The organism is Paenibacillus sp. EKM301P (assembly GCF_011800295.1).
Lineage (GTDB): Bacteria > Bacillota > Bacilli > Paenibacillales > Paenibacillaceae > Paenibacillus > Paenibacillus polymyxa.
This window is the reverse complement of record NZ_JAALFM010000003.1, coordinates 57,672-288,357: the sequence shown is the minus strand read 5'-3', so window position 1 is coordinate 288,357 and position 230,686 is coordinate 57,672. Positions and strand designations below refer to the sequence as shown.

The window sequence follows — 230,686 nt, the reverse complement described above, 5'->3', positions numbered from 1 at the left end:
AAATCCGTTTGTATTGGTGATGCCCACAGTGTTTGCTCAATTTTTCCAGAACTCTTCGGATTATGAAGAGCGTTACGATATGGCGACTGTTGTTCGGCTCATTAGATATATCAGCTTCATTATTCTTATTCTAGGGCCTTCTCTCTACATTGCTTTAACAACATATCATTATGAAATGATACCGACTCCATTGCTGATTAGCATATTAGCTCAGCGGGAATCCGTTCCTTTTCCGGCATTTCTAGAGGCGTTAATTCTGGAGATCACCTTTGAGATTTTGCGTGAGGCAGGTATCCGAATGCCGCGTGCGGGTGGCCAAACGGTATCCGTTATAGGAGCGCTTGTGCTGGGTCAAGCGGCTGTGGAAGCCGGAATTGTCACCCCGCTGCTCACGATTGTAGTAGCCCTGACGGGGATAGCCAGTTTCGCAATCCCAGCCTACAACATGGCAGTAGCCGGGAGATTGTGCCGATTTATTTTCATGATCCTGTCTGCGTTCATGGGCCTATACGGCATTACATTGGGGCTGATTGCGCTAATTGCTCATATGAACAGTCTGAGTTCCTTCGGGGTGCCCTACATGGCGCCTTTTAGTCCTTTTGTGCTGGAGAGTCAAAAGGATGCCGTATTGCGACTCCCATTCTGGATGATGAAGAAACGTCCTAAAAGCATTACGTCTAAGAATCAGAATCGAATGAAGGATGGAAGCAGGATTTCCTCATCTGATAAAACCACACCGATGCAGGAGGGGGGCAATCAGGGTGTATCAGGGGAAGAGGAATGAACAAAGTGCTGTAACCTTTAAGGGGAGAATAGCAGGACTGTGTTTGGTCTTGCTTCTGTTCGCTCCATTGTTATCCGGTTGCTGGGATTCTGTGGAGTTAAACCAGCGAGCCGTAGTAGCGGGAATAGGAATTGATATGGCGGGGGAGTCAGAATATGAGGTCTCCCTGCAGGTGATCGTGGCAGATGAAATCGCTGGAGCCAAAGCGAGAGGAGATACCCCTGTCGTTTTGTATCGGGAAAAGGGCAAAAGTCTGTTTCAAGCGATTCGCAAAGCTTCACAGAGGATCCCACGGACTATTTCTCTGGCGCATGCCAGATTGGTCGTCATCGGAGAAAAACTGGCACGGCATGGAATTGGCGACACGCTGGATTTTCTGGAAAGGTATACGGAAACCCGTCTGACGATGAAAATGCTGATAGCGCGCGGTGAAACTGGAAAGGATGTACTGGCAACCATGACTGCGATCGGCCGCATTCCCGCTAATGATATTTCAGGAAAGCTGGAATTATCTCAAAATTTGTACGCTGGGGATTACGCGGTGAGTGTCGATGATGTCATTCGCAGCATGTCCAGTAAAGGGAGCGGTCCTGTGCTTACGGGCGTAGAGGTGAGCGGCAATTTGGAGCAGGCCTCACGGAAGGACAATGTGGACAATGTCTTACCGGAAGCAGTTGTTCACATTAATGGGATGGGAGTATTCCAAAAAGATCGCCTTGTCCGCTGGTTGGACGATGACCAAGCAGTTGGACTGTCTTTGATTAATAACAAAGTGAAAAGTGCGGAAACAACATTGAGTTGTGATAAGAAAGGGGAAACCGTTAGTATTGAAACCTTGTTCTCTAAAACCCATATAGACAGTCAGATGGAGCGAGGGGAGCCTGTTTTTGTAATTCATTTGAAGCAGACCGGAGCAATACAGGAAGCTGAATGTTCCATTAACCTGAAAAGTTCAGAGGTTATCAAACGATTGCAGGAGCAATGGGCAGAGGAAACGAAACGCGTCATTTTATCAACCGTCAAAGAGGTTCAGCGTACTGGCAGCGATGTGTTCGGCTTAGGTCTTGCACTTGAGAGGAGATACCCAAAACAATGGAAAAGGCTCTCTTCCGATTGGAGCCGTTATTTTGCAGAAAGCACCGTTCGTGTTCAGGTGACTTCGGTATTGAAGCATACACAGTCGCGAACCAACCCGTACTCAAGGGGAGAAGCCGACTAGTGAAATCAGGAAGGGGGGAAGGCGATGAAGAAGACACAGATAAGTTCAAAAGAAATGATCTCTCTCATGGTGCTGTTTGAATTGGGCACATCCATGATGTCTATTCCCGGAAGGGATGCGGGTAAGGATGCATGGATCGCCATCCTCATTTCCACGATTGTTGGGGCATTGCTTTTTGTATGCTATGGCAGCCTGCACCGACGTTTTCCTGATTTGCTTATGACACAATACTGCAGAGCTCTTTTGGGCAAGAAAGCAGGGAGCGCGCTTGCTTTTTTATATATCGTGTTTTTTCTCTACGGCGGAGCACGGGATCTTAGGGACACGGGGATCCTGATTGCTGACCGTACACTTCAGCATACGCCGTTGACAGTCATCTGTGGCTTAATGGTTGTACTTGTCATGTATGTGGTGTATTTGGGAATTGAGGTTGCAGGCCGGACGGCCATTATCATGTTGATTTTGCTACTGCTGCTGGGTCTCGCTACTAATATGTTGATTTTGTTGGCAGGCATTGTGGATGTGGGCAATATATTGCCCATAGCCGAGCATGGCTGGCAGCGGATATGGCAAGTAGTTTATTCGCAGGCCGTAATGCTACCGTACGGCGAGATGGTTACGTTTGCGATGATTCTTCCCACCTTAAAAAAAGGCTATCGTGCCAATGGGGTAGGGGTCTCTGCTATATTGTTTGGAGGGCTACTCCTGTCTGTTGTTACGCTGTCCAATGTACTTGTACTAGGAGAGGACGTGTTCAGACGGGCTACTTACCCTTTGCTCTCTATGATCAGCAAGGTCGAAATATCTGATTTTATCGACAGAGTCGATGTGATCGGCGTGATGAGCGTTATAATTTTTGATTTTTTCAAAATCTTCATCTTTTATTATGCCGCAGTTAAAGCGGCAGAGGATGTATTGAGAATATCCTACCATAAACTGATTCTGCCATTTGGGCTGATCATGTTAGTCTCTTGTGTATTAATGGCACTGGGTTATCAAGATCACCTTGAAACAGGCGAGTTTGTACTGAAATGGCTGTTTCCGATATTTGCCGTGTTTTTTCCACTCTTACTTCTAATTGTATCGTGGCTGAAAAAGACCCGGAATAAAAAAATAGAGGAGAATGCCCCATGAGTCATCGTCTTGCCAATAAAACATACATCAGTACCGGACAAATGCTCATTCTGATGTTCCATTTTATTCTAGGAAATGCAGTCATTATTAATATGGATAGTGAATATGAAAGGAATACTTGGATTGCTCAGACTATTGCTATGCTGGTCGGAATGGTATTGTTCCGGATGTACACCTACACGGCAGAGAGATTCCCCGGCCAAATGTTGACTACCTATGCTCGTCAATTGGTAGGGAATAAGGGTGGAACGGCAATAGGGGTACTGTACATTCTGTTTTTTTTGTATTTGACCAGTAGAAATTTACGTGATGAGACTGAACTGGTTCGTGTGTCTGTACTGGAAAAAACACCGAGCCTAGTCGTGGCTTTTCTGATGATTCTCTGTGCAATCTATGTCCTCTGGCTTGGCTTTGAAGTACTGGCCCGTACGGGACAGGTGTTTTTTGTAGTAATCCTCATCGTTATGCTTTTGGGAAATACATTATTGCTCTTATCGGGCAGTGTTCATCTTGAAGAACTGATGCCCGTCATGAGTAAGGGTTTTAAACCTGTACTCATGTCAGCCCTAAGGGATCGTTTGGCTTTTCCTTTTGGTGAGCTGATTTGTTTTATGATGTTTGTCCCTTCTGTAAAAAGGCCTTCACAGATCACCAAAGCTGGATATATAAGTATTTTAGCTGGAGGCACTATTTTAGTTGAAGTCGCAATATTAAATGTAACTGTGCTGGGGACCGATATAACAGAGCGTTCTATTTTTCCATTATTAAGTACATTCCAGAACGTGCAGCTTTCGGAATATGTGCAGCGTCCAGATGTTATTGTACTGATGTCCATTATTATCGGAGACTTTTTTAAAGTGGCCTTGTTTTCTTATGCAGCAGTGTTGGGGATATCGGATATATTTGGTTTACCGTACCGAAAAGTGCTCTTACCTTGCGGTATTATTGTTTTACTATGGTCACAGATAGGGGCAACAAACCTGAGTGAGCACTTTGAATTTGGACGACTGTCCCTCATCTATGTTCATCCATTATTTGTTTACGTTATTCCTTGTTTGTTCTTTCTGCTGGCTCTCTTGCGGAGAAGCAGAGGAAGAAGTTGAAACTTTGAGGAAACGTGACCATTGTGAGAACAGGAAGCGAAATGCATTTCCTATTGGCTTTTTGCCTACATTTATAAGGAGCACCATGAGCATTCCCACCAGCACAATATATTCTGATGGTCGCATCGTGCGAAAAGCCAATGAAACAGGCTCCCAAGGATGATGAACACCAAAAAGCCACTTTACCGACACACTTGTCCCAAGCATTAGTAGCATAAAAAGTATGAATATCCAAAGTGTTTTCATCAAACATCCCTCCATGAGCTGAATGTATATCATGTATACATTGTGTTGCAAAGCGGCACAATTTATCCGATCTCATTGACTTGAAATAAATTAAGATTTATACTTATTCTAAATTAATTTTTATTGTGATTATAAGTTTGTAATAAATATAATCTGCGTTGGTTAAGGGAGATGCGGTATGAGAACTTTAAATTTAACTTCGCAGCGCCAAGCGGTATATGATGTGGTCCGTGAGGCCCACGATCATCCTACCGCTGCCGATGTTATGAATCGGTTGATGGAGCGCGGATATAATCTGGCCTATGGAACGGTCTATAATTCATTGCGTTATTTAACGGATAAGGAATTAATCCGTGAGCTGAAACTAGGGGAAGCTGCTAGTCGTTATGATGGTCGGATGGACGATCATCAGCATATTATTTGTCAGGTATGCGGCCGAGTAGATGAAGTGATGAGTGAAGTCCCACACGATTGGATTGATACGGTTGCGCATGAAACGGGATATACGATTGCCCATGCCCATGTCGTATTCGGAGGAGTGTGTAAGGAATGTCAAAGCAAGCGAATCAAGTAACGAATCGTATTAAAGTAGCTGACATGCCTAGACGGGTGAAGGGCAGTTGGACATCGATGTTGTCTGCCCCGTCTACACCTGCGGTGCAGACCGTTCCTTCTAATGAACCTTTGTATTGTCCGACCACGCGTCGCATCATCCTGATCAGTTCCGTACCGGGTGTAGTCCACGGTGTGGTGCGTACGTTGTCAGATGCGTGTTTTGACGTAATGGTCTTCCATCGCTGGGAGCCTGAAGTGCAGCGTCATTTGGGGAGCGACCTCTTGATTTACGATTTGACCGCCACTGATCCACGGCGTGAATTGCTGAGTATCCGCAATGATCTTGAGCATGAATATATGAAAGACACACCAGTCATGTATGTGGTTCAGGATCGGATGTCTTTACGTGCGCATGAGCTGCTTCCTTCGGAAGAGGTACTGATATGGCCACTAGCATCCAACCAAATGGTGCATGACATTGAGCGGATGATTGTGCGTCATCCGGTGATTTCCCGCCAGGCAGCGCAAACCAGTCAGCGTACGGTGTTCAAGGATATCTGGATTGACCGTGATAAAATGTTGGTATATAAGGAAGAGAATCTATTGAATCTAACCAAAACGGAATACGATTTGCTATTGAAGCTGATAGATTCTCAAGGAAAAGTGATCTCGCGCGAGCAAATGATGCATGATATCTGGGAAACCGATTTTGTCGGCGGCAGCAATGTTGTAGATGTGCATGTCAAAAGTTTGCGCAAGAAGCTGGACGATCGACCTGCGGAGCCTGAATATATAGCAACCGTAAGAGGTGTAGGATACAGATTGGCAGATTAAACGGAAAGTTATGAATATCGATAAATTCCGCCGGATGGATACCATTCGGCGGTTTGTATACGGTGCCTGAAGCTGACACTAGGTGTGACAGTTGACTTTATCAGGATACATACACTACAATCGGTAGTGTGAGGTGCTTCTTATGAAACGACTGAATTTTAAAGCTGGCGAAACCGGACTTAACCGATTTTTCGGGCCTCTGGAAGCCAAAATCATGGATATTTTATGGTCCACTTCGGATCGTAGTATCAAAGAAGTGCAGACCGCATTGGAGGGGGATCGGGACTTTAACTTCAATACGGTAATGACCGTGATGAACCGTTTAGTGGAAAAGGGGATTTTGAGCAAAAGTATACGCGGGAGAACGTCCTTATACCGTCCTGTTTTAAGCAGAGAAGAGTTTATGGATGAGCAATCCAAAGAGCTGAGTCACGAACTGGTGGATGAATTTGGTCCGCTTGCTGTCAACCATATGATTGATGCTCTGGAAGTAGCTGATCCGATTTTAATTGAACGTTTGGAACAAAAAATTAAACAATGGAAAAAGGATATGTAGACGATGTGGAAAACACGTTCTAAATTACTGTTTACAGCAGGCGCCTTGATTTCGGGTTTTGCCCTTATGCAGATGGGGATGTACGCCGGGCAGCATGTTTTCGGCTGGAAATTGAATTTTAACGTGTTTCAAATTTGCAGAAGTTTGTTGCAGCACTACGGAATCGGCTACATGGTGGATGCGCTCAGTGGACTGGTTTTTGTAACCTTCGGTATCGCCGGAGGAGAAGCAGTCAGACAGTGCATGGCTACCAGGGCGGCTTTCCGCAGACTGCATCGAATGCGCGACCTGCCGTTGACCGAAGCACTGGGTGAGCGATATCGCGAACTCGGGACCGATCGAATTTGGGTCATTGATTATGCCAAGCCTGCTGCCTTCACCATGGGTTTATGGAAGCCGCGAATTGTATTGTCCTCTGCACTGTTGTCCGTACTGGACAAGCATGAGGAAGAAGCGGTTATATACCATGAAGCCTATCATATGAAGCATTATGATCCATTGAAGACCTGGTTCCTGCAAATGTGCGCTACACAGCTGTTTTACTTGCCGGTGCTACGTCACATTACCAACCATTACAAGACGGCCCGTGAAATCTTGGCGGACAACGAAGCGATTCATCGAGCCGGTTCACCGGTTGGAATTGGGAGCGCATTGCTCAAGCTTCTGAGTATGACACCCGCTAATGCCCGTCTGGTAAACTCCGCCGCTTGTTCCTCTTTTGCAGAGACGTCCATTAATTATCGTATCTCACGTATTCTAGACCCTCAACAAAAGCCGACCATTCAGATGCCTTGGCGTTCAATTATGTTTTCAGGCTATGTACTCGTCATGTTAACGCTTATGTTTACACTGGCGTTAATCTAGTTTGGCAATATGTATCATAGAAGGTGGCGCCTTGTGCGCTACCGGTTCTTGATATGTATAACACTACATTTTGTAGTGTTAATTATCTAATCGGTATACAACTTAAAGGAGATGAGCTTATGAATCAAACGCTTGCGAATATTGGATTGTTATTGGTACGAATTTTTACAGGAGTTATTTTTATCGTTCACGGTGCACAAAAGTTTCAGGGACTAGACGGAACCTCCGGATTCTTCCAGAGCCTCGGACTCCCTGGCTGGATGGCCCCTGTGGTCGCTACGGTTGAGTTGGTTGGAGGGATTGCACTGGTTCTGGGTATCGGAACACGACTGGCTGGAGCGGCATTGACCATCGTAATGATCGGTGTATTGCTGACTGCAAAAAAAGGACAGCCTTTTGGCTCGATTGAATTTGATCTCCTGATTTTGTTCACCAGTCTTCAGCAAGCCCTTGTCGGTGGGCGTTTTCTGGCGGTGGATCAGTTGTTTGGCCGTAAAAAGGCTGAAAATAGTAACGTGCAGGTCTAAATGTTCATATTACCGCATCCTTAGTCTCATAGGATGCGGTTTTTGTTTTGCTCTTTTATGAAAATTCTTTGTAAATGATTTGCTACTTTCTGCCGATATAACTTACATGAAATGTAATGAAATAATATCGCTTTTTGAGCAAAGGGGAAGAAAGATACATGGCAACAACGCGAAAAAGAAAGACCATATGGACACTCAGGAACAAGTTGATTTTAGGTTTTTTACTTGTTTTGCTGATTCCAAGTTTAAGTATTTCCATTGCAACCTATGAATCATCATATAATGCTATGGAAAAACAGCTTTACAGCAGTGCAAATCAGGGGGTAACGACGGCTAACTCCGTGATTGAATATGCAATCGCCAGTAAAATTGAAGATGTGCGATATTTGGCGGAACGCCTCGACGGTTCGATGATTGACGGACCAAATAGTCCCTTGATTCAGCCCAAGCTGATCCAATACATAGGCTTACACGAAGACGCGAAGGATATTTTTGTGGGAACACCGAAGGGGCTGATGATCCGGGGGGTGCCCAAAAAGGACGAAGGGACATTTGATCCTCGCAAACGACCGTGGTACATCGAAGCGATGAAGCAACCGGGCAAGGTAGCGATCACCCCGGTTATCATCAATTCTTCAGGTATTCCTGTAGTTATCGTATCTCAGACGCTTTCCGATCAGTCTGGCGTGATCGGAATCTCTCTGAATCTGGAAAGTGTACGTAAACTGGCCTCCATCAAAGTAGGCCAAGAGGGGTATATCATCATTTTGGATCATACGAAGAAATTCGTGGTCCATCCTACGGCTAAAGCGGGTTCATCTCCTCAGGAGAATTCGCTTGACAGGTTGTATACTGCGCCGAGCGGGAATTTTAAATATATGCATGAAGGCCGCGAGAAATATTTGACCTATGTAACGAATGAGGATACCGGCTGGAAAATCGCAGGTACCTTCTATCAATCCGAGATTAGCGATGCCACCGCTGCCATGCGTTATGTAACCATTTTTGTGCTGGCTGCCTCGTTGGTAATTGCGCTTATCGCGATTTTCCTGATTACCCGTTCTGTTCTGGTACCGATTCGTAAGCTGCAAAAATCAGCAGAACGAATCAGCGAAGGAGATTTGACGGGTGATTTGGAAACTGGAAAAACAGATGAGGTAGGCGAGCTATCTGCTCACTTTCAAACCATGGTGGATAGTTTGCGCACGATGATTCGAAGCGTACGCGAAACGACAGATCGGGTAAGTTCTTCAGCGGAAGAACTGGCTGCGGGTGCAGATCAGACGACCCAAGCTATTGAGCATGTTACTATTGCTATTCAGGAAGTAGCTGTAGGCAGCGAACGTCAGCTGCAAAGCGTCAAGCATGGCTCTGTGAGTATGGAGGGACTGGCTCAGCAAGCAGCGGATGTATCCGAGCGTATGGTGGGTGTATCTGAACATGTGAAGATGAACGCCGAGTCAGCACAGGAAGGTAGCAAGGCTGCTACGCAGGCTGTACAGAAAATGCATGATATCGACGAGACTGTTCATGATCTTGGACAAGCTATGGACTCCCTGAGTGAGCGCTCCGGTGAAATCGTGAATATTATCAGTGTTATATCTGGTATTGCCAAACAGACTAATTTGTTGGCATTGAATGCATCCATTGAGGCCGCACGCGCTGGGGATCATGGCAAAGGATTTGCCGTGGTTGCTACAGAGGTACGCAAGCTGGCTGAGGAATCTGCCAAATCGGCTACCTTGATTTCGGAGCGCATTGAAGCGATGCAGGTGGATATGAACCATGCTTTGGGCGCGATGCAACAAGCGCGGGTACGGGTGACGGAAGGTATTGATTCGGTAACCACATCCGAGCATTCCTTTGCGGAAATCAGTCAGGCTGTCGAACGCGCGATGGGGCATATCCATGATATTACCGGAGTGACTCAGGAAATGGCACGGGGGACTGTAGGCGTCGCAGATATTATGAGCGATATTTCCCACATCTCGGACGAGGCAGCGAGCAACACCGAGTCGATCTCAGCGGCGGCTGAGCAACAGCTGGCTTCCATCGAGGAAATTGCTTCATCCACAGCAGACCTGAGCCAAATGGCAGAGGAGCTGCGCGAACTGGTTGGACGTTTCCAGGTTGAAAAAAAATCCTGAAATGATAAAAAGCGCCCGGATACCGGAGGTTATATTCCGTATCCAGGCGCTTTTTTTGATGTTTTATCATAACTTTGGTTCGCAGGGTTAGAAGTCACCGTTGAACGACTTGCGGCGATTCAGACGGAAACGGGCACCCCGTGAGCTGTTGGACGGACGCAGAGAGCTTCTCTGAAACATATTGTTCAGAATCAGTGCGAAAATGACCAGTACAGTCCCGTACAGTTCAAAACGGCTAATGGCATAGCCTTGAAAATACATAAGTACCAGCGTGGTAATCGGTACAAAATTAATAAATAGAATACCGTTTAGCGGAGACAGCTTGCGGATTCCGGCATTCCAACTCAGCAAGGCCGCTAGCCCTGGAAGCAGGATCATAAAGCTCATTTCGTATTTGACTGACCATACGTGCTGCCAATCCGGCACTGCAATCCAGTTGAAAGCAGAGGCAAAGGTCACGACTACAAAAGAAACCAGAGTTCCAAGCAGGCAGGTCAAGGTTGAATATCGAAGAGTAGACCACCCTGCAAAATGACTGCCTCCCATGGAATATACGACCCAACCGACGACACCCACGAAAATAAGCAGCAGCGCCAATAGATGTTGTCCGGCAAGCGTGAAAAAGGTCCATTTGCCGTTCGTGATAACCAGTAATGCCCCAGCCAGCGCAATCAACATGCTGATTAATGTATATTTTGGAGGCATTTTACGGGTCATGATCCACACCATCGCAATGGAGATCATCGGCATTAGCACTTCCATAATAGCAGCTACAAGGGTACCTGCTGCCCCCATCGCGTGCTGTCCCTGGAAAACGGCCATATTATAAATGGTAAATCCCATAGTTCCGAAGAACAATAACACCTTGCCCTTGCCCTCAAAGCGAAATGCAGTCCGTCCCTCTTTGAGCCACAATAGCACTATTAATATGAGTGTAACCGATAAATAGCGCAAAAATGAAAAGTACAGTGGATTAATATGCTGTAATGCAATGTGCGAAACCGGAAACATCGCCCCCCAGGACATACTGGCGATCAGGCATAGTAAAGATCCGGTCATGATCTGTTTGTTCATGGTGTACAAAAGCTCCTCCTTGCCGGTCTCAGCGGACATATCTTATGGACACATCATAAAGGATAGGAAGCTGTTGGTAAAATGATTGAAAATAAACATTATGATCATTTAAAATGATGATAAGTGACAAGGCGCGTCAATTTTGGTGGTCCTTGCCCTTCACAATAAGGGGGAACAGTAGTGGATCTGAACGATTTAAACATTTTCCAGACGGTGGCTGCACATGGCAGTGTCAGCAAGGCTGCAGCCGAGCTTAGCTACGTCCAGTCCAATGTAACGGCCAGAATCAAGCTGCTGGAAAAGGAACTGCAGACGCCTTTATTTTATAGACATAAGCGGGGGATGATCCTCAATGCTGAGGGCAAGCGTCTGCTGCAATATACGAAAAGCATTTTATCGCAATTTGAGGAAATGAAGCATGCGTTTCAGAACACCTCTACACCTTCAGGGGTGCTGGAGATTGGTATCGTGGAGACTGTCATTGCCCTTCCAGCCATTTTACATGCTTACTACAGTAAGTACCCGGATGTCGAGTTGTCCCTCAAGGCCGGGGTTACGGAATCACTGGTGCAGGAGGTTGCAGAAATGCGACTGGATGGAGCCTTTGTAACCGGACCAGTCAAGCATCCGCTCATTGAACAGTTTGATGTATTTCAGGAAAAGCTGGTCCTCGTATCTCAAGGAAATGACTTTTCGGTTGACGATTTTACAACTCGTCCGCTCCTGGTATATAAAAAAGGCTGCGGATATCGGGGAAGACTGGAAACCTGGCTCAAAATGGAGGGGATTATCCCCAAGCGGATCATGGAGTTTGGGACATTTGAGACGATTATCGGCAGTGTAGCGGCAGGCATTGGAATGACCGTTTTCCCCGAATCCTCGATCAGCGGGCTGGTGGCTCAAGGTCTTGTGTGCGGTCATGCCATCCCTGAGCCTTACAATGAAGTGACAACGGTGTTTATCCGCCGTAAGGAGGCCTTCGTTACCAGTACCTTGCAGTCTTTTATAGATGAGATTACCACTCAGACAGAAGCGTAGCTTTATGGCTTGGGCTCGGGTACAATGAGAGGGATTTGATCTCATTGTTCATCCTTGAAGGAGGGCTATTATGTTTACAATATATCCGGCTGCTTCCCGATTCAGCTTCGATAAGGGATGGCTGCGGGGGAGCCACAGCTTTTCATTCGCGGAGTATCAGGATGAGAACAATACAGCGTTTGGTCCTATGCGTGTCTGTAATGACGATGTCATCGCACCAGGTCGGGGCTTTGGGGCGCATCCGCACAGCGATATGGAGATTGTCTCCATTGTGCTGTATGGGGAGCTGCGTCATGAAGACAACCGTGGACATGTGGCGGTGACCCGTTTTGGAGGCATTCAGCGAATGTCAGCGGGGCACGGCATCATTCATACGGAGCACAACGCTTCGCAAACCGAGGATGTCAGTCTGCTGCAATTGTGGTTTAGTCCGCACACAAGAGGATTGCAACCTTCCTATGAGACTACAACGTTCAATACGGAACGTCTGCAAGGTCAGCTCCTGCCTGTCGTTGCTGGAAAGCGTGTACCCGGCACGGAGGGTGAGATAGCTTCAATCAATCAGGATTTAACGATTTATTTAAGCAAGCTTCAGCCCGGGGAACAAGTAGAATTTACACAGGCCGAGGGTCGGCGCGTGTTCCTGTTCGTCATCGAGGGCTCACTGCGTGTCAACGGTGAACATCTTCTGCAAGGCCGAGACTCTGCTCGTATAGAGGAGGAGCCGAAGCTATCACTGAAGGCAGAGGATTCTGTTTTTTATATGTTGATTGATTTGCCCTAAAAGGAGGTGCGCACAATGGCGCAGCAGGAAACATGGCTGATCAAGCATGCCGTCACAGGGCGAAGCTTTGCTGACAGCCGCAAGCAGCGTTTCGATTGTCGTTTGGAATCGGCGGACGGCGTGTTTCGCTTCACGCTTCAAGAGTTGCCGAGTGAGGCAGCGGAGGCGATTGTGCGTTTCAGCGAGGAGCTGAACGTATTTCGTTTTGTAACGCCCGCAGATGGCGGATTCGTGGTAAAGCATTGGTATTACGTCACCCCGGAAAGTGTACAATATCATGCTCAGATCGGTGAGCTTACGTTCGAAGCCGGTTCTGAGATTGAATACCATCCCGAGGAGTATTGGGGAGATTAAATCTTCTTGATCATAAATGTTCGGATGTATAATTGATTTTCGAAGGCTCTGCATCATTGCAGGGTCTTTTTGTTATGAGTTCAAGATGGTGAGTTCATTGGATACATAATCCTTTGCAGGCTGGTACATCCTATATGTCATATTAACTGATCGGTTTATTCGTAAAGGGGGGACTAACGATGAAGAAAGGGCGCTTTCCCAAGCTGCCAAAGCTACCGTGGAGCCGGAGAGCGGTTCCAGCCGCTGAACGCAAAACACGAAATGCTCGTGTGCCCAAAGGGCTGCCTGAGTCTTCATGGCTGGAAGAGCCACTGCGCAGCAGTCTGGAAGACAATAGGGTCGCAATGCGTGATATTTTCAAGGAATGCTCTGATATCGTCTACCGAGAGCTCATGATTTCCCCTGAACGAAAAGGGTTGCTGGCATATTTCGAAGGTACGGTAAAATCAGAGGATTTGCAGGATCATATTCTGCGGCCTGTCATCTTGGGCATGATGCTCAAGGACCCTGAAGTGAACGGCAAATTGGAGCCGCTGGATGAGACTCGTATTTCCATGTCCCAGACCAAAACGATGGACGAATGGAAGCAGGTATCGGCAGCGATACTGGACGGCAATGCCGCTCTGTTCGTAGATGGAACGGCTCGTGCTTATATTTTCAGCGCCAAGGGAGGCGTCCGCCGTGGCGTGGAGGAGCCGCAGACCGAGGCTGTTATTCGCGGGCCACGTGAGGGCTTCACGGAGACGCTTCGCGTGAATACGGCACTGCTACGATTCAAGCTGAAGACCTCCAAGCTCAAGATGCACAGCATGACCCTCGGAACAGAAACTCAAACGAGCGTCGTCCTTACCTATGTTGAAGGGATCATAGATCCGAAGCTGGTGGAGGATGTTAAAAAGCGCCTCAGCGATATTAAAATTGATGGTGTTCTGGAGACTGGATATATTGAGGAACTGATTGAGGATCACCCATATTCACCGTTTCCGCAAATGGAATACACCGAACGTCCCGATACCGTCACCGCGCAATTACTGGAAGGACGGTTTGCCATTTTTGTGGACGGCACGCCTTTTGCCCTGATTGGACCAGTCACGATGTGGCAAATGATGCAAGCGAGCGAAGATTATTACGAGCGCTTCTTCATCAGTAATATGGTGCGCTGGATTCGTTTTCTTTTTCTCATCATGGCTCTCTTTCTGCCAGCATTATATGTAGCGGTGACGACCTATCATCATGATATGCTGCCAACGACACTCATATTGAGTATTGCGGCGGCTCGGGAATCCATCCCTTTTCCAGCCCTGGTGGAAGCATTGATGATGGAAATTTCCTTTGAGGCGCTGCGAGAAGCTGGGATTCGTCTCCCCAAAACGGTTGGTCAGGCTGTCAGTATCCTTGGGGCGCTCGTTATTGGTCAGGCCGCAGTACAGGCAGGAATCGTATCGGCGCCAATAGTTATTGTTGTGTCGCTCACAGGTATTGCCTCGTTTACCATACCGCGTTTTAATTTTGCGATTACGGTTCGTCTGCTGCGATTTCCAATCATGCTGATGGCTGGTTTATTTGGCTTGTTTGGCATCATTATTGCGACAACGCTAATTGCTACGCACCTAACCAAGCTAACATCGTTTGGTGTCCCTTATATGAGTGGATATAGCCCGTACAACCATATGGATCAAAAGGATATTATCGTCCGTGCACCTTGGTGGAAAATGACCAAACGTCCTTCATGGATTGGTAAGGACAACAACAAACGAGCGAAGAAAGAGATGAACGGATCGCCTAAAACCGAGGAGGGATGGTGATGAAGTCCACATCAAATACACAGCAAATACGTAAAGCAGCTGTACTTTGTTGTCTACTGCTTTGTTCTGTTCTTTTGGGAGGATGTTGGGATCGCCGTGAAGTGAATGATGTGGCCTTTGTGATGGGTACCGGACTGGATAAGGAAGGCGATCAATACCGGGTAACGATGCAAATTGCTCTGCCCGGACAGCTCGGATCTTCGGGTAGCACAGGAGGAGGGGGAGGTACCAGTGGTACGAAGTCCTACTACCTGGAGTCCAAAACAGGTCCAAGCTTCCGGGGAGCAAGTACTGAGGAACAGCGAGAGGTTTCGCGAACACTGAATTACTCTCATCGACGGGTGCTGCTGTTCGGGGAGACGCTGGCACGAGAAGGGATTAGCAAAATGATGGATGTCATTGCACGTATTCCGCAGAACCGCCTGTCTTCCCTTGTTGTTATTACAAAGGGGTCAGCGATGGAAATGCTTCAGGCAGATGCTCCGATTGAGCAATATCCAGCGGAAATGGTGCGTGAGCTCAACTTTTCCTATATGAAGAAACCTCGTTCCGTTAAATTGCTGATGAATTCCGTCCTGCTGGAAGGCATTGATCCGGTAGTGCCGGTAATGTCTCTGGTGAAGAATGGGCCTGATAGTCTTAAAGACAAGAAGACAAATATTCAGGTCGATGGACTGGCTGTCTTTCGACAAGACAGGTTAACAGGGGTTATTGATAATCACCTCAGTCGGTTTCTGCTGTTGGGTATGGAGCAAGCCAAGGAAACAGAAATTTTTATCCCCCCTCCCAAAGGTAGAGGTTACATATCTGTGCATCTCATCGAAAATAAAGTCCATATCGAGCCCTTTATTCGGGGGGACGAGATTCGAATGGCGGTTCATATGAACTGCAATGGGAATGTGAAGGAAAATGAGACGAGCTTCGATATTTCCAGAGAGGAGAATTTGAAGTGGCTGGAGCAGCAGACGGTCGAGGAGATCAAGAGGGAGCTGGGAGAGGCTGTCAAGGAAATTCAGCAAAAGTATCATTCAGACGTGCTTGGCCTGGGCCGGGCTATTATTACCAATCACCCGGATGAGTGGAAACGGATTAAACCTCAGTGGGCGCAATTGTATCCCAAGGTGGAGGTTACCATAGATCCGGTCGTGCATATTGAGAATATCGGTGCGGTCACCAAACCATTCGGGGTCAAAAAGGAGCAAATCCAGAATGAATAAAGTATTTCTATTACCTTTATTGCTGGCTATGCTCTTCATGTATCTGATTGACCGTAAACGTATTAGCAATGCACCTGCCGTCAATCGCTGGGTCTCCCGCGTACTGTATGTCATTAGCATTGGTATCTGGATTTACGGCACATCGACGAAGAGCACTGTTTATGTGGCTACTTGGCTGACCCGATTTATTGACATGTGGCTCCCCACCGCGTTGTAAATCGTGTAATGGATGCCTGCGGGCAAAAGGAGGATGTACCTGCATGAAACAGTTCACAACCAGACAAATTGTGCTGTTTAGTGTATTGATGGAGGTCGGTATTACCCTTATACATGCTCCGGCGCAGGCAGCAGATCACGCGAATCAGCATGCCTACTGGACCTGTATAATTGCAGCCATCGTGCTCTGCTTGCCGATCTGGGCGATGTTGAAACTCAAGCGGCGTTTCCCTGATCAGGATCTGATGGAGGCGATGGTAAGCTCTCACCCTGTGTCGGGGCGTGTGCTGCTTGCAATTTACTTTATTTTATTTCTGATCATTTTTGCGCGGGATTTGAGGATTATTACCGATTTGGTGGAGGTGGTTCTTTTGCCGCTGACTCCAATTGTGGTCGTATCTCTTATTGTGCTATTGACTATGGCATTTATGGTTAAAGGTGGAATAAGTACCCTTGTCAATATGACCGAGATTTTTGTGCCATTGTTGATTGTGACACTGTTGACTATGCCGCTTTTTTTTGGAGGTAATATGGATTTTTCGATGCTGAGACCCTATTTACATCCGGAGGTAGATGGAGTGATCAAGGGGAGCTGGCGCATGCTCGGATATATGGCCGATATCATGATCGTTCCCTTTGTGATTTCTGGGAAGAGCTATAATGGGCGTAGTGCGTGGTTGGGGCATTTACTCGGAACCGCTATTATAATCATGCTGGTGTTGCTGTCGGAGTTGGTGATTGGAGTTCCTATCTTGTCACGACTGTTTTATCCATCGTATGAACTGGTGCGTCAGTTGCAGCTAACGGACTTTCTGGATCGGTTCGACTTGTTCGTGTCGGCATTGACCGTACCAGCCTTTCTTACGAAGATTGGAGTTGATCTGTACGTTACCAGTTTGGCGGTAAAGCGTATGTTTGCCCATGTCTGGGGGAGCCTGATGGTTTGGCCCATAGGTTTGTTAGGTTATGTCTGTTCGTTTATGTTGTTCTCCAACATCGTACAAATTTATGATTTCAGCCGGGAATGGACTGCGGTGATGGTCATCTTTTTTGTATTCATGCCCTTCTTGCTGTGGATGTTGCTCCGACCCAAATTTAAAGGGAGAGGTGATGATGATTCATCATCTGGCAGGGAGAGGGATAGAAGTGATCAGAAAGAAGGTCAGCAGGAAAGCCAGCAGGAAAGCGAAACAGGACACGCCCACTTATAAGATTACTGTATTTATCGAAAAAGTAATTCTTATTTGTCTTTTGCCTCTCTGATTGTATACTTGGTAGAAAGAAATACGACATCTACAAGGGAGGCAACAGCATGGCACAACGCATGGCAGGTAAGAGAGTCGCTCTTGCCGGTCCCCGTAAAGCAGAAGAAATGGCGTTGCTAGTTATGAAGATGGGGGGCGAGCCAGTAGAACGCCCGGCCCAGGGGACTGTTTTTCTGGATGATATCGAGCTGCGCAACGCTGTTGTATCGTGGGTGAAGAACCCTCCGGACTGGTACATCTTCACGACAGGTATGGGACTGGATGCTCTGTTCGATATGGCAGAGGATATGGGCGTGGCCGAGCAGATTATAGAGTTGCTGCAATCCTCCAACGTTGCAGCACGGGGCTACAAGACGGTCAATGGACTCAAAAAGCGTGGCTTTACGCCAGCAGTACGGGACGAGGACGGAAGTTTGATCGGATTGACACGGGCTTTTGCCCCATATGATCTGAAGGGGAAGGAAGTACTGTTGCAACTGCATGGAGACCCGGCCCCCCGGTTGGTAGAGTGGCTGGATGAGCAAGGCGCAGTGACCCGCCAAGTACTTCCTTATAAGCATATCCCACCTGAAGAAGCAAAATTGCAGGCGCTACTAGATGATGTTATAAACCGTACGATTGATGCCGTTACGTTCACGAGTGGTCCGCAAATTCGATTTTTGGCCCAATATGCCAGAAAGCAAAATCGAATGGAGGATTTACTGGAAGCCTTTCGTGAAGATGTCATTGCTGTATCGGTAGGCAAGGTGACTGCACAATCCATTTTGGAAGAAGGGATTGAACGAGTCGTATTTCCAACTGAAGAGCGCATGGGTGCGATGATGGTGGAGCTGGGCAAATATTTCGAACATAGCGATTCGGTGCATGGCTGTGGTCTGAAGAGCGTGAACGGTCATTTGAAATGAGCTAGAACTGATAAATGCAGTAAGCTAAAAATGAACTTATATTTACTAATACAGAGTAAAATAGAGATAAGGGCCTACGAGGTCTTTATCTTTTTTTGTTGGACATGCATCGCAAAGTTTTTTGTTATAGCGAAAATATTTATCTAATATAATGAATAAGTTTCGATGCATGATATTGAGGACAGGAGCTGAGACATTTATGAATTCTATTTGTGTATTTGCAGGGTCCAGACCTGGACATTCATTGGTATATGTTGAGGCGGCAGGCAAGCTGGGTGAAGCTATGGCTCGCCAGCATATCCGTTTAATTTATGGTGGCTCCAGCAGAGGGCTGATGGGTAAGGTGGCGGATGGACTGTTGGCGGGTGACGGTCAGGTCACCGGCATTATGCCCACCCTGTTATTCGATGCAGAGATCATTCATCGGGGAGTTACCGAGTTTATTGAGGTAGCAAGCATGCATGAACGTAAAGCGGCGATGAGCGAGATGGCCGATGCGTTTATAGCCCTTCCGGGAGGCTTGGGAACCTTTGAGGAGCTGTTCGAGGTATTGTGCTGGGCGCAAATCGGTATACATCGCAAGCCCATTGGGCTGCTGAATGTGAATGGATATTTTGACCCGTTGGTAGAAATGGTACGTCATAGCGTGCAGGAAGGGTTTACCGGAGCTGATCATCCAGCGCTACTGAGTATATCTGCGGACCCGGATGAACTGCTGCATATGTTGAAAAATAAAGCAGATAACTTGAAATAAAGCTTTTTTCGTGCTTGCACAACTGATTGAGGCAAGGTTATGATAAGACCCATAATCAAATAGCGGACAGACAAGGTGCCTTTGCGGTTGAGCAAAGGGTAACAGGGAATCGGGTGCAAGTCCCGAGCGGTCCCGCCACTGTAAGGAAGAGGGTTCTTTTAAATGGTCACTCGTACAAAACGGGGAAGACGAGAGAATCCGTTGATGCCAAGCCAGGAGACCTACCTTGATCTGTATGCACCGTTAACCTTCGCGGAGAGGATGGGTGTACGAAATCAGGAAATCAGGCACACGTTGCTTTTTCCATGTTGGTTACAGGTTTGCGTGGATATGAACGTGCAGCAGCGTTTGAAGCGTAAACAAAACAGATGGAAAACAACGGCAGATAGGAGGAAGGCAAGAACTGTCTTCTTACGCTGTTTCGTCTGGTAAGAGAGATACGTACATAGGAACCCCATCCGGGCAGGATGGGTTTTTTTTGAGTTAAAGGATGCCACAAATTATTGAAATAGATAGTATAGCTGCCCTGAAAAGGATGATAGGAGGAGCACGATGAGCCCATTAGGAAAATTGCTGGTGATTGGATTTGGACCAGGAGATATGGAACATATCACAAAACGGGCGTTGGATGCGCTGGCCGAAAGTGAGGTCATTATCGGCTACAATACCTACGTTGATTTGATCCGTCCGTTGTTGAACGGACAGGAGATTGTACGCACAGGGATGACAGAAGAAGTGAGCCGTGCGCAGGAGGCGGTTCGCCAAGCAGAGATGGGTAAGAAGGTAGCCGTCATTTCTAGTGGAGATGCTGGGGTCTATGGCATGGCAGGGCTGGTGTACGAAGTGCTGATGCAAAAAGGCTGGCGTCGCGAGGACGGGGTTGAGGTAGAAGTTGTGCCGGGGATCTCGGCTATTCAATCCTGTGCTTCGTTGTTGGGAGCGCCGGTTATGCATGATGCTTGCACAATCAGTCTGAGTGATCATCTGACCCCGTGGGAAACGATCGTGAAGCGTGTAGAAGCTGCGGCTTCGGCTGATTTTGTGATTGCCTTATACAATCCGCGCAGTGGTCGACGTACCCGCCAGATTGTGGAGACGCAGTCCATTTTGCTCCGTTACCGTGATCCGCAAACTCCAGTTGGACTGGTGAAGAGTGCTTATCGTGAACGTCAGCAGGTTATTGTAACGACGCTGGAAGATATGCTTAACCATGATATCGGGATGCTGACGACCGTAATCATCGGCAATTCCTCGACGACAGTGTATGACGGGTTAATCGTGACTCCGCGCGGCTATCAGCGCAAATACACGCTGGACGCGACCGAGCAAGTGCTCAAACCGCATCAGCGGCTTCGCACGGAAGCGGAGCCGTGGTCGCTGGGCGCGCAAGAGGATCGCGCGCTGGATACACCGCAGGGAGGTGGAGCTCTGACTGCGTCTCCCGAGCCTTCCGCGAGCAGCGCTGCGGTTGCCACGCAGGCACGCCCGCAAGCGATGGCTACCGTGCAGGCTGCGCCCGCGAAGCCAACCGGAGCGGCTCCAGCATCGCTGGCAGCAGAGGCACTAAGCCGCCTAGCTGTCGGCGGCAAGCTGCCGGGCGAAGCCAATGCTCGCTGGAGCGGGCAAGCGCCTGCCGCCCAGAGCGCCGTCGGAACAGCAACGGTGGCTACGACTGGGAAGGCGTCAGGCGGCTTTGGCAAGCCTGCGCTGTTTGAGGTGGGGGTTTCCCCTGGCGTGGGAAACAAGAAGTTCACTGCTCGGCAGATGGCATTGCTCGCCGAGGTAGCGGGTGATGATGGCGAGCTGGAATACACGCCAGATCATCAGATCGTGCTGCGCGTGCCGTGCGCAGACCCCGAGGAACTGGTCGGACGGCTTCGGGATGAACGATTCATTGTCATGCCGATCGGCGATGTGTTTAAGGTGAAGGCCTGCGACTTCTGCAATATGGAGAAAGATGATGCGGTGCCTGTGGCTGAGCATCTACAGGTTGTACTTGGCGGATTACAGGCACCCAAGGAAACGAGTATTGCTTTGAATGGATGCGGCATGGCTTGCTATGGAGCGGTGCTGGAGGATATCGGCATCGTCTATCGCAAGGGAGGATACGATCTTTTCCTTGGTGGCAAAAAATTTGGCCGAAATGCTCATGCCGCTCAGCCCGTAGCGGAAGGGATTCCGGGTGATCAGATTACGGATATCGTGGAGAACATTATCGCTGAATATAAGGAAAAAGGGCATCCGAACGAGCGTTTTCATAAATTCTTCAAACGTGTAGGCATCGTTGCCGGTTTCCGGCATGAAGATGCACCAGCAACAGTAGAAGTGAACGCAGTTTGTGGTGATTAAGTGGGTTGGTAGGCTTGATGAACAGGATACAAGCACATATATAAAATAGGGCGTCATGTAGGCTATCCCTATCAATGAGGAGGAAAACACAGCAGTGGATGCAATATTGTTGGTTGGACATGGAAGTCGGGACCCAGAGGGTAATCAGGAACTACTGGAATTTGCGCAAGCGGTGGCAGATCGGGCGCCAGGTACGTGTGTAGAAACCTGTTTTCTGGAGTTGGCACGCCCAAGTATTGCCGAAGGAGTACAGGCGTGTATGGACAAAGGGGCGACACGTGTCGTTTTTATTCCGATTATTTTGTTCGCAGCAGTGCATGCCAAAATTGATATTCCGAAGGCAATCGACCGGGCAAAGGCAAAATACCCGCAGTTGGAATTTGTATACGGACGTCCGATTGGCGTTCACGAAAAAATCGTTAGTATATTGCTGGACCGCTTGAAGGAGGCTCGTCCAGTCGCAGTTCCAGCGGGAATGAATAGCGCTGTCGAGACATCTGCCCAGGTATCTGACGAAGAAACAGCGGTACTTGTATTAGGACGCGGAAGCAGCGATCCAGACGCGAACAGTGACTTTTTCAAAATCACTCGTATGCTGTGGGAGAAGCTTTCTTATACGTGGGTAGAAAGCAGCTTTATCGGTGTGACGCAGCCTTCTTTTCCCGATGGCCTAGAGCGTTGTGTGCGAATGGGGGCCAAAAAGATTATCGTGCTTCCGTATTTTCTGTTCACGGGTGTGCTGATTAAGCGCATCGAAGAAATGACTCAGGAATTTGCTGAGGCTCACCCGGCTTTACAAGTAGAAATGGGCGGATATTTTGGTTTCCATCCTCAATTGGTTGAGCTGGTGCTGGAGCGAGCTAACGAAGGCTTGTTCGGTAAGGTTACGGCTAATTGCGATAACTGCCAGTTCCGTCTGGAAGCGCAGGAGCATCACCATCATCACCACGACCATGATCACGACCATGACCACGATCACCATCACGACCATGATCATGACCATCACCATCACCACCATCATGCACATGAGCATGATCACCATCACGAGCACCATACACACAGCCACGCTCACGATCATGCGCATGTCCATGCTCACAGCCATAATGACCATGATCACGATCATTCACATGCGCCGTCTGTAGTGAACGTAACCGGGCAGGTGAATGGCTCATGATTTTTATGCTATGCGGAACGAGCGATGCAAGGGAATTGGCGCTGCAAATCCGTGACACCGGCTTTAACGTATTAACTTCGGTCGTAACCGAAAGCGCGGCGGCCAGCTTGTCCGAAGCAGGGCTGGACGTACGTACAGGCCGAATGACAGCCAATGAAATGGGTGCAATGATTCGGGAGAAGGGGATACAGGCCGTTGTTGATGCCAGTCATCCTTTTGCAGAAGAAGCACATGCGAATGCGATGACAGCTGCTCGCGAGTCTGGAGTTCCTTATATTCGCTACGAGCGGACGGGACTGGTGTATGACAATCATCCATTGCTCCATATTGTGTCTTCTTATGAAGAGGCCGCATTAATTGCTAAGCAACTCAAAGGCTCTGTCATGCTTACGACGGGCAGTAAGACGCTCGGCACATTCACCAAGCATCTACTCGGAGACCCGGAGATTCGTCTGGTTGCACGTATGTTGCCGCGCCTCGACAATATGGAGAAATGCGGCGAACTGGGGATGGAGCAAAAAAATATTATTGCCATGCAGGGGCCCTTTTCCCGTGAGATGAACGAAGCATTGTACAAGCACTTTGGTACAACCGTGATGGTCACCAAGGAAAGCGGACGCACGGGAGCAGTGGATGAGAAGGTTCAATCTGCTCTGGATCTGGGTATTCACGTCATTTTGATTTCCAGACCGGAAGTAGAGTTTGGTACGGTATTTGATCATTTCGACGGAGTAATTGATACATTGCGCACAGCAACAGGGAAGATTTCCATTTGAGTTGGTTCAAGTCCCTACGGGTTCAGTTAATCCATAACGACTGCTGGCATGTATCTAAAATATAGTCATCTTAAAATGCGTGTTTTAATAGAAATATCTGTTGTTTTAATACACGAGCAGTTATTTTTCCTAAACTAATTTTCCATAAGGGAGTGGGTCGATACCATGGACTTTAAAACAGACTTTAAACCGCTAACGGTACAGCCGCAGGAGATTGAGGGTAAAAGCTTCGCAATGATCACAGAAGAATTGGGAGAGCATCCATTTACAGCTGAACAATATCCTGTCGTACAGCGTGTCATTCATGCATCTGCTGATTTTGAGTTGGGCCGCAGCATGGTATTTCATCCAAAAGCCATTGAAGCCGGAATTGCAGCTATTCGCGCAGGACAGCCGGTGGTGGCAGATGTGCAGATGATTCAGGCGGGGTTGAGCAAGGATCGCATCCGTCAATTTGGCGGGGATGTTCATGTGTACATATCTGACCCGGACGTGATGGAAGAAGCCAAAAGGCTGAACACGACACGTGCCATTATTTCGATGCGCAAAGCGATTCAGGCGGGCGAAGGTGGAATCTATGCGATTGGTAATGCGCCGACAGCGTTGCTGGAGCTGATTCGTCTGGTGAAAGAAGGAGCGGCTAAGCCTGGACTAGTGATTGGTATGCCCGTAGGTTTTGTATCGGCGGCAGAATCCAAGGACGAGCTACGCAAGCTGGATATTCCGTTCATTACGAATATTGGACGCAAGGGCGGCAGCACGATTGTCGTAGCAGCATTGAATGCAATCTCCTTAATGGCTGTCCGCTAGATGCGGTTGTCCGTTTGCTGTATCATGAAATGAATTAGAGCATGATCAGCAGAAGAGGTTAAGGAGGAATTGGCATGGAAAAGGAAGCGGCGTCCGCCGACAGGCCCAAACGGATGAAAAGTGGTGAAGCTCCCGCGCCGGACAAGCCGATGCGGTCAGGCTTTACGACGGGGGCCTGTGCGGCTGCAGTAGCCAAAGGAGCGGTACAACTGCTCATTACGGGCATAGCGCCGAAGGAAGCGGTGATATCGCTGCCCGCGGGCTTCGATCATGCATTTGAACTGATCGAGCCTGTGTTGGATGCGGACGAAGCTTCCTGCACGACGATCAAGGACGGTGGCGATGACCCGGATGCCACGCATCAGGCGAGAATTAGCGCCTCTGTTAGCTGGCGTGAGGAGCCGGGTATTGAGCTGGACGGCGGCGTCGGCGTCGGGCGGGTAACGAAGCCCGGTCTGCCTGTGCCTGTCGGACAAGCCGCGATCAATCCGGTGCCGCGCCGGATGATTACGGAGGCCGTATCTGGCGTGCTTGAGGAGCACGGATCGGCCAAGGGTGTCCGTGTCGTCATCAGTGTGCCGGACGGCGAGGAAATCGCCAAGAAAACGCTGAACGGGCGACTTGGCATTCTTGGCGGTATTTCCATACTGGGCACACGCGGTGTAGTCGTTCCGTTCTCCACGTCTGCTTATAAAGCCAGCGTGGTGCAGGCTATATCGGTTGCACAAGCGATGAACTGCGAGGAAATTGTCCTGACCACAGGCGGCAGCAGTGAAAAATATGCAATGCAAATGTACGATCAGCTGACGGAAGAAGCCTTTATTCAGATGGGCGACTTTGTCGGCTTTGCAGTCAAGCATGGCAAACGATTGGGAATGAAGAAGATTATTCTCGTCGGTATGCCCGGCAAGCTGTCGAAGGTTGCTCAGGGTGTCATGATGGTTCACTCCAAGAGCGCTCCGGTGGATTTTGGATTTCTGGCCCAGGTTGCGCGTGAGGCAGGTGTGGACGAGTCGCTTGCAACGGCAGTAGCTGAGGCGAATACAGCTACGCAGGTGGCGGATATGATGACCGAAGCGAATGCGCTGAGCTTTTTTGAAAAGTTATGTACCTATGGGTGTCAGCATTGTCTGGAGCATGCAGGTGGTGGAATCACCGTGGAAATGGTACTGGTAACGCTGAAAGGGAACGTGCTGGGGAGGGCGAGAGTCGGTGAGTAGAGTAATTCGTGTCATTGGTATCGGTGAAAATGGAGCGGCAGGTCTGTCGCAGGAGACGCTGGAACAAATCGAGCGTGCCGACCTGCTGGTTGGTGGTGAGCGCCAGCTAGCCTTTTTCGAGGCAGCCGCAGGAGAAAAACGAACATTAAAGAGCGGCTTATCCGCCGTGGTGGAAGAATTGGGACGGTTGCGTGAGCACAAGGATATTGTCGTGCTTGCGTCAGGCGATCCGCTTTTTTTTGGAATTGCAGGTTATTTGTCTGCCAAGCTGGGGGCTGAACACTTGGATATTTTACCCCATCTCAGTTCGGTTCAACTGGCGTTTGCACGTCTCGGTGAAAGCTGGCAGGATGCGGTGCTGGAAAGTGTGCATGGTCGTCCGATGACCGGACTGGCGCAGCGGATCGATGGACAGAACAAGATCGCGCTGCTGACGGATGACCGCAATCATCCCGCCGCGGTTGCCGCTTATCTGCTGCATTTTGGCATGACGGAATATGATGCCTTTGTCGGCGAGCATTTGGGAGGACCAGATGAGACGTATCGGCATTATACGCTGGAAGAGATGGCGCAGGGAACCTTCCAACCCCTGAACGTGGTTGTTTTGCGCCGCCGTAAGGGAGAAGACATGCCAGCGATTCGCCGGGGATTTGGCTTCGAGGATGCGGAATTTCACCAGCGCAAGCCGGAAAAAGGGCTGATCACGAAGCGTGAAGTGCGCGTATTTAGCTTGTCCGAGCTGCGATTGACCGAGCGAAGCATCGTATGGGACATCGGCGCAGGCTCCGGTTCTGTTGCTGTGGAATGTGCGCGGCTGGCCAAGTACGGGCAAGTGTTTGCCATTGAGAAGAATGAAGGCGATCTGGCCAATGTGGAAGCGAACAAGGTCAAATTCCGCACTGATTTTCCAGTGATCCATGCCAAAGCACCTGCCGGATTGGACGAGCTGCCAGACCCGGATGCCGTGTTTATCGGAGGGAGTGGAGGAGAACTGGCAGAACTGATTCGTCTGTGCGCTTCCCGTCTGCGTAAGGATGGGCGAATTGTAGTGAATGCTGCAACCATTGAGACGCTACATGACGGTATGAAGGCGATGCAAGCCGCAGGACTCGAAACCTCGGTGACGTTACTGCAAACAGCGCGTAGCAAGCCGATTTTGAATATGACTCGTTTTGACGGACTCAATCCGATATATGTTATTACAGGACAGCCGCCGGTAGACGTGGCTGACGGAGCAGCAGAGGAGTAAGCTGGTAAATCAAGAGGGGGAGAGACAGCATGAATACGGCGGCAGTAGGAACACTTTACGGCGTAGGCGTGGGGCCGGGTGATCCCGAGCTGATCACGGTCAAGGCGTACCGAATGATTCAGGAATGTGAAGTTGTGGCATATCCGAAGAAGCGCCGGGGAGGCAAATCGTATGCTCACGAGATTGTGGAATTATACGTTAACCCGGAGGAAAAGGAGATGTTGGGACTCATTTTTCCAATGACCAAAGACCCGGTTGTACTGGAGCGGGAGTGGAACAAAACGGTAGTTGCTTGCTGGGAAGCTCTGAGTCAGGGCAAGGATGTAGCCTTTGTCACAGAGGGAGACCCTAATCTGTACAGTACCTTTATTCACTTGGCGCGTCTTATGAAGGATCTTCATCCCGAGGTGCCGATTGTATCTATTCCGGGCATCTCTTCTGTATTGGGAGCAGCGGCAGCGCTGGAATTGCCTTTGGCAGACGGAGACCAACAGGTAGGTATTATTCCGGCTACGGAGGATCGGGCAGCGATGAAGCGGGCCATTGAGAATCACGATACAGTCGTATTTATCAAGGTCGCCAAGGTACTGGATTTGATTTTGGATGTGCTGGACGAGCTCAATCTTGGCGATCGTGCCTCTGTCATTACCAAAGTTACGTCTCCTTATGAAATGGTATGGCACAACGCCCGTGAGCTGCGCGGACAGGAGCTTGAATATTTGAGTTTAATGGTGGTGAGCAAATGACGTTGGAGCCAAAGGTATATATCGTAGGAGCAGGCCCTGGTGACCCGGAGTTGATTACGGTCAAAGGCTCCCGGATTCTACGTACGGCAGATGTGGTGTTGTACACGGATTCACTAGTGAACAATGAGCTGATTGCTACGGCTAAGCCGGAGGCACAGGTACTGCAAAGCTCAGGCATGGATTTGGAGCGGCAGGTCGAGATTATGAGCGAGGCTGTGCAGGCTGGGCGCAGTGTAGCCCGTGTACATACAGGTGATCCGGCAGTATACGGTGCGATTTTGGAGCAAATGGTGCTGCTGAAGCAGCGCGGAGTAGCCTACGAAATCGTACCGGGCGTCAGCTCGGTCTTTGCTTCTGCGGCCGTGCTGGGTGCAGAGCTAACCGTGCCTGACTTGACGCAGACGGTCATTCTGACGCGTGCCGAAGGCCGTACACCTGTACCGGATCGTGAAAAGCTGCGTGATCTGGCATCCCATCACTGTACAGTGGCGCTGTTCCTCAGTGCAACGCTGGCGAAGAAGGTAGTCGTTGAATTTTTGGCGGCTGGCTGGAGCGAAGACACGCCTGTAGCCGTTGTGCAGCGCGCAACTTGGCCGGACCAAAAAATCGTGCGCACGACGCTTGCCCAATTACCAACCGATCTGCGCGCAGCGGGCATAACGATGCATGCCATGATTTTGGCAGGCTGGGCGCTCGACCCGGGGTTGGTGGACAAGGACGCACATCGTTCCAAGTTATATGACAAGTCGTTCACCCACGGCTACCGAAAGGGAGTGAAGCCTGGTGAGTAATCCATTTGCCGCTGTGGCGATCACGAAGCATGGAGTCGAGATGGTCCGCAATTTGGGAGCCAGCTTTCCGGGTACGGATGTGTATTACATGTCCAAGTTTGAGCGTGGAGACGAGCAGGAGCGTGGCATTCAATTGTTCGAAGGTTCGGTCAAACTGATTTTGCCGGATTTATTCAAACAATATAACGGTATTATTTTATTTATTTCCCTCGGTGCGGTGGTTCGTATGATTGCACCGATTTTGGTGGATAAAAAGGTAGACCCAGCCGTGGTCGTCATTGATGATCGCGGAGAACATGTCATTAGCGTACTGTCTGGGCATTTGGGCGGTGCAAATGAATTGACCCGTCATGTAGCCGCTGTACTGGGGGCACGTGCGGTAATCACGACTGCATCGGACGTGCAGGGCACGATTCCAGTGGATATGTTGGGGCGGGAATTGGGTTGGGTGGTCGATAGCTTCGATAAGGCCACGCCTGTGAGCGCCGCTGTTGTGAACGAGGAGCCCGTTGTACTCATACAAGAGACAGGCGAACGGAACTGGTGGCGTTATGACAAGCCAGTACCTGCACATATCAAGGTATATGCCTCAATGGCGGAAGCGGCACAAGAACCGTTCAACGCCGCGTTGGTCGTAAGTGACCGTTTGTTAGAGCCTGAGGAAGAGGAGAGGTTTCTTTCTAATGGCGTGCTGTATCGTCCTAAAAGCTTGGTGCTTGGCATTGGCTGCAATCGGGGAACTGCATTGGAGGAGCTGGAAGCTGGGGTGCTGAACACCTTGCAAGAGCTGCGTTTGTCTGTAAAAAGCGTACGGAATATTGCTACGATTGATCTGAAAAAGGATGAAGAGGGCTTGCTCGCCCTCTGCGCCAAATACGGCTGGGAGCTGGTGACGTACACTCCGTCAGAGCTGAACATGGTGCAGCTTCCCAATCCATCGGAAACTGTCTTCAAATACACTGGCGCCTATGGGGTCAGCGAACCATCAGCCCTGTTGTCTTCCGGTGCAGATCATTGGCTGCTGGAGAAGAAAAAAAGCGGAAATATGACGTTGTCTGTAGCGCGGGTTTCCTATGACTGACGATATGAATCAGGCTATACAGCTAGACTCGTCTGCCACGGCACGCAGAAGTCGTATCGTTGTCGCCGGTACGGGCAGCGGCGCGGGCAAAACGACTGTGACTCTCGGGCTGATGAAGGCGTTCGCCGACAGCGGCCTGCGAGTGCAGGGATTTAAGTGCGGTCCGGATTATATTGATCCGACCTATCATACGGCCGCGACCGGAACGCCTTCCCGTAATCTCGATTCCTGGATGACCTCGCCGGATACGGTGCGTGAAACCTTTATCCGCGCATCTGAAGGCGCAGATATCTCCGTGATTGAAGGCGTCATGGGGCTATATGACGGCAAGGACCCGCTCAGCAATATTGGCTCGACTGCCGAAATTGCCATGCTGACGGATAGCCCGGTATTGCTGGTCGTCGACGTGCGCAGCATGGCACGCAGCGCGGCCGCTATTGTGCTCGGCTTTCAGCGCTTGGAGCCCAAGCTGCGCATTGTAGGCGTAATCGTGAATCGCTGCGGTAGCCAGGGGCATTACGGCATTGTCAAAAAGGCGATCGAGCAGGAATGCGGCATTCCTGTGCTCGGTTGGTTAAAGCGCGATGACGGACTGGATATTCCCGAGCGTCATCTGGGGTTGGTGCCTGCTGTAGAACGCGGCGAGCTGGAGCCGCTCTTCCAACGGGCGGCAGAGCTGATTCGCGCGGGTACGGATCTGGATGCACTGCGGGCATTGGCGGATTCGGCTCCGCCGCTCAGCCTACCCGAGCACCCATTATTTCCTCCAGATCAGCCTCCCACAGCAGGACATGAAGTCGAGACTGGGGAACGTCCCATCATTGCTGTCGCCAGAGATGCGGCGTTCAATTTCTACTACCCCGAAAATATGGATTTGCTGCGCCAAGCGGGAGCAGAGATTGTCTATTTTAGTCCGCTGGCGGGAGAACGCGTCCCTGAGCACGCCAACGGCCTATATCTGGGCGGCGGCTTTCCCGAGGAGTTTGCGGCAGATATCGCTGCCAATACGGGCTTTCTGCAAGATATCCGCAACGCAGTGAGCCGGGATATGCCTGTATTCGCCGAGTGCGGTGGTTATATGATACTGGCCCGGACACTTACGGATCGGGCGGGTCACGCCCACCACATGGCCGGGGTGATCCCTTCGGACGTTCGCATGCAGGAGAAGCGGGCTGCATTGGGATACCGGGAAGCAACCGCATTGCAAGATTGCTTGCTGCTGGAGGCTGGAGAGACGATTCGGGGACATGAATTTCATTATTCGGTCATGAGCTATGATGAATCTGCCGCCCCCTATCCCTTTGCCTATCAAACCAAGGGGATGCGCGGACTCCAGAGTGAAGGTTATGCCAAAGGGAACCTCTTGGCAGCCTACACACACATTCATCTCGCTTCTCTACCCAAGGCAGCAGCACGCTGGGTTGAAAAATGCCGAGCTTACGACTAAAACACAAAAAAGCCGGGTCCCTATAAGGGTCCGGCTGTTCTAAATATAAAGAGAATTAAATCTTACATAACATGGAAGCGTATACATTGTTTTTTTGGGCGATTCGCCTACATGAGCTTTTTCAGTTGGGAAATCCTTCCCTGACTCACGCCAAGCATGGAAGCGAGTTGTTTTTGTGAAGATGCTGGATGTTCTTCCATAAGCTCTCTCATTTTCTCCAAAATAACATCCGTGCGCTGATAAATCTTTTTCATATGCATATTTTGCTTCAGTGGAGGTGACTGGGTTTCAGTCGCTGTGACCGGAAGTAAATCTTCCGTTTTCATCGAGGTGGCACATGCATCGCAGATAAACTGATCTTTAAAATAGGTGTTGGTATCAACCGAACCGCAAAATATACAATTAGTTGATTTGTACTTACGGAGCATGAGTGTTTGGTCTTCAATAAAAAACTCTAATGGATCGCCGATGTCAATCTCCATCGTCATGCGCAACTCTTTAGGAAGCACAATTCGTCCCAAGCTGTCCAAGGGCCGGGTCATTCCAGTCCTTTTCATTCATGCAACCTCCCCAGTGTTTTAAGATTTATAGAATGTATAAGCTTTGAGGCAATTCTTATCAATTCTATAACCGCAAGCATAGATTTCTTACGAAAAGCGGCCCTTCATTGCTATTCATGCATGGACGCACTTTTTTTCTTACGAGTATACCATAAACGGGCGGAATCGCCAGCGTTCATGTTTATAAATTTATAATTAGTTTATTCCGAGCGAACATATATGCTATAATCTTCTGCTAAAGGATTTAATAGGCCGTCTGTAGAATTATTTATATATGCCGTAGCTTGGACAACGATGGCGGTGTTATGGGAAATAGATGAGGGCCAAAGGATTTTTTCAGAGCGTTTTGACCCCACAAACAAGAGACCGTTGGTACGGGACCCGCCTTTAAAGTCCTTATATACAAGTCAGGCAAGGAGGATTTATGATGGAAAAAAGAAAAGCATTGCTGCTAGGAGATTATTCATATCCGGAGTTTCACCCGCTACAAGGGGTGGACGAAGAGATTAGTCATATTTTACAAGATTGGATGACGGTTCAATGCAGTGAGAATCGTAAAATGCTGCTCAAGGAAAATCTAGCTTCATTTGATCTATGCATCTCGTATTGTGATAGCCGTAAGGAGGTTCTGTCTCCTCAACAAACAGCAGGACTGCTGTCCTACGTCAGCGGCGGAGGTGGACTGCTTGTGCTGCATAACGGAATCACATTGCAAGGACGTTATGAAATTGCACAGCTCATGGGAGCGCGTTTCCTGCGGCATCCGTCAGCGGAGCAGCTTTCCTTCAAGGTAACAGAGCCGGATCATCCGATTATGGAAGGAATCGAGCCGTTCGAGATTCAAGAGGAGCCGTATCGTTTTGATTTTGATCCATTCACTGAAAAAACACTGTTAATGGAATACGAGTATGAAGGTCAGTGGTGGCCAGCTGCATGGTCATTGTCCTATGGCTTGGGCAGAGTCGTCTACCTGATGCCTGGACATAATCAGCCAAGTTTCCAGCACGAGGGATACCGTAAGCTACTGCTTCAGGCTGCTAAGTGGGCCGGACGCTTTCCAGGTTAAGTATAATCATTCATTCCAACCATTGTGGGGGGAGCTGCGAACTTTATGCGGCTCCCCTTTTCAGGTTATACTATAGGTAATCACAGGTAGGGGAGGATATATTATGAGCGATTTGTTCAAAAAAGCCATCTCATTGGGGTGGGGCCTCACCGTTGTCAGCAAAGAAAAGGTGGAGAAAGCCGTCGAGGATCTTGTAAACCGTGGAGAACTTGCGCCCTCGGAATCCAAAGCGCTGGTCGATCGTCTGATCGAACGGGGAGCAGAGGAGCAGGGACAATTCAAAACCATGATCCGTGAGCAGGTTAGCCGCATTTTGCAGGAGCTGGAAGTACCTACCGAAAATGATGTCACAAGTTTGGAGCAGCGTGTGGCATTGTTGGAAAAAAAGGTAGCGGAGCTGGAAAAAGAAAAGGCGGCGCTTACGGGTTCGAGTGACGCTGAAGAAGCGAACCGGTTGGATTAAAATGGCCGTTCGCATGAAGCACGCCGGTCGTTACCGGGAAATTGCCATGGCGCTGGCGCGTCATGGCTTTGGCTATATGGTGGAAGAAATGGGACTGTTCCAGCTGCTATCCCTGCCCCGCAAGTGGCTAACGAGAGAAACCCCCGAGTCCAAAACCTTAGGTGAACGGATTCGGCTTGTGCTGGAGGACCTGGGGCCTGCATTCATCAAGCTTGGACAGTTGGCAAGTACACGTGCTGACCTGCTGCCAGAGCCTATTATTCGCGAACTGGTTAAGCTCCAGGATCAGGTACCGCCTTTTTCGCCTGACACGGCGCGTGGCATTCTGGAACAGGAGCTGGATACGTCATTAGAGGACATACTGGTTCGTTTTGACGATGATCCGCTGGCGGCTGCTTCGATCGGGCAAGTGCATCTGGGCAAGCTGCACAGCGGCGAAATGGTCGCGATTAAAATCCAGCGTCCAGGCGTTAATCGCATCATCCGGCGGGATTTGGACATTTTACGGGAACTGACCGCAATGGCAGCCAAGCGCTGGGAATGGGTGGAGCGTTATCAGCTTCGCCAGATGGTGGAAGAGCTGGGGAGATCGCTCATTCAGGAGCTGGATTACAACCATGAAGCTCGTAACACGGAAAAGATTGCGCTCCAGTTTGAGCAGGACCCACATATCTATATTCCGAAAATATACTGGGACCATACTTCCTCACGTATATTGACCATGGAGTTTCTGGACGGAACTCACTTAGGGAGTCGTGAAGAGTTATTGCGCCGTGGTTATAACTTGAAAGAACTGGCGCAGCGGCTGGTCAACAGCATGCTGCATCAAATTTTTATAGAGGGCTTTTTTCATGCCGATCCCCATCCGGGGAATTTGCTCGTCCTGAATAATGGAAGCCTCGCTTATCTGGACTTTGGCATGGCGGGAAGGCTAAGCGAAGAAATGAAGAATCATCTCGCTTCTCTCATGATCGCCCTGATGCGCAAAAATACCGATGCTATGGTTCGCGCCATCGAACGACTAGGGCTGGTCGATCCGGATACTGACCTGAATGCACTGCGAGCCGATCTGGACAAAATACGCGAAGATTACGCGGACGTTCCTTTCTCACAGGTCAGCATTGGCGATGCCTTGAACGACCTGTTTGGCGCAGCACAGCGCCATCGGATTGGTTTGCCATCAGACGTCCTGCTGCTGGGCAAGGCGCTGCTGACACTGGAAGGGGTCGTAGAGCATCTGGACCCTGATCTCAGCATTATTGCTTTGGCCGAGCCTTTTGGCAATAAGCTGCTGAAGGAACGCTTCAGCGGTCGCCGTATTCGGGGCAAGCTGTTGGGGAGTGCAACCGAGCTGATGGAGACGCTGATGGAACTGCCGAGACAGACGAGGCATCTGGCCTCAATTATCAGCAAGGGTAAGCTTAAACTGGAAGTTACTGTACCAGAGCTGGAACAGCTTTTGCGCAAGCTGGATCAGATCAGCAATCGCCTGTCATTCAGTATTGTGCTGTTAGCATTCAGCATTATTATGGTCGGGCTGATTATCGGTTCATCGCTAAATCACCAGGCGACCATGCTGTGGAACGTACCTGCGATTGAAATTGGTTTTGTTGTAGCGCTCTTGATGGTTGCCTTTTTACTATATTCAATTTTTAAATCAGGAAGATTCTAGATATCGACAACAAAGGAGGCGTCATGGACACTCATAAGATGAACACTGTCTCAATGAATACTCTTCAAATTACAGATGTACCGTGGCACCGCCTGACTACTCCTTATGGTAGGGGCACGGACCTGCCGCATTTGATATCCAATAGGGAGTATGCAGCCATCGCTGATCTGATAGAGCATCAAGGTACATTGTGGCAGGTTACCCCATGGGCGCTACTATTCTTATTGCGGAATATGCATGCGAGAAGCCCCCAGGATATCGCACTGAGCGAGTTGGATTTGTACCATACGGTTGTTCAAGCATTGGACATGGAAAATCTACAAGCGGACTCACAGAAGTCTGTAGAATCCTTGACTATGCTGCTAGATGAAAAATATTTATGGCCGGTAGACAGCGCTCCAGAAGATGATGAAGTGGAGTGGGAAGAGGAAGAAGCACGTGGCTATGATCCGGTAGCTTTTTGGAGCTATTATGTCTATAGCTGTCGGTTACTAAAGCAAGCGCTGCCTGATTTTGAGAGTTTGCTCCAGCGCTATGCGGACTCAGAGATTGCTGAATCCCTATCAGAGCTTGTGCAGCAATTACGAAAATTTTAAATATAAGAAAACGAATTAGATAAAGAAAACGGGCGCTATTTCAAGTAAATAGACGTTTTCATTCTGTAAACAGCCTTTTAACTCATTCGTCTCTGCGAATCCCTTGCGTTATAATGATGGACTGGATGTAACGGAAGGGGTTCGTTTGAGAGAGACGAGCTGAATGATAGGAGAGCCTTAGCGTTTGACCGCTGGACGGATGCCCAAAGCAAGATCGGGTTGCGGGTCAAAATGCTGTTCTCTGTGAATATAGGAGGCTGGAACGAAACAGTATGAATCTTAGACAACAATGGTTCGGTAATATCCGGGCTGATATACTTGCGGGCATGACCGTGGCGCTGGCATTGATACCAGAGGCGATTGCCTTCTCCATCATTGCAGGTGTCAACCCTATGGTCGGACTGTATGCCTCCATCTCGATGGCGATTGTCATTTCTTTTGCAGGTGGACGTCCGGCGATGATCTCGGCAGCAACCGGGGCTGTAGCTGTAGTGGTTGTTGGTTTGGTCAAAGATTATGGCGTGGAGTATTTGTTTGCAGCTACTATTTTGGCTGGGATCATTCAGGTACTGCTGGGTGTTTTGAGAATTGGTCGCTTTATTAGCTTTATTTCACAGCCGGTCATGACCGGGTTTGTGAATGCGCTGGCGATCCTCGTCTTTATGGCACAGCTAACCCACTTTCATGGAGCCAATTGGATCATGTACGCGATGGTAGCGGGGACATTGCTCATTGTGTATATTTTACCGAGATTTGTGAAAAGCATTCCCGCCCCGTTGACAGCAATCATCATCATGACGATTATTACGTATGTTTTTGGATTGAATGTCAAAACGGTAGGGGATATCGGTACGCTGACCAGCTCGCTGCCTTCATTCCATTTGCCGCAAATTGAGTGGTCGTGGCACACGTTGCGGATATTGCTGCCATATTCCTTTACGATGGCGCTGGTTGGACTGCTGGAATCACTGCTGACAGCCAGTATTTTGGATGAAATGACCGAAACGAAAAGCAATAAAAACCGGGAAGCCCGTGGGCAAGGGATTGCCAACTTTGTAAATGGCTTTTTTGGGGGTATGGGTGGCTGTGCCATGATCGGACAATCCGTCATTAATGTAAGCTCAGGCGGAAGAGGACGACTGTCCACTTTCACGGCGGGGGTGTTCTTGGCTTTTCTGCTGCTTGTGCTTGGCGGTGTTGTAAAGGAAGTACCTATGGGCGCATTGGTGGGAGTCATGTTCATGGTGTGTATCGGAACCGTGGATTGGAAGTCGCTCCGAAACATCGCCAAGGTTCCCAAAGCAGATACGTTTATTATGGTGGTCACGGTCATCATCGTGGTGGCTACGCACGATTTGTCCAAGGGCGTGATCGTAGGCGTACTGTTGAGTGCCCTGCATTTTGGCTGGAAAATGGCTAAAATCCGTATCAGTGCGACTGAGGATCAGGAAGCAAAGGTGTACCATGTCAGAGGGCCGATGTTTTTCGCCTCAACGACTCATTTTGTCGATCATTTTGAACCTTCGGATGATCCGGAGCGCGTTGTAGTGGACTTTAGCCATTCACATGTGTGGGATCACTCGGCGGTTACTGCCATTGGCAAGGTGCTGCAAAAATACAGAAACGCAGGTAAATCTATTACCTTACAAGGGTTAAATGAGGAAAGTCGTTTAATTGTAGAAAAGCTCGGTGGTCCTGTAGTTACAGAGCCGATCGTGTGATGAATCGTATAGCATAAAGCAAAGCCTAAAATGGAATTCATCCATTTTGGGCTTTTTTTATTTATTTCTGAAATGAAATAACGGTTTTCTTTCTTAATCATAGATAAATATGACAAATTTTCAGCAAAGTATTGACGTAATAAATGGGCAGGAATACAATCATTGTTATTAAGCATAGCAAGTACATAGGAATAATTGAAAATTGAAAGGTATGTACATATGAACTTAGACTGGGAGTTTATTGTAGAAAGCTTGCCGCTATATGGAGAAGCCATGTGGCTGACGTTGAAGATTGCCTTTTTTGCTATTCTGTTTTCATTAGTCGTCGGTTTGCTGTGTAGCATAGTGCTGTATTACAGGGTGAGAGGAATTAGTGGAATTATTGTAGCCTATATCGAGCTTTCCCGAAATACGCCGCTGCTTGTACAGTTATATTTTCTGTACTACGGGTTTACCAAAATAGGTCTGCATATGAGCGAAATGACATGTGCCATTGTGGGCATGACCTTTTTGGGCGGGGGCTATATGGCTGAGGCGTTCCGTGGTGGAATCGAAGCCGTGAGTAAAACCCAAACGGAATCCGGGCTGAGTCTCGGACTGTCCAAGATACAACTGGCGAGATATGTTATTTTGCCGCAGGCATTTGCCATCAGTATTCCGTCTTTGGGAGCCAATGCAATTTTTCTTCTCAAGGAGACTTCCATTGTGGGTGCCATTGCTTTACTAGATCTGATGAATGTGGCAAAGGACCTGATCGGTATGTACTACAAAACGACAGAATCGTTGATTCTGCTGGTATTGGCATATCTCGTTCTGCTTTTACCTTTGTCGATGCTGCTGACTTGGGTGGAAAGGAAGGTGCGATATGCTGAGTTCGGGGATTAATGTGCTTTTTGAGGGTTCGAATTTTGAGCGTCTGTTAGGGGGATTGCTGGTTACGCTGGAAATTGCATTACTCTCCATTATTATCGGTACGCTGCTAGGCATTTTGATGGGACTGCTCCGCACTTTACAATCAAGACCGATTCGATTTGTGCTGAAATTATATTTGGAGACATTTCGCATTATTCCGATTTTAGTGTGGTTGTATGTCGTGTATTTTGGATTTACGCCTTTGCTGAATGTGAATATTAGCGGGGAACTAACGGCCGTTATCGTATTCAGTCTGTGGGGAGCAGCCGAGATTGGTGACATCGTACGTGGTGCGCTGGAATCACTGCCTAAGCATCAGGTGGAATCCGGGCAGGCATTAGGGCTAACCTATTGGCAATTATACCGTCATGTGCTCATTCCCCAAGCGGTGCGCCGAATGCTTCCGGGTTCTATTAATCTGGCGACACGGATGATCAAAACCACGTCACTCGTGGTACTGATCGGTGTAGTGGAAGTGGTCAAGGTTGGGCAGCAGATTATTGAGCTTGGTGTAATCAAAGCGCCTTCGGCATCCTTTTGGGTGTATGGCTTTATTTTTATATTGTATTTTCTTGTATGCTATCCGTTATCCAGACTTTCCAAAAGATTTGAACGCAGATGGCAAAATTAGCAGGATGGGGTGGTGTCATGGAAGAGGCTGTGGAGGTTTTATTGGAAATTCGAGGGCTGGACAAAAGCTTCGGCGACCGAAAAGTGCTGCAGCAGATTAGTCTGGACGTAAGGAAAGGGGAAGTCGTGGTCATTCTCGGTCCTTCGGGATGTGGAAAAAGCACGCTTCTTCGGTGCCTCAATGGTCTGGAGCCAGTCCAGGGCGGAGATATCCGTTATAGAGGACAGGATTTGACAGATAAAAAGGTGAATTGGCGTGAGGTGCGGCAGCATATCGGAATGGTGTTCCAAAACTATGAGCTGTTTCCGCATATGACCGTCTTGGAAAATATATTGCTTGGCCCGCTTAAAGTTCAGCGGCGAAACAAGCAGGAGGCGCTTGCGCAAGCGGAGCAGCTCTTGGAGCGAGTCGGTCTGCTGGATCGCAAGGATGCGTATCCGCGACAATTATCAGGCGGGCAAAAGCAACGGATTGCGATTGTGCGCGCCCTGTGTATGAATCCTGAAATTATGCTTTTTGATGAGGTCACCGCATCCTTGGACCCGGAAATGGTCAGAGAGGTGCTGGATGTCATGCGAGAGCTGGCCCAACAGGGGATGACGATGATAATCGTGACGCATGAGATGGGGTTTGCCAAGTCGGTAGGAGATCGTATCGTTTTTATGGATCAAGGACAGATATGTGAAATGACTACACCACAGCAATTTTTTACCCAACCGGAAACAGAGCGTGCCCAGCACTTTCTGGATATATTTCAATACGAAACGATATGAGCATTTTGCATCAATCCCATGAGCGACTTCCAATCACAATATAGAGATCGAAATGTTTCTATTGGTCTCTATATTGCACCCAGAAGCGAAAGAAACCGAATGATGCAAAATGCTGACAAATAAGGGGATGAATACAGATGAGAAAAGGAATGAAGTTCACAACGTTATTACTGGCTTTGAGCTTGCTGCTCGTCGGCTTGGCGGGATGTGCAGGAGGCGGGAATACCAATGGTAGTTCAAGCTCGGCTAAATTTGCTTCAATTGAGGACATTAAAAAGAATGGCAAGATTCGAATCGGTGTATTTGCGGATAAGCCGCCTTTTGGCTACGTAGATTCAGAAGGGAAAAATCAAGGCTTTGATGTGTATATTGCGAAACGGTTTGCCAAAGACCTCTTGGGCGACGAGTCGAAGGTGGAGTTCGTTCTGGTGGATGCCGCCAGCCGGGTTGCCTATTTGGAATCCAACAAGGTAGATATCATAATGGCTAACTTTACTGTGACCGATGAACGTAAAGAAAAAGTTGATTTTGCTAACCCGTATATGAAATTATCCTTTGGCATTGTGTCACCCGACAGTGCTCCCATCACCACGATTGACCAATTGAAGGGCTCGGATCAAAAGCTGATTGTTGCCAAGGGAACGACAGCAGAGACCTATTTTACAAAAAATTATCCTGACATCAAGCTGCTCAAATTCGATCAATACACCGAAATCTTCTCGGCTCTCAAAGACAAACGCGGTGCCGCCATTGCGAACGATAATACAGAGCTGATCGCTTGGGCCAAGGCCAATCCCGGCTTTACCGTAAGCATTCCAGCCTTCGGTGGTCAAGATACGATTGCCCCTGCAGTAGCGAAGGGAAATAAGGAACTGTTGGATTGGATCAACAACGAACTGGCTACGTTGGGTAAAGAAAATTTTGTCCATCAAGCCTATAAGGACACACTGACCTCCGTTTACGGAGAAGGCTTTACGGATCAATTGGTTGTGGAGGGCGGCAAGGTTAATTAATCATCGTATAAATTGCTATTAAGTATAAAAAAGCGTTGGGCTTGCTGTCCCGACGCTTCTTTCATATGGGCAAAGGGAGATTCGCAAGTTTTTAATCGAGATAATACTTCCCCAAAATCTCTTGCATGCTCGTAAATTTCATTATATAATTTTAAATGATTATGATTCTCATTATCATTTAAGTCTTTAGGCGCAGACTCCCAATATGAGCCTAAGTGAATAGGATGGTGCTTTACACATGGCTAAAACGGATGTGGCTACTGCCAGAAGACAGCTCAGCAGTCCGAACAAGGTAACGCGCAGACGGGCTTTAAGAACGATCAAAGCTGCGAAGCGCGCGAAGTAACAAGCTTCAAGTTAACTGCAAATGGCAATACCAGTGTCAAATTTTTTAGTCTCCTCATTTTGATATTGCACCTGCCTTCCTGATGGTGGTACACAGGAAGGCGGGTGTCTTTTTTTATTTCTTTTGTGCAAACAGCCATTCAATCATATCCTGATTTTGTAAAGCCGGAACCCAGGAGAAGTGTCCTGTAGGTTTGATAATCCCTGCTTCGTATTCAGTGAAGTGAATGAGGTTTCCGTTCTGTGCTTTGATAGCAGCAACCATTTCTTCTGAGTTCTTAGGACTTACTGTCGTATCGTCCGCCGCATGGAAGGCCCAAATAGGGACGTTCTTCAATATTTCAACGTGTGCAGGGTCAACAGGGGCATACATGTTAACAGCCTTTTCATAGTTGGTCAGTCCGGCAATCGGTACGCCAGCAGCGAACAGATCAAGATTTTTTTCTAACAATCTCCATGTCCCCATAGCTCCTTGAGAAATACCTACGATATAGATGCGGTTGGTGTCGATCGGATATTTCAAGGCCGTTTCACGTACCAAATCGGCAACAGCACTGTTGCGCGGTTCATCTGCCCAAATAAATTTATGCTCTAGGTCAATCGGGCTTTGAGGAGCGATGACGAAGGATGGGTGCTTGGCTTGCTGCTCAGGAGAAGCCCAAGTAACGGCCCCGGCATTCGCTAACAGGTTAACCCCGTTTCCGTCACCACGTTCGCCGTTTCCGTGCAGGAATACTACCAGCGGATAGGTTTTGCCAGGTTCTACTTTAGGCTCAAACGTAAAGTAGTTCAGTTTGAAGCCGTCTTTATTTTCAAAAGTGTTTTTTTGAAAATCGTCTACGATGGGTGTCACTTTATCGGTTGCTTTTACAGTCTGTGCAGTCGCTGGAACGACTGTTTTCTTCGAAGTTGCAATATCTTTCTTTTGGCTAATGTAATAGTTCAGCGGATTAATACGATTGACTGCGCTTGTCGAATCGTAAGTAAGGGTGCTTGCATTTTTATCCTGCGTGTCCAGCTCGATTACGACATATTTGCCATGAGTACTGCGGTTGGTGATGGCACCAGTATCATTGGTGTATACACCAGTCACAGTTCTGTCTGCGTATACATCATTAAGCACAGATTGAACCTGAAAACTGGAAGTGGACAGGGATGATCCGTCAATATTGGTGCTGTATTTCATTACAACGGCAGAAACAACCTCACCCAGAGGCTGTACCTTAGTAAGCACGGTTGCCTGTGGTGCTGGAACATCGGCTGCTGCGGCAGAGCTGGAGGATGGATAAAAGATCGTAAGCAGGAGCACGAAAGATAGTAGAACAAGGGCGAAACGTCTTTTTTGCATAAGATAATCTCCTTTGGCGTTTTTTTAAAGCGTTTACTATATGCTCAGGATGCTTGACTGTATGCTGTGGAACTCATACAAATCAAAAAAAGGCAAACTCCGGGTACACAAGTGTACTCGGGTTTTGCCTTTTCAGTAACAATCCCAATTGAAGGATAGCATCCTCATTGGAATCTGACAAGTGAAAGCGCTACAATTTTGGATGTTTTTATAAAAAATTTTCCTTCTCAACCGGGATGCGATGGTATATAATCTCCTTAACTTAACACTGTTAACTTATATAACGACGTTAATAAGGGGGATGAAATCATGAACCAATATGATGTTATTGTCATTGGTGCTGGGCTGGGTGGTTTGTCTTGTGCAGCCAGACTTTCTGCGTTGGGTTACCGGACAGCTGTGTTTGAAAGTCATACTTTGGCTGGCGGCTTTGCTACTGAATTCACACGAAAGGGATATACCTTTGATGTCTCCTTGCACGGCGTCGGCGGACTCGAAGAAGGCAGCTTCGGTCAGATGTTAAAGGACTGCCATGTGGACCAGCAAATCGTTCCTCTCCGTAAAAAGCACCCTTACTCCATTCGCTGGGAAGGGCAGATCATTGATATCCCATCTGATGTGCAGGAGTATGTGCAACTCCTCAAAGGCATGTTTCCTGCTGAGGTAGCAGCCATTGATAAGCTATTCGCGGGCATTCGCCGTTTTGAGACAGGCTTTACCGCTTTTTCTTCCCTTACTTCCTGGCGTAAGCTGGCGGGTCTGTTCAAAGCAGGCACCTTCTTCCGCTGGACGAAAATGACCACCTGGGAGGCTGTAAGTCAGTTTGGCTTGTCTGACCGATTCACGGAGTTCTTCACTGCACTCTGGCCCTATTATGGGCTGCCCCCGAAGCGGTTGGCGGCTTTGTACTTTTTTATTCCCTGGATCGGCTATCATCTGGAGGGGACGTACTACATTCAGGGAGGTGCACAGGCCTTGTCCAATACGCTGGTCGAAGCTATTCAATCAGCTGAAGGAGAAGTTCACCTGCGCAGTCAGGTATCTGAAATTATACTTGAACGCGGTAAAGCAGCTGGTGTACGTCTGAAAAAAGGGGATGTATATAAAGCCAACTGGGTTGTGTCTGGGATCAGTCCTCATCATACCTATGGCCGTCTGCTGGAGAGTCACAATGCCGCCCGTCGCGAGCTGGAGGCTGTAACCAGACTGGAAACTGGTACGTCTCTCACTCAGCTGTACCTAGGGCTATCATGCGAGCCTCATGAGCTTGGGATCACCGAAGAAGACTTAATCCTATATAACGAGCCGGATTCGGAGACGGATTATGAAGTCATGATGAGCGGCCAGTATATGAAAGGCAACTGGATGCTCACAAATTATAACGCCATGGACCCTACACTCAATGAAGCGGGAAAGGGTGTCATCGCTGTTACGTTTTTGGACAGATTGGAGAACTGGCCTAGCGCACGTCCCGAATATAAAGCCAAAAAGAAAGCAGTAACACAGCAGATACTGGAATGTCTTGAACAGCTATATCCTGGTTTTAGCAGCAAGGTCGTGGTGGCAGAGTTGGGTACACCACGCACCATGCAGCGGTATACTGCTAATCCCGGCGGAGCCGTTTATGGCTATGCACAAACGGTCCGGCAGTCCGGCATACACAGACTGAAGCGCAAATCAGCAGTGAACCGCCTGTCATTGGTAGGAGCCTGGACACAGCCTGGGGGCGGGTTTCAAGGAGCTATGAACTCGGGTATAATGGAAGCTGATCGTATCGCCGCCAAATTGAGATAGGCAGAAAGGGCAAGTATATCTACTCATGAAACATATCAAACGCCGAGAACGTGAAAGCAGTGAGATCCGCCGCAAAATCATTGAGGCCGCCCGATCGCTCTTCTTGAACCAAGGGTATGCTGAAGTCTCCATGCGTAAAATTGCGGATCAGATCGAATATTCACCAACGACTATTTATCATTATTTCTCCAATAAGGAAGCGGTTGTTCGTGAACTGCTGTTAGAAGGGAATGCTTTGTTCCTGAAGGCTCTCCAGCAGCGCGTGGATGAAGCACAGGCAGCCGGACTGAACGCTCTGGACACACTGAAAACAGTGTCCGATGCTTATGTCCGTTTTGGCATGGCTAATCCCGAATACTACAACATCCTGTTTATCAGCAACCTTGAATCTGTAAGCTCGGTTACCCTTATAGACAGTGGGAGTTTTAAAGGGTTTGAGTTGCTTGAGGGCGGACTCAAAGCCGCTATGGAGGAAGGCTGCATCATTCAAGGAGATGAGCGCCTGATGGCTAGATCCGTATGGAGTATGCTGCACGGATTGACTTCTTTGCTCCTGAATTTTGAACTTCCTATGGCAAAATCAAATGATGAATTGATTTCATTTACTATAGATACTTTTATTCGGGGAATAAGCCGCTGATGCAGCGGCTCATTTTTTATCCTCACACCCCATACATGCAAGTCTGCATACGTCGATTCCAGTGTTAACGAAGTTCCAAATGTGAAAGCTGCTGAAGCACGGCTTCAATGCGACGTTTATCTTTTTTGAGCACCACGAGCTGTAAAGAAGTATGAAGCAGATTTGAGATGCTAGCCCAAGCGTCTGCTTCTAGAGTGGGCAGAAGATCGCGCTGAATCATGATATCCAGCGCCTCGGTTGCAATTTTCTGATGAAGCTCGCTACCGGATAGCCATTCAATCACCTGCTCATCTGTAGGACGTGAGTAGGCGAAAAGTACTGCCCAGCCATCAACCGGATGATTGACCTTATCTCGCATCCAGTCAATGACCTGGGGGGAATGAAAATGCTGTAACTGACCGCTAACGGTGTATCCTTCTAATTTGTCATCCTTCGCCCTATGCTGTATCAGATCATTGTAAACTTTTGTAAGCCCTTCCTGCTCGGGCAGGCAGCGGGCGGATAGATAGGCACGTGTCGAGATAAATGCGGCCCTAGCATGTGTGTTATTTGAAGCGGGAGGTCTCCATGCTTGCGCGTTATCCGTGTCCGGCTCCCATAAGGAGCGAACCCAATCAGCAGCCCCAATACCTGCGGTCTCCCCAACGAAAAATGCCCATGTAGTGAATTGGGCCGGGTTACACTGAATGCGCTGCTCCCAGGCAAGAAAAATATCCTTTGGATCATAGGCCTGGAAAGCCTGCAGTACAGCAGGATGATCTACGCCATGCATGGTGGTGTAGTGGATCAGTGTATCCAACGACCGGGCATCCTCCAGTTTCATCGTGCAGAACATATCCAACCAGCGTTGCCACAGCTGCAGCGACGGGCTATTTAGATGAATACCATGCTCGTCTAACACGTTAGACCAGTCCCACAGCCATAGCCCGTGCAAGGTAAGCATGGTTTCTATATAGGTAGGTAGACTTTCTGCAAGCAGCGTGAACTGGTCCAACTCATGCTCATAACAGAACACTGCTGGCTCTGTTGCGGATGTCGCTCTATCAAGCAGGATCGGATCACCAGCACCGTTATAGTTCAAAATAAGATATCGTTGTTCGTCCGCTGCTGAGTCGTTATCTTCTTCATAGGGTGTAAAATAGCTAATATCCTCATAATTCCAGCCAAATTCTCCTGTAATATCTTCAAGGATAATGGGTGCTTGTTCAGGGTCATGGCTGCCTTCATATGAATACTCTGATTCATCGACTACAACACAGTGTTGAGGGAGGCACCATAGCAGATGTAAGCTGCCACACCGCTTTAATAATTCAGACAGGGAGGCAGGCAAAGTGACCTGGAGCCGTTCCTCCAGCTCAGTCAGTTCCTCTTCGGAAATCCCCTTCGTGCATTGGTATGCCACGTCAGGCATTCCACCTTGTCTCAGACGATCAGCGATTTCTCCCAGCTTTTCTAAGGTATATGCAAAATGTACTGTCATTCGTATTCGTCCTCCTCTTACTCTACAACTCGGCAATGCTCTTTTTGCAAGAATGATAGAATTTCATCATGAAGTGCTATCGCCTTGGGTTCATAAATGATCGCCACTTCGCGTCCATATGCATAGTTGAAGCGCACATATCCGCCAAGAAGCTGGAAAAAAGCCATGCAGGTATGCTCGTTTTCGATCCATAGGTTTGTGTCAAAATGCTGTTTAAACCGCTGAGCCAACACTTGTATAGATGCTGGAGCTATATTTGGGATTGGATCATTCGGATTGGCTGGATCGTAAGCTTTTACCGTATCCGGGGGATTAAATAGTAGGAATGTCGCGGTTCTGTCCAGACTGACAGGTTCGAAATAACGGGGGAATGGCTCTGTTTTTCCGAATTCATCCCGTAGTATATGCTCCAGCGTATCTGTAAATGGGGTTTGAACATCTAATGGCTTCATAGTAATGACTTCCGAATGTCGCGGTAGCCAAAGCAAGCCTTCGACCTGAGGATGCACCGCTAGAAAATCACCATCTATGGAGCTGCCGATGACCACGCACTCGCCCAGCTGTTGCGCGGTGATCGGACAGTTATCATCATGCGTCCACAGTTCGTAATCTGCATAGGATTGCAAAAGTTGAGGATCAGGCGGTTCAATCACCAGCAGGCCGCAATAGGTGCCTGGCCCGTATTGGGTGAGAAATGAAGCATAGGGAGTTGGTAAAGTTATGCCATGGGTATGTTCGAAATTTGCCATTTCATCGGCAGCCACTGGCGTGTGTTGTGTGGAAACCCAATACATGAAGAATACACCTGCTTTCCGGCACTCTATCTATAGGGATGGAGCCCAAATGTAAATGAGAGATATGCTATAATCAGGAAATAAAATAGTTAAATATTAGTCTATCTCAATTATGTAAGAACTACAATTTGTGAGGGTACGAAAGGGGAACACATCGTATGACATCGGGGGTACAGGCCTACATAGATCCAATTTTTGAAGAGATTGACCAGAGATACGCTTCTGAGCAAAAGCGCATCGCGGAATTCAAGAACAAAAGCGTCCTTCACGAAGGGATTCATGAATACTTAAAAGTTACCTGTAAGAGAGATGGGGTATGGGTGGATACCTACGAACCGTTTGATTGGGATCATCGTAGACCAGACACAAAAATTCCTGGTTTTACGGAGGAAGTGACGCTCCAGCAGGTGCAGGATGAATGGATGCCAGTGTTCAAAGAACGGATAGCGGCTCTGTATAATTCGGAAGAATTTGGTCCTATGTTTTTTCGTTATCGGCTGGAATTTCATCTGGAGGTGGTCTTGGAGAATAAGGCCAGTCATTTTACATTCTCGCTGCTGAACGAAGATAAGCGGCAGCACCTGTTAGCCTCTATTGAACAGTTTGTGGAGCAGAAGCTCAATCCTGCCAGTAGAGCTATGCCAAAGGAAGAGGACGATTTTTTCTTAGTAAGGCACTTGCTTGATCCTCATTTGTACCCTGTAGACGCCCAGCGGGTGAATGAACTGCTGAATCGAATGGATGCAAAAGTGCAGGTCAGCCGCAAGCGAGAAGAAGCATGGAGGCATCAGCTGAGCAGAGGCTTAATGCATTGGGCTGAAGATGAATTTTTGGCTAAGTATACAGATCAGGAAAAAAGGTACGGGCTTGATTATACGGTGAGGCCCGATATTCTTCCTTCAGATATTCCCGCCCCGGTTATGGAGATGTTCCTGCTGACCGCGATGCGAGTGGGTCTGACCGATGCCGATGCACGGCAGAAGTATTTGGAGATTGCTGCACAACTGGGCTCAGAGCAGGCTGTTCAGTGGCTTAAGAGCGGATCAGGCAGCATTCCAGCGTCATATACAAGCGAGCGTGTCACCTGCCAAGCGAATGATATTTTGCAAACACTAGAGGTTCAGATTCGTTCTGAGGAAGAAGAGAGCTACAGAGAAGCACTCGTATATCTATGTGATATATTACGGAAAGGCTTTACTAAGGAATATGGGATGAAGTTTAAAAGCAAAGTGAAAAACTATCTACCCGTACCCAAGTTGGCCAAATCTGCATTACATCGTTTCTTTGCCAATGCACTTGAATACCCTTCGCTGCTTCCGTTGCTGGCGGAATATGCCGAGACCGTGATGGAAGAATTCAAGTGGTACAACGATGTAGAGCCGGGGGAGAAGTCGGCGATGCCAGGAACCTATGCGGTGATGGGATTAGGACTTAAAGGAACGCAGTATTTTTCGCTGGTGAATCGTTATATGAAACTGGTAGACAGTGAGCATCAGTCGGTACAGGACGGTTACGCCGCTGTATTTGCTGAGGCGCATGGACTGACACCGGATACGATCCCCGTTTGGGCGAGGATTCTTTTGGCAGGTAATGATTCCGCCAAACCACTAAAATCGGCTGGCATTGAAAGTGTAGAGCAGGCACAGGCGTTAGTAGATGTGCTTCTACAACTGGAAGACTACGAACAAGAGATGCTCGTTTATCGTATATGGGGTGGCGCGAAGAAACTAAAAAACAGCCTGAAGCAGGCTGTCCCTGAGGTAAAAGAGTTACTGGAGCCGCTTATTCCATAAAAGCATCGTATTCTTGATCATATCGCAGTCCCTGCGCAATGTGTTGAATATCTGGCTCGCTTCCACTGCGGCGTAGCACTTCAATAACATCCTGTACAGTCGCTATTTCCAGCCAAGATTGCACGTGGTGGTCTGGGAAACGGCCTGGATCAGTGCTTCTAGGCTGTCAAAAGTTTGTATACTCATGTTTGGTAATGCTCTCCCTTAGACGCTTGTTTATGCTGTAGCTTTTGTAATATTTTTAAAATGGCCTGGCGATTTTTAGCATCCTTAATGTATTTGGGAATGGAATGGGAAGCCGTACGCATCATACCGGATGAGGGTTTTTCTCGCAACTCGGCAGAGATATAGGAGAGCAGGTAATTCAGGTGTATCCGGTTAAGAGCCCAGACTGGTTTCCCCCGATAGTAATCAAGGAAGTACAGCTGGAGCTGGAAAATAGGATCTTTTCCATTTTGGATCACGTCCGTATGCCATTCACGTGACTGCATACGATGCACCGGAACCTGATTACGTGTCTCGCAATGCGGACAGTGTATATTTGTATTTTTGTGAGTAACCGTTCGGTCATCATGAATTTCGATATTAAAATACCGCTCACAGTGGCTGCATACGCCGCGTGCATAGAATTTATACGATTCTGGCTGCTGAAATGTGTAGTAACAATGAGAGCAGCGAACAACGTAATAACAGTCTTCCTTTGATTTGGAAATAGAAGCTTGACTCTGACAGCGAGGGCAGTGGACAGCTACCTGTTCTCCCCTCCTGATCACGGCGGCAAAGTCATATTTATATCCATATTCATCTTTGAAGCGTTTTTGCTCCATGATCGTTCCTCCTTTTCGGAAAGAGCGTAAAAACGTACTTTTTATATATCATATGTTATAATATTCCTTAACAACAGAATGGCTTAGATGGGCGGTCGGCTAGTCTCCTGTGAAGGAGGTGAGGGTCCTGATTCTTTCCTTCCATAAAAAGAAATAGACCGCCCGTGGTAGGAACCGGTCTATTTCATGTACCGTAAACTTGCAGCCACCGCCCTTAAAAGCGGCTGTTTCCAAAGAGTGAGGATGTTGACGCATCTTCACTCTTTTTTAGAATATACATCTTATTCCCATTTTAACACTTGAAAAAGGCCTTTTCAATGTGCCGAAGGATGAAAAGGTGAATAGAGATGCGCGAAAGGAGAGGGCGAGCATGAGCATTTTTACAGGACTGCAGCGTCCGCAATTTCAGGCCTACTATGATGAGGAATTTCTTATAAAGCATCGTTTTGAAAATGACAGGGGCTTTCCGCCTTCCTATATAGATTACGTCAAAACTCTTGGCTACGGACGATTATGCAGCTTATGGAACATTCATATTCCTCTCGGTGATCACCCGGATTCATGGCTTCGTCGTTACCATGACTGGCGAGCCTGGTTTGATGATGTACTGGAATCGGAAGAGGTTTTACAAGAAGCGGCGCTGGAGCCAGATGGTTTCCCGGAACTATTGGAGCATGCAGTTCCCTTCGCTTCCAGTGAAGGAAATGACCTGCTGGTCTGGGATGTTCAATCGCCTGATGAACGGGGGGAATTCCCAATTTATGCTTTGAATCTGCGCACATGGGGCAACTTTCGGTATGCAGCCCCTGATTTGTATAGCTTCGTCGAAGCGCTGCTGGATGGGGAGCGTGTAAAGTCGGTTTTGGGAACACATCGTACACCATTCCCTTATACATTTGAACCCTTTTAGATCGTTAAAGAGCCACCCTAGTTTTCGAAGTCTAAGGTGGCTCTTTGCGTTGCTATTCTTCTAGCTTTTATGTTTGGGCTAAATATTGCTGTACTAGCTCATATCCAGCCACGCCCATTACAGTATATTGATTATATTCTTCCAGTTCCAGATTGCGTATATATTCATCCCCGCAATACAGATGGCCCGCACAATTAAAATACTTTAGCTGCTGTTGCTCCTCGGATAGAGGGCGATGATCGATAATGGGCCATACTCCCTTCGCCAGATTTTGGGTGGCTGTGAAAATAACTTCGAATCGGCCACGGTGATTGGTGAACGGAAGATATGTGGTTTCATCCTCGTACGTTTGATTCTGACCTATGGATAGCACCCCAAAGGAGAACGCCTTTTTGAATCGACCATACAGCGCGCAGATCACCTGACATACCGCTAATCGGCCGTCATGCATAGGGATAACAAAAATGTCGCCTTCCTGATGTTTGATTCTTTTCAATACCATCGTCAGGCCAGCTCTTCCTGAATGATCTCTGTTTTTAAGCCTTTAGCGCTGGTAATCGTAATGCTGATCGCATCAAATCCGTTTCGCTTTGCCTCTTCAAAATCGCACCGTTCGCCGCTGATCAGCTCCAGCTGCCCGTTCTCATCCACATCATCCGCAAACTCGTCATCCCAATCAACATTATAAAAAGCAGTCACGGTCACCTCAAAGGTATCTTCACCATCATCGTCCAGATAAGGTAGCAGGGGAGTGCGATTGTTCTGCTGTTCTTCCGTATACACTTCACACAGCAGTGCATCGTAACCATGGCGGGTTCCATCAAAAATCACGATCTGCTCACCTGTGACTGCATCTTCTGCAATAATGAGCTGGGGTGCAAACTCCGTTACAGCGATCAGCTCGTCCATGAACTCTCCATAATAAAAAATGTGGAATTTCGTATTTCCGGCCTGTGAACGGAGCTTACCTGTCCATTCCTGCTCGACCCATACCTCCGGGTTTTCGGGCACAACCCAACCATCCAAATAAGCGGGTCCTAATTTAACATGATGTGTTTCTGTCATCCGTAGCGCCTTCCTTTCTTTTCGTTCATTATGACATGGACAGGGTCACGATTTTGTTGTCCTCGTCAACATCTACCTTCACGTTCACTCCCAGCTTGTCCTTAAACAGCTTACTGATATTGATATAGTTATCCTTTACCGAACGGCTTGAATTACCAGTGGTGCGAGTCATCCCAGCGGTGATGATGGAGCGAACATAGGTTTTGTCGAGCTTGGCTTCAGGATTGTAAGTATAAATAACCTGCTCTTGTTGATTGTAATAATGGGTTAACTCCGTATAGTCGTTGGCGTTCTCATACTGTTTTTCCTCACGCACATAATCGGGATGGTCCATGGTGTAGTGGATTCCCCCGTCCAGAAAAGGATTATCCTTGGAGGGTCTGAGTTCATACTGTCCATATGCGAGTTGAAACAGGTATTCTATGCCTGAGCCCTCTGCTTGATAGTAGAGCTGACGATGATCCCCTTTTTTATCGATCGCGGTATAGCTGCTGATTAAAGGCCAGGCATCATACTTTTTACCCTTTACCTCAACGGCAACCTTATAATGTACGAGCACCTTTTCATTTTGGAATAACCCAAAGCTGCTCATAATGAAATACGCAGGCACACATATAATTCCGATAATCAATATGAATATAAATATTCTTACACGCATGAGTAGAGTAATTCTCCTTTAGTTGTCGGTTATGTGGACAGCTCTCGTTGGGCAGATGCGCCTAATTCCTCATGTTGCAATAATTGCTTCAGCGCATGTAGTGCAAAAGGGTTGGCTTTATGTGCGCGGAGCAGTGCAAAAGCGGCCCCCTTGACTAAGATATATGTATCACTGCAGATTATGTCCAAAGCTAAACGTAGCTCTGCTTCTGAACAAGGCATCCATGCCAAAGTTTGTAAAGCTGCGTTTTGCACATCATCATCTTCATCAGGCTTGGACAGCAGCTCGCGAATTCCTCGCATGATCATCGGCTGCTGGCTCTGATCTGCATATAGTCCGATGACCTTCAGCGCTTCTATACGAAGCAGATCCTCCTCGGATGATTGCTGCGCAAGCTGCAAAAGTAATGCGATGGTGTCCTCCACAGGCTGGGGGATCGCTGTTAATTCGCGTAGTGATACCAACCGATCTTCATACGATAGTGTAGGGAAAATAGATAAAAATGTCTTTCCCTCATCATCGGTTTGTATGGACATATACCCTCCTTATTTCTTAGCCAGATTACTTTTGGCATTGTGTATTACCTACTCTTATGTCTGTAGTTCGATAAAGCCTCTTCCGTTCCGCCCCCCTCCAGCAGCACCATAATCGCATAGGAGATTGTATCAATCCAATCGTCAAGGGTACTAATCTGCTCTGCGGTCAGCAGGTGATTCCGTTGCAGCATACTATCAGGATACAACGCCCATGCCCGTGTATATTGGCAAATTCCCCACAGAGCGGATATAAGCTCCCGTTCTACGGACGGTTTCTCCAGCTCATCTGCCAGAACTCCAATGATAGTCATGAGCTCATGAAAATTATCCTCGATCAGTTCGCCTTGAAAGGGACGAAGCATCCCTAGAAATCCGCTTTGCATTTTGGGATGCTCCAAATCATCATGAATAAAAGAATGACAGCGCAACAGCTCGCGAGCCTCTTGTTTATTCATGAAGTTCCGTAATCTCTGCTCGGATGCCTCTGCATAGAAAGCTACCTGACAGTCCCGACAAGGCATCGATGTCAACGACCATGTCTGCTTCTTCATAGCGGAAATCAAGCTGCAAGATGATATTTTCTGTTTCTACAGGGGTTAATACATGCTCTTTGGTTTCCAGAAATGTAAAAGTCACTGCATAGCGTGGAATGTCTTTCGCTGAAGCTTCAAGGATCACAGGTGCCTCAGCCGAAGGTTCCAGATCCGGTGATTTAGGAACCAGCACACTAGTGGGGGATAGCTCAATCGTCAGTGTAATCTGGTCTTTCGTCATATTGGCAGCTGTGACTCGGTCATAGTGGAAAGGTGGGAAATAGCCGAGCTTTTCGACAATGCTGTCTGCACCTTGAATAGAAACGGTTGGAGAGAAAGCCAGTTCCAGTCCGATAGACCCTGTCAGTTGGTCTTCATATTCTGGATTGATACGGATAAGGGCCTGTTCCGGCTCTACCTTCAAAATCGTACCTATAAAATACTGTTTGCCATGGATCAGGACAACATCATGCGGAACGAACGGCAGTGCTCCTCCGGCTTGATAATGAATGAGATATTCGTTTCCTTTTTTTTCAATGTTGTGAACTTGAATTTGCATAAATTGCAGCCTCCTAGGGTTAATGAGATGACGGATAGTTTAAGTGTGACGTAAAGGGTACGGAGTCCACGATTGAAAAACATACTTCATATCCGGGGTATTCTTTTCGAGCATAAATGGGAGAATATCCATAATAGCCCTTGCTTTACTGCCAGCATAAAAGTTGCGCGAGCTGTGTAACAACTTGTCTGCCTTCAACCACTGGCTCAGCTTCATCATAACGTCTTCCATGCTTGTTTGGTCGATATGTTCATAAACGTCCTGACGGATCGAAACGAGTATGCCGCAATTATTGGAGGATCGGGACATGGTGTCATTGGACAAAAGAATGTACACTTCCGGCGTGGTACCTTTGTTATAGGACGATTTGATACTAGGAGCCTCTATAACCAGCATCAAAGGAGTCATTTCATCATCGGTTACAATGCGGAGCAGCTCCTGCTTGTCCCAGCGGATCTTGCCGTGTTTGGCTTTCTTCGATTGATAGACAGACACACGGGTATTGCGGATTCCTGATATATTCAAGAGCGCTTCAAAACAATCGAACAGGTTAGTAAAGCAGTCTTCGGCAAACAAAGTGTGCTTCTCCGACAAGGAACCTGTCATTATGAAATTATAATGTAGGTTGTTAACCACAAGCATCCACCCTTTATTCATGAATTACCAATTATCCTACCATAATATATGACATGGTGATTGAATTCACCTTTTGAGGGATTCGTTAAAATCGTTTGGAAACCAGTTCAACTTCGCGTATACTAGGAAAGTCATATATGGAACGGCCTGAGCCGCCTTGCGGCCGTATGTTGAGTTACATGAACAGATTCAACGATAACGGATATGCTCCCTTCCTGAAAAGGGGAGAATGAGAACCGATACAAAAATGGGAATTCTGAACTATGGAACGATAGATGTCATATGGCACATGAACCTATTTTACGTGACACATATTGAATACAGATAAGGGAAGTGAATACAACTTGAAGAATTTTACAGCATTAGGCGTGGAGCAACATTGGGTAGAAGCCTTGAAAGAGCAAGGCATCTCAGCGCCAACACCTGTACAACAGGAGTCCATTCCACTGTTGATGGAAGGTCAGGATGTGATTGCCGAGGCACATACGGGCACGGGGAAGACGCTTGCGTTTTTACTGCCGATTCTACAAAAGCTGAATTTGGACAAGCGGCATCCGCAGGCGCTCGTGATTGCACCTACGCGTGAATTGGCGCTCCAGATTACAGAGGAAGCAAAATGCTTGGCTGCTGCGGAACCGAGTTTATCTCTGCTAGCTGTTTACGGAGGACAGGACGTGGAGCGTCAGCTTCGTAAACTAAAAGGTGGCGCACAACTGATTATTGGTACACCTGGGCGACTGTTGGATCATCTGAGACGTGGCACGCTTGATTTAGGCGGCATTAAAATGCTGGTCCTGGATGAGGCTGACCAAATGTTACACATGGGCTTCTTGAACGATGTGGAAACGATTCTTCAGGAGGTTCCTTACCGAAGACAAACCATGCTGTTTTCCGCTACGATGCCAGCTGGTATTCGCAAGCTGGCTCGTGTCTATATGAACGAACCCGTTGATGTCAAAGTGAAATCGGCTTCTTCCGTTCCCGTGAGCCAAATCCGTCAGGTCGTTGTGCAAACAACAGACCGTGGTAAGCAACAGGCATTGGTAGATATGCTGAATACGGATCGTCCGTATCTGGCTGTTATTTTCTGCCGTACCAAGCGCCGGGCTTCCAAACTGAATGAAGAACTCCAGGAGATGGGGTTCGAGAGCGGTGAGCTGCACGGGGACTTGTCCCAGAACAAGCGGGAGCAAGTGATGAAGGCGTTCCGTGAAGCGAAACTTCAATTGCTCGTAGCGACAGATGTAGCCGCACGCGGCCTCGATGTAGAAGGCGTCACGCATGTCTTCAACTATGACATGCCGCAGGATGCCGAAAGCTACATCCACCGCATCGGACGTACCGGTCGTGCCGGAGGCAAAGGCGTTGCGGTGACGCTCGCCACGCCAAGGGATGTTCCTGAGCTTCGGAACATCCAAAGAGTTGCTGGTGTCACATTCACCAGCAGTGAGGGCGGCGGGCAGCGTAGATCTGCTCCCGATACGCCTGAGCGGCAGGGTAGAAATGACCGCTCAGGCAGAAACGACCGCCGTTCCTTTGGCGGCAACGATGCTGGCGGCGGCCGCCGCAGCGGCCGCGAACAGGCGGGTCGTCGTGACGGTGCAAGCGGCGAGCGTCGCTCCAACCGCAGTAGCAGTGAACGTGGCGGATATGACCGCAGTAGCGGCCGTTCTGTACGCGAAGGTCAAGGCCGCTCGGCAGGCCAAAGCAGCGGACGTGGCGGATATGACCGCAGCAGCGGCGGATCTGCACGCGGAGGTCAAGGCCGCTCCGCAGAGCAAAGCAGCGGACGTGGCGGATATGACCGCAGCAGCGGCGGATCTGCACGCGGAGGTCAAGGTCGTTCGGCAGGCCAAAGCAGCGGACGTAGCGGATATGACCGTAGCAGCGGCGGTTCCGCACGCGGAGGCCAAGGTGGACGCGGTGGACAAGGTCAAGGAGGCCGACGCGGTCGGTCCAGGTAGATAAAATGGGGGTATTCTCATAGAATGCTCCACTATGGTTATCATAATAGCCCCGGGGAGGCTGATCTTCCGGGGCTATTGTAATCTTCATATATGCCGCTGTAAGAACAGCATCATAAGATAAAGAGCAACCAAAGATGCCCTGAGATAACCGAATAGCGGTCAGGACATTTTTTAAAAGATAATTTGGAGGGGTTATACATCATGCAGGAACAGGATATGGGCAAGCGTGCCATGGTCTCAGCATGGATCAGCCTGATCAGCAACATCCTCTTAACCGGCATCAAAATAATCGCAGGACTCATGTTCAACAGTAAGGTACTGGTGGCCGATGGTGTGCATAACGCCGGGGACGTCATTGCTTCTGCAACGGCACTGGGAGCGATGAGAATATCCAGCCAGCCGCCGGATGAGGATCATCCTTATGGTCATGGCAAGGCAGAAGTAATTGGTGCTAGTGTAGTGGCGGTCATACTGTTCGGGGCAGGCATATTTATCGGCTATCATTCCATTGCCGCACTGTTCGAACCGATGCCACAGGAGCATATACTGGCATTGGTGGCCGCCATTATTTCCTTGCTCTGGAAACAGTGGCTGTATATCTACACGATTCGTATTGGCAGAGCGGCCAATAGTCAGGGTCTCATTGCGACGGCAAAAGATCACCTGGCTGATGTGTATGCCTCGGGAGCGGCTGTCTTGGGGATCGGATTAGGACTGATCGGGGAACATTGGAATATTCCGATTTTATCTTACGGCGACCCCATTGCGGGGTTCGTAGTGGCGTTGCTGGTTCTGAAATTGGCGTGGGAAATGGGTCGCGAATCCATAGATGTGCTCATGGAGAAGGCCATTGCAACCGAGGAAATCGAAAGCTACGCAGCAGCGGCACTGAGTGTAGTCGAGGTTCAGCGTATTGATCGTATCCGTGCCCGTGAGCATGGTCATTATATTATCGTTGATATCCGAGCTTCAGTGGATGCCTCTTTGACGATTCAGCAGGGACACGATATTATCCGGCTGATCAAGAGGGCCGTCATGAAGCAGGAGCCGCGGGTTTATGAGGTGCTTGTCCATTTGAATCCGTGGTATGCAGACGACCTCCATGCTGTAAAATCAACACAAAAAGACTCTGAAGATAAGGTATAACCGATACGAATAACGCCCCTAGAACATACGACGCGAATTGACAGATAACTTGCCGGAAGGGTATGCTTTTAAAAGCCGAACGATGATGAATAAAAGCGAGGTTACCCGAAAATATGCGAAAATTTTTAAAATGGCTAGGTATTTCTGTGACTGCTGCAGTCCTTTTAGTGGGCGGATATTATGCTTATTCTATATATCATTTTACGAACCAAATTTCGGTTGCTTCCGGACAGGATTCGAAATTTAAACCGCAAACCCAAACTTCAACCAATGTACAACCTGTAGAGGTATCACTCCCACCGGAATGGGATGGAACAGAAAGAGTAAATATACTGCTGCTTGGCGGAGATTCCCGTGGAGAAGATTCAGGGCGTTCTGACTCGGTTATGGTTGCTTCTGTTGATCCGGTTACGAAAAAGGCCACACTTATGTCGATTCTTCGTGATACGTATGTCAAGATCCCGGGTCATGGGCAAAGTCGATTGAATGCTGCCTTTTCCTACGGTGGGCCGGATTTGACCAGACAGACTGTGAGCGACCTTCTGGGCATACCGATTCAATATTATGTATATACTGATTTTAATGGTTTCATTGCACTGGTTGACTCTGTAGGTGGTATTGACCTGGATGTCGAAAAAGATATGCATTACACTTCCAAGGCAGACAAACACCAGTTTGATATTGACTTGAAAAAGGGAATGCAGCACATGGACGGTAAAACAGCCTTGCAATATGTACGTTTCCGTCATGATGCGACTTCGGATTTTACACGTACGGAGCGACAGCGCAAATTCATTACCGAACTGGGCAGTAAAATACAATCGACCTCGTCGCTCATTAAACTGCCAAGTATTTTAAATAGCATTTCTCCTTATATTGAAACGAATCTGAGTACAACGGAAATGCTGCAGTTGGCTTCATTGGGTTTTAATATCGATGCTAAAACAGTAGCGAAGCAGCAAATCCCGCCAAATGAACTGGTGCGCGGGGAAACCATCAAGGGTGCACAGGTGTTGGGTGTGGATGAGCGGAAGCTCAAGCGGTTCATACAGAATCTTTTTGATCAAGAAAACAAACCTGTGACTACGACGGTGGAGGCTGCCACCACGACAAATGATACTCCATAACCATTCAAAGCAAGCGAAGTTCGTACAATAACGTACAACTTTGTTTGCTTTTGTGTTTATTTGGGTATAACCTTGTATATTTTGTTCCAAAAATATATCGTAATTATGAAGAACGTATACTCATCTGTCTAAAGAGAAGGGGAATGTCATGTGGAAATAACTCCGGCATGGAAAGACCGGTTTAAGAAGTTTTTTCTGAACAACAAGTTTGTGTTATTCCTGTTGGTACTGCTGCTGATCGGCTTGAATATCTTAGTGCTTACCAAAATTTCATACATATTTACCCCTGTCATCGTGCTGCTGAAAACGATTATTCTCCCTGTCATTTTGTCCGGTGTATTGTACTATCTGCTCAATCCGTTGGTAGATGTACTGGAGCGGAATAAGGTAAAGCGAGTATACTCCATTGTTGTTCTGTTTTTGCTCATTATAGGGATTATCGCTATTGTGGTTACGTCGGTGGTACCTGTGATCCGTGATCAGATACAGGGCCTTATCCAAAATGTCCCTGCTTATACCGAGCAAGTCAAACAACAGTTTGAGCGACTGATTGGCAGTAACTTTGTGAACCAGTTCCAGAACACCATTCAAATAGATCCATCTGAACTGGCCTCCAAAGCTTCTGAAAAGTTATCTGGCTTTATCAATAATGCATGGACGGGTGTGGGAAGCTTTTTGGGTGTGATTACGGAAACTGTGCTTGCGATCGCTACGGTTCCGTTCATTCTGTTCTATTTGCTGAAAGATGGACACAAGCTGCCGCAGTGGATTCTAAAAATGCTTCCACCTATGTTTCGTAAAGAGACAGATCGTATCATGACCGAAATGAATCATCAGGTCAGCTCGTACATTCGTGGACAAATTATTGTTAGCTTCTGTATTGGAGTGCTGCTATATATAGGTTATCTGATTATTGGATTGGACTACTCTTTGACGCTTGCGGTCATTGCGTCTTTTACGAGCGTGGTTCCCTACTTAGGTCCTGTAATTGCCATTACACCCGCGTTAATCGTAGCTATAGTTACCTCACCGATCATGCTGCTCAAAATGGTTATCGTATGGACAGTTGTCCAGCTTATTGAGGGTAAATTTATTTCACCACAAATTATGGGCAAATCGCTTCGAGTACATCCGATTACGATTATCTTTGTTATTTTGACAGCAGGCAATTTGTTTGGTGTGGTAGGGATTGTACTGGCTGTTCCAGGTTATGCCGTCTTGAAAGTCATCGTGACCCATCTGTTTAGTTTCTTTCAAAAGCGTTCACATCTTTATGAAGCAGATAAAGTAAAGTAAAAAGCAGTCTCTATGAAAAGTAAACATGACTAATGGGCGCGTTAAATCTACTATTTTGCCCCTCTTGGTTAACTGTGGCTTTACGTGCTATACTTAATGCCTATTCTTATTCCAAAATAGAAAGGTCAGACTTTTTATGATAAAACTCAGCATTCTTGACCAATCTCCGGTATCGGAAGGCATGACGCATGCACAAGCATTACAAAAGACTGCTGAGCTTGCTATAGAGGCGGAACGCTTGGGTTATCATCGCTTTTGGGTATCCGAGCATCATGCTGCCTCTAATCTTGCAGGGTCCAGCCCCGAGGTATTGATTTCACACCTGGCTGCTCGTACCCAGACGATTCGGGTAGGGTCGGGCGGTGTGATGCTGCCCCATTACAGCGCTTATAAAGTAGCGGAAAACTTCCGGGTACTGGAGGGATTGTATCCGGGGCGGCATTGATCTGTACCCCGAGCAGCTGGATGATCTGCTAGCCTACTTGCACGATAGCACAGGCAGCCAGCATCGCTTCGGTTCGCTACAGGCGATGCCGCTCGTAGAGACTGTGCCGGAAATGTGGCTGCTTGGCTCCAGCGGTGATAGCGCGGGTCTGGCCGCCGAGCGTGGCGTAGGCTTTGCGTTCGCGCAGTTTATTAATGGTGAAGGCGGCACAGGTGCTATGAAGGGATATCAGGAAAACTTCCAGCCTTCCCAGCATAGTGACCAACCGCGTTCGCTTGTCTCCGTATTTGCGATCTGTGCGGATACTGAAGAGGAGGCCAATCGTTTGGCATCCAGCATGGACTTGTCCCTGGTGCTTTTGGAACAGGGAACGCGTTCCGCAGGAACACCTTCCGTCGAAAAGGCGCTTGCGTATCCGTATACGCCATATGACCGGATGCGCATTCGTGAGAATCGCAAGCGTATGGTGGTTGGTTCACCCGCACAGGTCAAGCGTCAGCTTGAGCAATTATCCAAGGACTATAATGCACAGGAGATCATGGTTGCGAGCATTATTCACGACTTCGATGCCAAAATGAAATCTATACGTCTCATGGCTGAAGCATTTGGACTGTCCTCTGTACAGGCTTAATGCGAATGGCCAGAATTTTGTTGATGCTATACAGAATATTAGAAGTTTGGAGCGCAAAGAGGAGCCGATGCGATCAGCACGGCTCCTCTTTTATTCCGAAATATGCTTATTATAAAAATGATAAAGATTATCAACTTACAAGTTTGGAATATAGAGGTAAAATCTATTTATTCCTTCTCTTGACCAAAAACACCAAAAAATATAAAAACCCAAAAATAATACTTATTAGAAATGAGGTTGATAATGTACTAAAAATAAAATCAGACGCAGGTAAAGTGAAGAACTTAGTCGCTCCATTAACTGTAGATGAATGTGTTGGGCCTTTGATGAAGGAATAATATATACCTACCATAAATCCGTAAGACAAATACTTAATTAGTTTTTTTTCAAATTTACTCATAACGATAACCACCCTAAAATTATTTTTTTGGAAAAGGAGAATTTCAAAAAATGAAACCAATTAAGGTAATAACGAAAACCGCAATTTTGGCAGCAATGATGGCACTATTACTCCCATACGTCCCCCTTGCTTCTGCAAGTGAATCACCAAATCCGTTATCTTCCAGCATACAAGCAGAGGCAGGTAAATGGGAAAAAACCGATGAAATAACATCCGCACATGGACAAGTATACAAATATATAGATCCGACTAGCAGTGTTGGAGAGGATGTTTATTACTATTATGTCAATTATAATGACTTGACGCAAGAAAAAGGCAATAAAGGTGTTGTTAGTCCACAGTCTTGGGGAATTGGCCCAATTGTTAAAACTAATGAAAATAAAGGATATTGGGTTGATACTAACAATGCACTTCGTGTAAGTACCTATTATGGACCTGGCAGTGCAAAACTTACAGTATCATCTTCAATTACAGCCCAAGTAGAAGGATCGATTTCGGGTTCTGCGGAAGCTATTGAAGCGAGCATGGGATTTAGTTTAAGCCAGGGTTTTTCTCTATCTGATGAATACTCTGTGAATGTTCCTAAGGGAGAAAGATGGGTTGTTAGTGCTTTCCCACGATATGAAAAACATAGATTAGGAGTTTATGATCCATACCCATGGGGAGATTCCTTCTTAGGTTATGTTATGGTGTCTAAGCCTGTGGGGGTTGCCTTCAGAGTCGATAAGCATTAAACAGGTAAAATAAATATATCTAAAATTAAAACAGGAGCCGATGCGATCAGCACGGCTCCTATTTTGTTGCAGAATTTCTCAAAATAACAATATAGGGGTAGGAGAGCGCTGCTGAGAGCCATCAGACCGCATAAGTAAACTCATCATAGGTGAATCGTTATAGCATCCGATGCGGTCCAAGATTTAAAGGAATATGTGAGTTAACACTTGATAATGATTATCAATATCTTTATTATATAAAGATAGAATGAAGTTTTGATGAATGTCGTGCGTTAAGCCCGTGATTATATATATTGGATTAGGGAAAGGGATGATTCCAAATGTTTCGTCTGAAAACGGCAAATCTGGATATTGCTTATGAAGATCGATTGATAGTAGAAGATCTGAACGTAGAAATACCGCAAGGGAAAATTACAGCGTTGGTGGGTGCAAATGGCTCCGGTAAGTCGACCATTCTGAAAACGATGGCTCGCATCATGAATCCTAAAGGCGGTAGCGTTCTGTTGGATGGTAAATCCATTCATAAGCAATCCACCCGGGAGGTAGCCAAGCAGTTGGCTATTTTGCCGCAGAATCCGACGGCACCGGAAGGATTGACCGTGACGGAACTGGTATCATACGGACGTTTTCCCTATCAAAAAGGTTTTGGCTCCATGAAAGCGGACGATCGCAAAATGGTAGAGTGGGCCATCCAAGTAACAGGAATGAGCGAATTTCACGATCGTCCGATTGATCAGCTTTCTGGGGGGCAGCGTCAACGTGCCTGGATTGCTATGGCGCTTGCACAAGATACGGATATACTGTTTTTGGATGAGCCGACTACATTTTTGGATATGGCGCATCAACTGGAAGTGCTGCATCTGCTGGAGTATCTGAATACTTCGGCAGAACGCACCATTGTTATGGTCGTGCATGACTTGAACCATGCAGCCCGATATGCTCAGCATATGATTGCGATCAAAAAAGGGAAAGCGAAGGCGGTAGGAGCCCCGACGGAGGTTATGACGCCAGATGTGCTGCGTGAGGTGTTCGGAATTGAGGCGGATATTGTTACTGATCCTCGTACGGGGGTACCACTCTGTCTTCCGTATGCTTTGGCTGGTCAGCCTGCGGTAAGCCAAGCAGTAAAGGGAATGAATGTAGAAGAGAAACAAACGGTGGGTTCTGTTGCCGAGCGGCGTGATGCTAGACCACAAGTAGCAGCAAGAGGTTAGAGGGTGCGCCAAGTGGCAGCATCACGGTAAGGGTTTGTGAATATTGGCATGTCCGTCACGTTTTGGGTAAAATAGGTTGAGAACCTAAACCAAGCGACATGAAGGAGGATGCTATATGTCTGTCTATTCATATAATGCCGTAACACCAGCCAATCAGGAGGTTTCTCTGGAAACTTACACAGGTAAAGTGCTGGTTATTGCGAATACCGCTAGTAAGTGCGGACTTACCCCGCAATATGGGGATTTGCAAAAGCTTTATGACGAATATAAGGATCGGGGACTCGTTGTTTTAGGCTTCCCTTGCAACCAGTTTGGCGGTCAGGAGCCGGGCAGCAGCGAGGAAGCGGCTGAATTTTGTCAATTGAATTACGGGGTTAATTTCCCGGTATTCGCTAAAGTGGATGTGAACGGACCAGATACAGCCCCTCTGTTTGAATATCTGAAGAAGCAACAGCCTGGAGAACAGGAAGATGGTACAATTCAGTGGAATTTTACAAAATTCATTGTGAATCGTGAAGGTGTGCCTGTGGGACGCTTTGAGCCCAAGGAGTCACCGGAAGCGATGAAAACGGCCATTGAGCAGTTATTATAATAGCTTCGTGTAATTCCAAAGTATATGTGTAAACAAGGTCTGATTTCCGCTTGTCTTAGGGGAAACGGACCTTTTTTTATTCCCTACATACGCATTTGCCTAAAGATTGACGTATCGTGTGAAAGTCTGTTCCAGGAGCATAATCAAGAGGCAGGTAGGGAAAACTGAATGGAGCAAAAAAAGATTTCAGCAAACGGCTGAGTTCAGATATCCTTGCCTTTTAAAATGTGGACAAATTGTGAATATCATAAAAAGCTATTGTAATGTGAAAAATATCACACTATAATAAGCACATGAAGTGAAATAAATCACAAGAAGTAACGAGTTATATAAGTGAAAGTATTCACAATTATTATACATTTTATGCCCACACACCAAGGAGGAATTCAACATGAAAGTAGCAGTTATCGGATGTACACACGCAGGTACGGCAGCCATAGTCAACACAGCTAAATGTTATCCAGATGCCGAAATTACGGTCTATGAGCGTAATGACAATATTTCATTTTTATCTTGTGGTATTGCACTGTATGTAGGTGGTGTCGTCAAAGATCCGCACGGATTGTTTTATTCGTCCCCAGATCAACTGGCTGATATGGGTGTAGTGACCAAGATGCTTCATGAGGTAACGAGTGTAGATACAGCGGGCAAGACGCTGCATGCACGTAATCTCCAAACCGGTGAGGAATTTACGGATACATTTGATAAATTGATTGTGACTACTGGATCGTGGCCAATTATTCCGAAGCTGGAAGGCATTGAACTTGATCATATTTTGCTCTGCAAAAACTATAATCATTCGAATGAAATCATTGAGAAAGCCCAGCACGTACAGAACATTACTGTCGTGGGAGCTGGATACATTGGTGTTGAGCTTGTAGAAGCTTTTCAAATGAACGGTAAGAACGTAACGCTGATCGACAGTGCTGATCGTATATTGAATAAGTATTTAGACCATGAGTATACAGACCGGATTGAGAATTCCCTGAGAGAACATGGCATTAAGCTGGTACTTGGCGAGACAGTAAGTCGTTTTGAGGGGACTAACGGTAAAGTAAGTAAGGTCGTGACCTCCAAAGGAGAATATGAAACAGAGCTTGTTATACTCTGTATCGGTTTCCGACCTCAAACGGATCTGCTCAAAGGTCAGGTAGATATGTTGCCTAACGGTGCGATCATTGTGGACAATTATATGCAAAGTAGCTGCCCAGACGTGTTTGCAGCAGGCGACAGTTGTGCAATTCGTTATAATCCGACTGGCAAAACAGCTTATATCCCATTGGCGACCAATGCGGTTCGTATGGGTACGCTGGTGGCGCGTAATCTGGTACAACCTACCATTGCCTACATGGGAACACAAGGAACCTCGGGTATCAAAATTTACGAAGATAATATTGCGGGAACAGGAATGACGGAAGCCGCAGCAACGGACGAGGGGATGACTGTAGAAGCTGTAACCATTGAGGACAGCTACCGTCCTGAGTTTATGCCGACTTCTGAAAAGGTGTTGCTGAAGGTTGTATATGAGCAGGAGACACGGAGAATTGTTGGGGCACAAATTATGTCGAAGGTCGATTTGACGCAATCCATTAACACCCTGTCTGTAGCCATTCAAAATCATATGACCATTGATCAGTTGGCCTTTGTCGATTTCTTCTTCCAGCCGCACTATAACAAGCCTTGGAATTTCCTGAACGCGGCAGGTTTGCAGGCATTGCCTACAATATCCGAACGGAACCCAGTTACTGTATAATCCGATTTGTCTGTGACATTGTTCATAAGTTTGTCAACAATCTGAAAGCGTACGGATGAATCCTTATAGTACAATATAGAGAGCATAAGGATTAGGGGGAGAAGTAGATAATGGGTTTGTTTTATATCCTTTTTCTTGTAGTTGTCGCAGCCATCGGTCTGGGCGGAGTACTTTGGTTCTTGAAAGCCGTTGAAAAGGAAGAATATAATTAAATGTAAAGCGCATAGCACCGCAGTAGCAGTAGATGTAATAAAATAGAAAGACAGTCCTTTTTCGAGGGCTGTTTTTTTTATAGCTGAGAAAGTGATTTTTTTCACAAACAAAATCACTGATTTTAAATAAAATATGAAAGAAGAATATTTTGTTTAAAAGATATTAAAGGAGCGGGGGCAGATGGCAAGCTATAAACCGGGGCAAATTGCCGAAAAGACGGTGGAAACAGGAGTGGCCAAGGCGAACAACCCGTGGACTGTGGCGGTGGTATTGGGATTTTTGGCAGGTGCATTTATTGCACTCGGGTTTTTGCTGGATATACGCGTTATTGCAAGTGCACCTAAAGAATGGGGAAGCATTGCTACCTTTATTGGAGCTGCGGTGTTCCCTGTAGGTCTGGTGTTAGTTTTGATAGCTGGTGGGGAATTGCTGACCGGCAATATGATGGCAGTCCCTTTGGCGAGATGGGCAGGGCGAATTAAGACAGGGGCCATGCTTCGTAATTTGGCAATTATTACGCTCAGTAATTTTGCAGGTGCATTATTTGTTGCGTTTTTCTTTGGGCATGTTCTAGGCTTGACCGAAACGGGTCCTTACCTGGATAAAGTGGTGGATATGGCAGGACATAAGCTGCATGAAAGCTTTTTGCAGTCTTTTATATCAGGTATAGGATGTAACTGGCTCGTAGCACTGGCTGTATGGATGGCATATAGCACAGACTCTATCGGCGGCAAAATTATGGGAATTTGGTTCCCGACCATGGCCTTTGTTGCTATTGGATTCCAGCACGTTGTTGCCAATATGTTTCTCATTCCGGCGGCTATATTTGCAGGTCATTTTTCGTGGGCAGAGTATGTTATGAATTTCATTCCGGTCTGGTTGGGGAATTTGGTAGGAGGCAGTCTGTTTGTGGCTGGAGCCTACTGGCTGGCCTATCTGAAAAAAACTCAAGCCAACACACATTCCGTGAATGAACCTCAAACTACTTCTTCAGTTACATCCAAGCCGTTGAGTGATCATGCATAATCACGTTACTTTATGAAGCAATAAACAAAGCAAATCCGCCATGACAGGCCCGGGGGAACGAAACCTGTCATGGCGGATTTTTTTGGGAGTGGTCCATGATTTGGCATGGAGGATGAGTGTGCTCTCGTCCATAATGCCTTGATCTCTTTTACCCTGGGTATGTAATGATGAAACAGAATGATAAAAAAATAATTATACTTTTTAAAATTCCGTTTTGCTCTATGCAGCAGACGGATTTTTTTATATTTTGGAGAGCTACTGTGTGGTAAAATCCTTCTCTTGCCATAGGCCAAAGCTGTAGATATGATAAGAACAGTGTAATTTTTGGAAACGGTAACGGAAAGGAGCATTTAACCATGGATCATCGCAATAGCGCGCCTCTTGAGGCCACACTTCAACAAAATTTACAAAGAGGACAGCGGATGACGGAGCAGCAGAATGGTATTTTTCCGGCTGTATGCCCGTTGGATTGCCCGGATACGTGTGGGCTCCTGCTTCACAAGGAAGATGGAAAGATAGTCAAGGTGACTGGTAATCCGGATCATCCCATTACCAAAGGGGCTATATGCAACAAAGTCCGCAATATGACCGAGCGCGTATATGATCCGGATCGGGTGCTTTATCCGTTGAAGCGTGTAGGTGCCAAAGGGGAAGGGAAATTTGAACGAATTAGCTGGGAGGAAGCGGTCGATACCATTACAGGTCGGTTCAAGGAGCTGATACGTACGGATGGACCGGAATCCATACTCCCCTACAGCTTTTATGGCAATATGGGCGTATTGAGTGTGGATGGAATGGATCGTCGCTTTTTCAATGCACTGGGTTCAAGCCAGCTGGATCAGACAATTTGTAGCGTGGCTGGGAATGAAGGCTGGGCATCCGTTATGGGGTTTAAGGGCGGCACGAGCCCGGAGGATACAGAAGATGCAGATCTCATTATTGTATGGGGTGGAAATGTCATTAGCACCAACATGCATCAGGTCGTATTGGCTGAGAAAGCACGTAAAAAAGGTGCTAAGGTGGTCGTAATTGATGTTCATCGCAACCGGACGGCGCAATGGGCGGATTGGTTCATTCCATTATATCCGGGTACAGATACGGCGCTTGCGCTGGGGGTTATGCATGTACTGTTTGATCAGGGACTGACAGACGACGAATTTTTACATCGCTATACTGTAGGTCACGAGGAACTGCGCGAGCATGTTAAGACCTATACACCAGAGCGGGTTTCGCGGATTACCGGCGTGCCGAAAGAGGATATTATCCGTTTGGCGGAAATGTACGGAAAGGCGCGAGCGGCCTATATCAATATTGGAAATGGGCTTCAGCATCATGATAATGGCGGTATGAACGTACGCGCAGTTACATGCTTGCCTGCACTCACTGGACAATGGTTGAAGCACGGCGGAGGAGCGTCGCGCTCCAATGGCGCTTATGCCAAGATTAACAGCGCCCATCTGGAGCGTCCTGATCTGCGACAGAACCCGGATGCCCGGGTGATCAACATGAACCGGATTGGAGAAGCGCTGCTACAAAAGGAACAGCCGATTAAGGCGTTATTCGTATATTGTAGTAATCCAGTAGTTGTAGCACCCGATTCGCAACGGGTAACGGAGGGATTTGAACGAGAGGATCTGTTTACGGTTGTTCATGACCTGTTCCTTACTGATACGGCCTGCTATGCAGATATTGTGCTGCCTGCTGCGTCTTCTTTTGAAGGAACAGATCTATACAAATCGTACTGGCACCACTATATCCAGATGCAGAAGCCTGTTATTGATCCGCTAGGGGAAAGCAAAAGCAATTATGAGCTATTTAGCCTGCTCGGACAGGCAATGGGCTTTGATGAAGCTGTCTTTACGGAAAGTGAAGAGGATATGATCGCAGGCGCGCTTGATAATCCAACGAACCCTTATCTCAATGGTGTAACCTTGGATGCCTTAACAAAGTCGCCTTTTGTAAAGCTCGATATGACGCCAAAGGCTACTTATTTGGAGCGTTTAACTACGCCTTCAGGCAAGATAGAGTTGTATTCGGAAAAGATGAAACAAGCAGGTCTGCCTGCATTGCCCTCCTATGTACCGCTGGTCGAAGGGTATGACGGAGAGCATCGGCCGCAAGCGGATGATCGTTTTCCATTGATGTTTGTTTCACCGCCAAACCATAATTTTTTGAATTCTACATTTGCTAATTTGCCCAAACATCAGCGCTTGGAACGGGAGCCCTTGCTGCAAATTCACCCGGAGGATGCTCAGGCAAGAGACATCGCAGATGGTGATCCGGTTATCGTCTGGAATGACAGGGGAATGTATGAATTGAAAGCCAAGGTCACCGATCTGATGCTGCCCGGCACGGTGATTAGCCAAGGATTATGGTGGAAAGGCAAAGGACGCAGACAGCGCGCCAATGCGTTAACCTCTGACCGGCTGTCGGATATGGGGCAGGGGGCTACTTTTTTCTCAACGGTGGTGAATGTGAAGCGCCAATGAGAAACTGCCTTTCATGGCGCCAGGTGCAAAAGGAGAAGCAAAACATATGAAATGGTTGGAGTCTTATCCGAAAGAAGTAAAAGTATTTCTCATTGCCAGCCTGATTAATTCCGCCGGAAGTTCCCTCATGTGGCCGCTCGTTAGCATGTATGTATTTGACGAACTGAACCGTAGTATGGAAGACGCGGGGATTGCAATTTTAGTGCAGTCTTTAGGCGGAATTTTTGGTCAAGTGCTGGGCGGAGCCCTTTATCATCGTATTGGAGCCAAGCAACTGATTGTCGGCTCACTGGCCATGAATGCGTTGGGACTTCTCTCGCTTCCATTTACCAGTGGTCATTGGGTGGCTTTTGTCATCATGATGGGCTTTATCGGCTTTTTTAATGTGGTATCTGTGCCTGCGATTCAGGCCTTTGTAGGTTTTCGTTTTGCTGACCGGCGTGGAGAGCTGTTTAATATCATTTATGTCGCGAACAATATTGGGGTGGCACTCGGAACGGGACTGAGCGGCGTTCTGGCCGACCTTTCCTATCAGCTCAGCTTTGTGATGAACGGGGTGACTTCTGCGGTATTTGCTGGATTCTTCTGGTCTTATCTAAGCAGGGTAGATCGGGAAGAGGGAGAAGTCCAGCTCAGCAAGTCTGTGATGAAAAAAGAAGAAGTACCCGCTCGGTTGCTGTTTCGTGATACCAGGCTGTATCTCTTTGTGGGGTTAGGCTCGCTTTTTTTATGGTTCGGCAATTCGATCTGGAATACGGGAGTCTCTCCCCATATTATTGAACAGGGCTTGCCTAAAACGATGTATGGATTATTATGGACGTTGAATGGTATTCTCATTTTTGCCGCACAACCTATTATTTTCTGGATCAAACGACTGTACGCTCATCACGCTTCTGCGCAAATGACATGGGCTGGAGGATTTTATTTGGCAGCTTATATTGTCATACTGGGCACACAGAACTATACTGGGATGATATTCGCTATGGTACTGGCGACTCTGGGAGAAATGCTGATTGCACCTGCGGTTCCAGCATTCCTGTCTGATTATGGAGGTCGGGGCGCACCCTTTTACATTGGACTTGTGGGGGGCATTGGTGCAGCCGGACGGGTGATGGGACCTTATTTTATGGGGAAGTTGTATGATGGCGGTGGGTTACCTCCTACACTTTGGCTGGCAGCGGGCGTAGCGGTGTTGTCGATTCTATTTTTCGTCCTGCATAGCTGGTTGAATCGTTACCGTCACAATATGGGTGATTTTGATACTTCTTCCAAGGTGGACGTTCCCAGTTCTTAAGTCCTAATAAAAGTTCAGTAATGAGCTGCGATTATGGTACAATAAGTGACGAATGGTTGTAGTTATTGCTTCAGGAAAGCCTTCACAGGAAGGATTGAAAGGAATTGTTTACAAGTCAACCCTTGACGATACGTCATTCGGAGATGAAGGATGCTCCTGATCTGATTGCGCTGGATGAATTGGTATGGAATGAACGCACGGCTCCTGCTTCGCTGTCATGGAAGTCGCGCGGAGAGTTTCTGCGCAATACGCCTCCAGGCTCTCAACTGGTCGCCATCGAACAGGAAGTGCTCTGCGGGTATATTGGATTTCGTCCTCCAACGCTGTTGGCTAGTAATTGTCATGTACTCGAAATAAATATAGCTGTGCGTCCAGACTATCATCGCAAAGGTATTGGGACGGCGCTCATGAACTCCATGAAGGAGATTGCGGCTGCGGAGGGCATACGCAAGTTAAGTTTGCGTGTACTCTCCTGTAACACGGAAGCCCTTATGTTTTATGAAAAATGTGGTTTTGCAATTGAAGGGCGACTGCATGAGGAGTTTTATATCGCAGGTCAATTTGTGGATGATGTTCTAATGGCCTATTTCTTAAAATAGACCGGAGGATACAGACAGGCAGCAACATTCGGTTGTGATGTCCAGCTCATAATCAACAACGCCGCAGACCTGATCAGGCCTGCGGCGTTGTTGTGCAGTACAAGGCTATCGAAGTTGCTTCCATTCATTCTGGAGCATACCATACACTGCGTGGTTCATATAGCCATCTGGCAGCAACTCTGCTTCGCGTACAATGCCTTCGAGCACAAAGCCCAGGCGTTCTGGAATACCGCGGCTGCGGCGGTTTGTCGTTGCACAACGGATTTCGACCCGATGCAAGTCCAACTCCATCAACGCATATTCGACGAATACGCGGCAGGCACTGGTCATGAGACCCTGTCCTTCGTAACCGTGCCCAAGCCAGTATCCGATGCTAACCGAACGGTGAGCCCAATTGATCTCATGGTAGCTGATGATGCCAGCAAGCTCGTTGTCTATCCAAATTCCAGCGGTCAGGCTACCGTTCTCTGCGGCTTGTTTCAAGGCGCCTTGCACGAACTGCTCTGTATGGCTGATTTCCGTGGTGGAGTCTACCCATGGAAGCCATTGACGCAGACGGTCACGGGACATTTCGATCAGCTCAAACAGAGGCTGCACATGCTCCTTGGTGAGCGGCCGAAGGACTGTGCGTTCGTCCAACGCATATGTAAACATGATTAATCCCCTCTTTCACTCGGAAAATCGCTAAACCAGCCAGTCTAGCATTTAATCCCATGCTACCTTATTCTGCGAGAGTCGTCAAAAGGGAGAGGAAGCTTCAAATTTTATAGGTCCCACCCGGAACCGCCCCTGCTCGTATACATATTTCAGATCCAAATCCCCTACAAATTCGCTTGGCGATACGCTACCGGATACAGTGGCATGGAGTGGGAATTGTTCGGCGTCATACATTACAACAGAGCTAAAATCGAGATGCTTTGTAAACTGGGCTGGATCATCGTAAAATACAGACGCTTTGGGGTCCATCGTGTGTGTAGTACCGTCAATCATAACAGCGATATGTACCTGGCGGTTGTGGTCACGTAGCTCCACGGAGCTGTGTACTCGCTGGGATACAGCATTTTCCGCTGATTCAACGGCATATTCCTCCATTGTCTGTACGTTAACAATATGCAACTCCTGCAATTCCACACCCGTTCCCGAGGCACGCGTGAGAATAACAACGGCTTCACGGATCCCGTCTTCGTTTACATCTCTGTAAAATAACTGTGGTGCGGTGGAAATATCCGCCGAGCCCGACCACTGGAATGTGCGGCGCTGCTGGCCGATTTCCAGTACGGCTGAATGAAAGAGCCTCTGAGACGGGCTCACGGCATATAAGCGGACAGATGAGTCTTCTGGCGCGCTGGCCAGCGGATGAGATAATGCAGTTTCGGTCACCATGCTTGAAGAAGGATGATCGGTAGTCATAACGGAAGAGGATAGTAGCATAGACAGCAGGATGACGATCAACAGCTTAAACACGGGTGGGTCTCCTTTTCCGGTAAAATAAAAGATATATACACTATAACGAATTTATTTGCCGAAAATGTTAACTCTTTTTCATAACTTGCATCTTTTTTTGCTGAAGAGAGCATCCCGATTTTCATTTTATTGAGTTATGCGGTGTGAAAGGGTATATTTAAGGGAACAGGTTGTATACAGATTATACGGAAGAAAGGTTGATTAGTGTGGAGAAGCCGATTACTCCCCCCAATTTTATTAAAAATGTTATTGAAGAGGATTTACGTACGGGTAAGGTCAAGGAGGTTGTTACACGCTTTCCACCTGAACCCAACGGATATTTGCATATTGGACATGCTAAAGCCATCTGGATCAATTTCTCGTTGGGAGATGAATTCGGAGGACGCACGAACCTGCGTTTTGATGACACCAATCCGGCGAAGGAAGACACGGAATATGTGAACTCCATTCAGGAGGACGTGAAGTGGCTTGGTTATGAATGGGAAGAAAAACATTTTGCTTCCAATTACTTTGAAGAGATGTACAAGCGTGCTATCCTGCTGATCCAAAAGGGGAAAGCCTACGTAGATGACCAAAGTGCGGACCAAATCCGTGAAACGCGCGGAACACTGACAGAACCGGGACAAAACAGCCCCTATCGGGATCGCAGTGTGGAAGACAATCTGAAGCTGTTTGAAGAGATGCGTGCAGGCAAATACCAGAATGGTGAAAAGGTGCTGCGTGCCAAGATTGATATGGCTTCGCCAAACATCAATTTGCGTGACCCAGTTATTTACCGCATTTCACACACGGCCCATCACAATACAGGCGATACCTGGTGCATCTATCCGATGTATTCCTATGCTCATCCGCTGGAAGATGCAATTGAGGGCGTAACCCATTCGCTTTGTTCGCTGGAGTTCGAAGATCAACGCCCACTGTACGATTGGGTTGTAGCTGAATGCGAGATGGAAAACGTACCTCATCAATACGAATTTGGACGGCTAAATCTAGCTCAAACGGTAACCAGCAAACGTAAGCTCAAGCTTCTGGTTGATGAAAAACACGTAGACGGCTGGGATGACCCGCGGATGCCAACCATTTCCGGTTTGCGTCGTCGCGGCTATACGCCAGAGGCCATTCGCAGCTTCGTATATGAGACAGGCATTTCCAAAGCCTACGGAGTCATTGATTTGCAGGTGCTGGAGCATTTTGCACGTGAGGATTTGAAGCTTAAGGCTCCTCGTACGATGGCAGTTATAGATCCGTTGAAGGTGGTCATTACGAACTATCCTGAAGGACAAGTGGAAATGCTGGAGGCGGAGAACAATACAGAAAATCCGGAGCTTGGAACACGCCAAATTCCGTTTTCTCGTGAGATTTATATTGAGCGTGAGGATTTCATGGAGAATCCGCCGAGCAAATACTTCCGTTTGTTCCCTGGTAATGAGGTGCGTCTCAAACATGCTTACTTCATTAAATGCAACGATGTCATTAAGGATGCGGACGGTCATGTAACGGAGATTCACTGTACCTATGATATAGAAACCAAGAGTGGATCGGGCTTTACGGGACGTAAAGTGAAAGGTACAATCCATTGGGTTGAGGCTACTCAGGCTGTTCCGGCTGAATTCCGTTTGTATGAGCCATTGATTAACGCAGAGGAACCAGAGGTGCTGGAAGAGGATGGATCGGAAAAAACATTCCTTGATCAATTAAATCCGAACTCTTTGGAAATTGCTCATGGCTATGTGGAGCGGAATATGAAAGAAGCACAATCGCAGGACAAGTTCCAATTTTTCCGTCATGGTTATTTCAGTGTAGATCCCAAGCTTTCCAAACCGGGTGAGCCTGTATTTAACCGTGTGGTATCATTGAAAAGCTCTTTCCAATTGCCTAAGCAATAAGACGTTGGAAACAGTGGGACGGATGGTTGCTTCGTGCGACCAAGTGAAAAAGGAGTCTGCCAACGGCAGACTCCTTTATTTTACGCACAACCGTTCTTCAGAGCATGACCATTGACTTGGAGACACTCTATTGTCGTTGTGGTGCTTCTTCTATTGGTTTATGCTCGCCTGGTTTGTGCTCGCCGCCATGCCCTGGCTGGTAGCCGTTCTTGTACAGCATATACCACATGATAGCGAATCCCGCAGAGCCCAGCAGGGCGAAGAAGACACCTGCATGGTACATCATTTCACCGCCGAAGTTCTGGAATAGCCAACCGCCAGCAAAACCTGCTACGATACCGGATATACCACTCCAAGTCAAGGTATATACGGCCTGTCCGGATGATCGGTATGCTGCAGGAGTGAACAGGACGGTCAACTGGGTGCCTACATAGAAATATCCACCGAAGGTGACACAATGAAGTGCCTGAATGAACACAATCTGGATCGGGTCTGTAGCCAGCGCCATGAGTTCCCAACGTAAGGCAAACAGCAAACTGACGAGTGCCAAACAGCCGACCATCACGGTCATTTTTTTCCTCAAGAAGCGATCAAACAGTAAAAAGACAATAATTTCGAATACCGATGACATAAAAACGGCAAAACCAAGCATCAGCTTGGACCCACCCAGTTCGGTGATGTACAAGGACATAAAGGCGCCGTTGATTGAATTAGGAATTGATACAAGGATGCCTAACAAAATGAAGGATATGAAATATCCGTTTAATATAATACTGCCAAAGCCACGCAAATGAATGGTTGCCGTCTCCACAGTGCTTTTCAGTGGTGGAATTGCCAAAGTGCAGATCAATGCAGCCAGAAGAAGTATCGTAAAGATAGTCGATATACTGGATACTCCTGTGTGGTCAACAACGATGCCGGCAACTGCCGCAGTCACAGCCCAACCGAAGGAACCCCATATGCGAAATGAACCAAATTTCCGGTCCGTGCCCTCAATATAACTGAGAATCAGGGTATTGCTTTGGGCAAATAACGGGCTTTGAAAAAAGTAAAAGCCAATCATCGACACATAAATCATGACATACGTGTGAACATGAAATAAAGCTTGGAGCAGTAACAGTGTACCTATAATCATAAATAGTAGGATACGTCGGAGATTTCGGCTGCGGTCGCTTGTATATCCCCAGAAAGGATTCGCGAATACAGATACAAAAGGTCCGATGGCCATCAGACTCCCGATTTCCAGCTTGTCCATGCCGATATCTTGTAGATACAACGGAAAGAAGCTGGAGAAAATGACCATAGCTCCATATAGAAAAAAGTTATATAGCTTTAGGGAATATAGGGGAGTCTCTTGAATTTCTCTCTTTTGCAAGACAAGCCATTCCTTTCTTAGCCCGATAGAGAACTACGCACCGATGTCGATCTGTGGGAATGTTCTTTATTCCAATGTATCATGTGTTGAAAGGGTTAACAAACCAATAAAATTACAATTATGTAAATTTCAATTTTGTCCAAAATTCCATATGAATATTTGTGATTGTTTTTAGAAAAAAAGGAGGAGTTTTCCGTGGAAGTGACTGGTATTATCATCGCAGGAGGACGTTCCAGCCGAATGGGACAGGATAAGGCCCTGCTTGAGATTGAGGGAGCTACTATGCTTGAACGGACATTTATTACCTTACATCAGGCGGTCCAACGGGTGGTAGTAGTCACTCGTGACGATCAAGAATATGGACTGAGCGGTATTGAGACTATATCTGATATCTATCCGGGTATGGGACCCTTGAGTGGTATTCATGCAGGCTTATCTGCATCTACTACCGAATGGGGAATAGTCGTGGCCTGTGATATGCCTTTTGTACAGCTGGAAGTGCTGCAAGCCTTGCTCGTTTTAACTGAAAAGTGGGCGGCACCCAAAGAAGCAGCGGAATCACCACTGCAAGCGGTAATTGCTTCTGTGGCTGGACGTATGCATCCTTTGCTGGGAGTGTATCATCGGAGCATACTGCCATCTGCTGAGGAACGTTTGCGGAATAAACGGCTCCGTCTCACCGAATGGTTGGAAACGTTGAATGTTCGTTATGCCACTATAGAGGACATGCCGGGAGTGACAGAGAATATGTGGCACAATGCCGTGTTCAACATGAACAATCCTCAGGATTACAAGCTTGTGTTAGAGCAGTTCCGGAAGGATTAGAAGCATTTAGAGAATATTAAGCAATGAATTTGGGGGAGTACATAACATGCTGGAAGCTATTATTCATGCCGTTTTATTGGCATTGGGATTGATTTTGCCTTTAGGGGTACAAAATGTATTTGTGTTTAATCAGGGGGCGTCCCAGTCGCGGTTTCGCAATGCCTTGCCTGCGGTCATTACAGCGGGTATCTGTGACACCATTCTGATCACGCTTGCCGTTGGGGGTGTATCCCTTGTTTTGCAGCAATTTCTATGGCTCACGAATGTGCTTTATGCGGTGGGCTGTTTGTTTTTGCTGTATATGGCTTGGACTCTTTGGAGGTCCAAGGCTGCTTCCTCGGGAGAAAGCCAGCCGATGCTGCCGAAACGCCAGATGATCTTTGCCGCTTCGGTATCGCTACTGAATCCACATGCCATACTTGACACGGTTGGTGTAATTGGAACCAGCTCCCTTCAATATAACGGCGGGGAACGTTGGGCCTTCGGTCTGGCTGCCGTGTCAGTATCGTGGATATGGTTTGTGGGTCTGGCAACGGCGGGCCGGCTTGTAGGACGTATGGATTCAGAAGGAAAGTTTGGTACTATGCTCAACAAAATATCGGCACTGATTATTTTGGGTCTGGCCATTTATATGGCGATAACTTTTATGACTAGTATGTGACCCAAGCCTTGTTAGAAGAAAAATTTCAATAAAGCGAATACACCGCTCAAAGCAAAGGGGACACCGATCAAAAACAACATAAAGGCCAGACAGCCGGCACCATTTACACCACCGGCAATTCGGGCGTCCTGAGGGTTGGCCGGATTGTATAGTACCTTAATCTTGCTGCCAACCCGGTTGAGGCTGAGATTGGTACTATAAGGATTCCAGAATTCCACGACTTCACCTGAAGCGGTATAGAAGCGTACCTTTAATCGGCGGGTGTAGCTGGTATCTACCGGATCATCACGGTCAAAGGGAACGACATCTATGTCTACTTCGATATGCGCGTCAACGATTAGCCCTTTGGTACGGACCCAGTGGCGTTTACGATAACGGTGGCGACGGATCGTTCTGAATCCGAAATAGATGAGCAGCAGACCGATCAAGCTGAACAACGGCATGAGCAGATCGGAGCTAAAATGAAACCAGTACACATTGAAGTCAATTGAAATGATAATCTACTCCTTTAAACAAGCGATAAACAATATATCGGAAATACTTAGGAATAGTTTAATTTTTCCATAGAGAATAAGGTGGAGATGAAAGGAGTATAAAAAAAGATCCGCTTCCCCGGGAAGTGGATCTTTTTAATAGCTGTGGGGACTACTTCTTGCTCGATTGGGACATGTCAAAATCAACATCCTCGATAAATTCGATAACCTCACCATTAGGGCTGTGGACTAATGCATTGGTGACTACTAGAGGAGGTTCGCCAAGTGTAAGCTGATTGGGTTCGACAAAGGTTCTTGCTCCGTGGACAAGGGCTTTTTGGTATATTTCATCCACATTGTCTACGTAAAATGCGAGGTGTAATAAAGCCCCATGAGCAATATCCTCCTCGGATGCAGCCTTTTTCCCTTGGGCAGGAATGACGGCATCGTTATCAAAGATTTCGAGACAGGTTCTTTGGTCAGGTGAAATCAGCATGGAAGCTTCTTGAATCCGAAAGGATGGAAGACTCCAGTGATGTCCTCTTTTAAATCCCAGTACTTCGGTATAAAATGCAATGGTTGCTTGATAATCACGGGCTTGGATGGCCACATGAGCTAGTCCCTTCACACTCATTTCAGATCCTCCTTATATGTAAGTAAACCTTATTATATGAATAATTATGTGCTACATATATATTTAAAATAAGCTTTTTATACTATATTGGTTATGAAACCGAAGATATTTTAGATGAAAAACGTTACTTTTTAAATTCAAATCAGGAGGTACTTGATATGCAGCATCACATAGACGAGATAGACTACAAAATCATGAAATTGTTACAGCATGATGCGCGAATGACGATTTCCCAAATCAGCAAAGAAATTTCGATGTCACAACCGTCCGTTAAAGAAAGAATGACCAAGCTTGAAGAACGAGGGATTATTTCTGGATATAATGCTGTATTTAATTTACGGGAACTGAATCGGGGGATCACTACGTTTATTCTGATAAAGACAGAACATTGCCAAGAGCTGATTGATTTTTGTAAGGAGGCGAAGGAGGTTACCGATTTGTTTCGCATCAGCGGGGAATTTAATTATCTCATTAAGGTACAAAGCGCGTCTGTAGAGGAAATTGCAGAGTTTCAGGATTCACTAGTCAAGCTGGGGCCTTCCAAATCGCATATTTGTATGAAAAATATACTGGAAAACAGGGTTTTGTTGTAAGTCATCCGGCAACGCATATTTGGAACATAAATCATTCAGAAAGCTGTTATTCGTAACATTAAATTAAGCGAATAATTGGATGAAATAAAAAAAGTGACGCTGAATTACACCAGCGTCACCGTAATTCCTTGCTTCAGACGTTCCACGTCCTGAAGCTCGATCTTGCCGGCCATGGCGTGCAGAGCAGCCGCCGTGCCGCAGGCCGCTCCCTGTTGTAGCATGGCAGGGAGCTCCAGCCCCGCCACCGCGCCGCTAACTAGCCCGGCGACCATGGCGTCACCGCTGCCGAGCGCGCTGACAATGTCCGCGTCCGGCAGGCTTACGCGGTAGCGTGCATCGCGCGTTACCGCTAGCGCCCCGCGTGCGCCGAGCGAGATGACGACCAACTGAGCTCCGGCTTCCAGCAGCTGTGATGCCGCCGCTTCAGCGGCATCTGGGCGCGTGGCGTCGATCCCCGCGAAGCGGGCGGCCTCTTCCTCGTTAGGCTTTACGAGGTCGGGCTTCCCGCGCAGCCCCAAGCGCAGCACTTCGCCGCTCGCGTCCAGCGCCACGCGCGCGCCGCGTTCCTTTGCCAGCGTGCACAGCTCGGCATACAGATCGGACGGGCAGCCGGGTGGCAGGCTGCCGGAGAGAACGACCCAAGCCGAATCCTCGGCAAGGGTCGCGATTTTGCGCCGCAGTGCGGCTAGTTCAAGCGGCCCAACGGTCGGGCCGCTCTCAATCAGCTCGGTCTGCGTGCGGGCAGCCGGGTCGAGCACGGTTATGGCGAGACGGGTTTCCCCGTATGCCGTTTCGATGAAATCGGCGCTTACGCCCTCCGCGCTCAACCCGTCGATGAGCAGCCGTCCGGTATGTCCAGCTACAAACCCGGTCGCCCGTACAGGCTGACCTAGCGTGCGAATGACACGAGCGGCATTCACGCCCTTGCCGCCTGGTACCGTTAGTCCCCCTTCAAGGCGGTGGACGGCATTCAGTCCAAAGCCTGCAACCGTGTAGATTTTATCCACTGCTGCGTTAAGTGTTACGGTGGTAATCACAAGGCATCACTCCTTTAAGAAATCAGCTTTAATCCCAATGCTGCGGTAAGAATCATGGCGATGAATAAAACACGCAGTACGCTTTTTTGCTCACCATACAAGAACATGCCTGTAATCGTACTGCCGACGGTTCCAATGCCTGTCCATACGGCATAAGAAGTTCCCATCGGCAAACTTTTCATGGCGAAGCTGAGCAGAGAGAAGCTAAGAATAAAGGATAAAATCATAAGTGCTAAAGCCTTCCACCCTTTACCGACCGTAACTCCCTTCATGCCGATGACTCCAAGCACTTCCGAGCATCCCGCGATAACCAATGCAATCCAAGCCATTATGCACCACTCCCTTCCTGAGCATCACGATCGGTAACTAACTTCAAGCCGATCACACCTGCTAGCAAAAGGGCGATTAGCAGCGTTTTGGACCATTGAAACGGTTCCCCGAAAAGCAGCATTTCGCCTACGACGGTTCCCCCTGTCCCCAGTCCGGTAAATACAGCATACACCGTGCCTACAGGCAGACGCTTTGCAGCCTTCATGATTAAATAAAAGCTGGCCACCACAGCCAGCACAGTTACAGCCCAGGTGAATACAGAATCTGCATGCTTCAAACCCGATACCCATACGACCTCAATCAGGCCTCCAACAAAAACGTAAATCCAACTGCGATTCATGATGAATTTCTCCTCAATTCAGTATAATTTTCAATTACGACTGCTTCACCCTTCATGAGATGAAGTTAACGTAATCCCACGCCAAAAAATAGGCCATGCAGCGTTCAGCCTTCGGTGGTAGTTGGTGCTTCCACTGTACAGTAGCTCTACCATGATTCCATCCACCAGTGTCATGTAGGCTAAAGCCACATCTGCTGGTTCCATATGCCTAAAGAGTTCCCGATCCCGTACATTTCGGAGGCGACGAGTTAATTTTCGCTCCATTTGTTCCAGAAAAGGATTCACAATATTCAGTACCTCGTTATATAAAGATACAGGCGGAAAGAAGGAAAAGCGGAGCATAAACTTGGCTGAGTTGTTGCCCTCATATTCCTGTTCCATCCAGAACAGGAAATCATGCAGTGTGTGCTCCAGCGACTGTTCTTTGCGTTCCGTAAAGTATTCGAAAATACGTAAATTCTGCTCTTGAAACGCATAACGTGCCACCTGCAAAAACAGATCCTCCTTGCCCTGAAAATGCGCATATATAGACGGTTTTCGGATTCCAACCTCGGCGGCAATACTGCTCAAGGATGCTCCCTCATACCCATTGGCGGCAAATTGGAAAAGAGCGGCCTTTCGAATCTCTTCCATTCCCATTATCATCACCTACCTAACGTTCGTTAGTTTATTTTCACATGAAAAAAAGTAAGTGTCAACCCATCAACATTTCGTAATGTACTTTGGATTTTTTTATTCAACATTTAAATAAAAAAGTGGGAAGAAATAAGGGGCTCATGTACAATATAATGAGGAATACCTGTTTAAATGCAGTCCATTGGAAGTGAGGTTAGTTATGAGGCGAAGCTTACTGGCCGTATTGATCGCGGCTATGGTGTTTATTATTTATTATTTTGGCTTGTTTAATTACATCGGTAAAAATGAAGGAACTGTCATCAGTATTTTCTCCACGCTGACGGTTATTTCCATAAGTCTGATTATTTTTACGGAGAATCGTAATCCTTCCACCACCATGTCATGGATTTTGCTACTGGCGTTGCTGCCAGTCGTTGGACTTCCTCTTTATTTTTTGTTTGGGCAAAATGTATTCAAGCGCCGTAAGTATGACAAAAAGGCATTGCGTGACCAACAGGCTTATGAGCGTATCGAAAAGGATGCTTTGCGGGTCAAACGAGATTTGACCTGCTTTACAGATGAGCAGCAGCAGTTGATGCGTCTGGCGCGCAGACTGGCACGCTCCCCGATTTATTTTGCGACAGAAACCCAGATTCTGAATAATGGGGATGAAACCTTCTCCACGCTGCTGGAAGAACTGCGCAAGGCGCAGCATCATATCCATATGGAATATTACATTTTCCGCTCGGATGATATTGGTACCAGCATTCAGAAAATTTTGATCGAGAAGGCTAAAGCGGGTATTAAGGTTCGGTTTATGTACGATGCGGTCGGTAGTATACAATTATCGAAGGCATTTTTGAAGGAAATGAAAGATGCAGGAGTCGAGGTTGTTGCATACGGCGGCGCTCGGATTTTGTTCTTCTCCAGCCGGGTAAACTACCGTAATCACCGTAAAATTGTAGTTATCGACGGTAATATTGGATTAATCGGTGGCCTAAATGTGGGAGATGAGTATCTCAGCCGCAATAAAGCCTACGGCTTTTGGCGTGACACACATATGATTGTGAAAGGCGAAGCTGTGCGGACGCTGCAACTTATATTTTTACAGGATTGGCTTCATATGACGGGCGAATCGGTGCTGGATAGCGAATATCTGTCTCCCGATATTGAACCGATCACGGACGGCGGCGTACAGATTATTGCCAGCGGTCCAGATAACGAGCGGAGAGTGCTTAAAAATCTCTTTTTCTCCATGATTACATCCGCTCGAAAATCCGTCTGGATTGCCACTCCTTATTTTATCCCGGATGAAGATATCCTGACTGCTTTGCGGATGGCTGCTCTATCCGGGTTGGATGTGCGTATTCTGTTCCCCGCGAAACCGGATAAATGGCTGCCTTTTCTCGCATCCCATTCGTACTTCCAATCGTTGCTAGAGGTGGGAGTCAAGGTATATGAATATGAAAAAGGGTTCCTTCACTCCAAGCTTCTCATTATTGACGGGGAAGTTGCGACTATTGGGACAGCCAATATGGATATGCGCAGCTTCCATTTGAATTTTGAAGTGAACGCTCTGTTGATTCAAACACACAGTGTGCAGCAGATGGTGAACGACTATGAGCGAGATTTGCACAATGCCAGCTTGATCGTACGTGAGGAATTCATGAAAAAGCGTCTGTTCAAACGTTTGATGGAATCGCTCGCTCGGCTGCTTTCACCACTGCTGTAATGTACAAACGATGAGCTGTGGATATGGAAGCAGATCTTAGAGTCAAAATGTAGTAAAGCCCAAAATATCCTGGAGACGGTATACAATATCTTTCCAAAATGTTGAATGATCCTCGTAGGTTGCCAGCTCCAGGCTGTATTCAGCTCCCCGGTTATTCCACAGCTTATCAAAATAGGCCGCCACCTGTCGGGTCAGCTTGCTGTCCGCCGGAGCGGCCACCCACAGTTCATTCTCCAGATTCAAATCATCCAAATTACGGGGGGTCAAATTGGTAGAGCCACCCCAAATCAAATGCTCTCCTTGTGCCTTGGCAATATAAATCAGCTTCGTATGGAATTGCTCATGGGTAGTATGATACCAGCGAATTTGAATGTTTCCATCCGATTTATCGGATAACTCTTGGGCAACCGGACGATTAGGGATGCCTATTTTTTCCTGACCAAACGCGTTTTCATTGGGGTCCAGCAGCAATTGGATATTCACACCGCGCGCCGAGGCATCCAACAGGCTATTCAATACTTTGCGGTCAGCTAAATAAAACATGCCCATATGAATGCTGTCACCTTGCTTCGTATGCTTAATGCCATTCAAAATGGAGGTATACACTTTACCTTCAGTGAGATATTTGATCCGGTAGCTGTCCTTACCTGATGGGACTAGGGGCTCTGCTTGAGGTGTGTAGACAGGAAGTTGCCCTCCGCCCGAGAAGTCCAATACCGCCTGCTCTGTTTGTAAAATATCTCCGATGATCGGCCCCTTCACCTCTAGGGCAACATTGGAATGATAGGCACTTGCATCGTGAACATTGCCTGTAGAAATGAGAGCAGTTTGCTCGTTGGTAACCAATTTTCGGTGATTGGCTTTGACGTTTAACAGCTTTAAATAGGAGCGAGCCGTAACGTCAGGTCCGTCACTGGCCATCAGATTGGGAATCCAGCCTGTGCCTTGCTGCCCGAACCACTGGAAAAAGGTGCGCCACACCGCTGAATAGATGGGCGTGGAGTCCCGCAATGGATCTACATCGGTCTGCACGACCTGAATTCCTACTTGCTTCATATTCTCCAACAAAGGATTGGGAGCAGAATTATAGTTGGTATTGACTTCATCTGTAATGAAAAAGATAGGCATCTCAGGATGGGCTTTCTTTTTGGCGATAAGATGCTGGGTCATTTGCGCGCTGACTTCGGGGAAGTGCTGCCCTTTATGTTTATAATCGTTGAACAGAAACAGGTCAATGACGATAAATTGCTGGGCTTCATCAATGATTCCGAGCATACGATTCAAAATTTGCCCTTCATGTTGTACAGTGCTTCCATCCCCAGTAGGGTAGGTCAAATCCGTCCAAAAGTTTACCTCGTTCGTTGAATACTCCTGACTCTCATAAGAGACGAACGGAGGCAATGGTTTATGGGTTTGATACAGCATAACGGCAATCAGCCACAGGATAAGGACCAAAATGGCGATTTTAAGAGCACGGCCCTTGTACATGAATTTTCTTTGGGATTCCGGCGCAGAATGCAGCGGATTTTGTTTAGTCATACGACGATCAGCTCCTCCATTGAATGCTGCATTCCATTTTATCGTGACCGAACATGCAGATTATGATATAGATACTGTCTAATTATTACCGCAAGTCCACAGGATTGAAGCGGAATGCTGAACGGAATGAATGAAGAACGTTTTATTAATTGAGGACATATGTCCTTTATAGGCAGGCTGACCTATACTTAAATAGATACAAAAGTCATTTATATGGGGAGAATAACGATTTATGAGAGGAATCTTGTTTGCTTTTCTGGGAGGCGCTTGTATTACGTTACAGGGGGTAGCGAATACACGGATTAGCCAGGATATCGGGACGTGGCAGGCGGCTACCGTTACTCAGCTAATAGGTTTTATTTTGGCAGCATCAGTTTGGATGTTTACAAAGGATGGCCGTGTGTCTGAAATGAAACAGGTAAAGCCGATGTATCTTTGGGGTGGTGCTTTTGCGGCTATCATTATATTTAGTGAAGTCACAGCCATTCAACATATTGGGGTTACGTTCACAATCTCGGCGCTGTTGATTGCTCAGTTATGTTTAACCTTCCTGGTAGACATCAAAGGATGGTTCGGCATAGTGAAGCAGAAGATGAAGCTGCCACAATTTATAGGTATTGGTATGATGATCGCGGGTGTCATTATATTAAAACTCTAAAATAAAACTTTATTTATAGAAAAAGCTTAGAACGTAGAAAATGAAGGTGAGCTAAGCAATGAGAGAAATTCAGGATCAAGAGCAGCTAAAGTATTTTTTGCATCTGCATCAGTTAGAATCCATACTCTACGAGCCACTACATCCCTATTTGTCGCTGCATCGTTTGGAGCAAGGGGAAAAGCTCTGTTCGCAGGGGGACGCCATTGAGCATCTGTATATTCTGGTGCAGGGCAAGGTCAAAATTTTTACCAGCTCTACAGAAGGAAAGACTCTGATCCTTTGCTTCAAAACACCGATCGAGGTCATAGGAGATGTTGAATATATTCGTAATAGTCACGTCATCAATACAGTAGAGGCAGTGTCGCCGATCTATGTGATTGGTGTTCATCGTCAATGGATGAATAAGTACGGCAGAGATTATGCTCCTTTGCTGCAATTTCTATTGGATATTGTCACGCGGAAGTTTTGCCTGGACTCTGATTTCTCCAATTTCAACCTGATGTATCCGGTGGAAGTTAGGCTTGCGAGCTACCTGCTATCTGTTTCTTTTGACGAATCCAATTCTGCCTTTCATGAGGAACTACGGGCATCCAGTCTGGTGGATGTGGCGAATTTGATCGGAACCAGCTACAGACACCTCAACCGTGTCATTCGCAAGATGATCGAAGAGGGATTGGTTGAACGGGCAAAAGGCTATATTGTCATTAAGGACAGAAAAGGTTTGAGTGAACTGGCTGGCCATAATATTTATGAATCGTTGTAATCATAGTGCTTTGAATAAGTGCAGCACAATAAAGGGACTATCAAGGGAGAGTTAAATATGTTATTAGGGCTTATATTGGCAGTTATCGCAGGTGCTTTGGTCAGTCTGCAAACGATATTCAATAATAAGGTGAATGAGCGGACAGGTTCATGGGCCACAACGACATTGGTACTGGGAACAGGGTTCTTGGCTTCCTTGCTCGGGAGTCTTATTTTTGAAGGGAAAAATACATTTGCTTTACAGCATATGCAGCTGTGGTACTGGTTTAGTGGCATGATTGGTGTCGGCGTTGTGTTCTGTCTGGTGCAAGGAATGAAGCGACTTGGCCCTACCTATGCGATCTCCATCGTATTGACGGCACAATTAGGTACAGCCTTGTTGTGGGATTCATTAGGATGGCTTGGACTAGAGAAGATTCCGTTTACCTTCAATAAGTTGATTGGTGTATTGGTCATTATCGGTGGTATTCTCGTTTTCAAATTTGGACATGGGCGTACAAAGGAACCACAAGAAAATATTACAACTATACCTGATTCTATGAAGAGCTAAAGAAGGTTGTGATGACCTTAATCCTGCTTGATTGGGGTCCCACTTCCGGAGGGGTATTTTGCATTTTGCAGAGAAGCTGCATCTTAAGCAGGTGCTGCTTTTCGATCCCATAGGCAAAGAAAAATGTTCACGGTCATGTATATATTTTTCCATCCATGATACAATGGAAATAACTTAAAATAGTGCTTTAAGGGCCTAGATATTTGATATATGAGATGATAAATAGATCGGTTACCGTGTTCGGGAACGGTCTTATTTGTGCTTCACGAACCTGATGGAATGCACAGATTGACTTTGGATGAGGTGGAACATAGATGAGTAATACAGAAAATAAAAATGGATCACCTGACGGCTCAGACAGATCCGGCTCTTTGTTGCCTGCCACGCAGACAGGTGAACGGAAAATTGAGCATGTCCGCCTTTGTCTGCAGGAAGATGTGGCCGGACACGGCATTACCAGCGGACTGGAGCGATATAGTTTTAAGCACTGCGCTTTGCCGGAGCTACATTTTGACGAGGTGCGTCTAGATACAACTTTTATGGGGCGCACTGTACGGACACCGCTGCTCATCAGTTCGATGACAGGCGGTAGCGCCGAGACAGGAGCGATTAATGAGCGGTTGGCAGAGACAGCAGAGAGACGCGGCTGGGCGCTCGGTGTCGGCTCCGTACGAGCTGCGGTGGAAAAAGAAGAGTTGGCTTCAACCTTTGCAGTTCGCCGTCTAGCACCTAGCATCCCGATCCTTGCCAATCTGGGTGCAGTGCAGCTGAACTACGGGTTTGGTGTGGACGATTGCCAACGTGCAGTGGAAATTGCCGGAGCGGATATGTTGGTGCTGCATTTGAACGGCTTGCAGGAGATATTCCAACCTGAAGGGAATTTGGATTTTAGCGGGCTGCTTGAGCGCATTGAGGAGTTGTGTCGTCGTCTTTCGGTGCCTGTAGGCGTGAAGGAAGTAGGCTGGGGCATAGATGGTGAGACGGCATCGAGATTATATGATGCAGGCGCTGCTTTTATTGATGTCGCTGGTGCGGGCGGGACAAGCTGGAGCCAAGTGGAGAAATTTCGCAATCCTGATCCTGTGCGCCGTGCAGCGGCAGAGGCGTTCGCCGATTGGGGCAATTCGACCGCTGATTGTATCGTGGAGGTTAGAGCAGCCCAGCCTAATGGCGCTCTGATCGGTAGCGGTGGACTGAAAAACGGTGTCGATGCTGCGAAGGCACTTGCTTTGGGCGCTGACATGGCAGGCTTCGGTCGCTCTTTGCTTGGCTCGGCGGTCACCTCCAGTGAGGCATTGGAAGCGCGATTGGAGCAAGTAGAGCTGGAATTGCGTACAGTCATGTTTGGCATCGGAGTAGCTGGGATCGAAGGTCTTAAAGAAACGACCAGACTAAGAAAGAAGGCGAACGGATGAGTGGATTCATTAAATTGGTTCCGATGAACGCAGAGCAGTATGATCGCTTTGAGCAACGCTCGCTCGCAGATTACGCGGAAGAGAAAATCCAGGCAGGCGCGTGGACGGTGGAAGAGGCACCAGAACGGGCAAAGGAAAGCTTTGCAACATTTTTGCCACAAAGACTGGATACGCCCCATGCTCACCTGTACATGCTTGAGTATTCAGGTAGTGTGGGTCAAGGCTCCGAGGAAGCGGGATATATCTGGTTCAACATTACAGAAGGTACGCAAGGCAAAGAAGCTTTTTTGCTGGATATTCTCGTTTACGATTCATATCAGGGGCGAGGCCTGGGTACGTTGACGATGCAGGCGTTGGAACAAGAAGCTCGGAGGCTGGGTGCGGTTCGCATCGGTCTGCATGTATTTGGGCATAATGAGCGGGCTTTACATGTATATCGCAAGTCTGGTTATCGGGTTACGGATATCCAGATGAGCAAGGAAATTTAAATAAAGCTATCTAAATAGGGATGCAGCAAAATCCTAAATTCACAGCCGTATGCTTGCCGCATGTATAGGTTCTCCTATATAATGTGGGTTGGTAAACTAACAGAGGGTATAGCGCATATTTTATATAAACGGGAGTTGTTCTGATTATGGCTTTAAAAGCGGGGATCGTGGGTCTGCCGAACGTGGGCAAATCAACACTGTTTAACGCAATAACGCAGGCGGGGGCGGAATCCGCAAACTATCCATTTTGTACAATTGACCCTAATGTAGGGGTCGTTGAAGTACCGGACGAGCGACTGGATAAGCTGACTGAACTGGTAGTACCGAACAAAACGGTACCAACGGCTTTTGAATTTGTTGATATTGCAGGACTTGTACGAGGTGCCAGCAAAGGCGAGGGTTTGGGTAACAAGTTTTTGGCTCATATTCGTGAAGTAGATGCCATTGTTCATGTGGTACGCTGCTTTGAAGATGAGAATATTACTCATGTGGACGGCAAAATTGATCCAATCAGCGATATTCAGACGATTAATCTAGAATTGATTCTGGCGGATATCGAAAGTGTAGACAAGCGCATTGATCGTTCCCGTAAGAACATGAAGGGCGGCAACAAGCAGTATGCCCAAGAGGTTGAAGTACTGGAACGGATCAAGGAATCGCTGTATGCCGACAAACCTGCACGTAGCGTAGAATTGTCAGAAGACGAAAAGCTGATTATACGCGACCTTCATTTGCTCACGATGAAGCCTGTATTGTACGCGGCTAATGTCAGTGAAGATGGTGTAACGGAAGCTGACAGCAATCCATATGTGCAAAAGGTACGTGAATTTGCAGTAGCGGAAAATGCTGAAGTGGTACCGATCAGTGCCAAAGTAGAGGCTGAAATTGCTGAGCTGGAAGGCGAAGACAAGGCAATGTTCCTTGAGGAGCTGGGGCTGGCTGAATCTGGTCTGAACCGTCTGATCAAAGCAGCTTACCGCTTGCTGGGACTGTATACGTATTTCACAGCAGGTGTGCAGGAAGTACGCGCATGGACTATTCACAAAGGAACAAAAGCACCTGGCGCTGCGGGCGTAATCCACTCGGATTTTGAACGCGGATTTATTCGCGCTGAGGTTGTATCCTACGATGACTTGGTCGCTGCTGGATCTATGAACGGGGCCAAAGAACGTGGTCAGCTTCGTTTGGAAGGCAAGGAATATGTGGTGCAGGACGGAGACGTTATGCATTTCCGTTTTAATGTTTAGGATGCATCTCGGCGTATAGCAAACAGGGTTTATATACAAACATATTAGGTCATTGTATATGTGTTATCCGCATGTACTAACTTACTTAGTCGCTGCCTGTCCCGGGCGGCGACTTTTTATTTGATTCGTATTCCTTTTTCCTGATTGAGAGTTTGTTACCAAATCTTTAGCGGAATATTGTTTATTCGACTTCAATTGATTTGTTGATTTTTGCAAAATCCTAAATTAGCAAGTATTTTATGTAGCTAATTAATCGATTAGTTGTTATAATAAAGAGCTGTAGCCAGTGAATTTAAAGCTGGTTTCATATTAATTTAACTGAAGAGGTGAATCGCTTGTTGGACCGATTGCAATCATTGGCGGACCGCTACGATAAACTGAGCGAACTGCTCTGCGATCCGGATGTGGCGAACGATAGCAAAAAACTTAGAGATTATTCCAAAGAACAGTCTGATTTACAGCCTGCTTATGAAGCATATACCGAATATAAAACTGTCGTTGAGGAGCTGGACGCTGCTAAAGCCATGCAGGCTGAAAAGCTTGACGACGAGATGCGTGAAATGGTCAAAATGGAGATCGAAGAGCTGAGTGCCCGTAAGCGGGAACTGGACGAGAAAATCCGCATTTTGCTGCTGCCGAAGGACCCGAACGATGATAAGAACGTTATTATCGAAATTCGTGGTGCTGCCGGTGGGGACGAGGCTGCACTGTTTGCAGCGGACTTGTACCGGATGTACACTCGTTATGCAGATACACAAGGCTGGCGTGTAGAATTGATGGATGCGAACATGAATGACCTTGGAGGCTTTAAAGAGGTTATTTTCATGATTAATGGACGCGGTGCCTACAGCAAAATGAAATTCGAAAGCGGCGCACACCGTGTACAGCGGATTCCGACAACAGAATCTGGCGGACGTATTCATACGTCTACCTCCACGGTGTCCGTGATGCCTGAGGCAGAGGAAGTGGATATCGAAATTTTAGACAAGGATATCCGCGTGGATACTTTCTGCTCCAGCGGTGCGGGCGGTCAGTCCGTTAATACAACCAAGTCGGCGGTGCGTGTAACGCATATGCCAACAGGTATTGTGGCAACCTGCCAGGACGGCAAATCCCAGAACTCCAACAAGGAGAAGGCGCTCCAAGTTTTGCGTGCCCGTATTTCGGATATGATGCGTCAGGAAGAGGAAGCCAAATATGCAGGCGAGCGTAAGAGCAAAGTAGGTACCGGGGACCGCAGTGAGCGTATACGTACTTACAACTTCCCGCAAAGCCGTGTAACGGATCATCGCATTGGTTTAACCATGCACAAGCTGGACCAGGTGATGAACGGAGAGATCGAAGAAATCGTATCAGCGCTCACGATTGCAGAGCAGGCTGATTTGATGGAACAAGAGGTTTAAGTTTTGGGGAACGAACGCGATTGTGTGTATCGGATGCCGCCGGAACGGAACATGAGTGTCAGAGAAGCCTTAGTTGAGGCTTCTTCTTTTTTAGGAAGTTGCGGCGTGTTGGAGCCGCAGCATAATGCCCGCTTGCTGCTGGAACATGTGCTTGGACTGGAAGGTACGAGGTTTTACGCCGCTCTGGGCGATCCGTTCCCTTCCTCCGTTAAGGAGACGTGGGAACGGATCATCGCCCGCAAAGCTGCGGGTGAACCGGCGCAGTATATTATCGGACGGCAGGAATTTTATGGCCGCCCGTTCGCGGTTTCACCGTCGGTGCTGATTCCGCGCCCCGAGACAGAGCTGCTCGTCGAGGCGATACTCCAGCACGGCGACCGGCTGTGGCCGAGCGGTGCTCCGCATGCGCTCGATATCGGCACGGGTAGCGGCGCGATTGCCGTGACGCTGGCGGCTGAGCGGCCGCGCTGGCACGTAGCAGCGGGGGATATTTCTGCTGCTGCGCTTGAAATGGCGTCCCAGAACGCCGCCGCAAACGGCGCAGCCGTAGAATTCCGCGAGGGCGATCTACTGGTGCCGTTTGCGGGAACAGCGGTGGACATCCTCGTGTCCAACCCGCCATATATCCCGGCTGCTGACATCGCTGGCTTGCAGCCAGAGGTGCGCGACCATGAGCCGCGAATGGCGCTGGATGGCGGTCCTGACGGGCTTGGCCCGTATCGGGCAATGCTGGAGCAGCTTGGGCTCCTTCAGGCCCCACCCCGGCTAATCGGGTTTGAGCTGGGGATGGGACAGGCCAGAGACGTGGCTGACCTGCTGGAACAGGCAGGTCATTGGAAGAACATTCTAATCATTCCTGACCTTGCGGGGATCGAGCGACATGTCCTAGGCGTCTCGGAGTAATGCTGCATTTTCTTTTTGCGAGTCTTTCCTTTAGAATAAGAGGAGTATGACCGAGAAACGGCTCAGGGGGAAATCATGCTTCAGAAATTGAAAAAAATTGATGGTCCGGTTATTTTTATTCTGGTTTTGCTCATGGCGATTAGTATCATAACGGTATACAGTGCTGGTAGGGGTCCTACGAACTTGGCAGAGCACGGCAACGATTACCAGAAGATGATCGGGTATTATATATTGGGCTTTGTAGCGATCTTGGGTTTAGCGATAGTTGATTTTCGGATATTCATTAAAAAAGCCTTGTATGTATATGGAGGCGGGATATTTCTGCTGATTCTCGGCTTTTTTGGCGGGACGGTTAATAACTCTCAAGGCTTTTTGAAAATTGGTGGCTTAAATCTCCAGCCTGCTGAGGTATTCAAGCTGGTTCTTATCATTTTTTTGGCGTATATGCTGATTAAAAAGCGCAAGAGCAAGCTGTATTTTATTCAGGATGTCCTTCCAGTTGCTCTGGTGAGCTTTGTCCCATTCGCAATGGTCATGGCACAAAATGACTTGGGTAATGCGCTCGGTTACATTGTCATCGTCATTGGTATGCTATGGATTGGTAATGTGAAGGCGTCCCATGCGCTAATCGGATTTATCGTATTTGCAGTCGCCGTTGGTGGCGGGATCAAAGCGTATATTTCGTTTCATGATGAGATTGATTCCTTTATGAAAGGCATTGGACGTAGTCACTGGGTAGAGCGTTTAGACCCTTGGCTGGTACCAGAAGAAGCGACTGCGAAGGCATCTTATCATACGAAAAATGCCAAACTGGCCATAGCTTCTGGCGGTATGATGGGCAAGGGCTTTTTGCAAGGAACCTCGGTACAGTCCGGACGTGTTCCCTATACCTATGCGGATTCTATTTTTGTAGTTGTAGCAGAGGAGTTTGGGTTTGTAGGCTCATCCATTCTGCTGTTGCTATATTTTATTTTGATTCACCGAATGATCCTGATTTCGCTGGAATGCCGGGATCGAGCTGGACCATATATTATTGTCGGGATTGTGTCCATGTTGCTATATCAGATTTTTGAGAACATTGGTGCGTTTCTGGGCATTATGCCACTTACGGGGATTACGCTCCCGTTCATAAGCTATGGCGGTACCTCGTTGCTTATTAACATGGCTAGTATTGGCTTAGTTATGAGCATTAAGGTGCATGGTCAGGAGCTAGAGGATGACCTGCCGCAGCCTTCCAGAGTAAGCTTGACGAAGGCGAAAAAAGCCTAGTACAGGTGGGTTGTGGCTTAATATTAATAGTTATTTTTACGAGTTGAAACGGTGCAACAAAAGAGTCCAGATTGTGAAATCTGGGCTTTTTTATATTCCTAGGTGACGATCTAGCTTGCAATAGCCTGAATTATTTTGCGAGATTCATAGGTTTAGACTCTCCCAAACCGGACAGACTGATAGACATGATAGAGTTTGGGTTTGGGGGGACGAAGATGAGAAGTTGGATAAAGCAAGCTGCAATGATACTCTTTTGTATTTCAATATTAATGATGTCTTGGGAAGGTCAAAAAACAGATGCAGCTATGACCACGGGGGCAAGAGGAACTTTAGCATCTGGAGTGGCCACCACAGGGTTGAAAGTAATTCCGCACGATTCCATTCGACTGCGCATTTTGGCTAATTCAGATCGTCCGGAGGATCAGTTGGTTAAGCGCGAAATACGGGATGCCATCGTGCAGCAGATGAATGCGTGGGTGGGTGAGCTGGACAATCCACAAAGCCTAAATCAAGCCAGAGTGTTGATTGACGCACATTTACCTGAAATTGATCGCTTGGTAGGTGAAGAACTGGCTCTTCGCGGTATAGCGTATGATCATCAGGTGGAGCTGGCAAGTGTACCTTTTCCGACGAAAATGTACGGTGGTCTTGTCTACCCGGCAGGGAATTATGAGGCGCTTCGGGTTACACTGGGGCAAGGGAAAGGGCAAAATTGGTGGTGTGTGCTGTTCCCGCCGTTGTGCTTTATTGATGCAGGCAGTGGTGAAGCAGCAGCACAAACTGTATCGGCAAAAACAAGTCATGAAGACAATCGAACGAACGCCGCTGACAAGGAGCCGGAAGTACGTTTTTTCCTGTGGGATGCCCTTACGGGTCTGTGGAGCTGGGTGAGTGGCTTGTTTGCCTAAATGTTTCGTCAGTGCTATGGAAAAGAGAACAACGAGTGTAAGTTTCCCCATATGTTATAATGGAACTTACGATAGATATACAGAGGACAGAGCCAATTCGAACTGATTTGTTAAAGTAGGTTTTTTGGGGATCAGGGCCATGAAATGGCCTGTATGACAATAAGATATGGGATGATCTGATATGAGTGATAAAGTGAATCAAATGCATGACATGCACGTAGGTTTTGTGAAAAAAGAGAGCGTAGGGCAGGAGCAGGCGCCACAGTCTTCTCATACACACTGGTGGGATGTAAGATGTCTGGTTCCTGTAGAGAGCACGACTGTATCTGCTACCTCGTCTTTTGAGGTGGAAAAAGTGGATTCTGTTGGTTCTGTGAACAACACTGACGGGGATGGTTCTGACGAACTTTCAGCTGGACAGGCTCTGATCGCAGCGGAAAAGGGCATACGCGAGGCCGCCGTACTTCTCCAGGCTGGAGAGACGGTAGCCTTCCCTACGGAAACCGTGTACGGACTGGGGGCCGATGCACGCAGCACTAAAGCGGTGGAGGCGGTATTTGCTGCTAAAGGTCGTCCTTCCGATAACCCGCTCATTGTACATATTTCCGATGCTGCTCAATTAAAAGGCATGGTAGCGGAAATTAACGATACATCCCGAGCGCTGATGAATGCATTTTGGCCAGGACCGCTGACCCTCGTATTGCCGGTAGTGCCGCAGGCACTGTCATCGCGTGTGACAGCAGGTTTGGACACGGTCGGTGTGCGCATGCCGGATCATCCGATCGCGCTGCGCTTGATCACGGAAGCCGGTTGTCCGCTGGCTGCACCAAGCGCCAACCGCTCGGGAAGACCCAGTCCGACTCTAGCACAGCATGTGCTGGAGGACCTGGAGGGTCGCATCGACGGTATTTTGGACGGAGGTCCCACGGGGGTGGGACTGGAGTCCACGGTAGTGCAAGTGGGTGACGACGGAACCGTCACCATTCTGCGCCCCGGCGGCGTGACGGCTGAACAGCTCGTTGCGGTTGCTCGCGCCGTCGTATTGGACCCGGCGCTGGCTGACACGTCCGGGCAGGATGTCGACAGCCTGGCGCCACGCTCGCCGGGCATGAAGTATACGCACTACGCGCCGCGAGGCCGCTTGAGCGTGGTACAAGGCCCGTCGCCTGTTGAAGTGACGGGCTGGATTCGCGACGCGCTGGCGGAGGCTGCCGCGCGCGGGGAGCGCACGGCGGTGCTCGCGTTCGACGACCATGCCGCCGGCTACGCCGGAGAACGGGTCTACACGCTGGGCAAGCTGGACGCGCTCCATGAGGCGGCGCAGCGCCTGTACGGCGTGCTGCGCCGCTGCGATGAGGACGGCGTCACCTACATTTTGGCGGAAGCCTGTCCGCCGAAGGGATTGGGAGACGCCGTCATGAATCGACTGCTTAAAGCGGCAGGTCATCGAATTATCCGACTGTAGCTTCTGTAAAGAATGGAGTCTCTTATTTTAATTTCTCCTCTCTCCTCGTCTCTGTTTTGGGTATTTTCAGTACCTGCTTGTACTGATTTGCCCCTTGTCCGCATAACGTGTACAAGAACAGACGGATAATGGAGGGATGGAGTATGCTGGCAGCCTCTGCCGATGCTGGGCAGGTTGTAACGATTCTGATCATGGCGGTAGCGCTAGGGATGGATGCGCTGTCGCTGGGCGTAGGGATCGGTATGAAGGGGATACGCCTGCGAGACGTGCTGCGCATCAGCATTGTGATTGGTTTTTTTCACATCCTGATGCCGTTGCTGGGAATGTTCACAGGCCATTATATGAGTTCTTTATTAGGCCATGTGACGACCTATTTCGCAGGGGGATTACTCATCCTTTTGGGCGGGCATATGGTGTACAATTCCTTTAAGGGAGACGGCGTACACGTATTGGATCATCGGTCGCCTTTGGGTCTTTTGCTATTTGCACTTGGGGTGAGCATTGACTCATTTTCTGTGGGAGTGTCCCTGGGGATGTTCCAGAGTGACCTGGTGCTGACTGTTCTGGCCTTTGGTTTTTGCGGGGGAGCGATGGCGATGCTGGGGCTGTTACTGGGGCGCAAGGTCAGCCGCAATCTGGGGGATTATGGAGAAGCGGTGGGCGGTGCCGTTTTGCTGGCATTCGGCTTTATGTTTATATTTTGATTTTAACGTAGACAGTGTAAAATAAATACAGGATTTGAGTAATCCTCTGTTTATATATTTTTTCAACATACGGGGGGTGAAGACGTTGAAGAATATCTTATTTGTATGCACAGGGAACACCTGTCGCAGTCCAATGGCTGAGGGGATGCTGCGTAAGTTGGCTGCTGAGCATGGACTGGAACTGGAAGTGCGTTCCGCTGGAGTAGCTGCGATGGACGGGGCGTCGATATCCCGGCATGCAGAGGCGGTTCTACGTGATCACGATATATCCGATCAGATCACTTCAACCCCTTTAAGCGACGGACTTGCCGAGTGGGCACATCTGATCTTAACCTTGACGCAAGGACATAAACAGCATGTCATTCAACGGTTTCCACAAACGGCGGGCAAAGTATTTACGCTGAAGGAATATGTGGAGGACCGGGACGCAGTGCTGAATGACGTACAGGAGTTAGATGGTTTGTATGCATCACAGCAGTTGATGGCTTCACTCGGACAAGAGCTATCGGCTCAGGAACGTGAACGAATGATTGAATTACATCAACGGATTCCGGGCTTCGATATCTCAGATCCGTTTGGCGGTTCGCGGGAGGACTACGATGTCACAGCTGCGGAAATCCGTGTAGCTTTGCATAAGTTGCTGGACAAGCTAAAGGGATCTTCCGAATAAAGTCGGTACCATTCCTCTATTTTGTACGGAATCTGTTGATTTTCGACAGTTAATCCGTTAAGATAAGGTGGAAAAATGAGAATCCGATGTAACTGGCGACAAAAGTGGGATTAACCACGATGGAGCATCGGATATACGGCCGGTCGCCTGGGCAAAAGAGCAATTCCACATAGGTGTGGACTGCTCTTTTTTCGTATACGAGCTACAGCAGATCTTCTGTTGCCTTCTTGTTCTTCCATTTTTTCTGCTCGAAATCTGAAACATCGGCTATAATATAGTCAGATTGTGATCAGGAGAGAGTGTGTTGAACTTGGGGCATGGGACCATGCCTAGTCTCTGAGAGGCTGTTCAACCAAAGGAGGTTCCAATGGTAGAACAATTGGATCATGAGATTTCACTCGAAGCACAGACCGCTTCTGTCGTGCGGGAAATTGCAGAAGTGGCCAGTCTTAAAGCTGGTCGCCTGCTGGTTATTGGCGCAAGCACGAGTGAAGTGGCTGGAAATCGGATCGGCACAGCAGGAGCGCTGGATGTGGCTCAGCAAGTGTTGTCTGGAGTAGAATCCGTTCGCAGAGAGTATGGCTTTGATGTGGCGTTTCAATGCTGTGAGCACTTGAACCGAGCACTGGTCGTTGAACGTTCTCTACTGGAGCGATTAGGCCTGATGGAGGTTGCGGCTGTTCCTGTTCGTACAGCAGGGGGCTCTATGGCTACCGTTGCCTATCGCTCTATGGACGATGCGTGTCTGGCGGCGAACGTGCAGGCTCATGCCGGGATAGACATCGGCGAAACGCTGATTGGCATGCATTTGCGCCCAATTGCCGTTCCGTTTCGCCCAAGCCTTCGCTGGATTGGTGAAGCACGTGTGACGGCTGCGTTCACTCGTCCTCCACTTATTGGGGGACAACGGGCAGTGTACAGTCTGGAACAAGAAGCCGGCGGAAACTGCGATTAGCATTTGGCATGTCGGCATGTTTGTACTGATCTTTTTTGCATTGATGATGAGGTACCCAACAGAGGAGCAGGCATTTGCTTGTATACCCAACAATTTGACCATGGAGAGGGAGTAATCAATCATGATGGAACATCTGCGTAAAAGTGACCCGGCAGTGATGGAAGCAATGGGGCTTGAACTGAAACGGCAACGCCACAATATCGAGCTGATCGCATCTGAGAATATCGTCAGTGAAGCAGTAATGGAAGCCATGGGCTCCGTGCTTACCAATAAATATGCTGAAGGTTATCCGAACAAACGCTACTATGGTGGCTGTGAGCATGTAGATATCGTCGAAGATATTGCACGTGACCGTGCGAAAGAACTATTTGGCGCCGAGCATGCGAACGTGCAGCCTCACTCTGGAGCGCAGGCTAACATGGCGGTATATCTGGCAGCTCTTCAACCTGGAGATACTGTACTGGGTATGAATCTGGCGCATGGCGGCCACTTAACACATGGAAGCCCGGTTAATGCCTCCGGTTTGTTGTATAACTTTGCTGCTTACGGTGTACGTGAAGACAACTTCCGCATCGACTACGATGAAGTACGCAAAGCAGCCTTCAAGCACCGCCCTCGTCTGATCGTAGCTGGTGCAAGTGCATACCCGCGTACTATCGATTTTGAAGCCTTTGCTTCCATTGCTAATGATGTAGGTGCTTTATTCATGGTGGATATGGCACATATCGCAGGTCTCGTGGCAGCAGGGATTCACCCTAGTCCAGTTCCTCATGCCCAATTTGTGACAACAACGACACACAAAACGCTGCGTGGTCCGCGTGGGGGTCTAATTCTGACTCGCAAAGCGTGGGCGCAAGCGATTGATAAAGCTATCTTCCCTGGTACTCAAGGAGGACCACTGATGCACGTGATCGCGTCCAAAGCAGTTGCTTTGGGTGAAGCGCTCCAGCCATCATTCAAAACCTATGCGCAAAACGTAGTTCGCAACGCACAGGTGCTGGCTGAAACACTGCTGGCAGAGGGAATCAACATTGTATCCGGTGGTACGGATAATCACCTGATGCTGTTGGATACTCGCAATTTGAATATTACAGGTAAAGAAGCGGAGCATGTATTGGATTCCGTGGGTATCACGGTCAACAAAAATGCCATTCCTTTCGATCCAACGAGTCCGTTCGTTACCAGTGGCATTCGTATTGGTACACCTGCTGCAACTTCTCGTGGTATGGATGAAGAGGCTATGGTTAAAATCGGTAAAATCATTGCTGATACTCTTAAAAATCCAAAAGATGATACTGTATTGTCCAAAGCAAGCCAAGCGGTGGGCGAGTTGACAGACAAGTTCCCGATCTATCCAGGAACACAATACTAATTCATCGCCATTCCTTTTAATCTTTATATGATAAGGCTGTTTTCCTTTCGTTAGCGAAGGGAGAACAGCCTTTTTTTGATTCCAGACGACTCGAAACTTACGTTTTTGGGTAATAAGCGATTAAAGTAAGGATTTATGCGCATTTTCCTTCATGATCTACGACAAAGGAGTGATTGCATTGAGCCAAAGAAAATCCGCGCAATTATTGCAGCAGCTCATATTTGTAGGACCGATGGCGTTGTTTTTCGTCTTAATTATGGTCATTCCGTTCCTGTTGGGGCTGTATTATTCCATGACGAACTGGGATGGCGTATCTGAACATGTCCGATGGCTCGGACTAGGGAATTACATTCATATTTTTAAAGATGATCCCGATTTCCGTAATGCATTTTGGTTTACGGTCCGTTTTACCGTATGTGGTGTCATTCTAACAAACCTGGTGGGCTTTTTCCTGGCCTATGCGCTTACAAAGCCGTTGCGTACCCGCAATGCACTGCGAACTGTATTTTTTATGCCTAATATGATCGGCGGCTTGCTGCTCGGCTTCATCTGGCAATTTATATTTGTACGTGGTTTTTCAGCGGTGGGAGAAGCGACAGGGCTTTCCTTTTTCAAACTGCCGTGGTTGGGTGATGGGCCTACTGCATTTTGGGGAACTGTCATTGTGTTTGTTTGGCAATACGCAGGTTATCTCATGGTTATTTACATATCCTCTCTAAATAATGTCCCGCATGCTCTTATTGAATCAGCCCAAATTGATGGTGCGAACCGAAGACAGGTTTTGCGTCATATCGTGGTGCCGCTTATTATGCCAGCAGTGACCGTCTGCTTGTTCTTGGCGATATCCTGGTCCTTTAAAGTATTTGAGCTGAATTTGGCTTTGACAAAGGGTGGACCATTCAAGGCGACAGAGTCTGTAGCGTTGGACATATATAATGAAGCGTTTACAAATAATCGACTTGGATTGGGAACTGCTAAGGCTATGATTTTCTTCGTGGTCGTTGCGATCATTACCAGTATTCAGGTGCGCCTCACGAAGAAAAAGGAGGTCGAAATGTAATGGAAAAAAAATCGTACTATCGTTTAAGCACATGGGTAGCTGAAATATTGCTTATTGTGGTTGGGTTGATCTTTCTAGTTCCGTTCTATTTTTTGCTCGTGAACTCGGTTAAATCTTTTGGAGACATTTTGGCCCATTCCGCTTCGTGGCCGACAACCTTCCGTTTTGAAAACTATGCTAACGCCTGGAATAAAATAAACTTTCCCACAGCACTGGGGAATTCACTGATCGTCACCATCGTCAGCAATGCGCTTTTGCTGCTGATCAGCTCGATGGCCGCCTACCAAATGGTTCGGCATGATACTCTTTTTAATCGGTTCCTGTTCGGGCTGCTTGTGGCTGCGATGGTCGTACCTTTTCAATCGATTATGTTGCCGCTTATGGAAGTGTCCAACGTATTGAGCCTGAACAACAGCATACCAGGACTGATTTTGTGCTATCTGGGTTTTGGAGCGCCTTTATCAGTTTTTCTTTTTCATGGTTTTATTAAAACGGTGCCTATTGAGGTTGAGCAAGCGGCGAGAGTAGATGGTTCCTCTCGTTACGGGGTGTTCTTTCGCATCGTTTGTCCACTGTTGCTCCCTATGTTCGTGACCGTACTTATTTTGAATACGTTATGGATCTGGAATGATTATCTGCTGCCTTCGCTCATTTTAAATGATCCTGAGCTGCGTACGATTCCGATTGCGACCTATATGCTGTTTGGTCAATATACCAAGCAATGGGACTTGGCGTTGCCCGCACTGGTGCTCGGAATCACGCCAATTGTTGTGTTTTTTCTGGTGATGCAAAAATATATCGTTTCTGGCATTGCGGCCGGAGCGGTTAAAGGCTGATGGGAGGGTTATCGGATGAAAAAGACAGTGCTGCTTGTCATCTCCCTGATGTTGCTGCTTACGTGTATGCTTGCAGGTTGTGGTAATACAAAGGCTCAACAGAGTGGGACCAAAACGATACACATTTATCAATTCAAAGTGGAGATTTCGGAACCGTTGAACAAACTGAAGGCTGAGTATGAAAGAACGCACCCTGGTATCAAGCTGGATATTCAATCTGTCGGTGGGGGTACGGACTACGGTGCTTCGTTGAAGGCTAAATTCGCCTCAGGCGACCAGCCGGACATTTTCACGAATGAGGGTTACCAGGATCGCGATACGTGGTTTGAGTACCTGGAGGATTTGTCGGATCAGCCATGGGTGAAGGACCTGGACGATTTCGCCCGTAAGCCGATGACGGTTAACGGTAAGATTTATGGACAGCCTATGAACCTGGAGGGATTTGGTTTTATTTATAATAAGGATTTGTTCAAAAAAGCGGGTATAACCAAATTGCCTCAGACGTTAGATGAATTGGAGGAAGCAGCCAAGCGACTGAAAGCAGCAGGGATTATCCCTTTTGCTAACGGCTATGCAGAATGGTGGGTTCTGGGAAACCATTTTATCAATATCCCCTTTGCCAGACAGCCGAACCCGGAGAGCTACGTTGCGGATTTAAACCAAGGAACTGCTCGCATTCCTGGTAACCCCGTGTTCGATCAGTGGGTGAAGTTGCTTGACCTGACTTTAAAATATGGAAACCCCAATCCGCTCACGACGGACTACAATACACAAGTGACACTGTTTTCAACAGGCAAGGCCGCTATGATGCACCAGGGGAACTGGACGCAGCCGCAAATAGATGGAATTAATCCTAACTTGAATTTGGGTATTCTTCCTACGCCTATAGACAATAATTCTTCCACTGGAGACAAACTGGCTGTGGGAGTGGCCTCGAACTGGGTTGTCAACAAAAACTCGCCTGTGAAGCAGGAGGCAAAGGAATTTCTCAACTGGCTGGTCACATCAGAAACAGGCAAGCATTATATTACCAAGGAGTTTAAGTTCGTTCCTGCCTTCAAAAGTATCACGTCCAGTGACGAGACCACAGGTGATTTGGGTGCGGAAATATCTCGGCACGTGAAGGAAGGCAAGATATGGAGCTGGAACTTCCAGCGCTTTCCAAAGGGGCTAAATCAGGATTTAAGCAGTAGTATGCAAGCCTATATCGCAGGCGTTATTACGAAGGACGAAATGCTTCAGCAATTTCAGGGAGCGTGGGATAATCTTAAGTATAGATAAAGAATATATGCGTGGGATAGCAGAGGCTATATCTCAGGCAGGAAGTTTAGAACTGGTAGGCTTTGACGGTCAAGGACCGTCAGAGCCTTTTTAGTATGATTTCATATGACAAAAGTCACACGTAAATGGGCCTTGCCAAGTATTTTGCCTGTCATATCTTTCCCTTGACAAAAGGTTGCAGTGGCAGGTGTTAAATCAATCAAGGGAATGTTATAATAAACAGGATTTACAGGCACGCATTGCATCTGTGCTTATTTGGTTTGTACAAATAGGTTACATAGATCCTTTCGAATCAGGATGTTCGATATGCTGGTGCGGAAGAACGTGACGATAATACCGGAGGGAATATATTATGGCAAAACTGGTGGTTTGCGATCACCCTTTGATCCAACACAAACTTACATTTATCCGCGATGTGCGGACCAACACGAAAGATTTCCGTGAACTGGTTGATGAAGTAGCAACTTTGATGGCTTATGAAATTACAAGAGATATTCCGCTGGAGAGCATTACGGTACAGACTCCAGTTGCTGAAACTGAAGGTAAAGTGATTTCTGGTCGTATGTTGGGCCTTATCCCGATTTTGCGTGCAGGCCTGGGTATGCTGGATGGTGTCGTAAAGCTTTTGCCTGCTGCAAAAGTAGGACATGTGGGGTTGTTCCGTGATCCTGAGACATTGCAACCCGTAGAATATTATACGAAGCTGCCTACGGATGTAACTGAACGTGAATTGATCGTAATTGATCCGATGCTCGCAACGGGCGGGTCGGCGATCGCAGCGATTGATGTGTTGAAAAAAAGAGGCTGTACTCAAATTAAAATGATGAATCTGATTGCCGCTCCTGAAGGAGTGAAAGCTGTGCAGGATGCGCATCCTGATGTAGACATTTATGTCGCTGCACTGGACGAGCGTTTGGATGATCATGGTTACATCATTCCGGGTCTTGGGGATGCGGGAGACCGCTTGTACGGAACTAAGTAGACTGCTTTTAGCGGTTCGGCACAATCTATGGACGCTAAGACAGATCATCTATCTGAATCACGGAAGATCTGGGAAGCAGACGTTTATTATGAAAAGGGGTTCAACAGAAAATGTCTAAAATTAAAGTGATGACCATTTTCGGTGTGCGTCCGGAAGCGATTAAGATGGCACCTCTCATTTTGGAGCTTCAGCGCCATCCGGAGCATATCGAGTCCGTAGTATGCGTAACAGCTCAACATCGCCAGATGCTTGATCAGGTTCTGGAAGTTTTTAATATCCACCCTGACTATGATCTGGATGTAATGAAGGATCGCCAGACACTCAATGAAATCTCCATACGTGTACTTCAAGGTCTGGAACCCGTATTGCGTGAAGCCAAGCCTGATATCGTGTTGGTTCACGGCGATACGCTGACGACTTTCTTGGCTAGCTATGCAGCCTTTATGCAGCAAATTGAAGTAGGGCATGTGGAAGCAGGTTTGCGGACATGGAACAAGCTTTCTCCATATCCTGAGGAAATGAATCGTCAGCTCACAGGTGTGCTGTCCGATCTGCATTTTTCGCCTACTTCTTTATCAGCTGGAAATTTGCGGAAGGAAAATAAACCTGAATCGCGAATATATGTAACAGGCAATACAGTAACTGACGTGTTTCAGTATACAGTTCGCCAGGACTACGAGCATCCGGTACTGGACTGGGCTCAGGGCAAACGCCTGATTCTCATGACAGCACATCGCCGGGAGTCCCAAGGGGAACCGCATCGTCAGATTTTTAACGCGGTTAAGCGGATCGCAGACGAATTTGAGGATATTGCTATTGTGTACCCAGTTCACCCGAGCCCGGCTGTGAAGGAACCTGCATTTGAAATTTTGGGCAACCATCCGCGTATTAAGCTGATTGATCCGCTGGATGTAGTGGACCTGCACAATTTTTATCCACACACGCATCTGATTCTTACCGATTCCGGTGGTCTGCAGGAAGAAGCGCCTTCGTTCGGAGTACCTGTCCTAGTGCTGCGTGATACGACCGAAAGACCGGAAGGGATTGAAGCGGGTACCTTGGAACTGGTGGGTACAAGTGAAGAGAACGTGTACAATCGGACCAAGGCTCTTTTGACAGATTCCGCGTTGTATGAGTCTATGAGTCAGGCAGCGAATCCTTACGGTGATGGACAGGCATCTGTAAGAATTGTCAATGCGATTTTGCACCATTATGGTGTTCAAACAGAACGTCCTGAAGAATTTCACACAATGTTCACAAAAGGCGTCCGTTCGTAATAATTAATCTTTACAAGGTAAGCATACAGTTAAACTGTACGGTTACCAAGGGATACAGCATTTTTAGATGCTTTGTCGACTGATTTTTATACTTTAGGGCGCTAAAATATCTCAATTGACAAAGCATCTTATATTTAAGTAAAATGGACTGGAATTGCAGGGGTGACATGAGAAAAGTGGTCAAACCTTCCAAGCAAAACAACAACCGAAACAACACCGGAAATGCCTTTAAGGCTATAGGACTGGTGAGCGCGATCGGCATTGATTTGACGATATGCACACTGGGTGGTTTCTATGCCGGAAAATGGCTTGATACCAAACTTGGTGGCTCCGGAATTTGGATTGGCGTAAGCGTTCTCGCAGGCTTGGTTGTAGGCGCATTAAGTATTGCCCTTGTGATCGGAAAGGTATTGAGGGATAACCATGAATGAGATGACCCGTATGCAAAAAATGTTATGGATCGTGGCGCTTGGTATTATGGCTCTGTGTTTCCTGGTCTCCGCCTTCATGCCCCAACATCGTGACATTGCTCACGGAATCATTCTGGGAACGGGAGTAAGCTGTCTAAATGTGCTGTATATGGCCTACAAAATTCGACAGGTTGCGAGTGCGGCCGCCGGTGAAAGAAAGAAGAGAGTGTTTGGTATTGGCTTTGGCGTTCGATTAGGGACCTCAATTTTGGCAGTGGTGCTGGCTATAGAATTCCCGGCCTATTTCCATGAGATCGCTGTAATGGCAAGCTTGGTGACCGGACAATTCCTTCTGTTAATTATAGGCATCATATTCGCGCTTCAGGAAAAATGATAGCTCAACTGAGAAAGGGGTGAGAAAACATGTTGCATGAATCACCGATTATCCAATTGGGCGGGTTTAACATTGACTTGTCCGTCATTATTATGCTGGTTGTGACCTGCGCGATTGTATTTGGACTGGCATTTGCTGCAACGCGCAATTTGTCTGTGGACAATCCGAGCAAGTTGCAAAATTTTATGGAATGGGTCGTAGAATTCGTTCAAGGACTGATTTCCAGCACGATGGATTTGAAAAAAGGGAAGCCATTCCTCTCCTTGGGGATGACGCTGATCATGTTCATTTTCGTGGGCAATATGCTGGGTTTACCGTTCGGCATTGTGACTGAATTCGATAATGTGCAAAGTGCCCAAGTATTTGGACATGAAATCATTCCAGTCAAAGAAGCATTAGAACAAGCACAGGCGTCTCACCCGGGCGAAGCTGCCCATGTAGGTATCAGCTGGTGGAAATCACCTACCGCAGATGCAGGGGTATCCATTGGACTGGCATTGATGATCTTTGTCCTGGTTCATTTCCTGGGGATCTTCCGTAATACCAAAGCTTACTTCAAGCATTACGTTCAGCCATTTCCGTTCTTTTTGCCAATTAACTTAATTGAGCAGTTCTCAAAACTATTGACACACGGTATGCGTCTATTCGGTAATATTTTTGCCGGCGAAGTTTTGATTAGTGTTCTGCTGAAAATGACAGCACTTGGTGTGGGAGGTATGGTTGCTTCCGTATTGGGACTCGTAGTCTGGCAGGGATTCAGTATTTTTGTCGGCAGTATCCAAGCGTTCGTCTTTACGATTCTAACGTTTGTATATATTTCGCAGTCCATTGACACGCATGAAGAAGAGCATTAGACAAGCACGTTTTCCGGTTTTTAGTTAAGTTCAGGAGTACGCTTCGCGCTTAACTGCAAATACATGTAAAACACAAATACACATCACTAAGGAGGATTTTTTAAAATGGGAGTTTGGGCATATATCGCAGCTGCAATCGCAGTAGGTTTGGGCGCTTTGGGCGCAGGTATTGGTAACGGTCTGATCGTAAGTAAAACAGTTGAAGGTATTGCTCGTCAGCCTGAAGCTAAAGCAACATTGCAAACGGTAATGTTTATCGGTGTAGGTCTGGTCGAAGCCCTGCCAATCATCGGGGTCGTTCTGGCATTCATTTTCTACGCAGGTGCTTAATTGAATGGAAGCAAGGTTTGGCGGGGAAGGCACAGCCATCCGCGCCTTCTTTGTTCGTTTGAACATGAAAGACCCAGAACCGACGTTCACCGGAAAGGAGTGACTTCAATTGAGTTTAAATTGGACAAGTATCGTTTTCACTATCATTGCATTTTTGATCTTGTACTGGTTACTGACGCGCTATGCATTTGGCCCTCTCTTTTCCGTTATGGAAAAGCGGCGTCAACTCGTGTTACAGCAAATGAATGAGGCGGCACAAACACGTGAACAGGCTGTTGCTTATGTTGAGGAGCAAAAGCAGGCTCTCCAGCAGGCGCGTAAGGAAGCCTACGATATTATAGAGCAGTCAAAACAAACAGGTAACAAGCAAGCGGAACAAATTATTATTCAGGCCAAAGACGAAGCTGTCCGCCTGAAAGACGAAGCTGTTCGTGAAATCACAAGCGAGCGTAATAAGGCAGTTGCCGAATTGCGCAGCGAAGTGGGTAAAGCTTCGGTACAAATTGCTTCCAAACTGATTCAAAAGGAAATTAAGGAAGATCAAGTCCAGGGAGAGCTTGTCGACCAATACCTTAAAGAGGTAGGAGGCAAAGCATGAGCCGAGATACGGTAGTTGCCAAACGGTATGCGAAAGCTTTGTATGAAGTAGCAGAGCAGGAGCAAACCATTATGGAAACCGAACAGGAGCTACGTGCTTTTGTAGAAGCTGTATCGGGGGATGCTGAAATCCGTAAATTCATTAATTCTCCTAACATTACGGAAGCAGTCAAGCTTCAGGTTCTGGCTAGCAATTTTGAAGGCAAGTTGTCTGCGTCGCTGATTAACACGATTAAGCTGCTGATTCAGCGCAGTAGAGCAGATTTGTTCGAATCTCTCCTGGCCGGATATCTCGATATTCAGGAGTACAAGCTGGGAATTGCCCATGCTAAGGTGTATTCGACTTATGCTTTAAGTGATCAGGAAAAAACAGCGGTAGCCGAGGAATTCGGAACCCGTGAACATAAAACAATCCGTGTGGAAAATATAGTGGACCCGAGTCTGCTGGGCGGATTGAAAGTGGTTATCGGCGATACACTGTACGACGGCAGTCTGGCCGGCAAGCTGGATCGTCTCGAGAAATCCTTTAACAGACGAGTATAGAAGATAGGGGTGAACACACTTGAGTATCAAACCTGAGGAAATCAGTTCATTGATTAAAAGTCAGATTGAACAATATAAAAATGATATCGAGGTCGTTGAAGTCGGCACTGTTGTTGAAGTCGGCGACGGTATTGCCCGCGTCTACGGACTGGAAAAAGTTATGGCCGGTGAATTGGTCGAATTCGACACTGGCGTATTGGGCTTGGCGCTCAATGTGGAAGAGAGCAATGTCGGTGTTGTTATTTTGGGTCAATTCTCCGACATTCGCGAAGGTGGTCAAGTAAAACGTACAGGTCAGATCATGCAAGTCCCTGTAGGCGAAGCAATGATCGGACGTGTAGTTAACCCGCTGGGACAACCGGTAGACGGTAAAGGACCGATTGCTACAACAGAATTCCGTCCGGTTGAAAGTCAGGCTCCAGGCGTTATGGCCCGTAAATCGGTACATGAGCCTATGCAGACAGGGATTAAAGCTATTGATGCGATGGTTCCGATTGGTCGTGGCCAACGTGAGCTGATTATCGGTGACCGTCAAACAGGTAAAACTTCTATCGCAATCGATGCTATTTTGAACCAAAAAGGCAACGGCATGAAATGTATTTATGTTGCTATTGGTCAAAAACAATCCACGGTTGCTCAAGTTGTTGAAACATTGCGTCGTCATGGTGCGCTGGAATACACGATTGTCGTTACGGCATCTGCTTCCGAACCATCACCATTGCTGTACATTGCTCCTTACTCTGGCTGTGCCATGGGTGAGTACTTTATGTACAAAGGCGAGCACGTCCTCGTTGTTTATGATGACTTGACTAAACAAGCGTCTGCTTACCGGGAACTTTCCCTGTTGCTGCGTCGTCCACCGGGTCGTGAAGCATATCCGGGTGACGTTTTCTACCTGCACTCTCGCTTGCTGGAACGTGCAGCGAAGCTGAATGATGAGCTCGGTGGCGGATCACTTACCGCATTGCCGTTCATCGAGACACAGGCTTCCGACGTTTCTGCGTATATTCCAACTAACGTTATTTCCATCACGGATGGACAGATCTTCCTGGAAGCTGACTTGTTCTATGCAGGGCAACGTCCGGCGATCAACGTAGGTATTTCCGTATCTCGTGTAGGTGGCTCCGCTCAGATTAAAGCGATGAAAAAGGTTGCAGGTTCCCTGCGTCTGGATCTCGCTCAATATCGTGAGCTTCAAGCGTTCTCCCAATTCGGGTCCGACTTGGATAAATCCACCAAAGCCCGTCTCGATCGCGGTGCACGCATGATGGAAATTTTGAAACAAGGTGTTAACCAACCGCTTGCTGTAGAGCAACAAGTAGTGAGCTTGTATACTGCTGTAAAAGGCTTCCTCGATGATATTCCTGTAGCGGATGTAAAACGTTTTGAAAAAGACTTCCTGTCTTTCATGGAGTCCGATCATCAGGATGTGCTTCAATCTATCCGCGACACGAAAGACTTGGTTGCTGATAATGAAGCAGCTTTGAAGGCAGCTATCGAGAAATTCAAAAAATCATTCGCCACGTCGGTTTAATACATTGGAATTTGCCTGTTTATGATGAAAGATGTCCTAAGGAAGCGTACCCTCTGGGTTGTGGCTTCCTTGGCATGTTTTACCCTCACTAACAGGCCCTTTAACATATGTCCGGCTGGATTTGAATCTTACGAAGTTAGCTTTGGCTTTGTCAAAGCTTGAAGGTGGTGAAATCATGGCAAAAGGTATGCGCGAGATTAAACGTCAGATTAAAAGTGTGCAGAGTACGAAGCAGATCACGAAAGCAATGGAAATGGTCGCTGCATCCAAGCTGAGAAAAGCTCAGGAAAAAGCGGAATCGGCTCGTCCTTACTCGGAAAAGCTTAAAGAAGTTGTGAGTAGCATTGCTTCTGGAGCGAATAACATCAAGCATCCAATGCTAGAGACGCGTCCAGTTAAAAAGACGGCTTATCTCATCATTACATCTGATCGTGGTCTGGCTGGTGGTTATAACGCCAATATTTTGCGACAGGTTACGCAGACGATTGCTGAACGTCACCGTTCACAGGATGAATTTATGATTTTCATCATTGGGCGAAAAGGACGGGATTATTTCAGACGTCGTGAATTTCCTATCGCTGAATCGGTAACAGATCTGTCAGATACACCTGCATTTGCAGATATCAAAACGATTGCTAGCAAGGCAGTACAAGGCTTTGAACTTAAAGAATTTGATGAGCTTTATCTATGCTATAACCGCTTTGTCAACGCATTGACTCAAATTCCAACAGTTGATCGTTTGTTACCGATGGCAACACCGGATTCTGCTACGACTTCATCCTCAATTAACTATGAGTATGAACCTTCACCAGAAGGTGTGCTTGAAGTATTGCTACCGCGTTACGCGGAAACGCTCATTTACGGCGCTTTGCTGGATGGTAAAGCAAGTGAGCTGGGAGCGAAGATGACGGCAATGGGATCAGCTACGAAGAATGCTACCAAGTTGATTGGAGAGCTTTCCTTAACCTATAACCGTGCTCGTCAAGCGGCTATTACCCAGGAAATTACGGAAATTGTCGCAGGGGCTAACGCTCAGTCTTAATGCGACTTCTTGCGACTGTTTTATAACAGGGTCTACACTATTATGATAAATTGCGGGCGCAAAACCAATCAGAATGGTTCGGATTTGCGGCTGTGCAAGCTTGTAGGAGGGAAACCAAAAGATGAACAAAGGACGCGTAGTGAGCATCATGGGTCCGGTTGTCGACGTTGAGTTTGAACGTGGGCAGCTTCCGGAAATTCTGAATGCCATTCATATTGGGACTGTGCTGGAGAGCGGAGTCAAAATTGATCTGACGCTCGAAGCTTCAAAACATCTAGGTGACAACCGTGTGCGTTGTATTGCCATGTCTTCCACAGATGGTTTGGTTCGTGGAGCTGAAGCAATAGATCTGGGAGCGCCTATCTCGGTACCTGTCGGCGAAGCTACTCTTGGACGTGTATTTAACGTGCTTGGAACGCCAATTGATAATGGTGCTGATATGAGTGAAACGGCTAGAAATCCGATTCACCGTCAAGCACCTTCTTTCGAAGAACTGACAACTCAAGCAGAGATGCTCGAAACTGGTATTAAGGTTATCGACTTGCTGGCTCCTTATGCCAAAGGTGGTAAAGTCGGATTGTTTGGTGGTGCTGGTGTAGGTAAAACCGTAACCATTCAAGAATTGATTAACAATATCGCTCAGGAGCATGGTGGTATTTCTGTATTCGCAGGTGTAGGTGAACGTACACGTGAAGGAAATGACTTGTACCATGAAATGAGAGATTCCGGCGTTATCAACAAAACTGCGATGGTGTTTGGACAAATGAACGAGCCTCCGGGTGCGCGTTTGCGTGTTGCCCTCACAGGTCTGACGATGGCTGAGTATTTCCGTGATCAAGAAGGCCGTGACGTGTTGCTCTTTATTGATAACATTTTCCGCTTTACCCAAGCAGGTTCTGAGGTTTCTGCCCTGTTGGGACGTATGCCTTCCGCAGTAGGTTACCAGCCTACGCTGGCAACTGAGATGGGTCAATTGCAAGAACGGATTACTTCTACTAAAAAAGGTTCAGTTACTTCCATTCAGGCAATCTACGTGCCTGCGGATGACTACACTGACCCGGCTCCTGCTACGACGTTTGCCCATTTGGATGCTACAACAAACCTGGAACGTAAAATTTCCGAAATGGGTATTTACCCAGCGGTTGATCCACTCGCATCAAGCTCCCGTATTTTGGCTCCAGACGTTGTGGGTGAAGAGCATTATAATGTAGCGCAAGGGGTAAAACAAATTTTGGCCCGCTACAATGAGCTTCAGGATATTATTGCGATCCTGGGTATGGACGAGTTGAGTGAAGAAGATAAAATGCTGGTAGCACGTGCCCGTAAAATCCAGCGTTTCCTTTCACAACCTTTCCATGTTGCCGAAGCATTTAACGGCTTCCCGGGTAAATATGTGCCGGTTAAAGAAACTGTACGAAGCTTCAAAGAAATTTTGGAGGGCAAGTATGACCACCTTCCAGAAGCGGCCTTCCTTTTTGTAGGAGCCATCGAAGAAGCAGTTGAAAAAGCTAAAACGTTGTAAACATACAGGCAGAGAATAGCCGAGCCTTACGAAGTGAGCTGTCTGTGGACAGCTTCCAGGAGGGATTCAAGTGAGCACGTATTTACTAGAGATTGTGACGCCGGAGCGCCTGGTCTATACGGAACAGGTAAACAGCATCAGTGTTCGCGGCTCGGAAGGCGATCTTGGGATTTTACCAGGACACCTTCCCTTGGTCACTCCCTTGAAGATTGCACCGATACGAATTAAAATCGGTGGTCAAACTGAAGTGATCGCGGTCAATGGGGGCTTTGTTGAAGTCCGCAAAGATAAAGTGGTCATTTTGGCTGAGAGTGCGGAACGTTCCGAAGATATTGATGTGGAGCGTGCCCGTGCGGCAAGGGAGCGGGCAGAACTGCGGCTCCAGAGCAAGCAGGAACAGATAGATCATCATCGGGCAGAAGTCGCTCTGCAACGGGCGCTTAACCGATTGAATGCTACAAGTATCAGAACCAATAAGAATTAATATTGGATTTTGAGTGGAATTTTAAAAGGGTTCGGCATAGTATACGGATGGAATGACAAAGAGACCACTTCATAACTTCTGCCCAAGAATGCCTGCAGAAGGTAAGTGACGCCTTTGCTTCCTTCGATCACTGTGATCGAGCCCTTTTTTAGCTGTCTTTTCCAAAAATATAGTCCTATTTCTTGTTTGATGGCTAGGTATTTAGTACCTTTTAAATTCGCGAAACAGAAGTGATTATTCACATTTTGTCGAAATAAATGTACTGGAAACAGAAATAGCACTGGCATATTAGGCGCTCGCCGAGTATTATAAAGAAGTCTGTGACGCAGATGGGAGGAATTACGGATGAACGGGAAGCAGCAGTTGGCTGAACAGTTAAGTCAATCGGCGAGTATGACCGCGCTGATCTCCATGATCGTATCGCTCGTCTGTATAGCGTTAGCTTGGTGGGCTTTGCAAAGCTTAAAGCTGGATTTGTTAATCCGGCAACCCAAAGGACCGCAGGGCAGATTGCTGCACTTGTTTCTTGCTATAATTTTGGGACAGTTGGTTTCTGGTTTCTTGTTGAACTACATCTCTTGGAGCCAGATGCTCTAGAATTTGTTTTAACATGAAGTAGGCGGGTTATATGATTTTATGACTGTGGATGTTGCAGGAATTGTCGAATAACATCGTGCCATATTGTTAACAATGGTAAACAAAAGAACCATACATGTATAACTGGCTCAATCAGTTAGAACGCAATGGTCGTCAATGGTCGTCAAGTACAAAAAAACGCTTGTATACTTGTTTTAATCAGTGGTATGATGGCAGTTAGGGTATTAGTAAAATCTTGTTTTTTTATGTAATGAAAAAGCAAGGCATGAAAATAGCGGAATATGTTCTTTTTTTCAAAAATGGAAAAGAGAAATGACGCGCGGAGGGAACCATAGATGAGCAAATTTATCGTCCGCGGTGGCAACAGATTGACCGGGAGTGTCAAAGTCAGCGGAGCCAAAAACTCAGTTCTGCCGATCATCGCCGCTTCTCTGTTAGGAGAAGAAGGAGAAAGTGTTATTATGGATGCACCTCCTCTAGACGATGTGATGACCATTAACAAAGTGCTGGAGTCCTTAGGAGCAGGCGTTACATACCAAGACGAGGTCATTCGTGTTGACGCGCGGAAGATAATTTCCTGTGAAGCCCCTTACGAGTGGGTTAGGAAAATGCGCGCATCATTTTTGGTTATGGGGCCATTGCTTACACGTTTGGGACGTACAAGAATCTCGCTTCCAGGCGGATGCGCAATTGGAACAAGACCTATTGATCAGCATTTGAAGGGGTTCGAAGCGTTGGGCGCCGAGATAAGCTTGGGCCAGGGCTTTATTGAAGCTAAAAGTAACGGTCGTCTGCGCGGAGCTAAAGTTTATTTGGATGTAGCCAGCGTAGGAGCAACCGAGAATATTATGATGGCCGCTACTCTTGCTGAGGGCGTAACTACCATTGAGAATGCTGCTAAGGAACCTGAGATCGTTGATCTCGCCAACTTCCTGAATGGCATGGGAGCCAAAGTACGCGGTGCAGGCACAGGCGTAATTCGTATAGAAGGCGTCGAGAAGCTGCATGGTGTAAAACATACGGTCATTCCCGACCGGGTAGAAGCAGGTACTTATATGGTTGCTGCTGCGATCACAGGCGGGAACGTATATGTAGAAGGCGCGATATCCGATCATTTGGGACCGGTTATATCCAAGATGGAAGAAATGGGTGTAACGATTCAACCCGATGAAAATGGTATTCGTGTCATTGCGGATAAGCCGCTAAAGGCCGTTGATGTTAAAACGCTGCCTTATCCTGGGTTTCCAACTGATATGCAGTCTCAGATGATGGCACTTCAACTTGCCGCTGAAGGAACGAGCATCATTACGGAAACTGTGTTTGAAAATCGTTTCATGCATGTGGATGAATTTCATCTCATGAATGCGGAAATTAAGGTCGAAGGTCGTTCGGCGATTGTAACTGGCAATGCTAAGCTGACGGGCGCGAAAGTAACCTCGACAGATTTGCGTGCAGGTGCTGCGTTAATTCTGACTGGACTTATTGCAGAAGGTACAACGGAGGTATCTGGCGTTCATCACATCGATCGTGGTTACGTTCATTTGGCTGAAAAACTGACTGGATTGGGAGCGGATATTTACAGAGTGACTGTAGATGAATCCAAACTGGATCATTCGGCCAGCACAGAGCGCGTTGTGGCAGAAGAAACGTCAGGGAATCTGTTCAAGAAGATTCAACCTTCCCTCGCCTAACCTTTAACATATTGGCATAGGTATTAACTTGAACCATTAGAACCAAGTCCGAAAGGACTTGGTTTTTTTGTGTTTTTGCTGCCTGTCTTTTTCATTCTTTCAGTTCTCTCAAAACGGTTCTATCAAAGTGGACGACCTCATATGATTGAGAATATCTGCTGGAGTATATGTGTACTTTAGCCGGACACTTAACCCTTTGATGGAGGTTTCAGCTTATGAAAGATTCACAGGTTCGCATCCGTATACCAATACATCATCCTAAGGAACATCGCCAGGCCTCACTTGCGAAGGAAAGCTCTGGCTCTATAGCAACTTCGTTGCAGAAAAATAAGCTTATGCAGCAGCAACCAGGCACAACAGGCGCATTGCCGCCTATCGCCAAGACCCATCGGCGTACCACAGCGTTGACTTCCACTATACACACTGTCGGTGCGATGCTTCCTGACACTGGAACAGCTCCCGGTAACACATACGACGCAAGCAGGCGGCAGGGACCGCAGCCGCATCTGCGGCCTGTAGCCGGGCTAGCCCCGCGCTGGGGGAGCCGCCGCCCATGGCTGCCCTTTGCCGCCATGGCAGGGGTGCTGGTGCTTGCCATGGCGGTGCCCGCACTAATGGCATGGCCACGTCAGGCAGTGCAGCCTTTGCCGTCTGGGAGCCGCACAGCCGCACCCGCGCAGCCTAATACGGCGGCAAAGAGCGAGGCACCTGTTACGCGCCTGCCGGGTGTCCCGCCGATGCCAGCCGTACCGGCTGCTCCAGCGCGCAGCGTGCCGGCTGCGGCAGAGCCGGACGTGCGGGTGTACGTCACGTCTACTGGCCGGACGGAGACACTGCCTTCGGAGCAATACATTGTCGGCGTAGTAGCAGCTGAAATGCCGCCCAGCTTTGAGGAAGAGGCATTGAAAGCACAGGCCATTGCCGCGCGTACCTTCATTACCCGGCGTTTGTTGGCTGATGATACCAGTGGTGCCCCGGCGGGCGCAGATGTGACAGATACCGTTAAACACCAGGCTTACATCTCCAAAGCTAAACTTACTAGAGAATGGGAGCATTCTGGCAAATCCGCAGATCTGACTAAAATTCGTCAGGCTGTACGCGACACCAAGGATACAATCATGGTATATGATGGCAAACCCATTACAGCTTCTTTTTTTTCTACCAGCAACGGCTATACCGAAAATTCAGAGGATGTATGGGCGAAGGCCGTGCCCTATTTACGAAGTGTGTCCAGTCCATGGGACAAGCAGTTGGCTCCTCGTTTTACAGAAACCGTTACACTGAGTCGTCAGAGCGTGTTCGATAGATTAGGATTGAGTCGTGCTGCGGTCACTGCTTCTACTGGAGGGGGGAGTATGCCAGAGATTCGTATACTCTCCAAAACAGAAGGGCATCGCATCAAAAAGATTGAGGTGGGAGGTTCGGTCTTTACGGGACCGGAGATTCGTAACAAACTAGGGCTACGATCGGCTGAATTTACGTGGAAGACCGAAGGGGATCGGATTGCTATAACGACCTACGGTTATGGCCATGGCGTCGGTATGAGTCAGTGGGGAGCCAACGGAATGGCCAAGGAAGGCCATACGGCCACTCAGATTCTTCTTCACTATTATACTGGCATTTCTTTTGCGAATGCCTCTCGTATTCTAAGTTAGTAAATTTTTCGTAACTTTGAAGTATAAAAGAGTTGCGCCCGGTAACACTGGTTACTGAGGTGATGAGCAAATGAGTGAACAAAATAAAAACCAGAACCAAAATCATGAAGATACACCCAAAACCTTTCAGGGTGGAAGAGCTTCACGGCCGTCTTCGTGGAAAAAGCTGTTGTCCAAAAGGTGGGCATACCCGGCAGCCTACATTGCCGCAGCAGCCATTATACTAACCTTAGTGTGGGTCTATCAGGATGCTAGCCATAAGTCTTTCAAACCTGACCCAGCTAGTCCATCGGTACAAAGCACAAGCGCAGTGAGTACCGATGTCAACGAACAACAACCAGAAAGTGTGGAGGTTGTTGCTCAGTCGGAAAATATCGCATGGCCGGTGGCAGATGCTAGCGCAGTGCAGGTCGTTAAGCCTTTCTTTGACGAAAACGCGACGGCTGATGAGCAAGCGGCAGCTATGGTAGAGTACGATAAAACATTTACCGCTAACACCGGGATTGACCTTTCTCGGTCCGACGATCAAGCGTTTGAAGTGAGAGCTGCACTGAGTGGGAAAGTATCCCGTGTGGAACAACATCCGCTGGTAGGTAACGTCGTAGAAATCACGCATGATAATAATCTCAAAACAGTGTACCAAAGCTTGAGCGATCTGAAAGTAAAAGAAGGCGATCAAGTGAAACAAAATGATGTGATTGCTTCAGCAGGTCGCAATGAGCTCGAAAAGGATTTGAAAACACATCTGCATTTTGAAGTGTACCAGGATGACAAGCCGGTGAATCCAACAGGTCTGCTTCCTAAAAAATAAATGGGTCATAGCTTTGCATGCAAAGCGGGGAATTCATATTCCCTGCTTTTTTCTTGTGTAGTTTTAGCGCATAAGGTAAACATAAGCTACTTTTGCCAAATAAATAGGCCTTCCGAAGCATGTCTTACCACCAAACCGCGAATATATAGGCACGCTCCTCATATAATGTACCAAACTATCCACAGTAGGGAGGCGGGAGCGTGCACGATTACATCAAGGAACGGACCATCAAAATCGGTCGCTGTATCGTGGAAACAAGGAATACGGTCCGTACGATTGCCAAGGAATTTGGTGTCTCCAAGAGCACGGTGCATAAAGATCTGACCGAACGGCTGCCTGAAATTAACCCGGATCTTGCCGATCAGGTGAAGCACATTCTCGAATACCATAAATCCATCCGCCATCTGCGGGGGGGGGAAGCGACGAAAATTAAATACAAAAAAACGAGTGGGAAAAGAAGGGGAATTCTTGTTTCTGGCAAGTCCTAAAAATATATAGTGAATTGGCTGGCAAAGCCATTGAATCAACCCCCTGAAGTATGATATGTTAAAAGATGGTACAAGACGAAAAATGACATGTAACCGTAGGTTTATACATATATTTGCCGCTTCTTGTCGAATCTTAGCTTTTTAAAATATCACTTTGGGGGCCTTTTTAATATGTTCAGTAATGATATTGGTATCGACCTCGGTACGGCCAACGTGCTTATCCACGTCAAAGGTAAGGGGGTTGTTCTTGACGAACCTTCCGTTGTTGCGATAGAAAGCGATACAAAAAGAGTTCTGGCTGTCGGAGAAGAAGCACGCCGTATGGTAGGACGTACTCCTGGTAATATCATAGCCATCCGTCCATTGCGTGATGGTGTCATCGCCGATTTTGAAGTAACGGAAGCGATGTTAAAATATTTTATTAATCGGGTAGGGGGTAAAAGCTGGTACAGCCACCCTCGTATTTTGATTTGTGCGCCGACGAACATTACCTCAGTGGAGCAAAAAGCGATTCGTGAAGCGGCGGAGCGTAGCGGGGCGAAAGAAGTATTTTTGGAGGAAGAGCCAAAAGCGGCTGCCATCGGGGCCGGAATGGATATCTTTGAGCCTAGCGGCAACATGGTCGTAGATATTGGTGGCGGAACAACAGACGTTGCAGTCCTCTCTATGGGAGATGTTGTAACAGCTTCTTCTATTAAAATGGCAGGGGACAAATTTGATACAGCCATCATGAAATATGTGAAAACGAAGTACAAGCTTCTCATCGGGGAACGTACGGCTGAGGATATCAAGATTGCTATCGGAACCGTGCATCCGAGCGGACGACGTGCTGAGATGGACATCCGTGGACGGGATATGGTATCCGGATTGCCCAAAACGTTAAGTATTTCCGCGGAAGAAGTGCAGGACGCGCTGAGAGATCCCGTGTCAGCGATTGTAGCTGCAGCTAAGTTTGTACTGGAGCAGACCCCACCGGAGCTATCAGCCGATATTATTGACCGTGGTGTCATTTTGACTGGCGGTGGTGCGTTGCTTAGCGGTTTGGACGAGCTACTTGCTGAAGAATTGCGTGTTCCAGTGCTGGTTGCCGAAGATCCGATGCATTGTGTCGTTAAAGGTACAGGAATTATGCTGGATAATTTGGATCATGTGGTTAAGAAAAAGTTCTAATCTGCCGATAGTGACTATAAGAGACTCGTGTGCGGTCAGGCAGGTTGCCTAACATTTTGGCTTTAGTGCCTCCATGCGAGCATATAATTGATGAGCAGAGTATAGGATTGGGGTGCACGATACATGTTGAGAGGTTTATATACTGCGGCCGCCGGAATGATGACACAACAACGACGTCATGACACTGTGACGCAAAATATTGCTAATATGAATACCACGGGATATAAACAGGAGAATAGCGTTCAGCGCTCATTCCCCGAAATGCTTATTTCCATGACGGGGGGAAACCCTGATAACCCGGATCGCACGGTCGGCAAGCTTAATACTGGCGTTTTTGCTGAGGAAAGCCTCTCTCCTTACATTCAGGGAGCGTTGAAGGATAGTGGACAAACTACGGATTTTGCGATACAGTCCAATATTAATGTGAATGACCCGGCTACTGGTCGACCTATGGCTTTTGATCAGGCGGGAAAATTCATCAATGCTAACGGTGAAGTCACCTATCGTCCAGAAGCGTTTTTTACGGTACGGGACAATAATGGTAATGTCCGTTATACACGTGATGGACATTTTCAAGTAAATGGAACGGGAGCATTGCTTTCGTCGACTGGTTCAGCAGTGTTGGATACGAATGGAAACCCAATTCAATTGACGGGGCCTGTCTCAGCGCTTAAAGTAAATGAACGGGGTCAATTGGTGGACAGCCAATCTAACCAGTTGCTCGGAACGACGCTTGGAATTAGTGTTATTGATCGGCCATACCAGCTCGTTCGTGAGGGCAACGGTAATTTCCGTCTGAATGATACGGATGGTGCTACGGCTAGAATGATGACCGCTAACGATACTGTATCTGTTCGCCAGGGCTATCTGGAAGTATCTAATGTAGATGCTGCTCAGTCGATGGTGGATATGATGGCTGCGTTAAGAGCGTATGAAGCGAATCAGAAGGTTATTCAATTTTATGATAAAAGCTTGGACAAGGCCGTTAACGAAGTAGGCCGTGTATAACAGGGGGTAAGTGATGAACAACTCCATGATTGGCGCAATGGTGTCTATGGCCAGTGTGCAGCAGCGTTTGGATTTAATTGCCGATAATATCGCCAATGTCAATACAGTTGGTTATAAGAGTAAACAGGGTTCCTTTGAAGATGTATTGGCTAATGTGCAGCAACAGCCTTCGACGTATCTCCAAAATGGACGGGCGATGCCGCTCGGCTATAATTTGGGCTACGGAGTCAAAACGGCCGCAATTATGAAAAATATGGAGCAAGGTCCTCTCAAGGAGACGGGACTTCCTACCGATCTGGCGATCCAGGGGAATGCTTTGTTTGAAATCCAAGGAAATGGGCAAAAAGCTTGGACGCGTGATGGCAGCTTTCATTTTATTCCTGATCCGAATGATAATGAGACGATGATGTTGACCACTGCCGAAGGTTATTCTGTGCTGGATAATAACGATGTTCCTGTGACTGCACCAGCGGGTTCCAAAGTAGCTATTAACTCCGATGGCGAATTGCTGATTCGTGCTAATGGAACTGGCGCTCCGACAGTTGGTCAGCGAATTAAGCTAATGGATGTACAGCGTCCAGAAGGTTTGCAACAGCGGGATGATAACCTGTTTGTGTTAGCAAATGGCGTGACAGAAGCCGACGTATTCGGTGCAGCAGGGGTGGCAGGTGCTGTTCCAACGGACGTATCTGTGCGTTCCGGTTATCTTGAGGAGTCTAATGTGGATTTAGCGGGCGAAATGACGGATATGATGCAAGTCCAGCGGATGTATCAAATGGCGGCACGGGCATTAACCTCTAGCGATACCATGATGAACCTGGCTAACAATTTGAGGGCTTAAGGATTTGGTGATGAAGGAAGAACAATCTGATTCCCGTCCGGTGCCTGAAAAGACTAAATCCCGCTGGCGTACTGCTCGTTATTTCGTAGTTCCGTTGCTGCTCCTGTTCTCGCTGTTAGGCGGCTTAATTGCAGGATATGTAATTGTAGGTAAGCAAGGGCTGGCAGGCGTATTTGAATGGAAAACCTGGCAGCATGTCATTGATCTTATATTTGCGCCTTAGTTTACTTTAATGAGTGGGGGCGGGAAGTGAACGCTCGCGAATGATTTGATCTTACGATCGCTGTTGCAACGGAATTTTCTGATTTTTTAAGTTATTTAGATGTAAAAATCCCGCTGCAAAGGCGAACGCTCACGCTTCTACAGATTCAAATCCTTCGCTCCGCTGGCTACCCGCCATTAGGGCCACTCTTATTAAAATAAACTACCCGCGATTGTGTGGGGAGTATAGAAAACAAAACCCTGTGCCAGTGGCGCAGGGTTTTGTTATGTCGCCGACGGCAAGAGCCGCCAGCGTAGCACGCATGGATTGCGGCCAATGTAGGCCATTCGCAGAGCCCTCCGATTGTTTCTCTGCCCTTCACGACAAGCGAGTATTATTGAAGCGAGCTTTCTTTATGAGCCAAAAATAACTTGGCGGAGGGGATGGAATCGTTCTGAAGAAGCGATAGCGTTCGCCTTTATCCTCGGATTTTAACCCTTTCGGGTTTTATATAATGGAAAATCTGAGGATAACAGCGATCGGAAGAATGATCCATCCCCCGTAGCCTGCTCACCTTGACTCAATTGAAACTTCGCTTCACTCCATAATAGGAGCAACAAATATGGTACTTCCGCATAATTTTCTTTTTGCACCTGATGAATGTATAATGATGGGGAGTTTATAACACTGCGGGGTAAAACCAAGCACGAGCAAAAGGGCTTCTTCTCGCCTCTGGTTGCGTAATCGGCGGAAAAAGCCCCTTATCTCAACCTTCACTTCTGCAGTAGGTGAAGGATATCTAACATTGTTGCCGTGATGAGCTGTTTTTATACAGCGTTAGCGGGGTAATATTATGCTTGCAGTAACTCTGGCTGAACAGAGTGAAATCTGCAAGCGGGAGGAGTTATTAAGCTAAATGGACAAATTGCAATTGGATGTTAATCAAATTCAGGAGATTATTCCGCATCGACCGCCATTTTTGTTGGTGGACCGTATTATTGAACTGGAGGAAGGGAAGAGAGCAGTAGGCATTAAAAATGTAACGATGACTGAGCCTCATTTCATTGGACATTTTCCGGGTTATCCCGTTATGCCTGGTGTGTTGATCACTGAAGCGTTGGCTCAAGTCGGAGCAGTCGCATTACTGCACCTAGAGAGCAATCGCGGCAAAATCGGCTTTTTGGCAGGGTTGGACGGTTTCCGTTTCCGTGGACAGGTAGTCCCTGGGGATACGCTGACACTTGAAGTGGAAATTACTCGTTCCAAAGGCGCTTTTGGCAAAGGGAAAGCTACGGCGAAAGTGGGCGACACGGTAGTAGCTGAGGGCGAGATTATGTTTGCTTTATCAGACCCACCACAATAGACAAGCCCTGCCGACATAAGCACGACGTCTGAACCGAGTGCATGTGTACATAGAGATCCTGTTTTGACAACCCAAAAATGGAGAGGGGAAATTCCGTATGACGCAGTTGAGTAAAAAAGCATTAGAAGGCATTGAGAGCTGGCTGCAAGACCCTTATATTGATGAAGAAACCAAACAGGAGTTGCGCGCATTGCAAGGCAATGACCAGGAACTAGAGGATCGTTTTTACAAAGAACTGGAATTCGGTACAGGCGGTCTGCGTGGAGTGATCGGGGCAGGCAGTAACCGGATGAATCGTTATGTGATTGGACGTGCGACTCAAGGGCTCGCTCGCTATATCTTAGAGCAGCATGCTGGCAAAGAAGGAAAACCTTCAGTTGTCATTGCACATGATTCGCGCCATTTTTCGCCAGAGTTTGCTTTGGATGCAGCTTTGGTGTTGGCGGGCAATGGTATCGTAGCTAAGTTGTTCCCTTCCTTGCGTCCAACGCCACAGCTTTCGTTTAGTGTACGTCATTTGGGAGCCAGTGGAGGAATCGTTGTAACGGCGAGCCACAATCCTCCCGAGTATAATGGTTACAAGGTATACAATAATGAAGGTGGTCAGCTTGTTCCTGATCAGGCTGAAAAGGTGATTGGCTATATTCGTGAGGTTCCTTCTTTTGCTGACATCAAAAGTCTGACACGTGAAGAAGCAGAGGCGCAGGGATTGTTGGTTTGGCTTGGAGAAGAGGAAGATGAAGCGTTTGTAGATACGGTAGCCAGTGTGAGTGTGAACCGAGAACTGATTGCAGCTGGACCGGGCAAGAACTTCAAAGTTGTGTTTACACCTCTTCATGGCACTGGAAATATACCTGTTCGTCGTGTGCTGGAAAAAATCGGTTTTGAACAGGTGCATATTGTGCCTGAACAAGAGCAGCCAGATGCAGAATTTTCGACCGTTAAGTCGCCTAATCCGGAAGAACGTGATGCGTTCAAGCTGGCCATTGCGCTGGGTGAGAAAATTGGTGCAGATCTGTTGATCGGAACAGACCCTGATGCTGACCGTATGGGGGCAGTTGTGAAAAACCGTGATGGCGAATATGTGGTCTTGTCCGGTAATCAGTCCGGCGCCATTATGGTTTACTACTTGCTGAATCAACTGAAAGAAACCGGCAAGCTTCCAAATAATGGTGCAGTTATCAAAACCATCGTAACTAGCGAAATGGGTGCAGTTATTGCTGAGCATTTTGGAGCAACAGTGTTTAACACGCTAACTGGCTTCAAGTATATTGGCGAGAAAATGAACCAGTTTGACCAAACTGGCGAGTATACCTACCTGTTTGGCTATGAAGAGAGCTACGGCTATCTGGCAGGGAATTATGCTCGTGACAAGGATGCTGTTTTGGCGGCCATGCTGATCGCTGAAGCTGCTGCTTATTACAGCACGCAAGGCAAGACGCTCTATGATGTTTTACAAGAGCTGTACGAGCAGTTTGGCTACTTCCTTGAGAAGCTGGAGTCTCGTACACTCAAGGGTAAGGATGGAGTAGAGCAAATTCAGGGCAAAATGACGGATTGGCGCAGCAACGCACCACAAGAGATTGCAGGTGTGAAGGTAGACAAAGTACTGGACTACTCTCAAGGCCTGGACGGACTTCCGCAGGAAAACGTACTCAAGTTTTTATTGGAGGACGGTTCATGGTTCTGCCTGCGTCCTTCGGGCACAGAGCCTAAAATCAAGGTATATTTTGCAGTACGTGGTTCCTCGCTGTCAGACGCGGAGCAAAGAATCAGTCAGCTGGTCAATGCTGTTATGGCTCGCGTAGACGCTTGAGAAAATTCCCTTTATAATAGAATAGGTTAAGGTAATTAGATATGAAATGAGTAATCGGTGACCTCTCACGGCAAAGGGCAGTACGCCGTGGAGGTCATTTCTCTGTATTGCAGAATAACCTGGAAGAGGCTTTGGAAAAATAGGCTTATTCCGGCAACGGAGGATTTTGCAAAATTCAATGAGTGACCTACCTAAAGGGCAGAATGGCAAGTGGGCAGCATTGAATTTTGCAAAATCCCGAATATTAAGGAGGTTCTTTGGTGTATCAGAAATGGCAGTATTGGAATACGGCTTCTCGAAAATGGTTGTGGATTCTGGTCGCTGTTGGCTTGCTGGCTTCCATTCCAGTCATCGCCGATCGTGTAAAGACAGAATCCTCGAGTAAAAAAGTAGAGATTGTATTCGATTATCGGGATTTGACGGAGGCGGCTTCGTATCAGGCTCATCCGCAGGACTATCTGAATGAGCAGCTTGACCGCTTACAACAGGCTGGTGTGAACAGCATGGCGATGTATGAAAGTACGCTGGATGATTTCCGTAAAGCGGGCCGTATTGTAACATATACGACTCAGAATGTTGCGGATCTAGAAAAACGTCTTTCACCTGCAAATGAGAATTATACGTACGTTGTTTTCGCTGACAAAGAAAATGCTGAGGCACTAAAGCCGTTAATTTTACGTACGTTTACAAGTCTGGGCATCAACGTAAAGCCGTGGAGTTATCAGGGACAGGAGGGGCTTGTTGTGGAAACATCCCCCGAGGATGCGTATCTCAAGCCTATGCAGCCTGACCCGATTGCTATGAAGCAGCTTCGGAGCAAAGGATTTTTTATTGTTCCACGCATGAGTGACAGCCTTCCCTATAACCAGGAGTTGACGGAAGAGATGCTGGCTTCCTTTCAGCAAAATGGTGTAAAACGCATTTTGTTTGAAGGTGATTCAGTCAAAGGCTTTACTGATAATGAGAAAGAGCATAGCTTAGCGGCATTTGCTAAATTGCTGAACAAATACGATATTGGCCTAGCTGCTATTGAAAACTTAAAAAAACCGCAGGCAGGCTTCAATAAGCTCGCTTACGATATCCATTATAATGTTGTGCGTCTCTACTCACTAAGTGATAAAGATGCAACGCTCGATGTGGAAACGTTGGCCGATCGTTTTGCACTGGCCACCAAGGATCGGAATATTCGCATGTTGTATCTGAATACCGCGCCTAGTCGTAGTGTTGCTGAGGCCAAGGTGAAAGACTCGGTTGACAACCTGATTCACAGCTTAGACAAACCGGGCAACGCTGTACAACGAATGGAGAAAAAAGGGTTTGAACTTGGACAAGCTGAACCGTTCCAAGTGGTCGATTCCTCCATTCAGCGCTATCTCAAAATGATCGTCGTACTGGGTGCACTAGCTTTCTTCTCCATAATGGTGTCCTATTTCGTTCCGGCATTGACTCTGCTTGCATTTGCACTCGGTTTGGTAGGCTCTGCAGGGCTTTATGTTTTGAACTCCAGCTTAATGGAACAAGGTTTGGCGCTGCTCGCAGCGATTAGCGGACCTACGGTTGCAATGATCATTGCAGTGCGTACGATCAGAATTAAACGTGAACAGGGGCCTGAACTTTCTGTAGGTCAACGTTTGAGTCAAACGCTTTTACTATACGTACAGACATCGATCTTGTCGCTGGCTGCAGTGCCTTTTGTTATTGCACTGTTGAACAGCATTGCCTACAGTCTGGTGTTAAACCAATTTAGAGGTGTAAGCTTGCTTCACATTCTGCCGATCTTCTTGGCTGCGATTTATATTTTCTTTTATCGTGGCGTTTCTATACGGGAGGAAATCTCCAAACTGTTACGTACGCCGATTACTGTATTGTGGGTTATCGCATTGGCTGTTATCGCAGCGGCAGGCTACTACTATTTGACTCGTACTGGAAACGCAGGTACGGTGTCGAACACAGAACTGGTTTTCCGTAATTTCCTTGAGAATGCGTTTGGTGTACGCCCGCGTAATAAGGAATTTTTAATGGCTCACCCACTGTTTATTGCAGGGATATTCTTGGCTTTGAAATATCGCAAAGCAATCTATTTGCTGATCATAGCTGCTATTGGTCAAGCCTCGATGGTGGATACCTTCGCTCACATTCACTCTCCAGCTGCACTCTCGCTTAGTCGCGGGCTGTTGGGATTGGGATTGGGTCTGGTGCTGGGAATCATCGCAATTGTCGTGTGGCAAGTGCTGGAAGGATGTTGGAAGAAATGGTCACCACAGCTAAAACGATAATAATCTCGGGTTATTACGGGTTTCGCAATAGTGGGGATGAAGCGGTGCTCATGTCGATTCTGACTGCTTTAGAAGAGGAGAGTCGTCAGGCGGGGCTTACGGTCAAGCCTGTTGTTCTATCTTCTGACCCTGCTTGGACACAGAAAATGTACGGAGTAGAAGCTGTTCCGCGTATGAGCCTAGGAGAAGTGCGGAGAGCGATTAAAAACAGCGATGGGCTAATTAGTGGCGGCGGGAGTCTGCTCCAGGATGCTACAAGCCCTAAAAGCATTCCTTATTATCTAGCGATTCTGAAACTGGCTCAATGGGCTGGAAAGCCTACGTTTGTATACGCTCAGGGCATGGGCCCGGTACAGCGGAAGATATTTTATCCTATGATCCGATCTGTGTTTCAACGCTGTGAATATGTTTCCGTCAGAGATGAGCAATCTGCTGCTTTGCTGGGTACCATGAAACTGAAACGCCCGGTTGTTCATGTTGTTCCTGACCCTGTAATGGGGCTTCCTTTGCCCTCTGGTTCCGAGCTACATAATGCAGCAACTGAGACTGATGAGGATAAACTCCCGGTTGTTGGTGTGTCTGTACGCTACTGGGATAAGGAACAACGCGATTTAACGGCTATTGCAGATGGCTTAAAAAGATTAGCCGCGGAACGCCGTGTTCACTTGCGTTTCTTGCCATTCCATTTACCTGACGACGTACAGGCTTCAAGGATGGTAATGGATTTGTTGGGGGATATTAGGGGGACGGGAAGCCTTGTCAGCATGTGTGAACAAGTTACCGATCCGCAACAGATGCTTTTGGAAGTCAGCAGATGTAGTTTGATGATCGGGATGAGGCTGCACAGCTTAATTTATGCAGCGTCCCATCAGGTGCCCCCGTTGGGGATTTCTTACGATCCCAAAATTGATCATTTCCTCAGCCGTGTTGGTAGCCAGCCTGTAGGTACTACAGATGCACTGGATGGGCAAAAGTTGGCTAATGAGTCCATACGACTGCTGGATCAGCGCAGTCAATGGATTGAGAGCCAGGGGGCAGCAATTGCTTTGTTAAAAAGTGAGGCTCGCTTACCAGCACAATATATCGTTAATTACTTGTGTCGCAAAGGATGATGGATACAGTGACAGTTGATAAGGTTACGAGTGTGCCTACCGTCCCGATTTTCGGTGTTCAGGTATCAAGGCTTAATATGAAAGATACATTAAATGTATTAATTCAGGCGGTGAAGTCTCGCCGCCCCCATCAAGTGATCACTGCCAATCCGATTATGGTAATGGCTGCATTGGAAGATCCAGTGTATATGAATGTGATGAAACAGGCAGAGTTGATTGTTCCGGATGGAACTGGTGTGGTCTGGGCTGCAAACTATGTTGGGCATCCTGTACCCGAGAGGGTGGCGGGTTTTGACTTGTTACATGAATTGCTCGCAGCTGGAGAAAACTATCATTGGAAAGTTTACTTACTTGGATCGACGCCTGAAGTGATTCAGGCGACCGCTCAGCGGGTACATGAGCTTTATCCTGGAATTACGGTTTGTGGCAAGCGCGATGGTTTTTTTGGTCCTAACGAGGACGAAGCAGTGATTGCGGCTATTCGTGAAGCGAACCCTGATTTGTTGTTTGTAGCACGTGGAGCGGACACACAGGAACCTTGGATTGGTAAATACAAGGATAAACTTGGTGTGCCGGTGATGATGGGGGTCGGCGGTAGTTTTGATGTTATATCAGGCAAAACAAAACGCGCACCTAAACTGTTTCAAAAGCTACGAGCCGAGTGGTTATATAGACTCCTAAAAGAGCCCACTCGTTACAAAAGAATGCTTGCGTTGCCGAAATTCGCAGTGAAAGTGATGCGTGAAAAAGAAAACGTCACAAAAGTGTGATAAATAGCTTGAATCTGCCTTTAAAACCCGCTAATTTGCCAGAATATGAGGCTTGGTATTTATTTTTGATCAGAGTATAATTCAATGCGGTTACATCTGAAAAGGCATTGCTTTAAAATTGGGGGTCGAATGATCAAATGTTATTGATCTATATTATTGGTTTCATCATGGCACTGGGACTTGCGCTGTTACTGACACCGCTCGTCAAGAAATTCGCTGTGAAGGTTGGAGCCGTCGATGTGCCGAATGCCCGAAAAGTACATACCCGAATTATGCCGCGTCTTGGCGGTCTGGGGATTTTCTTGGCATTTCTGTTGTCCTTATTGGCGATGTTACCTTTTGTGCCTGACGGAATGCTGTCCTCGCGGGATATTAACTTTATTGCAGCCTTTCTGATTGGCGGTACGCTGATTACATTGATTGGTGCTCTCGATGATCGTCTTGATCTTAATGCAAAATTGAAATTTTTGGCTCAAATTGCCGTGGCGTGTATGGTCGTGTTTGCTTTTGATATTCGTGTGGATTTTGTAAATGTACCTTTTCAAGATGCATACTCTTCTTTAGAAAGCTGGATTTCCATTCCGCTTACGATTTTTTGGATCGTAGGTGTGACCAATGCAATCAATTTGATTGACGGTCTGGATGGACTGGCTGCAGGTGTCTCAGGAATTGCGATTGGAACGATCGCTGTGATGTCACTACTAATGGGCAATTACATGGTAGCCATGCTTTGCCTTGTACTGTTGGGCAGTATTATCGGATTTTTGTTTTTCAACTTTCATCCTGCAAAAATATTTATGGGTGATACAGGGTCCTTATTTTTAGGCTTTTCTTTGGCTATGCTTTCAATGCTTGGTTTCAAGCAAATTGCTATCGTATCATTTATTACGCCATTGATTATTATCGGTGTGCCTTTGTCAGATACATTCTTTGCTATTATTCGTCGCAAGTTGCAGAAAAAACCGATATTCTCACCGGATAAAGGTCATTTGCATCACTGCTTACGCGAACTAGGCTTCAGCCACAGACAGACGGTGTTGATTATCTACGGTATTGCTGTATTTTTCGGTATATTAGCCGTGATTCAATCGTCGGCTGCGCTTAATGAAGCCAACTGGGTCACCTTTGTCGTGATATGTATCATGATGTTCTTCCTACAGATCGGGGCAGAAGTTATTGGGCTCGTTGGCAAAACCAAACGTCCTGTTCTTAACACACTAATTCGGTTGTTGGCTAAGCCAGATTCCCAGACGCGATCGAAATTATAATTTTAATTTAAATGTAAGCCTTCAAGCTTAGCGGTATACCGCGGGTTTGAAGGCTTTTTTGATGTTTGCTGTAAAAAAACTCCCTCCTTTTTTGAGAATTTACTAATTTTTTGTATGTTTGCTACCGATAAAAAAAGTAATGAATGATTACGTACCCCAAGGTGCGACAGAATCAAAGGAGGACAATGATTTGAAACGATTGCTATCCATGTTGCTGACGGTTGGTCTCATCATTGGCTTGGTGCCGGCGGCCCTGGTAGGTACGGCTCATGCTGCGACAGGAACTTATTTCATTTTTCCAAATGAAAAATATGATGCGGATTCGGCTAGAATGGTAAACACCGACCGTGTTACAGTTAACGGTACGATTAACGGAGTGAATGGAAGTACTATATCTTATAGTGTATTCCAACTCTCCAAAAATGGAACAAACCTTACAGTAGTTAATAAAAATGAGAGTCAAAAGGGCGGAATTACGGTCAATGGCTCTGCAATTCAAATTTCAGATATTAAACTGTTCCCTGGTTTGAACCGAATTACATTCCAAAGCAGTCAAAATTCGGCTGAAATGAAGGATTCCATTTACATTGAGTATCAGGATGGACCTAAGCTGTATGATCTGTCTGCTACGCTGAATGGCCAAACCCAGCAGTTGCTAGAGAATCAGACGGCGGTGCTGACAGATGCAAAAAATAGCGGCACAGATGACGTGAAGGTAGTCATTCAAGGTACAGCTCCTAATGCTGACAGTGTAACGCTCACTTCTACAAAAAGTAGTAACACGTATAATGTTTCCTCTTATACTAGCTATAAATTAACAGGTAGTGTTGTACTCACTCCGGGTAAAAATATAGTGTCGATTAAAGTGAATAACGGAACTCAGGCTCTTACAGTTACGCGTGAAATTACGATATATACCGGTAAACCTGAATTTTCTGATTTGACCTTGAATAAGGACGGCAATGTGTCTGCTGATCTGACGACTTCGCCTGACTTTACCGTATCGTCTACAAGCGGTGTGGTTTTGAAAGGTAATGTTCTGGTTCCTTCCGGAGCAACTGATCCAGTAGTGAGCAAAATTAATGCCAGATTTACGGATGTAAGCAATAACGGTAGCGCCATTGGGGATACCAATGGAATTGATGCTACGATTGATACAGCCAATGTTGTTACATCCAGTGGTTACAAAGTATATCCGTTCCAGGTAACTGTGCCTGATGGTATCGTAACTGACCACTTGATTCGTGCATCCCTGAGTGTAGGGTTTGCAGATGGGACGAGTTCGAATGCATCTGCGGTTCAATTTACATTGCGCAGTAGCACTCAGCCTTATATTGACGACGTGAACTTTCTCCCTGATTTTAATAATCAGCTGTTAAGTAGAATTAACGGTAGCGGGTCTGATCAAGCTGCTGCCATAGATGAAGCTATGAAATTAACAGGAAGTTCTATGAAGAACAAGACTACAGATGCTCCATCTGTACCTGTAGGTATGGAGTTTATCATTGTTAATGGTACACCTAGTTCAATTAGCGAGCTTTCTGGGATATCCGTTCATACTGTGGGTTCACCCCAAGATGTGATTCGGACAATCAATGGTAAGTCAACACAAGTGAAGAAAGTTGTTGCTTATGTAGATACTTTGCCTAAAGAAGGACAAAACGTCCTGAATTTCTACCTGAATGGTGACTCAAGCAAATTGATTAAGGCAACTGTAAACTTATTGCAGGGTCCATTCATGAAATACGATACGATTTATGATGGTCAACAAATTCCGTTGAATACATCGAGTGCAAACTTAAACACCTATAAACTGAATCAATTGGGTTATTTTAAAGGTAAATTGCTGGATGTAAGTAATGCAGCGGATATTCACTATACTGGCAGTAACCGAAACGTATTCTTGTATGTGAACAACGTATTAGTTGACCTTGAAGGCTCAGGAGCGAACTTTAAGCTGGCTGCTTCCTCCGAAACAGCGGCTGCAAACGCACTGGCAAACGGAAATAATGAAATCAAGTTTGTGTTCAAGCCAGGTATCGAGTATAGCAATACGGTAAAAGTAAACTTTACACAAACGAATATTCCAGTAATTCCTGCTCCAAACACACAAGGAATTATTCCTTTTACACCCGTTAGCGGCCTGAGCAATACGCCGAAGTATAGCGAAATTGCACCGAAAGCAAAAGATGCAAATTTCACTAAAGTAGATGACACTAACTACAAAACATCTCTGAAAAATATCAATATCTTTGGTACCTTCAGTATTGCTGATTTGGGTAAAGCGGATCAGGTAAGTGGTTCATTAAGTGATATTGCCAATAAAGATCAATACATTTTAGAGATTAAGGGATCAGACGACAGTGAGGTTAACTGGACGCTGAATAACGAGTTCTTCTCAGCAGAAGATGCCAAAACGGCATACAACTCTGGTGCTACTACGGATAAGTTTACAAGCAAAGATTTGAAAGACCTGCTCGTATACTACCATCCGGACAAAAAGTATTTCAGCTTTGTATTGAAAAACCAAACTATTTCGCAAGATGGAACGCCAGTAGCTTATAACATTACCTTGTACAATAGTGGCAAGAGCGGACCGTTTGCTACTTTCCGGCTGCAAGTATCTGGTCAATCCACTTCGTTTGATATCTTGCGTCCGCTTCCTGAAAAACGGATCGTGAATCAAAACTTTGTGCAAGTTGTTGTAAACGCAGGTAATGCAGATAGTGTTACAGTAGGTAAGGAAACAGCAGTTCAAGAAGGATTCGACTCTGATTATGATGGTACTGTGGATTACCCATCAACTTACAAAGCCATCGTAACAGGTCTAAAAGCCAACAAAGATAATAAAATTGATGTAGTGGTTACAGTTGGCAAGGAAAAATTAAAACAGACCATTACTGTTAAATATGTGCCTACTAATATTCCTGGCGAGCAGTACATGGAAGCGATGAAAACATCGCACAAAGTGTTTGATGGTAATCTTACACTTGCTTTCGCGAAAGGAACGAGCCTGATACGTCGGGATTACGATCAACCACAGCAATTCAAAAACCAGGTTTTCTCTGGTCATACTTTGTACTTTGCGATCGCGAATAGCGAAGATGGTGTGGTAGACCGTCATGAATTTGAAACTGAAAAAGCATTGTCCGACATGCAGAGTTTGATTGCTGATGGAAGTAGATACTTCAACAGAGATTTCCCAAGTCGCTTTACCAAGTCCAGTCCAGTATTCTGGATTGACCCAGGTACAGCAGATGATATCAAAACAGATGCTTACGATCCCGTAACGTATGGTGCCGATCCATATCAATTGGCAAACAAATCGCAAAATGACAGTAGCAAGATCAAAAACTTCTACTGGCGTGACCCATCTAACGAGCTAGTACCTTCCAAGCGTGCTACATTGACGCTAACGTATGATAGCAGTATTGCTCAGGATGCAGGGAAACAAATGACAGTGTTCTTTTTTGATCCTGATTTGAAGGATTGGCAGAACATTGGTGGTGTGGTGGATCCGAAGAAACATACCATTAAAGTACCGTTTGATCGTTTCGGCTACTATGTAGTTGCTAAGGTTGGAGAAACATATAGTGATGTCATTAAGCACAAGTACGCCAGAGATTACATCGAAGCGATCTTGGCTAAAGGTGTTATGAACCCAATGGATCCAATTAATAGCTTTGGACCTGACAGCTACATTAAGAGAGGCGAATTCACGTCGATGATTGTCAAAGGTTTGCAAATTCCACTTAATTTCAGTGGAGCGAAGCACTTCGACGACGTGTCTATTCCAAATACGATATCCGCAGATGCGCTCTACGATTATCGTTATATTGAAACAGCTGCGCGTGCCGGTATTGTCAAAGGTTCGCAACCAAGAATCTTTATGCCGGAAGATGTAATCACACGTCAAGATGCAGCAGTCATTATCGCCAAGGCATTGAATTTGAAGCTGGAAACAGATCATGACAAGATCATGAAAAATCTGTCCAAGACCTTTAAAGATGCGGACAAGATCGATTACTACGCGCAAGCATCTGTATTGGCTATCGCCAAGAAAGGCTTTATCACAGGGTCTCCTGTAGATGCAAGTGATCCGAAAAAAGGTTATATGTTTAACCCTACATCCTTGACCTTGCGTGGAGATGCAGCGATTATTGTGGCTAAAGTTATGGCTGATAAAAAACTGCTTCCTAAAATTTAATCATTCAAAAACCTGAAATTATCAAACATCCCTCCATGAGAAATGGAAATTCCCTTTCATATACATGAGAGGGATGTTTTTTATAAATCAGCTATTTGACTGGAATTACGGGCCTATGCCATAATATCAATGAGATGAAAACTTTGGATAAGCATTACTGCATTTTTTATTTTAGCTTTGCCTTAAATGGGTGTATTAATTGCTTTTTTTTAAGAATTTATCTCAAAATGTGTTTATTATTTTTGTATATGTTTTTTTTGCGCATTTATCTGAAACTTTACGCCTATTTCATCGTAGTAGAGGATGTGTGTGCTTAAATATTACATAGAGAAGTGAGTGGGGAGTGATGAGATGTCTCAGTTTTCAATACGCCGTCCTGTAACAGTATTTATGTTAATTCTTGTTTTGCTAATCGGGGGCGGTATTTTTGCGTTAAGGCTTCCTGTCGAGTATATGCCAGATATGAAGCTGCCTTACGCTGCAGTGGTGACCAGTATTCCAAATGCGACACCTACTGAGGTTGAGGAATTGGTTACTAAACCTATTGAAAAGAGTCTGGCTTCTATCGAGAACGTGGATACAATCACGTCCGAGTCTTCAGAAGGATCATCTATGGTCATGATTCAATTTAACTGGGGAGTAGATATGAACCAGGCCACCCTCGACATGAGGGATAAAGTTGATACGATTAGAGGTTCTCTTCCAGATGCGGCAAATTCGCCGCGTGTCCTTAAAGTGGATCTCAATGCAACGCCAGTTATTACCCTGGCTTTCACAGGAGACCAGGATATTAACAAGCTGAAGCCTATTGCTGAAGATATTATCGAGCCGCGGCTTGAAAGAATTGCGGGAGTAGCTGCAGCCAACATGTCAGGTGGACAAGAACGGCTTGTGAAGATTACCGTAGATCAGGCCAAGCTTCAAAGCTATGGCATTACGCTGGATCAAATTCGCCAAGCTCTGTCGGCTAATAATGTTGCTGGCTCTGCTGGTTCTGTATATCGTGGTAATACACAAATCCAACTTCGCGTTCAAGGTGAATATAAAGCTGTTTCAGAAATGGGCGAAACACCAATCCCTGTAGGCAAGGGAAGTGTAAAATTAAAGGATATCGCGACGGTTGAAGACTCCGTAGAAGAAGTCACTACTATCTCTACCTTTAATGGAAAGCCGAGTATCAATATATCTGTAACGAAAGCAACAGGAGGAAATACTCTTTCAATCGCCGATTCGGTGAAGGAAAGTTTAGAGGCAATACGGAAGGATCTGCCTCCGGGAACTCAACTGGAGATGGTAACTGATGCATCCAAACCCATTAGCGATTCCGTACACTCACTAATAGAGCATGCTATATTAGGGCTTATTATCGCAGCCATTGTGTTGCTGTTATTTTTGAATAGTGTACGTTCTACTATTATCGCTACGATTGTTATCCCAATTTCTTTCGTAGCAACGTTTATGATGATGTATTTCACCGGACAAACTATTAATATTATATCACTGAGCGGTTTGCTTCTGGGACTAGGATCCTTTGTCGACTTTGCCGTTGTTATTATTGAAAATATATTTAGGCAACGACATGAAGGGAAAAGTATGCTACAAGGAGCTATTGATGGTTCCAAGCAAGTGGGCAATGCCGTTATGGCATCTGCACTTGCACAGATTGTAGTATTTTTACCAGTTGTTTTTGTTGACGGAATTGCAGGAGTTATGTTTAAACCGTTGGCATTAACTGTTATCTTTTCTCATATAGCAGCCTTGCTGGTATCCCTTATGATTGTGCCAATGCTCGGCTCGCGTTGGATGCCTACCGTACCGGATGAGTCCATATATTCTTCAGGTACTTATAAAGGTATTAACCCTATTGTGTGGTTTAATATCGGATTTGAGAAATTTAAGGGTGGCTATCGACGTATACTGAAATGGGGAATTAATCATAGAAAATCTGTTCTAATCATTACGTTATTAATGTTTGTGGCAGCTGGGGCTCTGATTCCTATGGTTAAGGCTGAATTTATTCCAGAATCCGATACTGGGGAATTCTCAGTTACAGTGAAACTTCCTAACGGAACAATTCTGGAGGAAACTGAAAGTGTTGTTCAAGGTATAGAAAAAGAAATTCTGAAAGTACCTGATCTGGACAAAATGACAGTGACTGTTGGTTCTGGTGGTCTTTCTGGTTATTCAGGGGCTGCTCCATCCAATTCGGCACAACTAAGTGTAACGCTGAAGGATGGGCATCAGCCAACAGATACTGTAGTTGAGGGCCTTCGTAAGAAATTCGATAGTATTCCGGATGCAGAGATTACACTGGCGTCTGCAACGGGTCTTTCGAGTGGATCGGCTGTGAACATTAATCTGAAAGGTGACGATATGGACGTCCTGAGGGAACTCTCAGACAATCTCGTTGCTGACGTAAAGAATATACCGGGAACGGTCAATGTAAAAAGTTCTTTGAATGCGGTTCGCGAAGAATATGAGATTACCGTTAATCGAGAACTTGCTAGTCAGTATGGTTTATCTGCAACCCAAATTCTATCTGCTGTGAACACTTCCTTTAATGGATCTGTTGCAACAAGCTATCGCACAGGTGATGACCAAATTGATGTGAAAATATCTTTGCCAGAGCAGGATCGCCATGACTGGTCCTATTTGAATGCATTACGTATCACCACTTCACAAGGGATTGATGTACCTTTATCTTCGGTAGCAAGTATTGATAAACGTGCTGTACCGGATAGTGTCACCCGTGAAGATCAGACGCGTCAAGTACAGATTACAGCTGACATTGATGGATCAGGGGATATTTTAACTGTCAATCAAAAAATTGATGCTCTTTTGAAGAGCACCCACTTCCCAGAAGGCTATAGTGCAGATACAGGGGGCGGGCAAAATGAACAAATGATGGAGTCCTTTATAAACTTGGCCATAGCTATTCTGCTATCTGTAGTTCTGATTTATATGGTTATGGCAGGACAGTTTGAATCGTTGCTCACACCGTTTGTTATTATGTTTTCGATTCCGCCTACGTTAATTGGTGTACTTATCGGTCTAGTTGTAACGGGAGCAAGCCTCAGTGTTTCGGCTTTTACAGGTTATATCATGCTCGTCGGTTTGGTCGTCAACAATGCTATTGTTATGATTGATTTCATTATTCAGCTTCGAAAAGAAGGCGAAGATCGAGATGAAGCTATTATTCATGGAGCATCTGAGCGGTTGCGTCCGATTTTGATGACAACACTCGCTACCGTACTTGCTTTGATTCCTATGGCATTTGCTACAGGTGATGGTAATGAGACACAAGCCCCAATGGCAGTTGTTGTTGTGTTCGGGTTGTCTTTCGCAGCATTGATTACACTGATTCTTATTCCGGTTGTTTACGTAATACTGGATAATATTATCCAGAAACGCAAAGATCGTAAACTGAAAAGACAAGCAAAGAGACAACTGAAAAAAGAAGCGAAACTACAAAAAAGTGTTCATATATAAGGTGAGGTGGAGAAACATAATGAATAAAAAAAGTGCTCTGGTTGTCACAACTTTGCTTTTATCAGTTGCATTAGCAGGCTGCGGTGGGGGGGAGGCCCCTGCTGCGCCAGCTTCAGTGCAGAAGGCAATCCCAGTCCAAGTGGCAAAAGTGACGAAAGGTAGTATTAAGGATTCAACAGGTATTATTGGAAGCTTTGCTCCCAAAGAGACGGCTCAAGTATCTCCAAAAATTAGTGGTAAGATTCAAAGTATTAACCTTACAGTGGGGCAAAAGGTAAGCAAAGGCGACACATTGTTTACTATAGATCAAAAGGATATACGGGACTCGATTAAGCAATCCCAGGAATCATATCAGGTTGCCTTGGCCAATTTAAAACAGGCTGAGTCAGGCGCAGAGCAATCTGTGCAACAGTCAGAGTCCAGTGTGGATCAAGCCAAAAGTGCGCTTGTACAGCAAGACAATTCCATTACTCAAGCTCAGACCAGCTTGGTTGATGCTCAAAATTCCGTACGTGATGCACAAAATACGCTTAATCGCAACCAACAGTTGTTTAGTGCGGGCGCTCTATCTCAATCCGAGTTAGAGCAGTCCCAAATAACGTATCGAAAGGCTCAAACTGCAGTGGAGAATGCACAGATCGCGCTGCACAATGCTCAAACATCCAAGGAAAGTGCGCAAACAACATATAATAATGCTCAGAAGTCATTACGTCTTGCTCAACAGAAAACGGGCATAGACGTAGCGCGTGCTTCTGTTAATCAAGCCAAAGCGAATTTAGACACAGCGCGTAGTCAACTGGTGGATGCTGTAGTCAAAGCCCCGATTTCCGGCACTATATCGGTAGTAACAGGAGTCCAAGGGCAAATGGTTAGTGCGCAATCTGCAGTTGTTACAATTGCGAATACCAATCCTATTATTGCTAAGGTCAACGTTTCTGAATCGGAGCTTCTGAAGATGCAGGTGGGTTCATCTGTAACTGTAGGTGTGGACTCGTTGGGTAAGCGCATTGAAGCTAGAGTATCGGCCGTCAATCCGGTAATGGATAATGATCTCAAGGCATATCCCGTCGAGATTTCGGTTCCAAATGGTTCTGGTGAATTAAAATCAGGGATGGTTGTAACTGTATATATGAAGTCAGAAGCTCCTAAAAACATTTTAGTATCGCAGGACGCCATTACAGAACAGGCAGGGAAGAAGTATGCATTTGTAGTGGAAGGAACTGCTGCAAAGCGGGTTGAAGTGCAAACAGGCCAAGAAAGTGCCAAACAGGTTGAGATAACCAAGGGGCTTACCGAGGGACAAAATGTCGTCGTTAAGGGCGTAAGTTTGCTTTCAGATGGCGCGAAGATTAATGTAGTAAAATAATTTGTTTTTTTATATTTACATTATATTCCTATCCTCCGTCATTTCTACTATTTAAAGTGTATTAGAGTATTAGATTTCTAAGGAATCATATTCTTTATGTACTTTATGTATTCTATGGATTATTCGTTAAGAATATACTCCATTAGAGACCTGATTAATGTACAGAAAATACCCTTGTACATTTAAGGTTGAGAAGGTAAAAGTTGTAGGATGACGGAGGAACAGGTTCAATAGTATAATTATGACTGTGGGAAGCGGAATACATAATCAAAAAAAATAATTTTTTTTTTTGAAACAGACGCAACTTTTTGGACCCATGCTACGTCTAATTGGGTGAGTATGAAACAAAGGGGTACAAAAGCGTAAAGACAAAATTCGCTAAAAAAAATCTTTACTGCATTGTTATCACATTGTATAATACTGGAGTACGTCATAAATGGACGCTTTCTTTCAACTAGATTCCAAGCTTCTGTGATATTGTCACAGATATCATTTTATAAGGGTTCTCATAAAGCTCGGAAAGGAGGTGTAACGACTGATGAGTGACAAGATCCGACAAAAAGACAAAAATAATATTTCTGTTTATATTCAAGGAGGAGAAAAAAAGGTTATGACAAAGTTTAACAAAAAAATGATCAACGTGCTGGCAACAGCAACATTGGTTGCTGGTGTTGCAGCTCCAATCGCAGCTTTGACTGCACCAACTGCAATTCATGCAGCTTCTAGCTTTACAACCCTGAATAATCCTAATATTGGTTCTGGTGCACAACCTAATGCTGAATTGGGTAGAGCAAAAATTAACATTAGCCAAGCTTCCATCAGACCTGGTGCATCGTTCACAGTAACATTGCCAAAAGGTTTTGAATTTTCTGGTGCTGGGAACGGTGTTAGTCGCGTAAAGACTGCTACTGACGCTACTTATGGTTTGGGCGTATATCTTGATCCAAAAGATAACGACGACGCTGAAAACCTTGAATCTACTGGTTATAAAGATGCAGATGCAGTTGTAGTTACTAAGTTGACTAACAAATCTGCAAAAGTTGAGTTGAATTTCAGTAACTCTGCTGATGCTGCTGATCTTTATCTGAACTTTGGTAAAGTTAATGTAACTGGACCAAGCAATGGACCAATCAAAGTTGCTATTGATGCTGCTTCCGCAAGCGGTTTGACTAGTGGTGAAGTAGTGATCGGTAACGTGGTTTCTTCTGGTCAAATTTCTTTGTCCGCTGCTGACACTGTTTCCAGTGAAGAAAACTTCACTGCAACTTTGAAAGTTAAAGAAGAGACAGCTGGCTCTTTGGGTAACAACAACATTAAGTTGAAATTGCCTAGCGGTTTCAAATGGGATTCTGCTCCTAAATCCGCTGCTACTATTCTGTTTGGATCTGATATCAAACCAGAAAACGTAAAATACTCTGCAGATGGCGACACATTGACTTTGTCTTTGGATAAAGTAAGTGGTCAACAAACATCTTTCCAATTGCCTGTTGGTTTCTACGTAGATGACGAAACTAACGTTAAAGAAGGCGACGTAACAGTTAGCATTTCTGGTAATGCAACAACTGACGTTAGCTCCTTGGTAGTAGGTAGCTATGGTCAAATCGGTGGTGGCGTATCCGTAGCTACTCCAACAACTATTCTTGCTGGTCATGACGAGCAAAAAATTGGCGATATCGTAATCAAAGAAACTGTTGCTAAATCTTTTGTTAATGGACGTACTGTAACATTGCGTCTGCCTGAAGGTGCTCGTTGGCAGGAAACTTTCAAGAGTAACAACCCAGGAAGCAGCTTTGCTGGTTCTATGGAAAACACTAACGGATTGGGTGGAGCAGATGTTTCCTACACTGACTCTGACAAACGTACTTTGAAACTGACTTTCAAAAACGTTAACAGCACAACTGACGCTGGTACTTTGAAACTGAAAAACGTTGAAGTTGCTACGCAACCAGGTTTCTCTGGCGATCTGAACGTTGAAGTTGCTGGTAGCCAAGGTCTGAGCGGTAATGTTAAGGTTGCAACTGTGAAACAAGCAGTTACTCTGGCTGCTGCTTCCAAACCAACCCTGACAATCGGTCTGGGCGATCAACAAGTTGGCGATATCACAATCACTGAAGCTGCTAAAGAAGCTTTCGTTAAGAAAGACGGTAGCCGTGAAGTAATCTTGGAATTGCCAACAGGCGTACGTTTTGCTTCTACTCCAGAAGTAAAAGTTACAGCTGGTGACGTTAAAGTGAAGAGCGTATCTACTGATACTTACGGCGAAAGTAACAAAGGCCGTCTGAGCTTCTACATCGACAGCGAATCTGCTACTCCAAGTACAATCACAATCTCTGCTCCTAAGCTGACTGTTGACCGTACTGTAGCTCAAGGCGACATCGTTGCTAAGCTGAAAGGTAGCGCAGTTTCTTACACTGCATACAAAGGCGCAACTGACAACACTCAAAACTGGAAAGACAACAACACTGCAGCTGCTGAAGTAGCAATCGCAACTGTTGGAACTCCAGCTCCAGGTGCTACTAAAACTAAAGCTGTCTTCACACTGGGAAGCACTTCCTACACTGTGAACGGCGAAACTAAAACAGCTGATGTAGCTGCTTATGCTGAAAACGGACGCACTTACTTGCCAGTACGTTATGCAGCTGAAGCTTTGGGTGTATCCCCACAAAACATCCTGTTTGACAAAGCAACTTCCACAGTTACCCTGATTAAAGGTGACCGCGTTGCTCAAATCAAACTGAACACTAACCTGTTGACTGTTAACGGTTCTGTGATTCGTATGGACGTTAAAGCTGTAACTAACAAAAACCGTACTGTACTGCCTATCTTCTGGGTGAGCAGAGCGCTGGATGCATCCATCAACTATGATGCAACTGCTAAAACAGTAACTGTTGAAAACAACAACTAATTTAAGAGAGACTCTTTTGAGTTAACTGAATTAGATGAGAAGAGGGTTCCTTTTGGAGCCCTTTTCTTTTATTAGTCTTATTGACAAAGGAGAGAAATTATGAAACGTTTTGGAGCGGCATTACTATCCACACTGGTTCTTACTTCTGCGTTTGCCAATCTTGCAGGAGCTCAGTCAGGTGATATAAAGGTTATTATTAACGGTGTAACTCAGCAATATACACAATCTCCAGTAGTTAGTCAAAATACAACCTTGGTGCCTCTTCGTGGTGTTTTTGAAAGCTTGGGAGCGCAAGTGGAGTGGGACAGCAAAGCCAAAAAAGTAACAGCATCTAAAAATGACGATACATTAACTTTAAATATTGGTTCTAAACTTGCTTATAAAAACAGCAATCCGGTACAGCTTGATGCAGCAACTCAAATTCAAAAGGGGCAAGTACTCGTTCCTTTACGTTTTGTGAGCCAATCATTAGGCGCCAAAGTAAATTGGGATCAGAGGACACGAACAGTTACTATTTCCAATCAAGCTAATGGTAGCACTACTGACGCAAATAGCTTGTCTAGTAAGCCACTCGCAGCTCCTGTGACCAAAGTTACTTATGATACCTACTATAATGACTCCTTGACCTATGTTGATGCAGTTAAACTGGCTATAGCCGATAGTACCTCAGTTAAAACAGCAGAAACGACTATTGACCAAACAGGTAAAATTATGAAAGAAGCTGGCAAGAATATTGACTTTGTTCCAGCTGAAGCAGGTGATGAAGGTCAAGATAAAGCTTTTAAAGGCTATGCTCAAACGAATCTAAATTATGAGGCTGCTAAGAAAAACTTAGATATGACCAAAGAGGGTATTGAATATAATGTGAAAGATCTTTATAACAAGCTCCTTCAAAAGCAAAATGCTGTTAAGCTGGCTGCATTGAATATTGAAGATGCTGAGCGCAAGCTTAAAGTTGCACAAATCAAGAGAGATAATCAAATGTCGAGTGATTATGAGGTTACTCAAGCAACTAATCAGGTGACCCAAAATCAAGCTGCTTTGGAAAAGGCAAAAAAAGATCTGGATAGTGCTTATGTGTCGTTGAACCAAGTGATTGGCTACAAGCCAGAACAACGTTACGAACTCAAGGATAAGCCTGTCTATTCTGAATTTAAAGATAATGTAGAGACAAAAGTAAGCCAAGTACTCACTAGTAGTACTGCTATTTGGTTGAGTGAGCAAAAAGTGGACTTGGCCGAACTGAGCTTGAAACTTTATAATTTCAATACTGCAGGAAATACCCCTTATGAAGCTGAACAACTTAATGTTGAAAAAGCTCAGTATGCTACAGAAGGTACAAAGAGACAGTTGGAAGAAGCTGTGAGAACAATTTATAACAATATCAAGGCATTGGAAAGCCAATACTCACAGATCCAAGCTGGTTTGGTGAGTGCAAGAAGCGCGGCCGACATGGCTAAAAAGCAATTTGATGTTGGATTGGCTACAGAGCTTCAGGTTTACGAGGCTAATTTGAAAGTGACTACTGCTGAACAACAAGCGGAAGATATTGTTTCAAGTATTGATACTTTGAAGCTGGCTTTCAATAAGCCATGGGCTATGCAAGGTTCCGCTGGAGCAAGTGCGCAATAATTTAAGCTTACCTATACTTGTTATAACTGCAGTAGGAGGTTTTCATGAAATCACGCTATAAAGTATCGTTGGCTGCTGTTTTACTTGGAGGAGGAATTGTGGCTGGCTCTTTGATGAACAATTCAGTTAATGGAGCCTCCAGTTCTGGACAACCTGGAACAGCTGATGATCCAGTCGTAACCAAAAGCTATGTTGACCAAAAAATTGCTCAGGCCATCAAAGGTGGGGGAACTGCAAGCAGCACTAGTAGTAAAACATCTAACTCGACTGCTCCAGCAACAAACACCACTGCTTCTAATACAACGTCTTCAGGAACCTCTAATGCAGCTAAAAGTTCAACGGTGGAGCAGACGACAGAGGCTTTGAAGGTTGTTGATGTAAAGCCTGGTCAGAAACTGATTGCCAAAGCTGGGGCAGAATTTATTTTACGTAATGGAAATGCTGTTGTGTACAGCATGGATGCCAGTGGTGCTATTGATATTACTTCTGGAACTGAAATTGTTCATAACCAGGCTGTCGAAAAAAATCATTTATTATCGTTTCCTAGAGAAGGAAGAGGTATTCAAGTAAAAGAAGGGCAGAAGTTTGGCCTAGTCGTTATGGTACGAGGCGGTTATACTGTTCAATAACTGGTGTCTATCTCTGTTTAAGGTACTCTTTTTCTTAAATACTGCTTGGGATAGCAAATTGTTCTTGGCTAAGTTGACTTTAAACACTGCACACTAACTTCATGAAAAATAATTCATTGAGTGGAGGGTGCAAACGATGGCGTCAAGAAGTCAAAGACGATTAATTCCCGAAAGCCGTGCCAGGTTAGATGATTTGAAGTATGAAATTGCTGCCGAGTTTGGGTTACCTATTTATAATCCTCAATATGCACATATACATCCGAATGCTGATAGTGAATTTGCTGCAGAATTGGGGGAGTTTACAAGGAATCAAAATGTAGAGTGGCGCGATTTAACTTCAAGACAAAATGGTTCCGTTGGTGGAGAAATTACTAAACGATTGATACAATCCGCTGAACGTAGCCTGTCTGAATTTGGTACATTATAAATTGTAATTATTGATATAGATTTTAAACAAATAGTAGGTATAAACTGGAGCTATTTACATGTGGATCATAATGGTTCGCATGTAAACTCACTTCATTTTCGAATTTTGTTATTTGGATGACATGAATTGACACCTTGTTTTAAATAGGATATCATGGCATTTGAGGCTTGTACGCAACCTTTTCCTACCGGAAAAGGTTCATTTTTTGTTAATCAGGTGTAAAAGATATCTTCCGTCATTTGTTGAGTTGAAGGTAACTGAATAATGCCATGCCATGTTAGGATTTATTAAAAATCCTCATGTATTTTAATTGTGGGAGGTTGAAATTCATGTCTGTAAAAGGTCGTCATTTGTTCACGTCCGAGTCTGTAACAGAAGGCCATCCGGATAAAATTTGTGATCAGATATCCGATGCTGTATTGGACGCCTTTTTGGCTAATGACCCTAATGCACGGGTAGCATGTGAAGTATCGGTAGCTACCGGTCTCGTTCTCGTCATTGGTGAAATCAGCTCCAAATCGGAATACGTGGATATTCCATCCATTGTTCGTAATACGATTAAGGAAATTGGTTATACACGTGCAAAATACGGTTTTGACTATAATACTTGCGCTGTATTGACTTCTTTGAATGAACAGTCGCCAGACATTGCTCAAGGGGTTAACGCCGCCCTGGAAAGCCGTGATCCTGCTGAAGTAGATAAGGAAACAGAAAACATTGGGGCTGGTGACCAAGGATTAATGTTCGGTTTTGCTACGAACGAAACACCTGAGCTAATGCCTCTTCCTATCGCTATGTCTCACCGTATTGCACGACGCTTGTCTGAAGTGCGTAAGGATGGAACGCTGAATTACCTTCGTCCAGATGGTAAAACTCAAGTAACGGTAGAATATGAAAATGGAAAACCTGTTCGTATTGATGCTATTGTGGTTTCTACGCAGCATGCAGAAGATACAACTTTGGAACAGATTCAAGCAGACATCAAGGAAAAGGTTATTTTGCCAGTTGTTCCTGCCGAATTGCTGGATGAGCAAACCAAGTACTACATTAATCCAACAGGGCGTTTCGTTATCGGTGGTCCTCAAGGGGATGCAGGTCTGACAGGCCGTAAAATTATTGTGGATACGTACGGTGGTTATGCACGTCATGGCGGGGGAGCATTTTCGGGTAAAGATCCAACCAAAGTGGACCGTTCTGCTGCTTATGCTGCTCGTTATGTAGCGAAAAACCTCGTGGCAGCTGGATTGGCTGACAAGGTGGAAATTCAGCTTGCTTATGCCATCGGTGTAGCTACGCCTGTTTCGATTAACGTCGATACATACGGCACAGGGAAAGTTAGTGATGAAAAACTCGTTGAACTGATCCGAAATAACTTCGATCTTCGCCCAGCAGGCATCATTCGCATGTTGGATCTGCGTCGTCCAATTTACAAGCAAACAGCTGCTTACGGCCACTTTGGACGTACAGATCTGGATGTACCGTGGGAGAGTGTAGATAAAGCGGAAATTCTGAGAGAGCAAGCGGGGTTATAATTCTCGTAAGTTATCAGAATAACGCATTAACCTAAAAAGACTGTTCATGCTATGCATGAGACAGTCTTTTTTTGATATGCTCTGCTATTAATTATGAACTTGCCATAGTGTACTTAATTTCACACCACTATTCGGATATCGGTGCGAGACCCAATAAATTTCTGAGTAAATGACACACCTTTTGTACTTCCTTATATTGCTCCAAATACGCAAAAAGAGCTTTTAAGAGACCTTTTTGAGGGTTCGATTTCAGAGCCTCTTCCTTTAATTGAGCGTAAATTTGCTGACACTCCTGTTTCTCCTCTGTGCTCCACGAAGAAAGCAGTATACTGTCTTCCAGGGAGTGGAGCAGGCCGTTAATTTGACGACCTTGGTCAAAGGGATTACTTAGTGCGCTCTCGGGTAACCAGCCTTTTTTGCTCCAGAACAAATGTGGAGCGGAATCAGCACTGCTCAGGCTGGTTGCCAAGGAACTGGATAAGAAGATGATAAACTGTGTTAGATGCTCAATCGTTTCATCATTCATCCGATCGGCAAAGAAGCGAATATATTCGAACACAATGCTTTTCAGTACAAAGGTTATATCCCATGCATGATCTTCAATGCCTGGTCCAAAAATATCAATTAGGCAGTCGTGAACCCATTTGTACAATTTGTATTCGTGCTGTTCAAACGCACCATTGAGTTGTTCATTCTGAAAAATAAGCATGGAAGGCTCAGGAAGATCCATCATGAGATACACTTTGTTTTCAACGAGATTTTTCAAATAAAGTACAATAAAACCGTGCAGTTTATCGTGCTTAGAAAGATCAGGTTTACTGTAGAGAGCCCGGATGTCTTGTTCAATGTTATTCTCCAGAATGATGCACATTTCCAAAGGCAGTTCTTCTTTCCCTTGAAAGTATTTATAGAAGGATGCCTTTGCCATTCCACTTTCTTTGGCGATTTCCTCAACAGATGTTGAATAATAGCCTTTTCTGGAGAACAGCCGAATGGCCGCCTGTAAAATATCATTTTTTTTACTTTCCATACATACTTCCCTCCAGGAACCAACTCGACAGCATGCGGATTTACCACTTCATACATTACAAAGGTTGGTCACGTGTAATAACTGTGTGCTGCTGTTTTTTGAGTTGTCGGTGCATCTTGTACTTGGCCATGATCATATACAAGGACGGCACCACAAACAAAGTTAACAAGGTCGAAAATAACAAACCGAAAATAACGGTGAACGCTAGTGGCTTAAAGAGCAGGCTTCCCAATAGTGCTAAGGGAATCATACCTACAATGGCAGCCAGGGAAGTCAATAAAATCGGTCTGAAACGAGCAGCGGCCGCTTGTATTACGGCTTCCTTTAATTCCATTCCTTCATGTCTTGCATCCTCGATAAATTCAATTAAGACAATCCCATTCCTCACAACAATGCCCGCAAGTGCGATAATTCCCATGATGCTCATAAAACCGATGGGCATACCAGTCAGAAAAATACCAATTATCCCGCCGGCTGCTGCTAGGTACACGGTTGTCATAATAATAATAGGAATGGAGAGTGAATAAAACTGCATCGTGATCAAGAGTAGAATGAGTAAGACTACAACGATCGCCAGCTTCCCTAAATCCGCGAATATGGTAGACTGATCGGATGTTTCACCGCCTACCTCCCATTTATAGCCTTCAGGGAACTTCATTTGTGCCAGTTTGCCTTCCACATCTACCATGGCTTCGCTTGCAGTTCGTCCGTTCAAGTCGGCTTCGACTGTAATCGTCCGCTCCATATTGTAATGCTTGATTTGCTGAATAGCAAATGACGGCTTAATCTGTACTAGCTGGTTTAATGGAATTTGCTTTCCGGCTGCATTCACTACACTTAGTTGTTGGAAAAGCTTACTTGGCTCCTCGTTACTGTGATTCAAATACATTTTGATATCTACCAGACTGCTTCCAGTATCGAATTGACTGACTTGAGCTCCTTCTTTTAACAGAAGAAGGGTACGAGTCAAATCTGTGTAGCTTACTAGATACTGATCCATGGCTTGTTTGTTGACCTCAAGCTCGAGGGCATATCGTTCAATTCCTATGTCATCTACGATGCCCGTTGTGCCCTCTACTGTCGCGATCTGCTCCTTTGCTTTTTGGGCAAGGGTTTGCAGTTCATTTAAATCCTGACCTGAGATACGAATAGAAACGGGTTTACCTACTGGAATCCCAAGACGGGGAACATACATAGTAACCGTGACGCCAGGGTAGGATTTCTTAACATGTTGTTCCCAGGCATCAACTGTCGAATTGAGATCGAAAACGTTCTCTTTTCCGACGACAGCAATCTGACCTACGGTTTCGTTATAAGTAATATTTCCACCCATGCTATTAATGTCACTAAACAGTTGGGGAGCAGTCCCTCCTGCGCTGTAAACGACCTTGGAAGTTTCAGGTTGCTTCTTGATCCAGCCTGCAAGATCTTTAACGACCTGGTCGGTTTCCGCAATGGAAGTGCCTACAGGCATTTTTACATTTAGTGCAACATGAGGGTCTTCCGATTCAGGGAAAAGCTCAACGGATGTAAAGGGAACTAATCCATAAGCAGCTGTTCCAAGCATGAGTCCAACCATAGCCGTCAGCAAGGGACGCTGAATGACTTTAGGCATCAGCTTTTGTGAATAAAGCTTGTTTAAAGAGTGAATCTGCTGACCGAGCAAGCCTACTGGTTTTGATTTCCCCTGAGGATGACGAGTCTGTCTGCGCTTTTCATACCATTCTCGAAAAATAGGGATGATCGTGAGGGACATGATCATAGAGGCTAACATGGTCAGAGAAACAATGGCGGGAATGGGTCTAATAAAGGCACCTACATTTCCGGGAAGAAACAACAGTGGAGCGAAAGCTGAGATGGTGGCCAATGTTGCAACCAAAATAGACAGCATGACCTCTTTGGTACCTTTTATAGCTGCAACGGAGGGTGATTCTCCTAATTCCGTAAGTCTGCGCTCAATATTATCGTTTACCACTACAGCATCATCCACGAGTATGCCGAGTACAATGATCAGACCGACAACGGAAATCTGATTTAAAGTAATGCCGAACATAGGTAGAAAGATAATGGCAATCGAAACCGAAATAGGGATTGCCAGCGCGACAAAAGCAGAGGTGAGCAAATTCAAGCCCAACATACAAACGAGAATAACAGCCGCAATTGCCAGAATCGTTTCACGCTTTAAGTCGTCAAAGATATGGTTTACCTGATCCTTTTGTGCAAAGAGAGTCTGTAAGTGAACACCTACGGGGAGTGTTTTCTCCAGCTCCTTGAGCTTGGTATTGACCTTTTCGCTCATAGAGGGGATGTCTGTGCCTGTTTCCGCTCCAATACTTAGCGTAATGGCCGGTTTACCCTCTACATAAGCGAAATATTCTGCCTCAGGATGTGCCAGCTCAGTTGTTCCAATATCTCTTAAATAAACAGGATTACCTTCCTTTGTACGTGTCAAAATGACCTGATTTAATTCGTCAGCTTTTTCGGTCTCACGAACAATGAGTTGATAGGTACGTCCGTTGTATTCAATATTACCGGTAGGAACTCGATCGATCTGAGATTGGATCGCTTGTGCCACTTGTCCCCACGACAACTGATATTGCTGGAGCTTCTGATTGTCGATATGGACACGTACTTCTTGGTCAGGAAGACCATTGAATTTGACACTGGATACGCCGGAAATCGTATTAAGTTGATCTTTCCAGTTGGTGGTCAAATCATTTAGTTTATACAGTGGTGCAGATGAGTCGGCGGTCAGAGCATAAGAGCCGATAAACGAGCTGGTCAGCTTGTCATTTACAACAGGCACCTCAGCACCTTGAGGAAGATCGGCTTGTGCATCTTGCACCTTTTTACGCATATTATCCCAAACTGTCTGAGGATCCACTCCATTTTTGGATTCGATTAGAATAGAGGAGAATCCGTTGCCAGAAGTCGAATTAATCGTTTTAACACCTTCAACCTCCTTGATGCGTTTCTCTAGCTCTTTAGTTACGGTTTGTTCTACCTTTTGTGGCGAAGCACCGGGGTAAACGGTTGTGACCATAGCATTCTGTATGGTCACGTCTGGCATTTCCTGCTGTGGTAACTGGAAAAAACCGAAAGCTCCAACTACAATCAGCATGACAAAAAACAGCAATGTTATTTTTCGCTTTTTTACGATGTACTCAATCATGGACGTCCGCCTTCCTCCGACTGAATCGCATTTCCATCAAACAGGGATTCTGCCCCTTTAATGACAATACGTTCTCCTTCACGAAGCCCGGATACAATTTGCAATTGATTATCTACAACCTGATTGCCAAGCTCCACAGGGGTTCTAACCGCTTTTCCTTGAATATCTTTGAAAATAAAAGGCTTGCTTCCCGTATTGATGACTGCTTCAGCAGGCACAAGAATACCATTCTTGTCTGTCACCTGATGCGCAGCTTTAATGACCTGGCCGGGTAACCAGTCTCGCTGTGGATTGGCAATGATAATCTCTACGTTAACCCGCCCCGTATCGGTGCTGGTTGAAGGATAGATGTTGGACACCATACCATGACGAGTCTCATCATAGAGTGCCACCTTCACCTGTTGTCCCTTTTTCCAATCCTTAATTTCACTGTCTGGTACGGGAAGGAGTACTTTAAGACGGTCGGTGGAGCCTATGCGATAGACGGCTTGGCCCGACGCGACCAAATCACCTGTATTCACGATTTTGTCTAAGATTACGCCGTTCACGGGAGAAGTTAAACGGGTGCGTGACAATGCCAGCTCCGCCTGGTCCTTGGCGACAAGGGCCTTTTCGTAGTTGGCACGTGCTTGTTTCTGGGAAGCCTCTGCTTGTTCGCTGGCTGCAAGAGCTTTAGTTTTACCTGCAATCGCATCCTGAAAGGAAGCTTGGACAGATTGATGCTCTTCGGCTGTGGCCCCTTCCAGCAAAAGAGATAAGGAAGCTTTTGCTTGCTCCAGATTTTGAAGAGCAGCAGTTGCATTCAGGCGGGCGTTCTCGTTATCCGACGCGGTAGCTGCACCTGCCTCAAACAGCTTTTGTGTCCGCTCGCTATCCGTCCTGGCCTTGTTATAGGCGCTTTGTGCCTTATCGACAGTGATTTGTGCTTGCTGTTTTTCCTGAGCGCGCGCACCCTTGTTGGCCCTGCTGACATTTGCACGAGCACTCGTAATACCTGCATCGGCGGATTGAATGGCAGAGGCAGCTGCCTGTAGGTTAGCCTGTGCGTTATCTATACCGGCTAAAGCTTCTTGGATAGAGGCCGTTGCCTGTGCAACCTGTAGCCTGTAGTCAGCATCATCTAGACGGGCAATGATTGCCCCTTTTTGGACTAGAGTGCCAGTAGTGACCTCTGCGCCGGCGACGATCCCTCCATTTTGAAAGGCCAGTGTACGTTCTTCATAAGCCTGAAGGGTGCCTGACAAGTCATAGGCGGTATGGAGTGGTGTATTTTTGACGATTGTAGTGCGCACAACGGTCGGCTGTGCGGATGAACCTGAAGCAGCATCTTTTTTTTCGGTAGAACATCCGGCAATTGCGAGGCTCATTGATAAGGTGAGCATGATGATGGCCCGTTGTTTATTCATGATTATCCTTCCTTCCGATAGGGTCATAAAATCGAGTTTAAACTAATTGGTTTAAAATGAACTCATTAGTTCATGTGTATTATAGTGCGCCTATATTGCATTCGTCAATTCACTGTTTTGGATTTTATGAATTAGTTGGCGGAATTTCGGAACTTTTGCCTTTATAATAAGTCTATTAACATAAGAGGATTTTTTTGTTTATTGGTAGAGTACATGCGCGGATTAATCCGTTTGAATACAAAGAAGATGGGAGCTATTATCCAAATGTTTTTAAGTAATAGAAAACAGAGCAAAGTGAAAGTAGATGGCAAAGGAATTGCTAAAAGATGGGCTGTTTTAACGCTGGCAGGAGTATTATGGGTCGGTCCGGTTGCCGGAACTGGGGTTCTAGTCCCGTTAAATAATTGGATATATGCGCCAATCGCGAGTGCTGCCTCCGGTTCAACGGTAAAATTGGGTGAGGAGATCATTACTTCGGGCGCAACATTATTGAAATATCGTTTTAAAGGGTCCAAGGGAACAGCGCTGGCTGATATCGTTCGAGTAGACCTGCAAAATCCGTACGTAAAGCTGGATGTCATGACTGGGAAGAACGGACAGTTTACGACCCGTCAGAGTACAGGCGGTATGGCAAAAGAGACCGGTGCGGTTGCTGGTGTGAACGGGGATTATTTTAATACCTCTAGCGAGGGAGCACCGATCGGTGGACAGGTGTCTAAAGGGGTGTTGATGTCTACTCCCTCTGATTTAACAGGGATGTATGCCTTTGCTGTAACGAAGGATGGCTCACCGATGGTTGAGCAATTTACTTTTGAAGGTACAGTAAAAGCTGGTGATGGGTCTTCCTTCTCTTTGGCAGGGATGAATAAGGCTTCATACTCGCCTGAGACGAGTGGGAGCAGCTATAGTCACTCCAATGCTATGTATATTTATACATCTGCTTGGAAAGCAATTGAGCGACCTAAAAACAGTTCGACAACGCCTACTGAAATATTGGTACAAAATGGCGTGGTTACGCAAGTCTCCGAAAATGCTACATTGAATATGACTGTTCCGCAGGATGGCTATATTTTGCGTACACACGGTAAAGCAGCGGATTATGCCAAAGCGCATCTGACTGTGGGACAGACTGTAGAAACGAACTATCACCTTCGCGTCAAATCGACAGGGAGTGAAGTAGATCCTTCCAACCTACAAATGATGATCGGTGGACATACCATATTAGTAAATGACGGACAGAAGACGTCGTTCTCCCGAAGTACGACAAGTATAGGCGGGACGCGTGCGCGTACGGCTCTGGGATATTCCCGTGACAAGCGATATGCCTATGTCATCGCCGTTGAGAAGAATGGGAACAGCGTTGGTGTATCCTTGAGCGAGCTGCAAACACTGATGAAAGATATTGGTGTCTGGAAGGGGATGAACCTCGATGGTGGCGGCTCTACCACCATGGTAACTCGTGATTTGGGAGATACGACAGCGGGGCTTACATTCAATACAGAATATGGTACAGAGCAACGTAGCATCGTAAATGGAGTGGGAGTATATACCACTGCTCCTAAAGGAACGCTCAAAGGCTTTACCATCAAGGGCAATAAAACGCTGCTGATTGGTCAGAGCGGAAGCTACTCCTTCAAAGGCTACGACAACTACTACAATCCATTTGATACCTCGAAAGTACAAGTGACGTGGAAGTCCAGCAACCCAGCTGTTGTGTCCGTGAGCGGCGGTGTTGTGAAGGGGGCCAAACCGGGAACTGCTACTTTAACTGCATCCAGTGGCTCAGCCAGTGCGACAACCAAGGTCACCGTGCTTGGAGCAGATGAAATTTCATCACTTACTGCTGGAAGTGGGACAGGCTCGCTTACTGCAGGAGCTAAAATCGCAGTACCGATAACGGCCAAGACGAAAGATGGACAGAGTGTCAGCATTACATCAGATGCGCTCAAATGGGAGTTCATCGGCTTTAAGGGAAACGTTAAGGATAATCAGCTTACGGTAAATACAGTGGATGCGGGTGTGAAAACAGGCTATGCCATTGGTCGCTACGATGGTTTCAGTGCGGTTGTCTTCCTGTCCGCTGGCGGGGCAAGTACAAATAACTGGGAAAACTTCGAAAATGTTTCGTATCCGGTTGATTTCACTTCAAATGTGGAAGGTGTTACCGGTACAGCGGCTGTTGTACAAGGGGATGGAGACCATGCCAATTCCAAAGTGCTGGAGCTAAGCTACGACATGACGAACGGCAGTGGCAAAATGTATGCTTACGCTCAATTAAATGGCACATCCGGGAAGACGTTGGAGCAGGCAGCTACATCCATCTCGATTGATGTCAAAGGGGATAAGAGTCTGAACTGGCTGCGTGCGGAACTGGAGGATGCTCAAGGCAAAACGGCATATATTGATCTTGCCAAAGTGATCGACTGGAACGGCTGGAAAACGATTAACGCAGATATGAGCGGTTTGAATATTTCTTATCCGGCGAAGCTGAAACGTCTCTATGTGGTCAATGTAGCCGAGGGTCAGGATGAGCGCGCTAAGACAGGTAAGGTTGCTTTTGATAATATCTCTTTTAATACACCGGGGACGGTCGGCACAGAAGGACTTAAAAAGGGAACAGCTCAGATGACGATCGGTCAAAAATCAATGACGGTAAATGGAACGCCAACAACGATTGATGCAGCTCCGATGACTCGCAATGGTTCGACATATGTTCCAATTAAGTATGTGCTGGACGCATTTGGCGGACAAGCCAAATGGAATGCGGGCGATCAGCGGATCACCATTATGCGCGGTGGTGTGCTGATGGATTTGACTGTAGGAAAAAAAGAAGTGATTCTAAACGGAAAGCGTCAGAGAACTGAAGTTGCACCTATTGTACTGGGAGGCAGGACTTTAGTCCCATTAAGACTGGTGTCTGAACAGTTAGGAATGACTGTAAAATGGGAACAAGAAACGAAGACCATCACCCTCCAGTCATGATATGGTATGATATATACTTGAAATGCTAGGATTGGAGTAGAACATTTGTGGACTTTCAAGCCGATATCATAGACCGAGTCATTAAAAATGCCATCCAGGTGATGGAGAACAGCAAATATCAGATGTTCGAAATATTGGACACGGCCCGGACCGAACTGGTTACGTTAAATCAAGAGCTTCAGAGCGTATTGAAGGAAACGGCAGAAACGATCGAAAAAGTGGACCAGCTGGAAATGAACTATCGGCGGTCCCGAATTCGGTTGACTGAGGTCAGCCGTGATTTCGTCCGTTACTCGGAAGAGGATATCAAACAGGCTTATGAGAAGGCGACACAGCTTCAACTCGATGTGATGATTTTTCGCGAGAAGGAAATGTATCTCAAAGCCAGAAGAGATGATCTTCAAAAGCGGGCCAAAAGTGTCGAGGCTTCTGTCGAGCGGGCCGAAACTATCGGTTCGCAGATGGGGGTCGTGCTGGAATATTTATCGGGTGAATTGGGACAAGTGACGCGGATCATTGAATCGGCCAAGAATCGGCAGTTTATTGGTCTGAAAATTATTTTGGCTCAGGAAGAGGAGCGTAAGCGCATATCCCGTGAAATTCACGATGGACCTGCGCAACTCCTTGCGCATCTAGTGCTTAGGACGGAAATTGTGGAAAGAATGATTGCCAAGCAGGAATTTAAGATGGTTCAGGACGAAATAGTAGACTTGAAGAAACAAGTTCGCTCCAGTCTTGAAGAAATGCGAAAGGTCATTTTCAACTTGCGTCCCATGGCCCTGGATGACCTGGGGCTTATTCCGACGCTCCGGAAATATGTGCAGGATTTTGAAGAAAAAACGAAGATTAGAGCGCTTTTTGAAACAAGGGGCAAGGAACACCGTCTCTCTTCCGCGATGGAAGCAGCCATTTACCGTCTGATCCAGGAAGCTTTGACTAACGCTGCCAAGCATGCTTACCCTACCTATGTGCTTGTGGAGATTACCTACCAGGCACAGCTTGTAAAAATTGTTGTGCAGGATAATGGTCTGGGCTTTAAGCCAGAGCTTTTTCAGCAAAAAAGCAAAGACCATGGGCATTTTGGTCTGATTGGTATGCGGGAAAGGGTTGAACTGCTCGAGGGGAGAATGGAGATCGAATCAGCTGAGAATCAAGGCACCAAGATAGTGATTCATATCCCAACCAACGTGGAAAAGGGAAAGGAGTAACAACATGGAAAATCAGGAAATGAGTAATGCACCCATTAAAGTTCTCTTAGCGGACGACCATCAGTTGTTTCGTGAAGGACTTAAACGTATTTTGAATATGGAGGACGACATTGAGGTCATCGGAGAATGTGGCGATGGCATTCAAGTGCTGGAATTCTGCAACGTAGAGAAACCGGATATTGTTCTGATGGACATTAATATGCCAATTGAAAATGGTGTAGAAGCAACTGAAAAACTACGGGAGATGTTCCCGGATGTCAAAGTGATCATTTTATCCATTCATGATGATGAAAGCTATGTATTCGAGACGTTGCGCAAGGGAGCCAATGGCTATCTGTTAAAAGATATGGAAGCCGAGTCCCTCATTAATGCTATTCGTTCAGTACATGAAGGATATGCATTTATTCATCCGAAGGTAACGGGCAAGCTTATTCAGCAGCTTCGTCGGATGACTTACCTGAATGAAACAGGGGCTATGGCGGAAGGTCATACTAAGGAAGCAGGCGTGAAGTTTGTTGCAGGTGAAAATAATCCGCTGACTCGTCGTGAAGCAGAAGTGTTACGTCTGATGGCCGAAGGCAAGAGCAATAAGATGATTGGTGAATATTTATTCATTAGCGAGAAAACGGTCAAAAACCATGTCAGCAGTATTCTGCAAAAAATGGAAGTGGATGACCGTACACAAGCAGTTATTAACTCCATCAAATATGGATGGGTTACGCTGTAAAGTGTAGTCTTTTCATGTATTAGACGATGCAGCTGCCTAGATATGAATGCTGTACCGCCTCTCTTTTAGAGCGAGATATCCGCTCGTATGGAAGTCCAGTACATAACCGTGACACCTCTTCCTGTTATACGGCATATATTGTCGCTATAGGAGGAGGTGGAACCCTCGTGACGGCTCACTTGGTTTGGATATTGCTTATATACGGTGTGGGAGCTGCAGTCGTGCATCTCATGTATATACGACAGGCGGTTCAGGCTTATCACAATGGCGAAGATGCACACACGACATCGCTGAATCGTCGTGCGACTCGCTACATTGTGATTACATCCAATGATGGAGATCGTGTGGAATGGGTGATGCGTTCATTGAGTATCCTTGCCTGGCTACACCGGAGGCCGCTACATGTAACGGTACTGGATGATGAATCTATAGACGATACGCTACCGATTCTGACCCGGCTGGTGCGCTATAGTCATATGGATGTTTCAGTCATCTCATGTCGTTTTTCACCGGGGAACCCGGTTTTGCCGAAGTCAGGCGGTGAAAAACAGGTTGTTATTGATCTTAGAACAGCAAACCCGTTGGCGGGCGTCCCACTTGTTCCTTAGTGACAGGGATCTGTGGACATCGTGGTTAAAATCAGATATAAATATTTATAGACAGTTGCATATGCAAGACAATAGGGATTTCGTTGAAATCTGTTTGATGTGAAGCACACTTCAGGCTAATAGCCATGGAAGTGTGCTTTTTTGCTGTTCTCTAGGGTGATAAGAACTAGGAACAATGATGAATGAGAGGAGAGAACAAAGATGAAAATTGCAGTATATGCAGTCAGATATAAAGGGAATTGGAATCTTCGATTATCTGTGGATATTCGAGTAGATATGACATGGTGGTGGTGTCAAGATAAGCACCAGGAGAATGCTGTCGAAAGGTGGGTGTTATTAGGAGACGAGCTTCCCTTGTCTTGGGGAGTAAGCCTGTGTGGAGGATTTAGGGAGTTAGCAGAGATGGAGCGGTGGGGGGATCGACAATGGTGGGCCTATACTCTTGCACAGCTAAAGAATGAGTTGGTTCTTGAATCTTCTAATGGAGAACGGATCTTATCTGGAGGAGTAGACAATATATACATTTGGGACCGGCACCAAGGATGGGTTTCACGCACTCAACATGGGAATGAGGGACAAGAAACAATAGGAACTGTACGTTCTATTCAAAACCGGAAGCTCGCCACGGGAGTAAATGGATTGGATATGGAATGTTTAACACGACAAGCGAACGAGCTGACTCATTTGTTGGCAGGACGCCAGTTGCTTGTTCCTGAAGCTGAAGCATTGCTAGCAGAGGCAGCCCCGGATTTGGAGCATACTTGGCGTTCAGCTGCGCAACTTGCATATCTGCAAGGCCGACTCAGCTTTGCTGCTGGTCTGGCTCCAGCACCACGTGCGCGCTGGTCTGCCGCGCGTAGACAGGAACTCCGCTGCAACCGTTGTGGCAGCGGAAAGGTGCACCGCACAAGCTGCGCATCGTGCGGTCGTAAGGCGTGCGCCTACTGCGAGACATGTCTGACGCTTGGCCGCAGTCGTGAGTGCTCGTTGCTGCTGCGCGGTACAGCGAAACTTGCCATGCCGCGCACGGCAGAGGCAACCCCGGCGACGAATCTCGACCGCTGGGGGCTGAGCCCTGCGCAACGTGCCGCCGCCGAAGCAGCGCTGTGCTTTTTGGCCGCACCACCCGAAGGGGGGCGAAAATGCTCTCGCCCGGTAGGCCAATGGCAACGAGCGCGCGAATTATTCCGGCGCAGCATGCGTGCGCGCCAGGAATTAGGTGCTGCCGCTGCGCATGGCAGCACTCTTGCTCTCAACGAGCAGTCATCGCCCAAATCTGGCGAGCGTGCTTGGGAGATTGCTGGCCGGCAAGTACCCGATTCTGCGGCCGAACGATTTCTGCTCTGGGCCGTGACTGGCGCGGGCAAGACGGAAATGATGTTTCCGCTTTTACAGCATGTGTTGGAGCGCGGAGGGACAGCGCTCGTAGCAACACCGCGCCGTGATGTGGTATTGGAATTGGCACCTCGCTTGGCAGTTGCGTTTCCCCAGGTTAGCATGGTGACGCTTTATGGAGGGAGTGCAGAACGGTGGCAAAGGGGACAACTGACACTGGCAACAACACATCAGCTGTTGCGTTATCGCCACTCTTTTGATTTGGTTGTAATTGACGAGATTGATGCATTTCCTTATCACAATGATCCAATGCTTGCCTTTGCTGCCCAAGCAGTATGTAAGCGGGAAGGAAAGTTTATTTATTTGTCTGCTACGCCACCGCGCCCCTTGCAGAAAGAGGCTGCACGTGGTCAACTGCCACATGCCAAGGTTCCCGTTCGTTTTCATCGTCATCCCCTACCTGTCCCAATTCGTTTGGGGACTCCTCCAGTGCATCAGTGGCTGCAAAAAGGTCAGCTTCCTGCTTCATTTATTCAGCGCCTAAACGTATCCATTCAACGGGGGGCGCAGGTCTTTCTATTTGTGACACGAATCTCACATATTCAAGGTCTTGTGGAGCTGCTGATTAGACAATTTCCTGATATACCTATCGCCGGCACCTCATCGCAGGATGAAGAACGAACCACTAAGGTGCGTTTATTTCGGGCTATTGAAATACGTGTGCTGGTTACAACCACTATTTTGGAGCGGGGAGTGACTGTTCCGCGGAGTGATGTGTATGTACTAGACGCGGACAGCAGTCTTTTTGATGAAGCATCCCTTGTCCAAATGGCTGGCCGCGCGGGAAGATCTAAGGATGACCCATGTGGTAGTGTTATTTTTATATCCCCTCAATGGACTAGCGGTCAAAAGAGAGCGATTAAACAGATTAAACGCATGAATGCACTGGCTCGTAAAAAAGGATATCTAAAATTAATGAAGCACTAAATGCATTAAATAAAAAAAGTTTTTTTGGAAATGTGAAACCTGAAACAATGTCGGTACGTAAACTACCAAGAAAGGTGCATTTTGGTATGGGGATGATTCCAAGAACCCGTTTGTTTTTGAATTGGTTATTCCATTGTCAGTCGCAAACATGTGTTGCTTGCGGCACTCTCACAGGTCATTTTTCCGAATTTACTGGGCTTTGTACTCATTGCTCGACCCAAATTCCTTGGGTTTACAACATTCGTTGTGCACATTGTGGACGTCCGACGTCTTGTCCAGATTGCGTCAGGCCCGACCGATTAGTGCGTTATTATGTATGTAATCGGAGTGCAACCAGTTATACGCCGATGATGAAAGAATGGATTGGACAGTTTAAATACCGCGGCAATGAAAAGTTTGGCCCCCTGCTGGGCGAAATCATGAACCGTGCCTATCAGGCGATGAGACATGAGTTTGCAGGTCATAAATGTAATCGTTTCAAGCAATCTTTGTGGGATGTAGATATAGTGACCTGTGTCCCGGTAAGTGAAAAGAGGCTGACAGAGCGTGGCTTTAATCAGGCTGAAATTTTGGCAGAAGAGATTGCAAAGCGAAATAAGCTCCCCTTTCTACCTTTACTTGTTCGCCCGCAAGATACAGGCAAGCAAAGCTTTAAATCAAAAAATGAACGCATGAATACAATGAATAATGCATTTTCTGTTCATCCCAATATGATGAATTTGATGAAATCTTTTATTTTAAAAGTTGAATCTCGACGTGCTACGGAGGAGTGCACGCACTCCGTTACAATTTTGCTTGTAGATGATATTTATACAACGGGGAGTACATTGCAGGCGTGTGCACGTGTTTTGAGAGAAAAGGCATTAGAACGAGGAGTACATTTGGCTATCTTTTGCCTGACTCTAGCGAGATCATGAGTCTGAATTTCTATTATATTCCATAATTTTATGCTTGAAACTATGAAAAAAAGGTTATAATTCTTTTGAAAGAAGGATTAAATGATAGAGTATAAGCCTTTTAATCCGTACAATCAGCAGAATTTGACAACAAGCTAGAGAGAGGTATATAATAAAAATATAGAGACGAACAAAAAGTTAGGAAGTGAGGGATGAAATCAGAATATTTCAATTTAGAGGTTGATTTTTTTGGAAAAGAGGAGTACAATTTCTATCTGTTGATAGCTAACATGATTGGTAATAAGTGATCAGCTAACGACAAAAGAGCGGACATTGGGAGTGTCTCGCTCAGTAGTAAAGCAGTTAATTAAAATTTAAAGCTAAAAAGAGGAGAGAACAAAATCATGAAAAACGTAATGAAAAAAGTAGCGGTTTCTAGCATGCTGGCTATTAGCTTAGGTGCAGTATCTTTGTTGAGTCCACTTGCAACAGGTCAAGTAATGGCTAAATCCAGCTCCGATGACGAAGTACAACAATTGGAAGACCAAATCATGAGAGAACAACAAGAAGCTGCACAAAAAGCATTTGAAGCTAAGTTCTTTAAAACTGAAACTACTGAGAACACAACAACTACAACACCTGTTCAATCGACAACAGAGAACAACAACCAAACAACAACCACAAAACCAGCAACAACTACAACTGAAGCACCAGCAACAACTGTAAAAACAATCATTGTAAATGTTCAAGAAGGTGACACACTGGCTTCTATTGCTGAAAAATACGGTGTAACTGTCGAAGAACTGGTTAAAATCAACAACCTGGTTAAAGTTGGCCAAGAACTGCAAGTGCCACAAACAAACACAAATAAATAATTAACATTATAAACTGTTTTATAAAATGTATTTATTAAACCAAGCGTTTGACTATAGTATACGGGAAGGCCTCTATTAAAACAATGCTTTTTTTGAATAATTATTTGTAAAATTGCTTGTTTTTTTGGGCTGCAAATTTCCAATGGTACGTCTAGCTTAATTTCAGATAGCTTATAAGTTGAAATGATGTTAGGTGTATGAGATTTATGAATACCCACACTCCATGTGCGGAGCATTCGTATGGACGCCGATCCCCCGGATTTATAGTATTTTCTTGATTGTGTTCGGGGCACAGGTGAACATGAATTCTTCTGAGGATTGTTTCGCCCGGTTTTTCCCTCATTTTATTTCTACATTTTAACCATATTCATATATAGCTGTTTAATGATAATGAAGCGCTATTCCCGAGAATAACTGGAATGGCGCTTATTTTATTTTTTTCTCTAAAGTAGGGAGTAATGTTTGACGATAAATACTCACATGTAATAGGCTGGATTATGAGTACTTATTTGCCTCTGCATTTTATGTTGTTGCATATTAATGTACATATAATGGGAGAATTTTTGTCCGTTGATTCCTCTCTTATACTTTTACTATGATAACGAACAAAATGTGGAATTGTGTTAAAACTAAAAAAGAGTTTTGAAATATTTGCTAGACGAGGCTCTTCACTATAAGTTAATGTAAGGATAATAGTAATTAAAGACCGGAACTTGGAAAGGGGCGCTACAGAGGATGAATTTAGATAACTGTCCTCGCTGTGGAAAGTTGTTTGTTAAGAATGTCAGAGGAATCTGCCAGAACTGTATTAAAGAAATTGAGGTTGAATACGAGCACTGTGTCAAACATATACGTGAAAATAAAGGTATTCATATGCATGAGCTTTCGGAAGCTACAGGTGTCTCCGTTAAACAAATCACGACATTTATACGTGAGGGACGTATTTCCATTGCTAATGCGCCTAATATGACGTATCCTTGCGAGGTATGCGGGATACCAATTCGTGAAGGGCATATGTGCGATTCTTGTCGAACGCGTCTGACTAAAGACCTGAATCAGGCCATACGCGAAAGTAGTAATCAGGATCAAAGTAATAATATGGGCTCAGGTACCTACAGCGCGATTGACAAACTTCGTGGAAACTAGTACAGGGGAATTAAATACGCATTCAGCTATTCAAAAAGTTTCAAATACCGCCGATAATCTTTATAGAGCTTATCGGTTTTTTTATTTTAGCAACCATGCCCAAAATAAAGAAGTAAGGCATAATACGAACCATGTTCGACGCTATGTCGTCTGATACATTCTGACCATATCAAATAACTAAGGAAGGTGGAAGTTATGAAAATTAACGAGACCAACCGCATCGGAGCTATTAATCCATATCAGCGAAATATTGAAACAGGACGCCAGGAGGAGCTTAAGAAGTCCCGCCGTAAGGACGAGGTTTCCATTTCTCCAGAAGCAATGGAAATGCTGAACCGCAGCAGTGATGCAGACCGCGTTAAGAAAATTCAGGAGCTTAAGCAACAAGTAGCTTCTGGAACCTATCGTGTGGATGCCGATAAAATTGCAGAGAAGCTGTTACCTTTCTTTAAGCAGTCTTCCGAAAGCTAGGTGAAGGATATGCCTTTAGAGCGTTTGATTGGTGTGCTGGAACAGCTAGATCAAAAGCATCTTATTTTATTAGAACTGGCGAAAAGTAAAAAAAAGATTGTCATGGAAAATGATATGGATAGCCTGGTACAGCATTTGAACCAGGAATCCAGACTCCTTAAACAAGTAGAACAGTTGGAAGAAGCTCGTATGGAGGTTTCGTATGAGCTTCTTCGTGAACGTGGTATTAAGTCTCAGCTTAATTTGACTATAACCGAGCTGGCGCGCCTTGTCTTTGATCTAGAAGATAAGAACAAACTCCTCAGTGTCCAGAGCCGCTTATCCCACACTCTTTCAGAATTAAAGGAAATTAATGAAATCAATCAAAAACTCATCGAGCAATCGTTGGTGTTTATTGATTACTCTTTAGATCTACTTGTAGGACGTCCTAATCAGGAGATGACTTATATGCATCCTGATCAGAAGAGTAATCAACACGCACGACCTGGATTGTTTGACACTAAGGCTTGAGCCGAGGAGGAAAATAGAGTGCCATCCACATTTCATTCCATAGAAACAGCTAAAAGAAGTCTTTTTACACAAACGGCAGCTTTAAATACAACAGGACACAACATAGCTAACGCTAACACGGAAGGCTACACACGGCAGACGGTCAAAATGAAGGCTTCCATCCCCATGGAGGCTTACGGTATTAACCGTTCTAATGTACCTGGTCAATTGGGAACAGGTGTTGAATTTGACGCTATTGAACGTATTCGTGAAAAGTTCTTGGATAGCCAGTATCGCGGAGAAAATACTGAATTGGGTAGTTGGACAATCCGTAGTAATACGCTTGATAAGCTACAACAGATTATGAATGAGCCGTCCGATACAGGGATTCGGAAGGTTCTAGATAACTTTTATAAATCTTGGTCTGACTTAAGTAAAGACCCAGAAAGTGTGACTGCACGAACTATTGTTAAAGAAAATGCACTTGCCTTGACTGATGCAATGAATCATATGAGTAAACAGTTGAATAATTTATCTGCGGATTTAACCTCTAATGTGGAGGCTAAGTCTAGTGAGCTACAAAGTTATGTAAACTCCATAGCTGATCTGAACCAGTCGATTACTAAAATTGAAGGCTTAGGGGATAACGCTAACGATCTACGTGACCAACGTGATTTGATTGTCGATAAAATTTCAAAAATCGTTAATATAACGGTGACTGATACCGATCAAGGCTACAACGTTAATATGGGTGGTCAAGCATTAGTAGCTGGATTTGAACCGACTACTGGAATTAACGGTGCTTTTTTACAAGCAGCTTTTGCCTCTAATGATTTACAAGGTGGCGAAGTGCATGGAATGATTTTCTCAAGGGACCGATTTGTAGCTGATTACACAGCTCAAATGGATAACCTCGCCAACACATTGGCGACAGGTAATATCACTGTAACACTACCTAAAGGCTCAGTTTTGCCAGAAGGTACAGTACTGAATGGAGTGACTTATACTGGGACCAGCCGAACACTCCAATCGGATTTAACAGTTACAGTTAAAGGTCTTAATGGTTTGCATCAACTGGGTTATACCCAAGAAGATAAAGATGCTAATGGTAATATGGTTGCGGGTAAGCCTTTTTTTGTAACTTCAAATAATGGTGGGACCATAACAGCAGGTAATATCACGTTAAACACTGCTATAGTAGATAATCCTAACGCTATTGCAGCATCCCTTCGGGTAACAGGCACTGCTCCTACTGAGGAATTGGTTAAGGGTAATAATACATTGGCATCCTTGATGTCCAATTTGAAATTAAGCAATTTCACTTCGGTTTCTACAGGGAATACAGCTACTATTGATAGCTTCTTCAGTTCTATGGTTGGTCAGTTGGGGATAGAGGCTCAAGAGGCTACAAGACAGACACAAAACTCGACAGCTCTCGTATCTCAGGTAGAAACTATGCGTCAATCTGTGAGCGGTGTTTCACTGGATGAAGAAATGTCCAATATGATCAAGTTTCAGCATGCCTATAGTGCCGCTGCTCGGTTTATGACCACATTCGATCAATTATTAGATAAATTAATTAACTCCACGGGTGTAGTGGGAAGATAAGAATGGGGATTAAATATCTGGTGTTTATATACATAGGATATTTAATTACGGAGGGATATAACTATGCGAGTTACTAACAATATGCTAAGCTCACAGCTTTTGCTTAATTTAAATCGAAATTCTGAACGTATGAATAATACGCAGAACCAGATGTCGACTGGACGTAAGTTGAACAAACCCTCTGATGATCCTGTAGGCATTACGTATTCCTTAAGGTACCGATCTGAGCTGTCTTCAAATGAACAATACCAGCGGAATGTGGACAGCGCAGTGTCTTGGCTTGATTTTAATGATACGGTCATGGATCAGGCTGGCCAAATTATGCAAAGAGTACGTGAACTTACAGTACAGGCCTCCACGGGGACTAATCCACAATCTGCGTTGGACAGCATTAATAAAGAAGTTGGTCAGCTTAAGGAACAAATGATTGATGTTTTGAACAGTCAATTAAACGGAAAATATATATTCAATGGTCAGACTTATGACAAGAAGCCTTATGACCTCCCTTTGAACGCTGATAATACGCATGATACGTCTGGAGCAGCATTAATAGTTACGGATACTGGGAATGTTAACTTTATAGTGGGCGAGAATGTAGCATTGCCAATTAATGTTACTGGTAACGAAGTCGTAGGAACAAGCACAGATACTGATAATTTATTCACTATTTTTAATCAGCTATCTTCAGCTTTGGCAAGTGGTGATATTAAAACGAGCGGGGATCAACTAGCTAATATTGATTCGCGTGTGGATAAAATGCTGAAAGTGCGGTCGGAAATGGGGGCTAAATCCAACCGTGTGGAGTTAATGCAGAATCGCTTGAGTGATTTGGAAGTAAACTTAACAGACTTGCAATCTAAAACGGAAGATGCGGATTATGCTGAGCTTTTAATGAATTCCAAGATTCAAGAGAATATTTACAATGCTTCTTTGTCAGCGGGAGCAAAAATCATATCTGCATCATTAGTTGATTTCTTAAGATAGTCTAAGGAGGGGGAGAGATGGCCATCATTCCTACACTTCAGATCCGGCAAACTCCGGCTATCCTGCATATTGATGCAGACCCTGGGCAGTATTCGATTCGACAGCCTTCGGCTGATATGGAATTAAAGACACGACGTGCTCAACTTGAAATTCACCAGTACCAGCCACAGCTGACCATAGATCAAAGTGCGGCCTTCTCTGCCTATAATGGTGGCAATTACCTTGAGATGAATAATCGGATTTATTCAGGATTGCCGCAGATTTTTTTGCAAGCTCTTGCGCATAAAGTGGAGCAAGGCAACCGAATGGCGGCGATTCACATTCCTGGCAATACTGTAGCCAATGTTTATGGAGAGGATATAGAAACGCATGTGCTTCCTGAATTTAGGGGCCCGGCATCTATGGATAATGTCGATATTCGTGTTGAAACACGTGCACCTGATATTACATATACACCTGCTGTATCGGAAATGCATGTGACCGTTAATCATCCAGAGATTGAGTATACTCGGGGGAAACTAGAGATTTATATGCAGCAGTATCCATCTGTGGCCTATATTCCGCCTGAAATTGATGTCATGATGTAAAATAAGTTAAGGTTATAGAGGTTATTCAAGCCATCTATAGCCTTTTTTTAATAAAACGTATAGATCTGATTAAATATTGGAGGAATATTAGTGATTATATCCACATCTATTTGGGGTGACCTTGAAGTTAATGAAAAAGAAATATATCGTTTTGAAAAAGGAATTCCGGGATTTGAGGAGACGACTGAATTTGTGTTGCTTGATCAAGATGAGGCACCCTTTTACTATCTCCAGTCCCTTCAGCAAAAAGAACTCTCTTTTGTTGTAGTGGATCCTTTTATTTTTTATCCTGAATATGAGTTTGAACTCCCTGATAGCGAAGCAGAAGAACTGAAGATTGAATCTAATTTGGTCGTTCGCAGCATACTAACATTACAGGAGCAGGTGGAAAACTCAACGATTAATCTATTGGCACCTCTAGTGTTCAATCCCGATAATAGGCAAGCCAAGCAAGTTGTTCTGCACCAGTCTCCCTATCAGACCAAGCATTCACTGCAACCCGTTAAGGAAGACAAAACCGTCCGCTCAAAGGAAGGTGAATAAGCATGCTGGTACTTTCGCGTAAGAAAGGCGAATCTATTATTATTCAGGATCACATTGAGGTCACGGTGCTCGGAGTAGAGGGAGATACTGTTCGTATAGGAATTTCAGCACCCAAACAGATGGACATTTTTCGCAAAGAAATCTATTTATGCATTCAAGAGTCCAATCGTGAATCTGCTGCCCATACGCAGACAAATTTAGATGCTTTGCGCAAGATGATAAATAAAAATAACGAAAAATAAAAAAAATCCTAAAATGCTATTAAAAGTTCGACGAGAATGTCGATATATATAGTACAAGCTATTGCGGAGGGGCGGCCGACTTCAACGGATAGCTGTAACAACAATAAACCACATGGATGTGGGACATTTACCTTCAGGGAGGAAATTTAAAATGATTATCAACCACAATATTGCTGCAATGAACACGCACCGTCAATTGAATGCAAACACTACTAACACGAACAAAGCAATTGAAAAATTGTCTTCTGGTCTTCGTATCAACCGTGCTGGTGACGATGCTGCTGGTTTGGCAATTTCCGAAAAAATGCGTGGTCAAATCCGCGGTTTGGATATGGCTTCCAAAAATGCTCAAGATGGCATTTCTTTGATCCAAACAGCTGAAGGCGCACTGAACGAAACACACAGCATCCTGCAACGTGTTCGTGAATTGGCTGTACAATCTGCGAATGATACGAATACAAACGATGACCGTGCTGAGCTCCAAAAAGAAGTAGCTGAATTGACTAAAGAAGTAAATCGTATCTCTACAGATACTGAGTTCAATACTAAAAAATTGCTGGATGGTGCTGGTATCAGTAGCGCAGTGTTCCACATTGGTGCTAACGCAGGCCAAGCAATTACATTGTCAATCGGAAACATGGGTGCTGCATCCCTGGCAATTGATGCGGTTGATATTTCTACTCAAACAGGTGCGAATGCTGCGATTTCATCTTTAGATGCGGCTATTAAAACAGTATCTTCCGAGCGCGCTAAACTGGGTGCAAACCAAAACCGTTTGGAGCACACAATCAACAACCTGGGAACTACTTCCGAGAACCTGTCTGCTGCTGAATCCCGTGTTCGTGACGTAGACATGGCTAAAGAAATGATGAACCAAACGAAAAACAATATCCTTGCTCAAGCTTCCCAAGCTATGTTGGCTCAAGCAAATCAACAACCGCAAGCAGTTCTTCAATTGCTTCGTTAAGTTTAATCGAATATCTTTATCGGGAACTCTCATCTTTTTTGATGAGAGTTTTCTTTTTTATGCCCTCTGAACTAATTACTCATCGAAATATGACCGATATAAGGAGTAACGATAATTATTCTTTTGGTGAGAGGAAATTCTGATATATGTACAAAACAATTGCATTATGTATGATTGTGAAAAATGAGGAACAGTATTTAAGAAGATGCCTAGATAGTGTAAAGGACAAAGTGGATCAAATTATAATTGTAGATACAGGTTCGACAGATGCAACGGTGGATATAGCGAAGGAATATACAGATGAGGTTTATAACTTTAAATGGGTTAATGACTTTTCTGCTGCGAGAAATGAAGCAATTAAATATGCGACATCAGATTATATTTTGATTATGGATGCAGATGAATATTTGGATGAGGGCTCAGACCTAAAAGCGGATGTAAGTTCAGAATGTGATTATTATTTCCTGAAAGTTCATAACCTGCTTTCTCAGGGTCAAAAAATAGAGAATACCTCTATACGACTTTTCGCTAATTTTAGGGGGCTATATTATCGCAATCGGCTGCATGAGCATTTAAATAATTTAGACGAGGATAAGAAGGCATTTACGAGCGGCTTTGGAAAATCCTATCTTTACCACACAGGGTACACAGATGAAATGATGCAAGATAGAGATAAACAAAAAAGAAATTTACCTTTAATGCTGCAGGAAGTAAAAGAAAATCCTAATGCCTATAATTTGTTTAACATGGGCAGAACCTATAAGTGGGTTGGGGAGCATGAAAAGGCAGTACACTATTTTAAAATGGCATATCCATTAAGTACGAATTTGATTATTGTATCTGATCTTATAACCAATTTAAGCCAATGCTTAATTTCTTTAAAACGAGAGTTTGATGCTTTACAAATACTTAATGATGCTACTGTTCTGTATCCTAATGAAACTGATTTACGTCACACCCAAGCGCTGGTGTTCTTGGAGGTTCATTATTATAAAGATGCAATAGCAGCATTAAAAACTTGTTTACAACTTGGTGATCAAGGAATAACAATAACAGAGGGCAATGGAACCTATATGGCATATTATAGGTTGGCTGAATTATATGAAAAAAATTATGGCTTTTCGAAAAGCTATGATTACATTGTGGAAGCGATAAAATTGAAGAAACATTTCATACCTTCGGTTGCGAAGTATTTTCAGATTGTTACTCTGGCAAATATTCCATTAGAAGATGTTTATCAAAATTTTAATCAGATTTATCGTATCTCTGATGTCAGTGAATTAAAGACTCTTCTAGAAGTGCTTTATTCATTGCGACACCCTCTATTAAATAGATATCTCAATGACTATCAGATTAACTCGGAAGCAAATGTTTCAACTGTGGCAACTCAGTACGATAAGCAATACGACAAAGCAAAATTAATGTGGTTAGGAATGGAGAATATTAATGCCGAGAATGGTGAAGATATTTTGCTACTTGCACTGATTCTCAAAGATTCTGAGCTATTCGAATTATCCAGATCTTATTTGAATTTAAGTGTAAAAGAAGCAAAGGTGCTTCGAAGCATTATTATGAACCACGAAATAGATACACCGAAATTTACAACATACTTGGAAAATAAACTGGAAAACCTAGTTGATCGCTTGTTGGTACTTCAAGAGTATGAAAGCTTCCAATGTATTTTAGAGTATATTTGGTTGGGTTCTTTAGAACTTAAATGTAATACTTTAGAAAAAATGATGAAGTATGGTTTTAATGAAGTAGCTATTGATCTTTTAGTCAAATTATTCGAGGTTCATCCTACTGATGCGAAAATAATAAGATTATTGGGAGATGCTTGTTTGAATTCCGGTTATCTGGAAGATGCGCAGATTCTTTATACAAAGTTATTAGATCTTTCCCCTGAATATAGCTCTTATGAAAGAAGCTATCGTTTGTACGAGCAATTAGAAGACAAGGAAATGATGAAAAGTATTGTTGAGAGTATTAAGAGTAAATTCCCACTTTGTTTGTGGGTTCATGAAATAGCTAACTAAGGAAGGTGAGGGAATGAAAGTTAGAGTTGCTGTCATTGGGACAGGTAATATGGGTCTTCATCATATACGGAATTTATACCATAATCCTAATGTGGACTTAGTTGGTGTGGTAGATATTGATGAAGAACGAATAAAGCAGGCGCAAAAATTGTTTAGTGTGGAAGGGTTTAAAGATTACAGAGAACTTGTAGGGAAAGTTGATGCAGTAAGTATTGTAACACCAACAAGTACGCATTATGAGATTGCTAAGTTTTTTCTTGCAAATCATATAAATGTTCTTTTGGAAAAGCCCATTACTCAAGAGATCCACGATGCTGAGATGCTTATTGAATTATCAGAGAGAACGGGAAGTCGACTGGCTATTGGGCATATAGAGCGTTTTAATCCTGTCATGACAGAATTGAAGCAGCTACTTAATGACAAAAAGCCAGTTTATATAGATATTCATCGAGAGAGCCCTTTTGATCCTCGGATCTTTGATACGGATGTGATATCTGATCTCATGATTCATGACATTGACTTAATATATTATTTGCTCAATGAACCTGTACAGGTTATATCTGCCCAGGCTGTATGTGTTCATTCTGATAGAAATGATTTAGTAAATGCACAACTTATAAGTCGAAGCGGTGTTCTTATTAGCATAACGACAAGCCGCGCTACTGAGCAAAAAATAAGGTCATGGAGAATCATTATGCCCGAGAAGTTAATTGAAGCAGATCTTTTAGAGCGTAAGCTTTATCTAACCCGTAGAACATCAGTAGGAGTGGACTTATTTCAAACAGGCTTTGATCACAAATATACACAGGAGCAGATTACTGCGAAAGTCTTAGTTGCTAATCATGAGCCATTGCACATGGAAATAAATGATTTTATTAAATCTATACAAACTGGGGTTGCCCCCCAAACTGGCGGAACTGAAGGGCTTCAAGCCTTGAAAATAGTAAAAGAAATTCAAAAAGCGACAACAGGAGTTTCAAAATCGTGGGAATCACAAGAACAGGAGCTGAATATAACGATATGAGACACATTTCCATAGCAAAGCCATCGATAGGAACAGAAGAAATTGAAGCCGTAACTCGAGTTTTGGAAAGTGGACAGTTAGCTCAGGGAGAGACGGTTTACCAATTTGAGAGAGAGTTTTCTGAGCATTTTGGTTATACAGGATCAGCAGCGGTTGCCAATGGTACTGCAGCTTTGCATGTTGCTCTATTGGCTGCAGGTGTAAAGCCAGGAGATAAGGTTCTAACTACTCCATTCACCTTTGTAGCAACTAGTAATGCTATATTATATTGCAATGCAGTCCCTGTTTTTGTTGATGTAGACGAGGCCAGTTTTAATATTTCACCGGAAGCTATACGTAAGGCAGCCAATGATTTTCCCGAGGCAAGATATCTTGTGCTTGTTCATTTGTTTGGACAATCTTGCGAAATGGACAAAATAGTTGAAATAGCTAATGAATTTAATCTAACCATTATTGAAGATTGTGCTCAAGCGCATGGTGCAACTTATCAATCCAAGCCAGTAGGTACATTTGGATGTGGTGGCACGTTTAGCTTTTATCCTACCAAGAACATGTCTACTGGGGAGGGGGGAATGATTGTTTCTCAGGATACACAGTTCTTGGATACTAGTAAATTGCTAATCAATCATGGTTCAAAACAAAGATACGTACATGAAGTACTTGGCTATAATTATAGAATGACTAATATTGCGGCAGCTATCGGTATTGAGCAACTCAAGAAAATTGATCAAATGAATTCTGCTCGAAGAAAAAATGCGGAATATTATTTCTCCAATATACACAACAATCTGGTTACGTTACCATTTGTTCATAAGTATTCACATCATGTGTTTCATCAATTCACAATAACGACTACCTATAGAGATCAACTCGTAAGCTATTTAACTGAAAAAGGAATTGGGACGGGTATTCATTATCAATTACCAGTCCATAAGCAATTGCATATAAAAGAGTACTTGGCATCTGTTAAACAAAAGCAGTATTCATGTCCTACAGCAGATAAACTATCAGAGCGGGTTCTGTCTATTCCTGTGAGCCCTGCGCTGTCCATGGAAGACCTTGAGTATGTGGTTCAGACAATTAATAACTTTTCTGTATAACTGAAATTTAGCATTGGTAGGGTGATTTTAAATGGAAATTGAATTATGTATGGACCCCATATTGTTATCTTCTATAGCGGAACAATTTAATTGCGAAGTTTTAGGAGAAGATATTCTTATTTCGAGATTTGGTAATTTATCCACTAGGACAAATATGCCTCAAATGCAGCTAAGTTATACTAATTCTGAAGTGTATACAGAACAATTTAATAAATCTAATATTGGGGCCTGTATTGTTCATAGCTCCTTTGTAAAGTTGAAATTATGTAGTTCAGCAAAAAGTTATTTAATAACTGATGAGAATCCTGAGCAGTTGTTCTATCGTATTTTCATGTATTTTGTTCATGAAAATACATTTCAAGTTGTAGAAGAACGAAGAGGAGCTAATATTGTTTTAGCGAAGACAGCGGTGATAGGAGAATCAGTTGCTATTGGGGATGATTGCGTAATAATGGATAACGTAATCATCATGCCTAACACTATTTTGGGTGATCGGGTCGTTATAAAACCGAATACAGTTATAGGTGGAAATGGATTTCAAGTGAAAGATATAGGTGGGAAGAGGAAAGTTATACCGCATGTAGGTGGTGTCTATATCTCTGATGATGTTGAAATTGGATCATGTGTTACGATTGATAAAGGTTTATTTGGTGAATTTACAAAAATTGAAAGTGAAGTAAAAATAGATAATCATGTAAATATAGCGCATTCTACTTGTATTGGTAAGAAAACTTTGATTGCTGGGGGAGTAATGGTAGCAGGAGGAGTTTCCATAGGTACAAGTGTATGGTTGGGTATACAGGCTTCAGTAAACCAACTTTTGACTATTGGGGATTATAGCTATGCAGGAGCTCATGCAGCTATAGTGAGGTCAGTGAGAGCACATCAGAAGATAGTTGGTGTCCCTGCAAGAGCAATCGGATGGCTATGTAGTTGTGGAAATGATTTATATCCAGCAAAAGAACCTTCAGTCTGGATTTGTCCCCAGTGTGAAAGTCACTATATGTTGAATGATAGTGGAAATATAAATAAACAATAGAACCTGCAAGTTAAAGAATGGGAAAGTCTTAAGGAGATGAAAGACTATTATTACAAAAACGGAATAGGTATAATCGATTACTATAGCGATATTGAGAAGCTAAATGTACTTAGAAATGAAATGGTTGGACTGAGCAGTGATGAAGAAATATTTAGTTGTATTAACATCCTGGTGGAATTCATTATTGGAAGCCAAAAATATCTAATGTACCAAGAGTTCGAACAACTAACAGAGAGGGTCACTACAGTTATTGAGTATTGTAATGGTGAGTATACACGAGAAGAAATGATTTCACTATATTAAGGAGTTATATTTAAGTGCAGTGAGTTTTATCAAGTTCTAGAAAATCAACGTCGAATCAATATTTATTTTTTAGGACAGGATGATCAAAATATTATAAGCGAATGTTTTCATGAAGAAAATACAGTATTTAAAGGGCACTTCTCAAATGATAAAAGTTCATTGACTTTTTTAAAGGAATTGGTTGAGAAGAGAGAGGTCAAATATCATGTTTTGATTGAAAATGTGGATGGTGTAGGTGAAGAACTAGCTGGTTTGCTAGCTAGTTTTGACGAAGTCATTAGTTATAAAAAATTAGTCCAGGAATTTATTAGTAATTTTGTGAGTCGGAAATATTATAGTAATTATGACTATTACTATTTATCTAAGAATATGAAGAAAAATACGGATTCAGAAATTTTAGCAGCAGGATCGTCTTATTCAATGTTTGGGCTTAGTGAAAGTGGTTTTAGTAAAAGTGTTCTGAATTTGTCTCTTGCTTCTCAGGATCTTTATTATAGTCATAAAATCGTAAAAGAGGCCTTAAAGTATAGTCGAAATATTAAATACTGTATTATAGGTATGTCCTACTACAGTTTTCACTTTGATTTATCCAGAAGTAAAAAAGAAGCTGAAAAAAGGATTAACAGGGTTTATTATCCTATTTTTAAGGATTCCCACCATTTCGAAGTAATTGATAGTGCCACCTCAACTGATATGAATTTTGATGATAACAACCTAAGCTTTTTATATCATATTATATTCAATAAAATAAAATTAGACCAAACTATTGTTGATGCAGTAATTGTACACGATTCATACTTTAATAATAATATTAACAGAGAATTGTTCAGCTTACTCGGAAATATTAGATTAGAGGACATGGAGCTGTTGCAAAAGATAGAAGTAGGTCAACAAAGAGCAGAACAACATAATCAATTATTAGTCCATAATGAAACTGTAAAAGAGAATACTAATGTTTTGGAAAATCTCATCAATTATTTAAGCGAAGAAAGGATAACTCCTATCGTTGTGGTGTTCCCTGCGACGGAATATTACCAAAACTTTTTTGATCCCGAATTTAAGGATGTTTTCTATGAAGTTATGAATAGTCTGGCTAATACACACAAGTTTAAGTTAGTCGATTTATTTGATTCAGATGACTTTGTTGAATCTGATTTTTTAGATATGGACCACCTTAATGAAAAGGGAGCTGTTAAAGTTACTAATATGCTGAATAGAGTATTAGATAGTCTTTAATATACTATTATAGTTTTATATTCTTCACAATATACTCTAAACAACCGATAAAATAATAAATAGGCCATCGGAGGTTGGAAGAATGAATCTACAATTTTCGGTTTCAACGAATCAGATGAGTGGACAGGCGAACGGTGTGTCTCAAAGTAGTGAAGGTTTCACTACTGGTAACAAAACAACTGAATCATTAGTAACTGCTATAAAAAGTGGGTCAGCTTTAACTAAATTGGAGCAGCAGGGGGTTGCTATTCCTCTTGGAGAAGAGCAGCTTATTCGTGCTATAGACCGCGCGGTCAAAGCTCTTCAGGGACCTACAACTACGTTGGAAATGAGTGTGCATGAAAAAACACACCAGATCTTGGTCAAAGTCCTCAATAAAGACACAGGAGAATTGATTCGGGAGATTCCTCCTGAAAAGACGCTTGATTTAGTAGCAAAGATGATGGAGATTGCAGGAATTCTCATAGATGAAAAAGTATAAGGAGGCAATTAGATGCGTATAAATGGTTTTTCAGGAATGGATATAGATAGCATGGTTACATCTTTAATGACTGCCAAGAAAACCCCGTTAAACAAGCTGAATCAGCAGAAGCAGACATTAGAGTGGACGCGTGATAGCTACCGTGAGTTAAATACTAAAATCGTACAATTTAGAGACAAACTATCCAGCATGAGTAAGTCAGAGGCAATGAACACTCAGAAGGCAACATTAACTGGTAATACAACGGCTATTAAAGCGGAAGCTAATGCTGACGCAAGCTCTACACCTATGTCTGTAGTTGTTAACAAGTTAGCAACAAAATCCAATATGCAAACCTCTACAGGCCTACGTACGGCTGGGAGCAGCACTGCAGATGCTACTAAGAATACAACATTGGAGCAAATTGCAGGTGGCAGTGCGTCAGATACTTATGAGTTAAATATTAATGACAAAACAATCACGTTTCTGAAAACTGATACAATATCTGCAGTGATGGGCCGCATCAATTCAGAAGGGGCGAATGTAACAGCGACTTTTGATGAAATCAGTGGTAAGTTCTCCATTACAGCTAAAGATTATGGGGATAAAAATAATATTAAATTAACTGGTGCTGATAAGCAGGTTAAAAGCAGTACGCTTATGGATTTATTCCAAATTAGTTCTACAGATGTAAAGGCGGCTGAAAAAGGGGAAGTTATAGTAACGAATACTGCAGATTCGAGTTCCAAAACTTATAATCCTGATAACAATTCCCTTGTCGTTAATGGAGTGTCGCTGACTCTGTTAGAGACTACTGGAACTACTGGACCAGCTAAAATCACAACCCAGTCAGATCCAACAAAAGCTATGGAGACCATTAAATCTTTTGTGGATACTTATAATGACCTACTAAGTACATTTAATACGAAACTAAGTGAACAAAAGTATCGCGATTTTCCTCCACTGACAGCCGATCAAAGGAAAGACATGAAGGAAGATGAAATTAAGCAGTGGGAAGAAAAGGCAAAAAGTGGTCTCCTCAAAAATGATTCAATTTTAAGTTCTGCTGTCTCTTCAATGCGTATGACTATTTCCAGTAAATTAGGCGGTTTGAGTGCGGTTGGTATTACAACAGGCCAATACTACGAGAATGGGAAATTACAAATTAATGAAGAGAAGCTGAAGGCAGCTTTGACAACAGATCCTGATAAGGTTATGAATATATTCAAAGGGTCCTCTGCTGATGTAGACAGCAAGCCCATCTTTAGCGAGTTGAGAAGTAAGCTTGATACTACGTTAGACATGTTTGTAAAAAAAGCAGGTACATCAAAATTCGATACAAATGCTAGTATGACCTTAAAGGCTGACAGTATAATGGGAAAGCAGCTTAAGAACTATAACAGCGATATTAAAGAGATGACCCAAAAACTCGCTGATGCTGAAACACGCTATTACAAGCAGTTTTCGGCTATGGAAAAGGCTATGAGCAAGTACCAGTCGCAGTCGTCCAGTTTGACAAGCTTTTTACAATAGTCTAGAAAAGGGTGATTCGTTTGACCTCATCTCCTTATGAAAAGTATAAACAGTCTTCGGTGCAGACCTCTACGCCAGGGCAGCTCATTATTATGTTATATGACGGTGCTATTCGCTTTGTAAAGGCAGGTCTGGAAGGGATATCATCTAATGATATTGCTAAAGCAAACATAAACCTGGGCAAAGCACAAAGTATTATTAGTGAGTTAATGTCTACTTTAAACTACTCGTATGATATTTCCAAAAATTTATATGCTTTATATGAGTATATGAATTATTTATTGATTCAAACGAATATCAAGAAAAAGATTGAGTCAGGTGAAGAAGTGCTGGGTTATCTGCAAGAATTACGTGAAACTTGGATTGCAGTGAACAAGCTAACGGCAGGTATGTCATTGTCAACGGAACAGTAAGCTATGATCAATGAAGTTTTATCCCAATTGGAGCAACTAACCCAACAATTCATACTTCGACTGAATGAGACAAATTACGAGGAAGTTGAGATTTTTGTCGAAGTTCGTCAAATGAAGGTGGATCAATTGGTAAATGCCTTGGAAAATTTACCGATGACAGAAGAACAAAAAATGAAGTTAGAGTCTATTCTAAGCTATGATGCGTTAATTGATCAGCGTATGCAATCGTTAAAACAGGAAGCCCAAAATTGGCTTGTTCAAAGAAATATAGCCAAATCGCAACGCAATGCTTATGAATCTAACTATACGCCTGATAGCTTTCTGATGGATCGTAGAAAATAAATTCTAGAAGCTCTCGTCTAACACGCTTTATTATGTGGACGAGAGCTTCTTTAACAATTAAATAGTTTCTAAATAAAGAAAAGAACCCTCAAAAGCAAAAAGATCTATCAATTTATCGTTTCAGACTCTAAAATGTAGTTTAAAACATGATTAGTAAGTCTGCTCTAGTTCAAGTTCTAAAGATCAAGGAACAAAGTTGTTGACTATTTACCCATTGTATTATATATGGAATAACTATACATGAAAACATTATCAATTCCAATTGACAATGGATAACTTTGGGTGGTATAGTCAAAAATGTGGGCGAGAGCTTCACTTCATTTGATGACGAAGGGAATGTTAGTGCATGCAAGGTAAAGTAAAATGGTTTAACGCAGAAAAAGGTTATGGTTTCATCGAAACGGCTGACGGCGGCGACGTATTTGTACATTTTTCCGCAATTCAAACAGAAGGCTTCAAAACACTTGAAGAAGGACAAGACGTGGAGTTCGACATCGTCGAAGGCGCACGTGGACCACAAGCCGCTAACGTAACCAAATTATAATCATCCCCGGCATAGCCGACCTACATAATTGGTAAGATGGTTAGCAATGGATAACGCGCTAGCAACTGCCCTGGAATATATTCCAGGGCTTTTTTATGTTTTCTACATACATAAAAGAGCCCCTTACACGGTGGTAAGGGGCTCAACATAACAGAACCTTTACTCTAGAGAACCGTCAAAGTCAGCCATCTCCACAAAAATGGTATTGGAGGAGGCAGATTGTTTCTCTACGCGTCCGTCTGGATAACGGAATTGATAGCGCAGGATGGCCTGGGCGATCAAGTACGCGCGGAGTGCAGATTCGATATCGAAGGAGAAGACGATGACGGCTTTATGGTCAGGATCAAGCTGGCCTAACGGGATACCTTGGAGCAGATTAGGATGCGGAATTGGCACAGAGTTCACGGTGACGGTTCTCAGTACAAGGAAATCTTCGGCTGAGAATGGTGCTGTGAGCAATAGCTCCTCCAGCGGAGTGTTGCCGATGTTTTCCACCTGGGCGGTGAAGGACAGGGTATCTTCTTGCCCGACACGCAGAGCGCTGGAGCTAAGTGTAAGTTTAGGAATGGCTGCAATGACGGCCACGCCTACAGTGTTGGTTTGAGCGGTTTCCTGCAGGGTCTCTCCACCACTACGACGCGAGGTATATTCGATGGTGGCCTGGTTGCTAAATGTACCATCTGCAGGTGCTTCACGGATTTGTGCCTGGAGCGTAAGGGTGAGCGTCTCTCCTGGTGCAATATCCGGGAGCGTAATACCAGTGCCAGGATTTGCGCCTGGCTGTGCTTTTTCTTGGATAGTCAGGCTGTTGGGTACATAAACAAGTCCATGCGGCAACGGGTCCGTGAACAACGGATACTGCGCCGAGATTCCCCCTTTATTTGTGATCTGAATGGTGAAGGTCAGTGTGTCTCCTACAGAGGCGTCATGGGTGTTCACCTGTTTCACTAATTCGAGCAGTGGGAATACCACTGGGATCGTCACGGTATTTGTAGTCAATGTGCCTGGTACGATTCTTCCTCCAGGCAATGTAAATGAGTAGGTAAAGGCAGCTTGATTTACGATGTAGCCAGATGGTGGTGTCTCGGATACGTTTACCTGATAAGTCAGGGTCAATGACTGACCGGGTTCCACAGAACCTAGACTAACTCCGACAGCAGGATCGGCTTCTGCCAACGATTGACCGTCCAGCTGGATGCTGCCAGGAATGTATAGGGTTCCGGCAGGAATAAAATTCTGCAGAATAACTTCTGAAGTAATGTTGCCAAAGTTATGGAGCAGTACCGTGTAGGTCAGGGTTTCTCCTGTTAGGGCCTCCTTATTTTCTGTGGAGATGTTTGCGGAAAGTTGCGGATCGAAAACAGCTACAGTCACGGTATTGCTGGTGACCTCGCTCGCACCGCCACTATCAGCATACTGAAGTCGCACATTATTATTTAGACGTCCTCCGACCGGCAGAGATTGAACATTTACGGTGAAGGATACGTTAATTGTCTGTCCCACCTGTAAGCTGCCGATAAAGAGTGGTTCACCCGGCTTGCTAGAGGCAGATGGAGAACCGTTAATTTTCAAGCTGTCCGGATTTATGATGGTGCCACTTGGTACGTAATCGGCTAACACGATGTCGGTAACGATGGAACCTCCATCATTAACAAGGGTCAGCTGATAAGGCACAGCATCACCCAATGCGACAGTAGATACCGTCGTGTGCAGCACAGCTGACAAGGCTCCTTGATCGGCAGCGACTACTTTAACCGAGACGGAAGGCGAAGTGCTCTCCTGATCTAGGCTCCGTCCATCTGGTAACTGGTAGGAGTAAGTCAGCGAAGCTTGATTCTCTAGTAAGCCCGACTCAGGGACACGAACGACAAGTGCGGAGAAGACAGTGGTCGTTTTTTCTCCTGGTGCAATAGCGCCTAGCGTAATACCTTGTTCTGGACTGGCACCATATTGAGCCACTCCATTAACCGAAACAGAGCCGGGAACAAAGGAGAGATCAGGTGGCAATAAGTCAACCAACAAGCCGAAGGCCCCAATATTTCCGGTGTTTTCCGCGATGATGGAATAGGTGACGCTTTGACCCGGATGTGCGATCTCTGTATTGGTTAATTTCGTAAGGTTCACTACAGGCTGGAGTATAGCAACCGTCACAGGATTGGACAAAATGGCACTCGATTCTTCACCATTTGTGAGCAACAAGCGGGCCTGGTTGGTACGCGGTCCCGGCTGTTCGGTAGCTGCGATACGGACTTCAAAGGATATAAGGGTCTTGGTATTCGCTTCTAATGAAGGCAACGGTATGCCATCACTAGGATCGATTCCAGCCACGGTAGACCCGTTAATCTGAACTGAGTCTGTAATAAACTCGATATCCTCTGGCAATGTATCCAGCAAACGGGCATTTTGCACGGTGTCCGCATCCTCGTTATGAATCACGAGTTCATACGTCAGGGTATCGCCAGTAGTGGCGAAAGGTGAGCTTACGCTTTTACTTAAGGTGATATCTAGCGGTGACACGGCAACCTCAACGATGTTGGATAAATGGAATCCGCCAGCCTCTCGGCCATCTGGAGCATTAAAGCGATAGCCTACCTCAGCCTGATCTACCAGTAGTACAGCTGTAGGGATGGAGGATACCAGCACTTGGAAAGTAACGGTTGCCGATTGTCCTGGTGCTATAGCTGGAGTCGGGATGCCGGAAACTGGGCTTGCACCAGGAGCAGCGATGCCGTTAATCGTCACTGTATTTGGAAGAAATACGGAGCCGTCTGGAATATTGTCACTTACCGTAGTTGAGGCAGCAATGTTTCCGGTGTTGGATACGACAATCGTGTAGGTGATGATGTCACCTATGGTGGCATTGTTGGTGCTGCTTGTTTTGACTGCTGTCAGGATCGGCTGGAAGACTGGAATAGTCACCACATTAGATGTTGAGCTGCCGGTAAATGCCCCGCTGGTAAAGCTAACTGATGCCTGATTGGTTAATTGTGCAGGTGCGGGTAAGAAATCAACTCGAACCTGGAATGTAACGGTAGTAACGGCTCCAGGAATGAGTGTACCGATGGCAATACCGAATCCCGGATTTCCATCAGGGAAGGAGGTTCCGTTTATAGTAACACTGCCATTCACAAAGGAGCTTCCCGCCGCAATGATATCTGAAACCACTATATTATTGGCAGTACTGATTCCATTGTTGGAGACAGCCAAGGTATAGGTGATGATATCGCCGACAATGGCGTCCGTAGCTGCTGTTCCTTTGACAATGCTCACATCTGGCGAAGATACAGAGATACTAACTGTGTTGGATACAACTGATCCTGATACGGTTCTGCCATCCGGCGGTTGGAAAGTGAATGAGCCTGATGCTTGATCGACCAGTACCTGTGGATTAGGCAGAGCATTGATAACGGTTTGGAAAGTTACGGATACCGTTCCGCCCGGCAGCACAGATCCAACCGGGACGCCCGTTTCGATGGACACACCAGGTTGTGGACTGCCAGCGATACTGACACTGTTGGCAAGGAATGATGATCCGGCAGGGATATTATCACTGATCGTAAGGGCAGCTGCAATATTACCGTTATTCACAGCTGTAATCGTATAGGTTAGTGTATCGCCGACGGAGGCGTTAACAGTGCTCGATGCTTTAGTAAGTGTAATTAACGGCTGGAACACAGGGACGATGAGTGGATCGGAAAAGGCAGTGCCGGTGAACGTTCCGCTGGTAAATGTGACGGATGCAATATCCGTGAGCAGTGGTGGTTGCGGCAAGCTTTGGACAGAAGTTTGGAAACTCACGATAAATGTATTTCCAGGTGCGACGTTTCCAATGACAATTCCAGCAATGGGCGAGGCGTTAGGGAAAGGTACCCCGTCGATAAGGACACTACCCGGAACGAATGAAGTACCTGCTGGGATTGTATCGGTTACAACGGTATCTGTGACGGAATCCACACCGCTATTCGTAATACTCAGTGTATATCTGATCGTATCTCCAACTACAGCGGCTGCCAGACTGGATGTTTTAGTCACCTGAATATTAGGTGCAGACACAGCGACATTAACTGTATTGGATGTGACAGTACCGCTCAGCACTCTACCATCCGGTGGTGAGTACGTAAAGTTCACTTGCCCTTGGTCGGTCAGTATAGACGGAGTTGGCAGAGACGAGACGATGGTTTGGAAACTTACTGTGATACTGCCTGAAGGGGCCAGTGATCCGAGTGTTATGCCTGTAACTGGCGAAGCTCCTGGCACCAGGATGCCGTTAACGACTACGCTGTTAGGTAATAGTTCAGAACCTACAGGAATGTTATCCGACAGAACAGGTAAAACGGCGATATTTCCAGTATTGGTTAACGTCAAGGTGTAGACCAATGTCGATCCGATCTGTGTGTTGATGGTATTAGCGGTTTTGGTCAGGCCGATGATCGGCTGATAAACGGGCAAGGTCACCGGATCGGATTGCGAAGACGAGGTCAACGCACCTGAAGTAAAGCTGACAGTCGCTTGGTTGGTTATTTGCGGCGGCTGAGGCAGACTGGCAACGGAGACCTGGAATGTAACGGCTGCTGAGCCACCTACTGCAATGGTGCCTACAGGGATACCTGAGATTGGTGACGCAGCAGGCACAGATGTGCTATTCACGGTCACACTGCCGGGGACAAAGCTGGTGCCTGGCGGCAGTGGATCAGATACGACGGCATTCACGACTGGGCTGATTCCGTTATTCGTAGCGACCACGGTATAAGTAATGGTATCTCCGACTACGGCAACTGTGGCAGAGGCTGTCTTGATAACGTCCACATCCGGCGAAGAGACGGAGACGGTCACGGCCGGAGATACTGCACTTCCGGTCAGGACACGGCCATCTGGTGGCTGATAGCTGAAAGCAGCGGTCGCCTGATTGACCAGTGTACCCGACGCGGGCAGTGAGGTAATAACTGCCTGGAAGGTCAGTGCGACGGTCGTAGCGGCGCCTATAATACCTAAGGGAATCCCGACGGTTGGATCTGAGCCAGGTGCGGCCGTGCCGTTGATCACTACACTATTAGGGATAAAGGCAGCCCCGGCTGGAATCGGATCAGTAAGGACGGTATCGGCGCCAATGTTCCCAGAGTTAGTAACAGAGAATGTGTAGGTCACAGTATCTCCAACCGTAGCTCTTCCCGTTCCTGCACTTTTTGATACAGTGACGATGGGTTGGTACACAGGGATGGTAACGGGATTGGATACAGAAAATCCATTAAATGCACCTGAAGTAAAACTGACGGTCGCTTCATTAGTAATGGACGCTGGTGACGGCAACGATTGTACGCTAAGCAAGAAGCGAATAGTGGCTCCGCCACCGGCTCCAAGCGTCCCGACAGGAATGCCATTTTGCGGGTTGGCTGTAGCAACAGGAGTGCCATTAATTGTAACGCTGCCCGGTACAAATGCGGTTCCGAAAGGAATGGTATCTGTGACGATTACGCCAGTAACAGGATCGAGTCCGTTATTGAACGCAGTTATGACGTAGGGAACCGAATCACCTACGACAGCGACTGCCACATCAGCAGCCTTCGTGACTGTAACATTCGGTGATGAGATCGGAATGGATACGGGCAAGGCTGCACCGCTGCCGGTCAATGTTCGTCCATCCGGCAGTTGGAACGTGTAGTTCACAGTGGCTTGGTTGGTTAGTATAGAGCCAGGTGGTACCGATATGACCACGGCGCTAAATGAGACGGTTACCGTCGCACCTGGGGCGACCGAACCAATATTAATGCCTGTAATCGGGTCTGCCCCGGGAATAGGCGCACCGTTGACCAACACGCTATTTTGATTCAGGCTAAGCGAGCTGGATAACAGATCAAGCACGACTGTCTCTGCGGGCGCATTGCCTGTATTCGTGACAGTGATGACAAAACCAAGCGTATTCCCTACGGTTGCACGATCTGCGCTCAGAGTATTGGTCACATTCAAAATCGGCTGAAATACAGGCAGGCTAACTTGATTCGAGACGGATTGGCCTGCGAAAGCCCCCGAATTAAAGGAGACCGTTGCCTGATCCGTTGACAAACCTGATGCTGGCAAGGAGGTTACTGTGGCCTGGAAAGTGACCGTTGCCGAGCTGGCAGAAGGGACAGTGCCCACGGACACGCCTGTGGCAATGTTGGCTCCTGGTATAGTGACACCGTTGACTTGTACGGAGTTAGGTACAAAAGTAGTGCCGTCGGCAATCGGGTCGATAAAGACCGTTCCTGTCACCGGTGTGATGCCATTGTTTGCTGCGGTAATGGTGTACGTTATGGTGTCTCCAAAGGCTACAGACGTCTGATTGACTGTTTTGGTCACGGTCACATCTGGATTGGATACAGGAATAAACACCGGATTGGATTGGACGCTTCCGTTTAATGTTCGACCGTCAGGCGGCTGGAAAGTGAATGTGGCCGAACCTTGATTTAACAGCCCCAAGCCTGTAGGGACAGCATTAATGACCACTTGAAAGGTTAAAGCGACAGAGGATCCTGCTGCAATATTTCCGACCACCACACCCGTTTGGGGGTTAGCCCCAGCAACAGGTAAACCATTTACGGTGACGCTGTTGGGTATAAAGGAGGAGCCTGATGGAATGGCATCGGTAAAGGTAGCTGTTGCTGCTAAATTACCTGTATTTTGGGCGGTCAGTGTATAGACAACGGTATCGCCTACGGTTGCTTGACTCATATTAGCAGTTTTAACGAGGTTGATAATAGGTTGGTAAACGGGAACGACAACGGTGTTGGAGAGTGAGGTGAAATTCAGTGTGCCGCTGGTAAAAGAAACCGTGGCCTGGTCACTCAGTTGGGGTGGATCAGGTAGACTGTTAACAGACACGGAAAAGGTGACCGTTGCTGACGCCCCGGCTGCGATAGAACCGACTGGAATCCCGGTCACGGGGCTGGCTGACGGCAGCGTTGTTCCATTTACGATAACGGAGCCAGGAACAAAAGAGGAGCCTGTCGGAATGGTATCAGTCACGCGGACATCTGTTACGATTGCGATCCCACTATTGGTAGCTGTAATCGTATAGGTTATCGTATCACCAGGAACGGCATCAGTTGCCGAGGTGCTTTTACTGACCTGCACATTGGGCGATGAAACAGGAATTGTGACGATATTGGACGAAACATTGCCGTTAACAATCCGGCCATCGGGCGGTTGAAAGGAAAAGCTGATATTCGCCTGGTCGGTGAGTTGGGGAGGTAAAGGCACGGAAGTAATCACCACCTGAAAAGTTGTTTGAGTTGTGGCTCCTGGTGCAATGGAGCCAATAGACAGACCTGTTGCGGGACTGGCACCCGGAGCAGGAGTACCGTTAACGACCACACTGTTCGGCACCAGTGCCGAGCCTGTGGGGATATTGTCTGTTAATGTGGCAGCAGCAGCAATGTTTCCATTGTTGGTCACTGCTACAGAATACGTAACGATATCGCCAACCGTTGCCTGTAGGGGGTCAGCAATTTTACTTACAGTTAGCACTGGAGCATTGACGGCTACTATCACCGGATTAGATACTGAAACACCTGAAAAAGCGCCGCTGGTATAGCTGACACGCGCTTGATTGGTGAGCTGCGGTGGGCTCGGCAATGGAGAGGATACCGTGACCCTGAACGTGATCGTCGCCCCTCCTCCTGGGGCAATGCTCCCAACCGGGATACCTAATGCCGGATCTCCGTTAGCCACTGCGATGCCATTCAGTGTTACGCTGCCCGCAGTGAATTGGGAGCCAGGCGGGATCGGATCGGAAACGACCACATTGTTCACTGCTTGGATACCGTTGTTGAGTACTGTCAGCGTGTATAACACTGAATCGCCTGGAATGGCAGTGGAACGGTCTGCGGTCTTTGAAATGGACACATTTGGCGCAGACACAGGAATGGATAACACGTTGGATGATGAGCTATCTGTTCGCACCCGCCCATCAGGCAGCGTAAAGGAAATGGCGGCGTTGGCCTGGTCTGTCAGCACAGATGGCGTTGGAAGAGAGGTCACTACAGTTTGAAATGTCAGTGTGATCGGGCTTTGCGGTGACACGGTTCCGATAAAAATACCTGCTGCTGGACTGGCTCCCGGCTGACTAACACCATTGATTACCACGCTGTTCTCTATAAAAGTAGACCCGGAAGGAATAGCATCAGTCAGCGTGACAGAAGCATTATAGTTGCCGCTATTTGTGACCGACAAGGTATACAAAATCGTGTCGCCAATCGTAGCTGCTGTTGTGCTTGCAGATTTGGCGACGCTGATACGCGGCTGATAAACGGGCACAGCAACCGTATTCGTCTGGGAGGTTCCGGTAAAGGTGCCACTGGTAAAACTGACACTGGCCGTGTTTTGCAGTGGCTGTACGGACGGGAAGGCATTGACCAGCACGGCATAGGACACTAGAACAGATGCGCCTGCGCTGATGTTGCCGACAGGAATACCGCTTCTGGGGTCAGCCGTGCTCACAGGTGAACCGCCAACGGTTACGCTCCCGGGTACAAATGACACACTACTAGGGAGCGGATCGGTAATCACGGCGTTGGTGATGGGATCAATTCCGTTATTAATGGCATTTACACTGTAGGTTAGCGTTTCGCCTACACTAACGGATGTGAATCCGGCAGACTTGGTTACTGCTACGTTGGGGAGCGATATGGATACGGAAACGATATTTGAAAGAAGTGTGCCCGACAGGGTTCTCCCGTCTTGCAATTGATAGGAATACTGGAGCTGTCCCTGATCGTTTAATCCACCTCCGGGTGGGAGAGAGTCTACTGTGGTGCGAAACGAGACTGTAATTTGTGCTCCAGGATTCACTGTGCCTACTGGAATTCCGGTATTGGGGTTGGCCCCCGGAACCGAAGATCCACCAACAATGACGCTCCCTGGAATAAAGGTGGAGCCTGCCGGTACAGTTTCCGTTAAGGTCGTATTTAACACGGCTGTACCGGTGTTGGCGATGAGAAATGAATAAGTAATCGTTCCACCGACGCTGGCACGGTTGGAGCTTGCGCTTTTAGTAATCGTTGGCGCTGCAATCACGACAGGTATAGCTACAAGATTGGACAACGATGATCCGGTAAAGGCACCGGAGGTAAAGCTGACAGTTGCGCGATTGTTGATTTGCGAGGGAGAAGGCAATGAATTAATGGCTGCTCGAAAAACAACTGTTACCGATGCGCCTGGAGCCAAAGTGCCAATTGGAATCCCGTTTACAGGCGAAGCTGTCGTAGCTGGTGTTCCGTTTACAGTGACGCTGCCGGGTACGAAGGCAACTCCGCTAGGTAGCGGATCAGTCACCACGACATTGGTCACATTTGCAATGCCGTTGTTTGTGGCGGTTATCGTAAACTGAATGGTTTCTCCAACAGCAGCAGCCGCTAAGGAAGAGGCTTTGGTCACGGTCACATTCGGCGAGGATACAGGAATGGTGAGCGTGTTGGATGTGCCGTTTCCATTCAATACACGTCCGTCAGGTGGCGTAAAGGTGTATGTGTAAGTCGCCTGATCTGTCAAGTTGCCAGAGGCAGGAACAGCATTGACGAGGGTCTGGAAGGTCACCGGTATAGTAGACCCCGTATTAATCGTTCCTACTGAAAAGCCAGCAGCAGGATTGGCAGCAGGCACGGAAGAACCGCCAATGGTCACACTGCCCGGAACAAAGGATGAGCCCGCCGGGATGCTCTCTGTAAAGTTGAGATTCGCAGCAATGCTACCCGTGTTGGATATTTGAAACGTGTACGTAATGGTGTCTCCTACTGTAGCAGCCGATGTATTGGCACTTTTAACAATCCCAATAACGGGTTGATAGATCGGTGTACTTGCAGTATTGGACGGAACGCTACCAGAGATGACAGGCCCGCCAGGCACGGTTTGAAAGGAAAAGGCTGCCGATGCTTGATTGCCCAGTTGCGTGTTGGCTGGCAATGAAGTGACTGTTGCTCGGAATGTAATGGTTACCGTCGAAGAAGGAGCTACGCTACCCACTGTAATACCTGTTGCAGGATTGGCTGTGGGCTGCGCAGTGCCCGCGACAATAACGCTGCCGGGTACAAAGGTAGCTCCGGCTGGGATGATATCGGTAAGTACTGTGTTAGACGCGCTGACAAGCCCCGTATTTGAAATGTTAACCGTGTAAGTAACTGTATCGCCAATAACCAACCCCGTAGAGCTAGCAGTTTTGGTTAGGGTCACCAGCGGAGCATTGATATCAATTTGAATGGCATTGGCATTGACGGTATAAATATCGCCATTAGTGGTTAGTTGGAGGACACCGCTGGTTTGGCTGTTTAGCAGTGTGGAGGAGATATCGACGTTGGTAATGTCCCAGCCTTGCCGTCCCCCCGTGACCTGCGTCCCAGGTGTCCCATTCACCGCATTAGTGGTACCGAAGCTCCCTGTCGTGACGAGTGTGCCATCATCCCCGTTAATTTGCGACGCAAAAAAATTAGTCGAAAAATTGTTGGGCCCAGACAGCGCAGTTAAGCTGGACGTGGTAGGTCCAAACAACGCACGATCCCCGGTGATATCCACGTCACCCTCTTGGGCGCTAATTAACGCCCTGCCGCGCAAAGTCCCCTGTACAGGCGTGGCAAACCCGCTCACTACCACGTTGACCGAGCCAGTAGCGCTGCTAACCCCTTCACCGCCTACACGCAGCGATAGGTTACGGAAGGGGAGAGACGGGTTATTGTATACCACTGCCAGTGTCCATCCAGCGTGGTTGGTGTTGGTAGAATCGGGGACCGTAATGGTGCCCGTCACATTTCCGACCGTATACGCTCCTGCGCCGCCTTGAATGACCAGATTTGTTACATTCGCGGTTCTTACATAGGTACTGAGGCTGGTGACGTTGACCGATGTTGCAGATTCAGGACTGACTGTAGTAGATAAAGCAGGGGTCTGAAATGTGACTGGGTTGCTGGTGCTGGACAATACATTGGTACTGCCGTTGGCATAGCTTCCTCCCCAAATAAGCTCAGCATACAGCACTGTACTGCCCGCAGGGAGCACGAGGAATGCTGTCGATGAGTTACTGGCAAAGGCAGAAGTCGTGCCGAATGGATACGTGCCGAAGCGTGAGGCTGTATTGGTTGTGATGAAAGCGCCGATGCTGGTCGCAGTACCCGGCACCCCTACCGAAGCAGAACGTGCCAGCCCGAGTGTATTCCCTATAAAGGTAATAGCCCCGGTCTGGTTCGTTGCATAACGCTGAATAAAAGCCATGGATTAACTTCCTACTTTCCATCTCTTCCCAATTAGTTGTCTTAGGGGGTTTCGTAGAGGAAGAGCCAGCTGGGCTGGGTGTAATGATCCTTTCGTATAAATTGCCTGCATGATAATCAGGTCTTGCATACGGCATAAGTTCCTATACCTGATTCAGCTTGATATGGCCCCCCCTCCTCCTTCGATAAAATAGATTAGCATGAGCTCCAAATAGTGGATCTGTCACGACACCAGCGGAGTAGCTATTTAAATATCTCTTCATTATTCACATATGTATGCGAGCTAAAATTAAACATGACCCTTTTCATAGAATGGCGTTATTGGAAGCGTTTTATCGAATCATGAGGGATTTTGTAAAAATCCGTCGAAATGTTGATAGGTTTTTTTACTTGGCGTTAACATATGTGTTATACTGAAGAGGCAAAGGAGGCGTGCCCTATGAACTTAACAGTACGAGGTCAACAGATCGAGGTTACCGACGCTTTGAAGGACTACGTTGAAAAGAAATTCAGCAGACTTGAGAAGTATTTCGATGCACCCCCGACGTCTGATGGAAGTGTAACGTTAAGCACAACCAGAGATTTGCACACTGTAGAAGTAACCATTCCTTTGCCGGGGCTTGTACTCCGTGCCGAAGACGAAAGCGATGACATGTATGCATCCATTGATGCCGTGGTAGACAAGCTAGAACGGCAAATTCGCAAGCACAAAACTAAGCTTAACCGGAAATTCCGGCAGGAAGGTAGTTTGAAAACTCTTTTTGTGGAAGATCCAGCGGGTAGCGTGGCTGTTGCCGAAGATGAGGATGCGGAAATGGATGAGCTGGAAGTCGTTCGTACCAAGCGTTTCTTGTTGAAACCTATGGATGTGGAAGAAGCTATTCTGCAAATGAACATGGTTGGACATAATTTCTTCGTATTTTCTAATATTGATAATGAGGAAGTTAACGTAGTTTACAAACGCAATGATGGTAAATACGGTCTGATCGAACGAGAATAGCCTGTGAAGCAGAAACTCATCACATTTTAAAGTGAATAGAATGTTTTCGATTGAAGCATGCTTCATGGATATTAGGAAAATGATCATAACACGAGCCTTATCCTTGCGAACCTGGCGGGATAGGGCTCTTTTATATGTTTATTGTAAACATGATTGAAAATTTCAGCTTGGACAGGTGTAACCAATTGTGTATTTCGTGCGTCAATTGTTTTGGTATCTTTAACCGGATGCAAATCTGGAGGCTGCTTGTGTTGCGGCATGTCCTACAAACTGTTACAATTTATGCAAAGAACATCGCACGATGGGCTGGTATAGCCGGGCCTGTCAAACATATCGGGAATCAATTTCATCATGGACCCTTTCTTATTGTGAAATTGATTCTATTAATTGTTTTGCGCGAAAGGGGTAAACCATGCTAGGAATTGTCAAAAAAATTTTTGGGGATACAAATGAACGTGACGTCAAACGTTTAATGAAGACGGTTGAACTGATCAATAAAATAGAGCCTGATTTTGAGAAGCTCTCGGACGAGGAACTGAAAGCCAAGACGGCGGAGTTTAGAGAGCGGATTGAACAAGGTGCTACGGCTGAAGAAGTGCTGCCGGAAGCTTTTGCAACGGTTCGTGAAGCGTCCAAGCGGGTGCTGGGCAAACGTCACTATGACGTACAGATGCTCGGCGGTATTGCGTTGCACGAAGGAAAAATCGCAGAAATGAAAACCGGTGAAGGTAAAACACTGGTGGGAACATTGCCGGTTTATTTGAACGCTCTGTTGGGCAAAGGTGTGCACGTGGTTACAGTCAATGACTATTTGGCACAACGCGACAGCGGAGAAATGGGACAAATTTATAATTTCTTGGGAATGAGCGTAGGTCTGAACCTGGCCAATATGGATCATGCTGCCAAACAGGAAGCTTATGCTTGTGATATTACGTATGGTACAAACAATGAGTTCGGGTTCGATTATCTGCGCGATAATATGGTGCTTTACAAAGAACAGATGGTACAGCGTCCGTTGTACTTCTGTATCATTGATGAAGTGGATTCCATTCTCGTCGATGAAGCTCGTACACCATTGATCATTTCAGGACAAGCTCAAAAATCGACCGAGCTATATTTTGCGGCTGATCGTTTTGTGAAGAGCCTGAATGTTGAAGAAGACTACACGCTGGATATTAAGGTGAAGTCAGTTGCTTTGACCGAAAACGGCGTATCCAAGGCTGAAAATTTCTTTGGTCTTGAAAACCTGTATGATCAGGAAAGTGTTACAATCAATCACCACATCGTACAAGCCTTGAAAGCTAACGCTATTATGCGTTTGGATGTGGACTATGTTGTGGCTGACGGTGAAGTCCTGATTGTCGATGAGTTTACAGGTCGTCTGATGGCTGGACGTCGTTACAGTGATGGTTTGCACCAAGCTATTGAAGCGAAGGAAAACATCATTGTCCAAAATGAAAGCATGACACTGGCGACAATTACATTCCAAAACTATTTCCGTATGTACCGCAAATTGGCGGGGATGACGGGTACAGCTAAAACAGAAGAAGAAGAATTCAAAAAAATCTACGGTCTGGAAGTGCTCCAAATTCCGACGAACAAGCCTAACCAGCGTGTAGATATGCCTGACGTAGTGTACAAGAGCGTGAAGGGCAAATTCCATGCTGTAGTAGACGAAATTCTGGAGCGTAACAAAAAGAACCAGCCGATATTGGTAGGTACGGTTTCTATTGAAAACTCGGAGCTTCTTTCTGAAATGTTGAAACGCAAAGGCGTTCGTCATAAAGTACTTAACGCCAAATATCATGCGGAAGAAGCTGAGATTATTTCCCGTGCAGGTGAAGCTGGCGCGGTTACCATCGCTACTAACATGGCTGGACGTGGTACTGACATCGTACTGGGCGAAGGCGTTGCAGAACTCGGTGGTTTGCACATCATCGGTACAGAACGTCATGAATCCCGTCGTATTGATAATCAGCTTCGCGGACGTGCAGGACGTCAGGGGGATCCGGGCTCCACGCAGTTTTACTTATCGCTGGGCGATGAGTTAATGAAGCGTTTTGGTGCAGATAACGTACTGAATATGATGGAGCGCTTGGGCTTCGAGGAAGATCAACCTATCGAGAGCCGTATGATTTCGCGTGCTATCGAATCAGCTCAAAAACGTGTCGAAGGGAATAACTTTGATCAGCGTAAAGTCGTTCTTCAATATGATGACGTGATGAATCAGCAGCGTGCTATTATTTACAAACAACGCCGTGAGGTGCTGGAATCAGAGAACATCAAGGAAATTGTGTTCGACATGATCAAGCCTGTCATTGAGCGTGTAGTGGATGCTCACTGTGGTGATGATATCCCTGAAAACTGGGAACTGGAAGAAGTTGCAGAGTATGTGAACAACAACCTGCTTGAGGAAAACACACTTTCGCGCGACGATCTGTGGGGTAAGGAAAAAGAAGAGATGGTCGATATGATCTTCGAAAAAGTTACCAACAGATACCACAGCCGTGAAGAGATGATCGGCGAAGAAATGGTACGTGAGTTCGAGAAGGTTATCGTATTGCGTGCAGTTGACAGCAAATGGATGGATCATATTGATGCAATGGATCAATTGCGTCAAGGTATTCACTTGCGTGCTTATGGTGGTACTGATCCATTGCGTGAATACCAATTTGAAGGCTTCGAAATGTTCCATGCTATGATCGCCAGCATCCAAGAGGAAGTTGCGACCTACATTATGAAAGCACAAATCGAATCCAACCAAGAGCGTCAGGCTGTCGTTGATGAAGATAAAATCTCGACGAGTGGAGAACCTGCGGCTCCCAAAAAGAAATCCGCTCCTTCGCGTCCGCGTAGAAAATAACGGATTGAAATTAAGGGATAGGTCTTGATATACACTATCCTCTGCAACGCATATAATGGCAGGCGGCAGTTCAACCACTGACCGTCGGCCATTTTGTGCCATCAGGGGACGACACTGATGTCTTCAACTTATAGCTTTTCTGTTGGAGGATCAGTCTGAACATTGATGAATGGCTAGATTGCTCTCAATTCTTTTTAAACAATTATGACAAATAAGCAAGTCTCTGCTTATTTGTCAGTCAATTCCGCAGTTGATCTGGCTCACATACCAGAGCCTGTTATGTAAAAGCAGTTTGACTTTACGGCGGTCGGGAGCAAACGGAGGATTTGAATCTAGAGAAGCGTCAGCGATCGTAAGATCAAATCATTCGCGCAGCGTCTCTTCACCCAGCCGTAACTCACAACGCTTTACTCCCCCTAACCCTATATTAAAAGGAGAATGACATCATGATTGATCCAAGTGTAAAACATGATTTACGAGAAATAGGCAAGAAACTAACAAACCTTAGGGGGTCTCTTTGACTTAGATCTCAAACAGGAAATGATCGCGAACTTTGAGGAAAAGATGGCAGCGCCTGATTTTTGGGATGATAACGAAAAGGCCCAAGGCGTAATTGCTGAAATGAATGCTGTGAAATCTTCTGTGGACAGCTATGAACAGCTGCGTCAGGAATATGAAGATGCAGGTATGATGGTTGAGCTGGCTGAAGAGGAAGGCGATGAAGCGCTGGCTGGAGAAGTTGAAAACAGTATCAAATCCCTGCTGAGCAAGCTGGAGGAATTTGAGCTGCAATTGCTTTTAAATCAGCCCTATGACAAGCTTAATGCTATTCTGGAGCTGCACCCGGGGGCAGGTGGTACCGAGTCGCAGGACTGGGGTCAAATGCTGCTGCGCATGTATACACGCTGGGGAGAAAAACGAGGCTTCAAGGTGGAGACCCTGGATTATTTGGCAGGTGATGAAGCGGGGATTAAGAGTGTAACCCTGTTGATCAAAGGCTACAATGCCTACGGTTATCTCAAGGCGGAGAAAGGTGTACATCGGCTTGTTCGTATCTCTCCATTTGACTCCTCCGGTCGTCGACATACATCGTTCGTGTCTTGTGATGTAGTACCGGAAATTGCGGATGATGTGGATATTGAGATCCGCACGGAAGATCTTAAAATTGATACGTACCGGGCCAGCGGTGCAGGTGGTCAGCATATTAATACGACCGACTCGGCTGTTCGGATTACGCATTTGCCTACCGGTATTGTCGTGACTTGCCAAAATGAACGTTCCCAGATCAAAAACCGTGAACGTGCGATGACGATGCTTCGCTCCAAGCTCTACGAGCGCAAGATTGAAGAACAACAGCAGCAATTGGACGAAATCCGTGGTGAACAGTCCGACATTGCATGGGGCAGCCAAATTCGCTCCTACGTGTTCCATCCATATAGCATGGTTAAGGATCACCGTACCAGCGTGGAAACTGGCAACGTCGGGGCAGTGATGGACGGCGATCTCGATCCATTCATCGATGGTTACCTGCGCAGCCAAATTAAGCTGGACGCAGAATAATTGTCTGTATGTTTTCCTACAGAACCGCAGTCTACGTGCCTGCGGCCTGTAGGAATTTTTGTGTGACGGTATTTTTATTAAAGGAGAACGTGAATGATGTCTCAATTGAACCCTCCCACTGCCCGCCGAAGAAGGCGTAAGCCTCTGATTGCCGCCAGTGGACCAGCGCGTAACGTGACCGATGTATTGCTAATTATACTCGGCTCCTTTATTACAGCGCTGACCTTTAACATGTTCTTGCTGCCCAACCGGATTGCATCCGGGGGTGTATCTGGCTTGTCTATCTTGGGCGAGGAGCTGTTTGGCCTGGAACCTGCCTATACGCAGTGGGGAATGAATATTCCGTTATTTATAGCAGGAGTACTGTTATTAGGGAAAAAGTATGGCTTGCGTTCCCTGCTAGGAAGCATCATGCTGCCACTATTCGTTTATGTGACGAAGGATTGGGCAGTCCCGACAACAAATCCGTTGCTGGCTTCGCTGTATGGTGGAATCGGAGTAGGATTGGGTTTGGGCACCGTGTTTCGTGGCAGAGGCTCGACGGGTGGACTGGCTATTTTGGCGCAGATTATTCAAAAGTATACCGGTTTTAGCCTTTCTCTTTGTGTCATGCTAATGGATGGCACAGTGATCACGCTAGCTGGTTTCGCCCTGTCGCCGGAGCGAGCTCTGTATGCATTGATTGGATTGTTTGTAACCGGCAAGGTTATTGATGCTGTAGAAATGGGACTGGGCTACTCCAAAGTGGCTTACATCATATCCAATCAAAAGGAAAAGATCACGCAAACTATTTTACAGGATTTGGATCGGGGTTTGACAGAGCTTGCAGGACGGGGGGGTTACACGAACGAAGAACGTCCTGTACTTATGGTTGTAGTCGCGCAAAACGAGGTAACCCGCCTCAAAACGCTCGTTCGCTTGGTAGACCCGGAAGCTTTTGTGATTATTAGTAATACACGTGAGGTATTGGGTGAAGGGTTCAAAAGGGAAGGCTAGCATAATGTGGTCTTTTGGACGCTTGCTCTTAACTGAATCAATGTAGGAGAGCCCACTGATGTAGTGGGCTTTTCTCTTTTCAGAACAGCTTTATCAAGCCTTTTTTGGTAACAGATCAAGCCAATCTGCTGCTTGTCCTTGATTAAAATATGAGGTCGGTACTCCTTTTACTCCGGTTTTGACCATAAATAAACCGCCTGCTAGTGGTTGGTCGGTATTATCGCCATCTTGAGCAGTTGTGATATACAACTCATCCAGATGTTCACCGCCAAAAGCACATGAAGTCACACAATTGACTGGAAGTGAAACCTCAGCAATTACTTCTCCCTGAGCAGGATGGATACGAGAAACACGTTTACCGCCCCAACGCGCGATCCACAACATGCCCTCTGCATCGATGGTCATGCCATCTGGATATCCTTCACTTTCATCCAATCTAGCTACCAGTTGCTTATTCTTAATGGTTCCCTGTGTCACATCGTAATCGAAGGAGACCACTTCCAAGGTCGGAGTATCGATATAATACATGGTACGATGATCTGAGCTCCAGGCTAAGCCATTAGATATGGAAGCTTTATCAACCAGTAAGGAGACGCTTCCTTTTGTGCTCAGACTATACAACGCTCCTTGTGCGCGTTCGCCATTTAAACTCATAGTTCCTGCCAAAAAACGTCCGGCAGGATCACATTTACCATCATTAAATCGATTTCCTGATCTACCTTCCTCAGGATCGTGGATCAATACTTTGGCTCCTGTTTCAATATCCAAACAGTATAGACCGCTGATCATAGCCACGATTACTTTATTTTTAAGATAAGGTACAACTGCACTAATATGTTCGCCCACATCTATGGTACGATCTGTGCCTGTAGATGGATCGTAAATGTGTAATTGAAAACCCTCAATATCGACCCAAAATAAACGTTGCGACTGATGATCCCAACTGGGACCCTCGCCTAACTTGGCTTTAGCATCTATCACTAAATTCGCTGTATATGTTTTGATGTGTAGCACCCCTAACGTATAGGTTTATTTTCGTACATACTCACTCTTTATACCCTATTCAATGTCCAACGAATACATAAGTGCAGCAAATGGATAAGCCAGATGAATACCAATATACAAGATAATATATAAAGGGAACGCTCCTTTTCTTATGCAAAATAGAAGACTAGATTCGCAAGGGGGTCTGTCTTTTTTGTTTTCCTTAATTGTAGCCTGTACAGCTTGGCGGCCAAAAGAATGGGCAAGAGTGCATATTTTAAATTTGGAGGAATAACATGACATGAGGTGTTGTATTTATATGAATAGAGTCGTATAATAATACATATTTCATAGGGACGGAATGGAGGAAGGTCTGTGAGCAGCAAGCTAAAGGTAGCAATTGTCGGTTCCACTGGATATGGCGGAGTGGAGCTGATTCGATTTTTGGTTCATCATCCGCAGGTGGAGATTGTATCTGTTATTTCTTCGTCCAGCGCGGGTGTCCCGATTAGTGATGGGTTTCCACATCTGACGGATATTGTGGTACAAAATTTGGACGGTGTTGATATCCATGAAATTGCTGCCAAGGCTGATCTGGTTTTCACAGCTACGCCATCAGGCGTTAGCACCAAATTAGTGCCACAGCTTCTGGATGTCGGACTGAAGGTGATTGACCTTTCCGGGGACTTTAGGCTCCGAAGCGGGGAAGCGTATGAAGCATGGTACAAAAAGCCTGCGGCTTCACCCGAGTATCTTAAGCGAGCGGTTTACGGACTCAGCGAAGTGTATGCAGAAAAGCTTGCTGGTGTTTCTTTTATTTCGAATCCAGGCTGCTATCCCACGGCAACACTATTGGGAATTATTCCTGCCTTAAAGGCGGATTGGATTGACCATCGGTCACTGATTGTGGATGCCAAATCCGGGGTATCCGGCTCCGGTCGGGGAACAAGTCTTGTTTCACATTATGCGGAGATGAATGAGAATTTTAAGGCTTATAAGGTGAATAAGCACCAACATATCCCTGAGATCGAACAGGTATTGGGTGATGTTGCGGGCGAGGACGTTACAATTACGTTTACGACACAGCTGGTGCCTATGACGCGAGGAATCATGAGTACAATTTATGTCACGTTGAAAGGTGATCATACGGATCAGGACCTTATCGGGTTATACCGGGATTATTATAAAGGCCATCCTTTTGTCCGTGTACGTGGCGAAGGTATATGGCCGGCAACAAAAGAAGTATTTGGTTCGAACTACTGCGACATCGGTTTTGCAGCAGATGCCCGTACTGGGCGTCTTACGATTATTTCTGTCATTGATAATGTTGTGAAGGGTGCCGCTGGGCAGGCGATTCAGAATTTAAATTTGATGATGGGATGGGAGGAGAACCTCGGACTGGGCTTCATACCGGTATATCCGTAAGTAGCACGTAAACGCAACAGGTACAGGAGAACGACAGCGGGCAGGTTTGAGAACGCAAGCGTCCGGCTGCCATTTATTCCTTATAATGCGGGCGAGGGCACATAATTATGGGCAAATTAGGGTTTACAGTAGTAAATGGGGGCAACATCGTAACTCCGCGTGGCTTTACAGCCGGGGGATTGCACTGTGGATTGAAAAATACGAACCGCAACGATATCGGCGCGATTCGCTGTGAGGTAGAGGCGACAGCTGCTGCTGTGTATACCACTAATGTGTTTCAGGCTGCACCGCTGAAGGTGACTCGCGAGAGCCTGACAAACGGTCGATTGCAGGCGATAGTAGTGAACAGCGGGAACGCCAATGCCTGTACAGGACAGCAAGGGGAGCAGGACGCTTACGCTATGCGTTCGGCCGCTGCTCGTGAACTGGGTGTGGCAGAGAGCGATGTAGCCGTTGCTTCGACGGGTGTAATTGGTGAGCATCTGAAAATGGATCGTGTGCTTGGCGGTATATCGTCATTACCTGAGCGGATGAGCGAGGCAAACGATGGAGCGGAGCAATTTAGCCAAGCCATTCTGACAACGGATTTGGTTAAAAAGGAAGCATGCGTGTCAGTTGAAGTGGACGGTGTGACCGTGCACATCGCTGGGGCGGCAAAAGGATCGGGTATGATTCACCCGAATATGGCAACCATGCTCGCTTTTATAACTTGTGATGCGGGCATCGGGCAGACGGCTCTTCATCAACTATTAAAGCAGGCCACGGATACTAGCTTTAATATGATTACGGTCGATGGGGATACCAGTACGAACGATATGCTAATCGCTATGGCAAGCGGACTGGCAGGCAACAGCGAGTTGAACGCAGAGCATCCTGATTGGGGGGCTTTTGCCGAGGCATTCACTTATATTTGCCGGGAGCTGGCGAAGGCGATTGCCCGTGACGGGGAAGGTGCTACGAAGCTGGTAGAGGTGTCCGTAAGCGGAGCGGTAAGCGATGCTTCTGCCCAGGCGATAGCCAAGACCGTAATTGGGTCCAGTCTGGTGAAGTCAGCCGTTTTTGGCGCAGACGCCAACTGGGGACGAATTATTGCAGCCGTCGGACGTGCTGGAGAACCGGTCAATCCAGATACGGTAGACATCCGTTTGGGCGATATTGTGGTGCTGAGTCAATCAAGTCCAGTCGCTTTTGATGAAGCCGAGGCGCTTTCCTATTTACGTGGAGATACGGTTCAAATTATCGTTGATTTGCATCACGGGAACGGGATGGCTACAGCATGGGGCTGTGACCTAACCTATGATTATGTCCGGATTAATGCGGCTTATCGGACATAGATACCAGATTTAAATACGGATGGATTTTTAATAGTTAATAGAAGAAGTGAGCGGATATAGTTTTTCGCATCATTTGAAAATCGCACAAAATTGTGCAGAGGAGAAAAGGAGAGATGATATGCAATCGGCAGTGGGACACGCGGATCAAGCGAAACAAGCGGGACTGGCACGTCGTAATTTTGTGATGAAATGCGGAGGAAGTACGCTGGCTGCGTTGCCTGATTCCTTTTTTGACGACTTGGCCCGTCTGCAGTCGGAAGGCCTTCAACCAGTCATTGTACATGGCGGCGGACCTGCGATCTCTGACAATTTGGCGAAGCTGGGAATCGAAACGGAGTTCATTCACGGGTTGCGTAAAACGACTGAACCCGTGTTGGATGTCGTGGAAATGGTGCTGGCAGGCAGCATTAACAAGCAGATTGTTCGCAGAATAGGGATGCACGGAGGGCGAGCGTTGGGTTTGTCGGGCAGTGATGGCTATTTAATTGAAGCAAAGCCTGTGCCGAATGCTGCCGAGGTCGGTTGGGTTGGAGAGGTAACATCTGTTCAAGCATCGATTATTACGGGTGTGCTGGACATGAGCTATATGCCAGTTATTGCGCCTATTGGCATTGATCGATCCGGTCAGCGTTATAACATTAATGCCGATACAGCGGCGGGCGCGGTTGCTTCTCATCTCGGCGTCAGTCGAATGATTGTTGTGACGGATGTACCCGGTATTTTGAAAAAGAATGGTGTAGAGAAGAAGGTTCTGGAGTCGATCACCATACAGGAAATTGAAGATATGATCAGCACGGGTGAAATCTACGGTGGTATGATCCCGAAAGTGAGAGCGGCTATTGCCTGCATTCACGGAAAAGTGAAGGAAGTCGTCATCGTTGACGGCAGCGAACCGCAGGTACTCAGCCGTGTGCTGAGCGGAGAATCAATTGGAACACGCATTGTGCGCATGCAGTAATTGCAATATATGCTCAACCTATATAACCAAACGATAAAGGGGCGTGAACGACATGAGTAAGGAACCGAATACGCTGGTGAGCGAGGAAATGCCAAGTACGAATGGAAGCGGAGCGCAAGCGCAAAAGGGGACGGCAAAAACGCAGGCAGATAGCTCTCTTTTTCCAAACTACGCAAGATACCCGCTTACACTGGTGAAAGGACAAGGAAGCTGGCTGTGGGATGATCAGGGCAAACGTTATCTGGATTTCATGTCAGGTATTGCTGTTACCAATCTAGGCCATGCGCCTCAAGCTGTAGCGGAGCGGTTGAAAAAGCAGATCGATGAACTGTGGCATGTATCCAATCTGTTTCATATTCCTGGGCAGGAGCGGGCCGCGGCCTTGCTGACAGCTAATAGTAGCGCAGATGCGGTGTTCTTCTGCAATAGCGGAGCTGAAGCGAACGAAGCTGCCATTAAGCTGGCGCGTCGTTACCACCAGAAGGTGAAGCAGACCGGTCGCTATGAAATCATTACGTTCACGCAATCCTTCCACGGACGGACGCTGGCAACCTTGACTGCTACGGGTCAGGACAAAGTAAAAGAAGGCTTTTTACCGCTTCCCGCCGGGTTCAAAAGCGTTCCGCTTCATGACCAGGCTGCGCTCGAAGCAGCGATCAATGAGAATACAGCGGCAATTATGCTGGAAATGGTGCAGGCCGAAGGTGGCATGTATCCGGTAGACCCTGCTTTCGTAGATGTAATTACCCAGCTGTGCCAGGAGCATGGATTGCTGCTGATCATTGACGAGGTGCAAACAGGTATGGGACGGACAGGTAAGCTGTTTTCCTTTGAGCATTATGGGATTGAGCCGGATATTTTTACATTGGCGAAAGGACTGGGCAGTGGCTTTTCGGTCGGTGCAATGCTAGGCAAAGAATATTTGCGTGAAGCGTTCACAGCGGGCAGTCATGGTTCTACGTTCGGGGGTACACCGCTTGCTATGGCAGCAGTTCAAGCGACCGTTGAAACGATTATTGATGACAAGCTGCCAGAACGCGCTGCCGAAATGGGAGATTATCTCTTCCAGAGTCTGCAAAAGCAGCTTGCAGATATTCCTTTTGTCCAGGATATCCGCGGAAAAGGTCTGATGGTCGGGATTGAGTGTGCGGAGCCGGTAGCAGAGCTTGTTTTGGCAGGACAGAAGAAGGGCATTCTGTTCATTACAGCAGGACCGAACGTGATTCGCCTGTTGCCTAACCTGTATGTAACGAAAGACGAAATAGATCAGGCTGTAGCATGGATTGCTGAATTGATTCGGGAGCACGTATCTTAGTTTAGAGCCAGAAGCATCCGAGATTAAAGTGTAAAAGGAGAGGATCGCATGAGCCAGGGCGGCGCACTGCAACAGGTGAATTTGAAAGGACGGGACTTTCTAGAGCTGGACGACTACTCGCCAGAGGAAATCCAGTATTTAATTGAGCTCGCCATTGAAATTAAGCGTAAGCACAAAAACGGAGAAGCTTATCAGCCGCTGAAGGGGAAAACGCTTGGGCTGATTTTCGAAAAATCCTCCACACGCACACGGGTATCCTTTGAAGTCGGTATGTATCAATTGGGCGGGCATGCTCTTTTCCTCAGCAAAAATGATATTCAACTGGGACGCGGTGAACCGATTAGCGACATGGCCCAAGTCATGTCACGTTATCTGGATGGCATTATGATTCGTACCTTTGGGCACGATAATGTCGTAGAGTTGGCGCGTTATGCATCCGTTCCTGTGATTAATGGTTTGAGCGATTTGGCGCATCCGTGTCAGGTGCTAGCTGATTATCAAACCTTATATGAACAAAAGGGTAAGCTGAAAGGACTCAAACTGGCTTACATCGGAGACGGCAACAATATGGCGCATTCCCTCTTAATTGGTGGAGCAAAGCTCGGAGTGCATGTCTCCATTGCAAGTCCAGCTGGATACGAGCCTGACCCGAGTGTGGTCGCGGTTTCTCGTGAGATTGCCAAACAGACAGGGAGTGAAATTGTTATCACGCAAAGTCCGCAGGAAGCAGTAAAAGATGCCGATGCGATCTACACAGACGTGTGGGCAAGCATGGGCTTTGAGGAAGAGCAGAAGGAGCGTGAGCTTGCTTTTGCCGACTTCCAGGTGAATGAGGAGTTGGTTAAGCTCGCGAAGCCAGATTATTTATTCCTGCACTGTCTACCTGCGCATCGTGGGGAAGAAGTGAGTGCAGGAGTAATCGACGGTCCCCATTCGGTCATTTTTGATGAAGCGGAAAACCGTCTACATGCACAAAAAGCGTTGCTAGTTGCTTTAATGGGATAAAGTTGATCGTAAAGAAGATAGAGGTATAAGCATTCGGGGAGGACTTCAATAATGGCAAAAGAAAAAATCGTACTCGCATATTCCGGCGGTCTGGATACGTCGGTCATTCTGAAATGGCTCAAGGAAACCTATGATGCTGAGATTATCGCATTTACCGCAGATATCGGACAAAAGGAAGAACTGGACGGTTTGGAGGAAAAAGCACTCGCTACGGGAGCTTCCAAAGTGTACATCGATGATCTGCGTGATGAATTCGCCAAGGATTTTATTTACCCGATGTTTCAGGCGGGTGCTTTATATGAAGGGCAATATTTGCTCGGAACGAGTATTGCACGTCCATTGATCGCTAAGCGGATGGTCGATATTGCGATTGCCGAGGGAGCAACAGCCATTGCCCACGGCGCAACAGGCAAAGGCAACGATCAGGTGCGCTTCGAGCTGAACGCGGCGGCGCTAACGCCGGACATCCAAGTCATTGCACCTTGGCGGCTGGAAGAGTTCCGCAACCAGTTCCCGGGCCGGGCAGAAATGATTGCCTATGCGGAAAAACACGGTATTCCGGTAACCGCTTCTGCAGCCAAGCCGTACTCCATGGACCGCAACCTGCTGCATATCAGCTATGAAAGCGGCGTGCTGGAGGACCCTTGGTTTGATCCGAGCGCTCCTGAAAATAAAGAAATGTTCTTGCTCAGCAACGCGCCTGAGGACGCCCCTGATGAAGCAGAATATTTGGAGCTGGAATTTAAAGCAGGCAACTGCGTCGCTTTGAATGGTGAACAGCTAACTCCGCTGCAAGTGATGGAAAAGCTGAATGAACTGGGCGGCAAGCATGGAATCGGACGTGTAGATATGGTGGAGAACCGTTTTGTGGGTATGAAGAGCCGCGGAGTCTATGAGACGCCAGGGGGTACAATCCTGTTCACAGCTCACCGCAAAATGGAGTCCATCACAATGGATCGAGAGGTTATGAATCTGCGTGATAGCCTGATTACCCGTTATGCTACCTTGGTGTACAATGGATTCTGGTTCGCGCCGGAACGTGTTGCTTTACAGGCACTGGTTCATGAGAGTCAGAAAAATGTCAGTGGTACGGTGCGCGTGAAGCTGTACAAGGGCAATATTATCGGTGCAGGCGTTAAAAGTCCGGTTAGCTTGTACAACCCAGACATTGCAACCATGGAAGCTGATCCGACGCAAGCCTACGACCAAGGCGATGCCACAGGCTTTATCCGCTTGAATGCTTTGCGTTTGAAGGTAAATGCGGGCGTAACACAAAATCATAAATAAGATGTAATCAAAAAAATGTACGGAATGCGGGCCGTTCTTGTCCAAACGACGAGGGCGGCTTGTTATTGCAGAGAGGGGATCATGCAATGAGTAAGCTATGGGGCGGACGGTTTACAAAGCAAACGAACAAGCTGGTAGAGGAATATACGGCTTCTATTGAGTTTGATCAGGCGTTGGCGGAAGAAGATATTCAAGGCAGTTTAGCTCATGTGGCCATGCTGGGCAAATGCGGTATTATTCCGCAGGAGGATGCAGACACGATCAAGGGAGGACTGCACACCGTTCTGGAGCGTATCCGCCGTGGGGAAATTGAATTTTCCGTTTCGGATGAGGATATTCACATGAATATTGAAAAAAACCTGATCGAGGCCATTGGTCCGGTCGGCGGTAAGCTGCACACTGGACGCAGTCGTAACGATCAGGTAGCAACGGATATGCACTTGTATTTGCGCGGACGTGTGGTATCGCTGGTAGGTATGCTGCATGATGTACAAGTTGCATTAATTGGGCAGGCCAAGGACAATCTGGACACAATAGTGCCTGGATACACACACTTGCAGCGTGCGCAGCCTATTTTGTTCGCGCATCACTTGCTGGCGTATGTGTCTATGCTAGAGCGTGATATTGACCGACTCAAGGACAGCTACAAGCGCATCAATGTGTTGCCGCTCGGGGCTGGGGCATTGGCTGGAACCACTTTCCCGATTGATCGTCATTTTGTAGCTGAGCAGCTCGGTTTTGATGGCGTCTATGAAAATAGCCTGGACGCTGTTAGTGATCGGGACTTTATCGTAGAGTTTTTGGCCGGGGCCTCGCTGATTATGACGCATTTGTCCCGTCTGAGTGAAGAACTGGTGCTATGGAGCAGCACGGAGTTTGGTTTTGTCGAGCTGGATGATGCTTTCTGCACAGGCAGCAGCATTATGCCACAGAAGAAAAACCCGGATGTACCGGAGTTAGTACGTGGCAAAACCGGGCGTGTCTATGGAAACCTCGTTGGTCTGCTGACAGTACTGAAGTCCTTGCCACTGGCATACAATAAGGATATGCAGGAGGACAAGGAAGGGATGTTCGATACGGTTGCTACGCTGGAGGGAGCCTTGCAATTGTTCGCTCCGATGATCGCTACGATGAAGGTGAACAAGGATCGCATGCGTCAAGCGGTCAACCAGGATTTCTCCAACGCAACGGATATTGCGGACTTCCTGGTCGGCAAGGGGCTTCCGTTCCGTCAGGCCCATGAGGTTATCGGCAAAACGGTGCTGTATTGCATCCAGCAGGGCAAGTATTTGCTTGATCTGAAACTGGATGAATTCCAGCAGTTTTCGGATCTGTTCGACGAGCGTATTTATGAGGTGCTTCAACCAGAAGCGGTAGTCAATGCTCGGAATGTGTATGGTGGAACCGCCACCGGTCAGGTGCAGGCAGCCATTGGACGTAGTGAACAGCTTCTAGTGAACACGTCAACATGGTTTGAAAATCATAAGCCAAAAAATTAATCTGTAAAGAAATAATTATTCTCTTGCACAGCAACGGGATGCTGTGTAAAATCAGATTTTAAGAATATTTGCCAGCTATGTTCTCAAAGGCACCGTTCGCGGTGTCTTTTGTGTTTTCCGAGAGGATTGAAAGATTTATGATCGGAATAATCATGAACTACATAGAATTATTGGAAGTATATCGTCTACGATGCTTGACTCTCGTAGTTCTATAGACCCATTCATACATTAGTGTGAAAGTTTCTAGAATTTACATTTTTGTATACTACGCCTACTAGGATTATGGTAGAATAGCACTAAGTTTTTCATTGAATTACCAATTTAGTAGAACGAGAAGCATATGCGATAAATCATTGTCAAGTGTTTAATGGCTTTTTCGACCAGGGAAATTTCATAAATGTGTAAATGAAGAGCTTAAATGAGAACACAGGTGTGTCCTGGTTTCGGGAGAACGGCTGGTAACAATATGGAAATAGCGACATAGCAAAAGACAGAGTCGGGACGATCCAGGGAGGTATTATGAGAATTAAACGAACGACGCGTCAGCTAAAGAGCGCTTGGATCGGTTATCGCGCTTCTGACGCCGATGGATTGGTATCCTCATTGCATGAGGAGCGAATCCAGGCAGAGAAGTTGCTACGTGAGGAGCGGGAGCTTTTCCACGCGGCGCTGGAGCGGAAAAAGCAGCGGGATACCGAGTTAAAGCAACTGCTTGCGGACGCGCTTGCGGAAGAGCGGCGCTGGATTGAAAGGGCGGGAATTCATGGGTGACAAGCTTAGGTGGCAGGTTGGAGGAGTTTCAATTCGCCAAACCAAGAGAAGAATAAAAGAAGAGCGTCAGCGAATCGAACAACTGCAACAACAGCTAGAGGCTCAGCGTGCAGAGCAGGCCCCGATACTGTACAAGCTTGATTTTCATATCGAAGAGTTGGAACGGCGACTGCAGGATACAGAACTTCGTATTCAGGCTTTACAGAATGCCAATGATACAGCAGCAGCTGTGGAACAATTGCTGGATGAAGGAATACAGGATGGACAGGTGCAGGAGGCGCAAGTCCAATATGCATCTGGGCAGGAACAAGCAGCGGCAGGAGCAGCTATAGGTCTTGCTTCCAGTATCCCTGGTGCAGAAGGCGGAGAGGCGGCAGCAGGAACGCAGACCGGACGAAACGGCAAGGCCCGTCTGGGAGATCAGCTGGTGGAGAACGGGATGATTACCCGGGATCAGCTGACAGATGCTATCCGCAACCAGAAGCGTTACGGTGGCAGACTGGGCGATATTCTTGTAGAGATGGGTTTCATTACAGCTGAGCAGCTACAAGAGCAAATTGATGGTGATGAGTCCAAGGAGAGACTGGGCGATATGCTGGTTCGTTCCGGCTATATTACACCGGAGCAGCTAGAGCGTGCGCTCGAGTTCCAGGCGAAGAGCGGCGGACTGCTCGGCGACATCTTGCTATCATTGCAAATGCTGGAGCCAGCAGATTTGTACCGCGCGATTGCTACACAGAACCGAATCGGGCGTATTGGTGAGGAGTTGGCGCTGGATGCGGCGTACAAGCTACCCGAGCAAGTGGCCATGGCTTATGGCGTGGTCGTCATCCACCAATATATGAACCGCTATATTGTAGCGGTCAGTGATCCACTGCCAGAGGAGCGACGCTTGAAGCTGGAAGAAATTCTGGGTATGCCGGTAGAGCAGGTACTTGCAACGAAGGAAGAGATGGAGCAGCTCTGGGGTAAAATCTACGGTGAGGAAATGATGCAAGAGAGCACGACCGGGCTATTGGAAAAAGAACCGCATAATTCGGCGCGGACCACCTTTACCAAGGGACAGCTCTGGGTGTTTGCAGCTATGGGAATGATCACACTGCTTGGCCTCCTCTGGAACAGTTGGAAAACGGTGCTGATCATTAATATGATGATTCAGCTGTTTTATTTTGCTATGACGCTATTCAAATTTGGTATTATCTATCTCGGTTCCCGGCGTGGGGCCCAGCTTCGCTTCACGAAGGAAGAGGTAGACGCCATGGATGAAAAAAGACTGCCGATCTATACGATTCTTGTTCCGATGTATAAGGAAGCGGGCGTGCTTCCAATGTTGTTGCGGAATTTGGAACAGCTGGATTATCCAAAGTCCAAGCTGGATGTACGGCTGCTGATCGAAGAGGACGACATTGAGACGATTGAGCTGCTACGGGAAATGAAGCTGCCAGCGTATTACACGACACTGGTCGTGCCCGACGGCTTGCCGAAAACTAAGCCGAAGGCATGTAATTATGGACTTATTCGGGCCCGCGGCGAATTTGTCGTCATTTACGATGCTGAGGATCGTCCCGATGCTGACCAACTTAAAAAGGTCATTGCAGCGTTCGATTCACTGCCTGAGAATTATGCGTGTATTCAAGCGAAGCTCAATTATTTTAACAGCACACAAAATTTGCTGACCCGCTGGTTCACACAAGAATACAGTATGTGGTTCGAATTGCTGCTGCCAGGAATTATGCAGTTAGACACCCCCATTCCGTTGGGCGGTACGTCCAATCATTTCCGGGTATCTGTATTGAAAGATATCAATGCGTGGGACCCCTATAATGTAACCGAGGATGCCGATCTGGGCATTCGTCTGTATAAAGGTGGTTATAAAACGGCCATTGTCGATTCCCGCACATGGGAGGAAGCGAACAGCCGCGTGGGCAACTGGATTCGTCAGCGTTCACGTTGGATCAAGGGATATATGCAGACATGGCTGGTTCATATGCGCAATCCGGTTAAGCTGGTGCGCGAAGTGGGCTGGAAAGGATTTTTCGGTTTTCAGGTGATGATTCTGGCGACTCCGATGTTGCCATTGCTAAACCCGATTTTTTGGGGCTTGCTTATTTTATGGTTTGGCTGGGAGTTGTCCTTTATTCCCAAGCTGTTCCCGGGTTATGTGTACTACTTGGCCAGCGCAGAATTTTATATCGGTAACTTTCTGTTCGTATTCAGTAATGTGGCCGGCATGTATTGGGTCATCGGTGAGCTGGAAGAACGCGGTGAACGGACATTTTCATACGCGATGGTCAAATATGGGCTACTCTCGCCGTTATATTGGGTACTTATGAGTATAGCTGCGATAAAAGCAGCTTGGCAGCTTATAACCAAGCCGTTCTATTGGGAAAAGACGACGCATGGTCTGACCGATATGCATGACTTGGATGATACCCCGGCACAGTCCTCCTGAATATGAAGAAAGAAGGAGCAAGAATGGAGACCAAAAATCCTTTTTTATCCGTCGTCATTCCCATGTACAATGAAGGCTCACACCTTGAGCGTTCACTTAAGGTGATTGATGGGGTGCTGTCTGTTGTCACCTCACGTTATGAGCTTATTATTGTAGATGATGGTTCCAAAGACGATACGTGGCTCAAGTTGTCCGAATTGTCCCGTCGTATGCCCTCTTTGCTCGCACTCCGGCTGAGTCGGAATTTTGGTAAGGAGTTGGCGTTGTGCGCAGGTTTGGAAAATGCATCTGGCGATGCGATCATTGTCATGGACGGTGATCTGCAGCATCCTCCTGAGATGATTGGGGAAATGGTGCGTTTATGGCAGAATGAAGGTTATGATTTAGTTGAATGTGTGAAAGAATTTCGGGGAGAAGAGTCTGTAGGCAAAAAGCTCGGAGCTTCTTTGTTCTATGCAACCTTGAATCGTTTGACGGGCTTTAATCTAAAGGATGCCTCCGATTATAAGCTGCTGGATCGAAGAGTGGTGGATGCCTGGATGGCGATGCCAGAGCGTATGCCGTTTTTTCGCGGGATGACCGCCTGGCTCGGTTTTCGTAAAACCCAGATTACATTCCGGGTGGCTCCACGAGAAGAGGGTCCAAGCCGCTGGAGTCCGTTAGGCCTATTTCGATTGGCTGCGGAAGCGATCGTTTCGTTTTCGACGGTACCTTTGCGGGTAGTGAGTTTAATGGGTCTCATTTTCATGCTGATTTCGGTCGTGTTGGGGATTCAAACCTTAATGCACAAAATAACGGGTGACGCTGTGACCGGGTTTACCACTGTCATTTTACTGCTTTTGATTATCGGTAGTGTACTTATGCTGTCGATTGGAGTGGTAGGAGAATATATTGCCGCCATATATCACGAAGTCAAAGCCAGACCCCGTTATCTAATTGCAGATAAACGGGCGAATGCTGACCGACTGTGGGTGGATAGGGAGTTTAATCAACATGATCAGACGTTCGTATCTAAAGTATCCAATCATTAAATACGGTATTGTCGGACTGCTGGGTACAGGCATTCATGTCGGTGTACTTGTGCTGCTGGTGGAGCTGTTTGCAATACCTGCAGTAACGGCTACTACCATAGGCTTTATCGTTACGTTGCTCGTTTCGTATGTGCTGAATCGTAACTGGACGTTCGAGCCTACCGGCGAAGGGAGCCGCACTCAATTTCTTAAATATTTATTGGTCTGCACCTGCGGCTTGCTCCTGAATGCCGCTCTGATGTACGTAACCATTCACTGGATTGGTTGGTCGTATCTGATCGGTGAAGTCTTAACTACCATCATCGTGCCAGTTCATAATTATATCTGGAACCGCTATTGGATCTTCTCCGTTCCGCAACAGCGTCAGAAAGAGGTTTCATGATCGTAAGGAAACATGGAAAGTTGTTGTCATTGTTTGCTTGTATTGCTGCTCTAGAATTAGCCGTGGGTGTTTATTTTGCATGGCATCTTGGCTATATGCATACCGATGCGCTCAGTCGAGTAGCAAATGCATTTTATGTACTGTATAGTCGTGACCCGCATTTGGGTGCTATTGGGTTTGTGTGGAATCCACTACCGAGTTTGATGGAACTCATTGTACTGTTGTTTTATCCATTGTTTCCCACACTCGCTTCCCACGGGCTGGCAGCAGTGATTGTGAGTAGCCTGTTTGCTGGGGCGAGTGCAGCATTATTGTACGGGACGGGAAAAGAACTAGGGCTTCACGGTGTAACTAGTTTGCTAATTACGCTGTTATTTTCACTGAATCCGTTTATGTTTCTGTTTGGCTTCAACGGCTTGAGTGACTCGCCCTATATCTTTTTTATCCTGTTGACAGTGAGTCGATTCTGTATGTGGCTTAAGGATCGCAAGGCGGCGAATTTGATCGTATCCGGTTTTGCGCTTGCATTGGCATTTTGGGTTCGCTACGAAGCAGTCCCACTGGGGGTTGCGCTGGCTTTGGGCGTATTACTGACGATTTTTTTTCTGCATCGGTGGCGTACAAACAGAGAGAACGTTAAAACGCAATTGTCTTTAAAAGAGCGCCTGTACAAGGTAGAAGCGACATGGCTTCTATTGTTGCTGCCGCTTGTCTTTTCCGGTTTGTTGTGGCTCTTTTTTAACTGGATTATCATGGGCGACCCGCTTTACTTTTTACGCTCGCAATATTCCAATTCCACACAATCAGCGGCTTTGCTGGAGGATCAACGCTTTGTAGAAATGTTTGCTCACCCTATGCTGATGCTAAAGTTTGTCGGGCAACGGACCTTATGGTATGCGGCTCCGTTGATTGCCGTTTTGCTTATACGCCTATTGGACAAACGTCTGTGGAGTTGGAGCACATTAACGCTGCTGGCTATTTTTTTATCAGTACCTGGGCTCCAGCTTTTACTGATGCTTAAGCATTCTTCGTTTGGCTGGTTCCGATATTTTATGTATGTATTCCCGATTACGGTTGCTTGGCTGCCGTATGAGCTTAGTCTGTTGAAGGGGAAAATGCGGGGGATCGGAATCTCACTGGTAACGGCAGGAATGTTGGCAACAGCAGGTTTGTTATCCTACGCACTGACGAATCCCGCGATTGCGGCGGATGAGCATAGCTATCTGACGCATAGTGGCAATGAAAGCTATACTCGACAAATTGTTGAACGGAAAATAGGGTCATGGCTGGATGAACATTATGGTTCATCTCTCATTTTGACAGATTCTTATACGGCCTATCCGATCATTTTGAGCAGTAAAATGCCGAAGAAGTTTATGATAACGAGTGATTATGATTTTGGGAAATCTTTAACGGATCTGCCCGCTTCCAAGGTGGATTATGTTTTGGTTACGCGCTTGGTAGAAGGGGTACCACTGGATCAGGTGAACCGGAAGTATCCTGATCTGTTTGAAAAGGGGGCGCCATGGGCCACGTTGGTGCATGATTTTGACGGGGAGTGGCGATTGTACAAAATAGAGCATGAAGAACTGCAATAATTTTATTGTATTTTAGTGCATCGTAGCGGAGGGAAGGATACAGCTGGAGGGCGTAAGCTCCCTACAGCTGCACCACCGCAAGAAGTTTGAGGGGGAACGAGAGGAATGTCCTTTCGCAAATGGTCTGCAAGCAGATGGATGGCTATAGGTCTGTTTGTGTTTATACTTGCATTGGAGCTATCTGCGGGCATCTATTTCAGCTATGTTCTGGGATATATGCACACAGACGCGCTCAGTCGGGTAGCTAACGCATTTTATGTGCTGTACAGCCGCGACCCGCATCTGGGCGCTATCGGATTTATTTGGAATCCACTACCCAGTCTTCTGGAAATGGTGATTCTATTGCTGTATCCAATCTTTCCGGCATTAGCCTCCTATGGATTGGCTGCTGTTATTCTGAGTGCTACCTTTTCTGCTTTGACCGCTATGCTGCTATATCGGGCGGGTGTCAGAACAGGGATTAGCTCTAGGATGAGCTTGCTGCTAGCTTTGTTGTATGCACTGAATCCGTTTATTTTACTATTTGGTGCCAACGGTCTAAGCGATTCGTTATACATATATTTCATTATGATGACGGTGATTGAATTTGCGCTGTGGCTCAAGGACCGCATGACGGCAAGTCTGATTGTTTCTGGGTTAGCACTTGCCATGGCGTTTTGGACTCGTTATGAAGCGGTGCCTCTGGGCGTGGCCATGGCTGTTGGCGTGGTCTTGGCGATTTTATTTCTTCATCGCAACTTGGGTAGACGTGAACTGGCCTTGCGGGAAAAGCTACATAAAGTCGAGGCAACCTGGTTGCTTCTTCTGCTCCCCGTGGTCTTTTCCGGACTGTTGTGGATTTTCTTTAACTATCTTATTATGGGGAACGCTTTTTATTTCCTGAATTCAGAGTACTCGAACACGGCCCAATCGGCAGAGCTGCTGAATGATGATAAATTTGTAGAGATTTTCTCCAATCCGCTGGTGGCTTTGAAGTTTATTGCATCCAAAACTATCTGGTATTCTGTACCGTTGTTTGCTATTTTGTTCATTCGTCTGTTGAGTGGACGCTTGTTCCGGTGGGGAACCTTGATTATTTTGTTATTGTTCCTGTCTGTACCAGGCTTGCAATTTTTACTTATGATGCGGCAATCCTCGTACGGTTGGTTCCGCTACTTTATGTATGTATTCCCAATTACCGTAGCCTGGTTGCCTTATGAGTTGAGCCAGCTTCAGGGACGTTGGCGGAGGGCGGCCTTTGGTCTAGTGTCCGTCAGTTTGCTACTTACCGCTGGATTACTCTCCTATGCGTTGACTCGCCCGGATATTGCACCGGATGAGAATAGCTTTCTCACACGCACGGGGAATGTAAACTATGTGAGACAAGAATCAGATCGTAAGATTGCCGTTTGGCTGGATGAGCATCTGCCGAAGTCCACCATTATGACAGATTCGGCTTCAGCCTACACGATGATCGTCTACAGCCAATATCCCAAACGTTTTCTGATCACCAGTGATTATGCGTTCAATAAAGCATTAAGTTATCCGCAGGACAATCATGTGGACTATATCCTTGTACCTAAGATTATGTCAGGCATGCCGCTGAGTAAGATTAATATGGTATATCCGAATTTATATGAGCATGGTGCCCCATGGGTTCAGCTTGAACGTGAGTTTAACGGCGAGTGGCGCCTGTATAAAGTGTTGCCTAAGGCACTAACTAATGGTTCTCCAACGACGGAGACAACGACTGATCCCTGATGATAGGCATAACAACAATCCCTGGAGCCTATTCCCTTCGCATGGTGCGAGGAGGAAGGATGCGGGGATTTTTTTGCCTGTTTAGTGCCCTTTAAGCGGTAGCCATGCCAGTACATCCTGAATTTTCGCGTCCCAGTATCCCCATTCATGAGTTCCAGGACCTTCTTCGTAGGTCAGCGGAACTCCAAGAGAGGTGCATGTTTCACGAAAAGTCTGATTTCCCTTATATAAGAAATCTTCCGTACCGCAGCATTGGTAGAGTCGGGGGAGTGAGCTCCCCGCGGTGGTATGACGTTGTAGCAGCTCCAGCAAATCGTGATCTGTTCCGCGTATTTCATCTGGCCCGAAAATGTTAAGCCATTCCGCTGGACTCATGGCATTTTGCATAGGATCGGTACGGGATGCGTGTAAATCCATAACCCCCGAAAGACTGGCAGCGGCTGCAAAGCGTTCTGGGTGCTGGAGTGCCAGTTTGAAGGCACCATACCCCCCCATAGAAAGACCAGCTACAAAATTGTCTTCACGTTTGTCCGACAGAGGAAAGAATGAACGTGCCAAAGCCGGCAATTCTTCACTAATAAAGGTCCAATAAGCCGCTCCTTGCTCCATATTCGTATAGAAACTCCGATGTACCTGGGGCATGACGACGGCTAGGCCCATAGAGGCGACGTAGCGTTCAATCGAGGTTCGACGCAGCCAGGTTGAATCATCGTCCGACAGGCCATGCAGTAAATACAGTGTCGGATGTGGCCCTGTTCCTTGCTTGCCCTTCATTCCAATCTGTGAGCGGGTTGCCTGCGGAAGAATAACATTCATGGATGTGCTTAGACCAAGAACTTCCGAATAAAACTGACATTGAATAAGAGCCATAAGAAAACCTCTTTTCCTAGGGGGTTGCAATCTCTTTGACCTGTCCCAGCCTACAACTGATTATTCATTCAGTATACTTTAACCTATCCAAATATACATATCCAAGTGAATGACTAGGCATTAAGTCCTGTTTCTTATTTATCCTACATTAGGAGGGGGCATGGTTATATGGGACGATTTTTTTAATTTAGGGGTTATTTGGGTTTGATTTCTGGTAAAGTGTTTAAAAAAGATTGATGAATCCAATCTGAGGGAGGAATTTATAGCATGGGGAAAAAGTTAAGAACCACAATTACAGGTGTACTGAGTACAGGTCTTATTCTTAGCGCATTCAGCGCAGCGGCAGCTGCTCCTCAAACTACAAGCGGCCATTGGGCGGGAGATCAGGTGCAACGCTGGTCAGCTACAGGGCAATTGGATGGGGCGGTAAAACCGGATGCGGCGATCACACGCGCAGAATTTATCGTTCTTCTGAACCGCAGCTTGGGAACGTTCACACAGGAACTTCCAGCAGTGACAGACGTAACATATGCAGGTGGTGTGAAAATCAACGGTAATGGAAGCAGAACGTTCACAGATGTTCCGGCATCCCACTGGGCATACAACGAACTGACAAGTGCCGTAAATGCAGGCTACATAAGCGGCTATGCAGATAACAAGCTCAAACCAAATGGTAAGGTAACACGTCAGGAAGCAGCTGCGATTATTGGCAAAGCTATTGGGCTGACTGCGGGTAACGCAGCAGATGTTACTAAATTCATTGACTCCGACAAAATCGGATCTTGGGCGAAGAAAAGTGTAGCGGCTGTTGCGGAGCAAAAAATCATCAACGGTTATCCGGATGGTAAATTCCAGCCACTGAAGCCGCTGACTCGTGCAGAGGCGGTTGCTATCCTGGATGCTGCATCCGGTTATAACCTGAGCCCTGTTGATAATCTGACGACGACTCCTGGTGGAACGGTAACGGATTCCACATACAGTAACGTGACAAATTCCACTTATGGTAATACGTCGACTACTTCTGGCAGTGAAACAGAAGATAGCAGCACAAGTACTAGCACAGATAGTACAACTACTACGGACAACTCTACAACAACAGAGACAAGCACAGAGACAACTACAAATACCGATACGACTACAGACACAGCTACTGACGCGGATGCTACTTCGAATGCACTGAAAGTCAACGATGTGTACGATGGTGAAGGTACAATTACAGGAACAGCAAAAGCGGGTTCCACAGTAACTGCCTATTCCAACGATCTGCCTATCGGCAGTGCAGTAGCCAAAGATGACGGCACATTTAGCATCAGTGTGCTTACTCAAAAAGCGACAGTTAGACTGGTGATCAAAGCTAAAGATACAGACGGCCATGAAAGTGAGCCTGTAGAAATCTCGGTTTTGAGTAAACGCAGCGAGTAATTTAGAAACAAAAAAACCCCCTTTCACTTTGTCTGGAACCAATCCAGCCAGTAGTGAAGGGGGATTTTTTCGTTTATTCGCTTATGCCATCTTCCACAATAGGTTTCTCCAGTTCGCGTGTTTGTGGCTCAGACGATGTGCTACCGCCATAACTAGCTATAATGCGCTGCTGCGCCCGGTACGTATCGCGGCTGATTCGGGTGCGCTCGACGGGTTTTCCATCTACCTTTTTTATTCGAAAGGTCTCTACCACATACCCTTCTTTCCCCTGCCGAATGACTTGATAGAAGCCTGAGGGGAGTGAGTCGTTACGTATTCTCTTTACGGGTATGGGGAGTACGCGAACGGTGTGAGATTCAAGCTCATACGAAATATTGGGTGGGAATGTACCAAAAATTTTGACGGTAAGCGTTCGATTTTGGACCGCGGCACGTAGGAGCAAATGTTTGCCGGTATTATTTCTAAAACGAAAATTAATGGATCCTGTAGCAAAGGTCGCATCCTGGCCTTTGGGCAGATAGCTGACTGGCAGGGAATGGTTGCGGCGTTCGACAATGTCCAAGCCGACTCGCAGCGCTGCATTATAGACCGTGCTGGATACCTGACAAATCCCACCGCCAATGCCGGACTCCAGCCGTCCGTTCACGATTACTGGAGCCTCACGAAAACCATGGGTGCGCTCAGCCTTGGCAATCACCTGGCCGTAGTCAAATATGTCACCTGGTTTGAGAATTAAACCATCAACGGTGCTTGCCGCCGAATTAACGTTATACACACGTCCTTCCGAGCTACTGCCGAGACTGGTGGAAAATTGGGTAATTTTACGCTCTATACCTTCGCTGCGCAGACTGTCGACCGTAATTTTCGGCTCCAACTGGTGGAACGGTAATTCCACTCGGATCGGCTCCTCGAAAGCCGTAAAATCCTTGGGGAGTGCCTGCTTCATTACGACGTCCAGTTTGGGCCAATCCAAGCGCCGGGCAGAGCGCCCCGGAATATAACGAACCTGATCGTTTGCATCAATCTGACGCACCGCATTGATAGGCATGCCGTATCGTTGTTCCTCCCAATCAGCTCCAAATTGGGATTTTAAGATCTTCTCTTGCTGGAAAGGTGTGATAGACCATTCCTTCTCGAAGCTAAAACGTGTCTGTACGCGAGTCCATAGATGCTTCGCGCTGAGTGCCTTTACCGCATTTCGGAATGCCTCCGCTTTATAACTGAACCCTGCTTCCCCGAGTGTTAGCTTTATATCCTGTGCACTGCTGTCACTGTCCGTGAAGAGCAGAGGGCGCTGCTTCAATGCATCCAGTTTTTTCTCCACCAGTCGAAGAGCGTCCGTTTTATCCATGCCGCCTACGTTGACTCCTCCGATCCGCACTCCCTCCGGTAGTGTTTGTCTATCGGCGTACAGATGAAGTCCTCCCCACAGCATAGCCAGCGCCAGAACACCAGACCATATCCAAATGACAGATAAATGAATTTTTTTCATAATGCAGATGTCTCCTGTCTGATAAGCTTGATAGCATTTCGTGTGCCATAATATTCATATATATGTGCCAAAAGCAGAAAACTTTCGGTACTATTTAGGTAACAAATTTGTTACAATGATAAACGGTATGATGAAATACAGAAGTTTTTAAAGGAAATGCATGGAATATGTCGAATGGATAATAGGTTATACGTAACATGATTAAGCAGCGGGAAGTGATCGAGTGATTGAAATGCAGGATGTGTGGAAGACCTATACGAACGGGACCCACGCACTTCAAGGAGTATCGGTCAGAATTGACCGTAATGAATTCGTATACGTAGTCGGCCCGTCTGGAGCGGGGAAATCGACTTTTATGAAGCTTATTTATAGAGAAGAAGTACCGACCAAGGGACAAATTTCAGTCAATGGTTTTAATATTGGGAAGCTCAAGCAGCGCAAAATTCCCTACGTTCGTCGTAACATCGGAGTCATTTTTCAGGATTTCCGGCTTTTGCCGCGTTTGACAGCCTATGAAAATGTGGCTTTTGCTATGGAAGTTATAGAGGCTCCCAAGAAGCTGATCCGCAAGCGGGTTCCAGAAGTGCTCGAATTGGTTGGCTTGAAAGAAAAAATGAATCGTGAGCCTGCCCAGCTTTCTGGTGGGGAGCAACAGCGTGTAGCGATTGCACGGGCCATCGTGAACAATCCCTCGGTCATCATTGCTGATGAACCGACGGGGAATCTGGACCCCGAAACATCGTGGGAGATCATGCAGTTGCTGGATGAAATTAATTTTCGGGGTACGACCATTGTGATGGCGACCCACAATAAGGACATCGTGAACTCCATGCGTAAACGCGTCATTGCCATCGAAAATGGCAATATCGTAAGAGACCAGGTAAGAGGGGAGTACGGATATGACTTTTAATACCTTCTTGCGTCATATGCGGGAAGGTTTCAAAAACATATTCCGCAATGGCTGGATGTCCGTAGCATCCGTCACCTCAATTATTGTGTCACTGCTCATACTGGGCGTGTTTATTATGCTGGTGCTTAACGTCAACTCCTTGGCTGATCAAGCAGATAGTCAGGTGGAAGTTAACGTATTTCTGGAGCTCAATGTTGATCAGAGCATGCGTGAAACGTTGCAAAAGGAAATCGCGGCAATGCCGGAAATCAGCAAAACGACCTTTGTGACGAAAGCTCAAGGTTTGGAGGAGCTTCGCAAAGATTTGGGAGACAGTGGCAAGGATCTGCTGGAGGGTTTTGACAAGGACAGCAATCCACTGCCGGACAAAATCGTGGTAGAGGTTATTGAACCAACGACGGTTCCATTTGTGGCCGAGAAGATTGAGAAGCTGAATACATTGCATCCCGAAAAACCGATCTTAAAGGTTCGTTACGGCAAAGGCACTGTAGAGACGCTCTTTACCATTACTAAGCTGATCCGCAATGTTGGTTTTATATTCGTCGCCGGACTGGCGATCATGTCTATGTTCTTGATCTCGAATACCATTCGAGTAACGATATTGGCACGACGCAGAGAAATCAGCATTATGAAGCTGGTCGGTGCGACCAACTTTTTCATACGATGGCCGTTTTTTATCGAAGGCGCGCTTATTGGTCTTATTGGTTCTCTTATTACTGTAGGAATTTTATTTACAGGCTATCAGCGTTTGCTGACAGCCGTTCAGGGAGATATCGCTCTCAATATGTTGAAGCTTATGCCGCTTGAAGGTATTTGGATTCAGCTGAGTGCGTTGCTGGTTATTTTGGGGATGCTGGTCGGAATTATTGGCAGTACCCTGTCCATGCGCAAGTTCTTGAAAGTCTAAGAAGCATTTGGTGGAACGTCGTAGTCATTCAATAGAACGGGGAAGCCCGGTGTTATTTTGCGATAAAGGATGGGGAGTGCAAGTTGAAAAAAATAGGATCTGTGTTGGCTGCTACGTTGGTAGCTGCATTGCTAATCCAGCCTTCTGACGGATATGCCAAAAGCGTGAGTGAGATCAATTCGCAACTGAACCAATTAGAAAAGCAAGCCAAATCTGCCAAGCAACAGCAGCAAAAGGCTGCTCAAGATAAACAGTATGCTCAACATTACAAAAATAAAACCGTACAAAACCTGAAAACGGTACTCGCTCAAATTAACAGCGTCAGTGATCAGCTGACTCGTGTAGCGGTTCAGATCGATCAAACGGAAGATAATCTGCGTGCGACTAAAAAAGATTTGGCCGAAGCAATTGATCGCATCCATTCGCGGGAAAAAATGCTGGAAACTCGTGTGCGTCTCATGTATACGGATGGAACGGTTTCCTATATGGACGTGCTTATGTCTTCGACCAGCTTTAGTGATTTTCTCAGTCGGGTAGATTCCCTGAAAACGATCGTGGAGCAGGACCAAATTCTGTTGGACGAGCATAAAAAGGACAAGGCTCTGGTCGTTAGCAAGAAGAAGCAGCTCGACACGGAATATAAAAATGCCAAGAAGCTGTATGCGCTCAAGCAGGACGCCAAAGCTCAATTGAATTCGAAGGAAAAAGAGAAGCAAAGACTGATTGCCAACTACGATCATGATATTGCTGAATCGGATGAAATTAGTGAAGAGCAAAACGATATGCTGGTAGCCCTCGCGAACAAACGTGTGGCGCTGGTGCAGGAGAAGAACAAGCTCAGAGCGGAGCAGGCTGCCAAAGCAGCACGCGCTAGAGCAGCTGCACGTGCAGCTGCAGCCAAGCGAATTGCATCTTCATCCTCAGGCGCCGCCTCGAATTCCAGCCATACGGCAGCCAGTACGTATACGGGCGGATCCGGTACTTTGGCTACGCCTGTAGCCCATTACCGACTCTCATCTACTTTTGGCATGCGGGTACATCCGATAACCGGCAAGCTTAAAGGCCATACAGGTATTGATCTGGCGGCTCCGCAGGGAACCGACATTCATGCAGCCGAGGACGGTGTTGTCATTGTTGCTGAATGGTGGAGCGGATATGGGAACACGGTTGTCATTGACCACGGAGACGGACTATGGACCCTATACGGACATATTCGCAACGGCGGTACGGTGGTTCATACGGGGCAAACCGTGAAACGCGGTCAAAAAATTGCGGAAGTGGGTTCGACGGGGAATTCCACAGGACCTCACTGTCATTTCGAAGTGCGCGAGAATAACAAACCTGTAAATCCGATGAACTATTTATAATAGATAAGGTAAGCCCTATTTGTAACCAATCCGGTTGTAGATAGGGTTTTGCTTTAATGGTTCATATCCAATGAAGAACATGTGCATTGAAACACGGAGTAGGATACAATTAACATATTCCGTACAAGCTAGACGTATACTTCGTGAATGGATGCGTTGTGAGGAAATAGGATACAAGATAAAGAGAAGGCGGTGGACGATTAGATGTTGAAGAAAAGTACAGCGGTACTCTTGATGGTGATCGGGCTGCTTGGCGGCAGTCTGCTCACTTTTGCTTATACTGGAACAACCACAGTAGGGAATAGCGCTCTGGGCGAAGGACTGCTGGCGAGTGTAACGGGGAGTAGTTCCTCCTCCAGAAGTGATATCCGCAAAATTGAGACAGCGATGGACCTAATCCAGGGACAATATTATCAGGATGTGGATCGCACCAAGCTGGTGGATGGCGCCATCAATGGAATGATGGAGTCGCTTGGCGATCCGTATTCCTCTTATATGGGTAAAGAAACTGCACAACAGTTCGAGCAATCCATAGAAGGCTCTTTTACCGGGATTGGAGCCGAAGTAGCGGCTGAAAATGGGAAAGTAGTCGTAGTCACACCAATTAAAGGATCTCCGGCTGAAAAGGCGGGTCTACGCGCTAAGGATATTATATTGTCTGTTAACGGTGAAACACTGGACGGTTTGGATCTGAACAAGGCCGTTTCCAAAATTCGTGGACCAAAGGGCAGTCAGGCAAAAGTCAAAATTCAGCGTAACGGTTCTCCTGATCCACTCGAATACACGATTACCCGTGACAACATTGATATGGAAACTGTAACGGCTCATATGGAAAGTGATGGAGTAGGCGTCATTACGATCACCCAGTTCTCCTTAAATACGGCAGAACGTTTCAAGGAAGAGTTAGCCAAGCTGGAAAAACAAGGGCTTAAGGGACTCGTCATTGACGTGCGTAATAACCCAGGTGGGGTACTTTCTGTTGTCATTGATATTGCACAGCAATTTGTACCTTCCGGTAAAACGATTGTACAAGTGGAAGACAAAAATCAGAAGCGTGAGGAAGAGAAGTCCAAAGGTTCACGCAAAAATTATCCGGTGACTTTGCTCATGAATAAAGGTAGCGCAAGTGCGTCCGAAATTCTGGCAGGTGCTCTCCAGCAATCCGCTGGCGCAGTGTTGATCGGAGAAAACTCCTTTGGTAAAGGTACTGTACAAACCAGCTATGACAAGCAAATGGGTGACGGTAGCCTGCTCAAAATCACGATTGCCAAATGGCTAACGCCAAATGGAACATGGATTCATAAAAAAGGGATTAAGCCGGACATCGCGGTGGACCAGCCTGAATACTTTACGGCAGCACCGCTGAACAAGGAAAAGTCCTTGAAATACAATATGAATAGCAGCGATGTGAAAAATGCACAAATCATTCTGCAAGGCTTGGGCTACAAACCAGGTCGCGAGGACGGCTATTTTGACAAAGTGACCGAAAGCTCTGTTATGGCTTTCCAAAAAGAGGCGAAGCTGACGGCTAACGGCATCATTGATGCCAAGACAGCATCAGCGATGGAAGCCAAGCTGATTGAAAAAATTCGTGATCCGAAAAATGATAATCAACTCAAGCAGGGGATTGAAGAGATTCGGAAGGAAATGAAGACAGGCGTAGCGAAATAATAGTGAGGCTACAACAAGGGGGCTGGAAACAGCCTCCTTTTTTATTGGGATTTATTTGCAGTCTGTCGGTTTGTCTTCCCTACATTGGCAATTTCATATAAAATAAATGGATATGAAATGTACGTGCTCCGCTATACAGCGGACCAGGGGCATAAGGAGTGTGAATGGACTTGGAATGGGCATTACAATGGGGATGGAGCGTCTTGAATGCTTGCTTGTACCTGCTTTTGCAGCCGTTTTATTATATCTCGATACTCATTGTCGCGCTTGGCTATCGTCGGCAAATGCTACTGGAGCGCAAGCTATTTCATACTAGAATGCATAGCTGGGCTGCAGAGACCTGGCGTGTCGTATGGAGTGGCTTGCTTGCCGGGATGGCACTATCCGCTCTAGGAATGTTCGTCAGCGTGCATCTGAACCCGACTTCCATCGTGTGCCTGTGGGTAGCCACATTACTGCTCATGCTGGTACGTGTCCGTTACCTGTGTCTTGCTTATTCGGTTGGTCTGCTAGGTGTAGTTCAATTTTTTCTGAACATAGCCAGTGGCTGGCAGCCTGGGGGAGTGCTCGGGACATCGGTAGTAGCTATCCGTGGATTGGATATTCCAGCACTCTTAGTGTTGGTTGCTGTGCTGCATGTGGCTGAAGCGCTGTTGGTTCGCTGGCAAGGAGGAAAGGCAGCTACTCCGCTGTTCGTCGAGGGCAAACGGGGGAGATTGGTTGGTGGCTATCGTATGGAAGATCTCTGGCCCATTCCATTACTGTTACTGGTACCCGCTCAGGGAGGATTCATGCTCCCCTGGACACCTTTGTTCGGCGGCGATGCTGGAACAGGGTATATGCTAGCAGCTCTGCCAGTCCTGATGGGCTTTAGCAGTGTGACGCTCGGCCAGCTACCCCGACAGAAGGCAGTACTTACTTCGAACCGATTGCTCCTGTACAGTGTGGCTTTGCTACTGCTAAGCCTGTTGGCGGCCTGGTGGGGTCCGCTAATCTTGCTGGCAGCGTTATTCTCCTTCTTGGCCCATGAAGCGCTGATTTGGTACGGCAATATAGAGGAAAGCCGTCTTAGCCCGATGTTTGTACATCCCGAGCAAGGGTTGCGTGTTCTTGCTGTGCTGCCAGATAGTCCGGCGACAGCTATGGGCATACTGCCGGGTGAGGCCATATACCGTGTGAATGGCATGGTTGTGAACAGCCGTGCCGAGCTGCATCAGGCCTTGCGGATCAACTCTGCTTTTTGTAAGCTGGAGGTACGCAATCTGCAAGGGGAGAGCAAGTTTGTACAGCGAGGCATGTACGATGGCGATCATCATCAGTTAGGGGTCGTGCTTGCACCTGATGCAGACGCAGGCTGGGCCGTATCCATACAGCCGGCCTCCATCTACCGAATTGTGGCCATGCACATAGGTGCACGACGACGCAAAGCAGGACAGGCATCCAAGGCAGAGGGTACGCATTTGGACACCATGGACCAATAGATATTACAACAAGAGGGTAGTCATTATTTGATTAGAATCGAATAAGGCTACCCTCTTTTGTATATGGCGACAGCAGCCTGCTTGAAATGAATATTCTCATCGGTATACAATGAATAATGTAATGGGAAACATTGATGAACCGAATGCCTATCATGTGTGTCAAGCAGGGAGAGGAAAAGATGAACGCGATTCACTTTATTCGAGAGTACATCAGGCACCCACGCAGCGTAGGCGCTGTAATACCCAGTTCAAGACAGCTGGCCAAACAAATTGCGACACCGATTTACTTTGACAAAGCCTCGTGCATTATTGAATATGGGGCAGGGACCGGTGTGTTTACGCAGGAGCTGATTTTGAACAAACGTCCAGATACACTACTGTTAGTGATTGAAGCTAATGAATCGTTTTATAAAAAATTACAAAGCAAATATGGTCACTTGGAGAGGGTACACATCATTCATGGATCGGCCGAGCATGTAGCGCGGTATATGGAACAGTACCAAGTCTCGAAGGTGGATTATATCGTATCGGGGCTTCCTTTCACCAGCTTACCCGCCGCGTTATCCAGCCTCATTTTGGGACAAACGGCCGAGGTGTTAGGCCAAGAAGGCAAGTTTATTACGTTCCAGTATAGCAAAGTTAAGCACAATTTCTTCCGTACTTTCTTTGCAGATATCCAGATTAAAAAGGTAAATTATAATGTGCCGCCAGCCTATGTGTTTACTTGCAGCCTGTGACCCTTCAGCTATGTAGGAGATTAGAATAAATACGAATATCCATACACGGATGATTATGAGAAGATTGGGTCAGCATCATTAAGATGTTGAAACGGTCTTTTTTGTTGTCCACTTTTATGGAAATATAAGATAAGGGATATGTTAAATGGCAAAATTCATTTAAGGAATCATATTTTAAAATGGGGCTTAACCTATATATTACATAAGTTGGAACCTGTTAGACTTTTGTAGGATTCATAATAAATCTGAACTTTTGTTAAAGGAGATTTATATATGGTAAAACCGCTGATGTTCATGCGCTGGTGTGAGTATTATGGGTTAAGCGACCGTGAGACAGATTTTGTATCCTTTTTTATGATGAATTTTTCGGCTGCACGATCAGGCAATCAACCCAAACTTAAGGATCAATTTGTTGAGATTCAAAAAAAAGCCTTTCCAGAATACCCCTTTGATATTAGCCCGGAAGAACTGGATTATAACAAATTTGAAGAGCTGATGAAACGAGTGTTGAACATTCATTTTGACACAGCCGAACTGCTGTATTCCTTCTATCTCCAAAAGCTGTGTGCACCTTTAGCAGAATACATTTTATCTACTGGAGATGCTGAGCCAGCACGGATCTACTATGAGCTTATTCAAAAGGACAAAGTACGGTAGAGATAAAAAAGCCCCTTGCTAAGGGGCTTTTTTTTATATTCAGGCTATAAAGTTATTTAATAAGTTAACTCTAGTCAATGTTCTGCTATATGAGCATTTGGAATAATCTAAGAATATGGACATTACGTCCCATAAATGGTTCGATATGAAGATTTGATCGGTAAAACGTATAGCAAAGCTGTATTACAACATTTGAAGATCCGAGCAATTCTGAATTTCGGACGGAGAGGAGAGTGTAATCAACCAGATACTTGGAGCTTCGATGGGTGGAATTTAAGCACGAATCTATAAAAAATGAATCTATGGATTAGAGTAAGGCGATGTTGTTCCGGAGCGGTAAACCCGTTTGGATTTAGGAGCCTTAAAACCTGCCGGAGCGGTACTTGTATGGGGCTGCTCTTTTCAAATGTAAAGGAGGAAAGTGGTATGAGAGCGAAAAATAGTAGTAGTATTCTGTTCAAACGTTCCAAATGGCTGCCTGTCGTCATGGCCTGCACGATGATAGTAGGGGGGGCTTTACCTGCTCCAGCTGTGGTTCACGGTCAAACGGCAAAGACTATTACTATTAAAGTAGATACATCCAAGGATCGTAAGCCTATTAGCCCTTATATATACGGTACAAATCAGGATTTGGCAGGCGATGAAAATATGGCTGCCAGACGACTTGGTGGCAACCGAATGACCGGATACAACTGGGAAAACAATATGTCCAATGCAGGAAGTGACTGGCAGCAATCTAGCGATAACTATTTATGCAGTAATGGTGGCCTGACACAAGCCGAATGTGAAAAGCCAGGAGCGGTGACGACTTCGTTTCATGACCAATCGCTGAAGCTTGGCACTTATTCTTTAGTTACGTTGCCGATGGCCGGTTATGTGGCTAAGGATGGAAACGGAAGTGTGCAGGAAAGCGAAAAGGCCCCTTCCGCTCGTTGGAATCAGGTCGTAAACGCCAAAAATGCACCGTTCCAACTACAGCCTGATCTGAATGACAATCGGGTCTATGTGGATGAGTTCGTCCATTTTTTAGTGAACAAGTACGGCACTGCTTCAACAAAGGCGGGTGTGAAAGGATATGCCCTCGACAATGAACCCGCTCTCTGGTCGCATACGCACCCACGCATTCATGGTGAAAAAGTCGGAGCGAAAGAGTTGGTAGACCGGTCAGTCAGTTTATCCAAAGCTGTGAAAGCGATTGACGCAGGTGCAGAAATTTTTGGGCCGGTTCTTTACGGATTTGGCGCCTATAAAGATCTTCAAACTGCACCTGATTGGGACTCTGTAAAAGGCAATTATAGCTGGTTCGTAGACTATTACCTGGATCAAATGCGCCTTAGCTCGCAAGCCGAAGGCAAGAGATTGCTGGATGTATTCGACGTACACTGGTATCCCGAAGCGATGGGCGGAGGCATACGAATTACGAATGAGGTAGGCAATGACGAAACGAAGAAAGCCAGAATGCAGGCACCTCGCACCTTGTGGGACCCGACCTATAAGGAAGATAGTTGGATCGCTCAATGGAACAGCGAGTTTTTGCCCATACTACCTCGATTGAAGCAGTCGGTGGATAAATATTATCCGGGAACCAAGCTGGCAATGACCGAGTATAGCTATGGCGGCGAAAATGATATTTCCGGCGGGATTGCGATGACCGATGTGCTGGGTATCTTGGGCAAAAATGATGTTTATATGGCAAACTACTGGAAGCTAAAGGATGGTGTCAACAACTACGTTAGTGCCGCTTACAAGCTTTATCGCAATTATGACGGAAAAAACTCTACTTTCGGTGATACCAGTGTTAGTGCGCAAACATCAGATATTGTCAATAGCTCGGTCCATGCTTCCGTAACGAATGCATCCGACAAAGAACTGCACCTCGTTGTCATGAATAAAAGCATGGACAGCGCATTCGACGCCCAATTTGATCTTTCCGGCGCGAAGACTTACAGTTCCGGTAAAGTATGGGGGTTCGATAAAAACAGCTCGCAAATTAAAGAAGCAGCGCCAATCACGCAAATTTCAGGCAACCGTTTTACTTATACCGTACCGCCTTTGACGGCATATCACATTGTGCTGACTACTGGCAATGACACGTCTCCAGTGGAAGGTCCTGAAAGCTTTAAGCTGAAAGCTGAGGCTGGTGATGGGAAAGTCCATTTGTCCTGGGACGCTTCCGGCGGAATTGTAGGTTACAGCGTACAGCGGGCAACAGATGAAAACGGCCCTTTCACTGCTGTAGCATCCAACTTGACCGAAACGTCTTATACGGATACTAACGTAACAAACGGTACTTCATACTATTACAAAGTAACCGCCAAAACCAATAAGGGATCGAGCGAATCCAATATTATGAAAGCGGTTCCGAAGACGACTGTAAACGGTCCCGCTCGCTATGAAGCCGAAGAAGGCACGCTGAAAGGAACCATTGTGGAATCCAGCGGGACCGGCTACTCCGGTACTGGTTATGTAACGAATTTCCACAATCCAGGGGATTCTCTGACGATGACGATTCAGGCTCCCACGGCAGGCTTGTACAATCTTACAATCGGCTACCGTTCTCCTCATGATGACAAACGCACCAATTTCTCATTAAACGGCAAAGCGTTTGGCGAACTGGTGCTTAAGAAAACGGCTGATTTTAAAGAAACTTCCGGAGGCAAGGTGCTGTTGAATGCAGGCGCGAATACGATCGGTTTTGAAACAGGCTGGGGCTGGTACGATATCGACTACGTCAGACTGGAGCCTGCCGCTGACCGCCCACCTCATGCGGTAACCAAAACGCTTACCAATCCGAATGCGATGGTAGAAGCAAAAGCATTGATGAACTATCTGGTTGATCAATACAGGAAGAATATGCTCTCTGGTCAAGAGGAAATAAACGAAATTGATTGGCTTCATGCCAATGTAGGTAAAAAGCCGGCGATTGCAGCGCTTGACCTGATCGACTATTCGCCAAGCAGAGCGGAACACGGTCTTAGTTCCACAGAGGCAGAAAAGGCGATTGCATGGGATAAGCAAGGGGGCATCGTTACCTTTGCATGGCACTGGAACGCACCGAAAGGTCTAATCGATACGCAGGGAAAAGAATGGTGGAGAGGCTTCTATGCCGATTCGACCACATTCGATATAGAATATGCGATGAATCATCCAGAGTCCGAAGATTATAAATTACTTATTCGCGACATCGATGTGATTGCAGGGCAATTGAAGAAGTTGCAGGATGCGAAGGTTCCTGTCCTATTCCGTCCTTTGCACGAGGCGGAGGGCAAATGGTTCTGGTGGGGCGCCAAAGGTCCTGAGCCTGTTAAAAAGCTGTATATTTTAATGCACGACCGTTTGACGAATGTGCACAAATTGAACAATCTGATTTGGGTATGGAATTCTGTTGCTCCGGATTGGTATCCGGGAGACGAGTATGTGGATATTTTGAGCTTTGACTCTTATCCGCAAGCAGGTGATTACAGCCCGCAAATTGCAAAATACGAAGACCTTGTTACATTGGGCAAGGACAAAAAGCTAGTTGCCATGAGCGAAAATGGACCTATTCCAGACCCTGATCTGATGAAGGCGTATCAAGCTCATTGGAGCTGGTTCGCTACATGGTATGGAGATTTTCTGAGAGACGGCAAACAAAACAGCCTTGAGCATCTGAAAAAAGTGTATAATCATCCGAACGTCATTACGCTGGATGAGCTCCCAACGAACTTAAAAACGTATGGCATTACTGAGCAGCCGTCCGTACCGGGCAGCTTCACGCTGAACGCTGCGGGTGAAACGGCGAAAGTATCGCTAAGCTGGACAGCATCGGCGAGTGCGAAAAGCTATGAAGTGAAGCGTTCGACGACTGAAAACGGCGCGTTCGCCACCGTAGCGAGCGATGTGTACGGAAGCAGCTACACCGACACAGCCGTAACGGCAGACACGACGTACTACTATCAGGTGGTAGCGAAGAACGATGCAGGACAGACGCTGTCGAACACGGCTAGCGCAATGCCGAAAGCGGATACTCAGCAGCCGACGACAGGACTGCTGCTCCAATATCGCACAGCAGATACTAAGGTGAACGATAATCACCTCAATCCGCAATTCCAAATTGTAAACAAAGGCACAACCTCCATACCGATCAACGAGTTGAAAATTCGCTACTACTACACAATCGACGGTGACCGTGAGCAGACTTTCAACTGCGACTATGCGACGCTGAGCTGCTCAAAGCTGAACGGTAAACTGGTTAAAATGGAGAAGGCTGCAACCGGTGCCGATTATTATTTGGAAGTCAGTTTCAATTCGGATGCAGGCGTGTTAGCACCTGGAGGAAGCACGGGCGATATCCAAACCCGTATTCATAAGACAGACTGGTCGAACTATAACGAAAGTGACGATTATTCGTATAAAGGCACGCAAACCTCATTTGCCGATCATCCTAAAGTTACCTTGTATCATAACGGCGTACTTGTTTGGGGAACCGAGCCGACAGCTAATTAAGATAAATGTTCGATCTAAAACATTGCTGAAATGAGCAGGGGAATTGTATCCTCTGCTCATTTTTTGTACAAAAAACCACTAGTTCGTTTATCGAGTTAAATTGCCTGAAAAAATTGATGTGTATTCTGTGTGAGGATTTTTATACACATTAAATTCCATAATATATTAAAATCGTGTAAAAAAAGGAGTTGACCACCATCCAATTTATTCATATAATTTCTAGTATATTGTAATTGATTGTCGAGGAGGGTGATTTTTTAAAATCATCTGAATACGCCGGGGGTGTTTTTATTGGAAAATGCAACCACGATCCGTTCGGAAATTGAGAAAGAATTAAAACTTGGTGGCTATACTTTTAATAGTTTTGGACAAGCTACAGGGCTTAACCGAGGCATATTTAGTGCTATGCTTAATGGGAATCCGCCTAAGCCTATCTCCGTACGACAAATGGACTTGATCACTAAAGCGCTTAATTATCCAGAGGGCTGGTTGTATGACCTGTATGTGGATGAATGTTTTTATGATGGAAGACCACATTGGAAAAGGGTTAAACCGTTCCTGATTCGTTGTGTTGAGATAGGAAACCTGCGATGCGTGGAGAAAGTACTTTCGCGTTTAATGGAAGATCTCAATCACATCCCCACAATCTTTGCTTTGGCAGAGGAACTTTATGAAGAAGGAAAACTCAGAGAAGCTGTTCCTTTCTATGAGTGTGTCATCGAAAATGAAAAGTATCAACATTCTGAGAGGTTGGCAATTAGTCATTATAGAATTTTTTCAATCTCTGTTAGTGAAACTATGAAAATAGATGTAGAAGCTGCGCTAAGATTTGTGCCCTTTAGAAATCGGGTACCTTTAGATTATCATTTAGATGGTCTGCTTAAACTGTCAAATCTTTATTACAATTTGCATCAATGGAAAGAAGCAGAGCGTTATGCAGATGAATTAAGGGATCTTGCAACTATTGTTTGTAAAAGCAGAAAAACTAATAAAAAGAATTCCACGTTGAAA

197 protein-coding genes, 1 pseudogene and 2 riboswitches (2 of these 200 only partly in view) are annotated in these 230,686 nt (G+C 46.3%); of the genes and pseudogenes, 168 read left to right on the top strand and 30 right to left on the bottom strand.

Annotation, left to right across the window (positions count from 1 at the left end; genetic code table 11):
* The 10 genes from HFD99_RS09520 to HFD99_RS09475 all read left to right on the top strand — a co-directional run.
* Positions 1–784: the end of a spore germination protein gene (locus HFD99_RS09520; protein ID WP_025366071.1), read on the top strand. The gene continues 851 nt to the left of window position 1, outside the view; only the last 784 of its 1,635 coding nucleotides appear in the window; its start codon lies beyond the left edge, outside the window; it ends in the stop codon at positions 782–784.
* Positions 762–2,003 (top strand): Ger(x)C family spore germination protein, encoded by a 1,242-nt coding sequence (locus HFD99_RS09515; RefSeq protein WP_225164818.1) that lies wholly within the window; start codon positions 762–764, stop codon positions 2,001–2,003. Before HFD99_RS09520 ends, HFD99_RS09515 begins: the two co-directional genes overlap by 23 nt.
* 24 nt (positions 2,004–2,027) lie before the next feature.
* A complete protein-coding gene (locus HFD99_RS09510) occupies positions 2,028–3,137 on the top strand; it encodes a GerAB/ArcD/ProY family transporter (protein ID WP_025366069.1) in 1,110 nt (369 codons plus the stop codon).
* Complete coding sequence (locus tag HFD99_RS09505; RefSeq protein ID WP_017428586.1) at positions 3,134–4,240, top strand: GerAB/ArcD/ProY family transporter; 1,107 nt, start codon at positions 3,134–3,136, stop codon at positions 4,238–4,240. The genes HFD99_RS09510 and HFD99_RS09505 overlap by 4 nt, the downstream gene beginning before the upstream one ends.
* A gap of 424 nt (positions 4,241–4,664) precedes the next feature.
* Positions 4,665–5,060: a Fur family transcriptional regulator gene (locus tag HFD99_RS09500; RefSeq protein WP_013373543.1), complete on the top strand. Its 396-nt coding sequence runs from the start codon at positions 4,665–4,667 to the stop codon at positions 5,058–5,060.
* Positions 5,036–5,875 carry a response regulator transcription factor gene (locus HFD99_RS09495; protein WP_017428587.1) on the top strand — a complete coding sequence of 280 codons (840 nt, stop codon included), beginning with the start codon at positions 5,036–5,038 and terminating at the stop codon, positions 5,873–5,875. The genes HFD99_RS09500 and HFD99_RS09495 overlap by 25 nt, the downstream gene beginning before the upstream one ends.
* Before the next feature lie 142 nt (positions 5,876–6,017).
* Positions 6,018–6,431, top strand: coding sequence for a BlaI/MecI/CopY family transcriptional regulator (locus tag HFD99_RS09490; RefSeq protein ID WP_016324858.1), 414 nt, complete (start codon positions 6,018–6,020; stop codon positions 6,429–6,431).
* Positions 6,432–6,434: 3 nt separating this feature from the next.
* The gene (locus tag HFD99_RS09485) at positions 6,435–7,295 is read left to right on the top strand and encodes a M56 family metallopeptidase (protein ID WP_016822783.1); all 861 of its coding nucleotides are present in this window, start codon (positions 6,435–6,437) and stop codon (positions 7,293–7,295) included.
* 119 nt (positions 7,296–7,414) lie between these two features.
* The gene (locus tag HFD99_RS09480) at positions 7,415–7,822 is read left to right on the top strand and encodes a DoxX family protein (RefSeq protein WP_013373539.1); all 408 of its coding nucleotides are present in this window, start codon (positions 7,415–7,417) and stop codon (positions 7,820–7,822) included.
* Positions 7,823–7,980: 158 nt separating this feature from the next.
* Positions 7,981–9,969 (top strand): methyl-accepting chemotaxis protein, encoded by a 1,989-nt coding sequence (locus HFD99_RS09475; protein WP_025366068.1) that lies wholly within the window; start codon positions 7,981–7,983, stop codon positions 9,967–9,969.
* A gap of 87 nt (positions 9,970–10,056) precedes the next feature.
* Here HFD99_RS09475 and HFD99_RS09470 read toward each other — a convergent pair whose 3' ends face one another.
* On the bottom strand, positions 10,057–11,043 hold the full coding sequence (locus HFD99_RS09470) for a DMT family transporter (protein ID WP_025366067.1): 987 nt from the start codon (positions 11,041–11,043) through the stop codon (positions 10,057–10,059).
* A 180-nt stretch (positions 11,044–11,223) separates the two neighbouring features.
* Here HFD99_RS09470 and HFD99_RS09465 point away from each other — a divergent pair, with 180 nt between their 5' ends.
* The 19 genes from HFD99_RS09465 (at position 11,224) to HFD99_RS09375 (ending at position 31,024) form a co-directional block, all read left to right on the top strand.
* Entirely contained in the window at positions 11,224–12,081 is an 858-nt protein-coding gene (locus tag HFD99_RS09465; RefSeq protein WP_016822786.1) for a LysR family transcriptional regulator, read from the top strand.
* Positions 12,082–12,151: 70 nt separating this feature from the next.
* Positions 12,152–12,865 (top strand): pirin family protein, encoded by a 714-nt coding sequence (locus HFD99_RS09460; protein WP_025366066.1) that lies wholly within the window; start codon positions 12,152–12,154, stop codon positions 12,863–12,865.
* 15 nt (positions 12,866–12,880) lie between these two features.
* A complete protein-coding gene (locus tag HFD99_RS09455; protein ID WP_019688877.1) occupies positions 12,881–13,219 on the top strand; it encodes a hypothetical protein in 339 nt (112 codons plus the stop codon).
* A 179-nt stretch (positions 13,220–13,398) separates the two neighbouring features.
* Complete coding sequence (locus HFD99_RS09450; protein WP_016822789.1) at positions 13,399–15,024, top strand: spore germination protein; 1,626 nt, start codon at positions 13,399–13,401, stop codon at positions 15,022–15,024.
* Positions 15,024–16,241 carry a Ger(x)C family spore germination protein gene (locus tag HFD99_RS09445; RefSeq protein WP_025366065.1) on the top strand — a complete coding sequence of 406 codons (1,218 nt, stop codon included), beginning with the start codon at positions 15,024–15,026 and terminating at the stop codon, positions 16,239–16,241. The genes HFD99_RS09450 and HFD99_RS09445 overlap by 1 nt, the downstream gene beginning before the upstream one ends.
* Positions 16,234–16,458 (top strand): hypothetical protein, encoded by a 225-nt coding sequence (locus HFD99_RS09440; protein WP_013373530.1) that lies wholly within the window; start codon positions 16,234–16,236, stop codon positions 16,456–16,458. The genes HFD99_RS09445 and HFD99_RS09440 overlap by 8 nt, the downstream gene beginning before the upstream one ends.
* A 43-nt stretch (positions 16,459–16,501) precedes the next feature.
* Entirely contained in the window at positions 16,502–17,668 is a 1,167-nt protein-coding gene (locus HFD99_RS09435; RefSeq protein ID WP_025366064.1) for a GerAB/ArcD/ProY family transporter, read from the top strand.
* Between the two features lie 101 nt (positions 17,669–17,769).
* Positions 17,770–18,627 carry a uroporphyrinogen-III synthase gene (locus tag HFD99_RS09430; RefSeq protein WP_025366063.1) on the top strand — a complete coding sequence of 286 codons (858 nt, stop codon included), beginning with the start codon at positions 17,770–17,772 and terminating at the stop codon, positions 18,625–18,627.
* 199 nt (positions 18,628–18,826) lie between these two features.
* Entirely contained in the window at positions 18,827–19,381 is a 555-nt protein-coding gene (locus tag HFD99_RS09425) for an LOG family protein (protein ID WP_025366062.1), read from the top strand.
* Between the two features lie 57 nt (positions 19,382–19,438).
* A riboswitch (cobalamin riboswitch) is annotated at positions 19,439–19,624 on the top strand.
* 309 nt (positions 19,625–19,933) lie between these two features.
* Entirely contained in the window at positions 19,934–21,730 is a 1,797-nt protein-coding gene (gene cobJ, locus HFD99_RS09420) for a precorrin-3B C(17)-methyltransferase (RefSeq protein ID WP_025366060.1), read from the top strand.
* A gap of 94 nt (positions 21,731–21,824) precedes the next feature.
* Positions 21,825–22,904: a sirohydrochlorin chelatase gene (locus tag HFD99_RS09415; RefSeq protein WP_025366059.1), complete on the top strand. Its 1,080-nt coding sequence runs from the start codon at positions 21,825–21,827 to the stop codon at positions 22,902–22,904.
* The gene (cobK, locus tag HFD99_RS09410) at positions 22,901–23,680 is read left to right on the top strand and encodes a precorrin-6A reductase (RefSeq protein ID WP_016822798.1); all 780 of its coding nucleotides are present in this window, start codon (positions 22,901–22,903) and stop codon (positions 23,678–23,680) included. The genes HFD99_RS09415 and cobK overlap by 4 nt, the downstream gene beginning before the upstream one ends.
* A gap of 165 nt (positions 23,681–23,845) precedes the next feature.
* The gene (locus HFD99_RS09405; RefSeq protein WP_013373522.1) at positions 23,846–24,490 is read left to right on the top strand and encodes a precorrin-8X methylmutase; all 645 of its coding nucleotides are present in this window, start codon (positions 23,846–23,848) and stop codon (positions 24,488–24,490) included.
* A 74-nt stretch (positions 24,491–24,564) separates the two neighbouring features.
* A complete protein-coding gene (locus HFD99_RS09400; protein WP_090888849.1) occupies positions 24,565–25,710 on the top strand; it encodes a cobalt-precorrin-5B (C(1))-methyltransferase in 1,146 nt (381 codons plus the stop codon).
* The gene (gene cbiE / locus HFD99_RS09395; protein WP_019688870.1) at positions 25,703–26,959 is read left to right on the top strand and encodes a precorrin-6y C5,15-methyltransferase (decarboxylating) subunit CbiE; all 1,257 of its coding nucleotides are present in this window, start codon (positions 25,703–25,705) and stop codon (positions 26,957–26,959) included. The genes HFD99_RS09400 and cbiE overlap by 8 nt, the downstream gene beginning before the upstream one ends.
* 29 nt (positions 26,960–26,988) lie before the next feature.
* Positions 26,989–27,705 (top strand): precorrin-2 C(20)-methyltransferase, encoded by a 717-nt coding sequence (gene cobI / locus HFD99_RS09390; RefSeq protein WP_019688869.1) that lies wholly within the window; start codon positions 26,989–26,991, stop codon positions 27,703–27,705.
* Positions 27,702–28,496, top strand: a complete 795-nt coding sequence (gene cobM, locus HFD99_RS09385) for a precorrin-4 C(11)-methyltransferase (RefSeq protein WP_019688868.1) — start codon at positions 27,702–27,704, stop codon at positions 28,494–28,496. The genes cobI and cobM overlap by 4 nt, the downstream gene beginning before the upstream one ends.
* Positions 28,489–29,577 (top strand): cobalt-precorrin 5A hydrolase, encoded by a 1,089-nt coding sequence (locus HFD99_RS09380; protein WP_045244685.1) that lies wholly within the window; start codon positions 28,489–28,491, stop codon positions 29,575–29,577. Before cobM ends, HFD99_RS09380 begins: the two co-directional genes overlap by 8 nt.
* Positions 29,570–31,024: a cobyrinate a,c-diamide synthase gene (locus HFD99_RS09375; RefSeq protein WP_016822805.1), complete on the top strand. Its 1,455-nt coding sequence runs from the start codon at positions 29,570–29,572 to the stop codon at positions 31,022–31,024. The genes HFD99_RS09380 and HFD99_RS09375 overlap by 8 nt, the downstream gene beginning before the upstream one ends.
* 107 nt (positions 31,025–31,131) lie before the next feature.
* On the opposite strand, the gene HFD99_RS09370 is transcribed toward HFD99_RS09375, so the two are convergent.
* A complete protein-coding gene (locus HFD99_RS09370; RefSeq protein WP_016822806.1) occupies positions 31,132–31,581 on the bottom strand; it encodes an AbrB/MazE/SpoVT family DNA-binding domain-containing protein in 450 nt (149 codons plus the stop codon).
* A 430-nt stretch (positions 31,582–32,011) separates the two neighbouring features.
* Here HFD99_RS09370 and HFD99_RS09365 point away from each other — a divergent pair, with 430 nt between their 5' ends.
* The 10 genes from HFD99_RS09365 to HFD99_RS09320 all read left to right on the top strand — a co-directional run bounded on the left by HFD99_RS09365 (position 32,012) and on the right by HFD99_RS09320 (position 40,777).
* Positions 32,012–32,650: a ThuA domain-containing protein gene (locus HFD99_RS09365; RefSeq protein ID WP_016822807.1), complete on the top strand. Its 639-nt coding sequence runs from the start codon at positions 32,012–32,014 to the stop codon at positions 32,648–32,650.
* Between the two features lie 103 nt (positions 32,651–32,753).
* On the top strand, positions 32,754–33,113 hold the full coding sequence (locus HFD99_RS09360) for a phasin family protein (RefSeq protein WP_016822808.1): 360 nt from the start codon (positions 32,754–32,756) through the stop codon (positions 33,111–33,113).
* Position 33,114: 1 nt separating this feature from the next.
* Positions 33,115–34,785 carry an ABC1 kinase family protein gene (locus HFD99_RS09355; RefSeq protein WP_025366054.1) on the top strand — a complete coding sequence of 557 codons (1,671 nt, stop codon included), beginning with the start codon at positions 33,115–33,117 and terminating at the stop codon, positions 34,783–34,785.
* A gap of 23 nt (positions 34,786–34,808) precedes the next feature.
* Complete coding sequence (locus tag HFD99_RS09350; RefSeq protein ID WP_016822810.1) at positions 34,809–35,381, top strand: hypothetical protein; 573 nt, start codon at positions 34,809–34,811, stop codon at positions 35,379–35,381.
* 272 nt (positions 35,382–35,653) lie between these two features.
* Entirely contained in the window at positions 35,654–37,102 is a 1,449-nt protein-coding gene (locus HFD99_RS09345; protein WP_019688861.1) for a SulP family inorganic anion transporter, read from the top strand.
* Between the two features lie 219 nt (positions 37,103–37,321).
* Entirely contained in the window at positions 37,322–37,987 is a 666-nt protein-coding gene (locus tag HFD99_RS09340; RefSeq protein ID WP_016822815.1) for an amino acid ABC transporter permease, read from the top strand.
* The gene (locus HFD99_RS09335) at positions 37,968–38,645 is read left to right on the top strand and encodes an amino acid ABC transporter permease (protein WP_025366053.1); all 678 of its coding nucleotides are present in this window, start codon (positions 37,968–37,970) and stop codon (positions 38,643–38,645) included. Before HFD99_RS09340 ends, HFD99_RS09335 begins: the two co-directional genes overlap by 20 nt.
* Positions 38,646–38,662: 17 nt before the next feature.
* Entirely contained in the window at positions 38,663–39,418 is a 756-nt protein-coding gene (locus tag HFD99_RS09330; RefSeq protein ID WP_019688858.1) for an amino acid ABC transporter ATP-binding protein, read from the top strand.
* A 137-nt stretch (positions 39,419–39,555) separates the two neighbouring features.
* Entirely contained in the window at positions 39,556–40,431 is an 876-nt protein-coding gene (locus tag HFD99_RS09325) for a cysteine ABC transporter substrate-binding protein (RefSeq protein ID WP_025366052.1), read from the top strand.
* 238 nt (positions 40,432–40,669) lie between these two features.
* Entirely contained in the window at positions 40,670–40,777 is a 108-nt protein-coding gene (locus HFD99_RS09320; protein WP_016822819.1) for a putative metal homeostasis protein, read from the top strand.
* Positions 40,778–40,891: 114 nt separating this feature from the next.
* Here the strand turns inward: HFD99_RS09320 and HFD99_RS09315 are convergent, their stop codons facing one another.
* Positions 40,892–42,124, bottom strand: a complete 1,233-nt coding sequence (locus HFD99_RS09315; protein ID WP_025366051.1) for a PHB depolymerase family esterase — start codon at positions 42,122–42,124, stop codon at positions 40,892–40,894.
* 309 nt (positions 42,125–42,433) lie between these two features.
* On the opposite strand from HFD99_RS09315, the gene HFD99_RS09310 reads away from it, so the two are divergent.
* Positions 42,434–43,918, top strand: coding sequence for a phytoene desaturase family protein (locus HFD99_RS09310; protein ID WP_025366050.1), 1,485 nt, complete (start codon positions 42,434–42,436; stop codon positions 43,916–43,918).
* 25 nt (positions 43,919–43,943) lie between these two features.
* Positions 43,944–44,558: a TetR/AcrR family transcriptional regulator gene (locus HFD99_RS09305; RefSeq protein WP_016822822.1), complete on the top strand. Its 615-nt coding sequence runs from the start codon at positions 43,944–43,946 to the stop codon at positions 44,556–44,558.
* Between the two features lie 64 nt (positions 44,559–44,622).
* Here HFD99_RS09305 and HFD99_RS09300 read toward each other — a convergent pair whose 3' ends face one another.
* Together HFD99_RS09300 and HFD99_RS09295 are read right to left on the bottom strand one after the other, a co-directional pair.
* Positions 44,623–46,038, bottom strand: a complete 1,416-nt coding sequence (locus tag HFD99_RS09300; RefSeq protein ID WP_025366049.1) for an SMI1/KNR4 family protein — start codon at positions 46,036–46,038, stop codon at positions 44,623–44,625.
* A gap of 17 nt (positions 46,039–46,055) precedes the next feature.
* A complete protein-coding gene (locus HFD99_RS09295) occupies positions 46,056–46,832 on the bottom strand; it encodes a hypothetical protein (protein ID WP_025366048.1) in 777 nt (258 codons plus the stop codon).
* Between the two features lie 158 nt (positions 46,833–46,990).
* Here HFD99_RS09295 and HFD99_RS09290 point away from each other — a divergent pair, with 158 nt between their 5' ends.
* Complete coding sequence (locus tag HFD99_RS09290; RefSeq protein WP_025366047.1) at positions 46,991–48,625, top strand: DUF6138 family protein; 1,635 nt, start codon at positions 46,991–46,993, stop codon at positions 48,623–48,625.
* Positions 48,626–48,807: 182 nt separating this feature from the next.
* Here the strand turns inward: HFD99_RS09290 and HFD99_RS09285 are convergent, their stop codons facing one another.
* A complete protein-coding gene (locus HFD99_RS09285) occupies positions 48,808–49,452 on the bottom strand; it encodes a hypothetical protein (protein ID WP_025366046.1) in 645 nt (214 codons plus the stop codon).
* A gap of 370 nt (positions 49,453–49,822) precedes the next feature.
* Here HFD99_RS09285 and HFD99_RS09280 point away from each other — a divergent pair, with 370 nt between their 5' ends.
* Positions 49,823–50,362 (top strand): hypothetical protein, encoded by a 540-nt coding sequence (locus HFD99_RS09280; RefSeq protein WP_025366045.1) that lies wholly within the window; start codon positions 49,823–49,825, stop codon positions 50,360–50,362.
* A 67-nt stretch (positions 50,363–50,429) separates the two neighbouring features.
* Here HFD99_RS09280 and HFD99_RS09275 read toward each other — a convergent pair whose 3' ends face one another.
* From HFD99_RS09275 to HFD99_RS09245, 7 genes are read right to left on the bottom strand one after another with little or no spacing between them, the layout of a single operon-like run.
* On the bottom strand, positions 50,430–50,864 hold the full coding sequence (locus HFD99_RS09275) for an immunity 26/phosphotriesterase HocA family protein (protein ID WP_025366044.1): 435 nt from the start codon (positions 50,862–50,864) through the stop codon (positions 50,430–50,432).
* Between the two features lie 2 nt (positions 50,865–50,866).
* Complete coding sequence (locus HFD99_RS09270; protein WP_025366043.1) at positions 50,867–51,427, bottom strand: hypothetical protein; 561 nt, start codon at positions 51,425–51,427, stop codon at positions 50,867–50,869.
* Between the two features lie 28 nt (positions 51,428–51,455).
* Complete coding sequence (locus HFD99_RS09265; RefSeq protein ID WP_167440873.1) at positions 51,456–52,085, bottom strand: hypothetical protein; 630 nt, start codon at positions 52,083–52,085, stop codon at positions 51,456–51,458.
* A gap of 29 nt (positions 52,086–52,114) precedes the next feature.
* Positions 52,115–52,621, bottom strand: coding sequence for a HEAT repeat domain-containing protein (locus HFD99_RS09260; RefSeq protein WP_025366041.1), 507 nt, complete (start codon positions 52,619–52,621; stop codon positions 52,115–52,117).
* A 44-nt stretch (positions 52,622–52,665) separates the two neighbouring features.
* Positions 52,666–53,076, bottom strand: a complete 411-nt coding sequence (locus HFD99_RS09255) for a hypothetical protein (RefSeq protein WP_123797754.1) — start codon at positions 53,074–53,076, stop codon at positions 52,666–52,668.
* Complete coding sequence (locus HFD99_RS09250) at positions 53,069–53,713, bottom strand: immunity 50 family protein (protein WP_016822834.1); 645 nt, start codon at positions 53,711–53,713, stop codon at positions 53,069–53,071. Before HFD99_RS09250 ends, HFD99_RS09255 begins: the two co-directional genes overlap by 8 nt.
* A gap of 39 nt (positions 53,714–53,752) precedes the next feature.
* On the bottom strand, positions 53,753–54,370 hold the full coding sequence (locus HFD99_RS09245) for a hypothetical protein (RefSeq protein ID WP_123797753.1): 618 nt from the start codon (positions 54,368–54,370) through the stop codon (positions 53,753–53,755).
* A gap of 323 nt (positions 54,371–54,693) precedes the next feature.
* Between HFD99_RS09245 and HFD99_RS09240 the strand changes: the two genes are divergently transcribed.
* From HFD99_RS09240 to HFD99_RS09175, 14 genes and pseudogenes are all read left to right on the top strand, one after another.
* Entirely contained in the window at positions 54,694–56,313 is a 1,620-nt protein-coding gene (locus tag HFD99_RS09240; protein WP_123797752.1) for a DEAD/DEAH box helicase, read from the top strand.
* Positions 56,314–56,517: 204 nt separating this feature from the next.
* Positions 56,518–57,462, top strand: coding sequence for a cation diffusion facilitator family transporter (locus HFD99_RS09235; protein WP_123797751.1), 945 nt, complete (start codon positions 56,518–56,520; stop codon positions 57,460–57,462).
* Between the two features lie 113 nt (positions 57,463–57,575).
* Positions 57,576–58,589 (top strand): LCP family protein, encoded by a 1,014-nt coding sequence (locus tag HFD99_RS09230; RefSeq protein WP_016822838.1) that lies wholly within the window; start codon positions 57,576–57,578, stop codon positions 58,587–58,589.
* 150 nt (positions 58,590–58,739) lie between these two features.
* On the top strand, positions 58,740–59,885 hold the full coding sequence (locus HFD99_RS09225) for an AI-2E family transporter (protein ID WP_016822839.1): 1,146 nt from the start codon (positions 58,740–58,742) through the stop codon (positions 59,883–59,885).
* Between the two features lie 136 nt (positions 59,886–60,021).
* Positions 60,022–60,961, top strand: a pseudogene (locus HFD99_RS09220) (LLM class flavin-dependent oxidoreductase).
* Between the two features lie 5 nt (positions 60,962–60,966).
* Positions 60,967–61,299, top strand: coding sequence for a hypothetical protein (locus HFD99_RS09215; RefSeq protein ID WP_123797750.1), 333 nt, complete (start codon positions 60,967–60,969; stop codon positions 61,297–61,299).
* Positions 61,300–61,411: 112 nt separating this feature from the next.
* On the top strand, positions 61,412–62,095 hold the full coding sequence (locus HFD99_RS09210; protein WP_123797749.1) for a hypothetical protein: 684 nt from the start codon (positions 61,412–61,414) through the stop codon (positions 62,093–62,095).
* Between the two features lie 320 nt (positions 62,096–62,415).
* Positions 62,416–63,309, top strand: a complete 894-nt coding sequence (locus tag HFD99_RS09205) for an ABC transporter ATP-binding protein (protein WP_016822843.1) — start codon at positions 62,416–62,418, stop codon at positions 63,307–63,309.
* A 115-nt stretch (positions 63,310–63,424) separates the two neighbouring features.
* Positions 63,425–63,901 (top strand): glutathione peroxidase, encoded by a 477-nt coding sequence (locus HFD99_RS09200; RefSeq protein WP_016822844.1) that lies wholly within the window; start codon positions 63,425–63,427, stop codon positions 63,899–63,901.
* 391 nt (positions 63,902–64,292) lie between these two features.
* Positions 64,293–65,654, top strand: coding sequence for an FAD-dependent oxidoreductase (locus HFD99_RS09195; RefSeq protein ID WP_016822845.1), 1,362 nt, complete (start codon positions 64,293–64,295; stop codon positions 65,652–65,654).
* Between the two features lie 393 nt (positions 65,655–66,047).
* Positions 66,048–66,893 carry a formate/nitrite transporter family protein gene (locus HFD99_RS09190; protein ID WP_016822847.1) on the top strand — a complete coding sequence of 282 codons (846 nt, stop codon included), beginning with the start codon at positions 66,048–66,050 and terminating at the stop codon, positions 66,891–66,893.
* 356 nt (positions 66,894–67,249) lie between these two features.
* Entirely contained in the window at positions 67,250–69,382 is a 2,133-nt protein-coding gene (locus HFD99_RS09185; protein WP_123797748.1) for a molybdopterin-containing oxidoreductase family protein, read from the top strand.
* Positions 69,383–69,428: 46 nt separating this feature from the next.
* Complete coding sequence (locus tag HFD99_RS09180) at positions 69,429–70,676, top strand: MFS transporter (protein ID WP_123797747.1); 1,248 nt, start codon at positions 69,429–69,431, stop codon at positions 70,674–70,676.
* 104 nt (positions 70,677–70,780) lie between these two features.
* Entirely contained in the window at positions 70,781–71,275 is a 495-nt protein-coding gene (locus HFD99_RS09175) for a GNAT family N-acetyltransferase (protein ID WP_016822850.1), read from the top strand.
* 105 nt (positions 71,276–71,380) lie between these two features.
* Here the strand turns inward: HFD99_RS09175 and HFD99_RS09170 are convergent, their stop codons facing one another.
* On the bottom strand, positions 71,381–71,929 hold the full coding sequence (locus tag HFD99_RS09170; RefSeq protein WP_013373475.1) for a GNAT family N-acetyltransferase: 549 nt from the start codon (positions 71,927–71,929) through the stop codon (positions 71,381–71,383).
* Positions 71,930–72,013: 84 nt separating this feature from the next.
* Positions 72,014–72,739 (bottom strand): copper amine oxidase, encoded by a 726-nt coding sequence (locus HFD99_RS09165; protein WP_123797746.1) that lies wholly within the window; start codon positions 72,737–72,739, stop codon positions 72,014–72,016.
* A gap of 206 nt (positions 72,740–72,945) precedes the next feature.
* Here HFD99_RS09165 and HFD99_RS09160 point away from each other — a divergent pair, with 206 nt between their 5' ends.
* Positions 72,946–74,625: a glutamine--tRNA ligase/YqeY domain fusion protein gene (locus HFD99_RS09160; RefSeq protein ID WP_025366028.1), complete on the top strand. Its 1,680-nt coding sequence runs from the start codon at positions 72,946–72,948 to the stop codon at positions 74,623–74,625.
* A 127-nt stretch (positions 74,626–74,752) separates the two neighbouring features.
* On the opposite strand, the gene HFD99_RS09155 is transcribed toward HFD99_RS09160, so the two are convergent.
* Positions 74,753–76,000: an MFS transporter gene (locus HFD99_RS09155; protein WP_016822853.1), complete on the bottom strand. Its 1,248-nt coding sequence runs from the start codon at positions 75,998–76,000 to the stop codon at positions 74,753–74,755.
* Between the two features lie 195 nt (positions 76,001–76,195).
* Here HFD99_RS09155 and mobA point away from each other — a divergent pair, with 195 nt between their 5' ends.
* Together mobA and HFD99_RS09145 are read left to right on the top strand one after the other, a co-directional pair.
* Complete coding sequence (gene mobA / locus HFD99_RS09150) at positions 76,196–76,825, top strand: molybdenum cofactor guanylyltransferase (protein ID WP_123797745.1); 630 nt, start codon at positions 76,196–76,198, stop codon at positions 76,823–76,825.
* A 46-nt stretch (positions 76,826–76,871) separates the two neighbouring features.
* Positions 76,872–77,486, top strand: coding sequence for a LysE/ArgO family amino acid transporter (locus tag HFD99_RS09145; protein WP_123797744.1), 615 nt, complete (start codon positions 76,872–76,874; stop codon positions 77,484–77,486).
* A gap of 11 nt (positions 77,487–77,497) precedes the next feature.
* On the opposite strand, the gene HFD99_RS09140 is transcribed toward HFD99_RS09145, so the two are convergent.
* Together HFD99_RS09140 and HFD99_RS09135 are read right to left on the bottom strand one after the other, a co-directional pair.
* Positions 77,498–77,962 carry a DUF3592 domain-containing protein gene (locus HFD99_RS09140; protein ID WP_123797743.1) on the bottom strand — a complete coding sequence of 155 codons (465 nt, stop codon included), beginning with the start codon at positions 77,960–77,962 and terminating at the stop codon, positions 77,498–77,500.
* 169 nt (positions 77,963–78,131) lie between these two features.
* Positions 78,132–78,593, bottom strand: a complete 462-nt coding sequence (locus tag HFD99_RS09135) for a VOC family protein (protein WP_123797742.1) — start codon at positions 78,591–78,593, stop codon at positions 78,132–78,134.
* A 158-nt stretch (positions 78,594–78,751) separates the two neighbouring features.
* On the opposite strand from HFD99_RS09135, the gene HFD99_RS09130 reads away from it, so the two are divergent.
* A complete protein-coding gene (locus HFD99_RS09130) occupies positions 78,752–79,186 on the top strand; it encodes an Lrp/AsnC family transcriptional regulator (protein WP_123797741.1) in 435 nt (144 codons plus the stop codon).
* 104 nt (positions 79,187–79,290) lie between these two features.
* Here HFD99_RS09130 and HFD99_RS09125 read toward each other — a convergent pair whose 3' ends face one another.
* The 4 genes from HFD99_RS09125 to HFD99_RS09110 are packed head-to-tail and all read right to left on the bottom strand — an operon-like array spanning position 79,291 to position 81,532.
* On the bottom strand, positions 79,291–80,223 hold the full coding sequence (locus HFD99_RS09125) for a 1-phosphofructokinase family hexose kinase (RefSeq protein WP_167440872.1): 933 nt from the start codon (positions 80,221–80,223) through the stop codon (positions 79,291–79,293).
* A 14-nt stretch (positions 80,224–80,237) separates the two neighbouring features.
* On the bottom strand, positions 80,238–80,552 hold the full coding sequence (locus tag HFD99_RS09120) for a DMT family transporter (protein ID WP_167440871.1): 315 nt from the start codon (positions 80,550–80,552) through the stop codon (positions 80,238–80,240).
* Positions 80,552–80,893, bottom strand: a complete 342-nt coding sequence (locus tag HFD99_RS09115; RefSeq protein ID WP_025366022.1) for a DMT family transporter — start codon at positions 80,891–80,893, stop codon at positions 80,552–80,554. The genes HFD99_RS09120 and HFD99_RS09115 overlap by 1 nt, the downstream gene beginning before the upstream one ends.
* A gap of 45 nt (positions 80,894–80,938) precedes the next feature.
* The gene (locus HFD99_RS09110; RefSeq protein WP_045244661.1) at positions 80,939–81,532 is read right to left on the bottom strand and encodes a TetR/AcrR family transcriptional regulator; all 594 of its coding nucleotides are present in this window, start codon (positions 81,530–81,532) and stop codon (positions 80,939–80,941) included.
* A 196-nt stretch (positions 81,533–81,728) separates the two neighbouring features.
* On the opposite strand from HFD99_RS09110, the gene cls reads away from it, so the two are divergent.
* Positions 81,729–83,240, top strand: a complete 1,512-nt coding sequence (cls, locus tag HFD99_RS09105) for a cardiolipin synthase (RefSeq protein WP_102997517.1) — start codon at positions 81,729–81,731, stop codon at positions 83,238–83,240.
* A 42-nt stretch (positions 83,241–83,282) separates the two neighbouring features.
* On the opposite strand, the gene HFD99_RS09100 is transcribed toward cls, so the two are convergent.
* Positions 83,283–84,779, bottom strand: a complete 1,497-nt coding sequence (locus tag HFD99_RS09100; protein ID WP_167440870.1) for a phospholipase D family protein — start codon at positions 84,777–84,779, stop codon at positions 83,283–83,285.
* A 232-nt stretch (positions 84,780–85,011) separates the two neighbouring features.
* Between HFD99_RS09100 and HFD99_RS09095 the strand changes: the two genes are divergently transcribed.
* The 53 genes from HFD99_RS09095 (at position 85,012) to metK (ending at position 145,949) form a co-directional block, all read left to right on the top strand.
* Positions 85,012–85,437 carry a DMT family transporter gene (locus tag HFD99_RS09095; protein ID WP_016822864.1) on the top strand — a complete coding sequence of 142 codons (426 nt, stop codon included), beginning with the start codon at positions 85,012–85,014 and terminating at the stop codon, positions 85,435–85,437.
* 58 nt (positions 85,438–85,495) lie between these two features.
* Entirely contained in the window at positions 85,496–86,200 is a 705-nt protein-coding gene (locus HFD99_RS09090; RefSeq protein ID WP_123797737.1) for a Crp/Fnr family transcriptional regulator, read from the top strand.
* Between the two features lie 57 nt (positions 86,201–86,257).
* Positions 86,258–86,749, top strand: a complete 492-nt coding sequence (locus HFD99_RS09085) for a DMT family transporter (RefSeq protein ID WP_016822866.1) — start codon at positions 86,258–86,260, stop codon at positions 86,747–86,749.
* 314 nt (positions 86,750–87,063) lie between these two features.
* Positions 87,064–88,164 carry a type 2 isopentenyl-diphosphate Delta-isomerase gene (gene fni, locus HFD99_RS09080; RefSeq protein ID WP_123797736.1) on the top strand — a complete coding sequence of 367 codons (1,101 nt, stop codon included), beginning with the start codon at positions 87,064–87,066 and terminating at the stop codon, positions 88,162–88,164.
* Positions 88,161–88,652 (top strand): GNAT family N-acetyltransferase, encoded by a 492-nt coding sequence (locus HFD99_RS09075; RefSeq protein WP_025366017.1) that lies wholly within the window; start codon positions 88,161–88,163, stop codon positions 88,650–88,652. The genes fni and HFD99_RS09075 overlap by 4 nt, the downstream gene beginning before the upstream one ends.
* Before the next feature lie 146 nt (positions 88,653–88,798).
* Entirely contained in the window at positions 88,799–89,899 is a 1,101-nt protein-coding gene (ychF, locus tag HFD99_RS09070; protein ID WP_016822869.1) for a redox-regulated ATPase YchF, read from the top strand.
* Positions 89,900–90,234: 335 nt separating this feature from the next.
* A complete protein-coding gene (gene prfA, locus HFD99_RS09065; protein WP_013373454.1) occupies positions 90,235–91,302 on the top strand; it encodes a peptide chain release factor 1 in 1,068 nt (355 codons plus the stop codon).
* A gap of 3 nt (positions 91,303–91,305) precedes the next feature.
* A complete protein-coding gene (gene prmC, locus HFD99_RS09060; protein WP_031462355.1) occupies positions 91,306–92,205 on the top strand; it encodes a peptide chain release factor N(5)-glutamine methyltransferase in 900 nt (299 codons plus the stop codon).
* A gap of 75 nt (positions 92,206–92,280) precedes the next feature.
* Positions 92,281–93,474, top strand: a complete 1,194-nt coding sequence (locus HFD99_RS09055; RefSeq protein ID WP_013373452.1) for an FtsW/RodA/SpoVE family cell cycle protein — start codon at positions 92,281–92,283, stop codon at positions 93,472–93,474.
* A gap of 215 nt (positions 93,475–93,689) precedes the next feature.
* Positions 93,690–94,382, top strand: a complete 693-nt coding sequence (gene spoIIR, locus HFD99_RS09050) for a stage II sporulation protein R (RefSeq protein ID WP_016822871.1) — start codon at positions 93,690–93,692, stop codon at positions 94,380–94,382.
* A 181-nt stretch (positions 94,383–94,563) separates the two neighbouring features.
* Positions 94,564–95,847, top strand: coding sequence for an L-threonylcarbamoyladenylate synthase (locus HFD99_RS09045; RefSeq protein WP_167440869.1), 1,284 nt, complete (start codon positions 94,564–94,566; stop codon positions 95,845–95,847).
* Positions 95,848–95,990: 143 nt separating this feature from the next.
* Positions 95,991–96,551 carry a manganese efflux pump MntP gene (locus HFD99_RS09040; protein ID WP_167440868.1) on the top strand — a complete coding sequence of 187 codons (561 nt, stop codon included), beginning with the start codon at positions 95,991–95,993 and terminating at the stop codon, positions 96,549–96,551.
* An 85-nt stretch (positions 96,552–96,636) separates the two neighbouring features.
* Complete coding sequence (locus tag HFD99_RS09035; RefSeq protein WP_019688822.1) at positions 96,637–97,221, top strand: low molecular weight protein arginine phosphatase; 585 nt, start codon at positions 96,637–96,639, stop codon at positions 97,219–97,221.
* A 78-nt stretch (positions 97,222–97,299) separates the two neighbouring features.
* A riboswitch (ZMP/ZTP riboswitch) is annotated at positions 97,300–97,381 on the top strand.
* Between the two features lie 207 nt (positions 97,382–97,588).
* Positions 97,589–98,176: a TIGR01440 family protein gene (locus HFD99_RS09030; RefSeq protein ID WP_167440867.1), complete on the top strand. Its 588-nt coding sequence runs from the start codon at positions 97,589–97,591 to the stop codon at positions 98,174–98,176.
* A gap of 121 nt (positions 98,177–98,297) precedes the next feature.
* On the top strand, positions 98,298–99,548 hold the full coding sequence (locus HFD99_RS09025; RefSeq protein WP_016324828.1) for a serine hydroxymethyltransferase: 1,251 nt from the start codon (positions 98,298–98,300) through the stop codon (positions 99,546–99,548).
* Between the two features lie 178 nt (positions 99,549–99,726).
* The gene (locus HFD99_RS09020; RefSeq protein ID WP_167440866.1) at positions 99,727–100,608 is read left to right on the top strand and encodes a carbohydrate ABC transporter permease; all 882 of its coding nucleotides are present in this window, start codon (positions 99,727–99,729) and stop codon (positions 100,606–100,608) included.
* Positions 100,608–101,444 (top strand): carbohydrate ABC transporter permease, encoded by an 837-nt coding sequence (locus HFD99_RS09015; protein WP_167440865.1) that lies wholly within the window; start codon positions 100,608–100,610, stop codon positions 101,442–101,444. Before HFD99_RS09020 ends, HFD99_RS09015 begins: the two co-directional genes overlap by 1 nt.
* Positions 101,445–101,459: 15 nt before the next feature.
* Positions 101,460–102,725: an ABC transporter substrate-binding protein gene (locus tag HFD99_RS09010; RefSeq protein WP_167440864.1), complete on the top strand. Its 1,266-nt coding sequence runs from the start codon at positions 101,460–101,462 to the stop codon at positions 102,723–102,725.
* Positions 102,726–103,077: 352 nt separating this feature from the next.
* On the top strand, positions 103,078–103,707 hold the full coding sequence (gene upp, locus HFD99_RS09005; protein WP_013312332.1) for a uracil phosphoribosyltransferase: 630 nt from the start codon (positions 103,078–103,080) through the stop codon (positions 103,705–103,707).
* A gap of 110 nt (positions 103,708–103,817) precedes the next feature.
* The gene (wecB, locus tag HFD99_RS09000) at positions 103,818–104,984 is read left to right on the top strand and encodes a non-hydrolyzing UDP-N-acetylglucosamine 2-epimerase (protein ID WP_016822881.1); all 1,167 of its coding nucleotides are present in this window, start codon (positions 103,818–103,820) and stop codon (positions 104,982–104,984) included.
* Positions 104,985–105,151: 167 nt separating this feature from the next.
* On the top strand, positions 105,152–105,415 hold the full coding sequence (locus HFD99_RS08995; protein ID WP_016822882.1) for an AtpZ/AtpI family protein: 264 nt from the start codon (positions 105,152–105,154) through the stop codon (positions 105,413–105,415).
* Complete coding sequence (locus HFD99_RS08990; protein ID WP_013312329.1) at positions 105,408–105,788, top strand: ATP synthase subunit I; 381 nt, start codon at positions 105,408–105,410, stop codon at positions 105,786–105,788. The genes HFD99_RS08995 and HFD99_RS08990 overlap by 8 nt, the downstream gene beginning before the upstream one ends.
* 29 nt (positions 105,789–105,817) lie before the next feature.
* Positions 105,818–106,642, top strand: a complete 825-nt coding sequence (gene atpB / locus HFD99_RS08985) for a F0F1 ATP synthase subunit A (protein WP_016822883.1) — start codon at positions 105,818–105,820, stop codon at positions 106,640–106,642.
* Between the two features lie 105 nt (positions 106,643–106,747).
* Positions 106,748–106,972 (top strand): F0F1 ATP synthase subunit C, encoded by a 225-nt coding sequence (atpE, locus tag HFD99_RS08980; RefSeq protein ID WP_007432750.1) that lies wholly within the window; start codon positions 106,748–106,750, stop codon positions 106,970–106,972.
* Positions 106,973–107,081: 109 nt separating this feature from the next.
* On the top strand, positions 107,082–107,570 hold the full coding sequence (gene atpF, locus HFD99_RS08975; RefSeq protein WP_013373436.1) for a F0F1 ATP synthase subunit B: 489 nt from the start codon (positions 107,082–107,084) through the stop codon (positions 107,568–107,570).
* Complete coding sequence (locus tag HFD99_RS08970) at positions 107,567–108,112, top strand: F0F1 ATP synthase subunit delta (protein WP_016822885.1); 546 nt, start codon at positions 107,567–107,569, stop codon at positions 108,110–108,112. Before atpF ends, HFD99_RS08970 begins: the two co-directional genes overlap by 4 nt.
* 19 nt (positions 108,113–108,131) lie before the next feature.
* Entirely contained in the window at positions 108,132–109,646 is a 1,515-nt protein-coding gene (gene atpA / locus HFD99_RS08965) for a F0F1 ATP synthase subunit alpha (protein WP_016822886.1), read from the top strand.
* A gap of 175 nt (positions 109,647–109,821) precedes the next feature.
* The gene (gene atpG, locus HFD99_RS08960; RefSeq protein WP_025366011.1) at positions 109,822–110,688 is read left to right on the top strand and encodes an ATP synthase F1 subunit gamma; all 867 of its coding nucleotides are present in this window, start codon (positions 109,822–109,824) and stop codon (positions 110,686–110,688) included.
* Between the two features lie 121 nt (positions 110,689–110,809).
* Entirely contained in the window at positions 110,810–112,210 is a 1,401-nt protein-coding gene (gene atpD, locus HFD99_RS08955; RefSeq protein WP_016822888.1) for a F0F1 ATP synthase subunit beta, read from the top strand.
* A gap of 70 nt (positions 112,211–112,280) precedes the next feature.
* Positions 112,281–112,694, top strand: a complete 414-nt coding sequence (locus tag HFD99_RS08950) for a F0F1 ATP synthase subunit epsilon (RefSeq protein WP_016822889.1) — start codon at positions 112,281–112,283, stop codon at positions 112,692–112,694.
* Positions 112,695–113,039: 345 nt separating this feature from the next.
* Positions 113,040–113,291, top strand: coding sequence for a DUF1146 family protein (locus HFD99_RS08940; RefSeq protein WP_016822891.1), 252 nt, complete (start codon positions 113,040–113,042; stop codon positions 113,289–113,291).
* Between the two features lie 335 nt (positions 113,292–113,626).
* Positions 113,627–114,982: a UDP-N-acetylglucosamine 1-carboxyvinyltransferase gene (murA, locus tag HFD99_RS08935; RefSeq protein WP_017427134.1), complete on the top strand. Its 1,356-nt coding sequence runs from the start codon at positions 113,627–113,629 to the stop codon at positions 114,980–114,982.
* Between the two features lie 215 nt (positions 114,983–115,197).
* Positions 115,198–116,637, top strand: a complete 1,440-nt coding sequence (gene spoIID / locus HFD99_RS08930; protein WP_123797731.1) for a stage II sporulation protein D — start codon at positions 115,198–115,200, stop codon at positions 116,635–116,637.
* A gap of 70 nt (positions 116,638–116,707) precedes the next feature.
* Positions 116,708–117,448 carry a M23 family metallopeptidase gene (locus tag HFD99_RS08925; protein WP_016822893.1) on the top strand — a complete coding sequence of 247 codons (741 nt, stop codon included), beginning with the start codon at positions 116,708–116,710 and terminating at the stop codon, positions 117,446–117,448.
* 200 nt (positions 117,449–117,648) lie between these two features.
* Positions 117,649–117,936, top strand: coding sequence for a sporulation transcriptional regulator SpoIIID (gene spoIIID / locus HFD99_RS08920; protein ID WP_013373425.1), 288 nt, complete (start codon positions 117,649–117,651; stop codon positions 117,934–117,936).
* A gap of 171 nt (positions 117,937–118,107) precedes the next feature.
* Positions 118,108–119,106 (top strand): rod shape-determining protein, encoded by a 999-nt coding sequence (gene mreB, locus HFD99_RS08915; RefSeq protein WP_016324820.1) that lies wholly within the window; start codon positions 118,108–118,110, stop codon positions 119,104–119,106.
* A gap of 123 nt (positions 119,107–119,229) precedes the next feature.
* The gene (locus HFD99_RS08910) at positions 119,230–120,114 is read left to right on the top strand and encodes a flagellar hook-basal body protein (protein WP_016822894.1); all 885 of its coding nucleotides are present in this window, start codon (positions 119,230–119,232) and stop codon (positions 120,112–120,114) included.
* A gap of 13 nt (positions 120,115–120,127) precedes the next feature.
* Positions 120,128–120,955 carry a flagellar hook-basal body protein gene (locus HFD99_RS08905; protein ID WP_025366008.1) on the top strand — a complete coding sequence of 276 codons (828 nt, stop codon included), beginning with the start codon at positions 120,128–120,130 and terminating at the stop codon, positions 120,953–120,955.
* Positions 120,956–120,965: 10 nt separating this feature from the next.
* Positions 120,966–121,178 (top strand): DNA-directed RNA polymerase subunit beta, encoded by a 213-nt coding sequence (locus HFD99_RS08900; protein WP_007432733.1) that lies wholly within the window; start codon positions 120,966–120,968, stop codon positions 121,176–121,178.
* Between the two features lie 895 nt (positions 121,179–122,073).
* Positions 122,074–122,520 (top strand): 3-hydroxyacyl-ACP dehydratase FabZ, encoded by a 447-nt coding sequence (gene fabZ / locus HFD99_RS08895; RefSeq protein WP_013373420.1) that lies wholly within the window; start codon positions 122,074–122,076, stop codon positions 122,518–122,520.
* 97 nt (positions 122,521–122,617) lie between these two features.
* Complete coding sequence (locus tag HFD99_RS08890; RefSeq protein ID WP_025366007.1) at positions 122,618–124,336, top strand: phospho-sugar mutase; 1,719 nt, start codon at positions 122,618–122,620, stop codon at positions 124,334–124,336.
* A 260-nt stretch (positions 124,337–124,596) separates the two neighbouring features.
* Positions 124,597–126,612 carry a DUF5693 family protein gene (locus HFD99_RS08885; protein ID WP_123797730.1) on the top strand — a complete coding sequence of 672 codons (2,016 nt, stop codon included), beginning with the start codon at positions 124,597–124,599 and terminating at the stop codon, positions 126,610–126,612.
* A complete protein-coding gene (gene csaB, locus HFD99_RS08880) occupies positions 126,588–127,724 on the top strand; it encodes a polysaccharide pyruvyl transferase CsaB (RefSeq protein ID WP_123797729.1) in 1,137 nt (378 codons plus the stop codon). Before HFD99_RS08885 ends, csaB begins: the two co-directional genes overlap by 25 nt.
* 8 nt (positions 127,725–127,732) lie before the next feature.
* On the top strand, positions 127,733–128,494 hold the full coding sequence (locus HFD99_RS08875) for a WecB/TagA/CpsF family glycosyltransferase (RefSeq protein ID WP_016822899.1): 762 nt from the start codon (positions 127,733–127,735) through the stop codon (positions 128,492–128,494).
* Between the two features lie 137 nt (positions 128,495–128,631).
* Complete coding sequence (locus HFD99_RS08870) at positions 128,632–129,762, top strand: glycosyltransferase family 4 protein (protein ID WP_019688811.1); 1,131 nt, start codon at positions 128,632–128,634, stop codon at positions 129,760–129,762.
* Positions 129,763–129,952: 190 nt separating this feature from the next.
* Positions 129,953–133,969 (top strand): S-layer homology domain-containing protein, encoded by a 4,017-nt coding sequence (locus HFD99_RS08865; protein WP_044786146.1) that lies wholly within the window; start codon positions 129,953–129,955, stop codon positions 133,967–133,969.
* A 351-nt stretch (positions 133,970–134,320) separates the two neighbouring features.
* The gene (locus tag HFD99_RS08860) at positions 134,321–137,458 is read left to right on the top strand and encodes an efflux RND transporter permease subunit (RefSeq protein WP_123797728.1); all 3,138 of its coding nucleotides are present in this window, start codon (positions 134,321–134,323) and stop codon (positions 137,456–137,458) included.
* Between the two features lie 19 nt (positions 137,459–137,477).
* Positions 137,478–138,824, top strand: a complete 1,347-nt coding sequence (locus HFD99_RS08855) for an efflux RND transporter periplasmic adaptor subunit (RefSeq protein ID WP_123797727.1) — start codon at positions 137,478–137,480, stop codon at positions 138,822–138,824.
* 538 nt (positions 138,825–139,362) lie between these two features.
* Positions 139,363–141,729, top strand: a complete 2,367-nt coding sequence (locus HFD99_RS08850) for a copper amine oxidase N-terminal domain-containing protein (RefSeq protein WP_123797726.1) — start codon at positions 139,363–139,365, stop codon at positions 141,727–141,729.
* A gap of 99 nt (positions 141,730–141,828) precedes the next feature.
* Positions 141,829–143,361, top strand: a complete 1,533-nt coding sequence (locus HFD99_RS08845) for a stalk domain-containing protein (RefSeq protein WP_090888733.1) — start codon at positions 141,829–141,831, stop codon at positions 143,359–143,361.
* A gap of 44 nt (positions 143,362–143,405) precedes the next feature.
* Positions 143,406–143,990 (top strand): hypothetical protein, encoded by a 585-nt coding sequence (locus HFD99_RS08840; protein WP_045244648.1) that lies wholly within the window; start codon positions 143,406–143,408, stop codon positions 143,988–143,990.
* Between the two features lie 136 nt (positions 143,991–144,126).
* Positions 144,127–144,417 (top strand): alpha/beta-type small acid-soluble spore protein, encoded by a 291-nt coding sequence (locus HFD99_RS08835; RefSeq protein WP_025366000.1) that lies wholly within the window; start codon positions 144,127–144,129, stop codon positions 144,415–144,417.
* Between the two features lie 329 nt (positions 144,418–144,746).
* Positions 144,747–145,949, top strand: a complete 1,203-nt coding sequence (gene metK / locus HFD99_RS08830) for a methionine adenosyltransferase (protein ID WP_013373407.1) — start codon at positions 144,747–144,749, stop codon at positions 145,947–145,949.
* A gap of 127 nt (positions 145,950–146,076) precedes the next feature.
* Here metK and HFD99_RS08825 read toward each other — a convergent pair whose 3' ends face one another.
* From HFD99_RS08825 to HFD99_RS08815, 3 genes are read right to left on the bottom strand one after another with little or no spacing between them, the layout of a single operon-like run.
* Entirely contained in the window at positions 146,077–146,979 is a 903-nt protein-coding gene (locus tag HFD99_RS08825) for a TetR/AcrR family transcriptional regulator (protein ID WP_016822908.1), read from the bottom strand.
* 55 nt (positions 146,980–147,034) lie between these two features.
* Positions 147,035–150,151 carry an efflux RND transporter permease subunit gene (locus tag HFD99_RS08820; RefSeq protein WP_025365999.1) on the bottom strand — a complete coding sequence of 1,039 codons (3,117 nt, stop codon included), beginning with the start codon at positions 150,149–150,151 and terminating at the stop codon, positions 147,035–147,037.
* On the bottom strand, positions 150,148–151,557 hold the full coding sequence (locus HFD99_RS08815) for an efflux RND transporter periplasmic adaptor subunit (protein ID WP_045244647.1): 1,410 nt from the start codon (positions 151,555–151,557) through the stop codon (positions 150,148–150,150). Before HFD99_RS08815 ends, HFD99_RS08820 begins: the two co-directional genes overlap by 4 nt.
* A gap of 264 nt (positions 151,558–151,821) precedes the next feature.
* On the opposite strand from HFD99_RS08815, the gene HFD99_RS08810 reads away from it, so the two are divergent.
* The 26 genes from HFD99_RS08810 to HFD99_RS08685 all read left to right on the top strand — a co-directional run bounded on the left by HFD99_RS08810 (position 151,822) and on the right by HFD99_RS08685 (position 178,242).
* Positions 151,822–154,539, top strand: a complete 2,718-nt coding sequence (locus HFD99_RS08810) for a stalk domain-containing protein (RefSeq protein WP_123797724.1) — start codon at positions 151,822–151,824, stop codon at positions 154,537–154,539.
* Positions 154,540–154,586: 47 nt separating this feature from the next.
* Positions 154,587–155,747, top strand: a complete 1,161-nt coding sequence (locus tag HFD99_RS08805; protein ID WP_013373402.1) for a sensor histidine kinase — start codon at positions 154,587–154,589, stop codon at positions 155,745–155,747.
* A gap of 4 nt (positions 155,748–155,751) precedes the next feature.
* Positions 155,752–156,474 (top strand): response regulator, encoded by a 723-nt coding sequence (locus HFD99_RS08800; RefSeq protein ID WP_013373401.1) that lies wholly within the window; start codon positions 155,752–155,754, stop codon positions 156,472–156,474.
* A gap of 167 nt (positions 156,475–156,641) precedes the next feature.
* On the top strand, positions 156,642–157,082 hold the full coding sequence (locus HFD99_RS08795; RefSeq protein ID WP_017427118.1) for a hypothetical protein: 441 nt from the start codon (positions 156,642–156,644) through the stop codon (positions 157,080–157,082).
* Between the two features lie 201 nt (positions 157,083–157,283).
* Positions 157,284–159,404 carry a DEAD/DEAH box helicase gene (locus HFD99_RS08790; RefSeq protein ID WP_123797723.1) on the top strand — a complete coding sequence of 707 codons (2,121 nt, stop codon included), beginning with the start codon at positions 157,284–157,286 and terminating at the stop codon, positions 159,402–159,404.
* A gap of 347 nt (positions 159,405–159,751) precedes the next feature.
* Positions 159,752–160,321 (top strand): ComF family protein, encoded by a 570-nt coding sequence (locus HFD99_RS08785; RefSeq protein ID WP_090888717.1) that lies wholly within the window; start codon positions 159,752–159,754, stop codon positions 160,319–160,321.
* Positions 160,322–160,704: 383 nt separating this feature from the next.
* Positions 160,705–161,175, top strand: a complete 471-nt coding sequence (locus tag HFD99_RS08780; RefSeq protein WP_123797722.1) for a LysM peptidoglycan-binding domain-containing protein — start codon at positions 160,705–160,707, stop codon at positions 161,173–161,175.
* Positions 161,176–161,910: 735 nt separating this feature from the next.
* The gene (locus HFD99_RS08775; RefSeq protein WP_016822916.1) at positions 161,911–162,321 is read left to right on the top strand and encodes a TIGR03826 family flagellar region protein; all 411 of its coding nucleotides are present in this window, start codon (positions 161,911–161,913) and stop codon (positions 162,319–162,321) included.
* Positions 162,322–162,516: 195 nt separating this feature from the next.
* The gene (gene flgM / locus HFD99_RS08770) at positions 162,517–162,792 is read left to right on the top strand and encodes a flagellar biosynthesis anti-sigma factor FlgM (protein WP_016822917.1); all 276 of its coding nucleotides are present in this window, start codon (positions 162,517–162,519) and stop codon (positions 162,790–162,792) included.
* 9 nt (positions 162,793–162,801) lie between these two features.
* Positions 162,802–163,302 carry a flagellar protein FlgN gene (locus HFD99_RS08765; RefSeq protein WP_025365993.1) on the top strand — a complete coding sequence of 167 codons (501 nt, stop codon included), beginning with the start codon at positions 162,802–162,804 and terminating at the stop codon, positions 163,300–163,302.
* 18 nt (positions 163,303–163,320) lie between these two features.
* The gene (flgK, locus tag HFD99_RS08760) at positions 163,321–164,889 is read left to right on the top strand and encodes a flagellar hook-associated protein FlgK (RefSeq protein WP_044786133.1); all 1,569 of its coding nucleotides are present in this window, start codon (positions 163,321–163,323) and stop codon (positions 164,887–164,889) included.
* Positions 164,890–164,952: 63 nt separating this feature from the next.
* Positions 164,953–165,873: a flagellar hook-associated protein FlgL gene (gene flgL / locus HFD99_RS08755; protein ID WP_123797721.1), complete on the top strand. Its 921-nt coding sequence runs from the start codon at positions 164,953–164,955 to the stop codon at positions 165,871–165,873.
* Between the two features lie 17 nt (positions 165,874–165,890).
* Positions 165,891–166,460 carry a DUF6470 family protein gene (locus HFD99_RS08750; RefSeq protein WP_123797720.1) on the top strand — a complete coding sequence of 190 codons (570 nt, stop codon included), beginning with the start codon at positions 165,891–165,893 and terminating at the stop codon, positions 166,458–166,460.
* Positions 166,461–166,550: 90 nt separating this feature from the next.
* Positions 166,551–167,003, top strand: coding sequence for a flagellar assembly protein FliW (gene fliW, locus HFD99_RS08745; RefSeq protein ID WP_016822921.1), 453 nt, complete (start codon positions 166,551–166,553; stop codon positions 167,001–167,003).
* A gap of 2 nt (positions 167,004–167,005) precedes the next feature.
* A complete protein-coding gene (csrA, locus tag HFD99_RS08740; protein WP_123797719.1) occupies positions 167,006–167,245 on the top strand; it encodes a carbon storage regulator CsrA in 240 nt (79 codons plus the stop codon).
* 151 nt (positions 167,246–167,396) lie between these two features.
* Positions 167,397–168,212 (top strand): flagellin N-terminal helical domain-containing protein, encoded by an 816-nt coding sequence (locus HFD99_RS08735; RefSeq protein ID WP_040102729.1) that lies wholly within the window; start codon positions 167,397–167,399, stop codon positions 168,210–168,212.
* Between the two features lie 146 nt (positions 168,213–168,358).
* Positions 168,359–170,248 (top strand): glycosyltransferase family 2 protein, encoded by a 1,890-nt coding sequence (locus tag HFD99_RS08730; RefSeq protein ID WP_102998464.1) that lies wholly within the window; start codon positions 168,359–168,361, stop codon positions 170,246–170,248.
* 13 nt (positions 170,249–170,261) lie between these two features.
* Entirely contained in the window at positions 170,262–171,272 is a 1,011-nt protein-coding gene (locus HFD99_RS08725; protein WP_102998465.1) for a Gfo/Idh/MocA family protein, read from the top strand.
* Positions 171,233–172,372: a DegT/DnrJ/EryC1/StrS family aminotransferase gene (locus HFD99_RS08720; protein ID WP_202984355.1), complete on the top strand. Its 1,140-nt coding sequence runs from the start codon at positions 171,233–171,235 to the stop codon at positions 172,370–172,372. The genes HFD99_RS08725 and HFD99_RS08720 overlap by 40 nt, the downstream gene beginning before the upstream one ends.
* 31 nt (positions 172,373–172,403) lie before the next feature.
* The gene (locus HFD99_RS08715) at positions 172,404–173,411 is read left to right on the top strand and encodes a hypothetical protein (protein ID WP_123797718.1); all 1,008 of its coding nucleotides are present in this window, start codon (positions 172,404–172,406) and stop codon (positions 173,409–173,411) included.
* 513 nt (positions 173,412–173,924) lie between these two features.
* Positions 173,925–174,950, top strand: a complete 1,026-nt coding sequence (locus HFD99_RS08710) for a hypothetical protein (protein ID WP_167440863.1) — start codon at positions 173,925–173,927, stop codon at positions 174,948–174,950.
* Positions 174,951–175,032: 82 nt separating this feature from the next.
* On the top strand, positions 175,033–175,431 hold the full coding sequence (locus HFD99_RS08705; protein ID WP_123797716.1) for a flagellar protein FlaG: 399 nt from the start codon (positions 175,033–175,035) through the stop codon (positions 175,429–175,431).
* Between the two features lie 12 nt (positions 175,432–175,443).
* Positions 175,444–176,943: a flagellar filament capping protein FliD gene (gene fliD, locus HFD99_RS08700; protein ID WP_123797715.1), complete on the top strand. Its 1,500-nt coding sequence runs from the start codon at positions 175,444–175,446 to the stop codon at positions 176,941–176,943.
* 20 nt (positions 176,944–176,963) lie between these two features.
* Positions 176,964–177,356, top strand: coding sequence for a flagellar export chaperone FliS (gene fliS / locus HFD99_RS08695; RefSeq protein WP_123797714.1), 393 nt, complete (start codon positions 176,964–176,966; stop codon positions 177,354–177,356).
* 3 nt (positions 177,357–177,359) lie between these two features.
* A complete protein-coding gene (locus HFD99_RS08690; RefSeq protein WP_123797713.1) occupies positions 177,360–177,698 on the top strand; it encodes a hypothetical protein in 339 nt (112 codons plus the stop codon).
* A 346-nt stretch (positions 177,699–178,044) separates the two neighbouring features.
* Positions 178,045–178,242, top strand: a complete 198-nt coding sequence (locus tag HFD99_RS08685; protein WP_013373372.1) for a cold shock domain-containing protein — start codon at positions 178,045–178,047, stop codon at positions 178,240–178,242.
* Between the two features lie 159 nt (positions 178,243–178,401).
* Here the strand turns inward: HFD99_RS08685 and HFD99_RS08680 are convergent, their stop codons facing one another.
* Positions 178,402–189,477, bottom strand: a complete 11,076-nt coding sequence (locus tag HFD99_RS08680; protein ID WP_123797712.1) for a DUF7507 domain-containing protein — start codon at positions 189,475–189,477, stop codon at positions 178,402–178,404.
* Between the two features lie 438 nt (positions 189,478–189,915).
* Here HFD99_RS08680 and hpf point away from each other — a divergent pair, with 438 nt between their 5' ends.
* From hpf to HFD99_RS08660, 4 genes are all read left to right on the top strand, one after another.
* On the top strand, positions 189,916–190,476 hold the full coding sequence (hpf, locus tag HFD99_RS08675; protein ID WP_016822933.1) for a ribosome hibernation-promoting factor, HPF/YfiA family: 561 nt from the start codon (positions 189,916–189,918) through the stop codon (positions 190,474–190,476).
* A gap of 412 nt (positions 190,477–190,888) precedes the next feature.
* Positions 190,889–193,339 (top strand): preprotein translocase subunit SecA, encoded by a 2,451-nt coding sequence (gene secA / locus HFD99_RS08670; protein WP_123797711.1) that lies wholly within the window; start codon positions 190,889–190,891, stop codon positions 193,337–193,339.
* 446 nt (positions 193,340–193,785) lie between these two features.
* Positions 193,786–194,899 (top strand): peptide chain release factor 2 gene (gene prfB / locus HFD99_RS08665; protein ID WP_100212693.1). Its coding sequence is split into 2 segments (ribosomal slippage): positions 193,786–193,857 and positions 193,859–194,899, totalling 1,113 coding nucleotides; the frame shifts between segments, so codons are not numbered across the junction.
* 96 nt (positions 194,900–194,995) lie between these two features.
* Positions 194,996–195,895, top strand: a complete 900-nt coding sequence (locus HFD99_RS08660) for a YitT family protein (RefSeq protein ID WP_039276388.1) — start codon at positions 194,996–194,998, stop codon at positions 195,893–195,895.
* Positions 195,896–195,988: 93 nt separating this feature from the next.
* Here HFD99_RS08660 and HFD99_RS08655 read toward each other — a convergent pair whose 3' ends face one another.
* The gene (locus tag HFD99_RS08655; RefSeq protein WP_052132625.1) at positions 195,989–196,876 is read right to left on the bottom strand and encodes an SMP-30/gluconolactonase/LRE family protein; all 888 of its coding nucleotides are present in this window, start codon (positions 196,874–196,876) and stop codon (positions 195,989–195,991) included.
* Between the two features lie 378 nt (positions 196,877–197,254).
* Between HFD99_RS08655 and argC the strand changes: the two genes are divergently transcribed.
* The 13 genes from argC to HFD99_RS08590 all read left to right on the top strand — a co-directional run bounded on the left by argC (position 197,255) and on the right by HFD99_RS08590 (position 213,676).
* Positions 197,255–198,304, top strand: coding sequence for an N-acetyl-gamma-glutamyl-phosphate reductase (gene argC / locus HFD99_RS08650; protein ID WP_039276383.1), 1,050 nt, complete (start codon positions 197,255–197,257; stop codon positions 198,302–198,304).
* A 107-nt stretch (positions 198,305–198,411) separates the two neighbouring features.
* Positions 198,412–199,638: a bifunctional glutamate N-acetyltransferase/amino-acid acetyltransferase ArgJ gene (argJ, locus tag HFD99_RS08645; protein ID WP_039276380.1), complete on the top strand. Its 1,227-nt coding sequence runs from the start codon at positions 198,412–198,414 to the stop codon at positions 199,636–199,638.
* 118 nt (positions 199,639–199,756) lie between these two features.
* A complete protein-coding gene (argB, locus tag HFD99_RS08640; protein ID WP_016822940.1) occupies positions 199,757–200,596 on the top strand; it encodes an acetylglutamate kinase in 840 nt (279 codons plus the stop codon).
* A gap of 52 nt (positions 200,597–200,648) precedes the next feature.
* Positions 200,649–201,911, top strand: a complete 1,263-nt coding sequence (locus HFD99_RS08635; protein ID WP_123797710.1) for an acetylornithine transaminase — start codon at positions 200,649–200,651, stop codon at positions 201,909–201,911.
* 48 nt (positions 201,912–201,959) lie between these two features.
* A complete protein-coding gene (argF, locus tag HFD99_RS08630) occupies positions 201,960–202,916 on the top strand; it encodes an ornithine carbamoyltransferase (RefSeq protein ID WP_123797709.1) in 957 nt (318 codons plus the stop codon).
* 51 nt (positions 202,917–202,967) lie between these two features.
* Positions 202,968–204,203: an argininosuccinate synthase gene (locus HFD99_RS08625; protein ID WP_013373358.1), complete on the top strand. Its 1,236-nt coding sequence runs from the start codon at positions 202,968–202,970 to the stop codon at positions 204,201–204,203.
* An 86-nt stretch (positions 204,204–204,289) separates the two neighbouring features.
* Complete coding sequence (gene argH / locus HFD99_RS08620; protein WP_016822943.1) at positions 204,290–205,702, top strand: argininosuccinate lyase; 1,413 nt, start codon at positions 204,290–204,292, stop codon at positions 205,700–205,702.
* Between the two features lie 519 nt (positions 205,703–206,221).
* Positions 206,222–206,473, top strand: a complete 252-nt coding sequence (locus HFD99_RS08615) for a hypothetical protein (RefSeq protein ID WP_123797708.1) — start codon at positions 206,222–206,224, stop codon at positions 206,471–206,473.
* Positions 206,466–208,925 carry a glycosyltransferase family 2 protein gene (locus HFD99_RS08610; RefSeq protein WP_016822945.1) on the top strand — a complete coding sequence of 820 codons (2,460 nt, stop codon included), beginning with the start codon at positions 206,466–206,468 and terminating at the stop codon, positions 208,923–208,925. Before HFD99_RS08615 ends, HFD99_RS08610 begins: the two co-directional genes overlap by 8 nt.
* 23 nt (positions 208,926–208,948) lie before the next feature.
* Positions 208,949–209,956, top strand: a complete 1,008-nt coding sequence (locus HFD99_RS08605) for a glycosyltransferase family 2 protein (protein WP_017427078.1) — start codon at positions 208,949–208,951, stop codon at positions 209,954–209,956.
* Complete coding sequence (locus tag HFD99_RS08600; RefSeq protein ID WP_013373353.1) at positions 209,919–210,338, top strand: GtrA family protein; 420 nt, start codon at positions 209,919–209,921, stop codon at positions 210,336–210,338. The genes HFD99_RS08605 and HFD99_RS08600 overlap by 38 nt, the downstream gene beginning before the upstream one ends.
* Complete coding sequence (locus tag HFD99_RS08595) at positions 210,335–211,936, top strand: glycosyltransferase family 39 protein (protein ID WP_025365965.1); 1,602 nt, start codon at positions 210,335–210,337, stop codon at positions 211,934–211,936. The genes HFD99_RS08600 and HFD99_RS08595 overlap by 4 nt, the downstream gene beginning before the upstream one ends.
* 105 nt (positions 211,937–212,041) lie before the next feature.
* Entirely contained in the window at positions 212,042–213,676 is a 1,635-nt protein-coding gene (locus HFD99_RS08590; RefSeq protein ID WP_025365964.1) for a glycosyltransferase family 39 protein, read from the top strand.
* Positions 213,677–213,757: 81 nt separating this feature from the next.
* Here HFD99_RS08590 and HFD99_RS08585 read toward each other — a convergent pair whose 3' ends face one another.
* A complete protein-coding gene (locus HFD99_RS08585; protein ID WP_025365963.1) occupies positions 213,758–214,546 on the bottom strand; it encodes an alpha/beta hydrolase in 789 nt (262 codons plus the stop codon).
* A gap of 267 nt (positions 214,547–214,813) precedes the next feature.
* Here HFD99_RS08585 and HFD99_RS08580 point away from each other — a divergent pair, with 267 nt between their 5' ends.
* Complete coding sequence (locus HFD99_RS08580; protein WP_025365962.1) at positions 214,814–215,968, top strand: S-layer homology domain-containing protein; 1,155 nt, start codon at positions 214,814–214,816, stop codon at positions 215,966–215,968.
* A 73-nt stretch (positions 215,969–216,041) separates the two neighbouring features.
* On the opposite strand, the gene HFD99_RS08575 is transcribed toward HFD99_RS08580, so the two are convergent.
* Complete coding sequence (locus HFD99_RS08575; protein ID WP_025365961.1) at positions 216,042–217,460, bottom strand: VanW family protein; 1,419 nt, start codon at positions 217,458–217,460, stop codon at positions 216,042–216,044.
* Positions 217,461–217,683: 223 nt separating this feature from the next.
* Here HFD99_RS08575 and ftsE point away from each other — a divergent pair, with 223 nt between their 5' ends.
* From ftsE to HFD99_RS08530, 9 genes are all read left to right on the top strand, one after another.
* The gene (gene ftsE, locus HFD99_RS08570) at positions 217,684–218,370 is read left to right on the top strand and encodes a cell division ATP-binding protein FtsE (protein WP_007432660.1); all 687 of its coding nucleotides are present in this window, start codon (positions 217,684–217,686) and stop codon (positions 218,368–218,370) included.
* Positions 218,360–219,277 carry a permease-like cell division protein FtsX gene (ftsX, locus tag HFD99_RS08565; RefSeq protein ID WP_016822951.1) on the top strand — a complete coding sequence of 306 codons (918 nt, stop codon included), beginning with the start codon at positions 218,360–218,362 and terminating at the stop codon, positions 219,275–219,277. Before ftsE ends, ftsX begins: the two co-directional genes overlap by 11 nt.
* A gap of 83 nt (positions 219,278–219,360) precedes the next feature.
* On the top strand, positions 219,361–220,644 hold the full coding sequence (locus HFD99_RS08560) for a murein hydrolase activator EnvC family protein (RefSeq protein WP_025365960.1): 1,284 nt from the start codon (positions 219,361–219,363) through the stop codon (positions 220,642–220,644).
* A 204-nt stretch (positions 220,645–220,848) separates the two neighbouring features.
* Positions 220,849–222,315 carry a S41 family peptidase gene (locus HFD99_RS08555; RefSeq protein ID WP_016822953.1) on the top strand — a complete coding sequence of 489 codons (1,467 nt, stop codon included), beginning with the start codon at positions 220,849–220,851 and terminating at the stop codon, positions 222,313–222,315.
* Between the two features lie 164 nt (positions 222,316–222,479).
* A complete protein-coding gene (locus HFD99_RS08550) occupies positions 222,480–223,796 on the top strand; it encodes a PDZ domain-containing protein (RefSeq protein WP_025365959.1) in 1,317 nt (438 codons plus the stop codon).
* 179 nt (positions 223,797–223,975) lie between these two features.
* Positions 223,976–224,533 carry a class I SAM-dependent methyltransferase gene (locus HFD99_RS08545; protein ID WP_016822955.1) on the top strand — a complete coding sequence of 186 codons (558 nt, stop codon included), beginning with the start codon at positions 223,976–223,978 and terminating at the stop codon, positions 224,531–224,533.
* Positions 224,534–224,806: 273 nt separating this feature from the next.
* Positions 224,807–225,190 (top strand): hypothetical protein, encoded by a 384-nt coding sequence (locus tag HFD99_RS08540; protein ID WP_016822956.1) that lies wholly within the window; start codon positions 224,807–224,809, stop codon positions 225,188–225,190.
* 426 nt (positions 225,191–225,616) lie between these two features.
* Entirely contained in the window at positions 225,617–229,675 is a 4,059-nt protein-coding gene (locus tag HFD99_RS08535) for a glycosyl hydrolase (RefSeq protein WP_167440862.1), read from the top strand.
* 291 nt (positions 229,676–229,966) lie between these two features.
* Positions 229,967–230,686, top strand: the 5' portion of a protein-coding gene (locus tag HFD99_RS08530; RefSeq protein ID WP_025365957.1) for a DNA-binding protein. 654 nt of this gene lie beyond the right edge of the window; the window shows 720 of its 1,374 coding nt (coding positions 1–720); its start codon is at positions 229,967–229,969; its stop codon lies off the right edge, out of view.

What these genes read in the sequence shown, in the direction of transcription:
- HFD99_RS09345 (WP_019688861.1), top strand. Translation starts at nt 35,654, where the DNA reads ATGAATCTTAGACAACAATGGTTCGGTAATATCCGGGCTGATATACTT.
- HFD99_RS09325 (WP_025366052.1), top strand. Translation starts at nt 39,556, where the DNA reads ATGAGAAAAGGAATGAAGTTCACAACGTTATTACTGGCTTTGAGCTTG.
- HFD99_RS09460 (WP_025366066.1), top strand. Translation starts at nt 12,152, where the DNA reads ATGTTTACAATATATCCGGCTGCTTCCCGATTCAGCTTCGATAAGGGA.
- HFD99_RS09230 (WP_016822838.1), top strand. Translation starts at nt 57,576, where the DNA reads ATGCGAAAATTTTTAAAATGGCTAGGTATTTCTGTGACTGCTGCAGTC.
- HFD99_RS09480 (WP_013373539.1), top strand. Translation starts at nt 7,415, where the DNA reads ATGAATCAAACGCTTGCGAATATTGGATTGTTATTGGTACGAATTTTT.
- HFD99_RS08750 (WP_123797720.1), top strand. Translation starts at nt 165,891, where the DNA reads ATGGCCATCATTCCTACACTTCAGATCCGGCAAACTCCGGCTATCCTG.
- HFD99_RS09215 (WP_123797750.1), top strand. Translation starts at nt 60,967, where the DNA reads ATGGCCAGAATTTTGTTGATGCTATACAGAATATTAGAAGTTTGGAGC.
- HFD99_RS08925 (WP_016822893.1), top strand. Translation starts at nt 116,708, where the DNA reads ATGAGTGAACAAAATAAAAACCAGAACCAAAATCATGAAGATACACCC.
- HFD99_RS08550 (WP_025365959.1), top strand. Translation starts at nt 222,480, where the DNA reads ATGGACTTGGAATGGGCATTACAATGGGGATGGAGCGTCTTGAATGCT.
- HFD99_RS09200 (WP_016822844.1), top strand. Translation starts at nt 63,425, where the DNA reads ATGTCTGTCTATTCATATAATGCCGTAACACCAGCCAATCAGGAGGTT.
- HFD99_RS09495 (WP_017428587.1), top strand. Translation starts at nt 5,036, where the DNA reads ATGTCAAAGCAAGCGAATCAAGTAACGAATCGTATTAAAGTAGCTGAC.
- mreB (WP_016324820.1), top strand. Translation starts at nt 118,108, where the DNA reads ATGTTCAGTAATGATATTGGTATCGACCTCGGTACGGCCAACGTGCTT.
- argB (WP_016822940.1), top strand. Translation starts at nt 199,757, where the DNA reads ATGCAATCGGCAGTGGGACACGCGGATCAAGCGAAACAAGCGGGACTG.
- HFD99_RS09510 (WP_025366069.1), top strand. Translation starts at nt 2,028, where the DNA reads ATGAAGAAGACACAGATAAGTTCAAAAGAAATGATCTCTCTCATGGTG.
- HFD99_RS08730 (WP_102998464.1), top strand. Translation starts at nt 168,359, where the DNA reads ATGTACAAAACAATTGCATTATGTATGATTGTGAAAAATGAGGAACAG.
- csrA (WP_123797719.1), top strand. Translation starts at nt 167,006, where the DNA reads ATGCTGGTACTTTCGCGTAAGAAAGGCGAATCTATTATTATTCAGGAT.
- HFD99_RS09185 (WP_123797748.1), top strand. Translation starts at nt 67,250, where the DNA reads ATGGATCATCGCAATAGCGCGCCTCTTGAGGCCACACTTCAACAAAAT.
- HFD99_RS09145 (WP_123797744.1), top strand. Translation starts at nt 76,872, where the DNA reads ATGCTGGAAGCTATTATTCATGCCGTTTTATTGGCATTGGGATTGATT.
- HFD99_RS09295 (WP_025366048.1), bottom strand. Translation starts at nt 46,832, where the DNA reads ATGTATTGGGTTTCCACACAACACACGCCAGTGGCTGCCGATGAAATG.
- HFD99_RS09505 (WP_017428586.1), top strand. Translation starts at nt 3,134, where the DNA reads ATGAGTCATCGTCTTGCCAATAAAACATACATCAGTACCGGACAAATG.
- HFD99_RS09330 (WP_019688858.1), top strand. Translation starts at nt 38,663, where the DNA reads ATGGAAGAGGCTGTGGAGGTTTTATTGGAAATTCGAGGGCTGGACAAA.
- HFD99_RS08610 (WP_016822945.1), top strand. Translation starts at nt 206,466, where the DNA reads ATGGGTGACAAGCTTAGGTGGCAGGTTGGAGGAGTTTCAATTCGCCAA.
- HFD99_RS09335 (WP_025366053.1), top strand. Translation starts at nt 37,968, where the DNA reads ATGCTGAGTTCGGGGATTAATGTGCTTTTTGAGGGTTCGAATTTTGAG.
- HFD99_RS08845 (WP_090888733.1), top strand. Translation starts at nt 141,829, where the DNA reads ATGAAACGTTTTGGAGCGGCATTACTATCCACACTGGTTCTTACTTCT.
- HFD99_RS09340 (WP_016822815.1), top strand. Translation starts at nt 37,322, where the DNA reads ATGAACTTAGACTGGGAGTTTATTGTAGAAAGCTTGCCGCTATATGGA.
- argF (WP_123797709.1), top strand. Translation starts at nt 201,960, where the DNA reads ATGAGCCAGGGCGGCGCACTGCAACAGGTGAATTTGAAAGGACGGGAC.
- HFD99_RS08810 (WP_123797724.1), top strand. Translation starts at nt 151,822, where the DNA reads ATGTTTTTAAGTAATAGAAAACAGAGCAAAGTGAAAGTAGATGGCAAA.
- HFD99_RS08800 (WP_013373401.1), top strand. Translation starts at nt 155,752, where the DNA reads ATGGAAAATCAGGAAATGAGTAATGCACCCATTAAAGTTCTCTTAGCG.
- HFD99_RS09255 (WP_123797754.1), bottom strand. Translation starts at nt 53,076, where the DNA reads ATGAATAAACAAGAGGCTCGCGAGCTGTTGCGCTGTCATTCTTTTATT.
- HFD99_RS09400 (WP_090888849.1), top strand. Translation starts at nt 24,565, where the DNA reads ATGGAAAAGGAAGCGGCGTCCGCCGACAGGCCCAAACGGATGAAAAGT.
- HFD99_RS09425 (WP_025366062.1), top strand. Translation starts at nt 18,827, where the DNA reads ATGAATTCTATTTGTGTATTTGCAGGGTCCAGACCTGGACATTCATTG.
- cls (WP_102997517.1), top strand. Translation starts at nt 81,729, where the DNA reads ATGAGGCGAAGCTTACTGGCCGTATTGATCGCGGCTATGGTGTTTATT.
- HFD99_RS09085 (WP_016822866.1), top strand. Translation starts at nt 86,258, where the DNA reads ATGTTATTAGGGCTTATATTGGCAGTTATCGCAGGTGCTTTGGTCAGT.
- murA (WP_017427134.1), top strand. Translation starts at nt 113,627, where the DNA reads ATGAGCAAATTTATCGTCCGCGGTGGCAACAGATTGACCGGGAGTGTC.
- spoIID (WP_123797731.1), top strand. Translation starts at nt 115,198, where the DNA reads ATGAAAGATTCACAGGTTCGCATCCGTATACCAATACATCATCCTAAG.
- HFD99_RS08545 (WP_016822955.1), top strand. Translation starts at nt 223,976, where the DNA reads ATGAACGCGATTCACTTTATTCGAGAGTACATCAGGCACCCACGCAGC.
- flgL (WP_123797721.1), top strand. Translation starts at nt 164,953, where the DNA reads ATGCGAGTTACTAACAATATGCTAAGCTCACAGCTTTTGCTTAATTTA.
- HFD99_RS09130 (WP_123797741.1), top strand. Translation starts at nt 78,752, where the DNA reads ATGCAGCATCACATAGACGAGATAGACTACAAAATCATGAAATTGTTA.
- HFD99_RS08860 (WP_123797728.1), top strand. Translation starts at nt 134,321, where the DNA reads ATGTCTCAGTTTTCAATACGCCGTCCTGTAACAGTATTTATGTTAATT.
- HFD99_RS09280 (WP_025366045.1), top strand. Translation starts at nt 49,823, where the DNA reads ATGAGCATTTTTACAGGACTGCAGCGTCCGCAATTTCAGGCCTACTAT.
- HFD99_RS08990 (WP_013312329.1), top strand. Translation starts at nt 105,408, where the DNA reads ATGAATGAGATGACCCGTATGCAAAAAATGTTATGGATCGTGGCGCTT.
- HFD99_RS09355 (WP_025366054.1), top strand. Translation starts at nt 33,115, where the DNA reads ATGGCCGTTCGCATGAAGCACGCCGGTCGTTACCGGGAAATTGCCATG.
- HFD99_RS08535 (WP_167440862.1), top strand. Translation starts at nt 225,617, where the DNA reads ATGAGAGCGAAAAATAGTAGTAGTATTCTGTTCAAACGTTCCAAATGG.
- cobM (WP_019688868.1), top strand. Translation starts at nt 27,702, where the DNA reads ATGACGTTGGAGCCAAAGGTATATATCGTAGGAGCAGGCCCTGGTGAC.
- HFD99_RS08825 (WP_016822908.1), bottom strand. Translation starts at nt 146,979, where the DNA reads ATGGAAAGTAAAAAAAATGATATTTTACAGGCGGCCATTCGGCTGTTC.
- HFD99_RS08820 (WP_025365999.1), bottom strand. Translation starts at nt 150,151, where the DNA reads ATGATTGAGTACATCGTAAAAAAGCGAAAAATAACATTGCTGTTTTTT.
- HFD99_RS09120 (WP_167440871.1), bottom strand. Translation starts at nt 80,552, where the DNA reads ATGGCTTGGATTGCATTGGTTATCGCGGGATGCTCGGAAGTGCTTGGA.
- HFD99_RS09375 (WP_016822805.1), top strand. Translation starts at nt 29,570, where the DNA reads ATGACTGACGATATGAATCAGGCTATACAGCTAGACTCGTCTGCCACG.
- HFD99_RS08680 (WP_123797712.1), bottom strand. Translation starts at nt 189,477, where the DNA reads ATGGCTTTTATTCAGCGTTATGCAACGAACCAGACCGGGGCTATTACC.
- HFD99_RS09300 (WP_025366049.1), bottom strand. Translation starts at nt 46,038, where the DNA reads ATGACAGTACATTTTGCATATACCTTAGAAAAGCTGGGAGAAATCGCT.
- HFD99_RS09055 (WP_013373452.1), top strand. Translation starts at nt 92,281, where the DNA reads ATGCTTCAGAAATTGAAAAAAATTGATGGTCCGGTTATTTTTATTCTG.
- HFD99_RS08715 (WP_123797718.1), top strand. Translation starts at nt 172,404, where the DNA reads ATGGAAATTGAATTATGTATGGACCCCATATTGTTATCTTCTATAGCG.
- HFD99_RS09430 (WP_025366063.1), top strand. Translation starts at nt 17,770, where the DNA reads ATGGCACAACGCATGGCAGGTAAGAGAGTCGCTCTTGCCGGTCCCCGT.
- ychF (WP_016822869.1), top strand. Translation starts at nt 88,799, where the DNA reads ATGGCTTTAAAAGCGGGGATCGTGGGTCTGCCGAACGTGGGCAAATCA.
- HFD99_RS09470 (WP_025366067.1), bottom strand. Translation starts at nt 11,043, where the DNA reads ATGAACAAACAGATCATGACCGGATCTTTACTATGCCTGATCGCCAGT.
- spoIIR (WP_016822871.1), top strand. Translation starts at nt 93,690, where the DNA reads ATGAGAAGTTGGATAAAGCAAGCTGCAATGATACTCTTTTGTATTTCA.
- HFD99_RS09270 (WP_025366043.1), bottom strand. Translation starts at nt 51,427, where the DNA reads ATGACAGAAACACATCATGTTAAATTAGGACCCGCTTATTTGGATGGT.
- wecB (WP_016822881.1), top strand. Translation starts at nt 103,818, where the DNA reads ATGTCTAAAATTAAAGTGATGACCATTTTCGGTGTGCGTCCGGAAGCG.
- fabZ (WP_013373420.1), top strand. Translation starts at nt 122,074, where the DNA reads ATGGACAAATTGCAATTGGATGTTAATCAAATTCAGGAGATTATTCCG.
- HFD99_RS09290 (WP_025366047.1), top strand. Translation starts at nt 46,991, where the DNA reads ATGACATCGGGGGTACAGGCCTACATAGATCCAATTTTTGAAGAGATT.
- HFD99_RS08765 (WP_025365993.1), top strand. Translation starts at nt 162,802, where the DNA reads ATGCCTTTAGAGCGTTTGATTGGTGTGCTGGAACAGCTAGATCAAAAG.
- HFD99_RS08605 (WP_017427078.1), top strand. Translation starts at nt 208,949, where the DNA reads ATGGAGACCAAAAATCCTTTTTTATCCGTCGTCATTCCCATGTACAAT.
- HFD99_RS09450 (WP_016822789.1), top strand. Translation starts at nt 13,399, where the DNA reads ATGAAGAAAGGGCGCTTTCCCAAGCTGCCAAAGCTACCGTGGAGCCGG.
- cobI (WP_019688869.1), top strand. Translation starts at nt 26,989, where the DNA reads ATGAATACGGCGGCAGTAGGAACACTTTACGGCGTAGGCGTGGGGCCG.
- hpf (WP_016822933.1), top strand. Translation starts at nt 189,916, where the DNA reads ATGAACTTAACAGTACGAGGTCAACAGATCGAGGTTACCGACGCTTTG.
- HFD99_RS09305 (WP_016822822.1), top strand. Translation starts at nt 43,944, where the DNA reads ATGAAACATATCAAACGCCGAGAACGTGAAAGCAGTGAGATCCGCCGC.
- HFD99_RS09110 (WP_045244661.1), bottom strand. Translation starts at nt 81,532, where the DNA reads ATGGGAATGGAAGAGATTCGAAAGGCCGCTCTTTTCCAATTTGCCGCC.
- HFD99_RS08660 (WP_039276388.1), top strand. Translation starts at nt 194,996, where the DNA reads ATGTCTCAATTGAACCCTCCCACTGCCCGCCGAAGAAGGCGTAAGCCT.
- HFD99_RS08910 (WP_016822894.1), top strand. Translation starts at nt 119,230, where the DNA reads ATGTTGAGAGGTTTATATACTGCGGCCGCCGGAATGATGACACAACAA.
- HFD99_RS09250 (WP_016822834.1), bottom strand. Translation starts at nt 53,713, where the DNA reads ATGCAAATTCAAGTTCACAACATTGAAAAAAAAGGAAACGAATATCTC.
- HFD99_RS09405 (WP_013373522.1), top strand. Translation starts at nt 23,846, where the DNA reads ATGGACTTTAAAACAGACTTTAAACCGCTAACGGTACAGCCGCAGGAG.
- ftsX (WP_016822951.1), top strand. Translation starts at nt 218,360, where the DNA reads ATGACTTTTAATACCTTCTTGCGTCATATGCGGGAAGGTTTCAAAAAC.
- HFD99_RS09045 (WP_167440869.1), top strand. Translation starts at nt 94,564, where the DNA reads ATGAGTGATAAAGTGAATCAAATGCATGACATGCACGTAGGTTTTGTG.
- HFD99_RS08890 (WP_025366007.1), top strand. Translation starts at nt 122,618, where the DNA reads ATGACGCAGTTGAGTAAAAAAGCATTAGAAGGCATTGAGAGCTGGCTG.
- HFD99_RS08580 (WP_025365962.1), top strand. Translation starts at nt 214,814, where the DNA reads ATGGGGAAAAAGTTAAGAACCACAATTACAGGTGTACTGAGTACAGGT.
- HFD99_RS08635 (WP_123797710.1), top strand. Translation starts at nt 200,649, where the DNA reads ATGAGTAAGGAACCGAATACGCTGGTGAGCGAGGAAATGCCAAGTACG.
- HFD99_RS08705 (WP_123797716.1), top strand. Translation starts at nt 175,033, where the DNA reads ATGAATCTACAATTTTCGGTTTCAACGAATCAGATGAGTGGACAGGCG.
- HFD99_RS08690 (WP_123797713.1), top strand. Translation starts at nt 177,360, where the DNA reads ATGATCAATGAAGTTTTATCCCAATTGGAGCAACTAACCCAACAATTC.
- HFD99_RS08625 (WP_013373358.1), top strand. Translation starts at nt 202,968, where the DNA reads ATGGCAAAAGAAAAAATCGTACTCGCATATTCCGGCGGTCTGGATACG.
- HFD99_RS09260 (WP_025366041.1), bottom strand. Translation starts at nt 52,621, where the DNA reads ATGTCCATACAAACCGATGATGAGGGAAAGACATTTTTATCTATTTTC.
- HFD99_RS09015 (WP_167440865.1), top strand. Translation starts at nt 100,608, where the DNA reads ATGGAAAAAAAATCGTACTATCGTTTAAGCACATGGGTAGCTGAAATA.
- HFD99_RS09010 (WP_167440864.1), top strand. Translation starts at nt 101,460, where the DNA reads ATGAAAAAGACAGTGCTGCTTGTCATCTCCCTGATGTTGCTGCTTACG.
- HFD99_RS09170 (WP_013373475.1), bottom strand. Translation starts at nt 71,929, where the DNA reads ATGTTTACATATGCGTTGGACGAACGCACAGTCCTTCGGCCGCTCACC.
- HFD99_RS08555 (WP_016822953.1), top strand. Translation starts at nt 220,849, where the DNA reads ATGTTGAAGAAAAGTACAGCGGTACTCTTGATGGTGATCGGGCTGCTT.
- HFD99_RS08785 (WP_090888717.1), top strand. Translation starts at nt 159,752, where the DNA reads ATGATGAAAGAATGGATTGGACAGTTTAAATACCGCGGCAATGAAAAG.
- HFD99_RS08870 (WP_019688811.1), top strand. Translation starts at nt 128,632, where the DNA reads ATGTTATTGATCTATATTATTGGTTTCATCATGGCACTGGGACTTGCG.
- metK (WP_013373407.1), top strand. Translation starts at nt 144,747, where the DNA reads ATGTCTGTAAAAGGTCGTCATTTGTTCACGTCCGAGTCTGTAACAGAA.
- atpD (WP_016822888.1), top strand. Translation starts at nt 110,810, where the DNA reads ATGAACAAAGGACGCGTAGTGAGCATCATGGGTCCGGTTGTCGACGTT.
- HFD99_RS09455 (WP_019688877.1), top strand. Translation starts at nt 12,881, where the DNA reads ATGGCGCAGCAGGAAACATGGCTGATCAAGCATGCCGTCACAGGGCGA.
- HFD99_RS09485 (WP_016822783.1), top strand. Translation starts at nt 6,435, where the DNA reads ATGTGGAAAACACGTTCTAAATTACTGTTTACAGCAGGCGCCTTGATT.
- HFD99_RS08835 (WP_025366000.1), top strand. Translation starts at nt 144,127, where the DNA reads ATGGCGTCAAGAAGTCAAAGACGATTAATTCCCGAAAGCCGTGCCAGG.
- HFD99_RS08595 (WP_025365965.1), top strand. Translation starts at nt 210,335, where the DNA reads ATGATCGTAAGGAAACATGGAAAGTTGTTGTCATTGTTTGCTTGTATT.
- HFD99_RS09310 (WP_025366050.1), top strand. Translation starts at nt 42,434, where the DNA reads ATGAACCAATATGATGTTATTGTCATTGGTGCTGGGCTGGGTGGTTTG.
- HFD99_RS08900 (WP_007432733.1), top strand. Translation starts at nt 120,966, where the DNA reads ATGAAGGAAGAACAATCTGATTCCCGTCCGGTGCCTGAAAAGACTAAA.
- cobJ (WP_025366060.1), top strand. Translation starts at nt 19,934, where the DNA reads ATGAGCCCATTAGGAAAATTGCTGGTGATTGGATTTGGACCAGGAGAT.
- HFD99_RS09095 (WP_016822864.1), top strand. Translation starts at nt 85,012, where the DNA reads ATGAGAGGAATCTTGTTTGCTTTTCTGGGAGGCGCTTGTATTACGTTA.
- HFD99_RS08775 (WP_016822916.1), top strand. Translation starts at nt 161,911, where the DNA reads ATGAATTTAGATAACTGTCCTCGCTGTGGAAAGTTGTTTGTTAAGAAT.
- fni (WP_123797736.1), top strand. Translation starts at nt 87,064, where the DNA reads ATGAGTAATACAGAAAATAAAAATGGATCACCTGACGGCTCAGACAGA.
- secA (WP_123797711.1), top strand. Translation starts at nt 190,889, where the DNA reads ATGCTAGGAATTGTCAAAAAAATTTTTGGGGATACAAATGAACGTGAC.
- HFD99_RS08970 (WP_016822885.1), top strand. Translation starts at nt 107,567, where the DNA reads ATGAGCCGAGATACGGTAGTTGCCAAACGGTATGCGAAAGCTTTGTAT.
- HFD99_RS09100 (WP_167440870.1), bottom strand. Translation starts at nt 84,779, where the DNA reads ATGACTAAACAAAATCCGCTGCATTCTGCGCCGGAATCCCAAAGAAAA.
- HFD99_RS09265 (WP_167440873.1), bottom strand. Translation starts at nt 52,085, where the DNA reads ATGCGTGTAAGAATATTTATATTCATATTGATTATCGGAATTATATGT.
- HFD99_RS09350 (WP_016822810.1), top strand. Translation starts at nt 34,809, where the DNA reads ATGGACACTCATAAGATGAACACTGTCTCAATGAATACTCTTCAAATT.
- HFD99_RS08815 (WP_045244647.1), bottom strand. Translation starts at nt 151,557, where the DNA reads ATGAATAAACAACGGGCCATCATCATGCTCACCTTATCAATGAGCCTC.
- HFD99_RS09320 (WP_016822819.1), top strand. Translation starts at nt 40,670, where the DNA reads ATGGCTAAAACGGATGTGGCTACTGCCAGAAGACAGCTCAGCAGTCCG.
- HFD99_RS08725 (WP_102998465.1), top strand. Translation starts at nt 170,262, where the DNA reads ATGAAAGTTAGAGTTGCTGTCATTGGGACAGGTAATATGGGTCTTCAT.
- HFD99_RS08540 (WP_016822956.1), top strand. Translation starts at nt 224,807, where the DNA reads ATGGTAAAACCGCTGATGTTCATGCGCTGGTGTGAGTATTATGGGTTA.
- HFD99_RS08905 (WP_025366008.1), top strand. Translation starts at nt 120,128, where the DNA reads ATGAACAACTCCATGATTGGCGCAATGGTGTCTATGGCCAGTGTGCAG.
- HFD99_RS09490 (WP_016324858.1), top strand. Translation starts at nt 6,018, where the DNA reads ATGAAACGACTGAATTTTAAAGCTGGCGAAACCGGACTTAACCGATTT.
- upp (WP_013312332.1), top strand. Translation starts at nt 103,078, where the DNA reads ATGGCAAAACTGGTGGTTTGCGATCACCCTTTGATCCAACACAAACTT.
- HFD99_RS09135 (WP_123797742.1), bottom strand. Translation starts at nt 78,593, where the DNA reads ATGAGTGTGAAGGGACTAGCTCATGTGGCCATCCAAGCCCGTGATTAT.
- HFD99_RS09315 (WP_025366051.1), bottom strand. Translation starts at nt 42,124, where the DNA reads ATGCAAAAAAGACGTTTCGCCCTTGTTCTACTATCTTTCGTGCTCCTG.
- HFD99_RS09040 (WP_167440868.1), top strand. Translation starts at nt 95,991, where the DNA reads ATGCTGGCAGCCTCTGCCGATGCTGGGCAGGTTGTAACGATTCTGATC.
- HFD99_RS08575 (WP_025365961.1), bottom strand. Translation starts at nt 217,460, where the DNA reads ATGAAAAAAATTCATTTATCTGTCATTTGGATATGGTCTGGTGTTCTG.
- HFD99_RS08780 (WP_123797722.1), top strand. Translation starts at nt 160,705, where the DNA reads ATGAAAAACGTAATGAAAAAAGTAGCGGTTTCTAGCATGCTGGCTATT.
- HFD99_RS08585 (WP_025365963.1), bottom strand. Translation starts at nt 214,546, where the DNA reads ATGGCTCTTATTCAATGTCAGTTTTATTCGGAAGTTCTTGGTCTAAGC.
- HFD99_RS08615 (WP_123797708.1), top strand. Translation starts at nt 206,222, where the DNA reads ATGAGAATTAAACGAACGACGCGTCAGCTAAAGAGCGCTTGGATCGGT.
- HFD99_RS09205 (WP_016822843.1), top strand. Translation starts at nt 62,416, where the DNA reads ATGTTTCGTCTGAAAACGGCAAATCTGGATATTGCTTATGAAGATCGA.
- HFD99_RS09195 (WP_016822845.1), top strand. Translation starts at nt 64,293, where the DNA reads ATGAAAGTAGCAGTTATCGGATGTACACACGCAGGTACGGCAGCCATA.
- HFD99_RS09500 (WP_013373543.1), top strand. Translation starts at nt 4,665, where the DNA reads ATGAGAACTTTAAATTTAACTTCGCAGCGCCAAGCGGTATATGATGTG.
- HFD99_RS08600 (WP_013373353.1), top strand. Translation starts at nt 209,919, where the DNA reads ATGATCAGACGTTCGTATCTAAAGTATCCAATCATTAAATACGGTATT.
- HFD99_RS09475 (WP_025366068.1), top strand. Translation starts at nt 7,981, where the DNA reads ATGGCAACAACGCGAAAAAGAAAGACCATATGGACACTCAGGAACAAG.
- HFD99_RS09365 (WP_016822807.1), top strand. Translation starts at nt 32,012, where the DNA reads ATGGAAAAAAGAAAAGCATTGCTGCTAGGAGATTATTCATATCCGGAG.
- HFD99_RS08790 (WP_123797723.1), top strand. Translation starts at nt 157,284, where the DNA reads ATGAAAATTGCAGTATATGCAGTCAGATATAAAGGGAATTGGAATCTT.
- HFD99_RS09190 (WP_016822847.1), top strand. Translation starts at nt 66,048, where the DNA reads ATGGCAAGCTATAAACCGGGGCAAATTGCCGAAAAGACGGTGGAAACA.
- HFD99_RS09285 (WP_025366046.1), bottom strand. Translation starts at nt 49,452, where the DNA reads ATGGAGCAAAAACGCTTCAAAGATGAATATGGATATAAATATGACTTT.
- HFD99_RS08850 (WP_123797726.1), top strand. Translation starts at nt 139,363, where the DNA reads ATGAGTGACAAGATCCGACAAAAAGACAAAAATAATATTTCTGTTTAT.
- HFD99_RS09445 (WP_025366065.1), top strand. Translation starts at nt 15,024, where the DNA reads ATGAAGTCCACATCAAATACACAGCAAATACGTAAAGCAGCTGTACTT.
- HFD99_RS09180 (WP_123797747.1), top strand. Translation starts at nt 69,429, where the DNA reads ATGAAATGGTTGGAGTCTTATCCGAAAGAAGTAAAAGTATTTCTCATT.
- HFD99_RS09360 (WP_016822808.1), top strand. Translation starts at nt 32,754, where the DNA reads ATGAGCGATTTGTTCAAAAAAGCCATCTCATTGGGGTGGGGCCTCACC.
- fliD (WP_123797715.1), top strand. Translation starts at nt 175,444, where the DNA reads ATGCGTATAAATGGTTTTTCAGGAATGGATATAGATAGCATGGTTACA.
- cobK (WP_016822798.1), top strand. Translation starts at nt 22,901, where the DNA reads ATGATTTTTATGCTATGCGGAACGAGCGATGCAAGGGAATTGGCGCTG.
- HFD99_RS08590 (WP_025365964.1), top strand. Translation starts at nt 212,042, where the DNA reads ATGTCCTTTCGCAAATGGTCTGCAAGCAGATGGATGGCTATAGGTCTG.
- atpG (WP_025366011.1), top strand. Translation starts at nt 109,822, where the DNA reads ATGGCAAAAGGTATGCGCGAGATTAAACGTCAGATTAAAAGTGTGCAG.
- HFD99_RS09370 (WP_016822806.1), bottom strand. Translation starts at nt 31,581, where the DNA reads ATGAAAAGGACTGGAATGACCCGGCCCTTGGACAGCTTGGGACGAATT.
- HFD99_RS09210 (WP_123797749.1), top strand. Translation starts at nt 61,412, where the DNA reads ATGAAACCAATTAAGGTAATAACGAAAACCGCAATTTTGGCAGCAATG.
- HFD99_RS09235 (WP_123797751.1), top strand. Translation starts at nt 56,518, where the DNA reads ATGCAGGAACAGGATATGGGCAAGCGTGCCATGGTCTCAGCATGGATC.
- HFD99_RS08940 (WP_016822891.1), top strand. Translation starts at nt 113,040, where the DNA reads ATGAACGGGAAGCAGCAGTTGGCTGAACAGTTAAGTCAATCGGCGAGT.
- HFD99_RS08685 (WP_013373372.1), top strand. Translation starts at nt 178,045, where the DNA reads ATGCAAGGTAAAGTAAAATGGTTTAACGCAGAAAAAGGTTATGGTTTC.
- HFD99_RS09245 (WP_123797753.1), bottom strand. Translation starts at nt 54,370, where the DNA reads ATGAATAAAGGGTGGATGCTTGTGGTTAACAACCTACATTATAATTTC.
- HFD99_RS09440 (WP_013373530.1), top strand. Translation starts at nt 16,234, where the DNA reads ATGAATAAAGTATTTCTATTACCTTTATTGCTGGCTATGCTCTTCATG.
- HFD99_RS09090 (WP_123797737.1), top strand. Translation starts at nt 85,496, where the DNA reads ATGAGAGAAATTCAGGATCAAGAGCAGCTAAAGTATTTTTTGCATCTG.
- argJ (WP_039276380.1), top strand. Translation starts at nt 198,412, where the DNA reads ATGGGCAAATTAGGGTTTACAGTAGTAAATGGGGGCAACATCGTAACT.
- flgM (WP_016822917.1), top strand. Translation starts at nt 162,517, where the DNA reads ATGAAAATTAACGAGACCAACCGCATCGGAGCTATTAATCCATATCAG.
- HFD99_RS09275 (WP_025366044.1), bottom strand. Translation starts at nt 50,864, where the DNA reads ATGGTATTGAAAAGAATCAAACATCAGGAAGGCGACATTTTTGTTATC.
- csaB (WP_123797729.1), top strand. Translation starts at nt 126,588, where the DNA reads ATGGTCACCACAGCTAAAACGATAATAATCTCGGGTTATTACGGGTTT.
- HFD99_RS09025 (WP_016324828.1), top strand. Translation starts at nt 98,298, where the DNA reads ATGATGGAACATCTGCGTAAAAGTGACCCGGCAGTGATGGAAGCAATG.
- atpE (WP_007432750.1), top strand. Translation starts at nt 106,748, where the DNA reads ATGGGAGTTTGGGCATATATCGCAGCTGCAATCGCAGTAGGTTTGGGC.
- HFD99_RS08840 (WP_045244648.1), top strand. Translation starts at nt 143,406, where the DNA reads ATGAAATCACGCTATAAAGTATCGTTGGCTGCTGTTTTACTTGGAGGA.
- HFD99_RS09075 (WP_025366017.1), top strand. Translation starts at nt 88,161, where the DNA reads ATGAGTGGATTCATTAAATTGGTTCCGATGAACGCAGAGCAGTATGAT.
- HFD99_RS09115 (WP_025366022.1), bottom strand. Translation starts at nt 80,893, where the DNA reads ATGAATCGCAGTTGGATTTACGTTTTTGTTGGAGGCCTGATTGAGGTC.
- HFD99_RS08735 (WP_040102729.1), top strand. Translation starts at nt 167,397, where the DNA reads ATGATTATCAACCACAATATTGCTGCAATGAACACGCACCGTCAATTG.
- HFD99_RS09435 (WP_025366064.1), top strand. Translation starts at nt 16,502, where the DNA reads ATGAAACAGTTCACAACCAGACAAATTGTGCTGTTTAGTGTATTGATG.
- HFD99_RS09030 (WP_167440867.1), top strand. Translation starts at nt 97,589, where the DNA reads ATGGTAGAACAATTGGATCATGAGATTTCACTCGAAGCACAGACCGCT.
- atpB (WP_016822883.1), top strand. Translation starts at nt 105,818, where the DNA reads ATGTTGCATGAATCACCGATTATCCAATTGGGCGGGTTTAACATTGAC.
- HFD99_RS08855 (WP_123797727.1), top strand. Translation starts at nt 137,478, where the DNA reads ATGAATAAAAAAAGTGCTCTGGTTGTCACAACTTTGCTTTTATCAGTT.
- argH (WP_016822943.1), top strand. Translation starts at nt 204,290, where the DNA reads ATGAGTAAGCTATGGGGCGGACGGTTTACAAAGCAAACGAACAAGCTG.
- HFD99_RS08995 (WP_016822882.1), top strand. Translation starts at nt 105,152, where the DNA reads ATGAGAAAAGTGGTCAAACCTTCCAAGCAAAACAACAACCGAAACAAC.